This window comes from Flavobacterium succinicans, assembly GCF_001662485.1.
In the GTDB taxonomy this organism is placed as follows: domain Bacteria; phylum Bacteroidota; class Bacteroidia; order Flavobacteriales; family Flavobacteriaceae; genus Flavobacterium; species Flavobacterium succinicans_A.
The window spans coordinates 57,672-278,477 of the sequence record NZ_JMTM01000060.1; the positions used below are offsets into that span (position 1 = coordinate 57,672).

General features: G+C 35.5%; 176 protein-coding genes, 2 tRNA genes and 1 pseudogene (1 of these 179 cut by a window edge). 95 read left to right on the forward strand and 84 right to left on the reverse strand.

Annotated features, from left to right (window positions below; translation table 11 throughout):
* The 3 genes in view from FLB_RS10560 to FLB_RS10570 are tightly spaced (at most 38 nt apart) and all read right to left on the reverse strand, a layout consistent with a single transcriptional unit that may run on beyond the window.
* Nucleotides 1-625 carry the 5' portion of a carboxypeptidase-like regulatory domain-containing protein gene (locus FLB_RS10560; protein WP_197488956.1) on the reverse strand. It extends 272 nt beyond the left edge of the window, so only the first 625 of its 897 coding nucleotides appear in the window; the start codon lies at nucleotides 623-625; its stop codon lies off the left edge, out of view.
* Between the two features lies 1 nt (nucleotide 626).
* Nucleotides 627-2,117 (reverse strand): GH3 auxin-responsive promoter family protein, encoded by a 1,491-nt coding sequence (locus FLB_RS10565; RefSeq protein ID WP_064715927.1) that lies wholly within the window; start codon nucleotides 2,115-2,117, stop codon nucleotides 627-629.
* A 38-nt stretch (nucleotides 2,118-2,155) separates the two neighbouring features.
* Nucleotides 2,156-2,662, reverse strand: a complete 507-nt coding sequence (locus FLB_RS10570; protein WP_064715928.1) for a hypothetical protein — start codon at nucleotides 2,660-2,662, stop codon at nucleotides 2,156-2,158.
* A 210-nt stretch (nucleotides 2,663-2,872) separates the two neighbouring features.
* Here FLB_RS10570 and tatA point away from each other — a divergent pair, with 210 nt between their 5' ends.
* From tatA to FLB_RS10610, 8 genes are all read left to right on the forward strand, one after another.
* The gene (gene tatA, locus FLB_RS10575; RefSeq protein ID WP_064715929.1) at nucleotides 2,873-3,052 is read left to right on the forward strand and encodes a twin-arginine translocase TatA/TatE family subunit; all 180 of its coding nucleotides are present in this window, start codon (nucleotides 2,873-2,875) and stop codon (nucleotides 3,050-3,052) included.
* A gap of 349 nt (nucleotides 3,053-3,401) precedes the next feature.
* Entirely contained in the window at nucleotides 3,402-3,764 is a 363-nt protein-coding gene (locus tag FLB_RS10580; RefSeq protein WP_064715930.1) for an S-adenosylmethionine decarboxylase family protein, read from the forward strand.
* A 3-nt stretch (nucleotides 3,765-3,767) separates the two neighbouring features.
* A complete protein-coding gene (locus FLB_RS10585) occupies nucleotides 3,768-4,964 on the forward strand; it encodes a DUF4178 domain-containing protein (protein WP_064715931.1) in 1,197 nt (398 codons plus the stop codon).
* 16 nt (nucleotides 4,965-4,980) lie between these two features.
* Entirely contained in the window at nucleotides 4,981-5,160 is a 180-nt protein-coding gene (locus FLB_RS10590) for a hypothetical protein (protein WP_035717397.1), read from the forward strand.
* Between the two features lie 14 nt (nucleotides 5,161-5,174).
* Nucleotides 5,175-5,390, forward strand: coding sequence for a DUF350 domain-containing protein (locus FLB_RS10595; RefSeq protein ID WP_064715932.1), 216 nt, complete (start codon nucleotides 5,175-5,177; stop codon nucleotides 5,388-5,390).
* Nucleotides 5,383-6,903, forward strand: a complete 1,521-nt coding sequence (locus FLB_RS10600) for a polyamine aminopropyltransferase (protein ID WP_064715933.1) — start codon at nucleotides 5,383-5,385, stop codon at nucleotides 6,901-6,903. The genes FLB_RS10595 and FLB_RS10600 overlap by 8 nt, the downstream gene beginning before the upstream one ends.
* The gene (locus tag FLB_RS10605; RefSeq protein ID WP_082923270.1) at nucleotides 6,878-8,506 is read left to right on the forward strand and encodes an FAD-dependent oxidoreductase; all 1,629 of its coding nucleotides are present in this window, start codon (nucleotides 6,878-6,880) and stop codon (nucleotides 8,504-8,506) included. The genes FLB_RS10600 and FLB_RS10605 overlap by 26 nt, the downstream gene beginning before the upstream one ends.
* On the forward strand, nucleotides 8,484-9,512 hold the full coding sequence (locus FLB_RS10610) for a hypothetical protein (protein ID WP_064715934.1): 1,029 nt from the start codon (nucleotides 8,484-8,486) through the stop codon (nucleotides 9,510-9,512). Before FLB_RS10605 ends, FLB_RS10610 begins: the two co-directional genes overlap by 23 nt.
* Before the next feature lie 201 nt (nucleotides 9,513-9,713).
* On the opposite strand, the gene FLB_RS10615 is transcribed toward FLB_RS10610, so the two are convergent.
* Complete coding sequence (locus FLB_RS10615) at nucleotides 9,714-12,368, reverse strand: MGH1-like glycoside hydrolase domain-containing protein (RefSeq protein ID WP_064716090.1); 2,655 nt, start codon at nucleotides 12,366-12,368, stop codon at nucleotides 9,714-9,716.
* Nucleotides 12,369-12,629: 261 nt separating this feature from the next.
* Here FLB_RS10615 and trpS point away from each other — a divergent pair, with 261 nt between their 5' ends.
* Complete coding sequence (gene trpS / locus FLB_RS10620; RefSeq protein WP_064715935.1) at nucleotides 12,630-13,610, forward strand: tryptophan--tRNA ligase; 981 nt, start codon at nucleotides 12,630-12,632, stop codon at nucleotides 13,608-13,610.
* Between the two features lie 527 nt (nucleotides 13,611-14,137).
* On the forward strand, nucleotides 14,138-15,277 hold the full coding sequence (locus FLB_RS10625) for an ATP-binding protein (protein ID WP_064715936.1): 1,140 nt from the start codon (nucleotides 14,138-14,140) through the stop codon (nucleotides 15,275-15,277).
* Here FLB_RS10625 and FLB_RS10630 read toward each other — a convergent pair.
* Complete coding sequence (locus tag FLB_RS10630) at nucleotides 15,260-15,532, reverse strand: DUF1294 domain-containing protein (RefSeq protein WP_064715937.1); 273 nt, start codon at nucleotides 15,530-15,532, stop codon at nucleotides 15,260-15,262. The two genes, FLB_RS10625 and FLB_RS10630, sit on opposite strands and share 18 nt — an antisense overlap.
* Before the next feature lie 55 nt (nucleotides 15,533-15,587).
* Between FLB_RS10630 and FLB_RS10635 the strand changes: the two genes are divergently transcribed.
* Nucleotides 15,588-17,711 (forward strand): Tex family protein, encoded by a 2,124-nt coding sequence (locus FLB_RS10635; protein WP_064715938.1) that lies wholly within the window; start codon nucleotides 15,588-15,590, stop codon nucleotides 17,709-17,711.
* A 336-nt stretch (nucleotides 17,712-18,047) separates the two neighbouring features.
* Here FLB_RS10635 and FLB_RS10640 read toward each other — a convergent pair whose 3' ends face one another.
* The 6 genes from FLB_RS10640 to rseP all read right to left on the reverse strand — a co-directional run bounded on the left by FLB_RS10640 (nucleotide 18,048) and on the right by rseP (nucleotide 25,622).
* Nucleotides 18,048-21,248 carry a T9SS type A sorting domain-containing protein gene (locus FLB_RS10640; RefSeq protein ID WP_064715939.1) on the reverse strand — a complete coding sequence of 1,067 codons (3,201 nt, stop codon included), beginning with the start codon at nucleotides 21,246-21,248 and terminating at the stop codon, nucleotides 18,048-18,050.
* A 448-nt stretch (nucleotides 21,249-21,696) separates the two neighbouring features.
* Nucleotides 21,697-21,945, reverse strand: a complete 249-nt coding sequence (locus FLB_RS10645; protein WP_262487462.1) for a DUF1016 N-terminal domain-containing protein — start codon at nucleotides 21,943-21,945, stop codon at nucleotides 21,697-21,699.
* 31 nt (nucleotides 21,946-21,976) lie between these two features.
* Nucleotides 21,977-22,885 carry a DUF5655 domain-containing protein gene (locus FLB_RS10650; protein WP_064715941.1) on the reverse strand — a complete coding sequence of 303 codons (909 nt, stop codon included), beginning with the start codon at nucleotides 22,883-22,885 and terminating at the stop codon, nucleotides 21,977-21,979.
* A gap of 2 nt (nucleotides 22,886-22,887) precedes the next feature.
* The gene (locus FLB_RS10655) at nucleotides 22,888-23,790 is read right to left on the reverse strand and encodes a hypothetical protein (protein ID WP_064715942.1); all 903 of its coding nucleotides are present in this window, start codon (nucleotides 23,788-23,790) and stop codon (nucleotides 22,888-22,890) included.
* Nucleotides 23,791-24,071: 281 nt separating this feature from the next.
* Nucleotides 24,072-24,145, reverse strand: a tRNA-Asn gene (locus tag FLB_RS10660).
* 133 nt (nucleotides 24,146-24,278) lie between these two features.
* Nucleotides 24,279-25,622 carry an RIP metalloprotease RseP gene (gene rseP / locus FLB_RS10665; RefSeq protein ID WP_064715943.1) on the reverse strand — a complete coding sequence of 448 codons (1,344 nt, stop codon included), beginning with the start codon at nucleotides 25,620-25,622 and terminating at the stop codon, nucleotides 24,279-24,281.
* A 274-nt stretch (nucleotides 25,623-25,896) separates the two neighbouring features.
* Between rseP and FLB_RS10670 the strand changes: the two genes are divergently transcribed.
* From FLB_RS10670 to hflX, 6 genes are all read left to right on the forward strand, one after another.
* Nucleotides 25,897-26,937, forward strand: a complete 1,041-nt coding sequence (locus tag FLB_RS10670; RefSeq protein WP_064715944.1) for a Gfo/Idh/MocA family oxidoreductase — start codon at nucleotides 25,897-25,899, stop codon at nucleotides 26,935-26,937.
* A 95-nt stretch (nucleotides 26,938-27,032) separates the two neighbouring features.
* Entirely contained in the window at nucleotides 27,033-28,244 is a 1,212-nt protein-coding gene (locus FLB_RS10675; RefSeq protein WP_064716091.1) for an MFS transporter, read from the forward strand.
* Between the two features lie 420 nt (nucleotides 28,245-28,664).
* Nucleotides 28,665-31,502 carry a TonB-dependent receptor plug domain-containing protein gene (locus FLB_RS10680; RefSeq protein ID WP_064715945.1) on the forward strand — a complete coding sequence of 946 codons (2,838 nt, stop codon included), beginning with the start codon at nucleotides 28,665-28,667 and terminating at the stop codon, nucleotides 31,500-31,502.
* Nucleotides 31,503-31,526: 24 nt separating this feature from the next.
* Complete coding sequence (locus FLB_RS10685; protein ID WP_064715946.1) at nucleotides 31,527-32,882, forward strand: DUF5689 domain-containing protein; 1,356 nt, start codon at nucleotides 31,527-31,529, stop codon at nucleotides 32,880-32,882.
* 365 nt (nucleotides 32,883-33,247) lie between these two features.
* Nucleotides 33,248-34,156 (forward strand): hypothetical protein, encoded by a 909-nt coding sequence (locus FLB_RS10690; protein ID WP_064715947.1) that lies wholly within the window; start codon nucleotides 33,248-33,250, stop codon nucleotides 34,154-34,156.
* Nucleotides 34,157-34,181: 25 nt separating this feature from the next.
* Nucleotides 34,182-35,405: a GTPase HflX gene (hflX, locus tag FLB_RS10695; RefSeq protein ID WP_064715948.1), complete on the forward strand. Its 1,224-nt coding sequence runs from the start codon at nucleotides 34,182-34,184 to the stop codon at nucleotides 35,403-35,405.
* A 190-nt stretch (nucleotides 35,406-35,595) separates the two neighbouring features.
* On the opposite strand, the gene FLB_RS10700 is transcribed toward hflX, so the two are convergent.
* From FLB_RS10700 to FLB_RS10730, 7 genes are all read right to left on the reverse strand, one after another.
* Nucleotides 35,596-36,525: a DUF3078 domain-containing protein gene (locus FLB_RS10700; protein ID WP_064715949.1), complete on the reverse strand. Its 930-nt coding sequence runs from the start codon at nucleotides 36,523-36,525 to the stop codon at nucleotides 35,596-35,598.
* A gap of 222 nt (nucleotides 36,526-36,747) precedes the next feature.
* On the reverse strand, nucleotides 36,748-37,257 hold the full coding sequence (locus FLB_RS10705; protein WP_064715950.1) for a DUF2480 family protein: 510 nt from the start codon (nucleotides 37,255-37,257) through the stop codon (nucleotides 36,748-36,750).
* 83 nt (nucleotides 37,258-37,340) lie between these two features.
* Nucleotides 37,341-37,664: an SUF system Fe-S cluster assembly protein gene (locus tag FLB_RS10710; RefSeq protein ID WP_064715951.1), complete on the reverse strand. Its 324-nt coding sequence runs from the start codon at nucleotides 37,662-37,664 to the stop codon at nucleotides 37,341-37,343.
* Nucleotides 37,665-37,679: 15 nt separating this feature from the next.
* Nucleotides 37,680-38,384: a hypothetical protein gene (locus FLB_RS10715; protein WP_064715952.1), complete on the reverse strand. Its 705-nt coding sequence runs from the start codon at nucleotides 38,382-38,384 to the stop codon at nucleotides 37,680-37,682.
* 3 nt (nucleotides 38,385-38,387) lie between these two features.
* Nucleotides 38,388-38,807, reverse strand: coding sequence for a SufE family protein (locus tag FLB_RS10720; protein ID WP_064715953.1), 420 nt, complete (start codon nucleotides 38,805-38,807; stop codon nucleotides 38,388-38,390).
* A 2-nt stretch (nucleotides 38,808-38,809) separates the two neighbouring features.
* Complete coding sequence (locus tag FLB_RS10725; protein WP_064715954.1) at nucleotides 38,810-39,235, reverse strand: hypothetical protein; 426 nt, start codon at nucleotides 39,233-39,235, stop codon at nucleotides 38,810-38,812.
* Nucleotides 39,236-39,248: 13 nt separating this feature from the next.
* Nucleotides 39,249-40,463 carry an aminotransferase class V-fold PLP-dependent enzyme gene (locus tag FLB_RS10730; protein WP_064715955.1) on the reverse strand — a complete coding sequence of 405 codons (1,215 nt, stop codon included), beginning with the start codon at nucleotides 40,461-40,463 and terminating at the stop codon, nucleotides 39,249-39,251.
* A 198-nt stretch (nucleotides 40,464-40,661) separates the two neighbouring features.
* On the opposite strand from FLB_RS10730, the gene FLB_RS10735 reads away from it, so the two are divergent.
* Complete coding sequence (locus tag FLB_RS10735; protein WP_064715956.1) at nucleotides 40,662-42,008, forward strand: serine hydrolase domain-containing protein; 1,347 nt, start codon at nucleotides 40,662-40,664, stop codon at nucleotides 42,006-42,008.
* 118 nt (nucleotides 42,009-42,126) lie between these two features.
* Here the strand turns inward: FLB_RS10735 and FLB_RS10740 are convergent, their stop codons facing one another.
* The 8 genes from FLB_RS10740 to FLB_RS10775 all read right to left on the reverse strand — a co-directional run bounded on the left by FLB_RS10740 (nucleotide 42,127) and on the right by FLB_RS10775 (nucleotide 48,284).
* Complete coding sequence (locus FLB_RS10740; RefSeq protein ID WP_064715957.1) at nucleotides 42,127-42,882, reverse strand: DUF5995 family protein; 756 nt, start codon at nucleotides 42,880-42,882, stop codon at nucleotides 42,127-42,129.
* Between the two features lie 230 nt (nucleotides 42,883-43,112).
* A complete protein-coding gene (locus tag FLB_RS10745) occupies nucleotides 43,113-43,712 on the reverse strand; it encodes a Uma2 family endonuclease (protein WP_064715958.1) in 600 nt (199 codons plus the stop codon).
* A gap of 120 nt (nucleotides 43,713-43,832) precedes the next feature.
* A complete protein-coding gene (gene sufD / locus FLB_RS10750) occupies nucleotides 43,833-45,146 on the reverse strand; it encodes a Fe-S cluster assembly protein SufD (protein ID WP_064715959.1) in 1,314 nt (437 codons plus the stop codon).
* An 81-nt stretch (nucleotides 45,147-45,227) separates the two neighbouring features.
* The gene (gene sufC, locus FLB_RS10755) at nucleotides 45,228-45,980 is read right to left on the reverse strand and encodes a Fe-S cluster assembly ATPase SufC (RefSeq protein WP_064715960.1); all 753 of its coding nucleotides are present in this window, start codon (nucleotides 45,978-45,980) and stop codon (nucleotides 45,228-45,230) included.
* Nucleotides 45,981-45,994: 14 nt separating this feature from the next.
* Nucleotides 45,995-46,267, reverse strand: coding sequence for a Txe/YoeB family addiction module toxin (locus FLB_RS10760; protein ID WP_064715961.1), 273 nt, complete (start codon nucleotides 46,265-46,267; stop codon nucleotides 45,995-45,997).
* Nucleotides 46,258-46,455: a DUF2683 family protein gene (locus FLB_RS10765; protein ID WP_064715962.1), complete on the reverse strand. Its 198-nt coding sequence runs from the start codon at nucleotides 46,453-46,455 to the stop codon at nucleotides 46,258-46,260. The genes FLB_RS10760 and FLB_RS10765 overlap by 10 nt, the downstream gene beginning before the upstream one ends.
* A 40-nt stretch (nucleotides 46,456-46,495) precedes the next feature.
* A complete protein-coding gene (sufB, locus tag FLB_RS10770; protein WP_064715963.1) occupies nucleotides 46,496-47,944 on the reverse strand; it encodes a Fe-S cluster assembly protein SufB in 1,449 nt (482 codons plus the stop codon).
* A 10-nt stretch (nucleotides 47,945-47,954) separates the two neighbouring features.
* Entirely contained in the window at nucleotides 47,955-48,284 is a 330-nt protein-coding gene (locus tag FLB_RS10775; protein WP_064715964.1) for a HesB/IscA family protein, read from the reverse strand.
* 176 nt (nucleotides 48,285-48,460) lie between these two features.
* Between FLB_RS10775 and FLB_RS10780 the strand changes: the two genes are divergently transcribed.
* The gene (locus FLB_RS10780) at nucleotides 48,461-49,420 is read left to right on the forward strand and encodes a YjgN family protein (RefSeq protein ID WP_082923271.1); all 960 of its coding nucleotides are present in this window, start codon (nucleotides 48,461-48,463) and stop codon (nucleotides 49,418-49,420) included.
* A gap of 3 nt (nucleotides 49,421-49,423) precedes the next feature.
* A complete protein-coding gene (locus FLB_RS10785; protein WP_064715965.1) occupies nucleotides 49,424-50,533 on the forward strand; it encodes a M48 family metallopeptidase in 1,110 nt (369 codons plus the stop codon).
* An 82-nt stretch (nucleotides 50,534-50,615) separates the two neighbouring features.
* Here the strand turns inward: FLB_RS10785 and rpiB are convergent, their stop codons facing one another.
* Nucleotides 50,616-51,047: a ribose 5-phosphate isomerase B gene (rpiB, locus tag FLB_RS10790; RefSeq protein ID WP_064715966.1), complete on the reverse strand. Its 432-nt coding sequence runs from the start codon at nucleotides 51,045-51,047 to the stop codon at nucleotides 50,616-50,618.
* 724 nt (nucleotides 51,048-51,771) lie between these two features.
* On the reverse strand, nucleotides 51,772-52,005 hold the full coding sequence (locus FLB_RS10795; RefSeq protein WP_064715967.1) for a hypothetical protein: 234 nt from the start codon (nucleotides 52,003-52,005) through the stop codon (nucleotides 51,772-51,774).
* 119 nt (nucleotides 52,006-52,124) lie between these two features.
* Between FLB_RS10795 and rnr the strand changes: the two genes are divergently transcribed.
* The 3 genes from rnr to FLB_RS10810 are packed head-to-tail and all read left to right on the forward strand — an operon-like array spanning nucleotide 52,125 to nucleotide 55,712.
* The gene (rnr, locus tag FLB_RS10800; protein ID WP_064715968.1) at nucleotides 52,125-54,305 is read left to right on the forward strand and encodes a ribonuclease R; all 2,181 of its coding nucleotides are present in this window, start codon (nucleotides 52,125-52,127) and stop codon (nucleotides 54,303-54,305) included.
* A 13-nt stretch (nucleotides 54,306-54,318) separates the two neighbouring features.
* The gene (locus tag FLB_RS10805; RefSeq protein ID WP_064715969.1) at nucleotides 54,319-54,984 is read left to right on the forward strand and encodes a head GIN domain-containing protein; all 666 of its coding nucleotides are present in this window, start codon (nucleotides 54,319-54,321) and stop codon (nucleotides 54,982-54,984) included.
* A 53-nt stretch (nucleotides 54,985-55,037) separates the two neighbouring features.
* Nucleotides 55,038-55,712 (forward strand): LysE family translocator, encoded by a 675-nt coding sequence (locus tag FLB_RS10810; protein ID WP_064715970.1) that lies wholly within the window; start codon nucleotides 55,038-55,040, stop codon nucleotides 55,710-55,712.
* A gap of 795 nt (nucleotides 55,713-56,507) precedes the next feature.
* Here FLB_RS10810 and FLB_RS14270 read toward each other — a convergent pair.
* Nucleotides 56,508-56,578 (reverse strand) — tRNA-Cys (locus FLB_RS14270).
* Between the two features lie 105 nt (nucleotides 56,579-56,683).
* Nucleotides 56,684-57,043, reverse strand: coding sequence for a dihydroneopterin aldolase (folB, locus tag FLB_RS10815; RefSeq protein ID WP_064715971.1), 360 nt, complete (start codon nucleotides 57,041-57,043; stop codon nucleotides 56,684-56,686).
* Nucleotides 57,044-57,184: 141 nt separating this feature from the next.
* Between folB and FLB_RS10820 the strand changes: the two genes are divergently transcribed.
* The 4 genes from FLB_RS10820 (at nucleotide 57,185) to FLB_RS10835 (ending at nucleotide 60,470) form a co-directional block, all read left to right on the forward strand.
* Entirely contained in the window at nucleotides 57,185-59,224 is a 2,040-nt protein-coding gene (locus tag FLB_RS10820; RefSeq protein WP_064715972.1) for a glutamine--tRNA ligase/YqeY domain fusion protein, read from the forward strand.
* A gap of 298 nt (nucleotides 59,225-59,522) precedes the next feature.
* Entirely contained in the window at nucleotides 59,523-59,852 is a 330-nt protein-coding gene (locus FLB_RS10825; protein ID WP_064715973.1) for a YtxH domain-containing protein, read from the forward strand.
* A 9-nt stretch (nucleotides 59,853-59,861) separates the two neighbouring features.
* Nucleotides 59,862-60,212, forward strand: a complete 351-nt coding sequence (locus tag FLB_RS10830) for a hypothetical protein (RefSeq protein ID WP_064715974.1) — start codon at nucleotides 59,862-59,864, stop codon at nucleotides 60,210-60,212.
* A 3-nt stretch (nucleotides 60,213-60,215) separates the two neighbouring features.
* Entirely contained in the window at nucleotides 60,216-60,470 is a 255-nt protein-coding gene (locus FLB_RS10835; protein ID WP_064715975.1) for a DUF6327 family protein, read from the forward strand.
* Nucleotides 60,471-60,484: 14 nt separating this feature from the next.
* Here FLB_RS10835 and FLB_RS10840 read toward each other — a convergent pair whose 3' ends face one another.
* Nucleotides 60,485-61,465, reverse strand: a complete 981-nt coding sequence (locus FLB_RS10840; protein WP_064715976.1) for an SPFH domain-containing protein — start codon at nucleotides 61,463-61,465, stop codon at nucleotides 60,485-60,487.
* Between the two features lie 158 nt (nucleotides 61,466-61,623).
* On the opposite strand from FLB_RS10840, the gene FLB_RS10845 reads away from it, so the two are divergent.
* Nucleotides 61,624-62,214, forward strand: coding sequence for a hypothetical protein (locus FLB_RS10845; protein ID WP_064715977.1), 591 nt, complete (start codon nucleotides 61,624-61,626; stop codon nucleotides 62,212-62,214).
* Nucleotides 62,215-62,253: 39 nt separating this feature from the next.
* On the opposite strand, the gene gltX is transcribed toward FLB_RS10845, so the two are convergent.
* Nucleotides 62,254-63,768 (reverse strand): glutamate--tRNA ligase, encoded by a 1,515-nt coding sequence (gene gltX / locus FLB_RS10850; protein ID WP_064715978.1) that lies wholly within the window; start codon nucleotides 63,766-63,768, stop codon nucleotides 62,254-62,256.
* Between the two features lie 120 nt (nucleotides 63,769-63,888).
* On the opposite strand from gltX, the gene FLB_RS10855 reads away from it, so the two are divergent.
* The 6 genes from FLB_RS10855 to FLB_RS10880 all read left to right on the forward strand — a co-directional run bounded on the left by FLB_RS10855 (nucleotide 63,889) and on the right by FLB_RS10880 (nucleotide 73,862).
* A complete protein-coding gene (locus FLB_RS10855; RefSeq protein WP_231891074.1) occupies nucleotides 63,889-67,209 on the forward strand; it encodes a DUF4175 family protein in 3,321 nt (1,106 codons plus the stop codon).
* Entirely contained in the window at nucleotides 67,202-67,621 is a 420-nt protein-coding gene (gene ybeY, locus FLB_RS10860) for an rRNA maturation RNase YbeY (RefSeq protein ID WP_064715979.1), read from the forward strand. The genes FLB_RS10855 and ybeY overlap by 8 nt, the downstream gene beginning before the upstream one ends.
* A 164-nt stretch (nucleotides 67,622-67,785) precedes the next feature.
* Nucleotides 67,786-69,657: a tRNA uridine-5-carboxymethylaminomethyl(34) synthesis enzyme MnmG gene (gene mnmG / locus FLB_RS10865; RefSeq protein ID WP_064715980.1), complete on the forward strand. Its 1,872-nt coding sequence runs from the start codon at nucleotides 67,786-67,788 to the stop codon at nucleotides 69,655-69,657.
* Between the two features lie 112 nt (nucleotides 69,658-69,769).
* Nucleotides 69,770-70,618 carry a class I SAM-dependent methyltransferase gene (locus tag FLB_RS10870; RefSeq protein ID WP_064715981.1) on the forward strand — a complete coding sequence of 283 codons (849 nt, stop codon included), beginning with the start codon at nucleotides 69,770-69,772 and terminating at the stop codon, nucleotides 70,616-70,618.
* Nucleotides 70,619-70,860: 242 nt separating this feature from the next.
* On the forward strand, nucleotides 70,861-71,421 hold the full coding sequence (locus FLB_RS10875) for an OmpH family outer membrane protein (protein WP_064715982.1): 561 nt from the start codon (nucleotides 70,861-70,863) through the stop codon (nucleotides 71,419-71,421).
* Between the two features lie 170 nt (nucleotides 71,422-71,591).
* Nucleotides 71,592-73,862: a helix-turn-helix domain-containing protein gene (locus tag FLB_RS10880; RefSeq protein WP_064715983.1), complete on the forward strand. Its 2,271-nt coding sequence runs from the start codon at nucleotides 71,592-71,594 to the stop codon at nucleotides 73,860-73,862.
* A 52-nt stretch (nucleotides 73,863-73,914) separates the two neighbouring features.
* On the opposite strand, the gene FLB_RS10885 is transcribed toward FLB_RS10880, so the two are convergent.
* Nucleotides 73,915-74,904: an SPOR domain-containing protein gene (locus FLB_RS10885; protein WP_064715984.1), complete on the reverse strand. Its 990-nt coding sequence runs from the start codon at nucleotides 74,902-74,904 to the stop codon at nucleotides 73,915-73,917.
* 253 nt (nucleotides 74,905-75,157) lie between these two features.
* On the opposite strand from FLB_RS10885, the gene dprA reads away from it, so the two are divergent.
* Nucleotides 75,158-76,258, forward strand: coding sequence for a DNA-processing protein DprA (gene dprA / locus FLB_RS10890; protein WP_064715985.1), 1,101 nt, complete (start codon nucleotides 75,158-75,160; stop codon nucleotides 76,256-76,258).
* A gap of 270 nt (nucleotides 76,259-76,528) precedes the next feature.
* Complete coding sequence (locus tag FLB_RS10895) at nucleotides 76,529-77,386, forward strand: MBL fold metallo-hydrolase (RefSeq protein WP_064715986.1); 858 nt, start codon at nucleotides 76,529-76,531, stop codon at nucleotides 77,384-77,386.
* Between the two features lie 73 nt (nucleotides 77,387-77,459).
* On the opposite strand, the gene FLB_RS10900 is transcribed toward FLB_RS10895, so the two are convergent.
* From FLB_RS10900 to FLB_RS10910, 3 genes are all read right to left on the reverse strand, one after another.
* Complete coding sequence (locus tag FLB_RS10900; RefSeq protein WP_064715987.1) at nucleotides 77,460-81,329, reverse strand: T9SS type A sorting domain-containing protein; 3,870 nt, start codon at nucleotides 81,327-81,329, stop codon at nucleotides 77,460-77,462.
* Nucleotides 81,330-81,713: 384 nt separating this feature from the next.
* Nucleotides 81,714-82,406, reverse strand: a complete 693-nt coding sequence (locus FLB_RS10905; RefSeq protein WP_064715988.1) for a SusE domain-containing protein — start codon at nucleotides 82,404-82,406, stop codon at nucleotides 81,714-81,716.
* A 3-nt stretch (nucleotides 82,407-82,409) separates the two neighbouring features.
* Nucleotides 82,410-88,145 carry a T9SS type A sorting domain-containing protein gene (locus tag FLB_RS10910; protein ID WP_064715989.1) on the reverse strand — a complete coding sequence of 1,912 codons (5,736 nt, stop codon included), beginning with the start codon at nucleotides 88,143-88,145 and terminating at the stop codon, nucleotides 82,410-82,412.
* A 209-nt stretch (nucleotides 88,146-88,354) separates the two neighbouring features.
* On the opposite strand from FLB_RS10910, the gene FLB_RS10915 reads away from it, so the two are divergent.
* Complete coding sequence (locus tag FLB_RS10915; RefSeq protein ID WP_064715990.1) at nucleotides 88,355-89,953, forward strand: S8 family peptidase; 1,599 nt, start codon at nucleotides 88,355-88,357, stop codon at nucleotides 89,951-89,953.
* A gap of 33 nt (nucleotides 89,954-89,986) precedes the next feature.
* On the forward strand, nucleotides 89,987-91,861 hold the full coding sequence (locus FLB_RS10920; protein WP_064715991.1) for a M1 family metallopeptidase: 1,875 nt from the start codon (nucleotides 89,987-89,989) through the stop codon (nucleotides 91,859-91,861).
* A 128-nt stretch (nucleotides 91,862-91,989) separates the two neighbouring features.
* On the opposite strand, the gene FLB_RS10925 is transcribed toward FLB_RS10920, so the two are convergent.
* A complete protein-coding gene (locus FLB_RS10925) occupies nucleotides 91,990-92,757 on the reverse strand; it encodes an MBL fold metallo-hydrolase (RefSeq protein WP_064715992.1) in 768 nt (255 codons plus the stop codon).
* A gap of 164 nt (nucleotides 92,758-92,921) precedes the next feature.
* Between FLB_RS10925 and FLB_RS10930 the strand changes: the two genes are divergently transcribed.
* A complete protein-coding gene (locus FLB_RS10930) occupies nucleotides 92,922-93,587 on the forward strand; it encodes an MBL fold metallo-hydrolase (RefSeq protein WP_064715993.1) in 666 nt (221 codons plus the stop codon).
* Between the two features lies 1 nt (nucleotide 93,588).
* Here the strand turns inward: FLB_RS10930 and FLB_RS10935 are convergent, their stop codons facing one another.
* The 3 genes from FLB_RS10935 to FLB_RS10945 all read right to left on the reverse strand — a co-directional run bounded on the left by FLB_RS10935 (nucleotide 93,589) and on the right by FLB_RS10945 (nucleotide 96,505).
* A complete protein-coding gene (locus tag FLB_RS10935) occupies nucleotides 93,589-94,164 on the reverse strand; it encodes a Crp/Fnr family transcriptional regulator (RefSeq protein ID WP_064716094.1) in 576 nt (191 codons plus the stop codon).
* A 252-nt stretch (nucleotides 94,165-94,416) separates the two neighbouring features.
* A complete protein-coding gene (locus FLB_RS10940) occupies nucleotides 94,417-94,962 on the reverse strand; it encodes a hypothetical protein (RefSeq protein ID WP_064715994.1) in 546 nt (181 codons plus the stop codon).
* A gap of 178 nt (nucleotides 94,963-95,140) precedes the next feature.
* Nucleotides 95,141-96,505, reverse strand: a complete 1,365-nt coding sequence (locus tag FLB_RS10945; RefSeq protein WP_064715995.1) for a flavin monoamine oxidase family protein — start codon at nucleotides 96,503-96,505, stop codon at nucleotides 95,141-95,143.
* A gap of 507 nt (nucleotides 96,506-97,012) precedes the next feature.
* On the opposite strand from FLB_RS10945, the gene FLB_RS10950 reads away from it, so the two are divergent.
* Nucleotides 97,013-99,031 carry a M13 family metallopeptidase gene (locus tag FLB_RS10950; protein ID WP_064715996.1) on the forward strand — a complete coding sequence of 673 codons (2,019 nt, stop codon included), beginning with the start codon at nucleotides 97,013-97,015 and terminating at the stop codon, nucleotides 99,029-99,031.
* Nucleotides 99,032-99,099: 68 nt separating this feature from the next.
* Here FLB_RS10950 and FLB_RS10955 read toward each other — a convergent pair whose 3' ends face one another.
* From FLB_RS10955 to FLB_RS10965, 3 genes are read right to left on the reverse strand one after another with little or no spacing between them, the layout of a single operon-like run.
* Nucleotides 99,100-99,384 carry an addiction module antidote protein gene (locus tag FLB_RS10955; protein ID WP_064715997.1) on the reverse strand — a complete coding sequence of 95 codons (285 nt, stop codon included), beginning with the start codon at nucleotides 99,382-99,384 and terminating at the stop codon, nucleotides 99,100-99,102.
* Nucleotides 99,385-99,387: 3 nt separating this feature from the next.
* Nucleotides 99,388-99,687 carry a type II toxin-antitoxin system RelE/ParE family toxin gene (locus FLB_RS10960; RefSeq protein ID WP_064715998.1) on the reverse strand — a complete coding sequence of 100 codons (300 nt, stop codon included), beginning with the start codon at nucleotides 99,685-99,687 and terminating at the stop codon, nucleotides 99,388-99,390.
* 45 nt (nucleotides 99,688-99,732) lie between these two features.
* Nucleotides 99,733-100,281: a hypothetical protein gene (locus FLB_RS10965; RefSeq protein ID WP_064716095.1), complete on the reverse strand. Its 549-nt coding sequence runs from the start codon at nucleotides 100,279-100,281 to the stop codon at nucleotides 99,733-99,735.
* A 111-nt stretch (nucleotides 100,282-100,392) separates the two neighbouring features.
* Here FLB_RS10965 and FLB_RS10970 point away from each other — a divergent pair, with 111 nt between their 5' ends.
* The gene (locus FLB_RS10970; RefSeq protein WP_064715999.1) at nucleotides 100,393-101,280 is read left to right on the forward strand and encodes a winged helix-turn-helix domain-containing protein; all 888 of its coding nucleotides are present in this window, start codon (nucleotides 100,393-100,395) and stop codon (nucleotides 101,278-101,280) included.
* A gap of 389 nt (nucleotides 101,281-101,669) precedes the next feature.
* Here FLB_RS10970 and FLB_RS14275 read toward each other — a convergent pair whose 3' ends face one another.
* The 3 genes from FLB_RS14275 to FLB_RS10980 form a co-directional block, all read right to left on the reverse strand.
* Nucleotides 101,670-101,831: a hypothetical protein gene (locus tag FLB_RS14275; RefSeq protein ID WP_155959407.1), complete on the reverse strand. Its 162-nt coding sequence runs from the start codon at nucleotides 101,829-101,831 to the stop codon at nucleotides 101,670-101,672.
* A gap of 70 nt (nucleotides 101,832-101,901) precedes the next feature.
* Nucleotides 101,902-102,441: a DUF6934 family protein gene (locus FLB_RS10975; protein WP_064716000.1), complete on the reverse strand. Its 540-nt coding sequence runs from the start codon at nucleotides 102,439-102,441 to the stop codon at nucleotides 101,902-101,904.
* A 702-nt stretch (nucleotides 102,442-103,143) separates the two neighbouring features.
* Nucleotides 103,144-104,082 (reverse strand): L-threonine 3-dehydrogenase, encoded by a 939-nt coding sequence (locus tag FLB_RS10980; RefSeq protein WP_064716001.1) that lies wholly within the window; start codon nucleotides 104,080-104,082, stop codon nucleotides 103,144-103,146.
* A gap of 238 nt (nucleotides 104,083-104,320) precedes the next feature.
* Here FLB_RS10980 and FLB_RS10985 point away from each other — a divergent pair, with 238 nt between their 5' ends.
* The 6 genes and pseudogenes from FLB_RS10985 (at nucleotide 104,321) to FLB_RS11010 (ending at nucleotide 110,745) form a co-directional block, all read left to right on the forward strand.
* Complete coding sequence (locus FLB_RS10985; RefSeq protein WP_064716002.1) at nucleotides 104,321-104,929, forward strand: hypothetical protein; 609 nt, start codon at nucleotides 104,321-104,323, stop codon at nucleotides 104,927-104,929.
* Nucleotides 104,922-108,293: a transcription-repair coupling factor gene (gene mfd, locus FLB_RS10990; RefSeq protein WP_064716003.1), complete on the forward strand. Its 3,372-nt coding sequence runs from the start codon at nucleotides 104,922-104,924 to the stop codon at nucleotides 108,291-108,293. Before FLB_RS10985 ends, mfd begins: the two co-directional genes overlap by 8 nt.
* Nucleotides 108,294-108,325: 32 nt before the next feature.
* Nucleotides 108,326-108,888: pseudogene (locus tag FLB_RS10995) on the forward strand (DUF4256 domain-containing protein).
* A 78-nt stretch (nucleotides 108,889-108,966) separates the two neighbouring features.
* Entirely contained in the window at nucleotides 108,967-109,422 is a 456-nt protein-coding gene (locus tag FLB_RS11000) for a VOC family protein (RefSeq protein ID WP_082923273.1), read from the forward strand.
* 63 nt (nucleotides 109,423-109,485) lie between these two features.
* Nucleotides 109,486-110,211, forward strand: coding sequence for a metallophosphoesterase family protein (locus FLB_RS11005; RefSeq protein ID WP_064716004.1), 726 nt, complete (start codon nucleotides 109,486-109,488; stop codon nucleotides 110,209-110,211).
* Nucleotides 110,212-110,244: 33 nt separating this feature from the next.
* Nucleotides 110,245-110,745 carry a DUF6646 family protein gene (locus FLB_RS11010; RefSeq protein ID WP_064716005.1) on the forward strand — a complete coding sequence of 167 codons (501 nt, stop codon included), beginning with the start codon at nucleotides 110,245-110,247 and terminating at the stop codon, nucleotides 110,743-110,745.
* A gap of 209 nt (nucleotides 110,746-110,954) precedes the next feature.
* On the opposite strand, the gene FLB_RS11015 is transcribed toward FLB_RS11010, so the two are convergent.
* Nucleotides 110,955-112,508, reverse strand: a complete 1,554-nt coding sequence (locus FLB_RS11015) for an aldehyde dehydrogenase family protein (protein WP_064716097.1) — start codon at nucleotides 112,506-112,508, stop codon at nucleotides 110,955-110,957.
* Between the two features lie 246 nt (nucleotides 112,509-112,754).
* Between FLB_RS11015 and FLB_RS11020 the strand changes: the two genes are divergently transcribed.
* Nucleotides 112,755-113,711: an MBL fold metallo-hydrolase gene (locus FLB_RS11020; RefSeq protein ID WP_064716006.1), complete on the forward strand. Its 957-nt coding sequence runs from the start codon at nucleotides 112,755-112,757 to the stop codon at nucleotides 113,709-113,711.
* Nucleotides 113,712-114,100: 389 nt separating this feature from the next.
* Here the strand turns inward: FLB_RS11020 and FLB_RS11025 are convergent, their stop codons facing one another.
* Complete coding sequence (locus FLB_RS11025; protein ID WP_064716007.1) at nucleotides 114,101-114,640, reverse strand: 3-hydroxyanthranilate 3,4-dioxygenase; 540 nt, start codon at nucleotides 114,638-114,640, stop codon at nucleotides 114,101-114,103.
* A 191-nt stretch (nucleotides 114,641-114,831) separates the two neighbouring features.
* On the opposite strand from FLB_RS11025, the gene FLB_RS11030 reads away from it, so the two are divergent.
* The gene (locus FLB_RS11030) at nucleotides 114,832-115,815 is read left to right on the forward strand and encodes a Fic family protein (protein ID WP_064716008.1); all 984 of its coding nucleotides are present in this window, start codon (nucleotides 114,832-114,834) and stop codon (nucleotides 115,813-115,815) included.
* Here the strand turns inward: FLB_RS11030 and FLB_RS11035 are convergent.
* The gene (locus FLB_RS11035) at nucleotides 115,799-116,908 is read right to left on the reverse strand and encodes a hypothetical protein (RefSeq protein WP_064716009.1); all 1,110 of its coding nucleotides are present in this window, start codon (nucleotides 116,906-116,908) and stop codon (nucleotides 115,799-115,801) included. The genes FLB_RS11030 and FLB_RS11035 overlap by 17 nt on opposite strands.
* A 234-nt stretch (nucleotides 116,909-117,142) precedes the next feature.
* On the opposite strand from FLB_RS11035, the gene FLB_RS11040 reads away from it, so the two are divergent.
* From FLB_RS11040 to FLB_RS11065, 6 genes are all read left to right on the forward strand, one after another.
* Entirely contained in the window at nucleotides 117,143-118,039 is an 897-nt protein-coding gene (locus FLB_RS11040) for an LD-carboxypeptidase (protein ID WP_064716098.1), read from the forward strand.
* Between the two features lie 535 nt (nucleotides 118,040-118,574).
* Nucleotides 118,575-118,934: a YraN family protein gene (locus FLB_RS11045; RefSeq protein WP_064716010.1), complete on the forward strand. Its 360-nt coding sequence runs from the start codon at nucleotides 118,575-118,577 to the stop codon at nucleotides 118,932-118,934.
* 120 nt (nucleotides 118,935-119,054) lie between these two features.
* The gene (locus FLB_RS11050) at nucleotides 119,055-119,711 is read left to right on the forward strand and encodes a hypothetical protein (protein ID WP_064716099.1); all 657 of its coding nucleotides are present in this window, start codon (nucleotides 119,055-119,057) and stop codon (nucleotides 119,709-119,711) included.
* A gap of 518 nt (nucleotides 119,712-120,229) precedes the next feature.
* On the forward strand, nucleotides 120,230-121,090 hold the full coding sequence (locus tag FLB_RS11055) for a hypothetical protein (RefSeq protein WP_064716011.1): 861 nt from the start codon (nucleotides 120,230-120,232) through the stop codon (nucleotides 121,088-121,090).
* A gap of 308 nt (nucleotides 121,091-121,398) precedes the next feature.
* Nucleotides 121,399-123,498 (forward strand): FAD-binding and (Fe-S)-binding domain-containing protein, encoded by a 2,100-nt coding sequence (locus FLB_RS11060; RefSeq protein ID WP_064716012.1) that lies wholly within the window; start codon nucleotides 121,399-121,401, stop codon nucleotides 123,496-123,498.
* Nucleotides 123,499-123,692: 194 nt separating this feature from the next.
* On the forward strand, nucleotides 123,693-124,400 hold the full coding sequence (locus FLB_RS11065) for a (Fe-S)-binding protein (RefSeq protein ID WP_064716013.1): 708 nt from the start codon (nucleotides 123,693-123,695) through the stop codon (nucleotides 124,398-124,400).
* A gap of 117 nt (nucleotides 124,401-124,517) precedes the next feature.
* On the opposite strand, the gene nagB is transcribed toward FLB_RS11065, so the two are convergent.
* The 14 genes from nagB to FLB_RS11135 form a co-directional block, all read right to left on the reverse strand.
* Nucleotides 124,518-126,455, reverse strand: a complete 1,938-nt coding sequence (gene nagB / locus FLB_RS11070) for a glucosamine-6-phosphate deaminase (RefSeq protein ID WP_064716014.1) — start codon at nucleotides 126,453-126,455, stop codon at nucleotides 124,518-124,520.
* Between the two features lie 71 nt (nucleotides 126,456-126,526).
* Nucleotides 126,527-127,642: an N-acetylglucosamine-6-phosphate deacetylase gene (nagA, locus tag FLB_RS11075; protein WP_064716015.1), complete on the reverse strand. Its 1,116-nt coding sequence runs from the start codon at nucleotides 127,640-127,642 to the stop codon at nucleotides 126,527-126,529.
* A gap of 14 nt (nucleotides 127,643-127,656) precedes the next feature.
* Entirely contained in the window at nucleotides 127,657-128,844 is a 1,188-nt protein-coding gene (locus FLB_RS11080) for an AGE family epimerase/isomerase (RefSeq protein ID WP_064716016.1), read from the reverse strand.
* A 64-nt stretch (nucleotides 128,845-128,908) separates the two neighbouring features.
* Entirely contained in the window at nucleotides 128,909-130,987 is a 2,079-nt protein-coding gene (locus FLB_RS11085) for a GDSL-type esterase/lipase family protein (protein ID WP_157490599.1), read from the reverse strand.
* Between the two features lie 102 nt (nucleotides 130,988-131,089).
* Nucleotides 131,090-132,334 carry an MFS transporter gene (locus FLB_RS11090; RefSeq protein WP_064716018.1) on the reverse strand — a complete coding sequence of 415 codons (1,245 nt, stop codon included), beginning with the start codon at nucleotides 132,332-132,334 and terminating at the stop codon, nucleotides 131,090-131,092.
* Between the two features lie 45 nt (nucleotides 132,335-132,379).
* The gene (locus tag FLB_RS11095) at nucleotides 132,380-133,546 is read right to left on the reverse strand and encodes a kelch repeat-containing protein (RefSeq protein WP_064716100.1); all 1,167 of its coding nucleotides are present in this window, start codon (nucleotides 133,544-133,546) and stop codon (nucleotides 132,380-132,382) included.
* A 35-nt stretch (nucleotides 133,547-133,581) separates the two neighbouring features.
* The gene (locus FLB_RS11100; RefSeq protein ID WP_064716019.1) at nucleotides 133,582-134,502 is read right to left on the reverse strand and encodes a dihydrodipicolinate synthase family protein; all 921 of its coding nucleotides are present in this window, start codon (nucleotides 134,500-134,502) and stop codon (nucleotides 133,582-133,584) included.
* Nucleotides 134,503-134,598: 96 nt separating this feature from the next.
* Nucleotides 134,599-136,050, reverse strand: coding sequence for a RagB/SusD family nutrient uptake outer membrane protein (locus tag FLB_RS11105; protein ID WP_064716020.1), 1,452 nt, complete (start codon nucleotides 136,048-136,050; stop codon nucleotides 134,599-134,601).
* A gap of 16 nt (nucleotides 136,051-136,066) precedes the next feature.
* Nucleotides 136,067-139,711: a TonB-dependent receptor gene (locus FLB_RS11110; protein ID WP_082923275.1), complete on the reverse strand. Its 3,645-nt coding sequence runs from the start codon at nucleotides 139,709-139,711 to the stop codon at nucleotides 136,067-136,069.
* A 146-nt stretch (nucleotides 139,712-139,857) separates the two neighbouring features.
* Nucleotides 139,858-141,036: a FecR family protein gene (locus tag FLB_RS11115; protein WP_064716021.1), complete on the reverse strand. Its 1,179-nt coding sequence runs from the start codon at nucleotides 141,034-141,036 to the stop codon at nucleotides 139,858-139,860.
* A 120-nt stretch (nucleotides 141,037-141,156) separates the two neighbouring features.
* Nucleotides 141,157-141,762, reverse strand: a complete 606-nt coding sequence (locus FLB_RS11120) for a sigma-70 family RNA polymerase sigma factor (RefSeq protein ID WP_064716022.1) — start codon at nucleotides 141,760-141,762, stop codon at nucleotides 141,157-141,159.
* 257 nt (nucleotides 141,763-142,019) lie between these two features.
* A complete protein-coding gene (locus tag FLB_RS11125; protein WP_064716023.1) occupies nucleotides 142,020-143,168 on the reverse strand; it encodes an ATP-binding protein in 1,149 nt (382 codons plus the stop codon).
* Between the two features lie 352 nt (nucleotides 143,169-143,520).
* Nucleotides 143,521-144,273 carry an SDR family NAD(P)-dependent oxidoreductase gene (locus FLB_RS11130; protein WP_064716024.1) on the reverse strand — a complete coding sequence of 251 codons (753 nt, stop codon included), beginning with the start codon at nucleotides 144,271-144,273 and terminating at the stop codon, nucleotides 143,521-143,523.
* A gap of 206 nt (nucleotides 144,274-144,479) precedes the next feature.
* Nucleotides 144,480-145,352, reverse strand: a complete 873-nt coding sequence (locus FLB_RS11135) for an aldo/keto reductase family oxidoreductase (protein WP_064716025.1) — start codon at nucleotides 145,350-145,352, stop codon at nucleotides 144,480-144,482.
* Nucleotides 145,353-145,564: 212 nt separating this feature from the next.
* Here FLB_RS11135 and FLB_RS11140 point away from each other — a divergent pair, with 212 nt between their 5' ends.
* From FLB_RS11140 to FLB_RS11190, 11 genes are all read left to right on the forward strand, one after another.
* On the forward strand, nucleotides 145,565-146,569 hold the full coding sequence (locus FLB_RS11140) for an AAA family ATPase (protein WP_064716026.1): 1,005 nt from the start codon (nucleotides 145,565-145,567) through the stop codon (nucleotides 146,567-146,569).
* 82 nt (nucleotides 146,570-146,651) lie between these two features.
* The gene (locus tag FLB_RS11145; RefSeq protein WP_064716027.1) at nucleotides 146,652-147,515 is read left to right on the forward strand and encodes a DUF58 domain-containing protein; all 864 of its coding nucleotides are present in this window, start codon (nucleotides 146,652-146,654) and stop codon (nucleotides 147,513-147,515) included.
* Nucleotides 147,516-147,566: 51 nt separating this feature from the next.
* Nucleotides 147,567-149,195 (forward strand): hypothetical protein, encoded by a 1,629-nt coding sequence (locus FLB_RS11150; protein ID WP_064716028.1) that lies wholly within the window; start codon nucleotides 147,567-147,569, stop codon nucleotides 149,193-149,195.
* A complete protein-coding gene (locus tag FLB_RS11155; RefSeq protein ID WP_064716029.1) occupies nucleotides 149,195-150,196 on the forward strand; it encodes a vWA domain-containing protein in 1,002 nt (333 codons plus the stop codon). Before FLB_RS11150 ends, FLB_RS11155 begins: the two co-directional genes overlap by 1 nt.
* Before the next feature lie 50 nt (nucleotides 150,197-150,246).
* Nucleotides 150,247-150,627: a GxxExxY protein gene (locus FLB_RS11160; protein ID WP_064716030.1), complete on the forward strand. Its 381-nt coding sequence runs from the start codon at nucleotides 150,247-150,249 to the stop codon at nucleotides 150,625-150,627.
* Between the two features lie 128 nt (nucleotides 150,628-150,755).
* Nucleotides 150,756-151,787: a VWA domain-containing protein gene (locus tag FLB_RS11165; RefSeq protein WP_064716031.1), complete on the forward strand. Its 1,032-nt coding sequence runs from the start codon at nucleotides 150,756-150,758 to the stop codon at nucleotides 151,785-151,787.
* 66 nt (nucleotides 151,788-151,853) lie between these two features.
* A complete protein-coding gene (locus FLB_RS11170; RefSeq protein ID WP_064716032.1) occupies nucleotides 151,854-152,615 on the forward strand; it encodes a tetratricopeptide repeat protein in 762 nt (253 codons plus the stop codon).
* A 20-nt stretch (nucleotides 152,616-152,635) separates the two neighbouring features.
* Complete coding sequence (locus FLB_RS11175; RefSeq protein ID WP_064716033.1) at nucleotides 152,636-154,390, forward strand: BatD family protein; 1,755 nt, start codon at nucleotides 152,636-152,638, stop codon at nucleotides 154,388-154,390.
* 104 nt (nucleotides 154,391-154,494) lie between these two features.
* Complete coding sequence (locus tag FLB_RS11180; RefSeq protein ID WP_064716034.1) at nucleotides 154,495-155,241, forward strand: tetratricopeptide repeat protein; 747 nt, start codon at nucleotides 154,495-154,497, stop codon at nucleotides 155,239-155,241.
* Between the two features lie 336 nt (nucleotides 155,242-155,577).
* A complete protein-coding gene (locus FLB_RS11185; RefSeq protein WP_064716035.1) occupies nucleotides 155,578-158,730 on the forward strand; it encodes a SusC/RagA family TonB-linked outer membrane protein in 3,153 nt (1,050 codons plus the stop codon).
* Nucleotides 158,731-158,732: 2 nt separating this feature from the next.
* Nucleotides 158,733-160,205, forward strand: a complete 1,473-nt coding sequence (locus FLB_RS11190; RefSeq protein WP_064716102.1) for a RagB/SusD family nutrient uptake outer membrane protein — start codon at nucleotides 158,733-158,735, stop codon at nucleotides 160,203-160,205.
* A 255-nt stretch (nucleotides 160,206-160,460) separates the two neighbouring features.
* Here FLB_RS11190 and FLB_RS11195 read toward each other — a convergent pair whose 3' ends face one another.
* Entirely contained in the window at nucleotides 160,461-160,961 is a 501-nt protein-coding gene (locus FLB_RS11195; RefSeq protein ID WP_064716036.1) for a CvpA family protein, read from the reverse strand.
* A 159-nt stretch (nucleotides 160,962-161,120) separates the two neighbouring features.
* On the opposite strand from FLB_RS11195, the gene FLB_RS11200 reads away from it, so the two are divergent.
* The 3 genes from FLB_RS11200 to FLB_RS11210 all read left to right on the forward strand — a co-directional run bounded on the left by FLB_RS11200 (nucleotide 161,121) and on the right by FLB_RS11210 (nucleotide 163,073).
* On the forward strand, nucleotides 161,121-161,477 hold the full coding sequence (locus FLB_RS11200) for a hypothetical protein (protein ID WP_064716037.1): 357 nt from the start codon (nucleotides 161,121-161,123) through the stop codon (nucleotides 161,475-161,477).
* Nucleotides 161,478-161,599: 122 nt separating this feature from the next.
* The gene (gene pheS, locus FLB_RS11205) at nucleotides 161,600-162,619 is read left to right on the forward strand and encodes a phenylalanine--tRNA ligase subunit alpha (protein ID WP_064716038.1); all 1,020 of its coding nucleotides are present in this window, start codon (nucleotides 161,600-161,602) and stop codon (nucleotides 162,617-162,619) included.
* A 46-nt stretch (nucleotides 162,620-162,665) separates the two neighbouring features.
* Nucleotides 162,666-163,073 carry a hypothetical protein gene (locus tag FLB_RS11210; RefSeq protein WP_064716039.1) on the forward strand — a complete coding sequence of 136 codons (408 nt, stop codon included), beginning with the start codon at nucleotides 162,666-162,668 and terminating at the stop codon, nucleotides 163,071-163,073.
* A 300-nt stretch (nucleotides 163,074-163,373) separates the two neighbouring features.
* On the opposite strand, the gene FLB_RS11215 is transcribed toward FLB_RS11210, so the two are convergent.
* The 3 genes from FLB_RS11215 to FLB_RS11225 form a co-directional block, all read right to left on the reverse strand.
* Nucleotides 163,374-164,369: an NAD(P)H-dependent glycerol-3-phosphate dehydrogenase gene (locus FLB_RS11215; protein WP_064716103.1), complete on the reverse strand. Its 996-nt coding sequence runs from the start codon at nucleotides 164,367-164,369 to the stop codon at nucleotides 163,374-163,376.
* Nucleotides 164,370-164,644: 275 nt separating this feature from the next.
* Nucleotides 164,645-165,808: an iron-containing alcohol dehydrogenase gene (locus FLB_RS11220; RefSeq protein WP_064716040.1), complete on the reverse strand. Its 1,164-nt coding sequence runs from the start codon at nucleotides 165,806-165,808 to the stop codon at nucleotides 164,645-164,647.
* A 126-nt stretch (nucleotides 165,809-165,934) separates the two neighbouring features.
* A complete protein-coding gene (locus FLB_RS11225; protein WP_064716041.1) occupies nucleotides 165,935-166,702 on the reverse strand; it encodes a type 1 glutamine amidotransferase domain-containing protein in 768 nt (255 codons plus the stop codon).
* A gap of 91 nt (nucleotides 166,703-166,793) precedes the next feature.
* On the opposite strand from FLB_RS11225, the gene FLB_RS11230 reads away from it, so the two are divergent.
* Nucleotides 166,794-167,690, forward strand: coding sequence for a LysR family transcriptional regulator (locus tag FLB_RS11230; RefSeq protein ID WP_064716104.1), 897 nt, complete (start codon nucleotides 166,794-166,796; stop codon nucleotides 167,688-167,690).
* Here FLB_RS11230 and nadD read toward each other — a convergent pair whose 3' ends face one another.
* The 6 genes from nadD to FLB_RS11260 all read right to left on the reverse strand — a co-directional run bounded on the left by nadD (nucleotide 167,691) and on the right by FLB_RS11260 (nucleotide 171,548).
* Nucleotides 167,691-168,272 carry a nicotinate (nicotinamide) nucleotide adenylyltransferase gene (gene nadD / locus FLB_RS11235; RefSeq protein WP_064716042.1) on the reverse strand — a complete coding sequence of 194 codons (582 nt, stop codon included), beginning with the start codon at nucleotides 168,270-168,272 and terminating at the stop codon, nucleotides 167,691-167,693.
* A gap of 33 nt (nucleotides 168,273-168,305) precedes the next feature.
* Nucleotides 168,306-168,671, reverse strand: coding sequence for a four helix bundle protein (locus tag FLB_RS11240; RefSeq protein WP_064716043.1), 366 nt, complete (start codon nucleotides 168,669-168,671; stop codon nucleotides 168,306-168,308).
* A 34-nt stretch (nucleotides 168,672-168,705) separates the two neighbouring features.
* Nucleotides 168,706-169,278 carry a guanylate kinase gene (gmk, locus tag FLB_RS11245; protein WP_064716044.1) on the reverse strand — a complete coding sequence of 191 codons (573 nt, stop codon included), beginning with the start codon at nucleotides 169,276-169,278 and terminating at the stop codon, nucleotides 168,706-168,708.
* A gap of 91 nt (nucleotides 169,279-169,369) precedes the next feature.
* Nucleotides 169,370-170,230 (reverse strand): YicC/YloC family endoribonuclease, encoded by an 861-nt coding sequence (locus tag FLB_RS11250; protein WP_064716045.1) that lies wholly within the window; start codon nucleotides 170,228-170,230, stop codon nucleotides 169,370-169,372.
* Nucleotides 170,231-170,305: 75 nt separating this feature from the next.
* Complete coding sequence (locus FLB_RS11255) at nucleotides 170,306-171,199, reverse strand: DMT family transporter (RefSeq protein WP_064716046.1); 894 nt, start codon at nucleotides 171,197-171,199, stop codon at nucleotides 170,306-170,308.
* Entirely contained in the window at nucleotides 171,192-171,548 is a 357-nt protein-coding gene (locus FLB_RS11260; RefSeq protein WP_064716047.1) for an arsenate reductase family protein, read from the reverse strand. Before FLB_RS11260 ends, FLB_RS11255 begins: the two co-directional genes overlap by 8 nt.
* 75 nt (nucleotides 171,549-171,623) lie before the next feature.
* Between FLB_RS11260 and FLB_RS11265 the strand changes: the two genes are divergently transcribed.
* On the forward strand, nucleotides 171,624-172,079 hold the full coding sequence (locus tag FLB_RS11265) for a DinB family protein (protein WP_064716105.1): 456 nt from the start codon (nucleotides 171,624-171,626) through the stop codon (nucleotides 172,077-172,079).
* Between the two features lie 57 nt (nucleotides 172,080-172,136).
* On the opposite strand, the gene FLB_RS11270 is transcribed toward FLB_RS11265, so the two are convergent.
* Complete coding sequence (locus FLB_RS11270; protein WP_064716048.1) at nucleotides 172,137-172,880, reverse strand: DUF3298 and DUF4163 domain-containing protein; 744 nt, start codon at nucleotides 172,878-172,880, stop codon at nucleotides 172,137-172,139.
* Nucleotides 172,881-172,990: 110 nt separating this feature from the next.
* Here FLB_RS11270 and FLB_RS11275 point away from each other — a divergent pair, with 110 nt between their 5' ends.
* Nucleotides 172,991-174,136, forward strand: a complete 1,146-nt coding sequence (locus tag FLB_RS11275) for a cystathionine gamma-synthase (protein WP_064716049.1) — start codon at nucleotides 172,991-172,993, stop codon at nucleotides 174,134-174,136.
* Between the two features lie 76 nt (nucleotides 174,137-174,212).
* Here FLB_RS11275 and FLB_RS11280 read toward each other — a convergent pair whose 3' ends face one another.
* The gene (locus FLB_RS11280; RefSeq protein WP_064716050.1) at nucleotides 174,213-175,004 is read right to left on the reverse strand and encodes a THC0290_0291 family protein; all 792 of its coding nucleotides are present in this window, start codon (nucleotides 175,002-175,004) and stop codon (nucleotides 174,213-174,215) included.
* A 282-nt stretch (nucleotides 175,005-175,286) separates the two neighbouring features.
* On the opposite strand from FLB_RS11280, the gene gdhA reads away from it, so the two are divergent.
* The 8 genes from gdhA to FLB_RS11320 all read left to right on the forward strand — a co-directional run bounded on the left by gdhA (nucleotide 175,287) and on the right by FLB_RS11320 (nucleotide 188,478).
* Nucleotides 175,287-176,630: an NADP-specific glutamate dehydrogenase gene (gene gdhA / locus FLB_RS11285; protein WP_064716051.1), complete on the forward strand. Its 1,344-nt coding sequence runs from the start codon at nucleotides 175,287-175,289 to the stop codon at nucleotides 176,628-176,630.
* Nucleotides 176,631-176,753: 123 nt separating this feature from the next.
* Nucleotides 176,754-179,051: a two-component regulator propeller domain-containing protein gene (locus tag FLB_RS11290; RefSeq protein WP_064716052.1), complete on the forward strand. Its 2,298-nt coding sequence runs from the start codon at nucleotides 176,754-176,756 to the stop codon at nucleotides 179,049-179,051.
* Between the two features lie 63 nt (nucleotides 179,052-179,114).
* Nucleotides 179,115-179,828 (forward strand): DNA repair protein RecO, encoded by a 714-nt coding sequence (gene recO, locus FLB_RS11295; RefSeq protein ID WP_064716053.1) that lies wholly within the window; start codon nucleotides 179,115-179,117, stop codon nucleotides 179,826-179,828.
* A 79-nt stretch (nucleotides 179,829-179,907) separates the two neighbouring features.
* Nucleotides 179,908-181,803, forward strand: a complete 1,896-nt coding sequence (locus tag FLB_RS11300; RefSeq protein WP_064716054.1) for a PQQ-binding-like beta-propeller repeat protein — start codon at nucleotides 179,908-179,910, stop codon at nucleotides 181,801-181,803.
* Between the two features lie 47 nt (nucleotides 181,804-181,850).
* Entirely contained in the window at nucleotides 181,851-183,770 is a 1,920-nt protein-coding gene (locus tag FLB_RS11305; RefSeq protein ID WP_064716055.1) for a hypothetical protein, read from the forward strand.
* 156 nt (nucleotides 183,771-183,926) lie between these two features.
* A complete protein-coding gene (gene ileS, locus FLB_RS11310) occupies nucleotides 183,927-187,328 on the forward strand; it encodes an isoleucine--tRNA ligase (RefSeq protein WP_064716056.1) in 3,402 nt (1,133 codons plus the stop codon).
* 43 nt (nucleotides 187,329-187,371) lie between these two features.
* Entirely contained in the window at nucleotides 187,372-187,752 is a 381-nt protein-coding gene (locus tag FLB_RS11315; RefSeq protein WP_064716057.1) for a TraR/DksA family transcriptional regulator, read from the forward strand.
* A 117-nt stretch (nucleotides 187,753-187,869) separates the two neighbouring features.
* The gene (locus tag FLB_RS11320) at nucleotides 187,870-188,478 is read left to right on the forward strand and encodes a lipoprotein signal peptidase (protein ID WP_064716058.1); all 609 of its coding nucleotides are present in this window, start codon (nucleotides 187,870-187,872) and stop codon (nucleotides 188,476-188,478) included.
* Between the two features lie 122 nt (nucleotides 188,479-188,600).
* On the opposite strand, the gene radA is transcribed toward FLB_RS11320, so the two are convergent.
* From radA to panC, 4 genes are all read right to left on the reverse strand, one after another.
* The gene (radA, locus tag FLB_RS11325; RefSeq protein WP_064716059.1) at nucleotides 188,601-189,962 is read right to left on the reverse strand and encodes a DNA repair protein RadA; all 1,362 of its coding nucleotides are present in this window, start codon (nucleotides 189,960-189,962) and stop codon (nucleotides 188,601-188,603) included.
* Nucleotides 189,962-191,113, reverse strand: coding sequence for an alpha/beta hydrolase (locus FLB_RS11330; RefSeq protein ID WP_064716060.1), 1,152 nt, complete (start codon nucleotides 191,111-191,113; stop codon nucleotides 189,962-189,964). Before FLB_RS11330 ends, radA begins: the two co-directional genes overlap by 1 nt.
* A 161-nt stretch (nucleotides 191,114-191,274) precedes the next feature.
* Nucleotides 191,275-191,625 carry an aspartate 1-decarboxylase gene (gene panD / locus FLB_RS11335; protein ID WP_064716061.1) on the reverse strand — a complete coding sequence of 117 codons (351 nt, stop codon included), beginning with the start codon at nucleotides 191,623-191,625 and terminating at the stop codon, nucleotides 191,275-191,277.
* A 13-nt stretch (nucleotides 191,626-191,638) separates the two neighbouring features.
* A complete protein-coding gene (gene panC, locus FLB_RS11340; RefSeq protein WP_064716062.1) occupies nucleotides 191,639-192,517 on the reverse strand; it encodes a pantoate--beta-alanine ligase in 879 nt (292 codons plus the stop codon).
* Nucleotides 192,518-192,595: 78 nt separating this feature from the next.
* On the opposite strand from panC, the gene FLB_RS11345 reads away from it, so the two are divergent.
* From FLB_RS11345 to FLB_RS11375, 7 genes are all read left to right on the forward strand, one after another.
* Complete coding sequence (locus FLB_RS11345; RefSeq protein ID WP_064716106.1) at nucleotides 192,596-193,402, forward strand: glycogen/starch synthase; 807 nt, start codon at nucleotides 192,596-192,598, stop codon at nucleotides 193,400-193,402.
* Between the two features lie 21 nt (nucleotides 193,403-193,423).
* On the forward strand, nucleotides 193,424-195,055 hold the full coding sequence (locus tag FLB_RS11350; RefSeq protein ID WP_064716063.1) for a DUF4270 domain-containing protein: 1,632 nt from the start codon (nucleotides 193,424-193,426) through the stop codon (nucleotides 195,053-195,055).
* A 6-nt stretch (nucleotides 195,056-195,061) separates the two neighbouring features.
* The gene (gene glmS, locus FLB_RS11355; protein WP_064716064.1) at nucleotides 195,062-196,909 is read left to right on the forward strand and encodes a glutamine--fructose-6-phosphate transaminase (isomerizing); all 1,848 of its coding nucleotides are present in this window, start codon (nucleotides 195,062-195,064) and stop codon (nucleotides 196,907-196,909) included.
* Nucleotides 196,910-197,265: 356 nt separating this feature from the next.
* The gene (locus FLB_RS11360; RefSeq protein WP_064716065.1) at nucleotides 197,266-200,109 is read left to right on the forward strand and encodes a TonB-dependent receptor domain-containing protein; all 2,844 of its coding nucleotides are present in this window, start codon (nucleotides 197,266-197,268) and stop codon (nucleotides 200,107-200,109) included.
* A 29-nt stretch (nucleotides 200,110-200,138) separates the two neighbouring features.
* Nucleotides 200,139-201,689, forward strand: a complete 1,551-nt coding sequence (locus FLB_RS11365; protein WP_064716066.1) for an SGNH/GDSL hydrolase family protein — start codon at nucleotides 200,139-200,141, stop codon at nucleotides 201,687-201,689.
* A gap of 258 nt (nucleotides 201,690-201,947) precedes the next feature.
* A complete protein-coding gene (atpD, locus tag FLB_RS11370; RefSeq protein WP_064716067.1) occupies nucleotides 201,948-203,459 on the forward strand; it encodes a F0F1 ATP synthase subunit beta in 1,512 nt (503 codons plus the stop codon).
* Between the two features lie 73 nt (nucleotides 203,460-203,532).
* A complete protein-coding gene (locus FLB_RS11375; RefSeq protein WP_064716068.1) occupies nucleotides 203,533-203,814 on the forward strand; it encodes a F0F1 ATP synthase subunit epsilon in 282 nt (93 codons plus the stop codon).
* A 155-nt stretch (nucleotides 203,815-203,969) separates the two neighbouring features.
* On the opposite strand, the gene FLB_RS11380 is transcribed toward FLB_RS11375, so the two are convergent.
* From FLB_RS11380 to FLB_RS11395, 4 genes are all read right to left on the reverse strand, one after another.
* The gene (locus FLB_RS11380) at nucleotides 203,970-205,526 is read right to left on the reverse strand and encodes a phosphatase PAP2 family protein (protein WP_064716069.1); all 1,557 of its coding nucleotides are present in this window, start codon (nucleotides 205,524-205,526) and stop codon (nucleotides 203,970-203,972) included.
* Nucleotides 205,516-206,412, reverse strand: coding sequence for a hypothetical protein (locus FLB_RS11385; RefSeq protein WP_231891075.1), 897 nt, complete (start codon nucleotides 206,410-206,412; stop codon nucleotides 205,516-205,518). The genes FLB_RS11380 and FLB_RS11385 overlap by 11 nt, the downstream gene beginning before the upstream one ends.
* 59 nt (nucleotides 206,413-206,471) lie before the next feature.
* On the reverse strand, nucleotides 206,472-207,674 hold the full coding sequence (locus tag FLB_RS11390) for a hypothetical protein (RefSeq protein WP_157490602.1): 1,203 nt from the start codon (nucleotides 207,672-207,674) through the stop codon (nucleotides 206,472-206,474).
* A 260-nt stretch (nucleotides 207,675-207,934) separates the two neighbouring features.
* Nucleotides 207,935-208,477: a hypothetical protein gene (locus FLB_RS11395; protein ID WP_157490603.1), complete on the reverse strand. Its 543-nt coding sequence runs from the start codon at nucleotides 208,475-208,477 to the stop codon at nucleotides 207,935-207,937.
* Between the two features lie 198 nt (nucleotides 208,478-208,675).
* Here FLB_RS11395 and FLB_RS11400 point away from each other — a divergent pair, with 198 nt between their 5' ends.
* From FLB_RS11400 to FLB_RS11430, 7 genes are all read left to right on the forward strand, one after another.
* Nucleotides 208,676-209,836, forward strand: coding sequence for an aminotransferase class I/II-fold pyridoxal phosphate-dependent enzyme (locus FLB_RS11400; protein ID WP_064716073.1), 1,161 nt, complete (start codon nucleotides 208,676-208,678; stop codon nucleotides 209,834-209,836).
* 694 nt (nucleotides 209,837-210,530) lie between these two features.
* On the forward strand, nucleotides 210,531-211,391 hold the full coding sequence (locus FLB_RS11405) for a TraB/GumN family protein (RefSeq protein WP_064716074.1): 861 nt from the start codon (nucleotides 210,531-210,533) through the stop codon (nucleotides 211,389-211,391).
* A gap of 7 nt (nucleotides 211,392-211,398) precedes the next feature.
* Nucleotides 211,399-211,902, forward strand: a complete 504-nt coding sequence (locus FLB_RS11410) for an RNA polymerase sigma factor (protein WP_024979839.1) — start codon at nucleotides 211,399-211,401, stop codon at nucleotides 211,900-211,902.
* The gene (locus tag FLB_RS11415) at nucleotides 211,892-212,497 is read left to right on the forward strand and encodes a hypothetical protein (protein WP_064716075.1); all 606 of its coding nucleotides are present in this window, start codon (nucleotides 211,892-211,894) and stop codon (nucleotides 212,495-212,497) included. The genes FLB_RS11410 and FLB_RS11415 overlap by 11 nt, the downstream gene beginning before the upstream one ends.
* A 96-nt stretch (nucleotides 212,498-212,593) precedes the next feature.
* Nucleotides 212,594-213,211, forward strand: coding sequence for a dethiobiotin synthase (gene bioD / locus FLB_RS11420; protein WP_064716076.1), 618 nt, complete (start codon nucleotides 212,594-212,596; stop codon nucleotides 213,209-213,211).
* 35 nt (nucleotides 213,212-213,246) lie between these two features.
* Nucleotides 213,247-214,518, forward strand: coding sequence for an adenosylmethionine--8-amino-7-oxononanoate transaminase (gene bioA / locus FLB_RS11425; RefSeq protein WP_064716107.1), 1,272 nt, complete (start codon nucleotides 213,247-213,249; stop codon nucleotides 214,516-214,518).
* Nucleotides 214,519-215,162: 644 nt separating this feature from the next.
* On the forward strand, nucleotides 215,163-216,335 hold the full coding sequence (locus FLB_RS11430; RefSeq protein ID WP_064716077.1) for a beta-ketoacyl synthase N-terminal-like domain-containing protein: 1,173 nt from the start codon (nucleotides 215,163-215,165) through the stop codon (nucleotides 216,333-216,335).
* A 715-nt stretch (nucleotides 216,336-217,050) separates the two neighbouring features.
* Here the strand turns inward: FLB_RS11430 and FLB_RS11435 are convergent.
* Complete coding sequence (locus FLB_RS11435) at nucleotides 217,051-217,545, reverse strand: regulatory protein RecX (RefSeq protein ID WP_064716078.1); 495 nt, start codon at nucleotides 217,543-217,545, stop codon at nucleotides 217,051-217,053.
* Nucleotides 217,546-217,786: 241 nt separating this feature from the next.
* Here FLB_RS11435 and FLB_RS11440 point away from each other — a divergent pair.
* Nucleotides 217,787-220,806 (forward strand): beta strand repeat-containing protein (locus tag FLB_RS11440; protein WP_157490604.1); only part of this gene is annotated, 3,020 nt, incomplete at its 3' end.

Below are 220,806 nucleotides of genomic sequence, written 5' to 3' on the forward strand. Positions count from 1 at the left end.
GTACTTTTATTTTATACGATTCCAAATCAATTTCTGTATTCTTTTTTCCTTTTTTAACTGGAACAATAATATTTTGAGCAGTCAAATCATTTCCAGGACTTCCATCAGGATTAACTTCAAAAAAACGCAATACAAATTTGGCGTTTTCTTTTTCAGCCTTAGTAAGTACTTGCAAATTTTTTAGAAAAGAATGCTGTTCCATTTCTTTAGTAAATGGAAAAAATTTAGCCACAATAAAAGGAGAAGTACCGCAGGCGAAATAATGATTAATCAATCCCTTTTTATAATTTCCAATTACAATTTCGGAATCGTGTTTTGGAGGTGCAATGATAACCTCGTTTAATGCAATTGCTTCATTTTTGAGAACAACACTTTCAATTTTGTCGGCTTTTATTTTTTTGGGTGCAAATCCCAAAGCCGAAAAAACCAATATTTTATCCGACGTTGTATTGATAGTAAAAGTGCCATCTAGTTCTGATGTGGTTCCAATGTTTTCATTTTCCGCCCAAATGTTTACATAAGGAATGGGCTGACCTGAAATACTGTCTTTGACAACACCTTTTAATTTCGAAAAACTACATTGAAATGCAAAAAGCAGCATCCAAATCCAATACTTATTTCTCATTTTAATTTTTATTTTCAAAAAAGGCAGCAATTTTTCGATCATTACTCAATCTCGGAATTTTATTTTGTCCACCCAATTTTCCAATGGATTTCATATAGTCTTGGAAACCGTTTTTGGCGACTTTGGTGATAACTACTTTTCGCAAAACGTTGCCCACAATCAAATCATCATAATAAATGTTTTGCTTGCGCATGGCTTGGTCAATAGCTTCGGCAAAAGCAACCTCATCCTCTGGTTCGTTTTCAAATTCAATAAACCATTCGTGATACGGTAATCCTTCTTTTGGCGTAATCTGTGGCGCCACCGTAAATTCATTGATGCGAATATTGGTACCTTGAATTGCTTCTTGCAGCGCACTTTCTACCTCTTTGCCAATCACGTGTTCCCCAAAAGCAGAAATGTAATGTTTGATTCTACCCGAAACAATAACGCGATAAGGTTTCAATGAAGTAAACTGTATTGTATCACCAATATTGTAGCCCCAAAGCCCCGCATTGGTCGAAATAATCAGTACATAATTTACGCCCAATTCGACTTCGCCTATGGTGTAACGCTTTGGATTCTCGGTAAAAAAGGCATCACTTTTGATGAACTCATAAAAAATTCCGGAGTTCAACAGCAACAACATTCCTTTCTCTTTTTGAGCATCTTGGTAGGCAAAAAAGCCTTCGGAGGCAGGGAAAAGTTCGATGCTATCTACTTTTCGACCAATTAAATTTTCGAATTTGGCGCGATACGGTTCAAAATTAACGCCTCCATAAATGAATAAATTGAAATTTTGAAACAATTCTCCAACTGGTTTTTGAGCCTTTTGTTGCAATTTTTCGAAATACATTTGTACCCAAGACGGAATTCCAGAAATCACGCGCATGTCTTCTTTTATGGTCTCTTCCACAATAGCATTGACTTTGGTTTCCCAATCTTCAATACAATTGGTTTCCCAAGAAGGCATTCTGTTTTTTTGCAAATAACCCGGAACAAAATGAGCAGCTATGCCTGATAATCTTCCCAATTTGATGCCGTTTTTCTCGGTTAAAATTGGACTTCCTTGCAAGAAAATCATTTTTCCATCTACAAAATCAGCATTGCCTGTTTCGTGAATGTAATGCAAAATGGCGTTTCGAGAGGCTTGAATATGTGTAGGCATCGACTCTTTGGTTAGCGGAATGTACTTGGCACCCGATGTGGTTCCAGAAGTTTTGGCAAAATAAAGTGGTTTACCTTTCCACAACACGTTTTCTTCTCCATTTACTACTCGGTCTACATAAAGTTTTAATCCTTCGTAATCTCGAATAGGAACATTTTGAACAAAATCATCATACGATTGTATTTGCTCAAAATGATGGTCCTTCCCAAATTGAGTGTTCTTGGCTTCTTTTATCAATTGTTTAAAAACAGCTTCTTGCGTAGCAACGGGATGCTGTGCCCATTCTTGTGTTTTTCGGACTATTTTTTTTGCAAATAATTTTGCTGCAATGGCTTTTATTGACATTTATTTTGAATTTAAAACAAGCTGTTTTTTGATCGTTTTTACTTTTTCTTTTTGTGGGATGCAGCCTTCGTAGTGCCCTTGTTTTCTTCCTCAGCGACTTCTTTTCTTAAACTTAATTCTTCTTCTGAAGCTTTGAGTGATTCCGAAGGAATTGTTGTTTGCGTTTGTGCCAAAATAGAATCTTTATTGAAGGTGGCATGTTCTAATTTACCCGTGAGTACTTTTTGGATGGCTTTGAGGTAAGCTTCATTTTTCTCAAGTGCTTGAGTTAACGAATCCGTTTTAAGTGCCAAAATCGTAGCTTCTTTTTTTAGCTGTGTAGAAGCATATCCAGGAATGTATTCTCGCAACGGGGTAAAAGCAATAAGTACGGTTGTCATGGTAATTAAAAAAATAACGCCTAAAGTTCCCGCTACAAATACATTCAAAAGACTCAATTTGATTGAAAACAACTCCTCAAAGGTTTCTTCATTGATTAGAATCAACCGTTTTTTCATGAATGCGACTTGCTTAAGATGATTCGGTAACAAACGATTTTTAAACATAATTCTTTTTTATTTGGACAAATATAACGATTAATGGTTGTTTGCCTTAAGCAGCTTTATTGTAATTATGGTGTTGACAACCCAAATTTATCAATATTTAACGCGAATGCGGATAAATTATTCCTTCAAAATCAAAACAGATTAAGGAATTCTATATACATTTGCAGCATTAATTAGTACAAATTTGTTTCGGCAATAAAAAATACAATCATGGGAAGATTTGGAGTTACAGAAATCCTAGTTATACTAGCTGTTGTTTTATTACTTTTTGGAGGTAAAAAAATTCCAGAATTAATGAAAGGTTTAGGAAGTGGCATTAAAGAATTCAAAAACGCCGCCAAAGACGATCAACCGGCTACTACTAAAAAAGAAGAAGAAACAAAAGAATAAGCTTTTCAAAAGTAAAAAAACAAATTCCAAACTCCTTACTATTCGTGAGGAGTTTGGATTTTTTGTTTTGGTAATGAATGTTTTGGTTATTGTTTTTCTAAGTAAGAGCTTCATGAATAAAAAATTGCCCTTCAAACTATTCTCTTTTTTAAAATAAAGACTGTATTCGAATGACTATGGATTTGTAACTAAAGAAGTCTCTGCGGAATTTGGGTTCATTTTATCCAAAGAAAATGTATAGAATTGATGTTTTAGTTTAATATTTTCTTTATTTAGAATTATTGGAAATGTAAAAATGCTATATTCGTAAAAAATAAAAGTATAGTTTAGCCCCAACAATGCCTAGTTAATGACTACAAACGACTATTCCCCTGGTTTACACAAACTTGTAACACTCGAAGTACAAGATCTTACTAAATTGACCTCGAGTGAAAATTTCATCAGTTTTTCTAAAAATTTAATAGCAAAATATCAACTAGAAAAAGTGGGGATTAGTGAACATATTTTCGAAAACAATAGTTTCACCATAGCCATTTGTTTAAAAGAATCTCATATTTGCATTCATACATGGCCTGAATTCAATCAATTGACTTTAGATGTATATTTGTGTAACTATTTGCAAGACAATACACAAAAAGTAAAAGACATTACACAAGAATATATCAGCTACTTTGAAGCAAAAATTCTAAAGGAATTCGAAATTAATAGATAATACATGACTGTCCCTTGTTTTAATTGTAATACTACTACAACTCTTGAGGTAAATTTTGAAGTTGAAGTTTTTGCTTGCCCTGCTTGTGATTATGTTTATAAAAACAAAGAAGGTGCAGGTCTTTCGCTTTATATGAAGTCTCAACCCTGCTTCTTTGAAAATACATTTGAGATTGGCAAAACTGCCGTATTTGATAATATTGAGTATCAAGTAACTGGATTAGTGATCAAATCACACCAAGACTTTGAGTGGAGAGAGTACATTCTACAAGCAAAAAATGGCAGCTTTTTATACCTCTCTGAATCTGATGGGCATTGGATTCTTCTAAACGAGATTACTTTTGATACTAAAGTTGGTAATCATCCTTTAACAGTAGAACATAACGAAATCACTTATGATCGCTACGATTACTATTATCCAAAGCTAGTCGCCTCAAAAGGTTTCTTTGATTTTGATATTTATAAAAATGTTGAACTTATAGAATATATTCATCCACCCTTCTTACTTAGTTTTGAAAAAGTTGGCCATCAACAAACAGCTTTCTTAGGAAAACATATTTCTACTAGAGCGATAAAAAAAGCTTTCGCTACTACTTCTTTACCAACAAAAAAAGGCATTGGTCAAGTGCAACCCTTTCTTATAAATGTTAGAAATACAGCTCTTATTTTTTGTGGTATTGCTTTTTTAATTTTGATTACGCATTGGTTCCTTAACAAAGATCGTGTTGAACAAAAGGTTCTCGATACCTCCATTGCGTTTGATGAATATGCTAAAAAAGATTTTATTACCCCATCTTTTGAACTAAAAGGAAGTTCAGCTCCATTGACTATTCAATTGCATTCTAACGTTGATAATTCTTGGGCTAATGTTCAAGTAGCATTGATTAATGAAAAAAATGGCGACGAAGTTTATGCTAACAAGGATATAGAATACTATCATGGCTATACCGATGGTGAAAATTGGACGGAAGGTGATACTTCTGAAGAATTTAATATTTGTGGAGTCGCTGCTGGTAAATACCATTTGGCCATTACCCCGATGAAAGCAACTGAAGACGCTCAAAATCAAACGGTTCAAATTCAAGCGAGTTGGTCAAGTCCTTCTACAAGAAATGTCTGGATGATTTATATTTTTATGACCGTATTTGTCGTTGCTATTTATTATTTAGAAAAGTCATTTGAACAAAAAAGATGGGAATAATCATTTTAAATACAATATGGAAAAAGTAAAAGAATTTGTGCAATCCAACTTCATTGCACTGCTCGTAGGAGGTTTATTTTATGCGCTTTTTGTGTATTACAATTGGCAAGGCAATAGCATTTGCGATTGCGAAACCACGGAAAACTATCGACCTGCACAAGGCAATCGCTCAGTAAATCATTTTTATCACAAATAACTAAACAAAATACTATGGAAATTTTAACTATGAGACCTATTTTAGCATCTATTGTCTTTTCGCTTATAGGAATTGCAATTTTATTGATTACCTATTTTATCATCGAAAAATTGACTCCCGAAAATACTTGGTCTCAAATTTCAAAAAATAATAATGTGGCTTTGGCGATTGTTTTTGGAGCCTTCATCATTGGGATTTCGATGATCATTAGTGCCGCAATTCATGGGTAAAAAGATTTTAAAATTTGAATATTTATTACTTTTTGCCGTATTCACCATTGCTACTTGCGGATTAGTTTACGAACTCGTCGCGGGTACTTTGGCCAGTTATTTATTGGGTGATTCGGTAAAACAATTCTCGTTTATCATAGGAGTTTATCTTTTTTCGATGGGAATTGGCTCCTACTTTTCAAAATTTTTGACCAAAAATCTGCTCAATACTTTTGTTGAAATTGAAATTTTGGTTGGATTAATTGGAGGGTTGAGCTCCGTGATTTTGTTCCTGCTTTTTGAAAGTATTAATTCCTTTCAGTTTATACTTTACTTCCTTGTTTTTGTAACCGGTTGTTTGGTAGGATTAGAAATTCCACTGTTGATGAATATTCTGAAGGACAAAGTCGAATTTAAAGATTTAGTCTCAAACGTTTTTACTTTTGATTACATTGGAGCTTTATTGGCTTCCATATTATTTCCCTTGGTTTTAGTGCCAAAACTAGGCATTATGGGGACTTCCTTATTCTTCGGAATGATCAATGTATCTATTGCAATTGCCCTATGTTACTTGCTCAAAAATGAGTTGAAAAAAGTGCATTTGGTTCGAAGCAAAGCCATACTTTCCTTTGTAATTTTATTAGCTGTTTTTATTTTCTCTGATAAAATTTTGTCCTTTTCAGAAGGGAAACTCTATGGTGAAAACATTGTTTATACCAATACCACTCCTTACCAAAGAATTGTTTTAACACACAACAAAAGCGACTACCGTCTGTACCTCAACAATAACTTACAGTTTAGCTCAACCGATGAATACCGCTACCACGAAGCGCTGGTGCATCCCGCATTGTCAATGGCAAAAAGCGTGTCGAATGTTTTGGTTTTAGGCGGCGGTGATGGACTTGCCGTTAGAGAAATCTTGAAATACAAAGAGGTGCAAAAAGTAACTCTTGTCGATTTAGATGAAGGAATGACCAAAATGTTTAAAACCAATACCATCTTATGCGGTTTTAATGCTAATTCGCTCAATAATCCTAAAGTGGCTGTTTTTAATAAAGACGCCTACATTTGGGCAAAAAATTGCCAAGAAAAATTTGATGTCGTGATTATCGATTTTCCAGATCCATCGAATTACAGTCTAGGTAAATTGTATTCGCTTAATTTTTATGCTACGATTCAAAAACTTTTAAACCAAGATGCTGTGGTCGTTATTCAAACCACATCGCCTTATTTTGCACCCAAATCTTTTTGGTGTATTAATAAAACGGTAATGCAAGTTTTTCCACAAATTGATGCGTATCACGCTTATGTTCCATCGTTTGGAGAATGGGGTTTTACCATCGCCATTAATGGTTTTGGAACTACATTTAATACCGTAAACCGAAAAGTGGATGCTTTGCGTTTTTATAATTATCAATTTGATAAGTTCAATTATTTTTCTCAAGATATGATTTCAAAAGACATCGAAATCAATCGATTAGATAACCAAATTTTAGTACGCTATTTCGATGAAGAATGGGGAAAATTACAATAATTCAAGAAGAAACTTTCTCAAAATAATAACCACTTCGCTACTCGCAATTCCTCTATTGGAGGCGTGTAAAGAAAAAGTGGTTACTCTTTTGATTCGATTATCAGGAACCAATCATATTTTGGGGCATCGTCTTAGAGTAAAAAATTTTCCTAAACCATCAAAAGAAATTACCGTTCCATATCTAATTATTGGTGGCGGAATTTCTGGATTGAGCGCAGCCAGACAACTCACTAAAAAAGGAATTACTGATTTTTTAATGGTCGAATTAGAAGATCATTTAGGTGGCAATTCATCCAATGGCGAGAACCAGTATTCTAAATATCCATTGGGAGCCCATTATTTACCTTTACCGAATTTAGAGGACAAAGCTTTATTGCAATTTTTAGAAGAAGAAAAAATCATCTTAGGTTATGATTCCAAAGGGTTTCCAAAATTCGATGAAACCCAACTCACTTTGGCTCCAGAAGAACGTTTGTTCTATAGAAATAATTGGCAAGAAGGAGTTGTTCCAAAGGAAGGAAATACTGCCGCTGAAGATCAAGAATTCGTCCGATTTTTCAAAGTAATGGATGGTTTTAGACAACAAAAAGATAAAAAGGGAAAATATTGGTTCACGATTCCACTTGCTGAATCCTCCCAAAATAAAGAAGTAAAAGCATTGGATACTTTGACTATGCAACAATGGTTTGAAAACCAAAATTTTACAGCAAAACCTCTTTATAATTATATTGATTATTGCTGCAAAGATGATTTTGGTTTAGGAATCGCCTACGTTTCTGCTTATGCAGGTATTCATTATTTTGCCGCAAGAAAACAAAATGCTTCCGAAGAACATCAAGATTCGGTGCTCACTTGGCCTGAAGGAAACTCAAGATTAGCCAATCACCTGAAAAAATATGTAAAAGGAAAATCATTAAAAAACCACTTGGTTTTCGAAATTGAAAATGATACCCACAAAGCAGTTGCCAAAGTTTTTGATAATGAAACCAAAACTACCATTGCAATAACCGCGAAAAAAATTATACTTGCAACGCCTCAGTTTGTAAATCAATACTTGTTGAAAGACCGAAAAGATTTGGCTTCACATTTTCATTATACTCCTTGGCTTTTGGCTACTTTAGTTGTGTCTGATATAAACGATAACGGAAGCTTTCCTTTGTGTTGGGATAATGTAATTTATGGTTCAAAAGGTTTGGGATATGTTTACGACCAACATCAATCCCTTCAACAACTACAGGATAAAAAAGTAATCACTTATTATTACAGTTTCTCTAGTGCGGATTTGAAAAAAACACGCCGAGAAATGTATAAAAAGACTAAAGAATATTGGAAACAAATGGTTTTTGATGATTTAAAAATAGCCCATCCCAATATTGAATCTCAAACAGAAAGCATTGAAGTTCATTTATTAGGTCACGGAATGATTAGTCCTGTTCCTAATTTTATTTTTAGTGATGCCAAAAAAGAAGCTGCAAAACCTATCGCCAATACGCTGTTTTTTGCTCATAGTGATGTATCGGGTATCTCTATTTTTGAAGAAGCCTTTCATCAAGGAATTAACGCAGTAAATACAATGCTCGATGCAACAACCTTGGATTCATAAAGCCAAAACAGATAGTATATTTATCTTATCGCCTTCCTTTTTGGTGGTTGCTATTGTATTTCTATTTCAAAAACAGCTGCAACAAATAGAAACTAAGTATTCCTTTTACACTTGGCTCTTTCTAATTGTTTTTATCGATGTCGCACACGTTTACGCTACTTTATTTAAAACCTATTTTGTTGCAAGCGAATTTCAAAAAAGAAAAAAATTACTAATCGGTTTGCCTATTGTATGCTTTTTAATTGGAATCGTTTTGTTTTCTTTTGGGAGTAAAGTCTTTTGGTCTGTAATGGCATATATAGCTGTTTTTCATTTCATCAGACAGCAATATGGCTTTATGCGTTTATATGCACGAAATGAATCTAAAAAATGGGCTTGGGTAGACAATGTGGTGATTTATACCGCAACAATTTACCCCATGCTGTATTGGTTTTTATCGTCTCCAAGGGAATTTAATTGGTTTGTTGAAAACGAATTCTTGCATTTCGAAAGTCCTTTCTTAATTATGGTTTTAAGCTGGATTTATGGTTGTGTACTTCTTTTTTATGTACTCCGAACAAGTTACTTTGGCGTTAAGAATAATTATATCAATATTCCAAAAAATGCAATACTACTAGGAACCATTTTGTCTTGGTTTTTTGGAATCGTCTATTTTAATAACGATTTGATTTTTACTTTGCTTAATGTCGTTTCTCACGGCATTCCTTACATAGCGCTTATTTATCTCAATGAAATCGATAAAAAAACATCCAAAGAATTGCATTCGTTATACTATTTCAAACATTTTAAAGGACTTTTACTTTTCATCGTCGTTTTGCTTTTGATTGCTTTTTCTGAAGAATATCTTTGGGAAATTTTAGTTTGGAAGGAACAATTGTCAGGTACTACAGAAGATTTTTCAAATTGGTATTTTGTAATTGTACCCTTACTAACCGTTCCACAATTTACTCATTATCTCTTGGATGGATTTATTTGGAAGAAAAGCAACCTCTCAAAAAGGGAATAATTTTTTTTACGTAAACCTAAACTTCATTGGAAATAGTCTTCAAATAGAAAAAGTGCTGTTTTCTACAAACTTCTATTTCTTAGACTGAATCGATTAACAACATGCTTTACTTACTTCTAAGAAAACTTTAAATTTTTCCCAACCCTCAATTTAAAATAGTAAAAAAAGAGTACTATCTCGGATGGAAATAGTACTCTACATTTAAATTTGTTCCGAATCGTTATTCAAATGATGAATGATTTCGGCAATAAGTCCCGTCCATCCTGTTTGATGATTGGCGCCTAATCCTTTTCCGGTATCGCCATCAAAATATTCAAAAAACAAATGATTCGAATTAAAGTTGGGGTCTTTTTGAAACTTTTCATAAGGCCCATACATCGGTATAAATTGCTCTTTATTAGGCACAAAAAGTGAGAGTAAACGATTCGCCACGCCATCAGCTGCATCTTTTATATTCATCATTACTCCTGAATGCGTTGGAAACTCTACTTTGTAGTCGTTTCCGTAATAGTTACAGAATTTCTCGAGTGAGTCCAAAATCAAATAGTTCATTGGAAACCAAATTGGGCCACGCCAATTGGAATTTCCTCCAAACATATCTCCAGTAGCTTCGGCAGGTGTATAATCTACTTGAACGGTTCCTCCATCATAGGTAAATCGATAAGGATGTTCTTTATGAAATTTAGACAACGAACGAACACCAAAATCAGACAAAAATTCCGATTCATCGAACATACGTTTCATAATCATCTTCATTCGGTGCCCACGAAGAATAGACAATAACTTGCTCTCTCCTTTTCCGGGATTGTACCAACTAGAAACTAAAGCAGCCAAATCTGGTCGGTTTGAAATAACCCATTCCACTCTACGCTTGAAATCTGGCAATTGGTCTAACAACTCTGGTGTTAAAACTTCAACCGCAAAAAGTGGAATCAATCCCACCATCGAGCGCACTTTGAGTAATTCGGCTTCGCCATTTTCTTTATGCAACATATCATAATAGAACTGATCGTCTTCGTCCCAAAGATTCAATTTGTCTCCACCAATGGCTTGCATAGCACCCGCGATATGCAAAAAGTGTTCAAAAAACTTAGAAGCCATATCTTGATACACCGGATTTTCAATCGCAATTTCACAAGCAATTCGCAACATATTCAGGCTATACATTGCCATCCACCCCGTTCCATCGGCTTGTTCTAAATGTCCACCTGTTGGTAAAGCCGCCGATCGGTCGAAAACCCCAATATTATCCATTCCAAGGAATCCGCCTCCAAAAATATTGTTTCCTCCCTCATCTTTCAGGTTGACCCACCAAGTGAAATTGAGCAGTAGTTTATGGAAAATACGTTCCAAGAAAAAACGATCGCCTTTGCCGCCATTCATTTCTTTATCAATTTCATAGACTTTCCAGGTTGCCCAAGCGTGTACCGGAGGATTCACATCCGAGAACGACCATTCGTAAGCCGGAATTTGTCCGTTGGGATGCATATAATATTCTCTCAAAATCACTGATAATTGACGTTTGGCAAAATCGGGATCCAATCGTGCCAGAGGCAAAGTATGAAAGGCCAAATCCCAAGCGGCAAACCAAGGATATTCCCATTTATCAGGCATTGACAAAATATTAGAAGCATACAAATGTTTCCAAGTATTATTTCTTCCTTTACTTCTATTCGCATCGGGTTTAGGCATTGAAGGATCACCTTTAATCCACTCATAAACATTGAAATAATACCATTGTTTAGTCCACAACATTCCAGCATAGGCCTGACGTTGTACCGATTTCAAATGCTCCTCTTTGATGTTTTTTTGCAAACTATTATAAAACAAATCAGCTTCCTTAAGCCGTTGTGCATAAATGGCATCAAAATCCTCAAAAGGTTCTTTTGGCGACTGGTTGGTAAATCGCAATCGGATTACTTTTTTCCCTTTGGCAGGAATAATTTGTTCGTATTTTGCAGCAGCTTTAGTTCCAATCTTGTTCGGATTTACGGTGTCTTTTTGGGCATTGATTATATAATCGTTAATACCGTCTTTGGTATATTTTGTTAAGTTCTCAGATTGATACAAACGTTGAAAATTGGTTTCGTTTTCACAAAAAAGCAGTTCATCCGCATTTTCTGCATACAATGTAAAATGTCCGACCAAACGATGATTGACTTCGATTACGGACTTTCCGTTGCCCACCAAAGAAGGTTTGTGCTTGTAATTGTCATAGCCCCAGCACCAAGTATTTCGGAACCAAATCGTAGGCAAAACCGTAATGGGAGCCGCCACATCCGATTGATTTTCGATTGTAATTTGAATCAAAATATCCTGCTCATCCGCTTTGGCATACTCAATACTTATGTCAAAATAAGCATCTTTATCAAAAATACCCGTTTCCAAAAGTTCGTACTCAGGTTGCTGACGATTGCGCTTTTTCGATTCTTTGACTAATTTTTCATAAGGAAACGCCGCCTGTGGATACTTGTACAGCATTTTTTGGTAGGAATGCGTAGGCGTCGCGTCTTGGTAATAATAAATTTCTTTGACATCTTCTCCATGATTGGATTCGTTTCCAGTGAGTCCAAAAAATCGCTCTTTAAGAATTTTATCATTGTGATTCCAAAAAGCCAAAGCAAAACAAATGTGCTGTTTATTATCTGAAATGCCACCTATTCCTTCTTCTCCCCATCGATAGGCTTTGGAACGCGCCATATCGTGCGTAATACTATTCCATGCATCTCCATTGGCAGAATAATCTTCTCTTACCGTTCCCCATTGTCTTTCGGTTAAATAAGGCCCCCATTTTTTCCAGCCTTTATTATCTTTTCTTTCGAGTAATCGGGCTCTTTCTGCGTCTATCTCAGTCATAACTCTATTTGCTTTTGTATTTTGCAATTTATTGAAATACGGTCAAAAAAAGAGCAAAAAATCCATAAAAATCCCTAATCAATTCTTTTCGATTGATTTTTTTTCGAAGTGTAAAATTCTAAATCGCTAAATCCTGTTCATTTGAAAAGGTTTTCTGAGAAATGAACAACGCCTTTTTGAATCCTTTATCCTAAAATTTTTGCCAAAAATGATAGGAAAGCGGGCAAACTTTGCGAACTTTGCGATTCAGAAACTACAACAATGGCAAAAATATTAACGGGAGTTCAAAGTACAGGAACGCCACATTTAGGAAACTTATTAGGCGCAATTATACCCGCAATTGCATTATCGAATGATCCAAAAAACGAATCATTCCTTTTTATCGCCGATTTACATTCGATTACACAAATCAAAAATGGCGAAACCTTAAGAAACAATACTTACAGTACCGCAGCGGCTTGGCTAGCTTGTGGATTAGACGTAAACAAAGTTACCTTTTACAGACAATCCGATGTGCCTCAAACAGCAGAATTGTCTTGGTACTTGAGCTGTTTTTTTCCTTTTCAACGTTTGACTTTAGCACATTCTTTCAAAGACAAATCCGATCGTTTAGACGATGTCAATGCTGGATTGTTTTCGTATCCAATGTTGATGGCTGCCGATATTTTATTGTATGATGCCGAATTTGTACCTGTTGGGAAAGACCAGTTGCAACACCTCGAAATCACTCGTGATGTAGCTTCTAGATTTAATCATCAAATGGGAGAAACCTTCGTGTTACCCGAAGCCAAAATCCAAGAAGACAGCATGTTAATTCCTGGTACCAATGGCGGAAAAATGAGCAAATCAGCCAATAATATCATTAATATTTTCTTGGATGACAAAACATTGCGCAAACAAATTATGAGTATCGAAACGGATAGTACGCCATTAGAAGAACCCAAAAATCCTGACACTTGTAAAGCTTTTGCTATCTATAAATTATTGGGCACTGAAGACCAAATAGCCACCATGAGAACCAATTATTTAGGAGGAAATTATGGTTATGGTCACGCCAAACAAGCCTTGTTTGAACTGATTGTAGAAAAATTCAAAACCGAAAGAGAACGGTACAATTATTACATCAATAACCTGGCAGAAGTAGACGCCTTATTGAAACAAGGTGCCGAAAAAGCAGCAACCATCGCCAATGGCGTTTTGGATCGCGTACGCTTGAAATTGGGTTTCGAGTCGTTACAGTAAAAAGTTGCTACTGATAAATAATGAAAAGGAATATTCCGAATTGGGGTATTCCTTTTTTGTTTCAAATACGTTTTGAAAATAAGCGCAAACCCAGGGCATTCGCATTTAAAAAAAGTTAGCCACAAATTACACCAATTGACACTAATTGTCATCGAAACTGAAATTGAATGTCACGAATTCCAGCAATAGTAATAATTCGTGTCATTAAAACACATTTTAATTCGTGATTCATTAGTGAATTGCTTCGCCTATTCGCTACCGCTCGGGTCGTGGTGGATATTTTTAAAAGCGAATGCACTGGCGCAAACCCCTGAAGCAAATTTTGTTACTTAACCTCTTTTTCATAAAAAACAAGCAGGACATTTCAATAATTGGCTACAAATAGTATAGCACTACATTTTTCAACTGATCGAATTAATGTAAATTCTGTCAACCAACTGACTGAATTTACATTAATTCAGTCAATCAACTGACTGAATTTACATTTTTTTAATTATATTTGCTTCTGAAATTTAAAATCTCAGGCGATGGAATTTTTAGAAAGAGGCATAGAATCCTTGTTTGCCAAAAAAGTGTTACCCAATAAAGTATTGTTATTATTAGGCGCAAGACGTGTGGGTAAAACGGCATTCATTAAAAATTATCTTTCTTCCATTCCAAAAACAGATTATTTGCAGTTAAATGGTGAAGATATTCAGGATGCAAATTTGTTGAAAGAACGTTCCGTAAGCAATTACAGCCGTCTTTTGGCAAACACCAAATTGTTAGTCATTGATGAAGCTCAAAATATTCCCGAGATTGGTTTGATTTTAAAGTTGATTGTGGATTCTATTGACAAAATAAAAGTTATTGCTACAGGCTCATCGGTTTTTGATTTGTCTAATAAATTAGGAGAACCTTTGGTGGGAAGAAAAAATACAATTTATCTATTTCCGTTGGCTCAGATGGAATTTTCCAACTATGAAAATTTCAAAGAAACCACTCAAAAATTGGAAGAACGATTGCTTTTTGGCTCCTATCCCGAACTCGAACAATACCCAGATTGGAATGACAAAATCAACTATTTGAAAGAAATACTCAATTCGTATTTATTGAAAGATATTTTGATTTACGAAGGGATTAAGCAATCTAATAAAATTTTAGATCTATTAAAGTTAATCGCTTTTCAAGTAGGGCAAGAGGTCTCTTTGCAAGAATTAGCCCGACAATTAAGTATTTCTAAAAACACGGTAGAGAGTTATTTAGACTTACTTTCTAAAGTGTTTGTTATTTATAAAGTGCCTGGCTTTAGCAGAAATTTGCGAAAAGAAATCACCAAATCCAACCGTTGGTATTTTTATGACAACGGGATTCGCAACGCTATAATTGCCAACTTTAGCCGATTAGAGGCTAGAACAGACGTAGGCGCCTTGTGGGAAAATTATTTGGCTTCAGAGCGTATAAAAAATCAAAATTATACTCAAAAAACAGTGACCAATTATTTTTGGCGTACGTATGACCAACAAGAATTGGATTGGCTTGAAGAAGAAAATGGAAATTTGAAGGGCTATGAATTCAAATGGAACGAAAACAGAAAAGCTAAAATCCCTACAGCCTTCGCAAAAGCCTATCTTGATGCGAGTTTTGAAGTAATCAATAAACAGAATTATTTAGATTTTATAGTCTGATGAAACAAAACAAATGGCCAAAATTTGCAATATCATTATCAACCAAAACTTCAAAAGATAACTAGTTTTACTTGTTTTATGTCTGAACAAAAGCATCGCTAATCCATTACCAACAGTTCCTCCGAAGAACACGAAGGTTAAAAGTGTTGTTTCGGGGATTCTTTGTTTATGACTTTTTGCTTGCTGTTTATCAAAAACAGTCAACAGAAAACCGATGACGTTCAGAATCAAAAAATAATACAATAAAATATCCATTGCGATACATTTACGCTCCAAAGATATTATTTTAGCTGTCCGAAAAATTCAAAAAATGACCAACCTACAATTCATCGCCCAAAAGGTAGCTACCGCAGCCATCAATATTCAAAACACCGTTCAATTATTACAAGAAGATTGTACGATTCCGTTTATTTCGCGTTACCGAAAAGACAAAACAGGCAATCTGGATGAAACACAAATCGAACAAATTGCCAAACTCCAAAAAGAGTACGAGGCCATCCTGAAACGAAAAGAAGCCATCGTAAAATCCATCGAAGAGCAAAACGCTTTGACGCCCGAATTGGATAAAAAAATCCAACAAAGTTTTGACCTACAAGACTTGGAGGATTTGTATTTGCCGTACAAAAAGAAAAAAAGAACCAAAGCCGATGTCGCTCGTGAAAACGGACTAGAACCTTTGGCCAAAATTATAATGGCACAGAAAAATGACGATGTCGATTTCTTGGCTACGCAATACTTAAACGACGCTATTGTCAATGAAGAAGCGGCTTTACAAGGCGCCCGAGAAATTATAGCCGAATGGATCAATGAAAATATTTATGTTCGTAAACAATTGCGTCGTTTGTACGAACGCAAAGCTAGCATCACCACCAAAGTAGTCAAAACGAAAAAAGACGAACAAGAAGCACAAAAATTCAACCAATATTTCGATTGGTCTGAACCGTTGACCAAAGCGCCTTCTCACCGTCTTTTGGCAATGCTGCGTGCCGAAAATGAAGGGTTCATTAAGTTCAAAATAGAAGCAGATATTGACGAAGCCTACGACCTAATCGACGAATTGGTGTTGAAAGGTCAAAGCCCAAGTACCCCACACGTACAATTGGCCATTGAGGATTCTTATAAAAGATTGCTGCAACCTGCTATTGCCAACGAAACCTTGCAAGAAGCCAAAGCCAAAGCCGATGCCAATTCCATTCAGGTTTTCGCGAATAATTTAGGGCAATTATTATTGGCTCCACCTTTGGGCGAAAAACGAATTTTAGCCATCGACCCTGGATTTCGTTCGGGCTGTAAAGTGGTTTGTTTGGACGAAAAAGGCGATTTGCTCTACAACGAAACCATCTATCCGCACGCCCCTCAAAATGAAACGGCGATGGCGATGAAAAAAATCAAATCGATGGTGAATTCTTATAAAATTGACGCCATTTCTATAGGGAACGGAACCGCCTCGAGAGAAACCGAATTCTTCATCAAGAAAATCGCTTTCGATAAGCCTCTTCAAGTATTTATTGTTTCGGAGGCAGGAGCTTCGGTGTATTCCGCTTCCAAAATTGCCCGTGAAGAATTCCCCAATTACGACGTCACCGTTCGTGGTTCGGTTTCTATCGGACGTCGTTTATCGGATCCTTTGGCCGAATTGGTAAAAATCGACCCAAAAGCTATTGGTGTAGGACAATACCAACACGATGTGGACCAAACCAAACTCAAAGAAGAATTGGATGCAACGGTAATTCGTTGCGTGAATTCGGTGGGGATTAACATCAATACCGCTAGCAAACATTTGTTGAGTTATGTGAGTGGTATTGGAGAAAAGCTGGCCGAAAATATAGTGACGTATCGTTCTGAAAATGGTCCTTTTGACGATAGAAAACAACTCAAAAAAGTACCGCGTTTGGGAGATAAAGCCTTCCAACAAGGCGCAGCATTTATCCGAATTGCCAATGGTAAAAATCCATTAGACAATTCTGCAGTACATCCCGAAGCTTATGCCATAGTAGAAAAAATGGCCAAAGATTTAAAAACTTCCGTTACTGATTTGATTGCCAACAAAGAAAAAATTGCCCTCATCAAACCCGAAAACTACGTAACACCCGAAATTGGGATTTTGGGTATCAAAGACATCCTCAAAGAGCTCGAAAAACCAGGATTAGACCCAAGAAAATCGGCCAAAATCTTTGAATTCGACCCTAATGTCAAATCCATTAAAGATTTGAAAACCGGAATGATTTTGCCGGGAATCGTAAACAACATCACCAATTTTGGTTGTTTTGTCGACATCGGAATCAAAGAAAGCGGCTTAGTACACATTTCCCAACTCAAAGCTGGTTTTGTGAGCGATGTCAACGAAGTGGTCAAACTCCACCAACACGTTGAAGTAAAAGTAACCGAAGTTGATGAAGACAGAAAACGTATTCAGTTGACGATGGTTATTTAAAAGTGAAAATCTCAAAAAAAAAATCCAAATTCCAAAATACTTCAACAAGCTCAGTATGACATTGGAATTTGGGATTTTACATATTGAAATTTAAAGAAACATTTTCTTTAATAAACTTCTTGGTTACTTCTCCTTCTTCAGTAGTAAGTTTTACAATTTAAACATGGTTCGTTTTGTTTTTATTATCTTTTGTAAATTTCATTTTTTTCATTCTATAATTGCTTTTTTAGAAGTAATTAAGCCTTCGTTTTGCAAATAGTATTAAATCAGTATAAAAAAGCAAACCACCCTAAGGTGGCTTGCTTTTACATGAAGTAACTATTTTTTATAGTTACTCTATTGTTTAATTAATCGAACAGTTTTAGTTTGATTAGTTTCGTTAGTTATTATTAAGAAATACACACCCGAATTATAATTAGTTAAATCTATTTGAGATGTCCCTAAATTAATTTCACTAGATTTCAATTGTTTTCCTATGATGTCAAAAAGTTCCAACGAAGCATTTTGATCAATTTCGATATTAAAAATAGCGTCAGATGGGTTAGGGTAAACCACTAATTTTGTAGTTACATCAAAATTACCTGTTGATAAAACAGCATTTACAGCCGTTACCATAGCTTGAACTTCTGCAACAGTAGCAGGAGAAGCAAACAACGCTGGATTAGCATCAATATACGCTTGGTATGCCGCTTCGTTAGCCGCTACAATGTCTGTGATAGCGGGTAAAATTTGACCTAACTGCGCCGTAGTTACTGTAGATGTTACTGTATTTGGAGCATCACCTTCATTACCAATTTGAGTAAGAACAGCAGTAGATGCAGCTTGAGCAACAACTTCTGCATTTACAGCCGTTACCATAGCTTGTACTTCTGCAACAGTAGCAGGAGAAGCAAACAACGCTGGATTAGCATCAATATATGCTTGGTATGCCGCTTCGTTAGCCGCTACAATGTCTGTGATAGCGGGTAAAATTTGACCTAACTGCGCCGTAGTTACTGCAGATGTTACTGTATTTGGAGCATCACCTTCATTACCAATTTGAGTAAGAACAGCAGTAGATGCAGCTTGAGCAACAACTTCTGCATTTACAGCCGTTACCATAGCTTGAACTTCTGCAACAGTAGCAGGAGAAGCAAACAACGCTGGATTAGCATCAATATACGCTTGGTATGCCGCTTCGTTAGCCGCTACAATGTCTGTGATAGCGGGTAAAATTTGACCTAACTGCGCTGTAGTTACGGTAGATATTACTTTATTTGGAGCGTCACCTTCTTTACCAATTTGAGTAAGAATAGCAGTATTAGATATGCTTGCTTCAGTGTGTAATTTAATTAAATAAGCGGAGCTAGTATCTCCTTTATAAGTAGTGAAATTTCCTCCTACAAGTATTTTACCGTCAGAAAGTTCTTGGATAGAAAAAACAGCATCATTGAAACCTGTCCCGTTTATAAAAGCAATATCTTTGGTACCATCAGTATTTAAACAAACAATTCTGTTTTCGGTACCGCCGTAGTAGGTGCCGAACTGTCCGCCTACAAGTATTTTCCCATTGGCTTGTTGTTTTGTTGTGAGTACACCGGTAGTAAAGTTTATTACATTGTTAAAAGTAGTGTCTTTACTACCATCGGTATTTAAACGAATAATTCTGTTTTCGGAAACTCCGTTGTAGGTACCGAACTGTCCGCCTACAAGTATTTTCCCATTGGCTTGTACTTCAATTGTGGCAATATACCAATCAAATCCTGAACCTATATTAAATAAAGGATCTATTGTGCCATCGGCATTCAAACGGATAATATTGGGTGAATAAGTTCCGTTGTACCAATAGAAATTTCCACCTACAAGAATTTTTCCATCCGTTTGTTGTGCCATGGTATACACATCACTATTAAAACCTGTACCTGTGTTAAATGAAGTATCTTTAGTACCATCGGCATTTAAAAGAATTAATTTATTTGCGGTAACACCTAGATAATTGGTAAAGGTACCACCTACCAAAATTTTACCATTGTCTAGTATTTTGACAGATCTTACAGAAGCATTAAAACCAGTTCCTATATCAAAACTAGCATCTTTTGTACCATCGGTATTCAAACGAATCAGGTAATTCTGAGCAACTCCTTTGTAGGTTGTAAAATTTCCTCCCACTATAATTTTTCCATCGGTTTGTTTTTTGATGGTGTATACGGTACCATCAAAGCCTGTTCCGGTGTTAAAGTTAGTATCTTTACTACCATCAGTATTTAATCGAATGATTCTGTTTTCGGTACTTCCTTTAAAAGAAGTAAAAAGACCTCCTACTAGTATTTTCCCATCAGTTTGTTCTTCGGTTGTTCTAATGATATTATCAAACTGACCGTTATTAAAAGTAGTGTCATTTGTACCATCGGTGTTTAAACGTATGATTCTTTTTTCAGCCACACCATTATATGATGTAAATCCTCCACTAGCTAAGATTTTACCATCAGTTTGTAGTTCTATTGAGTTAACACTATTACCAAACCCTGTTCCTGAAGTAAAAGAAGTATCTTTGCTTCCATCGGTATTCAAACGGATGATGCTTTTTTCAGTAATTCCTTGATAGTTAGTGAATAATCCACCTACAAGTATTTTACTATTGGCTTGTAGGGCTATGTCATAAACATAGCCATCAAACCCTGTTCCTGTAGTAAAAGAAGTATCTTTGCTTCCATCACTATTCAAACGGATGATATTGTTTTCAGTAACTCCATTGTAGGTAGTGAAATTCCCGCCTACTAGTATTTTACCATCGGTTTGTGGAAATATTTTGTAAACCTTGTCAGTATACGCAGCATTTGTAAACCCAGCGCCTATATTAAAAGTTGTATCTTTGGTGCCGTCGCTGTTTAAACGGATGATTCCATTTTCGGTAATTTCGTTATAGGTAGAGAAATAACCACCTACTAGTATTTTACCATTAGCTTGTAGTGCTATATTATGAACTACATTACCAAACCCTGTTCCAGTAGTAAAAGAAGTGTCTTTGCTTCCATCACTATTCAAACGGATTATTCTGTTTGCTGTTACCCCGTTGTAGTTATTAAAATTCCCTCCTACTAGTATTTTACCATCGGTTTGTTGTTCTATAGAAAAAACTATGAAATCAAACCCTGTTCCTATATTAAAAGTAGTGTCTTTGCTACCATCATTATTCAGGCGGATGATATAGTTTTGAGTAACGCCTTTATAGGTAGTGAAAAATCCACCTACAAGTATTTTCCCATCGGCTTGTATTTTAGTAGTTCGTACTTCGTTATTAAACCCTGTACCTGTGTCAAAAGAAGTGTCGATGGTACCATTGGTATTTAAACGAATAATCTTATTTACAGAAACACCGTTGTAGGTAGTAAAAGCTCCACCAACTATTATTTTTCCATCGGCTTGTATTTTAGTAGTTCGTACTTCGCCATTAAAACCCGTTCCTGGAACTCCATAGCTTTGCGCAATATCGCCAGCCGTTTGTGAGTGTGTTGCCATAGTGACTAAGGCCAAAAAAAAAAGTAAAAGTTTTTTCATATTAAAGTTAAAATTTTCACAAAAATGCAATTAATTTTTTGAAAGTTTTTGATAATGTTGTGAATAAATTGAAAAGTTTTAAAAAGTATATTTTAAAATATCAGTAACTTATTTTAAACAAAAGAGTTGAAGTAGACGAAGCCCGAAAAAGGAATCAGTTGACGTTGGTTATTTAAAAGTGAAAATCTCAAAAAAAATAAATTCCAAATTCCAAGAGGTCATCCTGAGCACAGTCGAAGGGCAAATTCCAAGGAGTTTCTTGAAGCCTTTCCACTGGAAAATGCATAAATAACCAAAGCCCGACAAGAAGAGTTTGTCGGGCTTTGTTTATAAATAGCTTTGGTGACTATAGAGCTTAATTACTATTCTAATGCTGAGTTTCATTGCAATCTTATTCTCCTTTGCTCAGTTTTTCAATCTCTTTTTTTAGTTCCATTCTATTTATGATTTATGAAATTGCGTCCGCAGTGCGGGCGCAATTGGAAACGTTCTTCAAAATATCTCTTGTCCAAGCCAATTCTACTGTTTTTGAAGTGTAAAACAATGCCTCGTCATCAGTAGTGGTTTTACTCATTATCAATAAATTATGTTTCCAAGGTAAAAGTGCGACGCTGTGTCGCAGTTTTTCATCTGAGTCTTTATAGCGGTCATAAAACTTTTTCATATCCCAAAGATTTCTGGGAGAAAGGCCTGTTATTAGTTATTAAAATTAAGTATTTTGCAAGAAACTATACACTAATTACCTGTTTTATTAAACTCATTATATATTCCAAATCCTTGTCATTTTCTATTTGGATTTGATAATCTCCGTTGCCTCGATGTCCGATTGTGGAAACGTCTTTGGCGATACCTTTGGGGTCATCTAACGAACCTATTTTGGTATTTATGAATATTTTCAAGCCTTTCTTTTGCATTTCAATATCTGAAATGTTTGACCCTTTTTTGAAGGCGATATAATATTTTTGGGGTATAACTTCGATTCCATCTGAAAGATTAAGGATGGCAGATTTAAACTTTTCATACAATTCCCTCGAAGTATCTGAACCACTAGATAAATGGTCTTCTTCTGAAAACACTTTTATGTTTTCTTTTACCTCTTTTAATTTCTCATTATTCTCTAGAAGCGGTTTAATACTTGGCGCACCCGAACTTTTTTTGATACTATTAATGCTTATGGTATTGTTTTCAAACTGTTTTACTTCCCATAACTCAATTCCAAAATCTTTAAAATCACTGGCCGATATTTGATTTTCCGTAAAACTAGGTGATACAAAAGCCACACGAGATTGTGACCAATCAACATCTTTACTATGCAAACTCTCGGGTAAGGTTTCATTATAAGTTAAAATGAACTCTGCTTTGTTTTGTAGCATTAAGTTTAAATAAGTCAAGCCTTGGTCTACCACACTATAGTTTTTGTCTCGCTTGTACTCTATAATGATAAAAGCGTTCGATTGCTTATCATAAGCTAAGGTATCAATTCGCTTATTCTTGATGGTAAACTCTGATTTCACCATTTGCAACCCCATAATGTTTTGAAGATTGTTTTCAAAAAGGTTTTGAATCTCTCGCTCCAGTTTAAAAGGCTTTTCCTTTACTTGTTCAAGGGTATTGGCTGTATTGTGGTATAAAATCATTATCAAGTATTTAAAAACAAATTAGTTTGTTCATCTTCTTCTGTTTCTTTAGGAGGGATAATTTCAATCACCTTTAGAGCTTCATATGTGATTTTTGGTTTGTCAAAATTGTGACTAGTAGTATAAATTATCTTCAATTGCAATTTTAGATTGTCATTCGGTTGAATTATAAACTGTCTATTATGATATTTTTCTAACCAATCTGCATCTAAAATTTTAACATCTACTGTTTTTCCTTCTCTTATTAACTTCCAATAAGTATTATCGGAAAGCAAATCCATTGTTTTAATTTTCAAAATTTCAACTCTCTCTTGTTGAAATGTCTCATCTCCCATTTCTTTCAATATCTTAGGCATATCAACAAAATTTCTATTATCTATTTTTGCGATTCCTTTTTTACTTTTAAAGGAAAATGCTTCGTCCTTCTTTAATTTTTTTGTTTGTGTTGTAATGTCATTAATTGTATTTAAGACATAATAATTATTAACTTCTAAAATCATTAGATTTTTAGGTGCTAATTTTTTAATATTAAGATTAATGTCACTAGTAATCTTATCTAAATCTTTCTTACTTGTTAATTCGTTATTTTCAATAGATTTTAATAAACGGTGTTTGACATATACCAATAAATGACCAAACCAAGCTGATGGATTCAAAATATCTTTTAGGACATCATCAGGAATATTGATAAAAACTTGTTTAATTTTTGTTTTAATAGAACCAAACTCAATATCTACTAAATCATACTCCACTTTAGAATCCACAGAGATATTGTAAGCAATATGCTTATCAAAAACAATTAATTTTTCATATAGTTTTGCCAACTGTATGAAGGCCTCTGAAGGATTTTTATTACCTTCAAATTCTAAATTCAGTTCAAAATCAAAGTCTTTTATATTCTCCATATTAACTATTCTCCACAATTACTATTTCCTCCTCCGTCAACCCATACAATGCATACGCAGTTTGGTCAATTTCCTAATCTGAATAGCCTTCAAAATGACTACCCACACAAACTTACAAAAAATGTCTTGGGAAGTAACTTCATAAACAGAAGAAAAACAAAATTATCTTACAAGTAATTAGTATCGTTAAATGATAATCGAAAGGGTAATATTTAGAATGAAACCAAGTCCCAAAAGTTTATTCCATAAAAAAAGCCCGACATTGCTGTCAGGCTTTTAAGCTCCCCCTCTTGGGCTCGAACCAAGGACCCTCTGATTAACAGTCAGATGCTCTAACCAACTGAGCTAAGGAGGAAACTGTGTATTATAATGCGTAGTAGGAACGTTTTCTTTGGCTTTGACTGACATTGTTTGTTTGTCTAAGCGGTTGCAAAGATACACCTAATTTCAAGTTTTGCAAACAAAAAATAAATTTTTTTTGATTTTTTTTACTTGCCTACAATCGCTTTGTAAATGTCGTTCCCGTTAGCAAATAAAAGCAATGAGATAAGTAAAACAAAACCAACCATTTGAGCATTCTCTAAGAATTTGTCACTTGGTTTTTTGCCACTAATGATTTCGTACAACAAAAACATTACGTGACCACCATCCAACGCTGGGATTGGCAATAAATTCATTACTCCCAACATAATCGATAATAAAGCGGTGATGTTCCAGAACACTTCCCAGCTCCAAGAACTAGGGAAAATATTAAAAATAGCTGCAAATCCACCCACTTGTTTGTAAGCTTTGGTTTCTGGATTGAAAATCATTTTCAATTGTTTACCGTAGCCTAACAATTGGTCTTTCCCTCTTTCAATTCCCACCGGAATCGATTCGAAGAAACCATATTCTTGCTTACTGATTTTATAGTAACCTAATTTCTCTAAAGATTCTAATCCTAAACTACCCATTTGTATCCCCAATTTCGCTTCTTGGTTCACGATTACTTGTACAGGCACTTCTTTTTCGTTGCGAATTACAACTGCTGGAAGGGTTTTACCTTTGTTCGCCTTTAGGATGGCCTTAACTTGATCGTAATATTTGGCAGGTTGGCCATTCATAGAAACGATAACGTCTTTAGGCTGCAATTGTTTATTTAAAGATTCTTCAGGAATAGCGGTAACGGCAAACGGCATTCGGATATTCACTAAAGGTCCTTTTTCTAATTTTGACAATTGGTCCACTAAATCAACAGGCATTTGAATGGTTTGAGTAGCGCCATTTCTTTCGATTTGGACTTGTTTCCCCATTATCAATTTCATATTGATTTCGTTGTCGTATTTTTCGATTTTTTCGCCATCAATACTAAGGATTTTATCTCCCGTTTGGAAACCAATTTTGTTCATCACGGGGTTTTCTATCAATAATCCGTCTTTCATATCGGCCATCGCCACAAAAGCATCGCCATAAGCAAAAGCCATTCCTATATAAATAATGAAAGCCAAAATGAAATTTACCGTAACGCCACCCAACATAATAATCAAACGTTGCCAAGCGGGTTTCGAACGGAATTCCCAAGGTTGTGGAGGCAAGGCCATTTGTTCCTTATCCATACTCTCGTCAATCATCCCAGAGATTTTTACATAACCCCCAAGAGGCAACCAACCAATACCGTATTCGGTTTCGCCTATTTTCTTTTTGAGTAACGAAAATTTAAGGTCAAAAAACAAGTAAAATTTCTCTACTCTAGTTTTGAATAATTTGGCAGGAATAAAATGTCCCAATTCGTGAAGAATAATTAATAAGGACAAACTCAATAAAAATTGAGCAAACTTGATAACGATTTCCATTGTTTACTTTTAGTTCTTAAATAACGCACAAAAGTAGCGTTTCTATTTTAATTTGATAGCGCAATATACTACATACAGATTTAAATGTTTGTTAAATCACTTGTCTCCTTTCAACTAAAGCTATTTTTTTTATCTCGTGGTTTTGGGAAACCCTTTTCATCGTTGCATTGTTATAATTTGCTCATTATGTTGGAGAAATAAAATGAAGCTAAGTATTTCTTCCTAAATTTGTCCGGAGGATTTTTTTGTTTCAATCTTTTCAATCTTTCAATCTATGCAAAAAATTAAAACGGCACTACTCTCCTACGGAATGTCCGGAAAAGTATTCCACGCTCCTTTTCTCGATTTACATCCCGGTTTTGAAATAACGGGCGCTTGGGAACGCAGCAAAAGACTCATCCAATCCGATTTCCCTGAAGTAAAAAGCTACGCCACTTTAGAAGCTTTACTCCAAGACGATTGCGATTTGGTAATTGTGAATACGCCTGTGGGAACGCATTTTGAATACGCCAAACAAGTCTTGCTCGCCGGAAAACACGCCATCGTAGAGAAAGCTTTCACCACCACCGTTGCCGAAGCCCAAGAACTAGCCGCTTTGGCCAACGAAAAAGGACTGCAATTAGCCGTTTTTCAAAACCGAAGATGGGACAGCGACTTCAAAACCGTTCAAAAAATACTGCAAGAGAAAATCCTTGGCGATATTGTAGAAGCCGAGATTCACTTTGACCGCTACAATCCCAATTTGAGTCCAAAAGTCCACAAAGAAACCCAAAATGCTGGTGCTGGAATTTTGAAAGATTTAGGGCCTCATATCATCGACCAAGCCTTGTGCTTGTTTGGTTTCCCAAAGGCAGTAAACGGAGACATTCGAATTACTAGAGCCCATTCTTTAGTAGATGATTGGATTGATATCACGTTATTTTATCCCGACTTAAGAGTCCGACTCAAAGCTGGTTTCTTTGTGCGCGAACCGCATCCATCGTATACGCTTCACGGCAAAAAAGGTTCGTTTTTGAAAGCTCGTGGCGATGTACAAGAAGACGAATTAAAATTAGGTAAAAAACCCAACACCACAGATTGGGGCACCGAACCCGAACACCTAAAAGGACTGCTTCACACCGAAAACAACGGAACCATTCTCAAAGAATTCGTGCCCACAGAACAAGGCAATTACTATGCTTTTTTTGAGGGAGTGTACCAAGCCATTCTTCACGGAAAAAAAGTCCCAGTTTCCGCAGCAGAAGGCGTTCAAGTGATGCAAATCATAGAGGCGGCAATCGCTAGTCATCAACAACAGCAAAGAATCAACTTATAAACAATATCGTTGTAAATCATTAAAATGTGTTATTATGACACAATAAGCCGTTCTTTTTTGTAATTTTGGCGCTTAAAACTCTAAAAACCAATCCTTTGATTTACCTCAACTTCTTAGGCCGATTGAAACCCAAAGGGAAATACAAAAAAGCTTACGCCGAAGCCAAAGTCTCTTACCTCAACAGAATACGTTGGGCGGTGGCTATGTTTTATTTCGGAATGGGACTTACTTTTGCCACTTGGGCGAGTCGAATTCCAACCATCAAAACCGCTTTACAACTCAGTGAGGGTACTTTGGGCACCATATTATTTGCACTTCCTGTGGGGCAACTTACTATGATGTTTTTCTCAGGAAAATTGGTCACATGTTATGGAAGTCACAGAGTATTGCCCGTCTCAATTTTATTATATGCTGTTAGTTTGACCAACTTAGCTTTGGCACAAAACGCTTGGCAATTGGCACTGGGGCTTTTTGCCTTTGGACTTACCGCCAACTTAACCAATATTTCGGTAAACACCCAAGGCGTCTATACCGAAGGCCTTTTTAAGCGCAATATTATGTTGTCTTTTCACGGAATGTGGAGCTTGGCTGGTTTTACAGGAGCCTTAATCGGACTCGGAATTTTAGCCTTAGAACTCAGCACTTATACCCATTTTATTATAATTGCAGCTATAGTAGTAGCGCTAGTTGCCTTCAATTACAAATTGCTCATCCGAGCCAAAGAAACCCAAAAAACCGAAAAGAAAAAACCCTTTTTCAAACCCGACCCTACCTTAATTTGGCTAGGCGTTATTGGCTTTTGTTGTATGGCTAGCGAAGGCGTGATGTTTGATTGGAGCGGTGTGTATTTCAAAGACGTAGTCAAAGTTCCGGGTCCTTTAGTGGTTTTGGGCTACACTTCCTTTATGATAATGATGGCCAGCGGCCGCTTTTTCGGCGACCGTCTTACCCAAAAATGGGGACGCAAAAAAGTAATGCAAATCAGCGGGTGTGTCATTTCTACAGGTTTGTTCTCCGCCGTATTTTTTCCGTACCTAATCCCCGCAACCATCGCCTTTATGTTTGTTGGACTAGGCGTTTCGACTATCATTCCAACCTTGTATAGCATCGCAGGAAAACACCCAACCATCCCAACAGGCGAAGCGCTCACCGCAGTCTCAAGCGTAAGTTTCCTCGGATTTTTAATGGGACCACCCGTTATTGGGCATATTGCTCAAGCTTTTGGTTTGCAATTTTCATTCGCATTTATTGGCATCTTCGGATTTTTAATCGCCTTTATGGTATCCAAAATAAAAATCGAAGCCTAATTGTAAGGAGCACACGACCCTGCTATTCCAGACGAGTTGTCCTGCTGTACGCTATATCTTTTTTTCCTAGCTCACCGTTTGTAAAACGGCCAGCCAGGAAAAAAAGGATGCCGCTCCCATCAGGGCTAGACGATAAATTTTAGCTTTTCAAAACAAAAAAAGGAAAAAAAATTTTTGTTATAATAAAAGTTAATAGTTTTTTTATTACATTTACAATGTTGCTGTTATTGATTATCAATCAGTTATAAAACCAAACTTTTAATACCAATTCATAATGCAGCTCATTTGAGCCTCGTGCTCAAATTTCCAAAAACGTTTTATTAATTAATGGGAGTGTTGCACTCCACAAGCTGTTGTATTGGAGGATTCCTTTTTATTGGGTCCTCCAATGTAACAGTACTTTACATTTTATAAACGCCTATGCTGAAAAAGTTATCTATTCTTGGTTGCCTATTATTCATTCAAAAAAATTACGCACAAAACACGGCTGGTTTTACGCTCAAAATAATCGAAACCCAATCCCAAAAAGCGCTGCCCTCAGTGGTAGTTAGTGTACAAAACACTAGCTTTTTACAACTTACCTCCACTTCTGGAACCGTGCTTTTCGACCAGTTACCGCCCAACGCCTATTATGTATTACTCCATAGTCAAGGCTACAAAGACCAATTATTAGCCGTTACCGTTGCTCCCAAAACCATCACCGATTTAGGGACTATTGCACTCTCCACAGACCCAATGGCCGAAATACAAAGCGCCACCATCGCCCTATCCGAAGAACAATTGAATGATGATTTTAATGGTTCAGAAAGTACCGCACCGTTATTACAAGCCTCTCGAGATGTGTTTCAACAAGCGGCCGCTTTTCAATGGGGACAAACCCGTTTTAGGATTCGAGGACTCGATGCCGAAAATGCCACTTTACTCTTAAATGGGTTGACATTAAACAAAGTATACGATGGTCGACCACAATGGGGCGATTGGGGAGGCATCAACGATGTGCTGCGCAACCAAGAAATCGTCATTGGCACCGCCGCTTTTGACTACAGTTTTGGAGGGATTTTAGGTGCACAGCAAATCAATACTAGGGCATCTGTCTATCGATCGGGTTCTCGACTCTCTTTTGCCGGAACCAATACCACCTACAACTGGCGAATGATGGCAACCTATGCTTCTGGAGTAAGCAAAAAAGGCTGGGCATTCGTAGTTTCGGCTGGAAAAAGAATCGGCGAAAATCCGTATTTCGAAGGCACGCATTTTGATGGCAACTCGGCTTTCATCAGCGTCGAAAAACAATTTGGTGAAAACCATTCGCTCAATTTCACTGGTATTTATACTCCCAACTCAAGAGCCAAAACCGCTCCCAATACCGACGAAGTTTATAATCTAATGGGTTCGCGATACAATTCGTATTGGGGTTTTCAAAATGGCAAACAACGAAACGCCAGAATCAAAACCGTACAAGAACCGCTGCTCCTACTCAACCATTATTTCAAAATCAACGACAAAACACAACTACAATCCGGAGTGCTTTATCAGTGGGGGAACATCAGCAATAGCAATATAGATTTTCAAAATGCCAACAATCCTGACCCGACCTATTATCGTAAAATGCCAAGCTACTACACTTCGCTGTACGAAAAAGACCAAGGCGAATTTTCAGGTGCTTTCATTCCCGATGAAGAGAATGCCGAAAAAAGTCGATTGGCCTTTTTAGAAAATCCACAAATCAATTGGTCGGCACTTTACCAAGCCAATCAACAACCGATTTTAAATTCGAATGGAACCATCATCGGATACGAACCTTCCAAAAGCAACTACATCGTCTATGAAGACCGAGCCGATGAAACCATCCTAGCTGCGAATACGCTTTTGAATACACAACTCTCAGAAGCTGTTGCCTTAACGGCTGGCGCGAATTTCAAAAGCTCAAAAACACAACACTATCAAAAAGTAATCGACCTTTTGGGCGGCAGCTATTTTGAAGACATCGATGCGTTTTATAACGGCAATCAAGCCCAATCCGATTTGAATCATCCCAACAGACAAGTAGTCGAAGGCGATACCTATGGCTATAACTATTTCATAAGAGCGCAAGTAATTCAAGCGTTCACCCAGTTCCAATTCCGATTCCGAAAGCTGCAATTTTATCTTGGACAGGAATTTTCAATGACCAACTATCAGCGCGAAGGATTGTACAAAAACGGACTCTATGAGAACAATTCTTTAGGCAAAAGCAACACAATCAACTTCGAGAATTTTGGTTTCAAGACAGGAATGACCTATTCGATTTCTGGAAAACAAGCAGTTTTATTTCACGCCGCGCACCTAAGTAAAGCCCCAACCATTCAAAACACTTTTCCCAACGCCCGCTTAAACAATTCCCTTGTAAGTGGTCTTACTAATGAAACCCATAGTAGCATCGAAGCAACCTATTTGTATCGAACGCCAATCATAAAAGTAAGAGCGACTGCTTATTATTCTTATCTAAAAAACACCACAGAGAATTCTTTTTTCTACGCCGAAGGTATTTTCGATGATGGAGCGGGTTACACCAATACCGATGCTTTTGTGGGGCAAACGCTTACCCACCTCGACAAACAAAATTATGGTGCCGAATTAAGTATTGAATATCCCATTAGTGCCACACTCAAAACAACTTTAGCTGCCGCTTACGGACGCTACACTTATGCCAGCAACCCCAACGTTACCATAACGAATGATGCCCAAGCCTCGGTAGACAACAGCAATCCTGTTTTTGATTTTGGAAAAGCCATTCTCAAAAATTACCATCAAGCTGGTTTACCTCAACAGGCCTATAGTGCGGGATTAGAATATCGCGACCCACACTATTGGTGGTTGGATACCAATGTAAATTACATTACCGAATCCTATATCTCTGTTTCCCCCATTGCTAGAACAGCTATTTTTTTCAGAAATCCAGCCAACGGTTTTCCTTTTCCTGAAGCCACCGAAGAACGAGCCAAAGAATTACTGCGTCAAGAAAAATTAGACCCTGTCCTTCTGCTCAATCTCACTGGTGGAAAAACGTGGAGAGTCAAAGGGAAAACTCTTGGATTGTTTATGAGTGTTACCAATCTTTTGGACACCCATTACAAAACCGGAGGTTACGAACAAGCCCGAAATGCCAATTTTAGACAACGCAACCAAGATGCCTCAAGCGGGACACCCAATTTTGGCAACAAATACTTCCAAGGCTATGGCCGCAATTACTTTGTCTCATTGTATCTGAATTTATAATCAAACACATTAAAATGTAAAAATATGAAACGTTATATTTCTTCACTTTCAATTCTGTATGTCCTTTCCTTCTTCTTGACAAATTGTGCTCAAGAAGATTTTGATATTCCAAAATTAGAATGCACCCAACCCGATTTAAAAGTAAACCAAACCGTGGCTCAGGTGAAAGCCAACGCCAATGCAATTGTAGCGCAATATCCTTTTGAAGATATAATTGAAGCTTATGTGGTTTCAAGTGACGAAGGCGGGAATTTTTTCAAAACCATTAGTTTTCAAACTTTGGCCACGCCTACTTCGCCAGCCATTGGTTTTAGTGTGCCTATCGATGCAACCAATTTGTACATCGATTTTCGATTGGGCAACAAAGTCTACCTTAAACTCAAAAATCAATATACCGACATCAATTTCGGTGGACTCAGAATTGGGTCAATTTATGTCAATTCCTATAACGAAGGTGGCGTGGGAAGACTTTCACAAAACGATTATAAAAAAGTACTATTCCCCTCCTGCACCATTATCGAGGAAAAGCAATTGACCAAAGCCATAACTATTCCCGAACTGCTGAATGACGCCAACTTAAATACTTTGGTCGAATTGCAAAACGTACAATTTACTACCGATGCTGTAGGACGAAAATACTATGAAGAAAGCGAAGACATCGGTGGCGGCACCAATTGGAATTTGATGGACCAATTAGGGAATCAGGTTATTTTTAGAACCTCTAGTTTTGCCAATTTTGCCACCAAAACAGTCCCAAAAGGAAGCGGAAAAGTCAAAGGTATTTTGACCAAATTTGGCACCGATTACCAACTCATCGCCCGTTCCGAAAAAGATGTGAACTTAACAGGCGCTAGTATAACACCTTTCTTCAAAGAAGATTTTGAAAAAGTAGTCGATAAAACCAATCTAAGTTTACCCGGCTGGACGAACCTAGCCCAAAAAGGAACGCCAGTGTGGAAAGGCACGGTGTACAATGGCAATGGATACGCTGAGTTTGCGATTTCGGGAACCAAAGTAGTTTCGAATGTGGCTTGGTTAATTTCGCCCAAAATCGACTTAGATGTCCTAAAAAATGAAGTTTTTACGTTTCGATCGGCCCAACACCATCTCGATGTGGATTCGCCTTTGAACGCATTAGATGTTTTTATTTCCACCAATTTTGATGGCGTAAACATAGCCACCGCCTCTTGGACTCCTTTAAAAGCCATAGTGCCCAAACAGGCTACTCCTTGGTACCAATTCATAGGCTCGGGCGCCATAGATTTAAGTGCGTTCAAAGGCAAAGTCAACATTGCCTTTCGCTACACTGGCTCGGGCAAAAATGCCGCATTAGATGGTGCTTTTATGGTGGATGATGTGCAACTATTTGGGGATAAGTAAAGCTCCATAATTAACTAATTTTGCTATCAATAATTGGCTATTATTCAGGTATTTTTTTGACATTAATTGCCTCCAACTTTAGTTGGAGGGGTGAAATTTGAAAGCTTTGAAGGCTTTAGCCAAAATTAACTGCGTTTATTTGGCTAAAGCCAATGCAATCAATCCCAATAACTCCAGCTAAAGCTGGAGCCAATTGATTTATTTTTCGCCGCAAAAATGCGGTGAATAATTTCTTTTTTCACCGCATCGTAGTTAACTATAAGCATTTTGGTCTCAATTGTATCCACAAAGAAATGATTTTCTAAATCGCTTTTACTAAAAATCATTTTTGTATTTTGGTCGTCCCAAATCAATACTAAACAAAAATGAAAACCTATTTCGCGGCCTTCGCTCTGATGGCTTTTTCGTATGGCTTACAAAGTCAAAACCTAGACAAATCGTTACAATTAAAGCAAATTGCCGTAGTCAAGACCAATTTTAGAAACCTAAAAAGTGGTGAAATGGTCAATAAAACCTATGCTTTTGACAACGGAAAATTAACCACCATCAAAACCTCGGATGTGACCCAAAGTTTCTTTTACAACAAAAAAGGATTACTCGACCACACTGTAAAAGACCGCAACGGAAGCAACTGGAAAGAAGTAATTAGCTACGGTTATGACGCTGAAGACCGCTTGATTTTGTTTACCAAAAAATACGACGAAGACGGTAAATTTGTAACCAAAACGGTGACGTATGCCTATGACGGCTACCGAATTAAGCAAGTCACCAAAAAAAGTACCACCCAGCAACTTTTTGTGGAAGAAGTCGATTTTGTAGTCGAAAACGGAAAAGTAGTTCGCCGCTCCGTTCGTGACCGAAACAAACAAATCATTTACAAAACCGAATTCTATTACGACAAAGAAAATCAAACCAAACAAACGGGACTTTTGGGCGACAAAACCATCAAGTATTTTGGCTATGACGACAAAGAATCGGCGAACTTGTTGATGGTGAAAAATATTTTTGGTCCCAATTACCAAGTGATTGTTCCTTTGGTTTCGTTTCAAGAAGAGGAATTTGAGTTTACGTTTATAAGTCCAAACAACGAATTAAAATTTACCTCAACTGCCAACACAATTGTTCGCGCAGGAACGTTTAAATACAATGCCCAAAATTTTCCTGCCTCTTATTCCCTAATCGAAGACAGCGGAATGATCAAAACTGTAAAAACCTATACTTACGAACCAACGTCGGTTTTTAACGCAACAGCATCAGAAGTACAAAGCAAATGATTAAATTTGCGACTTATTTGATGATATGTTAGAAAAAGAAAAAATAAATTTCGAAAAAACGGCTATCGTCGGGATTGTTACTCAAAATCAAAGTGAAGACAAACTGAGTGAATACCTTGACGAATTAGAGTTTTTGACCTTTACTGCTGGTGGACAAGTAGTAAAACGCTTTTGGCAAAAAATGGACAAACCCAATCCCAAAACATTTTTGGGTACAGGTAAAATAGACGAAATTCATCTTTTTGTAAAAGAAAATGATATTTCGACCTTGATTTTTGACGACGAATTAACCCCTTCGCAACAAAAGAATATCTCCAAAATTATCGATTGCAAAATCCTTGACCGAACCAATTTGATCTTGGATATTTTTGCGCAACGCGCCGAAACTTCTTATGCTAGAACACAAGTGGAATTGGCTCAATGCATCTATTTGTTGCCACGTCTTTCGGGTTTATGGACGCACTTAGAACGACAAAAAGGAGGAATCGGGATGCGTGGTCCGGGGGAAACCGAAATCGAAACCGACAGACGTATTGTTCGTGATCGTATCTCGTTGCTAAAAGATAAAATCAAAACCATCGACAAACAAATGGGTATTCAGCGAAGCAATCGCGGCGCTATGGTTCGTGTCGCGCTGGTAGGATATACCAATGTTGGTAAATCAACCTTGATGAATGCGGTGGGCAAAAGCGATGTTTTTGTAGAAAATAAATTGTTTGCCACCCTAGACACTACCGTTCGAAAAGTGGTCATCAAAAACTTGCCTTTCTTGCTTTCAGACACCGTTGGATTCATCCGAAAATTACCAACACAATTGGTCGATTCGTTCAAAAGTACGCTAGACGAAGTACGCGAAGCCGATTTGTTATTGCACATTGTAGATATTTCGCACCCTGATTTTGAAGACCATATCGCCTCTGTAAATCAAACCTTGTTAGACATCAAAGCCAATGATAAACCTATTATTATGGTGTTCAACAAAATAGATGCTTACCAACATTTAACGATAGACGAAGACGATTTAATGACCGAAAAAACGCCACGTCACTTTACGCTCGACGAGTGGAAACAAACTTGGATGAGTCGCGTGGGTCACGAAAATGCCTTGTTCATCTCAGCCACCCACAAGGAAAACTTCGAGGAATTTAGAGAACGAGTATACGAGGCTGTGCGACAAATTCACATCACGCGCTTCCCGTACAACAAATTCTTGTATCCCGATTATAAAGATGCTATTGAAAAAGAATAATACTAAAAAAGCCCTTTTGAAAACCATCAAAAGGGCTTTTTTTATGATTAGAAGCGGCCGGCAACGGGCTTTCTTGTTGGCATCGTCCCGTGATTCGCTATATCTTTGTTGCCGAACCCCGGCAACAAAGGATGCCACTACTCCCGGGGCTAAAAGGAAACATATTACTTTTAAGCTACATCGCTACTTGCTAAAACCCATAATTCACTCCTAAACCAAAAACTTGTCGGGTTTGAAATCCCTTAAAAGCATTGTCGTCATAAATGGCCTGAAAATTCAAATTGGCCGATAGAAATTTATTAATTTTCATCACGATAGCCAATGAATAATCCATATCTACATTTTGAGGATCTTCTAAATAATTGGTGTAGAGATTCAGCGTGTTCTCTGCCGAAACATTCGTCATTAAATTGAACTTATAGTAAGCCGAAGCATAAAAACCCAATTCGTAGCGCAAGCTTTTATTAGCATCAACCCCAAAATAAGCACCGTTTACATAACCCGGTTGCGAAGTATAAAAATCGTCTACAAAAGTCATTTTGGAGGTTAAGGGTGCAAAATTCAATCGCAAATGGTCTCCTTTTTTCCAGAACAAACCAGGTCCAAAAGTAAGATAACCAGGTGATAAAAAATTAGTGTTTTCCGTTCTGATTTCTGCTCCATTAGCATCTTTTCCGTATAGATATCCACGGGTAAATTGAGTTCTAAAATTTAGGAATAAAGAGTAGTACCAATTCCCAAAAGCGTGTTGTCCTAGGGTAGAATTGAATTCGAAACGGTCATCTGTTTTTTTCTCAAAATCGGCATTTTTGGTTTGTAGTAAACCGTAAGAAGCAATGATTTTGTTATCCCAAGTCAGTTTGTCTTTTTTGTAGTTGAAATCATAGTTGATACCTAAATTTCCAGACAAGTTGTTTTCTCCACCTGCAATCCAGTTATTAAAATTGGACTGACTGAAAAGAAAAGCAATATTTCCTTTTTTGCGCCAGCCATTAGGCAAAGTATCATTTATGTTCTTAACCGCAGCCTCGGTGTTTTTGATTAACTCTTTCTCGGTGTTTTGTGCTTGTGCTTCAGCAACGGAATAAAGCAAAAACAGGGTAATTACAATGGCTCTCATTTTGTTTGGTTTTAAGGTTCCTACTCAAATGTAGTAAAAACCATTAAAACGCTAAAAATAAATGGTTATAAACTCCAAAAATCATAACAAAAAGGAAAATTGTAGCTCCCTAACCCCGATAGAAGCGAAAATCCTTTTGTGCTGGGGTTCAGCACAAAAGATTATAGCGGATAGCGGGACTTTGCTTCCTGAAAATGCCCATTGCTGGGGTTTCTGAAAAAATTAGGTTTTGGGTCTTTTGTACAAAGGCACTGCAGAACAGGCTTCGCCATACATAATGCTTTTGGCCAAAGGTTGCAGTTTTTGGATCGCCATAAGATAAGCGCTTTCTGGTACTGGTTTTTTGGAACAGCCTTTAATAATCAAAGGATGATCTTGATATTCGGAATAATCCAGTTGATTTAAGATATCTTGGTACAAAGCGGTATTCAAATCGGTTATGGTACCTAAAACAATATGCTTGGCAAAAGGGGAAAGATAAGAGGTAACCAAAATAATTGCCCACGCCGGAATAATGGCATCAGTACTACAATGGACCGCGACATAATGGTCTTGGTATTGCGACCAATCCTGATTTTTTAAGGCCTCACGAAAGTCTTTTTCTTTTAATAAAAAACCATCCAACAGCCATTGCGAAATATCGATTTGTGTTCGAATGCCGCTTGGATAATAATCTTCTAAATCGAAGACTTTTAGCGCACTATTGGCTACTTTATTTACTATTTCTTCCATTATTTTAAATTAGTAGTCAGTGGTCAGTTCTTAGTGATCAGTGGCAACTGCATACTATAAAACTGAACACTGAGCACTTTTTATTAAAGCATTCCCAATTCTAATTTGGCTTCTTCACTCATTAAATCCTTGCTCCAAGGTGGGTCGAAAGTGATTTCTACCTCGGCATCTTTTACGTGCTCAATCGATTTGATTTTCTCTTCTACCTCTCTTGGCAAACTTTCGGCCACTGGGCAATTTGGTGAAGTTAAAGTCATCAAGATTTTTACTTCATAATCGGTATTGACCATCACGTCATAAATCAATCCCAACTCATAAATGTCTACTGGAATCTCCGGATCGTAAATCGTTTTTAATTTCTTTACGATAGCTTCTCCTAACTCGGCGGTGTTTATTTCTTCTGTCATTTTTTTGTTACTTACTTACTCATAAGAGTAGTTTATTAATGTTTTTGTGTCTTCTAATGAAATGATTTTTTTTACTCCAAAATTATTGTTTGAAAAAAATTCATCGGGGCCAATTTTTTTATTCAATTCTTTACTTAATTGCACCTTATTAGTGAATGCTTTGTCTTCCGTTTGAAAAGTATAAGATCCGTTTATTTCAACAGGATCAGTAAAAACAATAGTTCTAAATACTTCATTAAATGCTTTTCTATAGGAGACCCTTGGATAGATTATATCTATTTTCTTTTTCTTGTAGTCTACTATCATCTTGTATTTGAACTTATAAAATTTTTCATTTAAATAATGAAAAATTTGTTCTAATTCTTTACTAGATCTAGTTATGGTATAGACTGTTTTCTCTTGATTTACATCAAAAACCCCCTCGATTTGTTGTGTAGTATGATATATAATTGATGCAATCTTTTTTTTATCCTCTTTTGACAAAGTTTTATAAGCAATAAAAGCGGTCTTTTGAGAATCATCAACTCTCTCTTTAATCAACTCATATTTCAGGTTTGGAAAATGAAATTGTATCAAAGAAGTATCGGCGTAAATACCTTTTTCGTCTAGATTAAAATTGCTAGTTTGACTATAACTAAAATGAATTTTAGAAAATGAAACCGAATCCTTCTCTTGAGCGTGCGCAAGGATAGAAAATAAAACTAAAATCAATTTTTTCATACTCTATTTTTTCGCGTCAAACGCCAAAGCATACATTTTGATGTTTTTAATCATCGATACTAAACCATTGGCTCTGGTGGGTGATAAATGCTCTTTAAGTCCAATTTCATCAATAAAATCCATATCGGCATTCAAGATATCAGCAGCTTTCTGATTCGAGAAAGCGCGTATTAAAATCGCGATAATCCCTTTGGTCAAAATCGCATCACTATCAGCAGTAAACACAATTTTGTCCTCGTTTTGCTGGCCTTGTAACCATACTTTCGACTGGCATCCTTTGATTAAATTATCATCGGTTTTGGCAGCTTCTTCGATTAAAGGCAAATTTTTTCCTAACTCAATAATGTATTCGTAACGCTGCATCCAGTCGTCGAACATTGAAAATTCATCTACAATTTCGTCTTGTATTTCTTTGATACTCATGCTTATTTTTCGCTATATGAAACTAATAAAGTCACTATTTTTTCTATGTCTTTTGGGGGAAATCCGTGGTCAAAACTTTTGGAGATGTAGGCCTTTCCACCAGCTGAAATGACTAGGTTGGCAATGGCTGCTCCATCATATAATCGCTTTGCCGTTGGGGCTTTCAATGAGGGGACTTTTTCTAAATTCAATATAGAAAAAATGCTTTCTAGCTCCTTCATTTCTTGTGCTGTCAGCTCAACTTCATAGGGCTTTTCATTCCTACCTTTGATGACCCAAACTTTTTTATTTTCCATCCAAACACTCAAATATACTCCTCTAGATTGCGCAGTATAGGTGATGGATGAAGTACTAAAATCATTGATTTTTTGACTTTTACAACTACTCATGATAACAAAAACAAAAATCAATTGACTAATCCACTTCATCTTTTTTGGGTGTTTATGACAACATCATTTTGGCTTTTTTTACAGCCTCAACTAAGCTATCGATTTCTTCTTTGGTGTTATAAAACGAAAAAGACGCTCGAATCGTTCCTGGAATTTCAAAGAAATTCATAATGGGTTGGGCACAATGGTGTCCCGTTCGAACGGCTATTCCTAATTTATCGATAATGGTTCCAATATCATACGGATGAATTCCATCAATATTAAATGAAATTACCGAAGTCTTATTTTCTGAAGTACCATAAATACGTAAACCTTCTATTTCGGATAAACGTTGAGTTCCGTATTCTAAAAGTGCTAATTCTTGGGCCTGAATATTTTCAAAACCTATTTCATTCATATAATCTACCGCAGTTCCAAGGACAATTCCTCCAGCAATATTAGGCGTTCCTGCTTCGAATTTATGAGGCAAATCGGCATAAGTGGTTTTTTCAAAAGTCACCTCTTTGATCATTTCGCCTCCACCTTGATAGGGTGGCAATTTATTCAACCAAGCTTCTTTTCCATACAAAATTCCTGTACCTGTTGGCCCACACATTTTGTGCCCTGAAAAAGCATAAAAATCGCAATCCAAGGCTTGAACATCAGGTTTCAAATGCGGCACGGCTTGCGCTCCGTCAATAAAAACTACTGCGTCAAATTCGTGCGCTTTGTCAATGATATATTTTATGGGATTAATCGTTCCTAAAGCATTAGAGATATGATTTACGGTAACGATTTTTGTTTTTTCGGATAGTAATTCATCAAATACAGACAAGATCAACTCCCCTTTTTCATTCATTGGAATGACTTTTAACGAAGCGCCTGTACGTTCGCAAAGCATTTGCCAAGGCACAATATTGCTATGATGCTCTAAAGCGGACACCAACACCTCATCACCGGATTTTAATAGAGAAGCAAACCCATTCGCTACCAAATTCACGCCATGAGTAGTACCCGAAGTAAATAATACTTCGTGCGCGTGTTTGGCATTAATATGGTGTTGGATTTTCCCTCTAGACAATTCGTACGCATCAGTCGCTAATTGGCTCAAGGTATGTACGCCACGATGAATGTTGGCGTTGATTTCTTGGTAATACTTTGCAATCGCATCAATCACTACTTGTGGCTTTTGCGAAGTCGCTCCGTTATCGAAATAAACCAAAGGTTTTCCATTTACTTTTTGAGAAAGTATCGGAAAATCGGCTCTTATTTTTTGAAGGTCTAACATGACTTAATTTAGAATTTTTCTAAATACAAAAGTAGTGAAACTGTAGCTAATTTTTAGCAAACAGTTGTTAATAAAACTTGATACCCAAATAGGCATCATTTATTGAAAATCCATTCTTAGTTTGAGCAAGGAAAGAAAAAAACAAAACCCAACACAAGGTTTCCAACTTTTTGCTACATTGCTTAAAAATAACATTTTATGAAGAATATACTAAAAAGTATCGGAATCCTTCTTTTGCTTGTTCTTGGGTATATTGGATATACCACCTATCCTAAACTCGATTTAATCTCTGGTTTTTCGGCCAAAAGTATGGCTTCGGGGCATTTTATTGACCATCGCTCACAAGAGATGATCGAAAAAGGAGATAACGATATTGACCTGATTGATCTTGCCAAAAATGAAATCGACGACAACGCCAAAACCGCTACTTCATCTGTTTACGGATTAAAAACCAGAAAAGCGATATATCGAGAAGGTTTAGGAGCGACCTTAATCAATGAGGATTTTGATGTTTCAAAACCCTATCTAACCCCAAAACGCAACTTTACAAAAAACAATTTGCCCTTTCCCTATGGAAATAATGAGCCCAAAGACACTGTTTTTGCTAATGTTGATTATTCAAAACTAACCGCCGCAGTAAACAACGCTTTCGATTCAAAAGGACAAAAGAAAAAAAGATCAAGAGCCGTTTTAGTGATTTATAAAGACCATATTATTGCGGAAAAATACGATACTGGATTTACCAAAAACAGTAAAATTTTGGGATGGTCTATGACTAAAAGTATTACTGCTACGTTTTTTGGGATACTTCAAAAACAAGGAAAATATGACATCAACAAACCCGCTCCAATTCCCGAATGGAAAAACGATGAACGAAAAAAAATCACGACCAACGATTTGTTGCATATGAATTCTGGATTGGAATGGGAAGAAGCCTATGATAAAATATGTGATGCTACCAAAATGTTGTTCATAGCAGAAGATATGGGACGCGTACAGCTCGAAAAACCAACCACCTTTGCTCCCAATACGCATTGGAATTACTCCTCGGGAACTAGTAATTTATTGTCTAACATCTTGCGTAAGCAGTTCAAAACCCATCAAGAGTATTTGGATTTTTGGTACACTCAATTGATTGATAGAATTGGAATGCATTCCATGCTAATCGAAACCGATATGGTTGGGAATTATGTTGGATCGTCCTATGGATGGGCTACCGTAAGAGATTGGGCCAAGTTTGGATTATTGTATTTGCATAAAGGCAATTGGAATGGCGACCAAGTATTTGATCCAAGTTGGGAAAATTATGTAAGCACACCTACTAACGATTCAAACGAAGGTTATGGAGCGCACTTTTGGCTGAATGCAGGTGGTCATTTCCCAGCTGCGCCGCGAGATATGTACTCTTGCAATGGCTACCAAGGACAAAAAGTATTTATTATTCCGTCTTTGGATTTGGTTATTGTTAGAATGGGATTAAGCGACGAAGCAAAATATGATGTAAATGAATTGCTAAAAGGAGTGATTGGAAGTTTTAAAAAGTAACCTCTACCCTATTGAACTACAAACCCGACAACTTTCTAAATTGTCGGGTTTGTTTTTTTTTGGTTTACTTGTCAAGAATTTTCGATAAAAACTTTGAAACAGTATAAATGAATTCACATTAGTTTTGTAAATCTTTGATTTTTTGATCTACGGTCCCTACTTCAAACAAACGCATGATCTTGAATAAAACTACAGGTATTAGACCTAAATCGATGATGATTTTTGCTTTTTGAGCGACTTTAGCATCTCTAATTGTAATAGATTCCTCCGCCTTATGTCCCTCAAGAGGAGCTAATTCAAGAGCATATTTCCATGCGCCTTCACGGGCTTTTTGCATACTAAAATCGATAAGAAAGGTGTCAATGGATTTTGTTTTTTCTAGAATCCACTTTAAAATTGGCCAAACTTCGGTCAAATCCTTCTCGACATCGGACACCAAAGAAGATAAAATAGTGTTGATTGTATTAAAATCATTTTGCAAACTATGGATTTCGTCTTTTGGACAAACTTGAGCCGCTGCAATCCCTAAATCAAGATTAATGTGTGCGTTCATTCCGAGTAATAAATGCTGTAATACAATAATCCAATAATTATCTGCTGCTGCAAATGCGGCTTCCCAAGATTTTGATGTAGGTTGCTGTGTTTGGTATTGATAATACGCTTTGATATATCGATTGGCAAAAATTACATCCAATTTTTCCATTCTCGGGCCGTTTTCGAAAGTTCCGTTTTGAATTCCTTCTTTTACTTTTTGTGTGACTTTGAGATAAAGTACTGCAAAATAGCCTTTTGTAGATTTTTGTGTAATGGATTGTTGAATAATTTCTTGAAGCAATTGTATCACTTCGTCAATTGTAGTTGCTTGTGGAATCATCGATTACTTGTTTTTATAAAAGATTTAGCCCTATAATATTACAAAAAAATTACTACAAAACTATCTTCACGAATCAAAAAAAAGGACAACGTTTAAGATTAAACATTATCCTTTTTGAGAGGTTTAAAAATGTGTTTCTTTCGATTTTGATTTATAAATCAAATCCTAGTTTTACGCCTAATTTATTAACTAAAATTGCGGTAATTCTTATTAAAGTCTAGAGATTAAATTCAATCTATAAAAATATCCGCCACATTAAAACTCAATTCTGGAAAAAGTGGACTGTGCACCAATCCTTCTTCAGCTATGGGTTTAAGACCAATATAGGTATTTTTTTGGAGGGTATAAATTAAAATTGACTTTTGATACGGTTCAACAAGCCAATATTCTTTAACGCCGTTTTCTTCGTATAAATCGAACTTAATATCCATTTCTTTTTTGGAATTGCCAGGCGAAAGAATTTCAATAATCAAATCAGGCGCCCCAAGACATCCTCTATCGTCTAATTTTTCCTTATCGCAAATCACACAAATATCAGGTTGGAATACGGTAGTAATCTCTTTGTCAGAAGTACTTTTTTTGTAATTGATTAATCGTACATCAAATGGTGCAACATAAACATTACATGGTGTTTTTTTGAAATAATTATAAAAAATACCCGTAAGCTCAACTGATATTTCTTGATGTTTTCTACTGGGTGCAGGGCTCATTTTGAAAACTTTCCCTTTCAAAATTTCTAATCTTTCCTTAAAATTCCAAGTAAGGTAATCCGCATACGTGTACGATTTGGAAAGATCTAAACTGTCAATATCTGTAATAATTGTTTCCATAACAATGCAAATTAATACCTCAAATATACTAATTTTTGATAGTGGATAAATACACAAAGAGCACAAAGTCTTTGTTAGACTTTATGCTCTTTATTTACTTTATTAGAAACTTTTTTAAAACTACAAATCAAACCCTAGTTTCACGCCTAATTTATTGGCTATAATAGCGGTAATTCGTTTTTTAAGTTCAGGAATTTTGATGTTTTCGATTACTGCATTCGAGAAAGCGTACATCAATAATGCTTTGGCTTCTTTCTTTGGAATTCCTCGTTGTTGCATGTAAAACAAAGCCGTTTCGTCTAATTGACCAACGGTACAACCGTGAGAGCATTTTACATCGTCAGCAAAAATTTCTAACTGTGGTTTGGCATTAATCGTAGCTTTGTCACTCAACAAAATATTGTTACTTTTTTGGAAAGCATTGGTTTTCTGAGCTTCTTTTTCTACGAAAACTTTCCCGTTAAAAACACCAGTAGCTCTATCTGAAAATATTCCCTTGTAATCTTGAAAACTTTCGCAGTTTGGCGTTGCGTGGTTTACTAGGGTATAATGATCAACGTGTTGCTTCTCTCCTATTATTGTAATTCCGTTTAGCGTACTAGTTAAGCGTTCGCCAAAATGATAAAAATTCAAATTGTTTCTGGTTAAGTTTCCTCCAAATGAAAAGGTTTGCACCGAAACATGACTTTCTTGTTTTTGCGAAACGTAGGTATTATCAATTAAGTTCGCTTCGGCTGCATCATTTTGAATTTTATAGTAATCCACAATAGCGCGTTTTGCTGCAAAAATTTCAGTAACTGAATTGGTCAATACCGCATTATCATTCAAACATTGATGTCTTTCGATGATTTGCACATGAGAATTCTCCCCTACAATCACCAAATTACGTGGTTGAACCAACAACGCTTTTTCGGAACCTGTAGAAAAATACATGATTTCGATTGGCTTATCCGCTACTTTACTTTTTGGAATATTAATATAAGCACCTTCATTAGCAAATGCCGTATTTAAAGAAGTCAATGACTCGTCTTTACTTGCAATTTGATTAAAATAGGTGTCAATAACCATTTTGTATTTTGGCTTATTTAATGCCGATGACATTAAACAAACATCTATTCCATCGTGAGTGGTTGAGGACAAATTCGAGCTAAAAACGCCATCTACAAAAACCACTTTATGGGTATCTATTTCGTGCAAAAAATATTTTTTTACCTCTTTATACTCAATCGTATTTTCAGTATTTGGAAAAACACTGAAATCATTTTTTAAAATGCTATTCAAGGAAGTATATTTCCAAGCTTCCTCTTTTTTGGTTGGAAAGCCTTTATTTTCAAAGTTCTTTATAGCTGCGGTACGAATATCATGAAGATCCGTTTGGACATCAATCTTTTCTTCAAAAGCCATAAAGGACGATACTAATTTTTCTCTTAACATATTTCTAATTGTTTAAAGTTTAAGGTTTAAGGTTTAAAGTTCTCATGGGATAACTTTAGACTTTAAACTTTAAACAAATTTTTACGCTTCTTGTTCTTGTTTGATCCAATCGTATCCTTTTTCTTCTAGCTCATAGGCCAATTCTTTGGTACCAGATTTTACTATTCGACCGTTATACAAAACGTGAACAAAATCAGGAACGATATAATCTAATAAACGTTGGTAATGCGTAATCACAACAATTGCGTTTTTGTCGCTTTTTAGCTTGTTTACACCATTCGCTACAATTCGAAGGGCATCAATATCCAAACCAGAATCGGTTTCGTCTAGGATGGCCAATTTTGGTTCTAACATTGCCATTTGAAAAATCTCGTTACGTTTCTTCTCTCCTCCAGAAAAACCTTCGTTAAGTGAACGAGATAAAAACTTGCGATCGATTTCTAACAATTCTGATTTTTCGCGAATGACTTTCAACATTTCGTTGGCTGGCATTTCTTCTTTTCCATTGGCTTTGCGCGTTTCGTTGATAGCCGTACGCATAAAGTTGGTTACAGAAACTCCAGGAATCTCCACTGGGTATTGAAACGAAAGAAACACCCCTTTGTGTGCTCTTTCTTCTGGACCTAATTCTGCAATATCTTCGTTGTCTAAAAGAATTTCTCCTTCGGTCACTTCGTAGTTTTCATTTCCAGCAATAATAGCCGAAAGCGTACTTTTTCCTGCACCGTTAGGTCCCATAATGGCATGAACTTCGCCAGCTTTTACTTCAAGGTTGATTCCTTTTAATATTTCTTTGTCGCCTATTGAGGCGTGAAGGTTTTTTATTGATAACATGAGTAGTTTTGTTTTTATTCGTAGTGTCCTTTCAATGATAAAATATCAAGGATTTCTATTGTATTTTCTTCTGTAACTTTATAAATAATTCTGTGTTCTTTATTTATTCTTCTGGACCACCTTCCCGAAAGTTGGTGCTTTAATTGCTCTGGTTTTCCTAGACCTTCATATGGATGCAATTGAATATCTTCAATCAAAGCAGATATTTTATTCATTATTGCTTTATTTCCAGATTTTTTCCAAAATTCTCTGTCTTTCTGAGCTTTTTCAGAATAAATTACTTCCACAAATCTTCTAATTTAATTCTAACTCCTTTCCCATCCTTAATACTTTGTTCAGCTTCCAATATTTCTTTTACAAATTCTGGATTATAAGGTTTTTCGACTTCTTGAACGATTTCAAAACCCAATGATTTTGCCAATGATTTCAAGACTGGAAAATCTTTTTTCTTAACGTTTTTTAAAATGAGTTCCATAACAATCTGAGTTAAATACTATTTGCAAATTTATAAAAAATTACCCCACAGAACCTTCTAACGAAATTTCCAATAATTTTTGGGCTTCCACAGCAAACTCCATCGGTAATTTATTCAACACGTCTTTGCTAAAACCGTTTACGATTAAAGCAATGGCTTTTTCGGTTGGGATTCCGCGTTGGTTACAATAAAAGACTTGATCTTCTCCAATTTTACTTGTTGTAGCCTCGTGTTCAATTTTTGCTGTTGGATTTTTACTTTCGATGTACGGAAAAGTATGTGCCCCACAATTATTACCCATTAATAAGGAGTCACATTGCGAAAAGTTACGAGCATTTTCAGCTCTTGGGCTAATTTGTACTAAACCTCTATAACTGTTTTGTGATTTTCCTGCCGAAATACCTTTAGAAATAATAGTCGATTTGGTATTTTTTCCCAAATGTATCATCTTAGTTCCCGTATCGGCTTGTTGGAAATTATTCGTTACTGCAATAGAGTAAAACTCTCCTACTGAATTATCTCCTTTTAATACGCAAGATGGATATTTCCAAGTTACCGCAGATCCGGTTTCTACTTGTGTCCAAGAAATTTTTGCATTAGTTTCACAAAGCCCTCTTTTGGTTACAAAATTATACACCCCACCTTTACCCTCTTTGTTCCCAGGGAACCAGTTTTGTACGGTAGAATATTTGATTTCGGCATTATCCAAAGCAATCAATTCTACCACAGCCGCGTGCAATTGATTCTCGTCACGACTTGGTGCTGTACAACCTTCTAGATAAGAAACATAACTTCCTTCGTCAGCAATGACCAAGGTGCGTTCAAATTGTCCTGTTCCTGCTTGATTAATTCGGAAGTAGGTAGACAATTCCATTGGACATTTAACTCCTTTTGGAATATAACAGAAAGAACCGTCTGAGAATACTGCCGAGTTTAAAGCAGCATAAAAGTTGTCTTTCTGAGGAACAACAGTACCTAAATATTTACGAACTAAATCTGGATGTTCTTTGATGGCTTCTGAAATCGAACAAAAGATAATTCCTTTCTCGCCCAACGTTTTCTTGAAAGTTGTTGCTACTGATACGGAGTCAACCACGATATCCATGGCTACATTGTTCATCATTTTTTGTTCATCAACAGAGATACCTAACTTTTTATACATTTCTAAAAGCTCAGGATCAACATCATCCAATGTTTTGTTTGGATCTACTGCTTTTGGCGCGGAATAATAAGAAATGGCTTGAAAATCTGGTTTTTCATAATGTACATTCGCCCATTCTGGTTCGATCATTTCTTGCCAAGCACGAAACGCTTCAATGCGCCAATCGGTCATCCATTGTGGCTCTTCTTTCTTTTTTGAAATCGCTCTAACAATGTCTTCATTTAATCCAATAGGAAACGTTTCGGAATCCAAATTGGTGTAAAATCCGTATTCGTATTCTTTATTTTCTAGTTCGATTTTTAAATCGTCCTCAGTATATTTACTCATATTTTTTTATTTATAGAGAAAAAGATTCCCCACATCCACAGGTTCTTTGTGCGTTTGGATTATTAAAAACAAATCCTTTTCCGTTTAATCCTCCGGAAAATTCTAAAATGGTTCCTGCTAAATACAGAAACGATTTTTTTTCGACTGCTATTCTTACATTATTATCTTCAAAAACTTTATCGTTTTCTCCTATTGCTTTATCGAAGGTTAAATCATAAGATAATCCTGAACAACCACCTGATTTAACGCCGACTCTAACGTAATCATTGGTAGCATCAAAACCATCGTCTTTCATCATCTCGATAATTTTTTTACTAGCTGCTTCAGAAACTTGTATCATTGTTATATTGATTTTGTCTAAATTAACTGCAAATGTATTACTTTAAAAAGTTTTTGTTGTGCTTCTTTACATTTTTATGATTGATGATTCAATAAGAAAAATTGATACCATCATTAGTTAAAAAAATAATATATTTAGCCAAATTATTTATAACCAGAAAACTAATCAAATTATTTATGGAAGAAACAGTAACCCAAAAACAAGAGTATCAATTGGCCTACACCGGAAAAGGCAGCGATTTTTTTAGTGTCATTATCGTTAATTGGCTTTTAACCTTGATTACATTAGGTATTTATTACCCTTGGGCCAAAGCCAAACAACTCAACTATCTTTATGGAGAAACACATCTTAATGGTGACTCATTCGCTTTTCACGGTACTGGAAAAGAAATGTTTAAAGGTTTTATCAAAGCCTTATTAATTTTCGGATCGCTTTATGGTATCCTTTTTTTATTAGTTCACTTGCAAATGCCGGTTGTTGGCTTACTGCTATTCTATTTAGGTTTCTTGGCACTATTACCCTTGGCCATTCATGGTTCATACCGTTATAGAATGTCTAGAACTTCTTGGAGAGGCATTCGATTTGGTTATAGAGGAGATCGTAAAGAATTTACTTTAAATTTCTTCAAATGGATCCTTTTGACTATCGTAACATTAACAATTTATGGTTCATGGATGACAATTAACATGAGACGATACCTAATTAGTAACATCCGCTTTGGTGATGCTGAATTTAGTTATAATGGAGATGGTGCAGACTATTTCTTTCTAAACATAAAAGGATATTTATTAACTGTTTTTACACTTGGAATTTACATATTTTGGTGGCAAAAAGACTTATTTAACTACTATGTTTCTAATTTAAGTTTACACAAAGACGACAAAGAATTGCAATTGACTTCAACAGCTACTGGTGGAGATTTTCTTAGCTTAGGAATTACCAATCTTTTGATTTTGATTTTTACCCTTGGTTTAGGCTATGCTTGGGTAGTCACTAGAACTTTGAAATACATTTTTAGCCATATAGAAATTGAAGGAAATATCGATTTGGATAGTCTGACACAAACCGAAGAAAACTTCAAAGATGCAACAGGCGAAGATATTAGTGATTTCTTAGATTTGGATTTTATTATTTAAAAAATGACTACAGTTTCAAAAAGCGTTTTTTATGACGGACGATCTTCTGTTCCAAAAACAATCGATTTATTTTTTGATGCAACTAAAGGGCAGTTTACCTTCCAAATAGAACCAAAAAGTAGTGTAAATGAAGAAGAAAATTCTTTTCCTGAAAGAAGTGCATCCTATACGTGGTTGATCAGTGCGATTGCATTTGAACATAGGAGTACCGCCTTGTTTTTGCAACACGGTGAAGATCCAATTCAAACCATAAAAATTACCGATGCTGCATTGATTACTTCAATTAATCAATTCAGAAAAACATCAGGACAATTGAGTTGGTATCAAACGCTTTTACATAAACCTTTGAAATTTCATGTGTTTTTAGCGTTGTTTTTGTTGACAATCATTGGCTTATCGTATATATATATTCTACCTTGGGTAGCCGAAAAATCTGTGGTGTTAATTCCTGAAAGTTATGATGACTCATTAGGCGAAACTTTTATAGACGAAAATTCACTTTTAGGAAACAGTCAGGTAGAAAAAACTAAAATATTGAATGATTTTGCCGCTAATTTACAACTCAACAACAAAAAGAAATTGAAATTTAAAGTCATCGATGCTGATATTATGAATGCCTATGCCCTACCCGATGGTACCATTGTAGTCTATACTGGCATTTTGAATGAAATGAATAATTATGACGAATTAGTGGGTTTGATTGGGCATGAAGCTGCTCACGTAAACAACCGTCATTCGATGAAAATGCTTTGCAGAAATTTATCAGGTTACCTTTTCATTTCTACTGTTTTAGGAGATGTAAATGGAGTAATGGCCGTTTTAGGAGATAATGTAAATACGTTGCAATCGCTATCTTTTTCTAGAGAATATGAACGAGAAGCCGACGAAGAAGGTTTTGCTATTGTGACCAAAAATCACGTTAATCCAAAAGGAATGGTGACTTTATTCCAGCGATTACAGAAAGAACACAGTATCGAAATGCCTGAGTTTTTGAGTACACATCCGGTGACAAAAGAAAGAATTCAGTCTATTAAAACAATGATTTCCACCAAAAATCATGTCATTCAAGAAGATTTCAAATTAAAAGCATTGTTTGAAAAACTTCAAAAATAAAAACAACAAAAACCGCTTAGTTTATAATAATACTAAGCGGTTTTTTTATACTAAAATGGTGCGAAGCACCTCGAAAATTTTTTTATTGACAAGCGATTTTATTCACTCTATTTTGGTGTCTTCCTCCCTCAAAATCTGTAGCTAAAAAGGTTTCTACAATTTCAACAGCTTGTTGAATAGAAGTAAAACGTGCTGGAATACTCAACACATTAGCATCATTATGTAAACGAGTTAAATAAGCAATTTCTTTGGTCCAACAAAGACCAGCTCTTACTCCAGCATGTTTGTTTACCGTCATTGCAATTCCATTTCCACTACCACAAATAACGATTCCAAAATCGGCTTTACCTTCTTCTACATCGTTAGCAACAGGATGTCCAAAATCTGGGTAATCTACTGAATCCTCTGAATCTGTTCCGTAATTGGTAACCTGATGTCCTTTTGATTCTAAATAATGAACAATTGCTTTTTTATAATCTGGTCCTGCGTGATCGTTTCCGATAGAAATTTTCATTAGTCAATGTATTTAGTTGTGAGTGCACAAATTTAACCAAACAAATTGAGTTATGGTTATAAATTTTACTTTTAGATCCACCTAAATATTGATCATTTTTATAGAAAATAGAACAAAAAATAAACTCTTTCCTAACTCACATAAAACTAGTATTTTAACTTTTTTAGCAATTTTGATATTTTTATAAAATACTAAAAATCAACTCATTTACGCTATAATAAATGTTAATTTTTTGCATTGTTAATACCAAAACCTAATTACTTGATATTCAGTTAACTTTAAATTAACACGAAATGTTAATAAGTTAGGAAAGAAAATTAGAAGTTTTTTTAGTTGGTATTAAAAAAATATGTAATCCAAAATAGGAATGAAAAAAACAAAAAAAGTTTGGCTATTTTTTAGAATAGTTATCAATACACTGAAGAGGTTTATTAACATCTTTTTTTAAAAAACTTATTTACAATTTTATTTCATTTTCTGTTATTAACCGTTGTTAATTAAAATTTAAAAAGAACTAAAAATAAACCTTTTAGGTATTAAAAACAGTGTTAATAACTCTAAATAAAAAAGCAAAAGTCCAAATTTAATCATTTTATAAAAAAATTATTGCCATTATTAACACGCTATAATAACCATCAAAAAATATTTAAATTTTAAATTTTCTTTTTTATTATTTTAATGAATGTTGACAACTTTGAATTTTGAAAAAGTAGGGTAGGAGCTGTTAGACAATTTTCAAATGGTTATTGAGGTGGTCTAAAATGGTTTGAACAGTTTCGAAATCGTTGGGATGTACTTTGAGTTGAATTCCGCCCAAGGCATTGGTGTAAAAAGGAGCTACCGAAAGAGTGATTTCGTTTTCAAAGAAAAAAGGAATTTTTTCTAGCTCTAAAATGTGCTTTAAAACCACTATTTCATGTGGATAAGTAAAGACTGCTAAAGTATTAAAATCTTCCATGAGGGTTGTTTTTATAAAGATATAAAAAATAGTTAGAGTTATATTTTATTTAAAACTAAAGCGTATTTACTGTTTACCGTTAACTATTTTGTAATTTTAGACTTTATTAGAAAAGATATATGCGTAAAAGATTAAGAAAGCCAATCAAGAAAGAGAAAGATTTTAGTGATAAAATTTTAAAAATATTGGCTCAAAACCCTAACAAAGGGTTTAACTACAAGCAAATAGCAGCTACGCTTGAACTAGATGATACTCAAAGTAGAAATCAAATTATCAAAGATTTGAAACTTTTGGCTGCTGCCAAAAAAATAATTGAAACCGAACCAGGAAAGTATCTTGTAAAAGCTATTAGCCAAGATTATTACGAAGGAACTATCGATATGACCGGTCGTAAAACGGCTTATTTTATTTGTCCAGATTTTGAAGAAGACGTTTTTATTCCAACCAATAATTTGAATCGTGCCTTAGACAAAGACAAAGTAAAGGTCTATGTTTACAATCGAAGAAAAGGAAAACGTCCTGAAGGCGAAGTAATTGAAGTAGTCGAAAGAGCTAAAACTGATTTTGTGGGTGTGATTGACATTCAAAAGAATTTTGCTTTTGTTTCTACTGCCAATCCAAAAATGTACACCGATATTTTTATTCCAAAAGATAAAATAGGGGAGGCAGAGCACGGAGATGTCGTTCTGGTTCATATAGAAGATTGGCCTAAAAGAGCCGATAGTCCTTTTGGTAGAGTAGAAAAAGTATTAGGAAAACCTGGTGAACATGATACCGAGATTCACGCTATTTTAGCAGAATATGGTTTGCCTTCTGAGTTTCCCATCGAAGTCGAAACCTTTGCTCAAAAAATTGATACGACGATTCAAGAAAGTGAAATTGCCAAGCGTCGCGATATGCGAGATACACTCACTTTCACCATTGACCCAAAAGATGCCAAAGATTTTGATGATGCCTTGTCTTTTAAGAAATTAGAGAATGGTAATTTTGAAATTGGTGTTCATATTGCAGATGTTTCTTATTACTTAGAAGAAGGAACTATACTTGATGATGAAGCCTATCAACGCGCCACTTCGGTGTATTTGGTAGATAGGGTAGTACCTATGTTACCAGAGGTTTTATCCAATTTTGCTTGTTCTTTACGACCTCAGGAAGAGAAATATACGTTTTCGGCTATTTTTGAATTGGATGCCAAAGCCAAAGTAGTGAACCAATGGTTTGGAAGAACGGTCATTTTTTCAGACCAACGATTTGCGTATGAAGAAGCACAATACATCATTGAAACCAAAGACAATACGATTCCAGTTGAGACTTCAATCACAGGAAGTAGCTATGTTGTGGCCGACGAAATTGTTGAAGCTACGCTAAAAATGGATGAGTTAGCCAAAATTTTAAGAAGAAATAGAATGAATGAAGGCGCTATTTCTTTTGATAAAGTTGAAGTAAAATTCAATTTAGATAAAGAAGGAGAACCGGAAGGCGTGTACTTCAAAATAGCCAAAGATGCCAATCATTTGATTGAAGAATTTATGCTTTTGGCCAATAGAAAAGTAGCGGAATATATTGGAAAACAAAAGAAAACGTTTATTTACAGAATTCACGATGAACCCAATGAAGATAAGCTAATTGCTATGCAAAATGTGATTGCTAAATTTGGATATAAAATTGACTTTAGAAACAAAGGTGATATCTCTAAATCATTGAATGCCTTGATGGAAGAGGTGAGTGGTAAAAAAGAACAAAATTTGATTGATACTTTAGCCATTCGTTCCATGAGTAAAGCCAAATATTCAACCGATAATATTGGTCATTACGGATTAGCTTTCGATTATTATTCTCATTTTACTTCACCCATTCGTAGGTATCCTGATGTAATGGTGCATAGATTGTTACAATTTTATTTAGATGGAGGAAAATCTGTAGATGAAGAAACCTATGAAACCAAATGCTTGCATTCGTCAACAATGGAAGGTTTGGCCACCAATGCAGAACGTGATTCTATCAAATACATGCAGGTAAAATACATGCAAAACCATCAAGATCAAGAGTTTTTGGGTGTCATTTCAGGAGTAACGGAGTGGGGAATTTATGTAGAAATCATCGAAAATAAGTGCGAAGGAATGGTAAGAATTCGTGATATTAAAGAAGATTATTATACTTTTGACGAGAAACAATATGCATTGGTTGGCGCTACTTCACATAATTTATTGCAATTAGGAGACGAAATTTATGTAAAAGTTAAGAACGCTGATTTGGTTAAAAAACAATTGGATTTTCATTTTATTAGAAGTAATAATTAATAATAAATAAGCTATGAAGAATATAATAGTTGTAGTTACTTTGTTTTTAACGAGTTATTTACAAGCTCAAGTCACCAAGAATTTAGGCGATTTTGATAGTGTAAAAGTATTCGATCAATTGACTGTAAAGTTGATTCCTTCAAACGAAAATAAAGTCAGTATTTCAGGAACAAGAGCTAGTGAAGTTGAATTTATTAATAATAATGGTCAATTGAAATTAAGAATGCCTTTTCCGAAATTAATGTCTGGAAACGATATTAAAATTGAGTTACATTTTAAAAAAATTGAAAGTATTGATGCTAGTGAAGGAAGTTATGTTTCTTGTGATTTTCCATTCAAACAAACGCTTTTAAGCCTGAATACTAAAGAAGGTGCTACCATAAAAGTCGAATTTGATACAGAAAAAGCAATAATTAGAGCCGTTTCTGGAGGAATTTTAGACTTGACAGGAAAAACCAACAATCAAACCATTACGATTGCTTCTGGTGGTGTTTTAGAAGCCAAAGATTTAATAAGCTCACAAGCGACTATAAGCGTTGCAGCAGGAGGAAAAGCTGAAATACATACAACAACCTTAGTGGATGCAAAAGTGAAGGCTGGAGGCTCTATTTACATTTATGGTAAACCAAAACAAATTAATCAGCAAACGATCCTTGGTGGAACGATAATTGAAAAGTAACTTTAACTAGGCTTTTAGCTATTCACTAATTACTATTTACTAATTACTACTAAATGATTAACGATATTTTAGCGGGAATTCCTTGGGGAATTTTTTTAAGTTTTATGATTGGTCCTGTTTTCTTTATTTTACTAGAAACTAGTATAAGTAAAGGATTTAGAGCGGCAATGGTATTTGATTTAGGCGTTATTTTTGGTGATATTGTGTTTATTTTAATCGCTTATCTTGGAAGTTATCGTTTAATTACTAGCCTTAAAGATGAACCTTCTTTATTTATTTTTGGTGGAATTGTGATGCTGGCTTATGGAATAATTTCTTTTATCAAATTGCGAAATACAGAGAAATCTCCAGAAGAAATTTTACAAGATGAAATACTTAAAAAAAACTACGGAAGCTTATTTATGAAAGGTTTTTTTCTGAATATTATCAATATTGGTGTGTTGGGTTTTTGGTTAGCAGTTATCATTTCTGTTGGACCAAAAATGGACATGAAAACGTCAAGAATGTTGACTTTTTTCGTTTCAGTAATTCTTTCTTATTTACTAATTGATTGTATTAAAATTGTATTAGCTAAGAAATTAAAATCGAAAATGACGCCTACTAATATTCATAAAATTAAAAAAGGAATAGCCGTAGTTTTAATGATTTTTGGATTAGTTTTAATTACCCAAGGTTTTTTTCCAGGGGAAAAACAAATGGTAAAGCATGCTTTAGAAAAGATAGAGTAGGAGTCATTCCTATTCAAAAAAAAAAGATAAAGCTTCTGAATTTCAGAAGCTTTTTTTGTTTAAGACTACACTTTATTTCGTCTTCTATACTATCATATTTTTTAAATTAATGAGTAACTAATCAGGTATTATTTTGACATTAAATTGCCTCCAACTTTAGTTGGAGAAATGAAATTTTAAATTTTTAAAGGCTTTATTCAAAATTTATTGCTTTTATTTGACTAAAGCCAATGCAATCAATCCCAATCATGACTCCTGCTAAAGTTGGAGACAATTGAAAGTAAGACAAGCTGAGTAGTTACAATAATTATAAAAAAGAGAGATACATTTATACATCTCTTTTGATTGTTTATCCGGATTCGAACCTTTCTTTATCTAATTTTTCTTAAAAATTAACCATAAAAAAACCTCCAAGTTTCCTTGAAGATATTAAAGGCATCGTCCCGATTCGAACCTTTCTTTATCTAATTTTTCTTAAAAATTTACCATAAAAAAAACCTTCAAGTTTCTTTGAAGGTATTAAAGTCATCGTTCGGATTCGAACCTTTCTTTATCTAATTTTTCATAAAAATTATCCATAAAAAAAACCTTCAAGTTTCTTTGAAGGTATTAAAGTCATCGTTCGAATTCGAACCTTTTCTTTATCTAATTTTTCTTAAAAATTAACCATAAAAAAACCTCCGAGTTTCCTTGAAGACATTAAAGGCATCGTCCGGATTCGAACCTTTTCTTTATCTAATTTTTCATAAAAAATTATCCATAAAAAAAACCTCCAAGTTTCCTTGAAGGTTTCAGAGGCATCGTCCGGATTCGAACCGGAGTAGGAGCTTTTGCAGAGCCCAGCCTAGCCGCTCGGCCACGACGCCATTGTTTAAACGGATTGCAAATGTACTATAAAATTTTCAAAAAGCAAATTTCGAATTCTAAATAAAATAGAATAGTATTTCTTTTTAACTTTTTAATTTTTACGTTTAATTTCTAGTTTCACTCATTATAATGGTAACTGCTTCTACATCACCACCAATTGGAGGATTAATTTTTGAAACCGCTACTTCAATTTTCGTAATTGTTGGAACTTCTTTCATTGCTCGAACAATGATTCTGTGAGTTACATGCTCTAATAGTGCTGATCGAATAGCCATTTCTTCCATCACAATTCGATTTAATAAGACATAATCAACGGTATCTTTTAACTGATCGGATAGTGCCGATTGTGTAAGATCGGTTTCAATCTCTAAATCTACTCGGTATTCTGAACCTATTTTTGATTCTTCGATTAAACAACCATGATATGAAAACGTGCGAATATTATTAAGTTTTATTTTACCCATTTTTGTTTTAAAAACGTATTATTTATTGGCTATAAAAGTACAAATTCTTTTGTTTTTTTAATGGAATAAATAAATAAAGAACCTTATTATACCTAGATTCCTCAACAATTTTGATAACTTTGCCGTTCAAATTTCAATATAATGGCTGCAGAAGAAAAATCACTTCATTTTATAGAACAAATCATTGAAGATAGTATTGCTAATGGTTTTCCTAAAGAGCAATTACGCTTCCGTTTTCCACCAGAACCTAATGGGTATTTACACATTGGTCATGCCAAATCTATTTGTCTAAATTTTGGTTTAGGTTTAAAATATAACGCTCCAGTTAATCTTCGATTTGATGATACGAATCCTGCAAAAGAAGAGCAAGAATACGTTGATGCTATCAAAGAAGATGTAAAATGGTTAGGTTTTAATTGGTCTGAAGAATTGTATTCTTCTGATTATTTTCAACAATTGTATGATTGGGCTATTCTTTTGATTAAAAAAGGAAAAGCTTATGTAGATAGCCAAACTTCAGAAGAAATGGCTGCTCAAAAAGGAACTCCAACGCAACCTGGTGTTGATGGCCCTTATAGAAATCGTACTATAGAAGAAAATCTTCAGTTATTTGAAGGCATGAAAAATGGTGATTTTCCGGAAGGAAGTCACGTTTTGAGAGCCAAAATTGATATGACGTCTACCAATATGTTGATGCGTGATCCATTAATGTACAGAATTTTACATCGCCATCATCATCGTACTGGTAATGACTGGAATATTTACCCGATGTATGATTATGCTCATGGTGAAAGCGATTATTTGGAACAAATTTCTCACTCTATTTGTACTTTGGAATTTGTGATGCATCGCGAATTGTATGACTGGTTTTTGGATCAAATTTATGATTCGGAAAAAGTAAGACCACATCAATATGAATTTGCTCGTTTGAACTTGAATTATACCGTTATGAGCAAACGAAAATTATTACAATTGGTTCAAGATAAAGTAGTTAATGGGTGGGATGATCCAAGAATGCCTACTATTTCTGGTTTACGTAGAAGAGGGTATACCGCTGCTTCTATTCGTAAATTTTGTGATACAATTGGTGTTGCTAAACGTGAAAATATTATTGATATCTCTTTATTAGACTTCTGTCTACGTGAAGATTTGAATAAAAAAGCACCTAGAGTTATGGCTGTTTTGGATCCTGTAAAATTGGTTATTACCAATTATCCAGAAGACAAAGTGGAATGGTTAGATGCTGAAAATAATCAAGAAGATGAAGCTGCTGGTTTCAGAAAAGTGCCTTTCTCTCGTGAATTATACATAGAAAAAGAAGATTTTCTTGAAGTAGCTCCAGCCAAGTTTTTTAGATTGAGTATTGGTAATGAAGTACGTTTAAAAAACGGTTATATTATTAAGGGTGAGTCAGTTGTAAAAAATTCTGATGGTTCGATAAAAGAAATCCACGTTACTTATGACACCGATTCTTTAAGTGGAAGTGGGAGTGAAGCCAGCAAACGTAAAGTAGCTGGAACGCTTCATTGGGTTGCAATCAATCACGCTATTGAAGCAGAAGTTCGTTTGTATGATCGTTTATTTACAGATGAAGCACCGGATAGTCATAAAGAGAAGAGTTTCTTAGAATTTGTAAATCCATCTTCTTTGCAAATTGTAACTGGTTTTGTGGAACCAAGTTTACAAGATACAGTTTCTGGTAGTCATTATCAATTCCAAAGATTGGGTTATTTTTCTGTTGATAAAGATACAACTGCTTCAAAATTAGTATTTAACAAAACGGTTGGTTTGAAAGATGCTTGGGAGGAGAAAGACAAGAAAGAAGCAAATCTTTTGATGAATACTCAAAAGGAAATCAATAAGTACGTTAAAGAAAAAGATGCAAACGTTGCTTCTGCTTTGTTAACATCAATTGTTGGTAATATCGAAAGTATTGACAATTATAGTTTATTGACGCAAACGGTTAGTAAGAATATTAAAAATGACAATAATGCTTTATTGTTTTCAAATTTAATTCTCAAATATTCAGATAAAATTTCATTTAAAGATATTGCTACTGATTCTTTACAAAAATTATATACAATGTCTTTAAAAAGTCAATCTACTTTAGTTCGTGAGATTGTCATTGAAAACATAAAAAATGACGCGATTCATTTAGATCAATTTCAAACTTTGATTTAATTTTTCATCATCAATTTTTCTTATCAAAAGCATCCTTTATAGGGATGCTTTTTTATTATTAATAGTTTCTATTGTTTTTAAAAAAATAATTAATTTTTATTATTAAAAATGACTTTAATAAATTAATTTTAAGACATTTTTTTTATTTCTTCGACTCAATTTATGTCTTTTTATTTTTCTTTAAATTAGAGGCTTTATTTTAATTTTAACTTCCCTTTTTAATAGTTTTTCACGTTATTAACTTTGTTTTGTTAATAAAGTAGTATCTTTATAATTCATAACACTAATTTTAAGTATCATGGCAAGTAACACTGGAAATACCATTTTAGCACTTTTAACAGGAGCTGCTATTGGAGCAGGAATCGGAATTTTATTCGCTCCAGACAAAGGGACTCATACAAGAAGAAAAATTCGTGAAGGCGTAGATGAGGCAAAAGATAATTTTAATGAAAAATTTTCTGAGGTTTCAGATAGACTTATTGAAAAAGCATTTTTAACCAAAGATGATTTTGAGGAAAATTTGGATAAGTTTGTTTCTAATGCAAGTCATAAAACTGAAGATGTTATTACTTTTCTGGAAGAGAAATTAGCTGCACTCAAATTAAAAAATGCTAAATTTCAAAAATAACTTGTAATTATGGCTTTAGAGGATCTAAAAGAGAAAAGAGAAGATATTCAAGAACAACTTCAAGCCTATATTGAAAGCAATGTAGCCTACTATAAGCTTTGGGGTTTCAAGGTAACTATGAAATCTACCACCATGATTCTCAAGTTTTCTTTGATATTGCTTTGTTTCTCGATGGTTTTATTATTTTGTTCTATAGCTGCTGCTTTAGCTATTGGTTCTTATTTAGAAAGCAATGCTTTAGGTTTTTTAACAATTGGCGCTATTTATCTTTTACTAACCTGTGGTTTCTTTATGATTAAAGATAAAATAGTTGAAGGACCAATTTTGGAGAAATTTTCTGAAATCTTTTTTAACGATTAAATTATGGAACCAAAAAAATATTCATCTTATGCCGAGATTGATCGTGATTTAGAAATTTTGAAATTAGAAAAGGATATTCATTTTCAAAAATTGCTATTGAGTGTTCAAAAGACCAAGGAGAGTTTTGAACCAAAAAACATCATTAATAGTTATTTAAGTTCGTTTAAATCTACTCTTTCAAATAATTACGTTCAGATCCTACAAGTTGCCATTCCTTACATTATTGGTTGGTTTATTAATAGAAAAAGAGGCCGTTAAGCCTCTTTTTTTGTTTATACTTCTTCAGAATTTCCTTCTTCTGTGTCTTCTGGTGGTTGCGGTTTTGCAACTTCTTTTGGTTTAACTCGTTCTGTTTTTTTCATCATTTGTCCAACTTGACTAGAAGCAGAGAAGGAGGCAATCATATTATTCAGCATATCACTTCCGGCTTGTGGAGAGTTTGGTAATAAGATTAAGTTAGAATTGGCATCTGCACCAATGGCTTGTAAGGTATCATAGTGTTGTGTAACCACAATTAATGCTGATGCTTCTTGAGAATTAATACCTACATTGTTTAAAACTTCTACACTTTCTACCAGTCCACGAGCAATTTCTCTTCTTTGATCTGCAATACCTTGTCCTTGTAATTTTTTACTTTCAGCTTCAGCTTTTGCTTTGGCTACAATTCTTATTCTTTGTGCTTCTGATTCAAATTCTGCAGCTGTTTTTTCTCTATCGGCGGCGTTAATTCGGTTCATTGCGTTTTTTACCTGAATATCAGGATCAATATCTGTTACCAAAGTGTTGATGATATCATATCCGTATGTAGTCATGGCTTCGTTTAATTCTCTTTTTACAGCAATTGCAATATCATCTTTTCTTACGAAAACATCGTCTAATATTAACTTTGGTACTTCTGCCCGAACTACATCAAACACATAAGCTGTAATCTGATCGTGAGGAAATTCTAATTTGTAGAATGCTTCGTACACTTTGTCTTGAATTACTTTAAACTGTACCGAAACTTTCATTTTGATAAAAACGTTATCCTTTGTTTTGGTTTCAATTAGTACGTCTAGTTGTTGAATTCTAAGATTTACTCTTCCTGCAACTCGGTCAATAATTGGAATTTTGAGTTGTAACCCTGAATTTCTTATGCTTGTAAATTTTCCAAATCGTTCAATAACTACTGCTGTTTGTTGTTTCACGGTAAAGAAAGAAGATAATAAAATTAATAGTCCGATGACTAGTAATACAATTAAAATAGGATTCATAATTTATTAATTTAAAATTAGTTATTGTTTATACGTACGAATATTTTTAATGTTACATTTATTTTTGTGTTTTTAATTTCTTAATGTACTCATCATAGTATAGTAATAAAGTTGTAATTCTATCCTTTTATTTTTGTAGCTTATTTATTATTATATTTATGAGCAAATTTTACTTTATCCTTTTATTTTTTTCTTTTACTTGTTTCTCTGCTGAAAATCCTAATAGCTTCATTGTTAATAAGGATGGAGAACAGATTAGTATTAACTCAAATTTCTTTAGAATTGATAATACTGAAAAATGTATTTATTATAAATTAGTTAATAGTCCAGCTGAAATTAAAATGAATTTTAATGATTTGGATTATGTTATGATCCGTAAAAATAAATTTAAAACGGTCAAATTTGCCAACACGAAAGAGCTTAAAGGATTTTTTGTTTTGAGTGAGTCAGCTACCAAGACTTTATTATTTTCATCAATGTCCTCTGAAGAAGAGGAATCTGTTGTTAAATATGAATTTTATATAATTGATAAAAGCGGTTCAATTGTAGAAAGTCATGTTTTTGATAATTTGAAACGTCCAAAATCAGCTTCTACTAGGTCTGATATATTTGGTAAAATCCGTTTCTTCTTTGATGATTGTCCTCAGCTTATTAAACGAATTTCATCCTTTGATGTTAATTCTGCAGAAAATTTTAATCTTGATATTCTAGGCTTTTTTGATGAACCTATTTATATTAATTGCCTTTAATAAAAACAAAAGCTCCCAAATTTAGGGAGCTTTTTAATTTTACAAAGTTGTTATCGCTTTTTTTAACCTTGCTATAGTTTCATCTTTTCCAATGATTTCTACAATATCAAATAGGTGAGGGCCTTTGAGGGCTCCAACTAAACTTAATCTAAATGGTTGCATAATTTTCCCCATTCCAATTTCATTGTTAGTCATCCATTCTTTTACTATGTTTTCAATATTTATTGAGTTAAAATCAGAAATTCCTTCAAGAATGGTAATTAATTGTAACATTAAAGCGGGTGTTTCTTCTTTCCAGTTCTTGCTTGCTTTTTCATCATACGAATTAGGTGCTTCAAAAAAGTAGTTACTTAATTCCCAAAATTCATTTACGAAATGAGCTCTTTCTTTGATTAAAGATACAATTCTGGTTAATTTATTGATTTCTATTTCTTCAATTTTTCCAGTATTTTCTGCGACAATTAGTTGAAATTGTTTTGCCAAATCTTCGTCTGATTTTTTCATCAAATATTGATGATTAAACCATTTGTTTTTCTCAGGATCAAATTTTGCTCCTGATTTATGTACTCTTTTTAAATCGAATACTTGTGCTAACTCTTCTAGTGTAAATAATTCTTTCTCTGTTCCGTCATTCCATCCTAATAAAGCTAAGAAATTAACTACTGTTTCAGGATAAAACCCTTTTTCTCTGTATCCAGAAGAGCTACCTTCAGCCGTTTTCCACTCTAAAGGGAATACTGGAAATCCCATTTTATCACCATCCCTTTTGGATAATTTACCATTTCCAATTGGTTTTAGAATTAATGGTAAATGTGCAAATTCTGGTGCTTCCCATCCAAAGGCTCTGTATAACAATACATGTAATGGCATGGATGGTAACCATTCTTCACCACGAATGACATGTGATGTTTCCATTAAATGGTCGTCTACTATGTTGGCTAAGTGATATGTTGGCATTCCATCGCTTTTGAAAAGAACTTTATCATCAAGTAAGTTTGTATCAAATTTTACATCGCCTCTGATAACATCATGTAAGTGTAATGTTTCATTTATTGGCGTTTTGAAGCGAATAACGTATTCTTCTCCATTAGTTAACTTTGTATTTGTTTCTTCTTCAGTTAAGGCTAATGAATTATTTAATTGATCTCTATTGCTATGATTATAGATAAATGTTTTTCCTTCGTTTTCTAATTCTTTTCTTAGTGTATCTAGTGAATCCGCTGTATCAAAAGCATAATAAGCGTTTCCTGTTGCGATTAATTGATCAGCATATTGTCTGTACAATTCTTTTCTTTCGCTTTGTCTATAAGGACCAAATTTTTCATTTTTACCAATGGTCTCATCTGGTGCGATTCCTAGCCATTCTAATGCTTCTAAAATGTATTCTTCAGCTCCAGCTACAAATCTATTTTGATCTGTATCCTCTATTCTAAGGTAGAAGGTTCCTTTATTTTTCTTTGCAAATAAATAATTGAAAAGGGCAGTTCTTACCCCTCCGATATGTAAAGGTCCTGTTGGACTTGGTGCAAAACGCACACGTACTGGTTTTGACATGGTCTAAATTTTTTTGCAAATATACGACTTTAGTACATTTTAGTTCTTTTACTTCTTAGTATAGCTAACTTTCAGGTTCAATTTTTTTTATGTTTTTAATTCATATAAAATTGTACTTTTATGGGTTATATTATCAATTTATCTTCTGTGAATTCAACCAATATTATATATCAAAAATTAGAAGCTTTTATAAAGAAGTTTTATACTAATGAGCTTTTACGTGGAACCTTACTTTTTATTGGTTTTGGTTTACTCTATTTTATTTTCACGCTTTTTATTGAATTTTTTTTATGGCTTCAACCAGCTGCTAGAACTTTTTTATTTTGGACTTTTGTTGGAGTAGAGGTGTATTTATTTTCTCGTTTTATAGCGTTTCCAGTTTTCAAATTATTTAAACTACAAAAAGGAATTTCTTATCAAGAAGCTTCTACAATTATTGGGAATCATTTCCCTCAAGTAAAGGATAAGTTGCTTAATTATATTCAATTATCTCAAAATACTGTTGAGCAATCAGAGCTTTTGTTGGCATCTATTCAACAAAAATCAGATAATCTAGCACCAATTCCTTTTGGTAAAGCCATCAGTTTTAAATCAAATAAAAGATATTTGCCTATTGCTTTAATTCCTTTGTTTTTTCTTTTTGCTTTTTTTGTTTCAGGTAATAGTACTATTATTTCTCAAAGTTTAAATCGTGTAATTCATTATAAAGCTGCATTTGTTAAACCAGCACCTTTTCAATTACATATTCAAAACCCTAATTTGATTGTTGAAGAAAACAAAGATTTTGTTCTAAAAGTGAAATCCATTGGTACTGTTTTACCTGAAAATGTTATGCTGTTTATTGGTGATGAGAGTTATTTTATGGAAAATAGCGGTCCTGGGGAATTCCAGTATAAATTTGTTGCTCCTTCCTCAGATATAATTTTCCATCTCGAAGCGAATGTTGTAGTTTCTCCTGATTTTAAACTAAAAGTTATTGATGTTCCTTCTATATCTAGTTTTGAAATGTTTCTTCATTTTCCTTCTTATTTAAATAGAAAACCAGAAGTAGTTAAAGGTACTGGTAATGCCATTATACCAGAAGGTACCTTAGTGAATTGGAAAATAGTAAGCTCTGCTACTGAATCTGTTGTTTTTAATTCAAATCGTGTAACTTCTTCATTTCTATTACAATCTAATATTTTTACTTTTAATAAAATTGTTAATCAAAATACAGATTATCAAGTAATTACATCTAATAAGAATGTAAAAAACTTCGAAAAATTGAATTATCAATTAGCCATTGTTAAGGATCAGTACCCAACTATTGATGTGGAACAAGCACCTGACAGTTTAAAAGTGGACAAGAGTTTTTTTATTGGAAAAATAGGAGATGATTACGGATTTTCTAAACTTCAAATAGTCTATTATGAGAAAGGGAAACCGTTCACTGCTAAACGTGGAACATTGCCTTCTAATTCTGGTACTTTTGATCAATTTGTTTTTTCTTTACCTGGTAATCTTCCTTTGAGGGCAGGTGTTTCTTATGACTTTTATTTTGAAGTTTTCGACAATGATGCTGTTCATCATTTTAAAAGTACTCGTTCCATCGTTTTTAGTAATCGAGTAAGTACAGCTTCTGAAAAAGAAGATACTCTTATAGAAGAACAGAACTCTAATTTAAATAGTCTTGAGAAAACGCTGCAAAAGCAATCTAAACAATTTTCTGATTTGGATAAACTAAATAAATCCTCTAAAGAGAAAAAGGATTTAGAGTTTAAAGACCAGCAGATGGTTAATGATTTTATTAAAAGACAATCACAACAAGATCAATTAATGAAATCTTTTTCTGAAAAAATTAAAGAGAATTTAAATCAGGATAAGTCTCAGAATAACGATAAAACAAAAGAAACTTTAGAAAAACGTTTAGATAAAGTTACTAGTGCTATAGATAAAAATAAACAATTATTAGACGAGTTAAAAGAACTTAATGACAAATTGAATAATGAAGATTTGCAAGATAAGTTGCAACAGTTTAAGCAAAACAGTAAAAATCAAGTAAAGACTTTAGAACAATTAGTTGAATTAACTAAAAGATATTACGTTGATAAAAAAGCAAATCAAATTGCAGATAAGTTGGATAAGTTGTCTAACGAGCAAAATAAACTTTCTAAGGATCCTTCTACAGAAAGTAAAGCTCAAGATAAAATTAATGATGAATTCAATTCTCTTGAAGAGCAGTTGAATGATGTGTTGAAAGAAAATAAGAGTTTAAAATCTCCAATAGATATACCTAATACTAAAGATTTACAACAAAATATTAAGCAAGATTTAAATAGTGCTAAAGAAAATCTAGGTAAAAGGAATGCATCTAAAGCGCAATCTTCTCAAAAGAATGCTTCACAAAACATGAAAAAAATGAGTGAAAAATTAAAAGAAGCTATGGCAAGTGGAGAACAGGAACAATTGCAAGAAGACATCAAAATGTTACGTCAAATATTAGATAATTTATTGGCTTTTTCTAACTCTCAAGAAGACGTTATGAAGCAATTTAAATCTACTAAAGTAGGTTCTGCTACATATAACAAATATTTAAAAACACAACAAACTTTAAAAACACAGTTCAAACATGTTGATGATTCTTTATTCGCAATGTCACTTCGTAATCCAAAAATTGCTGATGAAGTTACTAAAGAAATAGGAACTGTACAGTATAATTTAGATAATGCTATTGATAAACTGGGCAACGGAATTGTTTCTAAAGGACTTTCTCACCAACAATTTAGTGTGGCTTCAGCGAATAAACTTGCAGATTTTTTGAGTGAACAATTAAACAATATGCAAATGGATTTATCTGGCATGAGTAGCGGTAACCCTAAACCAGGCCAAGGCAAAGGAATGCAACTACCAGACATTATTTCTAAGCAAAAAGGGTTAGGAGAAAAAATGCAGCAACAAATGAAAGGTGAGGGTAAGTCTAATGGTGGTACAAAACCTGGCAACAAATCTGATTCAAAAGGTACTCAAGGAAATGAAGATTCAGGGGGTGAAGGTGACGCAAAGTCAATCCTTGAAATTTACAAGGAACAAAAGCAATTACGAGATGCTTTACAAAACGAATTAAATAAAAACGGTTTAAACGGTGTTGGGCAAAATGCTTTAGAACAAATGAATCAGATAGAAAAACAACTTTTAAACAAAGGTTTTAAGAATGAAGTATTACAACGTATTCTTAATTTGAATCATGAATTGCTTAAGTTAGACACTGCTTTGCAACAACAAGGTCAGGATTCTAAACGTCAATCAGAAACAAATTTTAAAGCTTTTAATAACACTTCTAAGTCTCTACCCAATAACTTGATACAATATATAAATAGTGTTGAAATATTAAACAGACAATCACTACCTTTGCGCTCCAATTTTAACCAGAAGGTTCAAGAATATTTTAATAAAAATGATTGATTTTAATTATGAAAGTGACTTTACGTTAGACAATGAATTATTGTATTCAGATTGGTTGTCTAGAGTAATTGTTTCCGAAAACAAAAATGAAGGAGAAATTAATTATATTTTTTGTGATGATGATTATTTGCACAACATCAATGTTGAGTATTTAAATCATGATACTTTAACTGATATTATTAGTTTTGATTATAGTTTAGGAAATGAATTGAATGGCGATATCTTCATATCTATTGAACGTGTTCATGATAATGCTTTAGATTTTAATGTTTCTTTTAGTGAAGAATTAAAACGTGTGATGGTTCATGGTATTCTTCATTATTGTGGATATAAAGACAAAACTGATAAAGACGAATTGATAATGCGCCAAAAGGAGGATGAGAAAATCAAACTGTTTCACGTGGAACAGTAGTTAGATTGTTTATTTTATATGTTTCACGTGAAACATATTTTCTTTATAATGTTTTTGTGATAAGGTTTCACGTGGAACATTTTTTTGTGTTCTGTGATAAATAAGATTTTTATATAGTTTCACGTGGAACAATTTACTTTAATTTTTACTTTTAAATTTTTACGATGTTTCTAAACGAGTATGATGTTATTGTTGTTGGTGCTGGTCATGCTGGGTCTGAGGCTGCTGCTGCTGCTGCAAATTTAGGTTCAAAGACGCTTTTGGTTACAATGAGTCTTCAGAACATTGCTCAAATGTCTTGTAATCCTGCAATGGGTGGAATTGCAAAAGGGCAAATTGTTCGTGAGATTGATGCTTTGGGGGGTTATTCTGGAATCGTTTCTGATAAAACAGCTATTCAATTCAAAATGCTGAATAAATCTAAAGGACCTGCTATGTGGTCTCCACGTGTTCAAAGTGACCGAATGCGTTTTGCAGAGGAATGGCGTTTGATGTTAGAACGCACACTAAATCTTGATTTTTATCAAGAAATGGTTAGTGGATTAATAATTGAATCAGGAAAGGTACAAGGAATCAAAACTTCACTCGGTGTAGAAATTCGATCAAAGGCTGTGGTTTTAACTAATGGTACTTTTTTGAATGGTTTAATTCATATTGGAGAAAAACAATTTGGTGGTGGTAGAGCAGGAGAGAGTGCTGCCTATGGTATTACCGAAGATTTGGTTAAAGTGGGTTTTCAATCCGGTAGAATGAAAACGGGTACGCCTCCAAGAGTGGATGGGCGTTCTTTGGATTATTCAAAAATGAATGAAGAGAAAGGGGATGCAAAGCCAGATAAGTTTTCTTATTCAGATGAAACGTCTCCACTTGTTCAACAACGCTCTTGTTATATGACCTATACTTCAAATGAAGTGCATTCCATTTTAAGGGAAGGTTTTGATCGTTCTCCTATGTTCAATGGACGAATTAAAAGTTTAGGGCCGCGTTATTGTCCTTCTATAGAAGATAAAATTAATCGTTTTGCGGATAAAGAAAGACATCAGCTTTTTATCGAACCTGAAGGTTGGCAAACCTGTGAGGTGTATGTAAATGGATTTTCTACCTCATTGCCAGAAGATATTCAATTTAAAGCGTTACGTTCAGTTGTCGGTTTTGAAAATGTAAAATTCTTTAGACCTGGTTACGCTATCGAATATGATTATTTTCCGCCCACACAACTTAAGCATACGTTAGAAACAAAATTAATTGACGGCTTGTATTTTGCTGGGCAGATAAATGGAACGACGGGTTATGAAGAAGCTGCATCGCAAGGTTTAATGGCTGGAATAAATGCTCATTTAAAAATTCAAGAAAAAGCGCCTTTAATATTAAAACGTGATGAAGCTTACATAGGTGTGCTTATCGATGATTTAATCACAAAAGGAACAGAAGAGCCTTATCGTATGTTTACTTCTCGCGCTGAGTATAGAACTTTATTGCGTCAAGATAATGCTGATTTTAGACTAACGCCTTTATCGTATGAAATTGGTCTAGCTTCTGAAAAGCGTTTACGTAGAATGGAACATAAATTAAATGAATCCGAAAAGATGGTTGCTTTTTTCAAAGAAACTAGTGTAACGGTAGCAGAAGCGAATCCTATTTTAGAATCTAAAGAAACAGCATTGATTTCTCAAGGGGATAAAATGTTTAAAATTTTCTCTCGTCCACAAATTGATTTAGAAGATATTTTGAAGTTTGATAAAGTTAAAGATTATATCGATCAAAATAATTTAGACCAAGAGATTTTAGAACAAGCCGAAATTCAAGTAAAGTATTCTGGTTATATTGAAAAAGAAAGAAATAATGCTGATAAGCTTACTCGTTTAGAAGAAGTAAAAATTCCTGAAAATTTCGATTATTCTAAAATTAAATCAATGTCTATAGAAGCAAGGCAAAAATTAGAAATAATTCGACCAATTACTATTTCACAAGCTTCACGTATTAGTGGTGTGTCACCAAGTGATATTTCTGTACTTTTGATTTATATGGGACGTTAAACTTATTTTATCACAAATAGATGTTTATTTTGTTCCACGTGAAACTAACGATTATATTATACAACTATTGCTCATAAAAGAGCAATAGTTTTTTTATTAAATTAACCTACTCATGACTATTTTATCAAAAAAACATTTTCTTACTGTAAAAGATTATTCTGTTTCTCAAGAAATTTTTGAATTGTATCACGATGAAGCTTTGGATATGCTGATAACACATCCACAACCTAGTTTAGACAATTTAGGAAAGTACTATGAAAGTGTGGACTATATTTCGCATACCGACTCAAAGCGTAGTTTATTTGAAAAAGCCTATCATTTTGTAAAAGGAATTGCTTTAAAAAACAAATTGCAATTAATTAATACCGAACAATCCTCAAAAGGACAACTTTTGGATATTGGTGCCGGAACAGGTGATTTTTTGTTAGTAGCTCAAAATGATGGATGGAAAACTATAGGTATTGAACCAAGTCAGAAGGCCAAAACCATTGCAGAAGGAAAAGGCATTTCTTTTGTAAAAGATACGACCGATTTGGCTTCTCAAAGTTTTGATTGCATCACGATGTGGCATGTGTTGGAGCATGTGCCAGATTTGGATTTTCAGATAAAAGAATTAAAGCGTTTATTAAAACCGACAGGAACGCTAATTGTGGCGGTTCCCAATTTTAAATCGTTTGATGCCAAACATTATCAAAATTTTTGGGCAGCTTATGATGTACCGATTCATTTTTGGCATTTTTCAAAACAATCGATTCAAATGCTTTTTCAAAAAGAGAATATGTCGCTAAAGAAAATACTTCCGATGAAGTTTGATTCTTTTTATGTGAGTTTATTATCCGAAAAATACAAAACAGGAAAAATGAATTTTATCAAAGCCTTTTTTATCGGTTTGCGTTCAAATTGGGAAGGAAGTCAAAATAAGGAGTATTCTTCACACATATATGTGCTTAAAAACACCTAAAAATAATTTTAAGCTCTTTTTAGCCTTGTTTTTGATCAGAAGCAGTCTGAACCATGGATTTTTAAAATTAATTCGGTATCCGTAAGCTATTAAATCCAATTTTAATCAAGTATTTTTATAGAATAATATGCTTTAATAATAAAAATTGATATAACTAAATTTGTGGCAATTTTCAAACTTTCTGTAGTTGCTAACTATTTTTTTATATTTTTGTCCTACATCATAAAAATAAATTAACTCCAATGAAAAAATCATTACTTATCCTAGCCCTTGCTCTAGCCATTGTGTCTTGTGATAAAAAAGCAGAAGTAAAAGAAGTAAAAACAGCATACGTGGATACTTCTGAATTAATGAAAGAATATACAGAAGCAAAAGATCTTGAAGCTAAATATAAAGCCCAAGCACAAGAGAAAGGACGTCAGTTAGAAGCTGAAATTAGTCGTTTTAAACAAGAAGCTGCCAATTTTCAAGCACAAGCACAAGCTAATGGTCAAGAATGGGCTCAGAAGAAAGGTGCTGAATTGCAAAAAAGAGAGCAACAATTAGGATATGCACAACAAGCATTGTCTCAACAATTGCAAATGGAAAGCGGAAAAGAAATGGATTCTTTAGTAAGTGGTGTAAAGAAATTTATTAAAGCTTACGGAAAAGAAAAAGGATATGCTTACATCTACGGTACAGGTGATGCAGCTTCTATTTTGTACGCAGAAGATAAATTTGATATTACTAAAGATATTATCAAAGCTTTGAATGACAAATACAAAGCAGGTGGTGCTAAAGAAGAAAAAGAAGTTAAGAAATAAGCTTTTTTATTGTTATAAAAGCCTTCATCTATTCAGATTGAAGGCTTTTTTTTTGGATAGATTTGATATTTTTTTTATGTTTAAATCTCAAAATTTTAATTTTTTTTATTGATTTACAATAGTTTACTTCTACTATTTTTTAATATTTTAGTTCTTTATTTATACGCCTTATGCAAACTCTTTCTCAAGCCGCTGTTTACACACTTCAATTTATTAATCAAACCAATCGTTCTGTTTTTCTCACGGGAAAAGCAGGTACAGGAAAAACCACTTTATTACGGGAAATTATTCAAACTACGCATAAAAATACTGTGGTCGTCGCGCCTACAGGTATTGCAGCTTTGAATGCCAATGGTGTTACTATTCATTCGATGTTTCAATTACCTTTTGGAGCATTTATTCCTGATTATTCTGAACCTCAGTTTTTAGAAAATTCTAAGTTTGAAACCAAATCTACCTTAAAGCGCCATTTTAAAATGGGCGGACTCAAGAAAGCAGTTATTCGTAATATGGAGTTGCTTATCATTGATGAAGTTAGTATGTTACGCGCTGATTTGTTAGACGCAATGGATTTCATGATGCAAACCGTTCGCAAAAATCCAAAGCCTTTTGGCGGTGCTCAAGTTTTATTTATAGGAGATTTACTACAATTACCTCCTGTGGTCAAAGATGAGGAATGGCGAATTTTGCGTAACTATTATCGCGGAAAATTCTTTTTTCACTCGCATGTTTTGGTTCAAGATCCTCCATTGTACATAGAGTTATCTCATATATATCGCCAAACCGATGTTCGTTTTATCTCTGTTTTAAATCACTTGAGAAACAACGAAATAACAAAAGAAGATATCGAAATTTTAAATCAATATGTTCAGCCTAATTTTGATTTAAAAGCCAATAAAGGCTATATCTGTTTAACGACACATAATGTCAAAGCAGATGCTATTAATACTGAATCTATAAAAGAATTAACGGAGAAATTATATCGTTTTTATCCTGAAATTACGGGAGATTTTCCAGAGAAGATTTATCCATTGGAGTCTCAATTAGAACTGAAAGTAGGAGCCCAAATTATGTTTGTCAAAAATGATTTGTCATTTGATAAACAATATTTTAACGGAAAAATGGGAACAATTGCTTCATTAACCGATAAAGAAATTCGGGTGCATTTTGCTGAAGAAAATAAAACTATTGAAGTTGAAAAGTATGAATGGCAAAACATTCGTTACAAAGTTGACCCATTGACCAAGGAAATTGAAGAAGAAGTTTTGGGAACGTATGTGCAGTATCCCATCAAATTGGCTTGGGCCATTACGGTTCACAAAAGTCAAGGATTAACGTTTGACAAAGCTGCGCTTGATGTATCGCAAGTTTTTCTTCCCGGACAAGCATATGTTGCTTTGTCGCGTTTACGTTCATTAAATGGCCTTATTTTGCTTTCTCCGCTACGAATGAATGGTATTTCGAACGATCAAGAAGTAATGGACTATGCTCAAAATAAAGCTAGCGAAACGTATTTACAATCTGCATTGCATTTCGAAACAAAGAATTTTATCTTAGATTATTTGTGTACTACATTCGATTGGAAGGATTTAGCACAAGAATGGCGCAATCATTTTTTTAGTTATGGCGAAGTGTCCGAAGCTTCTATAAAATCTAAACATGCGCAATGGGCCAAATCGCAAGCTCAAACTATGGAACAACTTTTAGATCCTGCCTCTAAATTTGTTCTTCATTTGAAAAAATTATTTGCTGCTGAAACCGTTGATTTGAATTACGTTTTTGAACGCATCAATGCAGCATATGCCTATTTTTGGAAACCAATGGACGCCTTGGTAGAAGAATTGCTTTGGAAGTTAGAAGAAACGCAACACAGCAAAAAGGCCAAAGGTTTTTTCGAAGAATTGTCTCAATTAGAAGAGCTTCAAACCAAAGCGGTTATAAAGCTCATGAAAGCCCAGCTTTTGGTCGCTACGGTGGTTGCAGGAGAACCTATTTCAAAAGAAAAACTAACTTCACCAGCTATAAAGAGTTACATAAGTAATAAAATAGAAAAAGTAAAGCTTGCTTTTAACGAACAAAATAGTTCTTTACTCGAAGAAGAAACAGAAATTGTTCGCTATTCTAGTTCCAAAAAAGGGTCAAAAGAGAAAAAGAAAACTACCGTTGAGCAAACTTACGAACTTTGGTTGCAGAAGAAATCGATTACGGAAATTGCTTTAATGCGTATGATTACCAAAGAAACGGTGATGCTTCATTTGACCAAATTAATTGCGGAGCAAAAAATCCAAATCAATACCGTTTTATCTGAGGAAAAAATTGCCGCGTTAACTGAGGCTTTCTTTGGTTATCAAGAAGAATCTTTAGCGCCATTAAAAGAGAAACATGGCGATTCTTTTACTTGGGAAGAATTAAGAATGTTTAAAGCTAGTTGGAATTCCTAAAAAAGCTAAATAACAAAAAAAAACCTATTCGTAAAAGAATAGGTTTCATTTGTTATAGGGTTTGAATCAAAATCCAAGCATCAGGATTTTCATATTCAATGATTTCTTTTTGAGCCTTTTGAGCTTCGGAAAAGGTGGCATAGCTTCCATAAACTACTGGATAAAGACCGTTTTTGTTTTCTGGAATTCTTTTGGCCTCGTAACCTAGTTTTTTTAAGGCTCTAAGCTCTTTATTGGCATTTTCTTCACTTCTGTATGCTCCTGCCATAATGTGATATTTAAGGGAGCTTACTTCTTTTTTTGGACTGGTGTTCACTGCAAGCGTAACCGATGGAATAGGGCTTTCTATGAAAAAAGTAGCTTCTTGAATTCTGTTTTGTACTTTTTTCTGAACAGAAGTTTCTACCAAAAGGGTTTCGTTTTCAATTTGTCTTTGATAAATACTATACCCAACACTAGATGTAATACCCAAACCTAAAACAAAAATCGCTGCATAACGCAAAAACGGGTAACGTTGGCCTTTAGTTTCTTCCTCTTCTTCTTCAGGGGTCAAAGTAAGCGTGTGTCTAATCACGGGTTCTTCCACCAAAGTTTTGGCCTCCACCGCTTTTTCAAACAATTCTCTTTTGACCATAGGTGAAACAAACGGACTCAACCCAAATGAAGTTGTTAAGTAGTTGTTCGTGTCTTCTGAGGTGAACACTAAGTTAGCATCAGCATTTAATCGAAAAGTACCAATGTTTTTGAAAGAAAGAACACCATGTGTTTCTAATCTTTTTTTCCAATTAAAAACCTCAAATTGAATAGCACTTACGGCATAATCGTAAGAAGTCTTTTCCGCTTGAGCGATATGATGTGCTAATAAACCATCATTATTTTTTAAATTCGCATTAAACGAAATCATTTTTTTGGGCGGAAAAAATGAAGTAGTACTTTCTTGCAATTGTGCGGACTGAGTTTCGGTTAAAAAAGCACCAAATCCTGGTACAGCTACACATTGGTAACGGTACAAAAGCTGAGAGATGTATTGTTCGATTTTCATGTTAACAAAGTTAGCCATACAAAATAGTTATCAAAATTTTATTCACAATTTTTATTAACAAATTCGATTAAATTTTATACTTTTCAATTTCAATTACTTAAAATAGAAGAATGCTATAGGCAACGATTTGAAGTCCTCTAAAAAGCATTTTCTAGCTTTATTTTTTAAGGCAAAATCTTGCTTAAAGAATGATTTTCATAATTGAAAGCAACAGTTATTTTATTTTTTACACGCCAAAATCAAAACTATACGCATGACCGAACCCGAATTATTTTCACTTTTAGCCCTTCAAAGTGTAGAAGGTGTAGGCGATATCGTCGCCAAAAAATTAATTACTTATTTTGGCGATGCCGAGTCTGTTCTCCAAGCAAAATCCCATCAATTGGCAGCTATTGACGGAATAGGGGCTGTATTACTCAAGAATCTTAAGGATCCGAGCATTTATCAAAAAGCCCAATCCGAAATGGATTTTATTCAAAAAAACGACATTGCTGCTTCCTTTTTTCAAGACGAAACTTATCCCGAACGATTAAAACATTGTTTTGACAGTCCGTTGTTATTATTCTCAGCTGGATCGATCGATTTGAACAACCGTAAAATCATTAGTATCGTGGGTACGCGACAAATCACTTCCAATGGCACAGAGTTTTGTAAAAAATTTATCGAAGATTTGGCGCCATTAAATCCCATTATTGTTAGTGGTTTCGCTTATGGAGTCGATATTGTGGTACATCAATTGGCTATGGAACACGGTTTGCAAACCATTGGCGTTTTGGCACACGGTTTGAATCAAATCTATCCCAAAACCCACAAAAAATACATGGCCAAAATGGAGCAAAACGGCGGTTTTTTGACCGAATTTTGGAGCAGTTCCAACCCAGATAAAGAAAACTTTGTGCGTCGCAACCGCATTGTTGCAGGAATGAGCGAGGCGACCATTGTCATCGAGTCGGCCGAAAAAGGAGGTTCTTTAATCACCGCTAATATGGCCAACGATTATAACAGAGACGTTTTTGCCGTTCCAGGCCGCGTTTCGGACAAATACAGTCAGGGTTGCAACATGTTGATCAAAACCCAAAAAGCACAACTGCTCACCAGCGCAGCCGATTTGGTGTATCATCTCAATTGGGATCTACAAACCCCAACCAAATCTATCCAAAAACAATTGTTCGTTTCTTTAGATCCCGAAGAGCAAAAGATTTACGATTACCTTTTGCAATCCGGCAAAGAAATACTCGATAGTATTGCAATAGATTGTCAATTGCCTACGTTCAAACTTTCGAGTTTACTCTTGAATATGGAACTCAAAGGCGTCATTCGTCCCTTGCCCGGGAAATTGTTTGAGGCGATTTAGAAGTGAATTTTGTTTTATTTGGGCGTGCCCCTACGTAAAAACTTCGGGTCGGGCTGTACGTTCCCGCTTTTTTAGTAAAGGCAAGAAAAATGCCTTTACTAAAAAGAGCTCCACTACCATCCCTCACGCATAATGTCATTACGTTAAGGAAGTACTCTTTTTGTTTTCACGCAGATTTACGCAGAAAAATGAGTTAAAATCTGCTGAATCTGCTTGCTAATTTTTCATTTTTCATCACAATAAATCATACTTTTGAAATAAAAAGCAAAAATGAAGTTATACGCTATAGAAACCGGCAATTTTAAGCTCGACGGAGGCGCTATGTTTGGCGTGGTACCCAAAACCATTTGGAACAAAACCAATCCCGCCGACGCCAATAATTTGATAGACATTGCCGCACGTTGTTTGTTAATCGAAGAAGGCAATCGCTTGATTTTGATCGACACCGGAATGGGCAACAAGCAATCCGAAAAGTTTTTTGGATACTATTCGCTTTGGGGCAGTCATTCTTTGGACGCTTCCTTGGCTAAATATGGTTTTCATCGCGATGCTATTACCGATGTGTTTATGACCCATTTGCATTTCGACCATTGCGGCGGAAGCATTCAATGGAATAATGACAGAACAGGCTATGAACCTGCTTTTAAAAATGCCAAATTCTGGACCAACGAAAACCACTGGCAATGGGCCACACAACCCAATGCGCGTGAAAAAGCCTCTTTTCTGTCCGAAAATCTTTTGCCCATGCAAGAAAGCGGTCAATTGAATTTTATCCAGCGTCCCGAAGGCGATTTTGGTGCATCGACCGAAATGGGTTTTGACATTTTCTATGCCGACGGCCACACCGAAAAACAAATGTTACCCCACATTTCATACAACGGTAAAACCATCGTTTTTTGTGCCGATTTATTAGCAACAGCTGGTCATATTCCGTTGCCTTATGTCATGGGCTATGACACGCGCCCATTGTTGACTATGCCTGAAAAAAGCAAACTATTAACCGCCGCTGCCGACCACAACCACTTTTTGTTCCTAGAACACGATGCCCACAACGAAATCATTACGGTACAACACACCGAAAAAGGCGTTCGTTTAAAAGAAGTCTTCAGATGTGAAGAGGTGTTGTAAATTCATCTCAAGTTCATAAAAAAAAGGCTATTTCAAATTTGAAATAGCCTTTTTTATAAGGATTAGTGAGATTTTATTCCACTATTACTTTTCTAACAGTAGTTTCTCCTTCACTTTCTATGTACATATAGTAAATTCCTTTTGGAAATTGTTCCAAATTAGCCGAAGCACTAGTGCCATTACTATTAAACGGAACGTTCATGATTTTACCTAAAGCATCATACACCACCACTTTGCTAACTGAAACATTATCAATGAATAGCGCACCTTTTGTTGGATTAGGATACACACTTAGTTTTTCAAAAACAATATCCGAAGTAGATAGACTAGAGCACGAATTAGAGTACTTTGCTGTAGCATCCTTTATCTTAGACCAATTTGCATTTGAATAGTTTTCATCATCTACTTGTATACAGCTAAGATTATTCAAGTACAAGAAAGAAGAGGCTAGACTTGAATTGGTTTTACTAGTGCTGGTTGGGGTAATAAAATTAGAGTTATTACCATTTTGCAGATTTAAAGAACTAAGTGGATTAAAAACAATAAACACTAAAGTTAAGTTTTTGTTTTTAGAAAGGTCTAAACTAGTTAACTCGTTATTAGCTGCGTTTATTGTTTTTAACAGGACATTTTTAGATACATCTAGTACTGTTATTTTATTTAAGTAACAATAAAGTTCGAGAAGTTTAGCGTTATTTGATAAATCTAAACTAATTATGTTGTTATTACCACATTCTAACCATTCTAAATCGATTAAATTTTTAGTATCCAAACTTATCAATTTGTTTCCACCAATATATAGTAATCTGATTAAATTGTTGTTTGATAAGTCAATAGTAGTCAAATTGTTTCGTTCAGAAGATAAAAATAATAATTGGGTATTTTTAGATAAATCTAGGCTAGGAATTTGATTAATGGAACACTGTAAGTTAACTAGTTTAGTGTTATTTGTTACATCCAATGCCGTTAATTGGTTTTCATAGATGCCTAATTTGGTTAACATTTTGTTTTTACTAACATCTATTGATTTTATTTTGTTAGAATTACACTCCAATTGAACCAAAGCTCCAAAATCTTCAATACCAGTTAGATCTGATATATCACTTGCACTAACATCTAAATTAGTAATTTTATAGATGTTTGCTGTTAGTACTTTACCATCTGGTGTTCCAGAATCATATCCTAGTTCAATTAACTTCTTTTCAAAATTTACATCAGGAATACTAGTAAACTGTGTACAACTATAATCGTTGTATGTTGCAGTGGCGTCTTTAGAAGAAGCCCAGTTAGTATCTGAATACCATTTGTTATCAACTAGTATACAGGTTAAATTAGGATTTCCTTTAGTTAAATAGTAAAGCGCCTTAGTATTGTATCCATTTTTTAAATTCAAACTAGTTAAAAGATTGTCTTTTACATTTAAGTCTGCAAGTACTTTATTGGCAGACACATCAAATTTTTGTAAACTGTTTTTATTAGCCTGAATAATAGTTAATAAGGTGTTTTTACTGACGTCCAAAGCGGTCAATTTATTAAAATGACAATAGAGTTCAGTTAGTTTTACATTTTGAGTTACGTTTAATTGTGTTAAACTATTATAGCCACAATCAAGAAACTCTAAATTTTTAAAATCTTGTATTCCAGTCAAATCTTTAATTTCCGCCATTTGTAAATTAATCGATTTTAAGTATTCGATACTGGTAGTTTTTACTTTTCCGTTTTTACCGTCATTATCAATCCCTAAAGCAATTAATTTTTCTTCAAATTTAACATCGGGAATAGTGGTATAAACAACCGTAGAAGAACAGTTTAACGAATAGTCAGCTGTTGCATCTTTTTGTGTAAAATTATCTACTGCATAAGCAACATCATCCACTAAAATACAAGAAAGACCACTATTATTTCTAGTATCTAGCATAGACAATATCGTGTTTTTACCATTTTTCAAGTTCAAGCTAGTCAACACATTGTCTTTGCAAATTAATGTTTCTAAAAGTACATTCTTAGAAAGGTCTAAGCTAGCAATTTTATTATTTCTAGCACTTAGCGTTTTAAGTAGTACGTTCTTGCTTACATTCAAAACCGCTATCTGATTGTCAAAACAAGCCAAATAAGAAAGGTTTACGTTTTTGGAAACATCAAGCGTGGTAATTAAATTATTGTTGCAATAAAGCTCTGTTAAAGCGATGTTTTTACTAAGATCAATAGTGGTAAGTTCATTAGCGTTACATATCAGAGTTTTTAGTGCTTTAAAATCTTGAATTCCCGTTAAGTCTTTAATCCCAGCATTAATTACACTAAGATCCGTAAGTGTTTCTATGCTTGCTGTTTTTACTTTTCCGTTTTTACCATCGGTATCGATATTAAGTAGGATTAATGTATCCTCAAATCTTGGGTCAGGAATCAAAGTATAAGGGGTACAATCGGTTGCATTAAAAGAAGCGGTAGCATCTTTTTTAGTCGACCAATTAGCATTAGCATAGGTCTCATCATCTACTAAAATACACTTTAGATTAGGGTTGCCTACAAGATTAATTGAATTCGTTGTTATTAGTGTGTTTTTACCATTTTTGAGATTCAAACTGGTTAATAGATTAGTATTGCAAGCAAACAATTTTAAACCCGAGTTTTTAGACAGGTCTAAAGTGGTTAGTTGATTTGAACTTACCACAAGCCATTCTATAGCTAAGTTTTTAGACAAATCCAAAGTGGTCATCTGATTATTTGAACAAAATAAAACTTTAAGGGCATTAGAATTGGTAAGGTTTAATCCAGTCAATTTGTTACTAGCGCAATTTAAGTCTGTTAATACTGTATTTTTAGTAATATCTAAAGTTGAAATAGTATTATTGAAAAAATCCAAATTAGTTAATGCGATATTTTTTGTAACATCAATAGCGGTTAATTTGTTAGAACCGCAACTAAGACTGAATAAAGCACTATTTTTTGTTACGTCAATTGACGTTAATTGATTAGAAGAACAAGACAACCATTTTAAAGCAGTATTGAAGGAAACATTTATCGTCGTTAATAAGTTACTGCTGCAGTCTAAGGAACTTAATACAATATTTTTTGAAATATCAATTGCTGTTAATTGATTAGAATAGCAAATTAGCTCAGTTAAAGCCACATTTTTAGAAACATCTAAGTTGCCTATTTTGTTATTATTACAATTAAGAGTAGTTAAAGCTATATTTTTAGTTATATCTAAGCTAGTTAAACCATTCCCGTTACAATATAAGGTTTTTAACGATACAAAATCTTGAATACCTGTTAAGTTGGTAATTGAACTCGATGACACATTCAAAATGGTTATTTTATTAATCTTATCAGTCAACACCTTACCATCAGGAGTACCAGAGTCGTGTCCTAGTGCAATTAATTTTTTCTCGAAATTTAAATCTGGAATTAAAGTATATTGTGGTCCTAGAGTAGCCACATCAATTACAGACACATTATCTACTAAGATTTCGGAGTCACCATTACCACTATTAAAAATTTCAACTTCAATATTTTCACTTACAGTTGGTGAAAAGTCAAATTCAATTTTGCGCCACTCAGTACTAGAAATGATGTCATCTGATTTATTAGTGATTTCTTCCTTAAAAGTACCTGGTTTATGGTACAACGTGAGTCGAATGTCAGAAAATGAACCCGAAACAAGTTTGTGATACATCGAAACACGATAGGTCTTGCCCGCTACAACCGGAAATAACTCACTGTTCATGAAGTTAAAGATTCCAGCTTTAATTTGCATTTTGGCACTCGAGCTACCATTTTGTGCCATAGCATTTTGGGAAACTAATCCGTTAGAAAATTTAAACCAATTATCTGGTTGTGAAGAGTTTGTCCAGTTTTCGAAATCACCATTGGGCACCAAATTGGTTTGGGCTTGTAAGGTAATCGTCAAAAACAAAAACAACAAAAGTAATTTTGTTTTCATATAAAAAGGGGTTTGTAATAAAGTACTGCAAGTTTATAAAATCCCTTTTGTTTTAGCTAAAAATTTATTAGGAATAATCAATCTTTTTTTGTTTTGCAAATTTTATGGGTTTTAAATCTACTTTGATCACAAAAACAGTCAACAATTGCTCCGTTAGTCGCATATAGATTTGGCTATAGTCAGTATTCTGAGAAAAAGTGTCGAAAAAATGTACGTAGAGTTAATCAAAGAGGCAAAAGAGGAGATAGTTTTTGCAGGAATTAAATATTTTGTTTAAAAGCCGTTTTTACATGTGAAGAGGTCTTGTAAACGATTATTTGGATATAAAAAAAGCCCCGTTTTCTTATATTGAAAACGGGGCTTTTGTACTAAAAAAGGGAAAGATTAATTGGTTTTAAACTTCCAAACTTGTCCAGTGGTTTCTCCACCTTTGTTGTCTTTAACAACTACTTTCCAAAAATATTCCTTGGTAGGTTCCAAGGTAACATCAAATGATTTTGTAGCACTATTTTCCTTGATTTTTGTTGTAGGATTTGCAGTGGTTCCAAAATAGATATCATAGGTCAAAACATCTGTGGCATCAACATCAGTAGCGTTCCATTTTAGTGTAGTGCTTGAAGTATTCAACACCACATTTTGAGTAGGTGCCACCAACTCAGGCACAAATGGAAGGTGATTGATTACAGCATCTCCTGAAGTGTAAAACTTATAGGTTGATGAATACGCACTAGAAAGGCCTTTGCTATCTGTCGATTTAAGCCTCCAATAATAAGCGGTATTTTTTTCTAAGTTGACGCTTTTACTTAAGCCCTGAACATCCTCGGTTTTCACTATTTGAGTGAACTGGTTGTCTTTGGCGACTTGTAATTGATAAGTGATTACATCGTTGTTTGCATCGGTTGCAGCACTCCATTCAAAAACAACTGCTGTGTTCAAACAAAGTTTGTTGTCAGAAGGTGCTACCAATGCAGGTACTGTGGGTGCGGTGTTTTTAACTTCGGGTTTGTCGTCACCGCCACCGCTACTACAAGCAGCGATTATGAGGCTAACGATTGATAAATATACTAAACGTTTCATTTTTTATTTTTTAATAATTTTTACATAAATAGGTTGGTCAAACTCCACTTTAGTCATATAAATTCCTGCAGGTTGATTCTCCAGTGACAATTGAACTTTTCCATTTTCAACGGTATATATTTTATTAGAGATCAATTGACCATCTAATGCATAAATACTGATGCTAACCTCTTTGTTGGTCGCAGGTATTTCTATTTCAAAAGCTCCAGAAGTTGGGTTTGGGAAAGCAGAAATTGTACCCGTTAATGTAGCAATGTCTTTCGCATAAATTCCTTCGCAAGCTTTGGCAGTTTTAACCTCCAATAGACCGCCTGTTTTTGCGTCTACAGTAAAAGAAGTAGCATTGGTCTCAAATTGTTCTACTCCGTTCAAGAAAACAGTATATGGAGCCGTTCCTGTAGCAATTTCAACCGCTACTTTCTCTGCTGCCACACTTGATTTTCCTGTTATAGTCGCTCCTTTAGGAATAACGATAGTAAAAATTTGCTCGAACGTTTCACCAGGAATAGTAATGGTTACTTTATAAGTCCCAGGTGCGAGATTGGTTACTTTTAAACTGTTATTGGTAAAAGTGTAGGCAGTTGTATTTATAGTTGCTTTATACCCATAGGCTGCTGTTGCAGTAATGTTAATTTCGCCATTATTTGTATTAAGGCAAGTTTCTCCTTTAGATTCAATAGCAAAATTGTTTGAAGGTAAACTAAATTTACAATCTGTACTATAACTTGCCGTTGCATCTTTGTACGTTGCCCATTTGGTATTAGAATAATTGACATCGTCAACTTCTATACAAGTTAAAACGGGGTTGTTGGTAAAGTTCTTTACAAACATCATCCCGGCTCCAAATGCATTATTACCATTTCTTAGATTTAAACTTTTCAATTTATTGTAAGAACAATCAATCGTGGTGATTTTTACATTTTTAGACAAATCAAGTGTACTAAGTAAATTGTTGTTACATACAATAGATTCAAGTTTTGTATTATTAGTAACGTTTAATTGTTCTAGTAAATTTTGACTAGTGGATAAAGATTGTAATTGAGTATTCTTAGAAACATCTAACGTTTTCAATTGATTTGTGCTGCAACTTAGTGATGTTAGAGTTGTATTCTTCGTAACATCCAACGCAGACAATTTATTTGAATTACATGACAATTCCGTTAGATTTTTGTTTAGAGAAACATTTAACGTGCTTAATTCATTGTTACTGCAGTATAAAGTCTTTAAGTTAATATTCTTGGTAACATCTAAACTTGTTAGCTTATTATTGGAACAATCTAAAGACAGTAAGACTTCATTTTTAGCTAAATTAATGGTAGTTAAACCATTAGTGTCACAAACTAACTCAGTTAAACTATTAAAATCTTCAATTCCAGTCAAATTGGTTATTGAGCTATTTGAAACATTTAATTTAGTTAGTGAAACAATATTAGAAGTTATAACTTTTCCATTTTTCCCATCGGTATCAATTCCTAAATCTATTAATTTTTGTTCAAAATTAGTATCTGGGATTAGTGTATACAGTGTACAATCCGTGGCATTAAAAGAGGCAGAAGCATCTTTTTTGGTAGCCCAATTAGCCGTAGCATAGGTTACATCATCCACCAAAATACATTTTAGATTTGGGTTTGATCTTAAATCTATTGAATTCGTTGTTATTAAAGTGTTTTTACCATTTTTGAGATTTATAGTAAGAAACTTGTTGTTTCTTACATCAAGCGAAGTTAAAGCCACATTTTTAGAAAGGTCTAGCGTGGTTAATTGGTTAGTTTCACAATCAAGTGAAGTTAAAGCCACATTTTTAGAAAGATCTAGCGTGGTTAATTGGTTAGTATAACAAGTAAGTGTTATTAAACTCAGATTTTTAGAAAGGTCCAGCGTGGTTAATTGGTTGCTATAACACTTAAGATCTTCTAAAGCCACATTTTTAGAAAGATCTAGAGTGGTTAATTTGTTTCTGTCACAATAAAGTATTTTTAAAGCTTCATTTATAGAAATGTCAAGTGAGCTTATTTGGTTACTACTACAATAAAGATTTTCTAAAGCCACATTTTTAGAAAGGTCTAGTGAGGTTAATTGGTTGTCACTACAATAAAGTAAATTTAAACTTACGTTTTTGAAAATCTCTAAGGTGGTTAATTTGTTGGTATGACAAGAAAGAGTTGTTAAAGCCACATTTTTAGAAACATCCAGCGTGGTTAGCTGATTGCTATTACAATATAGTTTTTGTAAAGCCACATTTTTAGTTATATCTAAGCTGGTTAAACCATTACTGTAACAGTATAAGGTTTTTAACGCTACAAAATCTTGAATTCCTGTTAAGTTGGTAATCCCACTATTATTTACATCAAGTGCGGTTATGCCAGCTATACTTTCAGTTTTCACTTTACCATTTTTACCATCTTTATCAATCCCTAGTGCGATCAATTTATCTTCAAATTTAGCATCTGGAATTAAAGTGAATATAGTACAATCTAAACTAAAACTTGCGGTAGCATCTTTGGTAGTGTTCCATTTTTCAGCAGCAGCAATATCCGCTACTTGGATACAAGTTAAACTTGAATTATTAGAACAATTTAAAGTAGCAATCGTGGTGTTTTTAGAGAGATCTACTTTTTTCAATTGATTTCCTGAACAATTTAAAGTAGTCAAGGCTTTAAAACCCTCGATACCTTTTAAATCGATAATGCCACTGTTACTAACATCTAATGTAGTTAAAGTTGCTATACTTGAGTTCAAGATTACACCATTTTTCCCATCCGTATCAATGCCTAATGCAATGAGTTTGTCTTCAAATTTAGTATCAGCTATTTGTGTTGTTAAGCTACATTCATATGGAGAGAAAAAAGCAAGAGTATCTTTTCTACCCGCCCAATTGGTGTTGGCATAGGCAACATCGTCTACCACGATACAGTTTAGATTCGGGTTTTTAGAAAGGTTTATTTTATCGGACTTGATTAAAGTGTTATTACCATTTTTAAGGTTCAAACTGCTTAGTTTGTTTTCGGAACAATAAAGTGTGGTTAAAGCCACATTTTTAGAAAGATCTAGCGTGGTTATTTGATTAAGTGTACAATAAAGTGTATTTAAAGCTACATTTTTAGAAACGTCCAGTGAGCTTATTTGGTTGGGACCACAATTTAGTGTCGTTAAAGCCACATTTTTTGAAACATCCAACGAGGTTAATTTGTTATTTTGACATTCAAGCCTTTCTAAAGCCACATTATTAGAAAGATTAAGTGTGGTTAATTGGTTGGTTTCACAATCAAGCCTTTCTAAAGCCACATTATTAGAAAGATCAAGTGTGGTTAATTGGTTGGTTTCACAATCAAGAGATTTTAAAGCCGCATTTTTAGAAAGATCAAGCGTGGTTAATTGATTATTATTACAATAAAGCTCTATTAAAGGCACATTTTTAGAAAGATCTAGTGTGGTTAATTTGTTGTAATAAATGACTAGTCTCGTTAAAGCCACATTTTTAGAAACATCCAGTGTGGTTAATTGATTATTATAACAAGAAAGATATGTTAGATCCACATTTCTAGAAAGATCTAATGTGGTTAATTTATTGCTATTACATGATAAATCTTGTAAAGCTACATTTTTAGTTATATCTAAGCTGGTTAAACCATTACTGCCACAACTCAAGGTTTTTAACGCTACAAAATTTTGAATTCCTGTTAAGTTGGTTATCCCACTATTATTTACATCAAGTACAGTTATGCCCGCTATACTTTGGGTGGCCACTTTGCCGTTTTTACCATCTTTATCAATCCCTAGTGCGATCAATTTATCTTCAAATTTACCGTCAGGAATTAACGTGTAAATAGTACAATCTAAACTAAAACTTGCTGTAGCATCTTTGGTAGTGTTCCATTTTTCAGCAGCAGCAATATCAGCTACCTGTATACAAGTTAAACTTGAATTATTAGCACAATTTAAAATTGCTATCGTGGTGTTTTTGGATAGATCTAATTTTTTCAATTGATTTCCAGAACAATTTAAAGTAGTCAAAGCTTTAAACCCTTCGATGCCTTTTAAATCTAAAATACCACTATTAGCAACGTCTAATGTAGTTATAGTTGCAATACTTGAACTTAAGACTACACCATTTTTACCATCAGTGTCAATGCCTAAAGCAATGAGTTTGTCTTCAAATTTAGCATCAGCTATTTGTGTTGTTAAGCTACAATCATAAGGTGAGAAAAAAGCAAAAGAATCTTTCTTATTTGCCCAATTGGTATTGGTATAGGTAGCATCATCCACCAAAATACAGCTTAGATTCGGATTGGATGAAAGAAATATATTTGAATTAGTTAGTAAAGTGTTATTACCATTTTTAAGGTTCAAACTGCTTAGTTTGTTTTCAGAACAATTAAGTGTGGTTAAAGCTATATTTTTAGATAGATCAAGGGTAGTTAATGCATTGTTGCTACAATAAAGATATTTTAAAGCCACATTTTTAGAAAGGTCTAGTGTGGTTAATTGATTTATAGGACAATAAAGTTCCTTTAAAGCCACATTTGTAGAAAGATCTAGCGTGTTTAATTTATTGGTAGTACAAGCAAGATATGATAAAGCCACATTTTTAGAGAGATCTATTGTGGTTAATTGGTTATTATAACAAGAAAGTGTATTTAAAGCTACATTTTTAGAAAGGTCTAGTGTGGTTAATTGATTGCCAGAACAATAAAGTTCCTTTAAAGCCACATTTTTTGAAAGATCTAGTGTGTTTAATTTATTGTTAGTACAAGCAAGATATGATAAAGCCACATTTTTAGAGAGATCTAGTGTGGTTAATTGGTTATTAGAACAAGAAAGTGTATTTAAAGCTACATTATTAGAAACATCCAATGCAGTAACCCCATTTGTAGAAATATTTAATGAGGTTAGTAGCACGTTTTTCGAGATGTCTATAGTTTTTAGTTTATTTGCAGAAACATTTAAACTTGTTAATGCCCGGTTATTTGAGACATCCAGTTTTGTTAATAGACCATCTCCGCCACTGGAAGACCAACTATTACTAGTGCAATTCAATGTTTTTAAAGCTACAAAATCCTCAATACCAGTTATATCTGCTATGATTTTTGCGTCAAGAGTGAGTGATGTTACAGCCTTTATATTCGACGTCAATACTTTGCCATCAGGAGTACCTGAATCGTAACCTAATGCAATCAATTTTTTCTCAAAATTTACATCAGGGATTAAGGTATAGGCAGCGCCAATTGTAGCCGCATCAACCACCGAAACATTATCAACTAATATTTCTGAGTTCAGCGTACCGGTTGTCCAAATATCCACTTCGATAGATTCGCTTACGGTTGGGGTGTAGTCAAATTCTAATTTACGCCATTCGGTGCTGGATGTTACCGCAGTTGTTTTTTTAGCAATTTCTTCTTTAAAAGTGCCTGGTTTGTGATACAAACTTAGGTCAATGGCCGAAAAAGTACCCGTAACCAGTTTGTGATACATCGTAATGCGATACGTTTTACCGGCTACAACCGGAAAAAATTCACTGTTGATGAAGTTAAAGGTACCGCTAGTAATTTGCATTTTGGTACTCGAACTTCCATTTTGAGCAGAAGTGCTTTGGAATACTAATCCGTTAAAAGATCTGAACCATTTGTCTGGTTGTGAGGAAGATGTCCAGTTTTCGAAATCACCATTGGGCACCAAATTGGTTTGGGCCTGCAAGGTAATCGTCAAAAACAAAAACAACAAAAGTAATTTTGTTTTCATATAAAAAGGGGTTTGTAATAAAGTACTGCAAGTTTATAAAATCCCTTTTGTTTGAACTAATGAATTGATTGTTAATAATCATTTTTTTTATTTTGTAAGTTTTATGGGGTTTATAGCTGCTTTTCTCATAAAAAACAGCCAATAATTGCACGCTATCTAATTCACTTCTCTTATTTTTGGAAAGAATTAGTAATCGTAAAATACTATCTATGAAAAAGAAACTATACACCCAATGGGCTTTGGCAGTTGCTTTGGCCTTTTGTTTATCAGGAAATGCACAGACATTTACTGGAAAAAAAGGAAAATTAACCGAGCAACAATTGCAGCGTTGGTCGCATTTAGATTTGGCTACAGACAGCATTCCGGGGATGAGTGTCGACAAAATGTACGCGGAGTTAATCAAAGATAAAAAAGGAAAAAAAGTCATTGTAGGTATCATTGATTCTGGAGTGGATATTGAGCACGAAGACCTGAAATCAGTGCTTTGGACCAACAAAAAAGAAATTGCTAGCAACGGTATTGACGATGATAAGAATGGGTTTATCGACGATGTACACGGTTGGAATTTCTTGGGCAACGATTTGCACGAAACCTTAGAAATGACACGTATTGTGAAAAAAGGTGACGATGGTTCCGCTACTTACAAGCAAGCCAAAGCTGCTTATGACAAAAAATATGCAGAGGCCATGCAAGGCAAGCAACAAGTCGATTTTCTTATCAACGTTGACAAAGTTGTTCAAAAGCATTTGCAAAAAGCGGTATATACGCTAGATGAAGTAAAAGCTATCGCAACTACCGAGCCTGAGTTGACCAATGCGAAAGCCGTGATGACTCAAATTTTGGCCAATGCCGCTGGTGCCGATTTTTCTGCACAATTGGAGGAGTACCGTAAGTATGTGTACGATCAATTGAACTACAATTTGAATTTGGAGTTAGACGGACGTAAAGTGGTTGGAGACAATCCAGACGATATCAAAAACACCAAGTACGGGAACAACATTGTTTTTGGTCCAGACAAAGAAGAGGCTTTACACGGGACTCACGTTGCAGGGATTGTTGCACAATCAAGAAACAATAATTTAGGCGGAGATGGAATTGCCAATAATGTTGAAATTATGACCATTCGTGCCGTTCCAGATGGAGATGAATATGACAAAGACATTGCTTTGGCTATTCGTTATGCAGTAGACAATGGCGCGAAAGTCATCAACGGAAGTTTTGGAAAAAGTTTTTCACCACACAAGCAATGGGTGTATGACGCTATCAAATATGCTGAGAAAAAAGATGTACTTTTTGTGCACGCAGCGGGCAATGACGGACTTAATATCGATTTAGCCGAAAATGCTAATTTCCCGAATGATTCAGATGATAACAAAATAGAGTTTGCTTCGAATGTAATCACAGTAGGCGCTTTAAACTATAATTATGGCGAAGGAGTCATTGCTTCTTTTTCTAATTATGGCGCTTTCAATGTAGACGTTTTTGCCCCAGGGGAAGAAATCTATGCGACCATCCCGAATAACAAATACAAATATTTGCAAGGAACTTCTATGGCTTCACCAAATGTAGCGGGTGTAGCGGCAATGATTCGTTCTTATTTCCCAAATTTATCGGCTAAGCAAGTAAAACAAATCTTGATGAGTTCTGGAACTCCATTACCATCAAAAGTAGTTGTTGGCGAAAAGAAGGAATTGAAAAACGCTTCCGAAGTAGGCAAATCGGCTGCAATGGTTAATGCTTACAATGCTTTTAAAATGGCAGAGCAATTGAGTAAAAACCCAAAAGCAAAATTGAAAATCCAAGGATAAAACCTTGAACATATTAATCATAAAGTTATTCGAATGAAAAAAATAGTTTTAGTCTCCATTTTACTTACCAATTTTGGATGGCTTTCGGCTCAGAACACTGGGTATTGGCAACAGCACGTCGATTACAAAATGGAGGTGTCGATGGATGTGAAAACCTATCAATACAAAGGGAAACAAGAATTGGTGTACACCAATAATTCGCCTGAGACCTTGACTAGAGTTTTCTATCATTTGTATCCCAATGCTTTTTCACCTGGAAGCGAAATGGATGCTAGAATCCAAAGCATCAAAGATCCTGATGCGCGTATGGTGCACAAAGCCACGGTAAATGGAGTGGAAACCAAACAAAGCCGCATCAAAGATTTGAAACCCAACGAAATTGGTTTTTTGCATATTGCTAATTTAAAACAAGATGGAGTAGCGGCTACGGCAAAAGAAGTAGGAACGATACTCGAAGTTACTTTGGCCAAGCCTTTATTACCAGGTGCAAAAACCATTTTCACACTGGATTTTGAAGGACAAGTACCCGTACAAGTGCGTCGTTTAGGACGTAATAATAAAGAAGGTGTCGAATTATCGATGACGCAATGGTACCCAAAAATGGCCGAATTCGATTTTGAAGGTTGGCACGCCGATCCTTATATCGCTCGTGAATTTCACGGCGTTTGGGGAAATTTTGATGTAAAAATCACAATCGATAAAGACTATGTTTTAGGAGGTTCAGGCTATTTACAAAACAAAAATCAAATTGGATTTGGGTATCAAGATAAAGGAGTTACCGTTCCTATGAATAAAAAACAAAAGAAACGTACTTGGCATTTCTACGCTCCTGAAGTGCATGATTTTGCTTGGGCAGCCGACAAGAATTTTTTACACGATGTGGTCAAAGGACCTAACAATGTCGATTTGCATTTCATTTATAAAAACAATCCAAAGATTATTGCAAACTGGAAAGCCTTGCAACCCAAAACTGTTGAGTTGATGAAAGTCTACAATGAAACCGTTGGCAACTATCCTTACAAGCAATATTCTGTAATTCAGGGTGGCGACGGCGGAATGGAATACGCCATGTGTACTTTGATTTTAGGCGAAGGGACTTTCGAAGGTTTATTGGGAGTTACCGGTCACGAAATGGCGCATTCTTGGTTCCAACACGTTTTGGCGTCTAATGAATCCAAACACGGATGGATGGACGAAGGTTTTACCTCGTTTTTAGAAGATTTTGGTCTGAATGCCATTTCCGAGAAACCCGTTGAAAATCCTTTTATCAATGCCTACAAAGGCTATATATCTATGGCCAATTCTGGAGAAGAGCAACCGCAAAGTACGCACGCCGATCGTTTCGACAAAAACCGTTGGTATAGCATTACTTCTTACAGCAAAGGCGAAGTTTTCTTAACGCAATTGAGTTATTTGATTGGGAAAGACAACTTATTGAAAACCCTAAAAAAGTACTATCAAGACTTTCAATTCAAACATCCAACGCCAAATGACATCAAAAGAAGCGCAGAACGCATTTCTGGCGCCAATTTGGACTGGTATTTGACCGATTGGACCCAAACTACCAATACGATTGATTACGCCATAAAAGAAGCCAAAGAAGCCGCCGACAAAACTGTGGTGACTTTAGAACGCATCGGGCGTATGCCAATGCCTATCGATTTGTATGTAGAATACACCGATGGCACTACCGAAAGCTTCTACATTCCGTTGCGAATGATGAGTTTTGAAAAAGAAAATCCAACGCCAGCCATCAAAAGAACGGTGGCCAAAGATTGGGCTTGGGCGTATCCAACGTATGAATTAACGATTGGCAAACCCAAATCAGCCATCAAAAAAATTACCATCGATCCTAGTGGTTTACTAGCCGATGTAAAACCCGCCAACAACATTTTGGACGTAAAATAATTTTTTCGAAATACCTAAAAAAGTCTAGTGAAAGCTAGACTTTTTTTTATCCTTTTACCCTTTCAGAGTTTAAAACTCTGAAAGGGTTGTTTGGTTATCGCTACGGTTTGCTATAGTGATCGTTTTTGCTAATACGTGATACTTTCTCCATCATTTGGAATAAAAACCTTGTTAGAAAGGCCAATTTTTGAAAGCTCAGTTTTTAATTGTTCTCGTGTGGTTGGGCAATGATTTACGGCTTCTAGATGATTTGCGATTACTTGGTTTGGTGCGTTTTTAACGAATTTTAAAATATCATCCATTCGCATTAATAACGGTTGAAAAAGATCTAATTGAGCCGAACCACAAGCTACAACAGAGATTTCAGGTTTTAATTGTGTCAAAACTTGGTGTACGTCATCGGTATAAATGGTGTCAGCACTTAAATAAAGTGATTTTTCATTGGGTAATGCTATGTAAAAGCCCATAACATTCCCCATTGGTTTTGCCACAAATCCATAGCCGTGTGCGGCTGGAATACCTTGAATTTTTCCACCTAAAAATGTGGTTTCTTTCCAATAGTCAACCGTTTGGGTTACGTTGAGCCCTCTTTTTCTTACTATGGCTTCGTCTTTTACACTGCAAATAACAGGAATTTGTCTAGTACGAAGAAAGTTCTCCGCTTCCTTGTCCAAATGGTCTGGATGCAGATGAGTAAGCAAGCAATGGGTTGTTTTTTCAACGATAGACATTGCATTAGTTGGCAAATCTACAATAGGATTTCGTTGTGGTTTAAAACGAAAAAGGGTAAATGTGGGTCCTGCTGTTCCTTTTTTTCCCAGCATTGGGTCAACTAAAATAACTTTATCTCCGGATTCTATGACCAAAGTTGCATTTCGTAAATGATGTATTTTCATTGTTTTATAGTTTAAATTGAACGACAAAGTTCCTCATTGTAAAAGTGTTTTCCATTGATTGAAATCAAGAAATCAAAAAAGGTGAAGTTGTAAACGAAATTGATTTGAATCAATGCAAATCATTTTGTTCAGTACTATTTTTGCCACAATAAAATTTAAAAAAAATGAATTATAAAGTTGAAGCAATCTCAAATTCTATTTTTGCAACAAATTCGTATTTAATAATTGATCATCAAAAAAATGCGCTACTTGTAGATCCAAGTTTTGATCCTATAGCAATCCAAAGAAGAATTGAGATTTTAGGCTTAAAAGTAGTAGGTATATTGGTAACACATGCGCATCAAGATCATATTTTTAGCGTGAAGTATTTTATGGATTTATACAGCGTAGCGGTCTGGGCTTCAGAAAAATCAAAAGAATTATTTAATGATCGTGTGCGTAATCTTAGTTTTATAGGTTCAGAACATTTTGGACTAACGGAAACTATTTTGGATATTCCAGTAAATATTTTGGAAGACAATACAACTTATCAAATAGAAAACTTTATTTTCAAAATAGGTATTTATCCAGGACATAGTGTTGGTTGTACCATTTTTGATTTTGGGGAAATGATGTTGACAGGTGATTTTATCTTTAAAGGAACTATCGGGAGAATAGATTGGCCCGGCTCTAATCCTGAGGATATGAAGAACAGTTTGTTGTTATTTAAAGAACGATATAAAGCAATCGATATGACTATATATGCTGGACATAATGATGTTACAACTATTCAAATCGAATTGGCTACGAATATTTTTTTATTGGATCCAAGTCATGTAAAGTTGTTATAGGCTAGGACATTCTTTTTCTAATTCTACTTAATGTTTCGGCTGTAATTCCCAAATAGGAAGCAATGTGATATTGAGGAATTTTTAATAACCAATCGGGTTTTGTCTTCATAATGTCAAGATAAAGTTCTTCAGCAGTATTTACAAAATGGTTAAATTCTTCGGTTTCTTTTTGAATCACAATTCGTTGAAAAATCGTTTCTATAAACAACTTACCACAATTATATTGTTGGGCAAAAATCAGGAATTTCTCTTTAGATAAAACTCTCAGCTCCACATCCGTTAAACATTCTTGATACTTTTTGGTTGCTGTTGCATGGGTAAAGGAAGAAAAATCGGTTATAAAACCAGCATTGGTAAAAAAATTGATGTTTTTTTCTTTGTTGTTGGTTGCATAATATTCTCGGATGATTCCTTGGTCTAAAAATCGAAGTTCATTTTCTACAGCGCCATTTTCTAGGATGATTGCGCCTTTTTGGTATGATTTAATGGCAAAAGTATTTACAAATTCTTCTAGCCCTTCTTTATTAAAAGGAAATTCATTGCTAAAAAACAAGGATAATTTTTCTGCTTTTTTCATTTGGTCTTTAAAGGGGATGCTTCGGTTGGTTTCGGTAAAATTATTGTCAAATTTAAGTTGGCAAATAACAGCGGTTTTCGGTTTTATCAACTATACCAAAAAGTAGTTTTAACTTTATCAACAAGCCGTTGGAATGGTTTTTAAATTCCAGATAACCAATATATAGCCCTCTTTCAGCTTGTTGTTTTAGTCCAATTGAAGTTACTTTAGTAAAGGAAAAACATCGCATTTTGCTTTGGAATTACTATTCAATTATTGAATTTTTTGCTGAGAAAAAGTTCTTAAGTTATTCTTTAAACTTGATGCGCTAGCAAGATTTTGATCAAAATAGATGTCATCAATTTTTAGCCCTCCTTCTGTAATAAGTATGATTCTTTCATTCCAGGGTTTTTGGTCTTTATAAAATTTGTTTGATAATGTTACTAAAACTTCAATATTCTTACCGTTATCATTGATTTTGTTAATCTTATAATCCGTTACGCCTTCATATAACGAGGAAACACTACTACCTTCTCTTAGTAAGGGCTTATCAGATGGGCTATTACTATTAGCAATTCGTTTGGTATCTAATGTAGTTATTGAATCGCATTTTGTATTTAATGCTACAATTTCTTTAGAAAACAGCAGTGTATCTTTTAATGGATATTTAGATTCTCGATCACCAACATACATTTTAGATAACATTGCATTTATTACTTCTTTAGTGTTTTCCTTTTCTGAATCTGTTTTTTCTGATGATTTGTTTTGATTACAAGCGATTAAGCTTATTAAAAATCCAATAGTTACTAGTTTTTTCATTTTGACTTTTTTAAATGTTATTTTATGGAATTCTAGTTGGTTTTTGATAGTGATTATTAAAGAAAGTCTTTTGAAAAACCTTCGTTACTTTTAGCTTGTCTAAAAAGTAGTATAATGCAATAATGTTGAAGTTTTCATTTCAGATCACTTGGCGTACTACTTGTTTTCTATGCCTCTTTTAAAGAAGCGAAATAATTTTGTCAGCTTCTCTAATTCCACTCAAGTAAGCTCCATGAGCTGTTGAAAAATAATCAGCTTCTGTATGTTCTCCTGCAAAAAATACTTTATCGTTTATTTCTTCTGCCAAGTCATCAAAATGTTGCATCGTTGTTCCCACTGCCGTATACGAATAGGCTCCAAATGAATTTTCATTAGACTGCCATTTAGTTCGTAACATCGAAGTCGGGTTTGGAATCCCATTGCCATACATGTCTTTTAAGTGCAACATAATTTCGTTAATCACTTGTGCATCGGTCATAGTTTCTGTTTGTCTAGCATAATCAGCATAGGCAAAAGTCATCAATGCATTTGCATTAGGGTTGATTTTGTGGATATTTACAAAATAATTAAACTTGTCTTTGATGTTTGGTGTGTAAGAAATATATTGCTCATTGCCCCAAAATTTGGTATCCCAAACGAGCAGAAATTTATTTACGCAATTCATCCCTATTTTTTCAATGGCTGTTTGTTTAGCGATTGGCAATGCCGGTACAAATTGAATTGTTCTGGCTTTTAAAACACCCAGCGGGACTGTTACTATTAGATAGTCGGCTTTGCTAACGGTTCCGTTGTGTGTGACTTCTATTTGTGCGTTTGAATAATCAATTTTTGAAACCCTTTGATTGAGTTGAATAGTTAATCCCTTTGCTAAATAATTCGGGATAGTGTCATAGCCATTGGTTGCAATCCTTTCTTCGCCATCAAACTCTTCTCCTTCATCATAAAGAGTTGAAGATAATTTGTCTAAATCGCCCGTGTCGAAGGTTACATAAGTTGAAAGTAGAAATTTCCAAAGACGGTCATTGGCTTTTGTGGGATACAAATTAGTAAATACGGTTTCAAAACTCTGATTGGCATTACCACTTTTCATCATGGAATTTAAGATAGTATAGAGTTCAGTTTCGGCAGTATCATATGTTGTAGAATTTCTTACAATACCACCAATGTCGAACGAAATTCTGCTGTCATCGTTAGTAAATGCTGAGTTCATACCTGCTTGTAGTGCAAGTGTCGTTATTGGGTTGCCGTTGGTCCCATGAATCCAGCTTGCGCCTTCGTCAAAGGCTATTCCCAAAGTCTTATTGGTTCTTAATCGGCCTCCCACTTTGTTTTGAGCCTCTAAAACAACTACATTAAATCCTTGTTCTTTAAGTTTTTTGGCAGCGGCTAGTCCGGATATCCCTGCTCCAATGACAAATACGGTTTTATCATTGGGATTACTAACTTTTTCATTTTTACTGCAAGAACTTGCAAAAATAGAAGGCGCAAGAAACAACATTGGTAATCCTGCAACGGTGTCTTTAATAAATTTTCTTCTTTGCATTTATGAATAGTTACTATTAATTATTTTATTGATTTTGGATCGTACACTTGCCTAATACTGATTTGAGGCTTAACAGTTTGAGGGATTATAAAGTAATGGTTCAATACGACACTTCGCTTTTTGGTATTTTTTTCAATTCAGTTTAAAAAATAATAAACATAATAAATGTCATTTGATTTTTTTATAATGTAAATGTTAATAATTTAGAAAATATAGTAAATTATGTTCTATGAAAACTTAGAGATAATAAATAGATTATTTGTTTGAAAGATAGGACTTATTTATTCCTTTATTAACAAGCGTTTCGGGCTAGTTAAAACTTGACTTTTTTTGAAAATTATACTGTTTTTTTTAATAATTAAATTGATTGTATTTTACCCGTATTCTGTTACAAAAACCAATTCAAGCCTTTCATTTTCAAAATAATGTAACAAAAGGTTGTAAAAAAACACTAATAGTTGTAATTTAACAAAATCTATTCAGTAGCCTTACTCAAAAAAACACTTTATGAAAAACATCAAACTATCGCTTTTGGCGGCCACATTGATTTTGGCTTCTTGCGATAAAAAACCAGCGCTGGTTTCGGGAATAATCCAAAAAAACATGGATACTTTAGTGAAACCAGGAGACAATTTTGCAGCTTATGTCAACGGAACTTGGGTTAAAAACACCAAAATTCCTGCCGATAAATCCAATTATGGTGCGGGTTATATGCTGTACGAACAAGCTCAAAAAGACGTAAAAGCGATTATCGAAGAAGCTTCGAAAGGGAGTTTTTCTGAAGGATCAGATGAGCAAAAAATCGGCGATTTCTACAATTCATTTTTGAACCGAAAAGACCGCGACGCCAAAGGAATTACTCCACTTCAACCCGAATTAAAAGCCATAGATGCAATTGCTACCTATTCGGATTTGGCGGCTTATTTTGGGGAAGCCAATAGAACGGGGCTTTCTGTGCCGTTTTCGATTGCTGTTACCGAGGATTTTAAGGATCCAAAACAATATACTTTGATGACTTGGCAAGGTGGCTTGGGCTTACCAGAGCGTGAATATTATCTTCAAAGCGATGCCAAAACAGCGGATATTCGTAAAAAATATGTGGCGCATATTGAGAAAATGTTACAATTAGGAGGTATTGCTAATCCAACAGAAAATGCAGCCAAAATTATGGCTTTGGAAACGGCTATTGCGAAGATCCAAATGACCAAAGAAGAAACAAGAAATACTGCTGCTTTGTACAACAAATACGCTATCAAAGACTTGAAAACGGTGATGCCAGATTTTGATTGGTCGGCGATGCTCAAAAAAGCGGGAATGGATAAAGAAAAAAGCCTTGTTTTATCGCAAGTGGCTTATACTAAAAACTTGAACGGCTTAATCAAAAATACACCTTTAGATACTTGGAAAATCTATTTGAAATGGGGATTGATCAATAAGAGCGCGAGTAGTTTGACCACAGCATTGGATAAAGAGGATTTTGAGTTTTATGACAAAGTTTTATACGGCACACCAGAGCAAGAAGAGGATTGGAAAAGAGCTGTGAATGCTGTAAATGGTGGTTTGGGCGAAATCATCGGGAAAGTGTATGTGAAAAAACACTTTACACCTGAAGCCAAAGAGCGTATGACCGAATTGGTGAAAAACTTGTTGAAAGCCTATGCCGAAAGCATTAAAAATTTGGATTGGATGAGTGCCAAAACCAAAAAAGAAGCTTTGGCTAAAGTGGATAAATTTATGATCAAAATTGGTTATCCAGACCAATGGAAAGATTATTCTTCTATGAAAGTAGTGAAGAATGATTTGTATGGCAACCGTGCCAGAGCAAAAGCCTTTGAATACAATAGAATGATTGCCAAATTAGGTAAGCCTGTAGACAGAACCGAGTGGGGAATGACACCACAAACGGTAAACGCTTACTACAACCCAACGCTAAACGAGATTGTATTTCCAGCAGCTATTTTGCAAGCACCTTTCTTTAATTTAGAAGCTGATGATGCCGTAAATTATGGTGGAATTGGGGCAGTAATCGGTCACGAAATTGGTCACGGATTTGACGACCAAGGAAGCACTTTTGACGGAGACGGAGTTATGAAAAATTGGTGGACGCCAGCTGATTTAGCCGCATTCAAAGCCAAAACCAATGCTTTAGTTGCACAATACAATACCTTCAAAGTTTTTCCAGATTTGAATGTCAACGGTGCGTTTACTTTGGGGGAAAATATTGGAGATTTGGGTGGATTAACCATTGCCTTAAAAGCTTACAAAATGTCGCTAAACGGCAAGGAAGCTCCAGTGATGGATGGTTTTACAGGCGTGCAACGCGTATTTTTGGGTTGGGGACAAGTGTGGTTGGAGAAATCTCGCGAAGCTTCTTTACGCAACCAAATCGCCACGGATCCACATTCACCAGCTAAATTCAGAGTAAACGGTGTGGTGCGTAACCTACCTGAATTCTACGAAGCGTTTAAAGTACAACCTAAAGATTCCTTGTATTTAGCACCAGAAAAGCGTGTTAAAATTTGGTAATCGAAATAATCAAAAAAGCAAAAAGCTCAACAGTACGTTGGGCTTTTTTTGTGGTTACTCAATGGAGCTTAAGCGGGTAATGGATTTATTTGTATTTGTCCACCAATTGCTTTTAAAACTTTCATTATAGTTGAAAATTGTGGATTTGCCCCTTCTGATAATGCTTTGTACAAACTCGGTCTGCTCATACCTGTTTCTTCGGCTATTTTAGTCATACCAATGGCTTTTGCAATATGTCCGATAGCAGTAACCATTTCTGTGTCATTTCCTTCTTCTAATACTGAATTTAAATACTCGGCAATCATTTCGTTGCTATCCAAATAATCTGAGATATCAAATTTTGATGTTTCCATTTCCTATTGTTTTAATTTTCTCCAAATCTCTTTTGCTTTTTCAATGTCTCTTTGTTGACTTGATTTGTCTCCTCCAATAAGCAGAATGATAATTTTGCCATCCATTTCTTTGAAATAGACTCGGTAGCCTTTTGCATAGTTAATTTTTAGTTCCCTAATGCCTTCTCCAACCGCTTCGCAATCGCCAAAATGTTCGTCTTTTTCTAATTTTTGAAGTCGGAATAAGATTTTAGCTTTTGCTTTAAGGTCATTTAGCTTTCGCAACCATTTATCAAATTCCGCTGTTTTTTCAAGAAAGTACATTTAAAATTGTATTCGTTTGGATACAAATTTACACAAAAAGTTGTATTAGCAACCATCATTTTTGTTCAAATCACGTTCAAAAAGCACCTTATTGTCGTGTTCAATATAGTCGCTCGATAAAATCAAATGGGGATGATTATCCGAAAGTCCGGCGCTGCGGCTTTTTATAATTATTTTGTCGTTAACTTTTAAGTCTTTTAATAGCTCGAATTCTTTAGGAATGAATTGCATCATATATCGTTCGCCATTAATTTCCACAATAAGCCATTTGGGTCCCGAATTATTGGTGCTTGGACGCTGATAATTCATACAAGTAACGACGGCTTCCATTTTGTTGAAAGCTTTTAAAGAAGGCTTTATTTTTTCATAACTAGCCTGTACTTTTTTTCCTAATGGAGAAACTTTCCAAGCCATATAGCGTTTGCCGTCAGGAGAAGCCTCCCATTTTTTTCTTGCTTTTTCATTGGCTTTTTTGTCAGCAATCGAGCTTGGTTTCTTGGGGGAATTGTCTTCATTTTTCATTTCACAATTAGCCAATACTACTCCGCTTAGTAAAGTCAGGGCTAAGGTCAATAAATAGATGGTTTTTTTCATAGCGTTGCCGTTTTTTAAAATTGTTACTGCGAATGTATTTGAATATTTTAAGGCTGAAGCAATTGGGATTGTAAATAAAAATGTAAACTTTGTAAATATAAACTTGACACTATGCAATTTAGTCAACATCTCCTTTCCAGAAAACGCAACTACCTCTTCGGATGGATGGGACTCTTATTCATTGTTGTAATCAGTGTTGGGTTTAGCTTTGGGGATAAGGACAACTATGCTAGTTCTAAAAGAGAAGTGTTACTGCGCCGTATTGGACACGACATACTCCTGCAGTCTGGCGACAGTACTTCAAGAGTGCTTCCCATAAAAAAGATAGCAGAAAATGAATATCAAATCACTTTTGAGAGTGCGTTTAGCTTTCAACCCGATGCTCTGGTGAAAACAACGCAGCGTTGGTTAGCCAAAGACCCACTCGCCAACGATTATGTGGTTAGCGTGCTTAACTGCGCCAACGCGACGGTCGCTTATGGATACGCCATTTCCAAAAACAAAAAAGACGATATTGTAGCCTGTCTAGGAAGAAAGCAACCGGTGGCTTGTTATACCATCAACATTACCTTTAAATCCAATGGCATCACAACAAACTATGGGTATCTTTTAGGTGGTTTGTCATTTTTTGCCTTGCTTGGTTTTGTTTTTTTGAAGCCAGCTAAGCCGAAGAGTACGGTAGCCAAAACCGAGGACGAGAAGCTTTTTACTTTTGGTTCGGTGGTGTTTGATGCGCAACAACGTCAACTGCAAATCAACGAAACAACCGAAGTTTTGACCGCAACCGAAACGCGCCTGCTGCGTATTTTTGCTTCAGCACCCAACGAAACCATTGAGCGAAGCCGCTTGCAAAAAGAAATTTGGGAAGACGAAGGCGTCATCGTAGGCCGTAGTCTGGATATGTTCATCTCAAAACTCAGAAAAAAACTAGAACTTGACCCAAAGAGCAACATCATAGTGGTACGCGGCAAGGGATACAAGCTGGAAGTAACCCCCTAAGGAAAACTAACACGGCCCCCAAATGGGAATTCGAAGGACTGCATTCGTGCCAATTCGTGTTTGTTTTTTTGGGAGCAGCACTTCTTTTGCTCACCACACGAGTTGTCCCGCTGTTCGTTACAATCTCTTGTGCTGAACCCCAGCACAAGAGGATTTCCACTGCCATCGGGGCTAGGCGAGGACTTTTAGTTTTCAAAATAAATAAATGATGTTTCTTGGAGCATAATTAATTTCAACGGCTAGCGAGATGCCTCTGGCTCGTGCTCACAATGAGAATAACTTTATGATGCTTTACATAGGAGTAGCTTTTGTAGGAAGTTTGCATTATAGACAAAAAAAATCCGTATTTTTAAAATACGGATTCAATTCTATAATGTTTGACGTTTTTTCTAAATAGGCAAAGTTTTAAAGCCTTCCAATGATCTCTTAGCTGCTTCAATTTTGGTTTGAAACAACTTTTTATCCTTGATATTCGCTGCTACAGAACTAAACTTAATTTTAGCATCTTTAGGGATATCAATTATTCTTTTTGTTTCTACTGTTTTTTTCATAACTGCTAACTTTAAAAAGTAAGTTTACTCAAATATATAAATTAATATTCATTCGAGGGTGCAAAAGTAATTATTTTTTTTTATATACCAAAATATCATGATATTCATGACCTGGTACGTATTGGACAAAAGTGTTATTTGCTGTTCTGTTTTTTCCAAAAAAAATATAATCGTTGCTTAGGTTTTCAAAGTTTTTATCTACAAAATATCTGTATGTTTTAATTCTTAGATTTTCTTTTTTGCAAAACTCACTACATTTCTTTTTGCAAAATGGTAAACAGCTCTCCTTAAAATTTTCAGTTGAATCACTACCGCATACATATAATACACAATCAGGTTTTGATTCGAAAAACAATGGAACTGTATGCAAAACTGTATTAAACACAGTGTACATATCTCCATTATTACTGTTTGTGTCGTCGATTATTGTTTTACTTTCTTCATCATAATCCCCAAAACCTAAATTATATACAACTCTATTGCCCAAAAGTGTTATTGGGCTGTATTCAATAGCTTTAATTATAGTAGAGTTACCAATACTTGCAAAAAGATATTGTAATCTTTCCTCATTTAAAGTTACTTCTGTGTCGTAATGGTTATTATTTTGCAATTTTATAATGGTGTTAAAAATTAGAAAGTTGCAAAAATAATGATTTATATCTAATATTTAAAATCCGTACGTTCGAATTAAATTTCCTACAACTTGTATATGGCCGAAACAAACCTTGTATTTACATCCATAATCAGGAAGCTAAAAAAAGCTTAATATCGCTTTATCGTTTTTCAAACATACCTAATTATTCTTATAAATCACTAAACAACTTATTTCTATTACTGTTTAAAAGCTAAGTATAAAACACTTACAAGGTTTTTAAAACCTTGCAGGAGGAAAGTACTATTTACAATAAGTGTTTTGAAAAAGATACGTCTCAACTAGCCCCGGGAGGAGCGGCATCCTTTGCTGACGGGGTTCGGCAGCAAAGATATAGCGGATCACGGGAGGGGATGTGTGGTACAATCTGTTCGTGTGCTCCTAATAAATTGCCCAAAAAACTAAGGCACATAAGGAAATTTAAGTTATCTCTTTTCTTAACTTAAATGTCCTTATGTGCCTAAATGGTTTAAAAAAATCACCGCAAATTAAACGAATTATCGCAAATTATTTTGTTTGAAATCGAGGTAATTCTTCCAAGGTTGTAAGGGATTTTCAAGCTAGCTTAAATGACCTTAAAAGCCTTATATGGTTTAAAAAACCAGTTGTTTTAAAAAATTTAATGACTTATATATTTTATAAAATCAGCCAGTTGCCGTTTTATTTCAAATGTTCGAGCATATCTACCGTCATATTGTCGAGGGCAAAGTCATGCTTCCATCCCCAATCTTCGCGCGCACGGCTGTCGTCGATGCTCGCTGGCCAACTGTCGGCAATTTTTTGACGGAAATCGGGTGCATAGCTGATGGTAAAATCAGGAATGTGCTTTTGGATTTCGGCGGCGATTTCGGTGGGTGTAAAACTCATAGCGGCCAAGTTGTACGACGAACGAATTTTGATTTGCTCGGAAGGCGCTTGCATGATTTTGATTGTTGCTGCAATGGCGTCGTCCATGTACATCATGGGCATTTTCGTTTCGGCCGATAAGAAACATTCGTAGGATTGGTTTTCGAGGGCTTTGTGGTAAATGTCTACCGCATAGTCCGTAGTGCCACCGCCTGGAGGTGAGGACCAGCTAATCAAGCCCGGATAACGAATGCTGCGTACGTCTACACCAAAAAGGTTGTGGTAGTATTCACACCATCTTTCACCCGATTGTTTGCTAATGCCATACACGGTCGAAGGTTCCATAATGGTGTATTGTGGAGTGTTTTCTTTGGGAGTAGTAGGTCCGAAAACTGCAATACTCGAAGGCCAGAATATTTTTTTGATTTTTCCGGCTTTGGCCAAATTCAGCACGTGAAACAAAGAATTCATATTCAAATCCCAAGCAAAGGCGGGGTTTTTTTCGGCAGTAGCCGAGAGCAAAGCGGCCATCAAATAGACATCGGTGATTTGGTGTACTTCGACCAAATGTTCGATTTGGTTAAAATCGAGCGCATTGATGACTTCAAAAGGACCCGAGTTGACCACATCTACATTCAGTTTTCGAATATCGGAAGCGATGACGTTCTCGGTACCGTAAATTTTTCTCAATTTTTGGGTCAGTTCCGTTCCGATTTGACCACACGCGCCAATGATTAATATTTTTGGATTCATAAGTTGCCGTTTTAAAAGAACAAAGATAGGAATTTATCTTAAAAATATCGATTTCGCAATAATGACAATAAGATTAATAAAAAAATGTAATTGAACAAAGATTAATCTTTAAAAAAATAGAAACAACACAAAAGAATAAGGCATTCATAAATTCGAGGATAGGTTCAGAAAAGAGAAAATCCGGAAACGAATAACTTAAATTTACTTTGTAACTTTGTGCTTTTAATATATTCTTCAGATGAAACACCAATTCTGGTTCCTTTTTGTAGTCGTACTTTTTTTGTCTTCTTGTAACGATGACAACAAACTCCGAATGGAAGCCCAAAAAAAGGAAGCGCAAAAAAACGAAATCATATTTACCAACATTAGCAAAGGCTGGGTTTTTCAGGCTGCACCTATAAATGCCGTTGCAGAAAACAGTATGTCTTTCTGGCCTCAATGGCGAACATTTATGGACGAATTGGCTCAAAAACCGAAAAGTTCAATTAGTGCTTTTCAAAAGAAATCCAAGGCTTTGACCAAAAAAGCATTGGAATTGAAAGACAATATTCCAGGACAATACAACAATCCCGCCATCAAAAGCAGGATTTCGATTTTGATAACCAATGTAAGTTTGTTGGACATGTATATGCATTTGACTCAAATTCCACATAAAAAAGTAGTCAAACAAGTAGGTGAAATTAATTTGGAATTGATTGCTTTGCAACGTGAAATGGACAAAATTGATGTAAAAAGTAAGATTCCCGTTGAAGCGGGAGAGTCTGAAATGTTACAAATGATAAGAGATACTACAAGAGCGATTCCATCTAGTATGCCACCTTCACAAAATACCCCACGCGTTGAGTAAGCCAATTTTATACAATACCTACGATAAATCGCCTAAGTGTATTCAAATATGTGCGAGTTTGACGGCGCAACCCGCAACCAAATTGCATTTGACAGGTTTGCTAGGTTCGGCTTTTTCATTTGTTACCCGTTCGTTGTTTACCCAAACCGAATTGCCTTTTTTGTTGGTGTTCAATAACAAAGAGGAAGCAGCCTATTACTTGAACGATATGGAGCAATTGGTGGGTGAAAAAGACGTCTTGTTTTATCCCGCCTCTTTCCGAAGACCGTATCAAATTGAAGAAACGGACAATGCTAATGTCTTGTTGCGTGCTGAAGTCTTGAACCGCATCAATTCACGTAAAAAACCCGCCGTAATTGTCACCTATCCCGAAGCGCTTTTTGAAAAAGTGGTCACCCGAAAGGAATTAGACAAAAACACTTTGAAAGTTGCTGTAGGAGATAAGATTTCTATCGATTTTATCAATGAGGTGTTGTTTGAATACGAGTTCAAAAGAGTCGATTTTATTACCGAACCTGGAGAATTTTCCGTACGTGGAGGGATTGTAGACGTCTTTTCGTTTTCGAATGATAATCCTTACCGAATCGAGTTTTTTGGTAACGAAGTCGAAAGCATTCGAACCTTTGATGTCGCCACCCAATTATCGATTGAAACCAAGAAAAAAATTACGATTATTCCCAATGTAGAAAACTCCTTTTTTCAAGAAAATCGGGAATCTTTTCTAGACTATATTTCGCCACAAACGGTGATTTTTATTCAAAATACCGAGTTGTTGTTGGCCGATTTGGACAAACAATTTGGCAAAGCCGAAGAAGCTTTCGCGAAATTATCCCAAGAAATCAAACGGGCCACACCCGAGCAATTGTTCTTGAATCAAGCCAGTTTCATCAAACGCGCTTTGGATTTTTCGGTCGTAGAATGGGGAAGTAAAGCGGTTTTCAAAACCATAAAAGCATTTCCTTTTCATTTTCAGCCTCAACCGTCATTCAACAAACAATTCGATTTGTTATTGAATAACCTGAACGAAAACCATTTTAATGGCTACAAAAATTATTTGTTTTGTTCCAATGACGGACAAGTAAAACGCTTTCATGATATTTTTGAAAGTTTAGACGAAGCCAATGCTGAAAACATTCGAAAGCAATACCATACTATCGTGTTGCCCATGTATCAAGGTTTTATCGACGAAGAAAACCAAATTGCTTGTTACACCGACCACCAGATTTTTGAACGTTATCACAAATTCAGCATCAAAAACGGCTATTCGAAAAAACAAAACATTACCCTTAAGGAATTAACCTCCCTTTCGGTTGGCGATTATGTGACGCATATTGATCACGGAATTGGGAAATTTGGAGGCTTGCAAAAAATACAGGTCGAAGGCAAAACCCAAGAAGCGATTAAGTTGGTGTATGCTGATAATGACATTGTGTATGTGAGCATCCATTCGCTACACAAAATCTCGAAATACAACGGTAAAGACGGAACGCCACCCAAAATTTACAAATTAGGCTCGAATGCTTGGAAAGCGTTAAAACAAAAAACCAAAGCGAGAGTCAAACATATTGCGTTCAATTTGATTCAGTTGTACGCCAAACGTCGCTTGGAAAAAGGCTTTCAATTTGCACCCGATAGTTACTTACAAAACGAGCTAGAAAGTTCGTTTATCTACGAAGACACCCCTGACCAAGTAAAATCGACTCAGGATGTCAAAGCCGATATGGAAAGCGAACGCCCAATGGACCGATTGGTTTGTGGTGACGTTGGTTTTGGTAAAACCGAAGTGGCGATTCGTGCTGCTTTCAAAGCCGTAGATAATAGTAAACAAGTAGCGGTTTTGGTGCCGACTACGATTTTGGCCTACCAACATTTCCGAACGTTTAGCGAGCGATTGAAAGATATGCCGGTAACGGTGGGCTATTTGAACCGTTTTAGAACTGCCAAGCAAAAAGCAGAAACCCTAAAGCAACTCGCCGAAGGAAAATTAGATATTCTTATTGGTACGCATCAATTGGTTAACAAAAATGTGGTCTTCAAAGATTTAGGTTTGTTGATTGTAGACGAAGAGCAAAAGTTCGGCGTAAATGTAAAAGACAAACTGAAAACCATTGCGGCTAATGTAGATACGCTAACCCTTACCGCAACGCCAATTCCGAGAACCTTGCAGTTTTCGTTGATGGCGGCCAGAGATTTATCGGTAATTACTACGCCACCGCCCAATCGTTATCCCATAGAAACGCACGTGGTTGGCTTTAATGAAGAAACCATTCGAGATGCGATTTCGTATGAAATTCAGCGCAATGGTCAAGTGTATTTCATCAATAACCGCATCGAAAATATTAAGGAAATTGCTGGTATGATTCAGCGTTTGGTGCCCAATGCACGAGTAGGCATTGGTCACGGCCAAATGGATGGCAAGAAACTAGAAGAATTGATGTTGGCGTTTATGAACGGAGAGTTCGATGTTTTGGTAGCCACCACCATCATCGAAAGCGGATTGGACGTGCCCAATGCGAACACCATTTTCATTAATAATGCGAATAATTTTGGACTGTCGGATTTGCACCAAATGCGAGGACGTGTGGGACGAAGCAATAAAAAAGCATTTTGTTATTTCATTTGTCCGCCGTATTCTGCAATGACCGAAGAAGCTAGAAAACGCATCCAAGCTTTGGAACAATTTAGCGAATTGGGTAGCGGTTTCAACATTGCGATGAAGGATTTAGAGATTCGTGGCGCAGGCGATTTGTTGGGCGGGGAACAAAGTGGTTTCATTAATGAGATCGGCTTTGATACCTATCAAAAAATCATGAACGAAGCCATCGACGAACTCAAAGAGAATGAATTTAAAGATTTGTATCCAGAAGAGAACAACATCGAAACCAAACAATACGTGAAAGACCTGCAACTCGACACCGATTTTGAGTTGTTATTCCCAGATGAATATATCAATACGGTTTCGGAACGATTGCTATTGTACAACGAATTAGGAGAAGTCAAAAACGAAGAAGAACTGACTGTTTTCATCAATAAACTGATCGATCGTTTTGGTCCTTTGCCAGCAAGAGCCAATGCCTTGATGAACAGTATTCGCATTAAGTGGATTGCCACGCGTGTAGGTATCGAAAAACTGGTACTAAAACAAGGCAAAATGATTGGATATTTTGTTTCCGATCAACAATCGGATTTTTACCAATCGAATCGCTTCAATAACGTCTTGGATTTTGTACAAAAGCATCCCAATCTATGCAAAATGAAAGAAAAGCAAACCCCAGCAGGCCTGCGTTTGTTGCTGACTTTTGATAATGCCAAAACCACCCGAAGATGCTTGGAGTTGATGGAAATGTTGGGAGGGGAGAAGTAGAAAATCAATAATATAAAATAAATTAATAATTTATGCTTCCCCAACAACCCCTTACTTCCGAAGAACAAAATCAATTGTTGCAATTGCTACAAAAACGTTTTGAGCAAAATAGCCATCGGCATCAAGGCATTCAGTGGGAGAACGTAGTGACAAAACTACAGCAACAACCGTTGAAGTTGCAATCGCTCCAAGCTATGGAAGAAACTGGTGGTGAACCAGATGTGGTGGGGTATGATTAGGCTACTAACGAGTATCTTTTTTATGATTGTTCGGTCGAGAGTCCCAAAGGACGTCGCAGTTGGTGTTATGATGCAAAAGCCTTGGACGAAAGAAAAGAATTCAAACCCGAAAATTCTGCGGTAGCTGCGGCTGAAGCGATGGGAATTACGCTACTAAACGAATCCGAATACCGCTATTTGCAACAATTGGGACCATTCGATACCAAAACTTCTAGTTGGTTGTTGACGCCCGCTCCAATTCGCGCTTTAGGAGGTGCTTTATTTGGCGATTACCGTTACAAAACGGTTTTTGTATACCATAACGGCGCATCTCTTATTATGCAGTCAGAGGGTTTAGAGGAGTGCTGAAAGTATAGTTTTCAATAACTTTAATGGAATAAAATACCTTTTCTCAAAAATACCTATCTTTAGTTTTCATTCAATCCATAAAAATTATGAAAAAAGCAATTACATGTATATTGTTTCTTTGGTCAATTTGCTTGTTTGCACAAGAAAAAACAACATTAGGATTAACCTTAAATCACCTAGCTCTTTCAGTAAAAGATGTCAATATAGCAGCGACTTTTTATTCCAAAATTTTATACTTGACAGAAATTACCAATCGCACTCAAAAAGAAGGCATTCGTTGGTTTTCCTTAGGCGATGACAAAGAGTTGCATTTGGTTTCTACGATTACTTCGCCTGTGACAATCAATAAAGCGGTGCATTTGGCTTTAACAACGTCACATTTTGAGGCTTTGATAGCACAATTAAAAAAAGAACACATTCCATATTCCGATTGGCCAGGAGAGCCCAACAAAATTACCACTCGTGCTGATGGAATTCAGCAAGTTTATTTTCAGGATCCAGATGGGTATTGGATAGAGGTTAATAGTGTCGCTAGCAAATAATTTAAAATAAATCAAGCACTTTTTCCCCTATTTTTGCATTTCTATTTTAGAATACCACACTATATGAGAACATTAGTTATTGGAGATATACACGGCGGTTTGCGTGCCTTGCATCAAGTGTTGGAGCGAGCAAAAGTTACGCCCTCCGATCAATTGATTTTTTTGGGCGATTATGTCGACGGCTGGAGCCAGTCTCCACAAGTTATTGATTTACTTATCCAAATGAAAAAAACACATAACATCATTTGCATTAAAGGGAATCACGATGAACTTTTTTTGGATTACCTCGATAGCGGAAAAGACAATCCCCTATGGTACAAACACGGTGGAGAAGCAACCGTATTGGCTTATGAAAAAGTGGACGATGCTACCATTCAACAACATATCGAATTCTTACACTCTTTAGAAAATTATTACCTAGATGAGCACAATCGATTGTTTATTCACGCGGGTTTTACCAATCTTAATGGAATTCATTACGAATATTTTCCTCGCTTATTTTATTGGGATCGTACCCTTTGGGAAACCGCAGTAGCTTTAGATAAAACGTTGCCCAAAAATCACCTTTTGTATCCCAAACGATTAACACTTTATGATGAAATCTTTATCGGGCACACGCCAGTTACCCGTCTAGAACAAACCACACCCGTTCAAATGGCCAATGTTTGGAATATAGACACCGGAGCCGCCTTCAAAGGTCCTCTCACCATTATGGACATCAATACCAAAGAATTCTGGCAAAGCGAACCCTTACATCAGTTATATTTCGACGAAAAAGGAAGAAATTAACACTATTTAATGCATCAATTTATATTAAACAAAATGAAAACAATTGCTCTTATTACCGCTTTATTTACCTTTAGTTTTATCCAAGCACAACAAGCGTTCACCGGAAAAGGCGACCATAAATTTAGTGTAGGTATAAATATTCAAAATGGTGGAAATGCCATTCAACTAGCCTCCGATTTTGGTCTTGGCGAAAACTTTTCCTATGGTTTTGTAGGATCTTATGTACTTGGATTTGATCGATTAAATGGCGGAAGCAAACCTGCTTTCAAAGACCGTTTCGATGCCAAAATTCGTATCAATGCCAACTTAGGCAGTGTGTTGCAAATCGACGAAAAATTAGATGTTTATCCCGGCTTAAGTCTAGGATTAAAAAACTTTGGAGGTCATGTCGGGATGCGTTATATGTTTACCAACGGTTTTGGTCTGTTTTCCGAAGCCGGATTTCCCATTGCCAAATACCAAAACAATGACCGTGGTTATTATAATCTAAACAACCAATTTACCTTTTCAATAGGTGCTGTTTTTAGCCTGTAAATGTTGTCCCAGGAGCAGTCGGCAAAAGGCTTTTTTGGGAGCAAAGTCCCGCTGTCCTTCCAATCTTTTTATCCCGAAAAAGGGATAAAAAGGATTTTCCCTCCCATCGGGGCTAAGGAGTTACATTAGGCTTTTTTTGGAAACAATTAGCCATAAAAAACCCTTTCAGAATTCTAAACTCTGAAAGGGTTTTTATTTATAAATCGATATTACAAATCAAATTTAATTCCTTGTGCCAAAGGCAAATTGGTCGTATAATTGATGGTATTCGTTTGGCGACGCATATACACTTTCCAAGCGTCAGATCCTGATTCTCTTCCGCCACCTGTTTCTTTTTCTCCACCAAAAGCACCTCCAATTTCAGCTCCCGAAGTACCAATATTCACATTGGCAATGCCACAATCCGATCCCGCTACGGATAAGAAACGTTCTGCTTCACGCAAATTATTGGTCATAATAGCAGAGGACAAACCTTGCGCTACACCATTTTGTATTTCAATCGCATTTTCAACATCGCCACTGTATTTCATCAAATACAATACAGGAGCAAACGTTTCGTGTTGTACAATTTCGAAATTGTTTTTCGCCTCAGCAATGGCTGGTTTTACATAACAACCGCTTTCATAGCCTTCACCCGAAAGTACGCCACCTTCTACTAAGATTTTACCACCTTCGGCTACTACTTTAGTTAACGCTTGGTTATACATTTCAACGGCTTGTGTATCAATAAGTGGTCCCACGTGGTTTTTTTCATCCAATGGATTTCCAATTCGCAATTGCCCGTAAGCCGCAACAATAGCATCTTTTACTTTGTCATACATACTTTCGTGGATGATTAATCTACGGGTTGAGGTACAACGTTGTCCTGCGGTTCCAACAGCGCCAAAAACAGCACCAATCACCGTCATTTTGATATCTGCATCAGGAGTCACAATTATCGCATTGTTTCCGCCCAATTCTAAAAGTGATTTTCCTAAACGACCAGCAACCGTTTGTGCTACAATTTTTCCCATTCTAGTAGAACCTGTAGCCGAAATTAAAGGTACACGAGTGTCTTTGGTCAACAATTCACCAATAGTATAATCTCCGTTAATCAAACAAGAAATTCCTTCTGGAAGGTTGTTTTCTTTTAACACTTCGGCAATAATATTTTGACAAGCTACTCCGCAAAGGGGCGTTTTTTCAGAAGGTTTCCAAACACAAACATCGCCACAAATCCAAGCCAAAGCCGTATTCCAAGCCCAAACCGCTACCGGAAAGTTGAAAGCAGAAATAATACCTACTACCCCAAGCGAATGGTATTGCTCATACATTCTGTGTCCTGGACGCTCAGAGTGCATTGTCAATCCGTGTAACTGACGAGACAATCCTACTGCAAAGTCACAAATATCAATCATTTCCTGAACTTCGCCGTAGCCTTCTTGCAACGATTTTCCCATTTCATACGAAACCAATTTTCCTAAAGCTTCTTTGTTTTGGCGTAATTTTTCTCCAAACTGACGCACAATTTCACCACGTTGTGGGGCTGGCATCAATCGAAATGTTTTGAAAGCAGCCGTAGCAGTTTGCATCACTTTTTCATAATCCGCAGCAGAACTTGTCGTTACTGAGGCAATTAATTGTCCGTCTACAGGAGAATAACTTTCTAATAACGAACCGCTAGCAAAGTGCTGCGTTCCAGTAGAAGTTCCTTCATTTACTGCTTTAATACCTAGTTGCGCTAGGGCTTCGTTCATTCCGAATTGAGTTGCTATTGTTGTCATTGTAACTTTTTTGGTTAAAATTGTTATATTTTTTCGTAAAGATAGTATTTCGATGTAAATTTCAAAGAAAGGAGGTTTATTAAAATCAGTAAACATCAAAAAACCAAGACTTTCTGTACATTCGAGTGCTAATAAATTGCCGTAAAAGTAACCTAAATCTCAAAATTAAGATGGATTTCATTTAAAAAAAACAGCCATTTTCAGTAGAAGCCGTACTTTTAACCTTTAATTTTCAATGCAGAAAAGATGAGAAAAGTTTTTGGTTTTGTGTTGCTATTTTTTGGGAGCACAATTGTTTCTTTTGGACAAAAGACGAAACCCGTTTTCGAAGTACTTCCCTTGGGAGTGTATGGTGGAATCGATGAGCGAAATTTATCAGCTTATTTAGTGGCTCCTTTCGGAACAAAAGAATACGTTTGTTTAGATGCTGGAACCGTTCATTCAGGCATTGAAAAAGCAATCGAAAAAGGCACTTTCTCCGTGCCTTCGAGTACCGTTTTGCGCCAGTATATCAAAGGCTATTGTATTTCGCACGCGCATTTGGACCACGTGTCGGGATTGATTATCAATTCACCCGCCGATTCGACCAAAACCGTTTACGCCATAGCTCCTGCTATGAAAATGATGCAAAACCATTATTTTAACGACCAGACTTGGGCGAATTTTGGTGATGAAGGTTTGGGGAAACCCTTAAAAAAATACCATTTCGAAACCCTTTCTTTTGGGAAAATCATACCCATTTCGAATACTTCGATGACGGTACAAGCGTTTCCGTTGAGTCACGTAAATCCCTATGAAAGTACAGCATTTTTAATCAAAAAAGACAACAATGCGGTCTTGTATTTAGGCGACACAGGACCTGACTCCGTAGAAAAAACCACAAACCTAGCCGACCTTTGGAAGGCCATCGCGCCCTTGATTCAAAAACAAGAGTTGAAAGGTATTTTGATAGAAGTTTCGTTTCCTAACGAACAACCCGATGCATTCCTATTCGGACATTTAACACCAAAACATTTGATGAAAGAAATGCAGATTTTGGCAGCACTCACAGGAAAAGAAGCCTTGCAAAAATGCAAAATCATCATCACCCATTTGAAACCTCCAGCAGCCTCTATCCAAAAAATAAAGCAGCAATTAGCGGGACCAAACGAGTTGGGATTGACTTTTGTTTTTCCTGAACAAGGGGTGCGTATGGAGTTGTAGGTTATTATTTAAAACATGTAAGGCATAGAAGTTTCGATATTTTTGAACTATAGAAGGAATTTAAGGGCATATAAGTTTTGTTTAAATCTGAGTTAAAAGCTTAACCGCAAAGTTCGCAAGGTTTTACGCAAGGGACGCAAAGTTATTTTGTGTTTTTAATCTGTGGAAATCTGTGTCTTAAATAATTAACCGCAAAATTCGCAAAGTTTCTTTTGTTTTTAATTTTTGTCGGTCTGTGTAATTCTTTCTAACTCTTTTCAAATTAACTACAGAGTGCAAAACCTTGCGCCCCTTGCGTAAAACCTTGCGAACTTTGCGGTTAAAAAATTGCAAAAGTCACAAAGAACAAATTTCAATGACTTATATGTTTTAAAAATTTAGTCCAACGCTTATTTTTTCCCCATAAATCTTGCATCGGTTTCCATTACGTTGCCACAATTTTGGCAAGTACGTAACGATTCAGAATTATAGAAATGTTGAAAATGAGGCAGAAAATCTTTTTCAATGTTGTGGAGTTCAAAATAGACTTCGTGCAATTTATGATTACAAGCCTCACAATGCCAAAGCAAACCATCGGTAAAGCCCAAACCGGCTCTTTTGCGTTCAATGACTAGTCCAATAGAACCTTCGGAACGTACAGGCGAGTGCGGAATTTTAGCGGGATGTAAATACATATCTCCTGCGTGTAGTTCCATTTCTTTGCGCAGCCCTTCTTCTTGAATGATGACTTTTATACTGCCTTCGAGTTGGTAAAACAGCTCTTCCGTTTCGTTGTAGTGGTAATCTTTTCGGGCATTCGGGCCCGCTACAATCATCACGATATAGTCGCCAGAATCAACATAAAGATTCTTGTTGCCAACGGGTGGTTTTAATAACGCTCGGTTATCTTGAATCCATTGGTTGAGGTTGAAGGGTTTTGCTATGGCCATTGTTTTTGTGCTAAAATTGGAAAGGCTAAGATAAGTAAAAGGCTTGACTTTTGAATCGTTGAGCGTGTGAGAGCAGGCTATTCAATCTAATTTTATGTTTGTAAATGTTTATAAATTAATTTTTTTCGTTTAAAATAGATAATGAAACCATAAAAACAGTATTTTTGATACTATCAAATGATACTATCATAATGAGACCGCCCTACGATATTACTCCTGATATTTTGCGATTAATTGCTTCTATTTCAACTAAAATAGGAGAGGTTAATGCCAAATATCTAGTGAAACAAAGTCCAACATTAAGAAAGCAAAATCAAATAAAAACGATTCATTCTTCTCTTAGTATTGAAGGGAATACCTTGTCTGAGTCACAGATTACTGCAATTCTTGAAAACAAGAGAGTGATAGGTCCCGAAAAAGATATTGTAGAGGTGTTGAACGCTTTAGAGGTCTATAAAAAAATCCGTTCTTTTAAGTATCATTCCAATAAAGATTTCCTAAAAGCTCATAAAATGTTGATGAAAGGATTGATCGAAAATCCTGGAAAATATCGAACAAAAGGTGTTGGTATTGTAAAAGGAACTCAAGTAGAACATATTGCTCCTCCCTACGAGAATTTACCTTTTTTGATGCAAGATTTGTTTCATTATTTAAAAGACACTTCAGAATTGACGCTCATCAAAAGTTGTTTTTTTCATTATGAGATGGAATTTATTCATCCTTTTATGGACGGAAATGGTAGAATGGGGAGATTATGGCAAACCATTATCTTAATGAATGACTATCCAATATTTGAATTCTTGCCTTTTGAATCACTTATTGCTAAAAACCAAGAAGCTTATTACAAAGCATTGTCTACCTCTGATAAAGAAGGTAAATCAACTGCGTTTATTGTCTATATGCTTCAAATTATTGAAGTTTCATTGGCTGAATTGCTAGTAAATAGTAACCGAAAATTAAATGAAACCGAACGATTAGAATTGTTTTTGGAACAACCCATAACGGTATTTTCTAGGAAAGATTACTTGAATTTTTTTACGGAATTGTCTACGGCTACAGCAAGTAGAGATTTAAAAAATGGAATTTTAAAAGGCTTAATCACTAAAGAAGGAGACAAGAAAAATACCATTTACCAAAAAAGCGTTGTAGATTTTCCGCCTATTTCCCTTCTCTAATCAAATAAACATACACTGGGAAATGGTCGCTGTACCCAACTTCGGTTAGGGAATGCCTGAGCGGATAGCCTTTAAATTTTCCTTGCGTTTGAATGAGGTAATTCCGTTGGAATATGCCTGCTTTCCAATACTGCCAAGTCGAATAATCCGAACTGAGCCAAGTGCCTGTAAGCATAATTTGGTCAAAAACATCCCAAGCATCTTGGTGTGCAATCGTACCTAACCCTTTACTCAACAAAGCTTCAAAAGGATTGAAGATTTCGTGTGGAGCTACCGCTGTTTTTATTCCTTTGGCTCCCAAAGCTACTTTTATGCTCTTGTTATGAGGACCATCGTTGAGGTCGCCCATCGTAATGATTTTTGCATTGACATTGAGCTGTTGTAGCGAATCGATAATTTTCTTGTTCAGTTTTCCTGCGGCTTCTCGGTAGGCGCTTGTTTTTTGCTCGCCACCCGAACGAGAGGGCCAATGATTGACAAGAAGATGGATTTCTTCTCCCTCCAAATAGCCACTAACGAGCAATTGGTCTCGAGTATAAATCCTTTTGGTTGGTGCTAAAATAGGAACATCATCTTCTGTTTTTTCAGCTAATGATGATGCGGTATTGGTTTTTTCAGACTCTGGAGTAGCATTCAAATACAAGGGAATTACACTGAAATTTGTGGGTCGAAACCATTTTTTTCGATATAACAAAGCCACATCAATGCCGCGCTTGTCGGGCGAATCAAAGTGAATGATACCATATTCGGCCTCTTGTAATTGGGATTGTTGAATCAAATCTTCGAGTACGGCTCGGTTTTCGATTTCGCATCCGCCGATAAAAGTGGGCAATTCTTTGTTTTCGGGCATACCAATTTCCGAAAGTACTTGTGCTAAATGATGGAGTTTGGTTTGGTATTTTGCTTTCGTCCAGCGTTGTAAACCATCGGGCGTCCATTCTTCATCGTAAGTATCGGGATCGTTGATGGTGTCAAAAAGGTTTTCAAAATTGTAAAACGCAACCGTATGTATTTTGAATTTTTTAGTTTGTGAAAATAGAGGAGATGTCCCCAAAACAAGCAAGAGTCCCAAAATAAACCAGTTATATCTCATATATATTATACTAAAATCGCTACAAGTAAAGTTAAGGGATTTCCATTAGAAACCGCTGCATATTTTAGGATTTGCCTATATTTGTTTTTTAACTCAGTTTTGAAACTATTGAAATCCAACTTAAACATTATTACCAATCGAGAAGCAAAAGCCAATAGCAAAGGTCAATTTTTATGGCAAGCTTTGTTTTTTGTTTTTATATGCTCGATTTCTAACAGTCAAGCTCAAAAAAAGATGATTACACCACCCGTACTTCAAAAAGGAGATACCGTTGCCATTGTGGCTACCGCTCGAAAAAATATCGAAGACAATTTACAACCTACTATCGATTTGCTACACAGTTGGGGGCTCGAAGTGGTGATTGGAAGCACCATTGGTTTAGACCAAAACCAATTGGCGGGAACCGATGTTCAACGTGCTGCCGATTTTCAAAAGCAAATGGACAATCCTAATATTAAGGCGATTTGGTGTGCCCGTGGCGGCTACGGAACGGTGCGAATGATTGATTTATTGGATTTTTCAACTTTCAAAAAGCATCCAAAATGGATTGTGGGTTTTAGCGATGTTACGGTTTTGCACAATCATTTGAATACGTTGGGTTATAAAACCATACACGGAACGATGCCTGTTAGTATTCCAAGAACTGCTCAAGAATCGATTGCTACTTTGTACAAAGCCTTGTTTGGACAACCATTGGCCTACACTATTGAACCTACTGCAATGAATCGATTTGGCAAAGCCAAAGGAGAATTGGTAGGTGGAAATTTATCGATTTTGTATAGTTTGTTTGGTTCGCCTTCTGCTATTGATTGTTCGGATAAAATTCTTTTTATCGAAGATTTAGATGAGTATTTGTACCACATCGACCGTATGATGATGAATTTGAAACGCAACGGTTGTTTGGAAAGCATCAAAGGAATTATCGTTGGTGGTATGACCAAAATGAAGGATAACGATATTCCTTGGGGCAAAAATGCGCTTGAAATTATTGAAGACGTAACCAAATCCTATAACATTCCCGTGGTATATAATTTCCCAGCGGGGCATATTAAGGACAATCGCGCGTTGATTTTGGGAAACACTATCACACTAGAAGTTACGGCTACGGGGACTACTGTGGTTTTTGAATAGTTTTTGGGTTGAAACATATAGGTTTATAATTTTTTATTGAACCATATAAGGCATTGAAGGGAATTTAAGTTGAGTTTGAAAATAATTTTTGGTTGAACCATATAAGTCATTGAAGGGCATATAAGTTGCTTTGAAAAGTTTTAACCACGAAGGTCACAAAGGCTTGCACAAGGTTCACAGAGAAAGGTTTTCTTTTATTCGATTAATTCACAATAATCAATGTTCTTAAATGACCTTCAATGCCTTATATGGTTCAAAAACAGATTACACATTGAAATAGCGAGAGTAATAATTGTCAAAATCATCAATTGCATCCTGCTTTAGCGGGATGTTTTTTAATGAGAATCTAGAAAGGCTTTAGCCAAAATTATGTTGTATTTTGGCTAAAGCCTGATTTGGGTTTGAATTATAATGAATGGGCTAAAGCCCATTCCAATTCAAATCTTAAATGACCTTCAATGTCTTATATGGTTCAATAAAAATTAACTGAAATGACTAATATGTTTATAATTTCAAAAGGATTTTGATTTAAAATATGGCAGCACATAACGAATTAGGGAAACAAGGTGAGGAGCTCGCGGTTGAATATCTTCAAAAAGAAGGATACACGATTTTAGCAACCAATTGGATTTTTCAGAAGGCGGAGATTGATATTTTGGCACAAAAAGGGGATATTTTGGCCGTTGTTGAGGTCAAAACACGGACTTCTATCGAGTTTGGATTGCCTCAGGACTTTGTAAAATCCAAAAAAATCCAATTATTGGTAAAAGCTGTAGACGCTTATGTGACCCTCAACGAAATCGATGTAAATGTACGTTTTGACATTATTGCGATCCATAAAGAAGGCAAAACCTTTGCTATTGAGCATCTTACCGATGCGTTTTATCATTTTTAATCGAAAAAAATTCAATGTTATATTTGTAACAAATTGTTTTTTATTTATATTTGCAAAAGGATTTAACACATTTTGTCAGTTAAATCAACTTTTTCAAAAAAATTAAAAAATGAATCCGTTATGAAAACTGTTTCTTCTATTGTTGAAAATTACATCAAAACCAAACCTTTTTTATTGAACGCTCTTTCTTTGGGTATTATCAACTTGACTTCATTATCTCGGAATATTATGACCGAGTTAGAAAGTGAATTTGGTAAAGAGGTAAAACAAGGCGCTGTGGTGATGGCTTTGAAACGATTAACAGAAGAATTGGATTTCAAATTGAATCATAAAATCAATAAAGTAATCAAAAACATTGGTGAAATTACCGTACGCTCGGAGTTGACGGATTATACTTTTGCGGCTTCGGATACGGTTTTGAACAAACAAGCCGATTTGATTACCGATATCAATACGTTTTCGGATATTTTTTACACCTCTTCGCGTGGGGTGAATGAAACGAATATTGTAGTGAGCAATAGCGTGAATCATTTGGTAGATAAACATTTTGCTCACGAAAAATTGATTCAGAAATTAGAAAATTTAGCTTCGATTACCGTTAAGTTACCCAAAGAAAACATTGTGGTTCCGGGTATTTATTACTTCATTTTCCAGCGTTTGGCTTGGGAAGGGATTATTATCAATGAGGTGATTTCGACTTCGAATGAGTTTACTATTTTGGTGAGTGAGAATGAAGTGGATGTAGCGTTTAAAGTAATCAAAGACTTGAAAAATTAGGAATTTATTCCAAAATAATATGAAATGAGCGTGACCGAAAATTTGTCGTAAAAACCAATGAAGATATGCGAATTACATATGACCGATAAAAAACAATAAATATCAACTTATGAAAACGAGGCCTAGTGCTTCGTTTTTTTGTGCGAGAAAGTCAAAGAAATGTTTACAAAAAAAAGACGATGCTCACTCTTAGCCCCGATTGCAGTGGAAATCCTTATAGCCCGGGGTTCGGGCTATAAGATTGCAACGTAAAGCGGGACTTTTCTGGCTGATGTGCCCATTTTTTGCTGCTCCTAAACAATTAAACACGAATGGGATCGAATTCATATATAAAAAAGGTAGTTCCTTCTTCAACCCTTTCAGAGTTTTGAACTCTGAAAGGGTTTCAGCCGAAACCCTCTCGCTAGCCGTTGAACTTAATATTAGTTCGCTTTTTAATTATTCAATTACCAAGTACTTTCTGTATAAAAATATTGTTATATTTATCTATAGCTAATAATTCTGTTAATAAATAAAATATGAGATCATTTCTTTTTACTGCTGTTTTCCTTGCGTTAGTGAGTTTTTTTGCCTCATCTTGTAATGGCTACGTTACATATTACAATAGAGCCAACACTATTGATAGAAAATTTAAGGCTGATCATGACACCATTGCTTTTATAAAACGGTACAATAAGCTATTTAAAAAATATAATCCACCCAAGAGTAATTTTGCCTTTAGTAAGTTTGAAACCTACATTGTTTATGCTGACAAGTACGGCAAGAACTTTGGAGATAAGAAAAGCTTGTATATATTACTTGACCTAGTGGCGCCTTACAAAGAACAGTACAAAAGATTGTTTCCTATTTGCGCAAAGTACGGCATAGACAGTTTAAGTGTGGAGCAAAAAATAGATAGCAGTAAAAAAATGATGAACAAACAACTCATCGATTCTTTTTCTGTTGCTTTTTTTCGCGACCAAGGACAAGGACAAGGACGTTTATATCCTATGACTTATTTGAAATATGATAGAATAAATGCAAGACTTCTTAAATGGACAATCGAGAATTATGGTTATCCCTCACCGCAAAAGATTGGTGTATATGGAAATGATGACATTTTTATGCCAATGATGACATTTTTGAGTCATATGGGCGGTAGCGTGCCAGAATATTATCCCTATTTTAAAAAATCATTATTGAAGTATGTAAAATCTGGAGAATGTTCTCCAACAGAGTATGCTACAATGGTAGATCGATATGAAGATTCAAATAAACGGGAAATCATATATGGTCAATATTTATTTAATTTTTCAGATCTTAAAAAAGTTAATCGTAAAAGGAGAAGTATTGGTCTGAAAAGTTTGACCCATAATGTAAGAGAGGAAGATAGGCGATAGAGTGGATTTTCAATCCGTGAAAACTTACCAATAGAAACAAGTCATATCGTTGACAACGCGACTCCTTAAACAGCAATAGTATCAAAACGATATTGCTGTTTTTTTTTGTGATGAACACCAAAAGTTCTTGCCTAGCCCTGATTGTAGTAGAAATCCTTATGACCTGGGTTGGAGGCATAAGATTATAACGGAAAGCGGGACAACTCGTGTGGTACCCAAAGAGAGCTGCTCCTAAAAAAAATGGTGCAACTTAGGTTGAAATTATTAGATCGCTATTACTTAAATTTACATTTTAAAACGCAAAAACAATGTCATTAACGCCTACTTATCAAAAGTTTAAAGACCAAATTGCCGCTGTGCTCGACTCGGAGCGTATATTGACAAATCCTTTGCAAACCTTGGCGTATGGAACGGATGCAAGTTTTTATCGGTTGATTCCGAAGATGGTGCTTTTGGTACATGCTGAAGCCGAAGTGGTGGTGATTATCAAAGCGGCAAATGCCTTGAATATTGCCCTGACGTTTCGAGCTGCGGGAACGAGTTTGTCGGGACAAGCGATAACGGATTCGGTTTTGGTCGTGGCGACGCACGGCTGGAAGCACTACGAATTGCTAGATGACAAGCAAAAGATAAAACTAGAACCCGGAATTGTAGGTGCTAGAGCAAATACTTTTTTGGCACCACACGGACTAAAGATTGGTCCCGACCCGGCTTCTATTGGTGCGGCGATGATTGGTGGAATTGTAGCCAATAACGCCAGCGGAATGTGCTGCGGAACGGCTCAGAATTCGTATAAAACCATTGCTGATATTCGGATGATTTTGCACGACGGGACAGTCCTAGACACAGCCGATGCGGCTAGTGTGGCTTCGTTTTATGAAACTCAGGCGCATTTAATTGAGGAAATTAAGGACTTGCGACATACGATTGTTGCGAATCCGGCTTTGGAGGAGCGCATTCGTCAGAAATTTAAAATCAAAAATACTACGGGCTACAGCATCAATGCTTTGGTGGATTATGAAGATCCTATTGAAATTATCAAGCATTTGATGGTGGGTTCTGAAGGGACTTTGGCATTTATTTCGAATGTGACTTTTAAAACGGTTGTGGACGAAAAGTATAAATCTTGCTCGTTGTTGATTTTCAATTCGATTCAGGATGCTTGCAACGCAACGATTTTGCTGAAGTCAAGTCCCGTTGCCGCAGTAGAATTGCTAGACAGAGATTCCATTCGCTCGGTAGAAAATGACCCTGAAGCACCTGATTATTTTAAAACGTTACACGAAGATGCTTGCGCCTTATTGGTAGAATGTAGAGACAATGATAAAGAAGTGTTGTTGCAAAAACAACAACAAGTGAAAGCTCAAATTGTGAGTATACCGACTTTTACGGATTATGAATTCACATCAGACCCTAAACAATATTACTTTAATTGGAAGGCTAGAAAAGGTTTGTTGCCCACAGTGGGTGGTTTGCGAAAAACGGGAACTACGGTGATTATTGAAGATGTTGCTTTTCCGCTACCGCAATTGGCAGAAGCTTGTGTGGCTTTGAAAGGATTATTTAAAAAATACGAATACGATGACGCGGTTTTGTTTGGACACGCGTTAGAAGGAAATTTACATTTTGTGTTTTCGCAAGATTTCTCGAATCCGAAGGAAGTGCAACGCTATGAAGATTTAATGGCCGAATTGGCGATAATTGTAGTGGATCAATTTGGAGGCTCTCTGAAGGCGGAACACGGAACGGGACGTAATATGGCGCCTTTTGTGGAAAAAGAATGGGGAGCGGCGGCTTATGACATTATGAAACGCATTAAGAAGATCTTTGATCCTAAGAACCAAATCAATCCCGATGTTTTGATCAATCCCGATCCAAAAGCGCATTTGAAACACTTAAAACCTTTACCAGAATCTCACGATATTATCGATAAATGTATGGAATGTGGGTTCTGTGAACCGCATTGTGTCTCCGAAGGATTGACGCTTTCACCCAGACAACGCATCGTTATTGCTAGAGAAATCAGCCGATTAGAAGCAACTAATGACGACCCGCAACGACTGGCAGACATTCGAAAAGACGTTACCTATCAATTGGATGAAACTTGTGCAACGGATGGTTTGTGTGCTTTGGCGTGTCCGGTTCATATTGATACGGGCAAGTTTGTCAAACATTGGCGAGCCGATGCGATTACCGATACGCAAAAGAAAGTAGCGAACTATATTGGTTCAAATATGGATAAAACCACAGCAATGATGCGAATGGGATTAAAAGTTGTGTCGTTTTTTCATTCGGTTTTGGGGACGAGAATTATGTCATCGATTTCAAGTGGTATGCATTGGATTTCAGGAGGCAATATCCCCAAATGGATTCCTCAAATTCCGAAAGGAGCGGATAAAATTAAATAAACGAAAGATTGACCGCGAATTCACAAATTGGTTTTAAAAAAGAGTCACTGATTCGCAGATTTTAATTGGAATAGCATAAAGGAAATAACCGCAAATTCGCAAATTTTAATTTAAGTAGTTCTAAAACTTAATTTGCGAATTTGCGGTGAAATAAATTTAAAATTTAGTGCATTCGTGGCAAAAAATAAAGAAATATGGCTGATTTAAAAGTAGTGTATTTCCCTTCCTGCATCAATCGTGCGATGGGAAAAAACGAATTTCAAAAAGAAGAAGACCTACAACTCACTGCATTGACGCATCAGTTGTTGGTGCGGGCGGGCTACACCATTATTTATCCAAAAGAATTGGATGCGCATTGTTGTGGAATGCCTTTTTCTAGCAAAGGTTTTGTTGCCGTGAATCATAAGCAATCCCAACTTTTAGAAGCGGATTTGCTTCGCGTTTCAGAGAATGGCAAGTATCCGATTTTGTACGATATGAGTCCTTGCTTTTACCATTCTAAAGAAGAATTTACCAGCAATTTGAAGATTGTAGACCCAATTGAATTTATGTTGGATTTTGTGCTACCCAAATTAACCATAAAAAAGAAAAAGGAAGCCGTGGCTATTTTCCCTGTTTGTTCGGTTAAAAAAATCGGAAAAATGAACCAATTATTGGCTTTGGCGCAGCAGTGTGCAGAGCAAGTGACAATGATTGACAGCAATTGTTGTGGTTTCGCGGGCGATCGCGGTTTTTTGGTTCCAGCATTGAACGAACACGGACTTAAAGACTTAAAACAGCAAATTCCAATCCACTGCACCACTGGATATTCCACCAGTAGGACGTGTGAAATTGGTTTAGAAAAAGCCAGTGGAATCTCGTTTACCTCTATTTTTTATTTGATTGAAGAAGTAAGTAGGTAATTATTACGTTTGTAAGAAGGACAGTAAAAAAGTCATTTTTTTTTTTTAACCCAAAATCAAAAGCAGTTTCCTAATTTTGATTTTGGGTTAAAAAGGTGTTCAAGTAGGTCTAAAACTCTAGTAACTAAAGCGCTTAAATGCTTCTATGGCTTCATATTCTGCTAGACCTAATTGGTCATACAATTGAGCTGTTTTTTTATTTCTGTCTTCAGCTCGTACCCAGAATTCTCTGGAATCATTCCCTTGAAACATTACTCTATCTTTTTGCGATTGATGGTACAAAATGGCCTGTCGTTTTAATAGTACTTCGTCTGGACTTAAGGGAACGGCCATGTCTATTTCGTGTAGTTCCCATTCGTGCCACGCACCTCGGTACAACCATAACCAACAGTCTTTCATAAATGGTTCTGATTTCAAGGCTTTTAGAGCAGCAAAAATAGCATTAAGACATACTTCATGCGTTCCGTGTGGGTCGGCAAGGTCACCAGCAGCAAAGACCTGATGTGGTTGAATGCGTGTGATGATTTCTTTTACAATAGCAATGTCTTCAGTCCCCAATGGATTTTTTTGAACCTTTCCTGTTTCATAAAATGGTAAATCCAAAAAATGTACATTTTCATCATTTAGACCAATGTATCTAACGGCTGCATAGGATTCTCTTCTACGTATAAGCCCTTTTAACTGACGAACTTCTTCCGAATCGATGGCGCCTTTTGCTTTTGTTTTTATGGTATTTATGACCGATTGAAAATAGATATCTGTAGCGTTTTTGTCTGTAAAATCATGAGCCACTTCAGCAAATTTTAGTGCTTCATCATCTGTGACAGCAATATTGCCAGAAGTTTGATAAACTACGTGAACATCATGTCCTTGTTGGATTAATTTTGCCAAAGTACCTCCCATAGAAATGACATCATCATCAGGATGTGGGCTAAAGAGGAGTACTCTTTTTTGTGAAGGTTCAGAACGTTCGGGTCTGTAGGTGTCCTCAGTATTAGGCTTTCCTCCTGGCCACCCCGTGATGGTATGTTGTAAAACGTTGAACATGTTAATATTCAGATCGTATGCAGATTTTCCTGCTGCCAAAAGATCAGACATTCCATTGTTATTGTAATCTCTATCTGTGAGTTTAAGAATTGATTTTTGAGTGTGTTGGCAAAGCCAAACAATGGCTTTCTTTTTTAGCTCTTCTGTCCAAAGGCATTCTCCAACCAGCCAAGGTGTTTCTAATCTTGTTAGTTCAGCTGCGGCACCTTGGTCTAAAACAAAAGTTGTATTCGAATGATGTTGTAAAAACGTGGCGGGAACTTCGGTGCTAATTTCACCTTGAATGGTTCTTTTTACGATAGCTGCTTTGTTTTGTCCCCAAGCCAATAATACAATTCTTTTGGATCGCAAAATAGTAGCTACTCCCATCGTTATTGCTTTTTTGGGAACATTATTGATGCCATTAAAATCGCCCGAAGCGTCTACTTTGGTAATATAATCCAGCGTAATGATTCTAGTCCCAGAGTTGATGTGAGATCCAGGTTCATTAAACCCGACATGGCCAGTTCTTCCAATGCCTAATAATTGAAAATCTAAACCTCCTGCATTTTTAATTTTCATTTCGTAATCGATGCAGTATTGATTGAGATCTTCTAAAGGAATATTCCCCTCTGGAATGTTTACATTTTCTGGCAGAATGTCCACATGATTAAAGAGATGTTGATGCATAAAGTAATGATAACTTTGAACACTATCCTTAGGCATCGGATAGTATTCGTCTAAGTTGAAGGTGATTACATTGGCAAAACTTAAGCCTTCTTCTTTGTGCATGCGTACTAATTCTTGGTACACTTTGATAGGTGAGGAGCCGGTAGCCAAACCAAGAACACATTTTTTATTTCTTTCTTGTTGGTTACGAATTAAGTCGGCAATTTCTTGTGCGACTAAAAAGGAGGCTTCAGCAGCATTTTTAAAAATGACATTGTGGATTTTTTCAAAACGCGTATCTTCAAATTGACCCGCGGGTTGGTAACTAATGGGTGATTTTGGTTTGGATACTATTTCCATAATTCTGATATTTTTTTTACTGTTTACTATTCTGTTAATGAACTTGATGAGGGATTAGAACGAGTTATTCATTACAATACTAATGCCCTTACTTCTGAGAAATCAGGAGTAAAACAAAGAAAACTTGCTGGGAATCCGGGTTTGATTTTACCTAATTGATTTTCCATTTTTATGGCTTTTGCTACACGTGAAGTACCCATTTTTATGGCTTCATCTACTTCAATATTCAAATGTTGTATGGCATTTCGAATGGCTTCTTCCATAGATATACTGGCACCTGCCAAATTGCCTTCATCATTGCGGTAGAAACCATTGTCGAGATGCGCATCAAAATTTTCCCATTTAAAATTTTCTACTTTTCGGCCTAAAAAAGCGGCATCTGTAATCAAAAACAGCTTGTCTTTTTTTAAGGTATAAGCTATTCGGGCTGCGGCATAATCGCAATGTGCACCATCCAAAATAATGGGCGCATAAATGGTGTCGTTTTCAAAAACAGCACCTACTAAGCCTGGCTCTCGATGTCCAAACTGTGTCATAGCATTGAATAAATGTGTCACTAATTGTATGCCTTTTGAAAAATAATATTGCGCCTCTTGATAGGTCATGGTAGAATGTCCGGCCGAGAGTACGATACCACTTTCTAAAAGCAAGTCTAATTGATCTTCGGTAAAACACTCTGGGGCAATCGTCATTACTTTTATGATGTCTTTCCCGTATTTGATGATTTCTTCAAGTTCGGTAGTAGTAGGTTTTCGAACCTGTTTTAGGCTGTGAGCTCCCCGTTTTAAAGGATTCAAAAAAGGTCCTTCTAAGTGCATGCCTAACACGCCGTTGTTGTATTTGTTTTTATAAGATCGGATGGCTTCAATGCCTTGTAAAATGGTTTCTTTTGAGGAAGAAATCAAACAAGGAAGCGTATGCGTAGTGCCATATTTCAAGCTTGTTTCATAAATGTCTTGTAGGGTTTCTTCTGTTGGATACTGACTAAAATAAAATTTTTCACCACCATTAATTTGAATATCAATGGCGCCAGCCGATAGGTGATTCCCTTTCAAATCTATCAGCTCAGCGTGTTGCGGAATTTCATTTTGAATGGAAAGGATAACTCCGTTTTCGATAATGACGATTCTATCTTTTAGTACTTCATCTCCAGTATGAATTATTCCGTTGTAAAGTGCTTTTTTCATTTTTTAAATGGTAATTAATTCTTTTTCAAATACTCCTCTAAAATCTGAAGGCAATACCATTCTTGTCGTGGTAAATGGAATGGCCCTTTGTACAAGTTTCCTTTGGCGGTTTGAGCAATGGTTCCGTCGCGATGTAAGTAACCAAACCATTCGCCATTTTGAGCATCATGGAATTTTTCATAGGCATACTCATGCACCATTTTGTGCCATTGTGCATATTTCTCATTGCCTGTCATCGTGAAAGCCAATAAAGTAGCGATAATTACTTCGTTATGAGGCCACCAGAATTTCATGTCCTGCCAATATTCTTGAACGGGTTTATCGTACACATCTTTGTAATAGAGAATGCCTCCATGTTCTTTATCCCATCCACGGTCCCACATATAATCTAGCATTTTGCAGCCTAAGGCAATTAAATGGGGATCGTTATTGCGGTATTTGGCTTCGTGCAAGATAAACCAAGCACCTTCCATAGCATGACCGGGATTTAGGGTGCGACCATCAATGTGATCGATGATACTGCCGTCGGGTGCCACTTGTTCCATTACACATCGAATGTCATCTTTTACAAAATCGCGTTCAATTTCATCAATCCATTTACTAATCCATTCATCACAGCGCGAATCGCCAATGGTTTCTCTTACTTGTTGCGCTGTATTGATCATAATCATAGGAACTCCAATCCCTTTGGATGGTCGGGTTGAGGTAAATTTGGGTTGTAATAACCCAGGAGTTGTTGCGTATTCGATACATTTTCCAAATAAAAAACGAGCTTTTTCAGCAACAGCTTCATCCCCGCTCACTTTTGCGTAAGCTGCCATAGCAATCACTGCAAAGGTTTCCGAAAAGAAATACCGTCTTTTTCGAATCGGTTGTCCCTCACGAGTGACGTGAAAAAACATTTGTCCATCATTGTCAAAGCAATAGTTGTTCAAAAAATCTACCCCACATTTTGATGCCTCTAACCATTCTTTTTTGGGTTCAACCGTTGCATAAAGGGTGGCCAATAACCAAGAAGCGCGACCCTGGATCCAGACTGCTTTATCGTCATCAATCAAACTTCCATCGTGATCACGCATCAGTAAGAACCCGCCAAATTGGGTGTCTATCGAGCGAGGAAACCAAAAAGGGATTGTATCATGTAACAATTGATCTTGATAAAATTCTTTTAAGTTTTGAAGTTCTGTTTTTGAATAGCTCATTTTTATTATTTAATTATTGTCATTTATTTTTTTGATTACATTCACTTACGTAATTCAGATATGCCTAAAGAACATCCAGCGAAAAAGTGGAACAAGGCAATCCTTCTTCATTGATTAAATTGGCATTTGTAAAAGGTTTCCAAGCATATAAAACGGATTGAATAGTTGTCCCTTTGGGCGGGTATATCACCACTTGATTGCCTATAATTTTGGCATCTACGGCTATGTGTTCCCCAGTTTTTGATACGATTTCAAAACCTTTTAGGGGTTGTTGTCCTTTGGTCATCAGTTTTTTAACAGAAACAAAAGAAATCCATAACGCATCGCCTTTTAGTGTTACTTTTATGGGTATTGGTCCATAAGCGACGAGGTTTTTTTTATAGGTTTCCTTCAAAGCTATTCTGGCTAGTCGGTCACCGATTTCTTTTTTTTGTATTGGATGTACGTCTTTTTCATCACCATAATCGATACTTATTGCCATGCCAGAATTAGGAATTTTGTTTTCTAACCTACTTTGCATTGCTCTGAATTCTGGCCAAGAAGGACGATCGAGGCTAGAAAGTTGTACAAAATAAAAAGGAAAATTGGCCTTCCAAGCCTTACGCCAACTTGCTACCATTATCGGAAATAAATGTTCGTACCAATTGGTATTGTGTGCATTGCTTTCGCCTTGGTACCAAAGCATCCCTTTGATAGGAAAGGAGGTAAAGTTTTTAATTCCTGCCTCAAAATTGTAGCAGGGTTCGTAGGGATGACGTTGTTTGGGATTCGTACTATTTTTTAAATTTATATCGGCTCTTTCTCTTACCCAAGGCATCAAAAAATCTGATTTGCGCCAGTTGTATAAAACATCTACTGCTTTGTCGTCGTGTTCCAAAGTATAACGATCTATCCAAGATTCAATGGGAGAGCCACCCACGGCTACTTGTATCAATCCGATAGGGATGGTTTCTTCTTGGATAATTTTTTTTCCGAAGTAATAGGCAATTGCCGAGAAATCTTTGGCTGTAACAGAATCGCATACTTTCCAATTTCCTGAGAAATAATTCAGCTGATTGGTTTTGGCCAAGGTCAGGGAGTCCCAAGCGGATTCATTGGTTTCTTGTATGGGTTGGTAATGAAAAAAACGCAATTGTGTATTGACTTTTGCTAATGCAACTTCGGCTTTTCCATTTTCTGATTTTTTGAGTGGGAACGCCATATTGGATTGTCCAGAGCACAACCAAACATCACCTATGAGGATGTTTTTCAAAGTAATACTTTTAGTTTTGGTTTTTGCTTGTATTTCAAATGGTCCTCCGTGAGGCATAGCCGGAAATTGAACGTTCCATTTGCCATTAGCATCGGTTACTACAGTTCTTTTTTGAGAATGAAACACCACTTCAACTTGATCTCCCGCATTGGCTTTTCCATAAATAGGAATAGGTTGTTGGCGTTGCAAAACCATATTGTCTGTAAAAACAGGTGCCAAAGCCAAATCGCCGAAGTTGCCACTGATGGCTGAATATACTGTAGTTGCCAAAATCGTAGCGCCTTCTTTGGAAGGATGTAAAGCATCTGGGAAAAGGTCTGGGCGTGAGGATAACTTTTCGTGAAAATCAATTAACGAAACTTCATTTGCTTGGGCAACGTGTTCGATCTGTGATTGGATTTCCCAAAACCATTCTCTTGTGCCCGATTTGAAACGAGGATGTTCGTTAAAAATGGGACTCATCCTGCAGATGAATACTTTTACTTTTGGATTTTGTTGCTTTAAATTGGTGATTAGTTCACTATAGTTGCTTTGAAAATCTTGTTTATAATTGGGCCAATTTCGTGGGTCGGTATCGTTGAGTCCCAAATGAACAATAGCAATATCTGGACGATAGGTGATTGCTTCTTTGTATTCGTTGGTTTTAAAATAGGGTTTGTGTCCTTTCTTTAAAAGTGTCGCACCACTGTGACCAAAGTTTTTTACCTCATAATCTTTTCCCAATAAGGATTGTAAAACAGACGGATAGGCCTCCGATGTTGGATTTCCCAATAAATACCCTGCCGTAACAGAATCGCCCATACAAGCGACTTTGGTTTGTGCGAAACCCACATCAATGAACCAAAGCAACATCAGGAAAAACAGGCAATAAGATTTTTTGATAAAAGACATAGCATTTTTTTAAAATAATCTACCAAGACGAAAGGTGAATCTCGCCTCAGTAGATGCAACAACTAAATTTCAACTTAATCACTCTTAACAAATACGATTTATTTAGGCTTCACAATAATCATTTACCGTAGGTTTTAAAAAGAACAGCTGGACAAGCAAAGCCATAACGACAATGCCAGCCATCATAGCAAAACCAAAACCAAGCGTTCCGTTGTCGGCATATTTTCCTAAAACAGAAGTTACCATAGCCCCACAACCTACGCCTGTCATATTCAAAACACCATAAGCGGTAGCTCGGTATTTTGAGGATACAAACTGACAAAGAATAGGCATATTGTTAGCGTCAAACATACCATATCCTACACCAAAACAAAGGCCTGCACAAACAATAGCCACTATTGAATTTCCAAATCCAATGAATAACAAGGCTGGGATGGTTAAACTCAATCCAATGGCACTGGTATAAATTCTGCCTTTTATATTTTTCAGCACCCATCTATCAGAAAGAAGCCCCCCAAAGATTACTCCAAGTAATGAGGAAATCGAGATGGTTATGGTAGCCAATGGGCCCGCTTGTTCCATGGCGATTCCTAAATTTTCAGAGAATAGAGTAGGCAACCAGTTTTTAGTCGCCCAGCCTGGTAAGCTAATCGTCGCAAAAAAGAATAAAATAATCCAAAACGAAAGATTGGTAAAGAGTAGCGCCAATCCTTTTAAAACGTCCATTTTTTCGGAAGGAGAGTCATTTTTTATTTCAGTTTTGGTACTTGTAGCCGTTTTTATTTCAGCCAAAAAGAAAATTAAAATTACCGCATACACGATGCCAATCAATCCAAAATAATGAAAAGTACTGTGCCAAGAATACGCTCCAGCAATGGTAGCACCAAAACCACCTAAAGCCGATCCCACATAAAGACCTGTCATGTGAATTCCGATGGCCAAGGATCTTGATTTTTGTTGATGATAATCAGCAATAAGAGACAATCCCGCTGGTATGTACAAGGCTTCGCTAACTCCCATTAAGGCTCTTAGCCAATAGACTTGTTGGTAGCTTGTAGCATAGCCCATAGCATAGGTGACCACAGACCAAACAAACAAACTGCCTACGATCAACCATTTTCGGTTCATTTTATCAGCAATAATGCCCGAAATAGGACTCATCAATGCATAAATCCAAAGAAAGATGGCCATTAAGTGACCAAAATTTTCTCCTGAAACTAATTCAGGGATGTCTTGTTCCATGGATGGTCGCATGGTGGCGAGCATCTGCCTGTCCATATAGTTGAGTAAGGCCACAAACCAAAGTAGGGCTACCACTATCCATGGATAATATTTTGAGTTTTTCATGATTTTTTTGTGCTTTAAAAATGGAGTAGTAGTTGATAGTCAGCGTTATTTCTTTATTTTTCCTATCATAATATTCGGGGTTCGAATGCCGGGTTTTATTTCACCATTAGAGAGCACTAAGGCATCGTCCCACAGACATGCAGTAGTGGTCACAGGAGTGAGAAAAGGCAGTTCGGCTATTTTTTCCCACGAATCTGTTATCGTGTCATACGCTAGAATTCCTCTATAAAACCCTTCGTGGCGGGTAACGAGTTCGTTTTTTTTGCCGATTAGGATCTCTTTTTCTTTTGGTGAATTCGCTAGTGCGATTTGTGATAAATACGTTTCTATTTGGTGAAAAACGACACCATTGTCACCACCTAAAAGCAAGATTTTACTTTTTCCCACACGAAGGGCTGTGCCCGCCGATAGATTCATTAAAGATTTTTCATCTGAAATTGTAGCGACTTCTTTCCATTGTTTCTGGTCGAAATTGTATGAAAAAGTAGTGCCATGTAAGTCGCTAATTCCTGAAACTGTCTTGGTTCTTCCGCCAAAAACAAAAAGGCATGGCCCTTCTTTTGTCTCTTGAACTACCGCTGTAGCATTGGCTAATGCCAAAGGAAGATCTGTTAATTTTTTCCACTGCAAATGGGCTTCATTCAAGTTTAAACTATAGAAATCTTTGGAGGAATTTTGTGTTTCATCTCCACCTACGGCATACAGTACTTTTTCATAATTGCTTAAAGCGATGTTGGATAGTGCTTTGGGCAAATCTGGAAGATGATGGAAAGTGATTTCATTTTTTGTCTTGGCCCATTTTAAAAGATAGGCTTTTTGCGACAGACCATTTTTGTTCTCTCCTCCCACATAAACCACGCCCAAATCGGTTGAAGTGACGCCACAATAGGCTATAGGTTCTGGTAAATAGGTGTCAACTTCGGTATTCCAACTATAGTTGTCGCCTTTTTTTTCTAGGACTTGTATTGTGTTATAATATTTTTTTTGTCCTCCTTCCCAAGGCATTTTATCCGGAAAATTTGCGCCACCAGCTACTATCAAAACATCTTTGTGTACTCCATTTATCGCTCCAGCCAATCCTAATATTGGTTTTCCTTGTAGGTCTTGCATATGGGCGGCTGTTTTCCATTCTATGTTAGGATTTATATTTGTTTGAGCAAAAAGTGAAGTGCTATTTGGCATGATAATTAAGATAAGGATGAAAGAAAACATTAGATTTCTTTTTGTTTTCAATGTCAATCGATGCATTAATTCGATTTAAAACTTTTGAAATCTAAACTTTGTACGTCTTTTTGAAAGGCTTCGAATTGGGAGGCAGTCATGTTTTTTACGGGTAATCTGAAATCTCCTAGATTCAGTCCTGTGACTTTCATATATGATTTTCCCACTGAAATTCCACCATATTTTCCTAGTAATCGAATCATATTGATGGATTTTTGCTGTAATTCTCTTGCTTTCGTTAGATTATTGTTTTCGAAGGCGGCTATTAAATCATGATATAAAGGCGCGGCATAATTAAAGGTACTTCCTACCGCTCCTTTGGCTCCTAATACTAAAGCGGAGAGCATATTTTCGTCACGTCCCCAAAGCATATCGTACTTGCCGTCTTTATAACTCATACAGCTTTGAAAGTCCATGAAATCCTCATGAGTGTATTTTACTCCTGCAAAATTGTCGAGTTGTCCATCCAAGGCTTGTATCAAATCAAACATTGGGATATTGACTCCAGTTAAAACCGGAATATGATAGTAATACAAAGGCATGTTGGGCACGCTTTCACCTACCATAATACAAGCTTGTGACAGCATCTCTACATTGGCAGGTTTGAAGTAAAATGGCGCCGTCAGCGAAACAGCATAAAGTCCTATTTCATAAGCATGTTTGGCCAAATCAATGCAATCGTTCAAGCAAGTTCCACCAAGGAAAACCATGACTTTAAAATCAGCATCGTGATTAGAACAATCGGCCCAAGCTTGTGCAACTGCTTTTTTTTCTTCGAGCGTTAATGAAACACCTTCTCCTGTAGATCCGTTGATAAAAGCACCGGTTACTTTATTGCGTTTTAAAAAGGAATAATATTCGGGTATGCGACTACAATCTAATTGTCCATTAGCATCAAAAGGAGTGAATGGAGCAGCGATAAGCCCTTGTAAATGTGTTGTTTTCATGATTTTTTTAATCTTAATAATGGAGTGTAAAAGACCAAGCCGAACTATTTTCATAGTCGACTCAGTCATTTTTCAGTAAAAAAGGGTTAGCAGTCCTTAATTTTGTTTAATCTTTGGATTGTAATTGATGGTATTTTGAGAAATTGGGAATAAAATGGATTTCCCAGCCATTGATGGTACTAAAGATGTTTTGTTAAAACGTACCAAATCCCACCATGCTTTGCCTTCAAAAGCTAATTCTTTTAAACGCTCATTTAATATGGCATTGTCGTTTGCGGCTTGAGTACCATTAGTGAACGAAGCTGTCGCATCTGCTCGTTGCATGACAAGATTCATCTCGGTTGTAGGATCTTGACCCAAGGCGTTTTTGATTTCGGCCTTCATCAAAAGAATATCTGCCCATCTGTAGATGATGATATCACTAGTAAATCTTCTTAAAGATCCATCTACTGTACCGTTATACTTCATTAAACCAGTTACCACATCTGCAGTATTGGCCGTGTTTCTTAAGGTCAAGAAAGTAGCATCTTTACGAGTATCTGTAGCCGAAAAAGTAAAGCGAGAAGCATCGGGCTGTACTCTAGAAATTCCCGCATTACCAGAACCGGAACCTAAAGTTCCGAACAGGGCAGTTGCTGCTGAGGAAGTAGCTCCAGAAAAATCTGCAGGACCTACATACATAAAAGAATTCCAGTTGTCTTGTAAATTTGAGGTAACATCAGTCAAAGAATAACGAATGGCAAATAATACTTCAGCATTTCCTTTATTAGCGTAACTAAAGACATCTTTAAAATTAGGTAATAAAGTTAAGGGAGTGATAGCATTTATTGCGGTAAGCGCCACATTCAAATCTGTGGTTCCGCCTCCCAATTGCTTAGCAGTCCATAGAAAAACATCGGCTTTTAAAGCATTGGCGGCTGATTTTGATAATTGTACCTTGTTGTTCGTGTCATCAGGGAAATTGCTCAATGCTAATTCTAAATCTGATTTAATGAAAGCAAAGGTTTCTTCAATTGTGTTTCTAGGAATAATGTACTCGTTTTGATTGGTGTTTTCTGTTGGAGTAGTTACAATTGGAACCCCACCCCAAGAACGCGCCATGATGAAATAAGCCATCGCTCTCATGGTGTAAGCTTGAGCCAAATAACGTTTTTGTTCTTTAGCAGTTGCAGGACTAAACGTAATATTTGGTACATATTTTAAAATCAAATTGGCTTGTTGTACTACAGTGTACAATCCGCTCCAGTCTACATCAATATTCTGAGCATTGAGGTTGTTGTTGTAATAATTGGCGAGATTCAAAGGTGATTGTACCCCACCTTTGATTTCAGCGCTGCGAGCTCCTCCCAACAAATAGTAATTTTGTTGCGTTTGAGTTCTAAAACTATAGTATAAACCATTTACAGCAGCTTTGGCATCATCTTCGGTTTTCCAGAAGGCGTCCGAGGTGATACTACTTTCAGATTGAAGATCTAAATCATCAGCGCAAGACCCAAAAAGAGTAAGTCCTGCAACTAAAAATATATATAGGATATGTTTATTTTTCATGGTATTGATTTTAAAATTACAGACTAATGTTGATTCCAAAAATGATATTTCTTGGAACGGGATAGGTACCTGTTGCTCCTGCAGAATTGAGTCCTTGGCTAGATCCTCCATCAATTCCTTGTACTTCTGGGCTTAATCCGCTATAGTTGGTGAAATAGTACAAGTTGCTTCCTGTAACATACACTCTAGCTGAAGAAAGTTTGATTTTTTCAATGAATGCCTTAGGAACATTGTAACCTAAAGTTATTTCTCTTATGCACAAGAAGTCACCACTTTCATAATAACGGCTGTTACCTTGAAACATATTCGTGTTGTAAGCAGCTCCACTCGCTTCCGAACGGAAAAGGTTGTTTTGATTGGTTTGATCCGCCCAACGGTAACGAGGAACATCAGTGATGTCGCCTTCTTTTTGCCAAGACTGTAAACTTTCGGCGATTAAACCGTAGTTTCCTTGAAACTGACCTACAAAACGCGCTCTGGCTTCGTTATAGATGGTAGCTCCCAAAGAGTAATCCGTTCTTACCGCTAAAGAAAAACCTTTGTAAGTAACATCAAAGTTGAAACCTCCAACATATTTTGGGAACATATTTCCCATAAATTTTCGGTCTCTACTATCAATAACATTATTCCCATCGGTATCTTCGAAGATAGCATCACCGGGTAATTTTATACCATTAGGATTACCGCCTGTTGCGGAGGTTTTGCTTACATAAGTGTCTTTGTAGTTAGCATTATACGCATCGGCTTCCGCTTGTGTAGACAAGATTTTAATTTGTTTATGCGCATAAAAATCACCAATTCTTTGGCCTTCTTGTAGTCCACCAACATAAACATATGATTTGTTCTTTTCATCCCAAACTTCAGTTCCGCCAATTCGGTTGTTCAAGTTACCATTAAATGGAAGTTTTTCGATAGTATTTACGTTGTGAGAGATAATGAAACCCGCATTGATTTTAAGATCTTCGTTATTATAAATAGCGGCGTTAATTTCCATTTCGAATCCTTTACTTCTTAAAGCTCCTAAATTGGTCAAAACGGTAGAGAATCCACTGTTAGAAGGCAAGGTCAAATTGGTTAACAAATCGGTAGTGAGTTTGTTATAGAAATCTCCAATCACGCGGATTTTGTCTTGGTGAATACCTAGATCAAAACCGATATTGTTGGTTTTTGATTGTTCCCATTTCAATCCAGGATTGGCAATTTGAGAGTTTACTATGGCAGATTGTCCATTGTAATTATTGGCTAAACCGTTGGTAGAGCCAGAATATAGTCCGCCAGCTTGAAAATCACCAAGCGTTCCAAGGTTACCATTTACTCCATAACTGGCTCTCATTTTTAAGGAAGAAACCAATTTAGGTACATGTTGCCAAAATCCTTCTTCGTGCGCATTCCATCCTACAGAAACTCCTGGGAAGAAACCAAATTTATTGTCTGGTCCTAAACTAGAAGCACCATCATAACGGAAGGAACCGGTAAACAAATATTTGCCTTTGTAATCGTAATTCAAACGTCCAAACGTACCATTGATAACGAGTTTGCTATTGTTTGCATAGACCGAAACTGGAATTGGAGATGAATCTAAGGTTTCGGTTACATCCGATGCGCTGCCTTTACCTGCGGCATTGAATGCCTTGATTACTCGGTTGTAATTAGAGCCTCCTAATTTTGCTTCAAAATTACCAATAGCCTCTAGTTCTTTTTTGTAAGTAAAAACACCTTCAAATTGGGTTTGGAAATAACGGTTGTTAAATTGAGAAGCATTTCTTGTATTATCTAAAACTCCGGTACCACTCAAGAAAGCTTGTTGGAACACGTTGCCCGCGTTGTTTTCGCTATACAAGGACATTGAAGGAACGAAATTCAAATCTTTGGTAATTCTCAAATCAGCATCTACGGCAAGTTGTAATTTTTCGTTTTCGTTGATCCCTTTAACTTTGCCCATTTGGTACAAAGGATTTCCATTGATGTTGTTTTGACCAGGAGCTAAAGATCCGTCTTCTAATAAAAATTTAGTAGTTGGAGCATTGCCTAAGTAGCGGTTAAACACCACACTATTGCTCACTACTTGATTGTTGTTGGATCTTGCATAGAGCATTTTACCATTCACAGTAAAGTTGTCAGCCAGTTTAAAAGAAGCATTCATTTTGGAAGTAAAACGCTCATAACCGGTAAAAATAGTCACGCCATCTCCTTTTAAATAGCCTAAGCTTAAATCGAATAAGGCTTGGTCATTTCCGCCACTAAAGTTTAAGTTATGGTTTTGTGTAATAGCATTTTGAAACAAAACATCGTTCCAATTGGTGCTTTTGTACATGATGATATTCGAATTGTCTAAAGGATCTACCATTTCTTGCCATCCTTTGGCTTGTAATGTAGCAAGGGCATCAGGTGTTAAGCTCGATTTAAGTAAACTCGCAAAAGGGGTGCCTGATGTTAGGTTATTACCCGTTCCATAAGGTGTCGCTCCCGATAATTGATTGTCTCTTGCATTTGGGCGTGTACCTCCTAAGATGTCTGCAGCATTTTTTACGCCTAATCTTGACAATCTAATAAAGTCTTCGCCTCCAAGAAAATCATATTTTTTGGCTACTTGGCTGAATTGAGTAGAATAACTGTATGAAATTTTTGTTTTTCCAGGTTTTCCGTTTGCAGTAGTGATTATAATTACCCCATTAGATCCTCTTGCTCCATAAATAGATGTAGAAGCGGCATCTTTTAATACTTGTAAAGAGGCAATATCAGCTGGGTTAATATCGTCTATTTGTAAACGAATTACCCCATCAACAATATACAACGGAGTGGCGCCTGCCGGATTGTCTATCGAAGTTCCACCACGAACCAAAATGTTAGAAGCTTTACCCGGTTGTCCCGATGCGGTACGAACAATAACCCCACTTACGTTTCCTTGCAAGGCTTGAGTAACGTTTGAATAAGGAACGTTTTCCAATACTTTTTTGTCCAATTTTGATACCGAAGTAGTTACCGCTCTACGATTTTGAGAGCCATATCCTACAACGATTACCTCGTTCATTTGTTGGCCAATTTCTTTTAATACAATCAAAATATCTTTGTCTCCATCAATTTTAACCACTTGATCTTGAAGGCCAATATATGTGGCCAATAATTCCGTTGCGTTATCAGGAATAGAAAGGACAAAAGAGCCATCAAAATCAGTTTGGATTGCAATTTTAGTGCCTTTCACTAGAATGTTTACGCCAGGTAATGGTTCCCCTTTTTCGTTTACGACCTTTCCTTTGATCTTTTTATCGACGTCAAAGGATTTTGATGGAATTGTTTTATTTTCGTTTTTGGGTATTAATGAAATAACATTGCCTTGTATGATCCATTTTACGGGAGCATTCATAAAAATTTTCTGCAATACATTTTCAATGGTCGCATTTTTTACTTCCAAAGAAACAGGTTCGATTTTGTTTAAAATAGCGACATCATAAAAGAAAACATAATTGGTTTGTTCCTTAATAATGTTCAATACTTTTTTAGCAGGCACTTTTTTACCAGAGAAGGTAATAGTTTGTGAAGAAACAGCTGCCGAAACATGAAGGGTAAAAGCAATTATCAATACAGTTGATAACTTCATAACTTTCCAGAATTTAGGAGTAAGCCAAGAATTTCTTGACTTGCATTTTGGTAATAATTTCATACTTTTGTAATGAATTTGGTTAATAATAAAATTTCCTTGCTTGGTTATTGCATTGTTTTTCCAATTTTAATTTTCTTTTTACGAAGAATAAGCCAGCAATGCTTCCAACATTTGCTGGTTTTTTTTGGATCACAAATCAATCTTTTTTAGGGGAGCACCCTTATTGTTTTTCCTTCTATTTTAAAATGGATATTATTGGTTTCTAAAATTTTTAATACTTGATCTAAATTTAACTCTCGACTGATTTCGCCATCAAAACTGCGAGCAGGCACACCTTTTTCAAAAACAATATTTACATCATACCATCTGCTTATTTGTTGCATCACATTTTCTAGACTCGTATTGCTGAAGTAAAACAAGCCTTTTCTCCAAGCTATTATCTCGTCTAGATTTTCAAGTTTTTTTACATTTAAAGTTCCTGTTTGAGATTGGGTGGCTTGTTGTCCTGGTTCCAAAAGTGACTTTTCTTTTTTGTTGCTTACGAGTACACTTCCTTCCAAAAGCGTGGTTTTGGTGCTTTTTTCTTCTGGATAGCTATTGATATTAAAATGCGTTCCTAATACCTTTACTTCAATGTCATTTGCGGTAACTATAAAAGGATGATTTTTATCTTTGGCAACTTCAAAGTAAGCTTCTCCTGTAATGGCAACTCTCCTCTCTTTATGAATAAAAGTGGTAGGAAATGTAATAGATGACGAAGCATTGAGCCAAACTTTGGTACCGTCCGAAAGTACCAATTGATATTGTCTTCCTCTTGGAGTTGCCATATTGTTTTGGGCGGCAGTATTGGAGTTACCAGGAGTGTATACTAAAGTTCCGCCTTTCTTGGATATTACAGCACTGTTTTGATTGGCCAAAACACCATTGGCTACACTATCGAGTACAATTTGAGATCCGTCGGCCAATGTAAGTATTGCTCCCGAAGTTCCGGGTGTGATTATGTTTTTCTCTGTAGCTACAATCGTAGGTGTTGAAGTTTTTTTTGTGTATTTGTAAAAACCTATTCCTAACACTAAGAGGACACTTGCTGCAGCAGCAATTCTTCTCCAATTGAACAAAGGTGTTGCAATTTCTTCTTCTTGCTCTTCCTCAGTTTTTGAGTTTGAATTTATTCTTTCTCTTAAAGAGTGAATAAAAGTTGCCGTAGAAAGGGTTTCTGCTTCACTAGTTTGGACCTGATCATAATTTTTTCGAAGGATAGCGTCAAGATCCTTTGCATATAGCGGATCATCAATCATTTGGAGTAAAAGCGCTTTGCCTTCAGTAGAAATTTCTCCTGAAACGTATTGTCGCATTAACTTTTTAAAGACTTCTTTTTGATACATAGTTTTATAGTTTAGGACGCATAGCAACCCTTCTAATCATAAAGACGAGTTGTGGTAGCGAAAGTGGCAATGAAAAAGTAAAAAAAAATAAAAATATTTTATAAAAGCCTGATTAATAGCTTATTTTATGCTGATAAAAAATAAAGAAAGCGTAAAAACTAACCAAAAACACCAGCCGTATTGACTATTCATGTGGATTCTTAAAAAATTGAGTGCCTCTAGTAAATGCCATCTAATGGTTCTCTTGGCAAGACCCAACTCTTTGCTAATATAGTCGGTGTCTTTGCCTTCCAGTCGGCTCAATATAAAGATGGTTTTGCGAGGATCCGTCAATAAATTTGCTCCTTGAAGAATAATCGAATTGAGTTCTTCAAGTTCGTATTGATCGTCGGGTTTAAGGAATAATTCTTGTAGTTTTTCCTCTTTTAAAGAAGCGGTTTCAATCAATTTTTTTCGGATGTGAGTAATGATTAGATTGCGACTTACAATGAAAAGATAATTATCAAAACTTTGAATCTGTTCTAATTTTTCACGTTTTTCCCAAATTTGAATGAATACATCTTGCGCTAATTCTTCGGCAACAGGATACGATTTTACAAAACTTAAGGCGTGAAGCACTACTTTTTTCCAATATTTTCCCACCATTTGAGTATAAGCCAATTCATTGCCAAGAGCAATTTGTGATAGGATCAAAGATTCATCAGAGGCAATAAAAGATGAATTCATAATTGGTTAAAATAATGTTAAGGAAATGCAAACATAGAAAAATATACCAGCATTTACTTTTATTTGATAAAAAAAATATAGTCAATAAAAATGAGGTTTTTCTATTGCATTCTGATAATTAATGGATTAAATATTGAATAAAAATTATATTTTTTCAATAAAAAATGGTTTTTGTTCAAAAAATGAAGGGTATTATGTCTGACATTTTTATTTAGAAACAAATGAACGACAAGTAGGGAAAATGAGAATAAAAAACATTATTCTAAATGAATTTTATCATACTTCATTTTTCTCAAAATTCGTAGCGATTCTTTAAATGACAAATACACTTGCGGAAAAGGTTTGAGTAAGGATTTGGCATCAATCAATTTTTGTTTGGCATCCTCAAATCCGTTGAGGTAGCAAATCATCAAAGTAGAAGGTAAATTTTCTAAGTCTTTTAATTCTCTATCGTTTAGCACTTGTCCTTTTTCTAGTTTGTTTAGCAAAGCTCCATTTGCATTGTAGATGTGATACAACATTTTGGTATTGAATGCTGGAGGTTCAAACAGAAATTTCCTATTTATTTTGTAATAGCCATTGTCATGAAAATGGATGGTTTGTTGTTCCAAAGGATAAAAACTGGTTTTGTCGTTCAAACCCAAAGGAACATATTCAATAATCGTAAAGGTATCTTCGTCAAATGTAATTTCTACCACATTTTGAGCGGAGTAAAACAGCTTAATTTGTTCGTTGATTAGGGCAATGTCTACTCTAGACAAATACGTTTTTCCTTTGTAATGTTTGGCTATTCCCGCCCAGCAAATCACGAACAACTCTTTGAAAACTTTATATTTAGGCGACATATCTTTGTGGCGGAAATTCATAAAATCAATCACGCCATCTAGTGTATAGGCAATGCTGTTGCGTGAATTATTTTCAATCCCAATAACCGTTTCGGTATTTTGATAGTTGCGTTCTATTTCGCCTTCTACCGGAAGTGTATTGCTTCCTCTTCTTATATAAACCGTATTGGCAAGTATGGTATAAATTCCTTTTTTGAAGAAAGAGGTTTTGGGATTGGGTTTTATAGTGACAAGGCCAACGACTTTTTCTTTGGGTAAATTGGGGAAAGGCACATTTTCATACTGAATCTGAGGCGGATTTTCTAGAAAGGCATTCACCAAATTCTGAATCCGACTGTCGTCAAAAAAATCATCGCCCACAATGGCATTGTCTTGATCTTCAACGCCTACGACTATGTATGAATTGTTGGTAGGATTGGAATTGGACAGTGCGCAAATGTGTTTCAAAAACTTGGCTTTCCCTTCTCTAGAATGCAGATTCAATTGTCTTTTTTTATCATAAAAACTACTCTCATCGTTATGAGCCAATAGATTCTTAATAAGCAAGCGTTTATTAATCATAACTAAGGTTGTCTTTTATGGACTTTGGGTTCCTAAAAGTACACTTTTTTGATGGTATAGTAAAGAAAAAGAACTGTCTAGCTTTTTTAAAAAAAATAAAAAACCTAACCACATAGAAAAACCATAGATTTGGTTTAACAGACTTTAAAGTCTTCAAGGTTGGAATATAGTTTAACCGCAGATTCGCAAATTATTATAATTAGTATGAATCTTTTAAAATTTGCGAATCTGCGGTGTAAAATTTTTTAAAAGCTAAAGCGAGATGCACTGAAACGGCATGGTCATAAACTCTATGTTGGAACAGTAAAACCTTTTTAAAAGCTACGAATTCTATCTATGTGGTGATAAAAGGTTAATTCCTTTTTACAATAGTTGGCGAAGCCTGAGCCGTTGGGTACACAATCAAGTCTGCGATGTTGACGTGATAAGGTCGTGTCACCACAAAATGAATAATATCTGCAATATCTTCCGGTCTCAAAGGTGTTAATCCTTTGTAAACAGTAGCAGCACGTTCACTATCGCCTTTAAAACGCACCTCGCTAAACTCCGTTTCAACCATTCCGGGATGAATTCCCCCAACACGAATTCCGTATGGATTCAAATCGATTCGCATACTTTGGTTTAAAGCATCTACCGCATATTTTGAGGCACAATACACATTGCCATTCGGGTACACTTCCTTCCCAGCAATCGAACCAATGTTGATGATGTGTCCAGATTCTTTAGCAATCATTTTAGGAATAATCGCTTTAGAAACATACAGCAATCCTTTGATATTGATATCTATCATAGCGTCCCAATCGTCCATATTCCCATTTTGGATGGAGTCAAGACCGTGCGCATTTCCAGCATTATTTACCAAAATGTCAATATCCGCAAAGGCTTCGGGCAAAGACGCAATGCTTTCAAAAACCGCTTTTTTATCGCGAACATCAAAACACAAGTGGTGAACAGCAGTATAGGCACTCAGTTCTTTTTCCAAAGCTTCCAATCGGTCTTTTCTTCGGCCACAAAGCACAATTTTAAAGTTGTTTTGAGCCAGTAATGTTGCGGTTGCTTTTCCGATACCGCTGGTAGCACCAGTGATTAAGGCAGTTTTTATCATAAAATGTAATTGGATAAGAGTTTAAGAATTTCAGGAACAGTAACAAAGGGAATCATCAGGAGACAAAGTCCCGCTATCCGCTATATCTTTTTTTATAAACCTGCCAGGTTTTTAACACCTGTCAGGTTTATAAAAAAAGGATGCCGCTCCTATCGGGGTTAAAAGGCAACAAATTACCTTTTTGGCATCATTTTCAATACTTACAATTAAGGAACTTCGTTACCCATACTTTCTGTCCAAATCGCAAACCAATCTTCTTGCGACAATTGTAATTCAGTAGCTTTCATCAACGACTGAATACGAGCCACATTTACAGTTCCTGCAATTGGAACAATATGAGCGGGATGTTTTAAAATCCAAGCCAATAAAATCGTGTCGGCACCAATTTCATATTTAGAAACTAGCGTTGCCAATAATTTACGCAAGCGGAAAGTTTGCATATTCTCTTGACGAAAAACACTTCCAAGCGGATTCCAAGACAACGGACGAATTTGGTGCAATTGCATATAATCCAAGCTGCCGTCAAGCATCGGTTGATAATCCGTAGCCGAAAATTGAATTTGGTTAAACGAAATCGGAGTTTTTTGTCGAATCAATTCCGTTTGTGAACTGGTAAAATTCGACACTCCAAAATCAATGATTTTTCCCTCGGATTTTAATTTTTCAACCGCTTCTGCAATTTCGTCGGCTTGCATCAACGGACTTGGTCGGTGTAATAAAAGGACATCAAGGTAGTCCGTCTTTAGGTTTTTCAAGGAATTTTCTACAGACCATAGAATATAGTCTTTCGAATAATCATAATGCTTAATGGTGTTCTTTCTTTTTTCGGCCAGCATTTGAATCCCACATTTAGAAATCAATTGAATTTGCTCTCTTTTTATTTTAGAATTCGAAAGAGCTTTACCAAACTGCGCTTCGGTAGTATAACTGCCATAAATATCGGCGTGATCAAAAGTGGTTATTTTGTTTTCAAAACAGATGTGAATGAGATTTTCCATCTCTTTTGTTTTGAGATTTTTGTCCCAAACGCCCCAATTCATCGCACCAGCAATAATAGGGGATAATGAAGATTTAGTCATGCTTAAAATGTGATTAATGTGTAATTTAACTTTGGAAATAAAGTAATTTTTTCAAAGTTCTTAAAAATTAATAGATAGTATCATAATTCTTACTTAAAATTCGGGAATCTGCCGAATTTTTAACCATTTTTTAACACCAAACGTCTAAAAAAAAATTCAATTTGCACCATCAAAATTAGGGTACAAATATCAAAGCGAATAAAAACGAAACAATGGAAGAAAATACAACGACTTTAGACATTAGAGCAATCAATGAAAAAATAGAACGAGAGAGTGCTTTTATCGATTTGCTTACCATGGAAATGAACAAAGTTATTGTGGGACAGAAACATATGGTAGAGCGATTGCTAATTGGACTTTTAGGTCAAGGACACATTCTATTAGAAGGAGTACCTGGTTTAGCCAAAACCTTAGCGATTAATACCTTGTCTCAAGCCGTTCAAGGGTCATTTAGTAGAATTCAATTTACCCCAGATTTATTGCCAGCCGATGTTGTTGGAACGATGATTTATAACATCAAGCAAAATGAATTCTCTATCAAAAAAGGACCCATTTTTGCCAATTTCGTCCTTGCCGATGAGATCAACCGTGCGCCTGCCAAAGTACAATCAGCTTTACTAGAAGCAATGCAGGAAAAGCAAGTAACCATTGGTGACACTACTTTCAAATTAGACAAACCCTTTTTGGTATTAGCTACACAAAACCCAATTGAGCAAGAAGGAACCTACCAGTTACCAGAAGCACAAGTGGACCGTTTTATGCTTAAAACAGTAATCGACTATCCTAAAATGGAAGACGAACGTTTTGTAATTCGTCAAAATTTAAAAGGAAGCTACGAAAAAGTAAATCCAGTAGTCTCTGTAGAACAAATTTTACGTGCTCAAGAAGCGGTTCGAGAAGTATACATGGACGAAAAAATTGAAAAATACATTTTAGATATTATTTTTGCAACGCGTTATCCTGAGAAATATAAACTAGCCGACCTAAAACCATTAATTAGTTTTGGAGCTTCACCTCGTGGAAGTATCAACTTGGCCAATGCTGCCAAATGTTATGCGTTTATCAAACGTCGTGGCTATGTAATTCCAGAAGATGTTCGCGCTGTGGTTCACGATGTATTGCGTCACCGTATCGGTGTAACCTACGAAGCCGAAGCTGAAAACGTAACTTCGGTAGACATCATCAACAAAATCGTAAACGAAATCGAAGTACCGTAAAAGTTTGTTTATCGTTTAAAGTTTCAAGTTGTTTTGAAACGAACTTGAAACCTTAAACTTTTAAACTTTAAACAAATTAAGAATGGATACAAAAGAGCTTTTAAAAAAAGTACGAAAAATAGAAATCAAAACCAGACGATTGAGCGATCATATCTTCTCTGGTGAGTATCATACCTCTTTCAAAGGCCGCGGAATGACGTTTAGCGAAGTGCGTCAATACCAATATGGTGACGATATTCGCGCGATCGATTGGAATGTAACTGCCCGTTACAACGAAGCCCACGTAAAAGTTTTTGAAGAAGAACGCGAATTGACGATGATGTTAATGGTCGATATTTCGGGTTCTGAAAATTTTGGCTCTACCACTCAGTTCAAAAAAGAAATTGTCATTGAAATTGCCGCAACTATGGCTTTTTCGGCTACTCAAAACAATGACAAAATAGGTTTGATCTTGTTTTCTGACGAAATAGAATTGTACATTCCACCCAAAAAAGGGCGTTCTCACGTTTTGCGTTTGATACGTGAACTCATCGAATTTGAGCCTAAAAGCCATAAAACGGATATCGCTCAAGCCTTGAAATTTCTATCAAGCACTCAAAAAAAGAAAGCAATTGTCTTTATGATTTCTGATTTTATGTGTGAAAATTACGAGCAAACCTTGAAGATTGCTTCTAAAAAGCACGATATTACTGGAATACGAGTGTACGATATTCGCGAAGAAAAAATGCCTAATCTAGGAATGGTGACGATGCTCGATGCCGAAACAGGACGAACTCAATTAATCAATACGGGTTCAAAAACAGTTCGAATGAATTATGAAAAACATTATCAAGATAAAGTAAATTATTTCAAAGAATCTTTTCGTAAGTCAGGCTCAGGAGTAGTGAATACAAGAGTCGATGAAAGTTATGTGACCAAATTATTAAGTTACTTTAAATCTCGTTAAACTAGCTTTTTCAGTCTTTTAAATCGTTGAAAAAGTTAAAGTTAAAAACAAATGAAAATTAAACTTTACCTATTATTTATAGCGCTATCGACTTCTCTTTTTGCTCAGCAAAAACAAGTGCTCACGTCTATAGACACCACCAAAAATAAAATTGGCGCGGAGTTTAAACTAACTCTAAAGACTACGGTAAAAACTACTTCCAAGGTTACTTTTCCTAACCTAAAAAATGTAGGACCACTTGAAGTAATCGAATCCTATCCGATTGACACCGTTAAAAAAAATGACCAACTGGAGTTAATCAAAAAATATGGTTTGACTCAGTTTGATTCTGGAAAATATACCATTCCTTCGGTTAAAATTTTAATCGATAAAAAGCCTTTTTTCTCGGATTCTATTAAAGTAGAAGTAGCCAATGTTGCTGTCGATACTTTGAAACAAAAAATGTACGACATCAAAGGGATCATCAAAGCACAAAATTCGTGGGGCAATTGGTGGTTGTATCTTTTGATAGCTCTTGTTATCATTGGGGCAGTAGCCTATTGGTACCTCAAAATTCGTAAAAAAACAGTGGCACCAGAAGTTGTCGTTTACAAAACGCCTATCGAAAAAGCCACGAGTTTATTGAATACTTTAGAGCAAAAAGAACTTTGGCAAAAAGGCGATGTAAAAGCATATTATAGCGAATTGACAGATATTGCCAGAAATTATATCGAAGAAGCCATAGCCATTCCAGCGATGGAAAGCACCACAGCGGAATTAGTTGCAGGACTAAAAGCGGCTTCTCAGAAAAAGAAAATGAAGTTATCTCAAGAAACGATTGAGAATTTAGAGCGTGTTTTAAAACAAGCGGATTTGGTGAAATTTGCTAAATCAAAACCACTTGATTTCGAAATTACCGAGGATCGAAACAAAATTCAGAAAGCCATTTTAACCTTAGATAATGCAATACCTGTTGTAGTAGAATCTGAAGAGGAAAATGTGTTGAATGAAGCTCAAAAACAAAAACAATTACAACTGCAATTAGAAAAAGAACGCAAAGCCAAAATCAGAACTTATGTTGGTGTTGGTGTAGGAATCGTAGTTGGAATATTCTTATTTTTTGTGGTGACCAAAGGATTTATGTACACCGTACACTCGATTATCGGACATCAAACCAAAGAATTACTAGAAGGCGAATGGGTGAAAAGTCAATACGGAAATCCAGGTGTAATCATTGAAACTCCAGAAGTATTAATGCGTGTCGATTTGAAAAAAGCATTACCAAAAGAAGGTTTGGCCTTAATTAAAGACATGCAATCCTTTGGTTATGGAAGCTTTTTGGATAATTTCTATTTAATGGTCTCTACTTATAGTTTCAAACAAGAAAATGCCCTCGATTTGTCAAAAGCCCTTGATAGTTCTATAAAAATGATGGAATTACAAGGCGCTCAAAATATGCTCGTTAAGCAAGAAGATTTTGAAACGCCTGAAGGACTAAAAGGTATCAAAGGTTACGGAACATTCTCTAAAGTTGACGATAAATCCAATAGCAGTACGAAATTGTATTATGAGATATTATTGTTTAGTCAAAATGGCGGATTGCAACAAATTATGATTTTGCACGAAGAAGGAGATGAGTACGCTATAAAAATAGCAGAACGTATTTTGAATTCTGTTGAATTAAAACTAACAAGAAACTAATGGAAAAAATCACCTTTTTAAATCCTGAGTTTTTTTGGTTGTTCTTGTTTCTACCAGTAGTTATTGCTTGGTTGTTTTGGAAAAAGAACCAGCAAGTAGCCTCGCTTAAAGTGAGTTCTACAGCCGGTTTTCAAGGCAAAAAATCATTTTGGGTGCAGTTGAAACCGTATTTGAGCGTGTTTAGAATTTTGGCCTTAGCGTCGCTGATTATTGCAATGGCAAGACCAAGAACAGTCGATGTAAGCAATAGAACCAAAACCACCAAAGGAATTGATATTGTTATGGCAATAGACGTTTCAGGAAGTATGTTGGCCAAAGATTTAAAGCCCAACCGTATGGAAGCTTTAAAACGTGTGGCGGCGAGTTTCGTTGACGAAAGACCCAATGACCGTATTGGATTGGTAGTGTATGCTGCAGAATCCTACACTAAAACTCCTGTAACTAGTGATAAAGCCATTGTTCAGGAAGCTATCAAAAGCATAAAATACGACAACGTTTTGCAAGACGGAACCGGAATTGGAATGGGATTGGCGACAGCTGTAAACCGATTGAAAGACAGCAAAGCCAAAAGCAAAGTCATTATTCTATTGACGGATGGTGTAAACAATGCTGGTTTTATTGAACCAGAAACGGCTTCAGATATTGCCAGACAATACGGAATCAAAGTCTACACTATCGGTATTGGAACAAATGGAATGGCAATGTTTCCTTATGCAATCGCACCGAACGGAGGCTTTTTGTTCCAAATGATGAAAGTAGAAATCGACGAGCAATTAATGAAAAACATAGCCCGAAAAACCGATGGTAAATATTTTAGAGCGACTAGCAATGACAAATTAGCACAGATTTATAACGAAATCAATAAACTCGAAACGACAGAAATAGAAGAATTGAAGTTCTATGATTATGATGAAAAGTTCAGATTTTTTGTATTGCTAGCGGGACTATTGTTACTTATTGAAGTTGGTTTGAGAAATACAGTGTACAGAAGTTTTATTTAAAGTTAAACACAAAGAAACTAAGTAGGCACAAAGGCCACAAAGTAAATAAAATGAGTGAAAATGATATTTCAAAAATTGTTTTCGAATGTGCTTTAAAAGTACATCAAAAATTAGGGCCAGGTCTTTTGGAAAGTGCATATGAAGAATGTTTGTATTATGAGTTAAATAAGCATAATTTCAAAATTGAAAAGCAAAAAAAATTGCCTTTAATTTATGAAGATGTAAAATTAGACGCTGGTTATAGAATAGATTTACTAATTGATGAGAAATTTATTGTTGAAATTAAAGCTGTTGAAGATTTAACCGATGTTCATTTAGCGCAGTTACTAACTTATTTGAGATTGTCAAATTGCAAACTTGGTTTGCTAATTAATTTTAATGTGAGCTTGTTAAAATATGGCGTAAAACGAGTAATTAATGGGAGGTTGTAAACAATCCGTCATTATAAATTTTAAGATTTTATAAAAAACTTATAATTACATAGAAAAGAATAAATATCAGTTTGCAATTTAACTTGTGAACTTAGTGAAAACTTAGTGCCCTTAGTGGTTAAATACAAATGGAATTAGACGAAAAAAAATATTTATACCTACTCATCCTATTGCCTCTTTTGGTAGTGGTTTTCTTGTACAATTTGTATTGGAAAAGAAAAAAACAACGCGAATTTGGTTCGGTTGAAATGGTGCAAAAGTTGAGTCCAGATAGCTCTAGTTTTAAATCGGTATTGAAATTAATTGTGTTAGTATTGGCTTTTGCCTGCTTGATTTTAGGATTGGTAAATCCTAAAATTGGCACCAAAATGGAAACGGTGAAGCGTGAAGGTATTGATATTGTTTTCGCGGTCGATGTTTCTAAAAGTATGCTGGCAGAGGATATCGCGCCAAGTCGTTTAGAAAAAAGCAAGCAAATCGTCTCTCAAATCATCAACCAACTCGGCAGTGACCGCATTGGCATTGTGGCTTATGCTGGAAGTGCTTTTCCAGTATTGCCAATTACCTCAGATTACGGTGTAGCGAAGATGTTTTTGCAAAGTATGAATACCGACATTGTTTCGTCTCAAGGAACTTCTTTAGACGAAGCGATTAAATTATCGGCTACTTATTTTGATGAAAAAAGCAAAACGAGTAAATTGATGATTATGATTTCGGATGGAGAAGACCATTCTGAAGGAGCTGAAAGCGCCGCCGAAGAAGCCAATAAAATTGGTATGAAAATCATCACCATTGGTGTCGGAACAGAAAAAGGAGGTACGATTCCTTTGCGCCGAAACGGTGTGATTGAAAGCTATAAAAGAGACAAGGACAATCAAATTGTTATCACAAAATTGAATCCAGAAAGCTTGAAAAGTATTGCAAAAGCGACGAATGGGAATTATGTAAACGGTGCAAATACCAAAGAAGTGTTAGAATTCGTAAAAAACACTTTGGATAAAATCCAAAAAACAGAATTTGAAGCGACTGAAATGGCAGAGTATCAATCTCAATTTCAATGGTTTTTAGCGATTGGTTTTCTGTTGCTTTTGGTAGATGTTTTTCTGTTAGAGCGCAAAACAAGTTGGGTGAAAAAATTGAATTTGTTTAACGAGAAATAAAGTTTTCTAACCTCCCAATGTGAAGTTGATAAATGTACTTGAAAGTGATAAAATACAAAATTACAAATGATTAAAAAATATTTCATATTCCTTTTCTTGTTTTCCCTATTGGGGCTAGGAGGCTTATTTGCTCAACAAAAAGACAAAGCTTTGCCAAAAGCCAATGAAGAGTTTTCAGAAAAAAAGTTTGTAGAAGCGGAGGCAAATTATAGAATTTCACAATCGAAATTCCCAAACCGAACGGTAGCTCCTTACAATTTAGGTAATGCCATTTACAAGCAAAATCAAAATGCCGAAGCACAATACGCCTATGTCGAAGCACTACGCAAAGCAAAAGTAAAATCGCAAAAGCACAAGATATTGCACAACTTGGGGAATACTTTTATGAAAGATAAAAATTATGAAGCCGCAGTTGATGCTTATAAAAACGCTTTACGTTCTAATCCCGAAGATGAAGAAACGCGTTACAATTACGCTTTGGCCAAAAAAATGCTAAAAGACAATCCACCGAAAAACGATAAGGATAATAAAAAAGACAAAGACAAGGATAAAGATAAGAAGGACGACAAGAAAGACGGAGATAAGGACAAAGACAAAAAAGACGATAAAGGCGATCAGGACAAAAAACAAGATCCTAATCAAAACGAGCAAAAAAACAGCAAAAATCAAGATCAAAAAGGACAACCCAAACCAAAACCTGGCGATATTTCTAAAGACCGTTTAGAAAACCTTTTGGATGCTGTAAACAACGAAGAAAAGAAAATTCAAGATAAAGTAAAAGCCAAACAAGGCCAAGGAAAACCAGTTCAAACCGAAAAAGATTGGTAATTCAAAAACCGCATTTTAAAATGAAAAAATTTATTGCAGTTGCACTTTTTATAATTGCTAACCCACTTCTGGCTCAAGTTCAATTCGAGACACGAGTGAGTAAAAACACTTTGGCATTAAACGAACGCCTTCGTGTTGACTTTATTATGAATGTAGATGGTGATAATTTTATTCAACCTTCCTTCGATGGCTTCCGAATCATCGCAGGACCTAGCCAACAAGTAAGTCAATCGTGGGTGAACGGAAGAAGCTCTTTTGAAAAAGTGTATTCTTATTTTTTGTTGCCTACTCGAAAAGGAGCTTTGGTGATTAAGCAAGCCGCGATTGAGTTCAATGGTCAGGTATACAAAACATCTCCCGTAAAGATTACGGTAACCAATGCAGTACAGCAAAGTCAGGAAGAGAATGACGGCCAAATTTCTGCCGATAACAATTTATATTTAGTAGCCGATGTTTCTAAAACCAATCCGTACATCAATGAACCCATTACGGTTGTGTATAAATTGTATTTCAGCTACAATATTGGAATTGGAGTAAACTGGGAAGAAAAGAGTAAACCAAAATACAATGATTTTTGGAGCCAAAATATTGATATCAAGCAACTGGTTCCTGAAGAGGGAATGTTTAGAGGGGAACGTTTTAGGTATGTAGTTCTTCGTAAAACGGTTTTGTATCCTCAAAAATCAGGGAAGTTAGTGATAGAGCCACTTTCATTAGATATACCTGTTCAATTGCCCACCAATAGAAGAGATATGTTTGGGCAATTTATTGTAAAAGATGTAACTAAGAATGTAACTACAGGAGCAAAAACCATTGCAGTAAAAGGATTGCCAGAATCCGGTAAACCAGCAGATTTTTCCGGCGCCGTGGGAACTTTTGATTTTAAAGTTACACCAAGTAAAACAACGCTGCACAATGGAGAAAGTTTAGAGTTGGTAGTAAGCGCCGCTGGAAAAGGCAATCTTAAATTATTCACCTTACCCAAACCTGTAGTTCCAAATGCCTTAGAAATGTATGACCCTGTTCATTCGGAATCCGTAAATACACCGCTTTCTGGAATGGCAGGTAAGATTTCGGATAGTTATACCATTATTCCGCAGTTCAAAGGAACCTATCCGATTAAACCAATGCAGTTCTCTTATTTTGATTTGAATTCGGGCAGCTATAAAACGATTACTTCACCAGAAATTTTAGTCACTGTTTTGGATGGCCCGACGGCTACAGATAGTACTGCAGTGGCGAGCACCGCTAAAAATAAAATCAGTAATGTAGAGCAATTCAAATTCATCAAGCTCAAAACAGAACTTGCCGATGTTCACGCAAAGGATTTCTTAGGATCCAATAGCTTTTATGCATTGTTATTGCTTCCTTTTGGAATAATTCCTTTGATTGTTATTTTCAAAAAGAAAAAAGAAGCCATAGATAGCGATGTCTTTGGTAACCGAATCAAAATGAACAATAAATTGGCTAAAAAATATTTGTCGGAAGCCAAAAAACAAATTGCGAACAAAGAGTTGTTCTATGTGGCACTCGAAAAAGCGATGCATAATTTCTTAAAAGCCAAATTACACATCGAGACTTCAGAAATGAGTAAAGATAACATTCAAGAATTATTGTTGTCTAGAAAAGCCAATCCTGAAGCTGTAAACGATTTTATTGCCTTGACAGAAAATTGTGAGATTGCGCGTTATGCGCCTTCATCTAGCGCCTCGATTCAGCAAGATTTTGATAAAGCCGTCGAGATTATTTCGGGATTAGAAAAACAAATTGTGTAAACCACAAAGCATAGAAGTGTAAACAAGAATAATTGAGTGAGCACTATAAAATAGTGTTCTTAGTGCTTTCTTTGTGATCCTTGTGTTTAAAATTTAAACAAATTATGAAAAATATAGTTTATTTATTATTGTTTATAACCAGTGTTTTAACTGCTCAAAATGGTTTTGAAGCGGGGAATGCATTATACAAAAAAGGGCAGTACGAACAAGCCATTCAGGCCTACGAATCGGTGGTTCAAACAGAAAAAAAAGTATCGGCCGATTTGTATTTTAATTTGGGCAATTGTTATTACAAACTCAATCAAGTCGCGCCAGCTATTTATAATTACGAAAAGGCGTTGGTTTTAAAACCCCATGACAATGAGATTCAAAACAATTTGAAATTTGCCCAAAAAAGAACCATAGACGAGATTAAAGTCGTTCCCAAAGTAGGTTTCGAGAAGTTAGTACATGATTTCACATCATTCTTTCATTATGATACTTGGGGATGGATTGCTATAGGGTTTGCGCTATTGTTTTTACTTTTCTTTTTAGGCTATTATTTTGGTCAAACTTCAGTAGCGAAACGAGTGTTTTTCTTTGGCATGTTTTTTTGGTTACTTTTAGTTTTGATTAGTGTTTTTGCAGGTTATTTTGAGCAAAGTCATTTTAAAAATGATAGACCAGCTATACTTTTTGCAGAAAGTACCGAAGTAAAAAGTGAGCCACAAGCTGCAAGTCTGACTGTAATAATCCTCCATGAAGGCACCAAAGTTTATGTACTAGAAAGGCTAGAACAATGGCGAAAAGTACAACTCACGGACGGCACTGAAGGCTGGTTGAACGCGAATTCTATTAAAGAAGTGAAGTAAATGTTAAGGTGAATTTTCTTAAAAACGGGTGTTTCTATTGTTGAGAAACACCCGTTTTTTGCTTAAAAGCTTATGTTTTTAGGGTGTTTTTTGGGGAAATTATGTTAAAATTAGCATTCCTGCAATTATATTGAATTCGCAATTTAATTTAGATATAATTTTTAATACCTGTTTGATTTGTGTTAAATCTAAAAATATGTGTTGGGTATTTTATAATTAATGTAATATAAAATTTACTGAATTCCTTTGTTTTCGAGGGTTCGCAATGGATTGCTGTTTTTTTTATTAAGAAATTGTTAAGATTTTTGTCGCATAACTAAATCAAAATTCAAGTTTATGCGATCAAAATTCAAATGGATTTTTTCTTTGCTATTGGCTTTGTCAATGCAATTAGTTTTCGCTCAAGTGAAAACTGTTTCGGGTACTGTTACAGACCAAACAGGTGCTGTACCAGGAGTTAATATTGTCATCAGCGGTACTAGAGTTAGTACTCAAACTGGTTTCGATGGTAAGTATTCCATAAAAGCTAAACAAGGCGACGTTCTTGTTTTTTCATTCTTGGGGATGGATACGGTGAAAATGAATGTAGGAGTATCTAGTACATTAGATGTAAAGATGAAAGATACTGGAGCACAAAACTTAGAAGAAGTTGTTGTAGTGGCATACGGTAAAACCAAAAAATCTTCCTATACAGGTTCCGCAACAGCAGTTTTAGGTGAAGCATTGGAAGGTAGATCAGTAACGAATGTTCTATCTGGTTTAGAAGGTGCTGTTTCCGGAGTTCAAATTCAAAGTGCTGCAGGTCAACCAGGATCATCACCAACTATTAGAATTAGAGGATTTAGCTCTATTAATGGTTCAAATACTCCTCTTTATATATTAGATGGAGTTCCGTTTACTGGTGATTTGAGCAGTATTAATGCAGCTGACATATCAAGTATGACTGTGTTAAAAGATGCGGCTTCTACTTCTTTATATGGTTCTAAAGCTGCCAATGGTGTAGTAATGATTACTACAAAAACAGGAAAGTCAACCAAGGAAAAGTTCACATTAAACATTAGTACAGGATTATCTTCAAGGTCAATACCTGAGTATCAAAGAGTAGATGCTTTTCAATATTATCCTTTGATTTGGGAAGCTGTTCGTAACAGTAGAAATTTATCCACACCAGCTAATATTGCAGCGGCAAATGCTTATGCCTCAGCTAATACACCTATTTTTTTAGTTGAGAATCCATTTAATGTGCCTAATAATTCTATTGTAGGGTTAGATGGTAAAATTAATCCAAATGCTAAGCTTTTGTACGCGGATGATTTAGATTGGGAGAAAAAATTGAGTAGAGCAGGCGTACGAAAAAGTGTTGATTTTTCTTATCAAGGCAAAACAGAGAAAACAGATTACTTTGCTTCTTTAAGTAATCTTGATGAAGAAGGGAATATAAAAGGATCTCAGTTTAGAAGAGCTACTGCTCGTCTTAATATTAATACCAAGCATAAAGAATGGTTTAAAACAGGGATTAATTTAACAGGTGTTTTATCTGAATCAAATAATGCCGTAGACGGGGTTGATAATACAAGTAGTTTTAATAATCCTTTTAGAACGATTCGTTATATGGGGCCAATATTCTCAGTATATAAGCATAATCCAGATGGTAGTGTGATTTTAGATGGAATTGGTAATCCAGTGTATTCAGATATAAGAGCCTCTGATGCTTCTAATGGAAGAAATGTTGTTTATGAAACTCTTAACAATATTGACAAAGACAAGAGCATGGCTATTAATGCCAGAGCTTATGCTGAATTCAAGTTTTTAAAAGACTTTTCGTTTAAAACTAATGTAGCAATAGATAGAACATCAATTAATAATAGTGTGTATTGGAATCCGGTTATTAGTGATGCTGCACCAGATGGATTATCTGCTAAGGAAAATAGTGTGTTAAGCGGTATTACCTTTAATCAAATTTTAGATTATAATAAAACTATAAATGGTCATAATTTTTCTGCATTGCTGGGTCATGAAAGTTTTGATTATGAATTTAACTTCTTGACAGGTACTAAAAGAAAGTTGATTAGTGCTAATAATACTGAATTTATAAATTTTGTTACTACAAGTGATCTTAATTCTTATACAAGAAATTATGCTACTGAATCATATTTCTCTAGAATTGGATACGATTATTTGACGAAGTATATTATTTCTGGTTCATTTAGACGAGATGGTTCTTCAAAGTTCGCTAAAGATAATAGATGGGGTAATTTTTGGTCAGTAGGTTTGGCATGGGTAGTTTCAAATGAAAATTTCTTGAAAGATTCCGAATGGATAAACGACTTTAAAATACGAGGATCTAGAGGTGAGGTTGGAAATGATTCACATATTAGTAATGGAGGCTTGAACTATTATGTAAGTCAGCCTACGTTTTCTAATGGATTTTCAAACGGTTCCGAAGGTGGTTTTGTAGCTAATGGACCTGGTGCAGCAGATTTGAAATGGGAAAAGAATACGCAATCTGATATAGGAATTGAATTTACTTTATTTAAAAATAGACTTAAGGGATCTGTTGAATATTATAAAAGAGAAACAGATGGTTTGATTTTTAATGTTCCTAATCCTTTAACTTCTGGACTTGATAATAGAGTAGAGAATATTGGATCTATGTTTAATAGTGGTATTGAAGTTTCTTTGGATGTTACATTGATTAAAACACAAGATTTTTCATGGAATTTTAATGTAAATGCTTCGACTATTAAAAACGAAATAACAAAATTACCACAAAGTGAAATCATCACAGGAACAAAAAAATATTCTATTGGAAGTTCAATTTTTGATTATTGGTTAAGAGATTGGTATGGTGTAGATCCAACTGATGGATATGCACTTTATGTTATCGATCCGAATTATTTACCAGCAAATGGTGCAGTAGACCCAACTTATAGAGTTGTAAATGGAGTTAATGTTACTACTGATCAAAATAAGGCATTGTTTCATTATGCAGATACTTCATTACCTGATTTATTCGGGAGTTTTACAAATTCCTTTAAGTATGGTGGTTTTCAATTAGATGTATTAGTTGCTTATCAATTAGGAGGAAAAACTTATGATAGTAACTATGCTAGTTTAATGCATACTGGAGTTAATTACGGTTCTGCATTGAGTACTGATATTTTAGGAAGATGGCAAAAGCCAGGCGATGTAACGGATGTTCCAAGATTAGATGTCAATAGAAATGTTCAATCTTCAGCAGCATCTGATAGATGGTTGGTAGATTCTGATTATTTATCATTACGTCAAATTACAATGTCTTACAATTTGCCTTCAAAATTTGTTGGAAAAATAGGTGTAGATGGTATTCGATTTTTTGCTAATGGAGAAAATTTAATGTTATTTACAAAAAGAGTTGGATTAGATCCTACACAAAATTTAAACGGAACAACACAAAATAGGTTTTCACCTGCTAGATTAATTTCTTTAGGTCTTAATTTAAACTTTTAATGATGAAAAAATTTAATTTTAAATGTACAATACTTTTAACAATGTTAATGGTATTAGGTTCTTGTTCAGATGATTTCTTAGATAAGAAACCAACTGAGTTTGTTGGAGTTGACGATGCAACTGCAACTACTGATAATTTATATACCTTATTAAATGGAATCCACCGTTCGCTTTATATACGTTATGAGCAACAAAGTGAAACAGGGATTGCTGGAGTTATGCAAGCGGTTGACATTGCTGGTGATGATATAGTATATCCTGTTACCAACGGATGGTTTTTAGGTTTTTACAACTGGACAAGTTTAAATAATCAAAATTCTCAAGATGTTCGTTTTCCTTACAGAACTTTTTATCAAATAAATAGAAATGCGAATACTATTATAAATGCTGTAGATGCAGCACAAGGCAGTGTTGCTGCAAAAAAAATGATAAAGGGTCAGGCTCTAGTGTATCGTGCATTTTCTCACTTTCAATTAGTGCAATTGTATGCTAAAAGATATGTAAAAGGGACTGTTAATTCTCAACTTGGTATTCCTATTATTTTAAAAGTTAACAACGATAAATTACCCCGCTCAACTGTTGAGGAAGTTTATTCTCAAATCAATAAAGATCTTGATGAAGCTATGGAATTGTTAGTAGGTTATTCTAAGCCAAATAATTCACATTTAGATTTAAGAGTTGCACAGGGACTAAAGGCTCGTGTTGCTTTAGTTCAAGGAAATTGGTCAGTTGCTGCTGATTTTGCAAACAAGGCTAGAACTGGTAAAAATTTAATGACAATTGCAGAGTATGGCTCTGGATTTAATAATTACAATAATCAAGAATGGATGTGGGGAAGTTATATAAATGAACTTCAAACAGAATCTTTTGCAAACTTTGGGGCATATATGTCTAGAAATTTCAGCTCTACAGTTATTCGTAGTTGTCCTAAAGCGATTAATAGCAAGTTGTATAATTTAATTCCAGCAACTGATGTTAGATCTACTATTTTTAGTAAAACTGGTGAACATCCAAATATTGTTTTAATATCATCTGCTAAAAAATTCCCGTTTACTAGTCAAAAGTTTCTTTCTGTTAGTACAGGAGATAGTAGATGTGATGTTCCTTACATGAGAGCTGCAGAAATGTTTTTGATTGAAGCAGAGGCAAAAGCAAATTTAGGAGCTCCAGATGCTGCTCAAGTTTTATTTAATTTAGTTTCTAAAAGAAACCCAGCTTATGTTTTATCAACTAAAACAGGAGTTGATTTATTAAATGAGATTTATTTCCAAAGACGAATTGAGCTTTGGGGAGAAGGGTTTAGATTTTTTGATTTAAAAAGAACTAATTCTCCTTTAGATAGAACCGGAGCTCAACATAATACAACTATTACTGCAGGTGTTATGTCAGTTCCTGCTGATGATAAGAGATGGCAATTAGTGTTTCCGTTGTCTGAAATTCAAGTTAATCCGTTAATAATACAAAATGAATTGTAACCAATCATTTTTAAATTTTAAGAAACAGCCTCTAATTTTGGAGGCTGTTTTTTATCTTAAACGCGATTGTAATATTCCGTCAAGCTAATGAGCGACGGATTATTCGCTATTTACGCTGTAAAATGACAAAAGTATAACTCAGAGTTGTAACTTGCTTTTGAAGTAACATGAAATAAACTAACGATTTATACAAAAAAGCGCCCTTGAAAACTTAAATTTCCAAGGGCGTTTTTGTATACTTTGAAAAGTTGTATCTTATTTTTTTGCCTTATCGTATAGCTTTTCTAAAGAAGGAAAAATAAAATCGGCCGTTTTTTGAATCGGATTAAAAAATAGTGATTTATCCAAGGTTTCTTTTTTAGCTAAGAAATTATGGTAATTGATTTTTTCGAAAATCGTCAAAAATACACTGATAATCAATACAAATTTCAGGACTCTAAACACGCCACCGCCCGCTTTGTTGATCCAGCCCAAATAGGCAAAATCCGCTAGGCCTGTAAAAAATTTACTAAGCATGTAGATACCAACCACCACTACGATGAAGGTCACTATAAAAGCTACTATCTGAATGGTATACGGATTCCATTTGACAACGCCTGAAATTATAGCGGCCATAAGTGCTGAGAACTTTACGGCTATATAAATTCCAATTAACAAAGAAACCAAAGAAGCTAATTCGGCAAAAAGTCCGTTTTGAACGCCTTTGAACAACGCATAGGCCAATAGACTACCAATTAAAAGATCAAAAAATGTCATGTTTTTAGGGTAAAAATTAAAAGTGCAAATATAAAAGAAATCGGCGATACCCTAACTCAATTTTCAAGTGCTTATCTTTGCCTAAAATAGTTAGTATTGAAAGGTAGTGTTGGTTATTCAATCCTAAATTTTAAATCCTAATTCCTAAATTTTAAAATAATGTCTAGAGATATACAACTAAAAGAACGCTGGGAACAACTCGTTACCCTTTTATCGGATCGATTTTCGCAAGGCGAAGATTTAGATTTGGATGCCATTATTTACCTGATCGGAGTACAAGAATTAGGTCAGGTACATCGTGAGTTTAAAAAAGACGAAAAAGTCAACTTAATGCACATTGCGATTTGTCGCTTATTAGAACCTTATGGTTTCTATGAGTTTGACTTTTTTGATGAAGAGGGTTGGCCACATTATAAAGTTAAAGAAGAATTACCGCCGTTAAAAGCCGGTGAACAAACCGTTTTGATGAAAGAGGCGATTGTAAATTATTTCGTAGAACGGGAGGTGATTGATTAGAAAATAGTGAAAAGTAATGAGTAATTAGTGATTAGCATTATTTAATTTTTTGGACTAATCACTAATTACTTTTCACTAATCACCAAAAAAAGCTAAATTTGCACCTCAATTATGGAATGAAAATGATAGATAAGATAAAAGAATACATTGCAGAAGCACAAGCGTTTTCTACTCAAGATGGTACTGAATTAGAAGCCTTCCGAATTAAATATTTAGGAAGCAAAGGGCTTTTGAAAGCATTATTTGCCGATTTTAAAAATGTTCCGAATGAGCAGAAAAAAGAATTTGGACAAGTCATTAACTTACTTAAAACAACAGCTGAGGATAAAGTAAAATCAATACAAGAAGGATTAGAAAATCAGCAAGAAAGCAAAGGTATTTATGGCGATTTGACTCGTACCGGAGAGCCTATTACAATTGGTTCACGTCACCCAATATCTTTAGTAAAAAATCAAATTATTGATATTTTTTCGACGATAGGATTCAATGTTTCTGAAGGTCCAGAAATTGAAGACGATTGGCATAATTTTACTGCCTTGAACTTGCCAGAATACCATCCGGCACGTGATATGCAAGATACTTTTTTCATTCAAACCAATCCTGATGTGTTGTTGCGTACGCATACTTCATCGGTGCAGGTGCGTTATATGGAAAACAATAAGCCACCTATTCGTACCATTTCGCCGGGTCGTGTTTTTCGTAACGAAGCTGTTTCGTCGCGTTCGCACTGTATCTTTCATCAAGTAGAAGGATTGTACATTGACAAGGATGTGTCTTTTGCCGACTTAAAACAAACGCTTTTGTATTTTACTAAGGAAATGTTCGGTAAGTCAAAAATCCGTCTTAGACCCTCTTATTTTCCGTTTACAGAGCCAAGTGCCGAAATAGATATTTATTGGGGTTTAAAAACTGAAACCGATTATCGTATTACCAAAGGTACGGGTTGGTTAGAAATCGGTGGTTGCGGAATGGTAGATCCAAATGTTTTGACCAATTGTGGCATCAATCCAGATGAGTACAACGGTTTTGCTTTCGGAATGGGAGTAGAGCGTATCGCTATGTTGTTGTACCAAATTGGTGATATCCGTATGTTTTATGAAAACGACGTGCGTTTCTTGGAGCAATTTAAATCTATAATTTAAAAATAACCCTTTCAGAGTTTTAAACTCTGAAAAGGTTCTGTTAAAAATGAAAAAAGACATCATCATACCTGTAGTAGAAAATGTATTTATTGCTGCCGTTCAAGAATGGAGTGACGACTTTATGGAAAAAGTGTGGTACGCCTACTTGGTAAACGATAGTGATTTTAATTTAGAAGGCATAATGGTCGTTTCTAAAGCTTTTGGAACGATTGATGGGGAAATGAAGAAGACTTCGCTTTTGCGTCATGCTTTCGTTGCAATACCAGCTGTTTCTGTTGTTAAAATAGAAATGATTGAGAAAAGTGTACTTACGCTCAATAACGAGTTTATGGTGACTTATTTTATTGATGGAACGTTGTATGATAAAAAATTCATTTTCAAAGCGAATAGCATTAATGAAACTGAAATGGAAGAAGTACCAATTCTTTTTGTAGATGGAGTAATTGTGAAATAATGTATTTGATAATTTAAAATGTAAAAGATGCCATTGAAACGCTCAGTGGCATTTTTTTTGTCCAAATTCTGAAATTTTTTTCCAATAAATGGACAGTTTTTCGATTCTTAACATTTTCAATCCCTTTAAAATCTTGATTTTTTAACTTAGGCATACCTATTGTACACGATTCAATATAAAATCATTCCCAAAGGAATTTTTATGTTTGTTGTATATTTAGTTAGTTATGTGTTTTTGTGAAAAAGGCAACTGTTGATATAACCGTTGCCTTTTTTTATTTAGCTATTTTTTTAGAATAAATTAGTCTAATTCTTCGGTAAGTTTTTTAAAGACCGCTTTGGCTTCTTTTCCTTCATACAGAATTTGATATACGGCATCTATAATTGGAGTTTTTGCGCCATATCCTTGGTTGAGTTTGTATGCACTTTTTACGGCATAATATCCTTCGGCTACCATGCTCATTTCCATCATGGCTGATTTTACAGTGTAACCTTTTCCAATCATGTTCCCAAACATTCTATTTCTAGAGAAGATAGAGTATCCTGTTACCAATAAGTCTCCTAAATAGGCAGAATCATTGATGTTGCGTTTCATTTTGTGAACTTTTTTGATGAATTTTTTCATTTCACGAATGGCGTTACTCATGATTACCGATTGAAAGTTATCGCCATAACCCAAACCGTGAGCAATACCAGCTGCTATTGAGTAAATGTTCTTAAGCATGGCTGCATATTCTGTGCCAATAATATCATCTGATATTTTGGCTTTTATATAATTTCCTGATAAATTTTCGGCTACTTTTTTTGCTTTATCTGGGTCACCACAAGCAATTGTTAGATAGGATAAACGTTCTAAAGCTACTTCTTCGGCGTGGCAAGGACCTGTAATTACGCCTATGTTGTAGTAAGGGATATCGTACTGAATGTGAAAATGCTCGCCAACAATCAAGCTAGTTTCAGGAACAATTCCTTTGATAGCCGAAAAGATGATTTTGTCTTTTAAAGGAACAGTTATTTTAGATAATTCTCCTTCTAAAAAAGCCGATGGAATGGCAAAAATTAAGTAGTCGGCATACTGTATAGCTTCATTGATATCCGATGTGAGAACGAGTTTGCTGGTGTCGAACTCAACCGAACTCAAGTAATTGGGATTGTGTTTGTAGCTTTTAAGGTGATCGATAGCGACTTCGTTTCGCATGTACCAGCAAATTTCTTTTTGGTTCACACATAACATTTTAGCAATAGCAGTTGCCCAACTTCCACCACCAATTACTGCAAATTTTAATTTATCGGCCATTTTTTTATTAAATTTCATCAAAAGTACTCAAAATACTAGTAATTACACAAATTAATTTTGTTTGCCCCCCATGTTGTTTAGTATTGACTACAGCTCAGATAGATCTTTTTTAAAATAAAAATTTTTTTATTTTTCACAATATATAGTTCGGATTTACGTTATAAATTACTGAAAATTAAGTTTATAATGAAAAAATTTTATTTTTGGTTTAGTTAGTTTTGTTTTTAGTTATTGAAAAAGGCGTTTTACGAATTGCAAAGCGCCTTTTTTTAGTATTAATAACTAGCGGTTACTATTTCTCTAACTTTCTCTAGTGTGATATTTTGTTTTTCTCCTAAAGCTTTCCATCCTCTTTCTTCAAAACGATTCGCGATGAAATTGGCCGTTTTCTCGAAATCTTTGGTGTATTCAGACAATTGGGTTTGCATCCCCATAATGTGAAAGAAATCAACTGTTTTGTGAATGGCCTCTTGAGCAATTTCGTCATCAGTTCCGGATAAATTAAATATGCGTTTGCCGTATTGAGCTAATTTTCCTTTTTTGGTTTCGAACATAACTTGGTACAAATGTGGACCAATAATAGCTAAAGTTCTAGCGTGATCTATGCCGAATAAGGCAGTTAATTCATGACCAATCATGTGGGTAGCCCAGTCGCTTGGTACTCCTTTTTGAATCAGTCCGTTGAGCGCCATGGTACAACTCCACATAAAGTTAGAAGCCAAAGCATAATCTGTTGGATGCTCTACTACTTTGGGACCAATTTCGATTAGGGTTTGCAAAATACTTTCGGCAATTCGATCTTGTAAAAAACCATCATGCGGATAGGTCAAGTATTGTTCTAGCACATGAGTGTAAGCATCTACAACCCCGTTTTGCAATTGTCTTTTTGGTAAAGAATGAATAACGGTGGGATCACAAACAGAAAATTTAGGAAACAAAGCGCTTCCTCCAAAAGACAGTTTTTCTTGTGTAGCTTCAATAGTTACTACAGCACCCGAATTCATTTCGGAACCGGTTGCTGGAATGGTTAATACCGTCCCAAAAGGAACAACTTTGCTTAGGTCTTTGATGAGTAATCTTTTCTGTAAAATATCCATCGGGTTGCCTTCAAAATGTGCCGCTGCCGACATGAATTTCACGCCATCAATTACACTTCCGCCACCCACGGCAAGGATGAAATCTATGTTTTGTTCTTTGATTACAGCTACAGCTTTCATTAGCGTTTCGTAATGAGGATTGGGCTCAATACCGCCAAATTCAACTACAGTACGATCTTGAAGGACAGCTTTTACTTGATCATAAATGCCGTTCTTGAAGATGCTTCCACCTCCGTAAGCAATCAAGATTTTGGCTTTTGCTGGAATCAAGTTTGCTATTTTTTCTATTTGTCCTTTTCCGAAAATTAAATTCGTAGGATTGTATAATTCGAAGTTTAACATAGTGTTTTTTTTTTAAATTAGATGCTAAGACACTAAGTTACTAGGAAGCTAAGTTTTTGAAAAAAATCAAATTTGTATTGCTTAAATCTTAGTAACTAGGTGACTCAGAAACTTAGAAACTTCTTTTTACTTTTTTGAATGCAATTGCGCCAATAATTTTTCGGCAACTAATTTTGATGATGCTGGGTTTTGTCCTGTTATTAGGTAACCATCTTCTACAGCATACGATTGCCAATCGCCAGCTTTACTATAAGAACCACCATTTTTTTGCAACATATCTTCCACCAAAAAAGGTACAACATTGGTCAAACCCACGGCTGCTTCTTCAGAGTTAGTAAATCCAGTTACTTTTTTACCTTTAACCAAAAAATCTCCATTTATCTTAACATTTTTCAAAGCTGCTGGCGCATGACATACGAAGGCAACCGGTTTGTTTTGTGTGTAAAAAGTGGCGATTATCTCTGCTGAAGTTTTATCCTCGGCTAAATCCCATAACGGACCGTGTCCTCCTGGAAAAAAAACCGCATCGTAATCTGATGGATTAACTTCTGTTAATTTTTTCGTGTTTTTGAGTTTTGCTAACAATGCGGTATCGGCATCAAAACGTTTGGTGTCCTCGGTAGCCGATGCTGGATCAGCACTTTTAGGATCGATTGGGGGTTGTCCTCCTAGTGGAGTAGCAATATCGATTTGAATTCCTTTATCGGCAAGAGCATAATAGGGAGCAGCAAACTCTTCTGTCCAAAATCCTGTTTTTTCTCCTGTGTTACCTAATTGATCGTGGCTGGTAACCACAAATAATACTTTTTTCATCTTTTTATTTTGTTTTTGTGCAGTTGCTACAAAGCAGCTTAAGGTTAATAATAGAATCGCAAATAAGTTCGTTTTTTTCATCGTATGTTTTAATTTGAGAGTGCAAATTTATAGCGAATATGGTATTAGTAAAAATAATTTAAATTATGTTTGTGATAAATATATTTATAGCATGGTTAACTTAGAATGGTATCGCACTTTTAAATCGGTTTACAAAAACGGAAATTTTTCTCTGGCGGCAAAGGAGTTGTTTATTAGTCAGCCCGCAGTTAGTCAGCAAATTGCGATGTTAGAGGCGCATGTAGGGTACACGCTATTCAACCGTAAATCAAAAGGGGTTGAACCTACGGAATACGCAAAGTTACTCAATAACTTAATCATTGATGCTTTGGATCGCTTAGAAAATGTAGAAAATGGTTTTCGAGCTAAAGCCTTTAATGCGAATCGGTTACTTTCGATTGGGGTTTCCAAACATTTGATGAGTTGTTTTGGCGCATCATTAGTGGCAAAATTTGATTTTATTGACTTCACTTTTGGTACCAATGAGGAGTTGTTTAATTTAGTAAATTCAAAAAAACTCGATTTTGCCATAGTAACCAAACAGTATGATACTTTTGATACCCTTCAGCAAAAAGTAGGAGCCATCAAACAAATTGTGGTAGCTACACCAGATATTCAAATTCAAGAACTCAACGCTAAAATAATAGCAGAAGATTGGACAGCAGTTGAGAATTGGTTGAATGAGCAGCGTTGGTACAGTCATGATTCTGGGATTCCTCACATCAAGTTGTTTTGGTTGCACGTGTTCAATAAAAAACGACCGGCAATTGTAGCGAATTATATTATCCCATCCGAAAACGAAATGCTATCGATAATGGCTCAAAACACGGGAGTAACGATTGTCTGGGATTGCAATGCCAAAACAAAAATTCAGAATAATGAATTACAACTGGTTTGGGATAGTCCCAAAATGCCCGAAACGACTGTTTTTTTGTTATCAGGTAAAAATGATCATTTAACTACGATTACTCAAGAAGTAGCTTCGGTTTTAAAAGAGGTTTTGTGGTGATTATTTCTTATAAAAATTATTGTGATCCAAATATTCCCAAACATCGTGAGGTAATAAAGGACGAATATTTTTGCCGGTTTTAATGTTATCGCGAATAAAAGTCGCTGAAATTTCTACCACAGGAGCATCTATAACATTAATTTTTGGATGGTCAGAAAAGGCCAAATTCTCGGGACCTGAATTGACTCTTGGATAGACATAAATGGAATGGTGTTCTAGTATTGCTTCATAGTTTTTCCATTTGTGCAAGGATTTTAAGTTGTCTTCGCCCATGATTAAAGCAAACTCGTGTTCCGGATGTTTTTCCTGTAAATGGACTAACGTATTAATCGTATAATTGGGTTGTGGTAATTTAAATTCAATGTCCGAAGGTTTGATTTTAGGATAGGAAGCCGTAGCCAAATGCACCATGTGTAACCGATGATAATCATCGAGCAAAGTACTTTTCTTTTTTAGTGGATTATGAGGCGTTACGATCATCCAAATTTGATCCAAATCAGTATGCTCTGCCATATGATTGGCAATAATCAAATGTCCCACATGAATGGGATTAAAAGTACCGAAATATAGTCCGATTTTCATTTAACTTAGTAACTAGTGATTAGTAAAAAGTAATTAGTTTTTGAGGGTTTTCGAAAAAGCATTAATCATTTTAGATTCTTCCTCTATTTGACTTAAAATTTCTGTGTACAAAGTATTGTTTGTTATAAAACCTAGTTCATTAGCAATTAGTAGCTGAGTTTCAATTTCGAATAGTGAGCCTTTTGAAATATCTAAAAAATGACTAAATGATTTAGCTGTATTTCTTACATAACCTTCAGCAATATTAGAAGGAATAGATACTGAAGCTCTTTTTAACTGACTTGTTAGAGCATATAATTCTTCTTGAGGAAATGATTTTACTAACTGATAAACTAAACAGACTATTTTAATGCCTTTTTGCCAAATCATTAAATCTTTATATGATTTTATTTCACCCATTTCAAGCTAATTACTTTTTACTATGTACTAATCACTATTTAGAAACAAAATCCTTCACCAATTGATGAGCTTCTTCTAGTGCTACAGGTAGATCATAATTTTTGATAATTACATCAAATTGTGGAGCAGTGGCCAATTCAACTGAAGCTTTGGCAATGCGCATGTTGATTTTGTCATCGCTTTCGGTTGAGCGTTCTTTGAGTCGTCGTTTCAATTCATCCACACTTGGTGGTTTGACGAAAACAGCCAAGGTTTCTTCTGGGAATTTATGTTTGATTCGCAATCCGCCAGCTACATCAATATCAAAAATCACATTTTTGCCTAAAGCCCAAATGCGTTCTACTTCGCTTTTTAGTGTGCCATAGAAATTATCTCTATAGACTTCTTCCCATTCAACAAACTCTTCTGCTTTGATGTGTTTTTTGAATTGTTCCAATGACATAAAATAGTAATCTTTGCCATCTACTTCTTCCCCACGGGGTAAACGCGTTGCCGCCGAAATAGAAAATTCTAAATTCAAATCTTCTTTTCCTAATAAATGCTTAACGATGGTAGTTTTTCCTGATCCCGATGGTGCCGAGAATACGATTAATTTTCCTTTTTTCATCCCCTCCTAGCCTCCCCAAAGGGGAGGGATTTTTAAGTTAATTTATGATTAATAGCCTCCTATATAGTTCCCCTTTCGGGGGTTAAGGGGATTACAATACATTCAGTACCTGCTCTTTAATTTTCTCCAATTCATCTTTCATTTGAACGACTAATTTTTGCATTTGAGCATGATTGGATTTGGAACCCATGGTGTTGATTTCTCTTCCCATTTCTTGCGTAATAAAGCCTAGTTTTCGTCCATTGGCTTCGGTTCCTTTGATGGTGTCTAGGAAATAATCCAAATGGTTGGTTAAACGGACTTTTTCTTCGGTGATATCTAGCTTTTCTAAATAATAAATGAGCTCTTGTTCAAAACGATTTTCGTCTACATTTACTTGTAATTCAGCAATAGCAGTTTGCAAACGATCTTTGATGGCTTGCACGCGTTCTGGGTCTAAGGCCAAGGCTTCGTTCATGTATTGACGAATATTTCCGATACGCAATTGGAATTCTTTTTCTAGCGATTCCCCTTCGTCTTTCCTAAAATTCAATATATTTTGCAAGGCTTCTTCGATCACGGTTTGGATTTGAATCCAATCATTTTCGTCGATTTCTTCGCGTTCTATTTTCATGGTATCGGGCATGCGAATGGCCATTTTCATCAATTCGGTTTCCTCCACATGCGCATATACTTCACGTAGTTGATTCATATAGGCTTTTACAATCGGAACATTTACTCGAGTCGAGGTTTGTTCTGCTGTACTTTCGATATAAATGGAGAAATCAACTTTTCCTCTTTCGAGTTTAGAAGCAATTTGATTACGCAATCCCAATTCCATTTCGCGGTATAAAGAAGGCATTCTGACGTTTAAGTCTAAACCCTTACTGTTGAGGGATTTTACTTCAATTGTTATTTTTTTGGTTGGTAATTGTAGTGTTGCTTTACCGAAACCGGTCATGGATTGTATCATAATATGTTCTAAAAGTCTGTAAATATAAGGAAAGTAATTAGTACTTCGTAAATAGTGTAATACTGCTCTTGCAAATTACGTATGCTGTTTTGCTGTTTTTTGAGTGACTAAATAAACGCCTGCAAAAATTAATAGGGCCGCTCCTATTTTTACCCAGCTCAATTCGTCTTTCCCTAAGCCAATAGCGAAAATCGTAGCAAATAGCGGTTGTAAATAAATAAATACAGCTACAGTGGTGGGTTTTAATTCTTTCATAGAAAGTAAATTTAATAAATAGGTAATGAATGTCGAAATCACCACCACAAAACTTATTTTCCAGAAAATGGCAACAGGAACCAAAGTCCAATTTACGCTACTAAATTCGTTCCAGCCAAAAGGGAGTACCATCAAGAAACCAAAAAGATAAATCCATTTTACAAACGTGAAGGCATGGTAAGTGTGCATTAATTTTTTTACAATAATTAAGTAAAAACCATACGAAATGGCATTCACCAATACTAAAAAATTACCCAATCCGGCATTTGAAGCATTGCCAATAGATTTGCCATAAAGAATTAAGAAAGTAGTTCCTAGTAATCCCAATATAATTCCTAAAACCATTCTTTTTTTCATACGCTCTTTCATCAATAGAGCAGATAAAACAAGCACAATCATTGGTGTTGAAACCATGATTACAGCTGCCGAAATGGGAGAAGTAAGACTTAATCCTTTAAAAAAAGTAAGCATATTAAAAGCCACTCCAAAAAATGCAGCGGCTATGATTCTTGGAAAATCATTTAAGGCGATTTTTTCTTTGGGCATAAAAAGCCAAGTGCCCCAAAATAGCATCATTGATCCGCCTACTCGCAGTAAGATGAATCCAAAGGCATCAATATAAACAGGCATGACGTCTTTGGCGATGGTAAAAGTAACGCCGTAGATAATCGAAACAATTGTGGCGCCCAATAAGGCAAGATTTCTTTTAGACATGTGCTAAGGCTAAATGAACTTGATGCATGTTTTGCTGACTATTTCCGATATAAATTTTGTCATTGATGATAAATACCGGTCGGCTCAAAAAGGTATAATGCTCCAAAATGTATTTTTTAAAATCGTCTTCGGTAAGCGATTGATTTTTTAAATTCATCGATTTATACAATTGGGCTTTTTTGCTGAACAAGGCTTCATAGCTTCCAGAAAGACGGCGCATCTCCTCTAATTCTTCTGTAGTTATTGGGTTTTGCTTGATGTCGTGAAAAGCCAAATTATGATTTTCTGGCAATGATTTTATAATTTTTCTGCAAGTATCACAAGAAGCTAAATAGTATATTTTGTTCATTTGGGTTGCTTTTATTGGTACAAAGAAAATTCATTTACACCGAAAATGAGTATTTTTATCCAAAAAATAAAAAAAATGAATGCACTATTTGAATTAACTGCAACAAGCCGAAAAATGGCAGCTTCTTTTCTGGAAAAATATTCTTTGGAGCAATTGAATACTATTCCTGAGGGTTTTTCTAATACAATATTTTGGAACATTGCTCATATTGTGGTGACGCAACAGTTATTAGTTTATAAATTATCGGGTTTACCTATGCAGGTTGCTGATGAATTGGTAGAAAAATACCGAAAAGGATCCAAACCAGAACAAGATGCTACACAAGAAGAAGTTGACTTGATTAAGAGTTTGCTTTTTTCAACCGTAGAGCAAATGAAAAGCGACTACAATAATAAGGTTTTTCAAAATTTTACTGAATACCCAACCTCTACAGGTTTTACATTGCATTCTGTTGAAGAAGCAATCCAATTCAACAATTTCCATGAAGGTTTACATATTGGAATCTTAATGAGTCTTCGTAAGTTTGTTTAAAACACGATGCAAATAGAAAAAGTGCTTCGAAATCAAATCCAATTTCGAAGCACTTTTTTATTTCAAAATAAGGTAATTTTTTAGAGAAGCATAAGGAATAAAAAGGGTTTTAGGCCCTTCTACATATGCAGCGGCTTCGTATTGATTGTAGTGAAACAAAAGGCCGTCGTTGGTGAAAATAATATTTTTGGGTAATTGAAAAGTTTCATCTTCAAATAGATAACCAGTTTGGTTAATGCTTCCTTTTTGCGGAATTTGATATTTGACGCGAAATTTCTTTTCAACCATTTTTTTTAGTTCCACTAAGTTTTGAAATAGCTTATCGATAGGAATCGTTTTCCCAGTTTTTGGATCAAAGAGTAAGGATTGTAGGCCTTCATATCCGTGAGCGCCACCCGTAAATGTATAATGATCTATTTCGATATTGATTAGATTTTCGGATTGGTATTTTATGGTTCCCTCGATGTTAGCCTCCCAACCAAAAGTGCTATCTGGGAATGCTTCTTTTGTGGTTTCAAAGGTTTGTATAAAGGATGAAACTAGCGCTTCATAATCTTCTTTTGTTAATGGTTTTTCATCCAAATACACCAATTCTTTTACAATTGAAAATATTTTTTTATTGATACTATCTGCCACGCGACCGTTACTTTTAGCGATGGGAATTGTTACTTTAATTTCGGTACAATTTTGTTTACAAAGGAGGGTGCTTTTTTTATTGAACTTTTTGTTTTCAAAGTTCAATTCATTCGAACAACTGCTCAACACGATGAGCAACAGTAGGCTTTGGATGTATCGTTTCATAACTCAAAAAATGTAATGAGATACAAAGGTAGCCTAGTGTAATGTTGCTTTATCAATATTTAACGGTAAATTTGCATTTATAAGCAACAGTCATTTTAAAATTTAAATCAATGAAATTCAATACAAAAGTAATTCACGGAGGACAGCATCATGACGCTAGTACTGGAGCGGTAATGCCGCCAGTTTATCAAACGTCTACGTTTGTACAAACGAGTCCTGGACAACCCTTGCACCCTGATTATGAATATAGCCGAGCGGCAAATCCAACAAGAACAGCGCTAGAAAATGCTTTGGCAAGTATTGAAAATGGAACTAGAGGTTTAGCCTTTTCGTCTGGTTTAGCTGCAACGGATTGTATTTTGCGTTCATTCAAAGCAGGCGATGAGATTATCGCTATGGATGATTTATACGGAGGAACGTATCGAATGTTTACCAGAATTTATAAAGATTCGGGAATCAAGTTTCACTTTGTAGATATGAATGATTTGGATAAATTCCAATCTTTAATCAACGAAAATACGAAGTTGGTTTGGGTTGAAACGCCTACGAATCCCTTAATGAAATTGGCAGATATTGCTGCAATTGCTCAAATAACAAAAGCAAACAATATTCTTTTTGCGGTAGACAATACTTTTGCTACACCCTATTTGCAAAAACCTCTTGACTTGGGCGCTGATATTGTCATGCACTCAGCGACCAAATATTTAGGAGGTCATTCGGATGTGATTGCTGGGGCTTTGATTGTAAAAGATGAAGCATTAGGCAATCAGTTGCACTTTCAACAATTTGCCACTGGTGCCACGTTGGGACCTATGGATAGTTTTTTGGTTTTGCGTGGAATAAAAACGTTGCACCTTAGAGTACAAAGACATTGTGAGAACGGTGAGAAAGTGGTAGCATTTCTAAATACACATCCTAAAATCAAAAAAGTATACTATCCAGGGTTGCCAGAGCATCCGTTTCATGACATTGCCAAAAAGCAAATGAGTGGATTTGGTGGGATGGTTTCGTTTACGTTTACCTCAGGAAACAAAGAAGATGCGATTGCTTTTTTGGAAAAGCTGAAAGTGTTTACTTTGGCAGAGTCGTTAGGTGGTGTTGAATCTTTGGCGAACCATCCAGCGTTGATGACTCACGCTTCTATTCCAGAAGATAAACGAAAAGAAGTGGGTATTACCGATGATCTAGTTCGATTGAGTGTAGGTGTTGAGGACGCCGCCGACTTGATTGCCGACTTAGAACAAGCTTTGGCCTAGAATATGATAATTTATGTAAAAGAAAAGGGCTCAACATTTTTAATTGAGCCCTTTTACTTTTTTCACCCGCGAAGGATTATATGTCTAAGTATTGAATGTATCCAATGTTGAACCAAACCATCCAATCATTGGCTTTATTCTCTTTGTAAATTTGTTTATTAGGATTAAGTCCATCCACCCAGTCCGAAGTAAAATATTGAAAACGCATGTCTACCAGTAAGTCGCTCATTGAAGTTAGCTTATACCTACTACCTATGCCGGCAATCACAGATAAAACAGTTTTGCTTTCAGTCGAAAACCCATGAGGTCTTCCGTCAGAAGGAGTTAAGTATTTTGGGATTGTAGTCATCGAAGTTCCTAAAGGCCCCATTGTAGAGGTAGCTTCAGAGCTATAAAAACTATATAAAAGACCCAAACTAGCATACGGGCTAAATGTGCCAATACTATTTTCGAAATCATGAATTTTAATGGGGTGAAATTCACCCTGTACTCCTAGATTTAATACACTAGAAGAGCCTCTCATGGCTCTAAGTTGTTCTTTTCCCAGCGAATTATTGGATTGATCTACCCATGTTCCAAAATGTCTAAAGTTGGTCGAACTATAAGATAATTCAGAGCGAACTTTAAAATGCTCATTAAAGTAGTTGTCATTATAAGCTTTTGTTGAAAAGTTAAGGTAGTGAACCAAACCAATACCAAATCCAGTATTACCTGCATTAGTGTCAAAATCATGGCGTTCGCCATAATCGGACTGAAATGCTACTGGTCCAACTGTAACACCTATTTCATGTGCTACATTGAATTGGGCGTGAGAAATATTGACAACAAAAAGTAATGCGATTATTGTTAAAACTATTTTTTTGAACATTTGATAACCTAATAATATATATTGCGCGCAAATATACGAAAAACAAATTACACCAAAGTTGCATTAATGTTAAACCAATTATTATTAAACAAAATTGAATTTTGTTACAAATACTATAACGTTTTCGTAAAAACCATACTGTTATGTTGCTATTTCTTTGTAATTGGTTAAATAAAAGATAATTTTTCTTTTTTTTATAAACAAATAGGTCAAATTTATTGTTTTAGCCTATATTTGTAATCATTAACAGTACGTTTTTAACGTTTTATAATTATTATAATTATGTCACAAAGTATAACTAATTTTATCGATTCGGTAACTAAAAAAAATCCGAACGAAACAGAATTTTTGCAAGCAGTACTAGAAGTTGCCGAGACGGTAATTCCTTTCATCGAACAAAATAAAAAATACCAAAACAAAATGCTTTTAGAGCGCATGGTTGAACCTGAGCGCGTGATCATGTTTAGAGTGACTTGGATTGATGATCAAGGTCAAACACAAGTAAATCGTGGATATCGCATCCAGATGAACTCTGCCATTGGACCATACAAAGGGGGATTGCGTTTTCATCCTTCAGTAAACTTAAGTATTTTGAAATTCTTAGCTTTCGAACAAACCTTCAAAAATAGTTTGACTACTTTGCCAATGGGTGGAGGTAAAGGTGGTTCTGATTTTGATCCAAAAGGAAAATCGGATAACGAAATCATGAAATTTTGTCAAAGTTTTATGATTGAATTGGCTAAACATATTGGTGCTGATACTGACGTTCCGGCTGGAGATATTGGTGTTGGTGGTAGAGAAGTAGGCTATTTATTTGGACAATACAAAAGATTAAGAAACGAGTTTACAGGTGTTTTAACTGGAAAAGGAATTTCTTTCGGAGGATCATTAATCCGTCCTGAGGCAACTGGTTATGGAACGGTATACTTTGCACAAAGTATGTTGAAAACCAAAGGTGATTCTTTTGAAGGTAAAACAGTCGTTATTTCAGGTTCAGGTAACGTTGCGCAGTATGCTGCTCAAAAAGCAACTCAATTAGGTGGTAAAGTGGTTACTTTATCTGATTCTGCGGGTTATATTTATGATGCTGACGGAATCGATGCTGAAAAATTAGCTTTCGTAATGGAATTGAAAAACGAATTACGTGGAAGAATTAGCGAATATGTAGCAAAATATCCAAATGCCAAATACGTTGCAGGTAAACGCCCTTGGGAAGTAAAATGTGATATCGCTTTGCCTTGTGCTACTCAAAATGAGTTGAACGGAGAAGAAGCGGCTCTTTTATTAGCTAACGGATGTATTGCTGTGGCCGAAGGAGCTAATATGCCTTCTACTCCAGAAGCTGTGATCGCTTTCCATAATGCCAAAATATTGTTTGCGCCAGGAAAAGCGTCTAATGCAGGTGGTGTTGCGACTTCAGGTTTAGAAATGTCTCAAAACTCTTTGCGTTTAAGCTGGACTTCTGAAGAGGTAGATGAAAAATTATACAATATCATGTTGAATATTCATGCTTCTTGTGTACAATACGGTACAGATGAAACTGGATATGTTGATTATGTGAAAGGTGCTAATATTGCTGGATTTGTTAAGGTAGCTGATGCTATGTTAGCTCAAGGAGTAGTATAGTAGTAGTAAGTTAATTATTGAAGGCCTTCTTCTGGAAACAGAAGAAGGCTTTTTTTATTCGTCTAGAACAAAAAGCAAAAACTTCCGTTTGTACTATATTTGTAATTCATTTGAATAAAACTCATGAGAGGAATAGTCGTGTTTTTTTGTTTATTAGCTATGAACAATGTTTTTTCCCAAAAACAATTGTCTTGGCAAGGGTATTTTTCTTATAACGAAATCAAAGATGTAGCGCAATCCAATTCCAATATTTTTGCTGCTGCAGAGAATGCTTTGTTTTCAAAAAACACGCTTTTAAACACATTAAAAACGACCACAACTATCGACGGTCTTTCTGGGTTGACGATATCTGCACTGTATCATAGCGTCGCTTTCAATAAGACAATTGTGGGTTATGAAAATGGTCTTTTACTTGTAATAAACGAAAAGGATGGAGCTATTTTAAAGGTGGTCGATATTATCAATAAACAATTGCCTGCCAATATCAAAAAAATCAATCACTTTATGGAATATCAAGGAATTCTTTATGTTTCTTGTGATTTTGGTATTGTACAATTCAATTTGAATACGCAACTTTTTGGAGATACGTACTTTATGGGCGACTTTGGAAAGGAGATTTCAGTAAAGCAAACGGCTGTTTTTGAAGGAAATATTTATGCTGCCACCGAAAATGGAATTCGTCGTGCAGCTATTACAAATCCAAACTTGATTGATTATCAGCAATGGACAACGCTTTTGTCTGATAATTGGTCGGGAATTACTGCTTTTGGCACCGATTTGTATGCTTCAACGACAAATGGTGCAATTTATAAGTATGGACTCAATTCATTCACTCTTGTTCAAAGTTTTGGCTCGCCTATAGTCGATTTACGTTCTGATGCAAACAATTTATTGGTTACTACTCCTAGCCAAATTTCGGTATTTGGGTTAGGATTTCTTTTGATAAAACAAATAACGAGTAATCAGATTTTGGATAAAAATCCCATTTTTACTTGTGCCGCCATTGTAAATGCCAATTTATTTTTGGGAACCAAAGAAAATGGTTTATTTGCAACGACACTATCTGTTGGCGCACCAATAGTCGATAATACACCTCCAGGACCACTCAGAAATGCCATTTTTTCATTTCAAGTTAGTCCAACGGCACTTTGGGCGGTATATGGTGGCTATACAGGCGATTATAATCCTTATTCTTATAACAACAGTGGTCCTAATTTATATGGCATTAGCCGACTCAATGCTCAGGGTTGGTCATCTATTGCTGCAAATAATGTTTTGGGAGCCAAATCCATTTCGAGAGTAACAATTAATCCAAATGACGAGACTAAAGTTTATGCGAGTTCTTTTTTTTCAGGTTTATTGCGTATAGAAAACGAAGTGCCAAATTTGTTGTACAATCAAACCAATTCAGGCTTAGAATCGATTGCTTTTTTAGGGCCAACTTACATAGACATTCGTATTAACGGAACCGCTTTTGATAAAACTGGGAATCTTTGGGTAACCAATTCACGAATCGAAAATGGCTTAAAAGTGTTGAGAAGTAATGGACAATGGCAAAGTTATTCCTTGAATACTATCGCCGAAAAAAGTATCGATGTGAGTATGGGAAGAATGGTCATCGATAAAAACAGTACCAAGTGGATCGCCTCTAATACCGATGGAGTACTTGCTTTTAATGAAAATAGTACGGCTACATTTAAGAAGATTACTTTTGGAGCTGATAAAGGAAACTTGCCTACAACAGATGTTCGAGCTTTGGCTATAGATACTAACAATCAGCTCTGGATTGGCACCACCAAAGGCCTTAGGGTGTTATCGAGTGTGAATAATTTTCAAAATACCACGGCACTCACTACCAAACCCATTATCATTCTAGAAGATGAGGTGGCTCAGGAATTATTGTATGAACAATTTATAAACGCCATTGTAGTAGATGGAGCCAATAATAAATGGGTAGGAACAGCAGATTCAGGTGTTTTTTTATTGTCATCCAATGGGCAAAAAACACTCTATCATTTCACGACTAATAATTCGCCATTACCAAGTAATACTATAAATGATATTGGGATCAATGCAGTTACCGGCGAAGTTTATATTGCTACCGCCAAAGGGATGATTTCGTTTAAAGGAGTAGCTACAGGGGCTAGTGATTCTTTGAATAATGTTTATGTTTATCCAAATCCGGTGCGTCCAGGATTTAGCGGAACCGTAAAAATCGCCGGACTTTTGGATCGTGCCAATGTAAAAATAACGGATATTGAAGGCAATTTGGTTCACGAAGCAATTTCGGAAGGAGGAACTATCGAATGGGATACTACAGCCTTTGGAAAATACAAAGTAGCTTCGGGGGTTTATATGATTTTTATTTCTGCCGAAGACGGAGTCGAAACCAAGGTGAAGAAAGTGATGATTATTAGATAAAAATTCCAAAACCGAAAACCGATAACTAAAAACCGTTAGCCGTTAACCGATACCCGAAAACTCATGTTGGTAAAAACCAAAGCGATCGTCATTTCTACTTTAAAATTTCAAGAAAAAAGCTTGATTGTGAAGTGTTTTACGCAATCTCATGGTCTAAAATCCTATTTTGTTAGAGACGCATTTTCTGGAAAGAAGAACAATCAAAAAATCGCTTATTTTCAGCCGTTATCGATCTTGGAAATCGAAGCGGTACATAAGAATAAAGGGACGTTAGAGCATTTTAAAGAAATCAAAACAGCTATTCCGTTTCAAACCATTCCTTTGGATATTGTAAAAAGTACTATGGTGTTGTTTCTTTCCGAAATTTTGCATCATGCGATTCATGAAGAAGAAAAAAACGATGATTTGTTTCAGTACCTCGAAGCGGCGTTGCAATGGCTGGACACACATCATGAAAACAGTAATTTTCATTTGATTTTAATGTTGGAAATCACAAAATTTTTAGGTTTTTATCCAGACACTACTGATCAAGATTTACCTTTTTTTGAAATGAACGAAGGGGTTTTTTCTTTATTTCAGGCGATGAGTTCTTTGTCTGAACATCAATCCAATTTGCTCAAAAAATTGATTGCTTTGAAATTTGATTCAGATCAAAAAGTGTTTCATGTTACAGAACGTCAGGTTTTACTCAAGATTCTAATCGATTATTACAGTTTTCATTTACAAGGTTTTAAAAAGCCAAAGTCCTTAGAAATTTTAAAAGAAATTTTTTCTTAAGCTTAATTTATATCTATATATTCGCTTGTGATCTTTTAGTCACATTACATCCCTAATTTATTAATCACAAAAAATTAAAATGAAGAAAATTACGTATTCAATTATCTTGCTTTTATTCGTTTGTTTTTCGGCGATTTCGCAAAGAAAACACGATGAAATAATTACCACAGATAATCCCGTCCAAGATTTAGTGCAAAATGAAATTACTGGTATTGTTGTTTTTAAAGAAGGCGGTACCGTAAAGGGTGTGGACCCGGAAACAAAAAAAATTATTTGGACACTTACTAAAGATGATTTTGGCAGTGTATCTGTAGGAGATATCATGAAAGATCCAGATTTTGGTAATGTTTTTAAAGATAAAAAGGCATTAACAAGCGTTGGTGGAAGCCCTTATGTTGAGGCCTACATCAATAACAAGTACATTATTATAAATACTGATACAGGTAAAATTGTATACAACTCATCTAAAGAATCGTTTTGGGTAATGCAATCTGATTTTATCCCCGAAACGGATGAATACTTACTAACTTTAAAGAAGGACGGAGATATGGCCATCGCTCTTTTGGATATGAAAACGGGCGAGTTAAAATGGAATACTTCTGTTGATAAAGCGAAATCATTATTTAGTTTTTCTTTAAAAGAATCAGCCAATACTAATATAGCCAAAATAAATGGTGCTGTAATTTATTATCTTTTGTACGGAAAATTATATTCATTTGACAGAAACACAGGTAAATTGAACTGGAAAGCAGATGACGAAGAATATACGAAATTCTTTCTAACACAAAATGATAAAAACATTGTAGTAGTTAATAGCCAAGGTATTTTCTCAACCAAAGAATATTTGAATGTGTTAAGTACTGATACTGGTAAGAGTATTTGGAAAGAGTCAATTAAAACCAAAAAAGTAGTTTATCTCGAAGATTGGGGATCAAAATTATTAATTGCTCATTTCAGCGGTTTTAATTTCTATGACTTAAAAACAGGAGAAAAAATATGGAAGAAAGATGCTCGTGGGGATGGTTTGAAACGAGTAATCCCAATTGATCAAGATTTTCTTTATGTAGCCGAAAACGAAATGATGTTAATCAATAAAGATGGCGAAAAATTATGGAAGAAATTTATTGAAATTTCAGATGACAAAGAGGATCCTATTTATTATTTAGGAAAAGTGGGTGAAAAAGTAATGTATCTTACAGGAACCTACGGTAATATGGTGGATTACAAATCCGGAAAAAAATTATGGAAACGTAACATCGAATTTGATAAAAATCGTCCTGTTTTGCCAACATTTGAAGAAGCAAGTAATTCTTATTTAGTATATAACGACGAAAAGTTATACAAGTTTAATCCAACCATTGATGATAAACCAGAGCCATTTGCAAAAGTGAACATCAAAAATGAAAAAGAGTTAAATAGCATCGAATTGTTTCCTTGGGGAGTGGTTCTTTCTGGACCTGTTGAGGTTATGGGAGTTAATATGGATGGAACTGTAAAATACCACCTTACTTACAGTCAGCCTGGCGAAGGAGGAAGACGTTTATTAAAAAGCACAGCCATAGTTGGAAGTGCATTTATGGCTGGAGCATCAGCAGTAAGTGCATTTAAAGGTAGTGAATTAACAATGGAGACTCGTGATGAAAACGGAAACAGACAAACGACAACAGTTCGTGAAAGAAACAAAACGAATATGGCTCAAGCTGAAGGATATGCTGCAGGTGCTGCTGCATTAGGTATGGTTGCTGAGAAGTTTGGCTCTCGTTTTAATGCAATGAAACAAAACAGAGATTTTTCTTATATTTTTGCTAAAACGCCAACAGGAGAAAAAATGCTTGTAAAAGTTAGAAAAATCGACGGTGTGGAATTGGACAAGATCACTTTTAATAACAACCGCCCTCAATATGAAATTGACCCAGCTACGCAAAATATTTTTTACGTTTCTGATAATTCAATTCAAATTTTTAATAAAAAATAAAAATTCAAAGGCCATCAGGAAATTAATCTGATGGCTTTTTTTTACCTATGAAAAAAAAATTAGTCTTTATGTTTTTGCTTGTAATTGTTTCAATTCAAGCGCAAGAAAAAATAAGCTCAAAGAAGAAAAAATTCTATATACCAACTATTCAATATTCTCAATTTCCTATTCTTGATAATGTGTTGACGCAAACTACTTTTTATCAAATGGATAGGGAGTTGATTCAAGAAGAACTTGTTTTAAAGAAAAATTATTTTAATATTAATGGCTTTATCAAAGACCCAGCCAACGGAAAATTAAAGATTTATTTGACCATTGCATTGCCAAAATTTACTGCTACCAAAATAGATAGTACATTTGATACAAAGCAAAAAAAATGGAAATATGCCATCTCTTCTAATTATGATGTAAGGATAAAAGTTGAAGCTAAATGTGCCGATAAACTTTTGTTATCAGAAGATTTTAATACAATAGAGCCTTATGTTGTTGGGACTGAATATCAAAAAAGCAATCTTAAGGAAGCTTTTGCCAATACTAGTAAGGCAAACCTAGACGCCGCAAGGAAAGTTGATTATAATATAGAAGATTTAGGAATTGATAAAGTGATTTATCAGTCAGTAGATAAAATTCAGAATTATCTTAATTATAAATTTGGATATAGTAAAGGCGAATCCAAAGAAAAATTTGAATTTGTGACCTCCAAAGATCATCCAGAATACAAGCAGATGCTTGATTTTGAAAATGAAATTTCTGCTCAAATGCAGAAAGTAACGTTCGAAAAAGGATTAGATGAGAAAACATTACTACCTCATTTAAATTACTTGGAGAGTTTGTTAACCAAGTATCCTCCTTTGCCAACTAACGAATACATCAGATTTATTGTTCTTAATAACTTGGCACAAACTTATTTTTTACTCGAAAACAAGGAAAAAGCATTGTTATTTGCTAATTTACTTATTGAAAACGATAAATTAGATTCAAGAGGATCTACAATTATAAATCGAGTTAAGAATGCTTTTTTTGTAGATAAAATGATCAGAAGTCATACTAATCGTTTTGTAGATCTTAAAAAATTAGGGCTTAAAATTGCTGAAGAAAAGGAAGAAATGAGACTTGCTTTCTTTGAAAAAATTGAACAACAAGATGCCGATTGGGAAATTGAAAAAGCCAATAGAGAAGCGGCTCTAATGAAGTCTAAAACCCAAAGATTTAACATGCTTGACTCTATTCCTTATCAGTCTAAGCCAGATTTGTTGGCTAAAGTTATTGCTAGTTTAGGAGGATCTCAAGCGTTAAAAAGTATCGAAAAAGCTCATATGTTATCCAAACTTTTCATTGAAGGTAACAGAGTTTCTCAAACAGAAGAAAAATGGGCAACGACCTCAAATTATCTTTTGAAGAAAAAGATGCCTGAAAATTATTATGAAATAGTAAATGGCCCAGAAGCATGGAGTCACGATGATCGTGAAAGCGGAGTTAATGCAAAATGGGCAAAGCAGACTTCGTATGGTTACAATATGTTAGCTAAAAATCTTGATTTGATTAATTTTATTTCTGATCTTCGACTTGATGTATGGAACGATTTTGAGCTTTTAGGAGACGAGATGGTCGAAGGGAAACTATGTTACCATTTGAACTACTTTGAAAAAACATTAAATTCAGCCAATAGAACGATTCCAAAAACGGACCATCATTTGTTTATCGATAAAACCAACCATTCCATAGTTGCTTCAGAAAAAACAGAATATGACAATGGAAATAAAAGTTTTTTTGAAAGAAAACTATTCTTGGATTATCGCCCTGTTTTAGCCTTGAACTCAGGTAATCTGCCGTTTAAAGTTGTCTATGAAATTGAAGATTTTAATGGAGAAACAGTATATCAAGAATGGAGAGAAAAAATTGATATTAATCCTGTTTTTGGCAATCGAATATTTATTAAAGAAGTTTATTTTGGTGGATTTAAATAGTCTTTTTATGACTTTTATTTTTTATTTAAGGGGGAGTAATTTTTACTCCTCTTTTTTTTGAACGCTTGTATAATAAAATTTTATGAATTTTCAATAAATGCACAAACGATAATTCAAAATTTATTACTTTCGCACCTCGATTAAGAAAAGGATACAATGAGTACAAAATTTACTGAATACAAAGGACTTGACTTGCCAAAAGCGGCATCCGAAGTGCTTGATTTTTGGAAGAACGAAAATATATTTGAAAAGAGTGTAACTACGCGCGAAGGCAACACGCCTTTTGTGTTTTTTGAAGGACCGCCTTCGGCTAACGGTTTGCCAGGAATTCACCACGTGATGGCACGTGCCATTAAAGATATTTTTTGCCGCTATAAAACCCAAAAAGGGTTCCAAGTAAAGCGTAAAGCAGGCTGGGACACTCACGGTTTACCAGTAGAATTGGGAACTGAAAAAGAGTTAGGTATCACCAAAGAAGATATCGGAAAAACCATCTCCATCGAGGATTATAACGAAGCGTGTAAAAAAACCGTAATGCGTTATACCGATGTTTGGAACGATTTGACCGAAAAAATGGGCTATTGGGTAGATATGGAAGATCCGTATGTGACCTATAAACCCAAGTATATGGAATCCGTTTGGTGGTTGCTAAAGCAAATCTACAACAAAGATTTGATGTACAAAGGCTACACCATTCAGCCGTATTCACCAAAAGCGGGTACTGGTTTGTCTTCTCACGAAGTGAATCAGCCTGGAAGTTACCGTGATGTAACGGATACGACTATTGTAGCTCAATTCAAGACATTACCAGAAACATTACCTTCATTTTTACAAGGTTTTGGAGCTATTCACATTTTGGCTTGGACGACAACACCTTGGACTTTGCCATCGAACACAGCGTTGACGGTTGGACCGAAAATTGATTATGCTTTAGTAAAAACCTTCAATCAGTATACATTTGAGCCAATTTTTGTGATTTTGGCCAAAAATTTAGTGGGAAAACAATTTGCAAAAGGATTTTTTGCTTCTGAAGATGCAGTTGATTTCGAAAATTTCAAAGCAGGCGATAAAAAAATACCATATCAAATCGTAGCCGAATGTAAAGGTCAAGATTTAGTGGATATTCGTTACGAACAATTATTGCCTTTTGTATTGCCGTATCAAAATGCAGAAAATGCGTTTAGAGTGATTGCTGGTGATTTTGTAACTACTGAAGACGGTACGGGTATTGTACATACCGCGCCTACATTTGGTGCAGATGATGCTAAAGTAGCCAAAGAAGCTACGCCAGAAGTGCCGCCAATGTTGGTTTTAGATGAAAATGGTACGCCAGTTCCTTTGGTAGATTTGCAGGGAAGATTCATTCAAGGTCTTGGAGATTATTCAGGGAAATACGTTAAAAACGAATATTACAACGAAGGAGAAGCGCCAGAGCGTTCAGTAGATGTCGAAATCGCTATTCGTTTAAAAGAAGAAAACAAAGCCTTCAAAGTAGAGAAGTACGTACACAGTTATCCACATTGTTGGAGAACGGATAAGCCAATATTGTATTATCCATTAGACTCTTGGTTTATCAAAATTACCGAGGTGAGAGACCGTATGTTCGACCTGAACGACAGCATCAACTGGAAGCCAAAAGCTACTGGTGAGGGACGTTTTGGTAATTGGTTGAAAAATGCTAATGATTGGAACTTATCACGCTCACGTTATTGGGGAATTCCTTTGCCTATTTGGAGAACAGAAGACAAACAAGAAGAAATCTTAATTGGTTCTGTTGAAGAATTATACAACGAGATAGAAAAAGCTATTGCGGCTGGTGTTCAAGCCAACAATCCGTTTGCTGGTTTTGAAATTGGAAATATGTCTGAAACTAATTACGATTTGATTGATTTGCACAAAAATGTGGTAGACCAAATCACCTTAGTTTCTGCTTCAGGAAAACCAATGAAACGCGAATCCGATTTGATTGACGTTTGGTTTGATTCAGGTGCTATGCCTTATGCACAATGGCATTATCCGTTTGAAAACAAAGAAAAAATAGATCAAAATACCGATTACCCGGCTGATTTTATTGCAGAAGGTGTGGATCAAACCCGTGGATGGTTTTATACTTTACACGCTATTGGCGCTTTGGTTTTTGATCGTATCGCCTACAAAAACGTAGTATCCAACGGTTTGGTTTTGGATAAGAATGGACAAAAAATGTCCAAGCGTTTGGGCAATGCCGTTGATCCTTTTACCACATTAGAAGAATATGGTCCTGATGCTACGCGTTGGTATATGATTTCGAATGCCAATCCTTGGGACAACTTGAAGTTCGATATTGAAGGAATTGCTGAGGTGCGTCGTAAGTTCTTTGGTACTTTGTATAATACCTATTCATTCTTTGCTTTATATGCCAATATTGATGGCTTTAGTTATGCAGAAGCTGAGGTGCCTCTAGAAGAACGCCCAGAGATTGATCAATGGATCATTTCAGAATTGAACACGTTAATCAAAGAAGTAGATGTGTTTTATGCTGAATATGAACCAACCCGTGCCGCTCGTGCTATTTCTGATTTTGTTCAAGAAAATTTAAGTAACTGGTACGTGCGTTTGTGTAGACGTCGTTTCTGGAAAGGCGAGTATGCGCAAGATAAAATTGCTGCTTATCAAACGCTTTATACTTGCTTGTTGAGTGTTGCAAAATTGAGTGCTCCTATTGCTCCTTTCTTTATGGATAAGTTGTATAAAGACTTAACGAAAGCTACAGGAACAGAGAATTTCGAATCCGTTCACTTGGCGCAATTCCCTGTTTCAGTTGAAAACTTTGTTGATAAATCATTAGAAAGCAAAATGCAAAAGGCTCAAACGATCTCTTCGTTGGTTTTGTCGCTGCGTAAAAAAGAAATGATAAAAGTACGTCAACCCTTGCAAAAGGTAATGATACCAGTACTTGACGTGGTTCAGAAGGCTGAAATTGAAGCGGTTGCCGACCTTATAAAAGCCGAAGTAAATGTCAAAGAAATCGAACTTTTAGACGATGCTTCAGGTGTTTTAGTGAAACAAATTAAACCTAATTTTAAAGCTTTAGGGCCTCGTTTTGGAAAAGACATGGGCTTAGTATCCAAGGAAATACAAGGGTTTACTCCAGCTCAAATCAACCAATTAGACAAGGAAGGAAGTTTAAGTATTGTAATTTCAGGAAAAGATGTAATTTTATCTCTAGAAGATGTTGAAATTTCTTCCCAAGATATCGAAGGTTGGTTAGTGGCTAATGCCAATGGAATTACGGTAGCATTAGATATCACCATCTCAGAAGAGTTAAGAAAAGAAGGAATTGCAAGGGAGTTAGTAAATCGTATTCAGAATATTCGTAAAGATTCTGGTTTCGAGGTTACCGATAAAGTGAAGGTTTACGTTCAAAATCATGCGGTTTTACAAGAAGCAATTCTAGCCAATGAAAGCTACATTAAGTCAGAAACATTGACAGAAGAATTACTATTTGCAGAAAACTTAGAAAATGGCACAGAAATTGAATTCGACGACATTAAATCAAAATTAATCATAACAAAATAACCCAACCAAAAAGAATTAACCAACCATTAAATTAATTTAGGCTATGACCGAGGAAATGACAAGATACTCAGATGCTGATTTAGCAGAGTTCAAACAGATAATCAAAGAAAAGATAGAGAAAGCGCAAGCCGATCTTGACTTGATAAAAAGTGCCTATATGAATGATTTAAATAATGGTACTGATGACACATCGCCTACTTTCAAAGCTTTTGAAGAAGGTAGCGAAACCATGTCGAAAGAAGCCAATTCACAATTGGCTATTCGTCAAGAAAAATTCTTACGTGATTTAAAAAATGCTCTTTTCCGTGTAGAAAACAAAACGTACGGTATATGTAGAGTAACCGGAAAGTTAATAGGCAAGGAAAGGCTTAAAATCGTCCCTCATGCAACCATGAGTATCGAAGCCAAAAACATGCAACGATAACAATCTGAAATCCAAAATTGAAATTCCAAATTCCAAACCTGTATCATGGAATTTGGAATTTCTTTTTGGTGTTTTTTTATTTGATTTTGCTTATTTTTGCCCATTAAAATGTATAAAATGTCCTTACGCCAAGCTTATATTATTGTATTTCTACTTTTATTAGTGGATCAAGTTTCTAAAATTTATATCAAAACTAATTTTGTTTTAGGCGAAGAAGTGACGGTCTTCAATTGGTTCAAAATACATTTTATAGAAAACGAAGGAATGGCTTGGGGAACCAAACTTCCAGGTGAATACGGCAAGTTATTTTTGACCCTTTTCCGAATTTTTGCAGTAGCAGGAATTGCATATTGGTTATGGGATACCGTGCGTAATCATAAAAGTTCCAATTATCTTATCGTAGCCATTGCTTTGATTTTTGCTGGGGCTTTAGGAAACATTATCGATTCTGTTTTTTACGGGGTTATTTTTAACGACAGTTATCAGCAATTGGCGGTTTTGTTCTCAGATGAGCCTTATGGAACTTGGTTTCATGGGCAAGTGGTCGATATGTTTTATTTTCCTATCATCAAAGATTTTCCAATGCCAGAATGGGTGCCTTTCATTGGCGGTAGACCTTTCACGTTTTTTAATGCTATTTTCAACGTGGCCGATGTGGCTATTTCAACTGGAGTAGGAATCTTAATCGTATTCAATAAAAAAGCTTTTCATAAAGGAGAGGCGTAGTTTTTAGGAGCTTTATCCTGCTGTACGCTATATCTTTTATACCAAAAACCCTTTCAGTATTTAAAACTGAAAGGGTTTTTGGTATAAAAGGATGCCGCTTCCATCAGGGCTATGGGTTTGCGTTATCCAAACAGTTCGGCTGCTACATCTTCTATTTTGGTGACCAACCGAATTTGAATCCCCGTATTTTTAAGCGCAATCTTGTTGTATTTTGAAACGAATATAGTTGAGAAACCCAGTTTTTCGGCTTCTTGTATGCGTTGGTCAACTCGATTTACCGGACGAATTTCTCCAGAAAGTCCAACTTCTCCAGCAAAACAAAAATCTTTATGGATAGAAATGTCTTCGTTGGAAGATAAGATGGCGGCAACCACAGCTAAATCAATCGCCGGGTCATCGACGGAAAGTCCTCCTGTTACGTTCAAAAAGACATCTTTGGCTCCTAATCGGAAACCAGCTCTTTTTTCTAAAACAGCTAAAATCATATTCAATCGTTTGGCGTTGTAACCTGTTGTACTACGCTGTGGTGTTCCGTACACTGCGGTGCTTACCAAGGCCTGTATTTCGATCATTAAAGGACGCATACCTTCTAGCGTTGTAGCAATTGCAGTTCCTGAGAGTTGTTCGTCTTTGTGCGAAATCAAAATTTCAGACGGATTTGAAACTTCGCGTAAGCCACTGCCTAGCATTTCATAAATTCCTATTTCAGCAGTCGAGCCGAAACGGTTTTTAAGCGAACGAAGGATGCGGTAAACGTGGTTTCTATCGCCTTCAAATTGCAAAACGGTATCTACCATGTGTTCTAGGATCTTTGGGCCTGCAATGGTACCATCTTTGGTAATGTGACCAATAAGAATTACGGGAACGTTGGTTTCTTTGGCAAACTTAATCAACTCGGCAGTAGTTTCTCTAATTTGTGAAATGCTTCCTGCAGTCGATTCAATGTAATCTGTATGCAACGTTTGAATGGAATCGATGATTACAATCTCAGGCTGCATCGTTTCGATTTGCTTAAAGATGTTTTGTGTTTTGGTTTCTGTCAAAATATAGCAATTGTCTCCATTGGGAGTAATGCGTTCTGCACGCATCTTGATTTGCTTTTGACTTTCTTCTCCAGAAACATACAGGGTTTTGTAAGGCAGTTTTAAGGAAATTTGTAGTAACAGTGTACTTTTTCCAATGCCCGGTTCTCCGCCCAACAAAATCAAAGAACCAGGTACAATTCCACCTCCTAAAACACGGTTCAATTCAGCGTCCGTCGTGTCTAGTCTAATCTCTGCTGTCGAATCAATTTCGTTGATGCGTAGGGGGCGTGGCGCTTTGCTTAAAGAAACGGGTTCGCTTTTCCAAGCTACCTTCTCTTGCTTTTGTACAATTTCTTCAGCAATAGTATTCCATTCTTTACAGGAATTGCATTGTCCTTGCCATTTGGCATATTGAGCGCCACAATTTTGACAAAAAAAGGTAGTTTTTACTTTGGCCATTATTTCTTCGTTGCAATTTTACTTTTCATTAAGTCGTATTTCTCTAACATCATCGTTTTGGTCAGGCTTCCAATTTCTAGCATTTGCGAGGCATTTTGGTAGCGTTTCATTGCTTTCTTATAGTCTTCTTGTTTTTCATACATTAAGGCTAATTCATACTCGGCAAGCATTGATTTTGGATAAAACTTATCGGCTAAAATTGCCAATTGATCCAATTCACTATATGCATTGTTTTTCAGAATAGCAGCTTCAATGGCTTTGAAATCATTAATTCTAATCGGAATAGTAAGATGTAAAGCTTCGTTTAAAACACTGTATTTTTTTTCTAAATAATCTACATATCCAGAGGGTAATGAGGCGATTTTGTTTGTGAATTCAGAAGAGGAAATAGGCTTGTAGGTCTCAAAAATTTGATGCAAGGCACTTGGAATTGCATACAAGGTTTGGGAATAATGTCCTGCACCTTTGAAAGACTCAAATTTATAATTGATTAATGGATTGTTGTCGTTTTTGATGTTTTCATTCAGCATTTTGATAGGCTCTGCCAATTTTTTTATTTCATCTTCACTAGTTGATAAGTAATAAAAAACTGGACTTTTTGCAGCATTTAATTGTTCTGCCACTCTTTTTTCCATTAATGGGGCAAGTTCAGGATTTAAGGAAATGTAAGCGTTAAAAAGGGGATTTTCTTTGTACAGAAAAAAATTCAAATAACCTGCTGTTGTGTCAAGTCCAGCAATCATTCGGAATGGGGCTGTCCGATATTTTTTTTCAATATAAGGCAGTAATTCTTGTCCAATAAATTCAAAAAAAGCGGCTCCTTTTTCGGCTGGGAGCCCTTGTGTTTCTTCAAATTCGCTATCGTCAACCCGCTCATCGTTATGATTTTGATGGATTCCTACGATTATTGTTTCCGGGAAATCGTCCCAGTAACTTCCATAAGAAATAGCACCATAGAAAGGATCGAATAAAAAATCGCCGTCTAACAATAGTAAGATTGGATATTTTTTGGTAGTGTTTTTTTCGTAAGAAGGGGGTAAGCTTATAGTAATTGCTCGTTTTTCGGCTAACTTACTAGAATCAAAAGATTCGGTTTTGATTTGAGCATAAAATGGAACTGATAGCAACAGCAAAAAAAGGACCTTTTTCATGATTTGGGGAGTCTAAATTAGGTTTGAATTAAAAAACAGAGCAAGATACTATTTTAATTTATTTTATGAATAAATCGCAAGTATTTGTTGCTTTTAATGTTTTAAAAGCATGGATAGCACTGTTTTAAATGCTTAAAATTTAGACAAATAAAAAGAAGGAACTATGTAAGAGAGTTGTCGGTTTCGTTTGGGAAAATAATCCAAGGTTTAAAAGTTTTGGCCTCCTCAAATTCTAAAGTTGCGTAAGAAATGATAATGATAATGTCATCTTTTTGAACTTTTCTAGCGGCTGGACCATTCAGTGTAATGATGCCAGAATTTCTTTCGCCTTTGATGGCGTAGGTTTCAAAACGTTCGCCGTTATTGATGTTTACGATGGAAACTTTCTCGCCTTCTATAATGTTGGAGGCGTCTAACAAAGCTTCATCAATCGTAATACTACCGATGTAATTTAAATCGGCACCAGTTACTTTTACACGATGAATTTTAGATTTTACTACTTGAATTTGCATGAGGCGAAGGTAATTAATTTAATGTAATAGTGTCAATCAAACGGATGCTGTTAACGAATACAGCTATAAAAGCGCGATACTTTTTAGACTTTTCTTTAAAAGTTATAGGTAAAAGCGTAGATTCATCAGCAATTATGAAATATTCTAATTCGAATAACGGATTGTTTTTGAATTGATTTTTAACCCAAGCTGCTATCAAATCAGGGTCTTGTGTAAGAAATTTTTCTTTTGCCTCTTTTAAAATGGTAAAAATTAGGGCAGCTTCTTTTCTTTCTGTGCTGCTAAGTCTTTCGTTACGAGAGCTCATGGCCAATCCATTAGGTTCTCTGTATATAGGGCATCCAATGATTTCTACCGGAATGTGGTTTTTTTCGACTAATTTTTTAACTATTTGAAGTTGTTGAAAATCTTTCTCACCAAAATAAGCTCTTGTCGGAGTAACAATTTCAAACAATCGCTTAACAATTGTTCCAACACCATCAAAATGACCGGGTCTAAACTTGCCCTCCATCTGATGTTCTAATCCATCATACTCAAAGGATTTTGCTGTAGTTTCTCCTTCATAAATGTCCTCAACGGTAGGTGCAAAAATGATAATTTTATCGCTAAGCGTTGCCATTTTTTCAACATCAGCTTCGAGTGTTCGGGGATATTTTGCTAAATCTTCTGGATTGTTGAATTGGGTTGGATTGACAAAAATACTCACTACAGTAATGTCATTTTCCTGTAGAGATTGGCGCATTAATGCTAAGTGACCCGCATGCAATGCACCCATCGTAGGTACAAAGCCAATAGTAGAATTTTTGGTCTTCACGGGAGCCAAAAATTCTTTTAATTCAATGTTTTTATTGAAGATTTGCATGGTCATTTTATTAAAATTAGGTGCAAACATAATATTTTAGTTAATAACTGCATAAAATTTTGTAATTTCGCAACGTTTTTATTGCCAATAAATAAAGTAAAAAATACTATGAAAGATAAGAGGATATTGTATGTATCATCTGAAGTTGTTCCTTATCTTGCTGAGAATGAGGTCTCTTTAATGTCTTATGATGCGCCAAAAATGATCAATGATCAAGGTGGGCAGATAAGAATATTCATGCCGAGATATGGAAATATTAATGAACGAAGGCATCAATTGCATGAAGTAATTCGCCTTTCGGGAATGAATTTAGTAGTAAACGATTTGGATATGCCATTGATTATAAAAGTGGCGTCTATCCCAAAAGAGCGCATCCAAGTTTATTTTATTGATAATGATGAATATTTTAAGCGCAAATCTACTTTTGCAGATGAAGACGGTGTGATGTATCCTGATAACGATGAGCGCGCTATTTTTTTTGCTAAAGGAGTAGTTGAAACGGTCAAAAAACTCAATTGGGTTCCGGATATTATTCATGTTCATGGTTGGCTTGCTTCCATGTTGCCGGTTTACATGAAACATTACTACAAGAATGAGGCCTTGTTTTCTGAAACTAAAATTGTTACTTCGGTTTATTCGGAATCTTTTTCAGAAACTTTGGATGTCGAAATGATTAACAAAGTCAAATTTGATGGTGTTCCTCATGAGGCTATAGCAGACTTAGAAGTACCAAATTATGAGAATATTTTAAAAACAGCCGTCCTAAACTCAGATGCCGTAATTATCGCTTCGAATAATTTGTCACCAAGTTTAACAAAATTTATAGAATCTTCCAATAAACCTTTTTTACCTTTCACTCCGAAAGATGGTTTCGCTGAAGCGTACACCAATTTTTATAATAATCAGGTGCTTTAATTTTAATTTTATAACTATTTTATGTACAATACGGCTTTAGTAAAGAAGTTATTTATTCTTTGTGGTTTTTTTATTTTGTTTTCTTGTGATAAAGACTATAATGTTATTGGAGAAGATTTAATAGGAGATAATAATTTTGAATTAGGAAAATATTACTCTGCTGTAAAAGCATACAATCAAGGTACAGGAGTTGTACAAACAGATAATTTAGCAGTAAATGCTTTAGGTACTTATACAAATTCAGCTTTTGGTACTACTTCGGCTAGTTTTGCCACCCAGTTATCATTAGCGTCGGTTGGTCCTACTATTGGTGCCAATGCTGTAATGGATAGTGTGGTTATGACCATTCCTTATTATAGTACAGTTAAAAGTACAGATGCGACAACAGGAATAAGAACATATGAATTGGATTCTGTTTATGGTACTGCTAAAGCGCCGTTCAAATTAAGCGTGTATGAATCGGGGTTTTTTATGCGCGATTTAGATCCTGCAACTAATTTCAAAGAAAAACAAGCATATTATAGTAATCAAAAAAATGATTTTGATGGCTTAAAAATTGGAAGTAGACTAAATGATGCTGCTGACGTTAAACAAAATGATGCGTTTTATTTTGATCCAAAAGAAATTGCAGAAACGACTATAGATGAAGAAACCAAAAAATCTACTACAAAACGTACAGCACCGGCTATGCGTTTAAAACTTAGTAATGCTTTCTTTACGACTAAAGTTTTGAATGCTCCATCAGGTAAGCTAACCTCCAATGAAACATTTAAAAACTATTTTAGAGGCTTGTACTTTAAAGTAGAAAAAACAGGTACTGATGAAAGTATGGCGATGATTAATTTTAAAAGAGCAGGTTCTACTCAAAATGTAATACGCCTATATTATAAAGAAGATTTGTCTACTACTACCAATGGGGTGACTACTGTTAAAAGAGTGAATAAAACATTGGATTTGAATATTGACGGTAATACCGTTAATTTTTTAGAGCAATCCAACTTAAATCCTGATTACAGTAATGCAATAACCAATTTTAATCCTACGTCTGGTGATTCAAAACTTTATTTAAAAGGTGGTGTGGGGTCTTTGGCTGTAGTAGAATTATTTGGATCAGATAATGATAATAATGGTATTGCAGATGAACTAGAGAAAATAAGAAAAAATGGTTGGTTAATCAATGAAGCTAATTTGGTCTTTCATATTGATGCAGTCGCCATGAAAAATTCTATTGAACCTGAAAGAATATATGTGTATAATTTAACCAATAAAACTACTGTTTTAGATTATTTAACTGATAATACAACTGCTAGTGCTAGTCGTCCAAAGTTGAATAAATTTATTTTCGGTGGTATTTTGAATAAAGAAGCAGTTACAAATGGTAGAGGTTTAACTTATAAAGTTCGTATTACCAATCAAATTAAGAATCTAATTAAAAATGCCGATTCTACTAATGTTAAGTTAGGTGTTGTTGTTACTGAGGATATAGCGGTTTCGACTTTTAATAAGTTAAAGACTTCTAATAGTATTATTTCTTCTGTGCCTACAGCTTCAGTGTTAAATCCTCTTGGGACAATACTTTTTGGTGGTCATCCAGCTGTACCAGAAGATAAAAGATTGCGACTTGAAATTATTTATACCAAACCAAATCAATAAAAAAATATGTGTGGAATTGTTGGATATATAGGCTATAGAGAAGCGTACCCGATAATTATAAAAGGGTTGAAGCGCTTAGAGTACCGTGGGTATGATAGCGCTGGAATTATGGTGTTTGACGGAAAAGAGATTAAGCTTTGTAAAACTAAAGGAAAGGTATCTGATTTAGAAACTAAATCTCTTTCTGATATTACAACTAATGGTGCCATTGGAATGGGGCACACAAGATGGGCGACTCATGGCGTTCCTAATGATGTGAATTCGCATCCACATGTTTCAAATTCAGGGGAACTTACTATTATTCATAATGGAATTATAGAAAATTATGCGCCTCTAAAACAAGAGTTAATAAAAAGAGGGTATGTTTTTCATTCTGATACTGATACGGAAGTATTAGTTAATTTAATAGAGGATGTACAGAAAAAGGAAAAACTAAAATTAGGAAAAGCAGTTCAATTGGCCTTAAATCAGGTGGTTGGGGCTTATGCTATTGCTGTTTTTGATAAAAAAAATCCTGAGGAGATTGTTGCCGCTCGTTTAGGTAGTCCATTAGCTATTGGGGTTGGGGAAGGAGAGTACTTTATTGCATCTGATGCTTCTCCGTTCATTGAATATACTTCTAATGCTGTCTATTTAGAAGATGGCGAAATGGCAAATATAAGATTGCACAAACCGATGAAAGTCCGTAAAATTATGGATGATTCTTTGGTGGATCCTTATGTTCAAGAACTTCAAATGAATTTGGAGCAAATCGAAAAAGGAGGCTATGAGCATTTTATGCTAAAAGAAATTTACGAACAGCCTAGCGTTATAAAAGATACCTATAGAGGAAGGCTTCATGCTAATGAAGGTATTATTCAAATGGCTGGTGTTGAGGATAATTTGGAAAAATTTTTAAATGCCGATCGTATCATAATTGTAGCGTGTGGTACTTCATGGCATGCGGGATTAGTGGCTGAATACGTGTTTGAAGAGTTTACTAGAATTCCCGTAGAAGTAGAATATGCTTCAGAATTTAGATATCGTAATCCGATTATTACTAGTAAAGATGTTGTGATTGCTATTTCACAATCAGGAGAAACAGCCGACACCATGGCAGCTATAAAATTAGCTAAAGAGAATGGTGCTTTTGTATTTGGGGTTTGTAATGTGGTAGGTTCTTCTATATCTAGAGAGACTCATGCAGGAGCTTATACCCATGCAGGACCTGAGATTGGTGTTGCTTCAACTAAGGCATTTACGACTCAAATTACTGTACTTACTATGATTGCTTTACGTCTAGCTAAGGCAAAAGGTACTTTGACACAGTCAGATTACCGAACTTACTTGCAAGAATTGGAATTTATTCCAAGCAAAGTTTTAGAAGCTTTAGAGACTAATGAACAATCAAAAGTAATTGCTGCTACATTTAAAGATGCACCAAATTGTTTGTATTTAGGACGTGGTTATAATTTTCCAGTAGCACTTGAAGGTGCATTGAAATTAAAAGAAATTTCTTATATTCATGCTGAAGGATATCCTGCGGCTGAAATGAAACATGGTCCAATTGCACTTATTGACGAACAAATGCCAGTAATTGTAATTGCTCCTAAGCAAGGTCATTACGATAAAATTGTAAGTAATATTCAAGAAATAAAATCCAGAAGTGGTCGAATAATTGCCGTGGTAACCAAAGGGGATACGCAAGTTAGAGATCTAGCTGACTTTGTAATTGAAATTCCAGAAACATCTGATGCGCTTTCACCCTTAATCACTACCATTCCTTTGCAATTGTTATCTTATCATATTGCGGTACTTAGGGGTTGTAATGTTGATCAGCCTAGAAATTTAGCTAAATCAGTTACTGTAGAATAATTTTTTTTACTACAACTATAGCCCCAAATGTATTTGCATTTGGGGTTTTTTTATGTCTTATTGTTTGTTTTAGTTGGTTTTTTCTGCTTTTTTTCAAACGATTTCGTTGCGTGATTCATTTTTATTAAAAATTTAAAAAATTGACTAAAAAAATAGGATTAATACAATTTATTATGCGTGCATAATTTTTTTTTCAATTGATTTTTATAAAAATTAGATAAACCTTAAAATTTACAGATTAAATTCATGCTTTTTTTGTTGGTTTTTACTGCTATTTTAGCAGAATTTTATAGGTATTTTTATTAATATCAAAAATATTTTTACATTTACGAACTAAACCAATTAACTCGAACCTAATGAGAATTTATTTACTTTTTTTGTCATTGTTTTTTTGCGGCTTAACATTTGCTCAAAATTCAATTTCAGGGTCTGTGTCCGATCGTAATGGACAACCTATTCCTGGTGTCAATGTGAAAGCTATCGGTCAAAATGTAAGCTCTACTACAGATTTTGACGGTAAGTTTGTGTTGAAGTCAATTCAATCTTTACCCGTAAAGATTGAGATTTCAAGTTTGGGGTTTACTACACAAGTAGTAAGTGTGTCCTCTTATAGTCAAAAAATCGCTGTAAAGTTATTGGATGAAGAAACGAAGCTTGATGAAATTGTTGTTTCTGCTTCAAGAACACCTGAGCGTGTTTTGGAATCTCCGGTAACTATCGAAAGAATGGGTATTGCTGAAATTAAGAAAACGGCTTCTCCTTCTTTTTATGACGGGTTAGAAAACATGAAAGAAGTACAAATGAATACTTCTAGTATGTCATTTAAGTCTATAAATACTCGTGGATTTGCTACAGTTGCGAATACTCGTTTTATGCAATTAGTAGATGGTATGGACAACTCTTCACCATTATTAAACTTTGTTTTAGGAAATCTAATTGGAGTATCTGAGATTGATGTGCAAAGTGTAGAGTTGTTACCTGGTGCCTCTTCAGCTTTATATGGGGCTAATGCATTTAATGGAATTTTGTTCATGAATAGCAAAAGTCCTTTCTCAAGTCCAGGAATTACAGCTTATGCAAAATTTGGACAAACCTCACAGAAAGCGGCTGGTACAAATGATTATGTAGATTATGGCGTAAGAATGGCTGCTGCTTTCAGTCCAAAGTTTGCTGCAAAAGCTAATTTTACTTACATGAGAGGTACAGAGTGGCATGCGGTTAATTATGATGATAAAACAAGGCCTGGTTTTACTCGAAATAATTACGGATATGATGGGATTAATGTCTATGGTGATGAAGTTGCAACTGTGATTTCTGCACCAACATTGCCAGCTGAAAAAATTTCTAGAACTGGGTATAATGAAGTGGATTTAACCGACAATAAAGTGTCGAATACTAAAATTGATTTCTCTTTGCATTACAGACCTTTTGGAGATGAAAAATTAGAAGTGATTTGGCAAAGTAAATTTGGTTTTGGAAATACAGTTTATCAAGGGGCTAACCGCTATTATTTGAATAACTTTTTTATGCAACAACATAAAATTGAGTTCAAAGGTAAAAATTTCTTTGTAAGAGGATATACTACTACAGAAGATGGTGGGCAATCTTATGATATGTTGTTTACTGGTATTAATATAAATAGATTGGCAAAGTCTGATGTCAACTGGTTTACAGATTACGGAACCGCTTATGCGAGATCTTCTTTGATTTTGGGAATGGTTCCTTCTGAAGCACATGCTACTGCTAGAAATTTTGCAGATTATAATGTTTCTCCAACAGGTTTGAATTTAATACCAAATATAGACCCAAATAATCCAAATGCCCCGAGAGGGACGAGGTTTATTCCTGGCACAACAGCATTCAAAAATGCTTTCAATCAAGTAATTGCTGATCCAAATGTATTAACAGGCTCTAAATTAGTGGATAATTCTAGAATCTATCATTCTGATGCGAATTACAACTTTAAAGATCAAATTAAATTTGCTGAACTTCAAGTAGGTGGGTCGTTCAGATTGTATGAATTGAATTCTTTAGGTAGAATTTACACAGATAAAGATGGTCCAATTAATTACAATGAATATGGTTTTTATGCTCAAGCACAAAAGAAAGTGATGGATGATCGTTTGAAAATTACGGCTTCTATGCGATATGATAAGGCCAAAAATTTTGATGGGAATTATTCTCCTAGAGTATCTTTAGTGTATTCAGGTGGGGCTAATAAAAATCATAATTTCAGAGGATCTTTCCAAACTGGGTTTAGAAACCCTTCCACTCAGGATCAATACATTGGTTTTAATGTAGGTAGTGCTATATTATTAGGGTCTGCACCTGATAATTTAACTAGATATACTGAAACTTTGCCAATTACTACTGCTCTAGGTCAGCAATTTGCAAACGGAACATCAGTAGTAATTAATGGTACAAATGCTTACGATAACTCTTATACAGCATCATCTGTGCTTGCTTTTGCTGCTGCTGGAGGTAATACCGCTTTGTTAAAAAAGACGAATGTGGACTTGGTAAAGCCTGAGGAAGTAAAAGCTTTTGAGTTGGGGTATCGTTCCTTTATTAATAAAACTTCTATCGATATTAATGGATATTACAATGTCTACAATAATTTTATTGGTAATTTGAATGTAGTAGCGCCTTTGTATGGTACTGCAAAAGATGCGCCAAGTGCAACTCCTAATCCAGCGGATTTAGGTTGGCAATCAGTTCATGCTTTAGGTACAGGAAACACAAGAACATTTCAATTGTATACTAATACTTCTTTAAAAATCAAGTCTTTGGGATTTGGTATAGGTTTGTCTAGAAAAGTATATCAAGATTTTGAGGTAGGTGTAAATTATAATTATGCTCAATTTGATTTTGATCAAGAAAAAGATCCAAGTTTTGAAGCGGGATTTAATACACCAAAACATCGCGTGAAAGCATCTATCGGTAACGAAAAGTTATTCAAAAATTTTGGTTTTAATGTTAGTGGAAGATGGAATAGCGAATACTTATGGCAATCTTCTTTTGCTGATGGTACCATCAAGGCTGCAACTGTAATTGATGCTCAGTTGAATTACAATTTACCATCTTTAAGGTCTACTTTAAAAGTTGGAGCTTCAAACATTGGAGGAAAAGAATATGGTCAAGTATTGGGGGCTGGTTTAATCGGACAACAATACTTCGCTTCTTGGACCATCAATCCGTAATAATTCATTAATCAAAAAAAATTAGAACAATGATAAAAAATTTCAAATGGGTACTGATTGCTTCTTTAGCATTTGTAGCTTGTAATAATGATGATGAAGTAACGATTGATTCGAATTCATCAGACGGAAAGCCCTTAACCGCAGGATCTGCTGTTGTAACAAAATATATTGCTTTAGGAGATTCTTATGCTGCTGGATATAGTGATAATGCACTTTTTAAAACCGGACAAGAAGGATCCTATGCGAATATTATTGCGCAACAATTTGCTTTGGCGGGCGGTGGTGATTTTAAAACTCCATTTATGGCTGATAATGTAGGCGGATTGTTATTAGGTGGTAATGTAATTGCTGGCACAAGGTTGTATTTTAATGGTTCTGCACCGGTAGCGGTTGCAGGAAAACCTTCTACTGAGGTGACTACTAAGCTAACAGGCCCCTTTAATAATTTGGGTGTACCAGGTGCTAAAAGTTATCATTTGGTGGCTCCAGGGTATGGTAATGTTGCTGGAGTAGCTGCAGGGCTGGCTAATCCTTATTTTGCAAGATTTGCTACTACTGCCTCAACAACTGTAGTTGCTGATGCTGTTGCTCAAGATCCTACTTTCTTTTCTTTATGGATTGGGGGCAATGATATTTTAGGGTATGCAACTTCTGGAGGAACAGGCAAAGATCAAAAAGGGAATTTAAATCCAGCTACTTACGCAGGTAATGATATCACAGATCCTAATGTATTTGCTAGTGCTTATTCAAATATTGTTAATGCCTTGACAGCAAAAGGGGCTAAGGGTGTGGTGGCTAATTTGCCATATGTGACCGCATTGCCATATTTTACAACGGTACCTTTTAATCCACTTTCTAATTCAGTATTAGGAGGAGGTAATGTTGCTGTAGGTCAAGCAACCGTTGCAGCCTTAAATACGCAATTATATGGTCCATTAAAGCAGGCTTTAACAGCTTTTGGAGCTGGTGATAGAATTAATTTGTTATCAACAACTGTGGCTAATCCGTTATTGATTAAAGATGAATCTTTAACTGATTTATCTGCTCAATTGACTGCTGCTTTTACTCCGACTTTAGGAGCTCAAACAGCTGCTTTTTATGGTCAAGTGTTTGGTCAAGCTAGGCAAGCTTCAAAAGATGATTTAGTCGTGTTAACTGCGCAAACAGTGATTGGTAGTTCCCCAGCTGGGATTCCGGCACCATTAAATAAATTTGGTATTACTTATCCAATGCAAGATAAAGATGTTTTGACTAAAGTAGAAATCGCCGAAGTAAAAGTAGCTACAGATGCTTATAACGTTACTATTAAGTCAATTGCTGATGCAAAAGGTTTGGCTTTTGTGGAGCTAAAAGGAGTAACAGATAAATTAGCAAGTGGGGGAATTGTTTATGATGGCTATAATACAACTTCTACTTTTGTTACTGGCGGCATGTTCTCTTTAGATGGCGTTCATCCAAGTCCAAGAGGATATGCTATAATAGCAAACCTATTTACAGAAGCTATTAATGCAAAATATGGTGCGAACTTTAAAAGTGTTAATGTAGGGCTTTATCGTATATTGTATCCAGCATCACTATAAAATAACCAAACAACCATAACCAATTAAGACCATCTATATAATGTAGGTGGTTTTTTTATTGAAGAGAAAAATAAATTTGTTGAAAGAGAAGAGGGGGTTTTGTGAGTTTGATAAAAAATATCATTTTTTTTAAAAAAAAGGTATTGATTATGTATTTTAAAAAATATATCTTTGCACACGGAAAAAAGCATCTGATAGACCTGATTTTTGAGGATGAATTTCACAAACCTAAATAGCTATTTAATAAATACATAAGTAATGTCTAAAGTAATAGGAAAAGTTGCCCAAATCATTGGCCCAGTAGTAGACGTAGTTTTCAACGGTAAGGATGTTGAACTTCCAAAAATTTATGACTCTTTAGAAGTCACTAGAAAAGATGGTACTTTGTTGGTACTAGAAGTGCAATCTCACATTGGTGAAAACACCGTTCGTACCATTTCGATGGACTCTACTGATGGTTTAAGCAGAGGTTATGAAGTAGTAGGAACAGGAAATCCTATCCAAATGCCAATTGGTCCAGATGTTTACGGACGTTTGTTTAACGTGGTTGGAGATGCAATTGATGGTTTAGGTGAATTGCCTAAAACTGGTGAAAATGGATTGCCAATTCACAGACCAGCTCCAAAATTCGAAGATTTATCTACTTCTTCTGAAGTTTTATTCACAGGTATTAAAGTAATCGATTTGATTGAGCCTTATGCAAAAGGGGGTAAAATTGGATTGTTTGGTGGTGCTGGTGTTGGTAAAACGGTATTAATTCAGGAGTTGATTAACAATATTGCAAAAGGTCACGGTGGTCTTTCTGTATTCGCAGGAGTAGGAGAAAGAACTCGTGAAGGAAATGACTTACTTCGTGAGATGTTAGAGTCAGGAATTATTAAATATGGTGAAGATTTCATGCACTCTATGGAAAATGGAGGATGGGATTTATCTAAAGTTGATATGCCAGGAATGAGAGAGTCTAAAGCTACTTTCGTTTTCGGACAAATGAATGAGCCTCCAGGAGCTCGTGCACGTGTGGCACTTTCTGGATTATCTATCGCTGAGTATTTCCGTGATGGAGCTGGATCTGATCAAGGAAAAGATGTATTGTTCTTCGTGGATAACATCTTCCGTTTTACGCAAGCAGGTTCTGAGGTATCAGCACTTTTAGGACGTATGCCATCTGCGGTAGGTTACCAACCAACATTGGCAACTGAGATGGGTGCGATGCAAGAGCGTATTACTTCTACAAACAAAGGATCTATTACCTCTGTACAAGCGGTTTACGTTCCTGCGGATGACTTAACTGACCCTGCGCCAGCAACTACATTTGCTCACTTAGATGCAACAACAGTATTGTCTCGTAAGATTGCTGAGTTAGGTATTTATCCTGCGGTAGATCCATTGGATTCTACTTCAAGAATTTTGACTCCTCATATCTTAGGAAATGAGCATTATGACTGTGCACAAAGAGTTAAAGAAATTCTTCAAAAATACAAACAATTGCAAGATATCATCGCAATTCTTGGTATGGAAGAGTTGTCAGAAGATGATAAATTAGCGGTTTCTAGAGCACGTCGTGTACAACGTTTCTTATCTCAACCTTTCCACGTAGCGGAGCAATTTACAGGTATTCCTGGAGTTTTGGTTGATATTAAAGATACCATCAAAGGATTTAATATGATTATTGATGGTGAATTGGATCACTTGCCAGAATCTGCTTTCAACCTTAAAGGTACTATCGAGCAAGCGATTGAAGCAGGAGAGAAAATGTTAGCCGAAGCATAAAATCAGTTGGTAGTTTTCAGTTGGTTGTTGTAAAACTTCTAACTTCTAACTTCTAACATCTAACTTAAAATATATGATTTTAGAAATTGTATCAGCAGAAGCAAAATTATTTCAAGGAGAAATTACTTCTATTACCCTTCCAGGTGTAGACGGTAGTTTTCAAATCTTGAATAATCACGCGCCAATTGTCTCGTTACTAAAACAAGGAACTGTAAAAATTGCAGCTAATAGTTTTGATTTTATAAGCGAAGGAGAAACTAAATTTAAAAAAGTTTCTAATCAATTATACACACTTGATATCGAGTCTGGAACAATTGAAATGAAAGACAATAAATTAATTCTTTTAGCCGACTAAGAGAATATAAAATAGAAAAGAAAGCCCAACAATTTTGTTGGGCTTTCTTGTTTTATGTCCTATTAAAAACCTAACAGGGGTTCAATCCTGTTAGGTTGCATTGATAATAAGAGCAATAACCAATTGTTATATTACCAACTTTTTATTTTTGTTCTTTATTCAGCACCATCTGTTTTGGCTCTTGAAACTGCGAATGCGCCAACTGTTTCACCTAGTAGTAATCCTTTTTCGCAATCGCTTCTATAGTGGATGGCTCCATATAGTCTTGAATTGGATGCCTCTTTGGCGAAGGCATTGAATTTTTCTTTTGATTCAGGTAAAAGATGTGATAATACTGTTGCTGCAGCTGCGCTAAAGGTGGAGTGGCCAGAAACATAGGCTGGGAAATTAGGTATTCCTGTTGTAGTTTTTATCGATGGGTCCATTTGCGAAGGTCTTGGGTTGAAATAGAAGTACTTGGCATCCCAACAACTAATGGCGGCATCCATCATGGCGATGTTAAGTAAAGCCATATTTCTCGCCCAACGAATTTCACTGTAATTTTGTGGTACAAAATATTCAGTTGCAATGGCATTCCAATGTCCAGGAGGGGTATAAGTGCCTACGCCATCTGCCCAAAAAGTCACAATTCGTTGTTGTTCTTTAGTGAGACTAGTGCTAAATTTTTTTATCTCGGCTAGTTCTTTTGCAAAAGCTTCAGATTTCGTTGATGGAGGAGGTAGAGGACGGCTCGCTAATACATCAGCTGACGTCATTAAGAACGATTTTACATTTCCAAACAATGGTAGCATCGGTGGGCGTTTTGGTGCATCAAGTGAAATCCACGGAGTTTCTCCTTTTGCGATAGCATTGGATTCTAATTGAGCCCATATTGCTGGTGTTCCTATTGCGGCTCCTGCTCCATCGCTTGCGGCTCTAGCAATAAATTTAGCAGCAATTTTTCTTCCTAGGGCAATTCCAGCTTCCACATCGCTGCGCACATTGGCACCACTAATGATTCGGTATAGTTTTTCTTCATCTGCTTTTTCTTGTATGTAAGCGATTTCTGTTGGGAAAAGTAATTTTAGTAATTCTACCGTTACTCCAGACAGTACTCCGTCTTCGGAGGGGTAGGCGGGTAAAGTGCTTTTAGGTACTAACACTTGTAAGGTCGCATCTACAGTATAGGGAGTGGCTCTATTGTATAATTTTTTGTAATGCCAAGCGGAGATTAATGCGTCATATTGTGCGGCACTTACATACGCATAGGCTCTTGCTGCATAAGGTGGATTTGAAAAGGGAAATTGCGGATACCCAAATGGATTGGCAGCAGAAGGAGCAGGATAAGTTCCGTCTTCGTTTTGATAGGGTGGGCGATTGTGTCTAGCAACCAAGGTGCGCATAATTTCATTCCAACGTAAAACACCACCCACGCGCCAATAGGCAATGATTTTTTTTTGTTCTTCGGTTATACCAGCTTGGTAGCTTTTGATTTCGTTAATTTCTCGTGTGTATGCAGCCGTATTAGTAGCTACTGGAACATCGATTGGGAATTCATCAGGTGATGTAAGTAAAATTGGTTTCCAAGTTCCTCCGTTAGCATCGATATTGGTTGGATTTAAGGCCTGAAAATTATCATTACGTTCTGTAACCTCTTCACTACAAGAAAAAATAAATAAAGACAGTGCGATGATAAGGCTATTTAAAAAAGATTGGTTTAGTTTAGTTTTCATTTTCGGTAGATTTTTTTTCAAAATTGATAATATAAAATAAGCCTCCGTAAACGGTTTTTGATTGTCCAACATTTTTACCTTCAGCTACATAATTGTACCCGCCAATTATTGATAATTCAGGGATGCTTTTTAAGGTGTATTTTGTATTTATACCATACCGTATGGCATTCATAGTGTTGCTAGGAAATGGCATATTGTTTTTGGTAATATCAAAACCTCCTTTTTGTGTTACCCAGTTATCAATTATAAATTCGGCTATTAATCGATTAGAACGATAACCCATTCTAAAATTAACCGAAATAGCATCAGGCATATTCACTTCATTTGAATAGATGATTTCGTCATTCGTTAAATAGGAATTTCGTTCAATGGTAACGTTTGCTCGTTTTATATAAGCTCCAGAAAGCGTACTAAAAAAATTCCCTCTTTGAAAATCTCCCATAACTCGTAATGTCCCAGTTTTGCTTCCGAGGCCCAAGCTCAAGGGTAAATAATCCACGGCATAATTGGATAGTGGAGTAGTATAACTTCCAATGAAATAAAGGGAATAGGTGTTTTTTCCAATTGATTTTTCAATTGGCATGTATTTTAGAGTTAAAGAAAGGTCTTGTATTCCTTTTTGACCTTTCATAGTGCCTTCAGAAGCATTGGTTTTAACATAAGGCAAATTAAAAAGCACATTCAATTTATCTGAAATTCCATAATTTCCCATGATACCAATAGATTTTGTGCTTACTGTACCAAGATTAAGGTTGGTTCTTTTGAAATCGCCTTCCCAATAGTTATCCCAACTACTGTATTGGTATATTGCTCCTGTGCAAAAGTTGTTTTTGCTCATCATTATTCCGTCAATTTCGGTTTGAGCTTTTGTGTGTAAGAATGTCATTAATAGACAACTTAAAATGATTTTTTTCATTTAAATAATCAAAAGGGTTAGTACTATTTTTACGAGTGGGGAGTGGGTGTAACACTAAACTTTTTGTTCAAATTAAAACGATACGAATAGCCAATGTTAATGGAGTAATCTGCAAATGCTGCATCTCCTTGCACGTGAACATATTTACTTGGGTCCGTGATTACAGAATTTTGTAAGTTTTGACTAGCGATGTCTGCCGCGCTTTGAATACGGTTTTTAACTATGTTATAAGGTATAAATAGACTAAAGCCATGTTTTCCTAGACGATAGGAAATGCCATATTCTATTGCAATAACATAACCTGGTCTTCGGTAGGCTACTTGACCTCCAAAGGCATCATAGGCTGGGATTCCTTCAAACCTTCCTGCTAATGAAATGGATAGGTTTTCTTTCTTATCTACCGCCGCTACTACTCCTAAACGACCAAAATATTGATCGGGTGAGGCGTATATTTCGTAGCCTTCTAGTCCTGCTTTTGGCGTGGATTTGAAAGTGCCATTTGATTCTTGAGGATTGAATAAGTAATAGCCGTTCAAAAAGCCATAAAGTCTTCCTGATAATTTTCGGAATGCTTGTATTTCAATAGTATAGCCTACGCCGCCATCACCGGGTTGAATGGCTTGATCCATGACTACGTTTTGAGTGGTTCCGTTGGCTTGAGGGGCATCGTCTCTGCGGTCGTGACTGCCGTTGTTTAGTTTTATCCCTATGCCAATCATTACATTTCCTTTGGTTACTTTCGTAGGGTCCAAAGCCCAAAAGTTGGCACTTAAACGGACATCCGCTAAACCATCAGCATAAACACTATATCTTAAAGTGTCTTTTATTGGAGTGGTTTGTCTCAAAACTTGTGATCGCTCGTTGTGGACGTATGGAATTGTTGCGTTTAATTGGATTCTATTGGTTAGTCCATAAGAAAAATTCAAATCTATCGCGTGCGAATAGATGTTTACAGCATTTCCAAGTTCTTTACCGTTTGCATCGTGTCCGCCACCGGTAGTTTGTCTCTCTAGTTGTTCTTCCTTTCCAACAAAATGGCGCCAAGAATGAAAATACCTGTAGTTTGTGCCTACTTGAAATTCTCCTTCTTTAAGGTTGTATGAGTTGGTAGCATTTATGTTTTGTCCTCCCATTTGTCTTACTGCAACACAGCCTTGTGCAGCAATTTTAGTAATCATCAGTAAGGTAATTAATGGTAAATACACATTAATTTTACGAAAAAGTATCGGCATGGTGGTTGTTTTTACAGGCAGCACAAGTCTTTTATGTCATTACTCTTTTTTGGAGAATAATTTTCATAATCAAGTTGCTGTCTGTGCTCTTATTCTTTCGAAAAGAGGTTGGATTAGTTTAATTCTTAAATAGCACAAGCTGGGTAGTCCTCATTCTTTTGATGCTAAAAAAGCTAGGTTAAAAATAGCTTGTCGTCAATGAAGTTTACTTTAGTGGTGTAGCTTCATTGGTTTTGAATCAATTGAAAATGAAAACAGAATTAAACTAAATCTGGAGGAGAAAAAGGGGTGTTGAAATAACCGCAAAGTGGTCTAGCATTTTGTGTTTGCTGATGCGAATCAGTTTCAAAAGGATGATACGTAGGTACATTTATAACTATGGGTTTTGTAACCACATAATCAGAGATAAATGTTTTTAGAAGTTTTTTTGCTGGTGACTCTTTTGATGGAGAATCATCAAATAATTGTTGATTTACAAGGTTTGTGAGTTCAGAGCTAATTTTGTCTTGATGCGTGTTTGGCAAATAATACAAGTACAGGATGTTGTTTTTTATACGTTTTTTAAAAACATGATAATATGTATTGTTGATTTCTATGTTTTGGTTTACGTATTCAAAGTCGGTGTCTTGTACAAAAGAATAAATGGAAGCGTTTACTTCAAGAACCTGGTATTCAGAAGTTGCTTTTTCTTGCATACTAGAGACCCATTGGTGTTCTTCTTTTTGATGAAATAGAAGATAATACCCTATTACATTGTAAAATAAGGAGGCAATTAAAAATACCGATGCCAAACGTTTCATCATAATTCGAAAGTAAAAAACTAAATGACTTATTAACAGGTTTTTAGTATTTATTAAGAATTATTTAACAAATAAAAATTATAAAATACAATTTTATTTACAAATAATAAGAAATAGTGTTTGTATTTGTATAAAAAAATGCTATTTCGTTAAAATGCGTATTGAATTTCAATCGAAAAAAAGTGCTTATTTTTGTTTCCTATGAAAGCACTACCACAATCTCTTGCACATAAGTTAGCCATAAGGATGCAACACAACGCGCTTAGACAATTGCCATCTGCCAATCAATGGATTGATTTTGCGTCTAATGATTATCTAGGATTTTCCAAGAACGAGACATTATTTAAGACGACTCATGAGTATTTGGTAGAATTGGGTATTTTAGAAAATGGCGCAACGGGTTCAAGACTACTCTCCGGGAATCATCCATTGTATCCATTGACAGAAGCTTTTATAGCTGATTTTCACGAATCACCATCGGCTTTACTTTTTAACTCAGGCTATGATGCCAATGTTGGTTTTTTTAGTGCTGTACCTCAAAAAGGGGATTTTATTTTGTTTGATGAATTGTGTCATGCATCCATAAGAGATGGGATTCAACTGTCCAATGCCAAAGGATATAAATTCAAACATAACGATTTTGAGGATTTGGAGTTGTTGATTGAACGTTGTCATACCGAGCTCAGTCGAGGTAATTTGCATAACGAAATTTACATTGTTACCGAATCTGTTTTTTCTATGGATGGAGACTGTCCAAATTTAGAAGAACTGGTTCAAGTAACCACAAAACATAATTGCTATTTAGTTATTGATGAAGCCCACGCTTTGGGGGTTTTTGGGGAAAAAGGAGAAGGATTGGTGCAGTTTTTGGGTTTACAAGAGCATTTTTTTGCTCGCATTGTTACTTTTGGAAAAGGCTTAGGTTGTCATGGTGCTGTTGTGTTAGGTTCTGAGGAATTGAGTAGTTATTTGGTCAATTTTGCCAGAAGTTTTATATACACTACAGGGCTTTCTCCACATTCCGTTGCAACAATTGGTATTGCTTATAAGGCGTTGGATGCTAAAGAAGCAGCAATTGGTGAATTGAAAGAGCGAATTATTTTTTTTAATCAAGAAAAAAGCCGCTTCAGTTTAAAACCGCTTTTCGTTCGAAGTAAATCGGCTATTCAATCGGCTATAATTCCAGGGAATGCTAATGTTAAAGCCATTGCAAAACAACTTCAAGACAAAGGTTTTGATGTAAAACCGATACTTTCTCCCACGGTTCCCGCCGGACAAGAGCGCTTGCGTTTTTGTTTACATAGCTACAATACCGAAGCTCAAATTTCGGAAGTTTTGTATGCTTTATCTTCTTGTCTCTAAAATAGGTCAATCTGAATTTTGTGGGTTTTCCGATTGATTAAAAAGCAAACACGAATTTCACTAATTTGCACGAAAAGAGACTGTTTTGATGACTCAGCTTTATTGATGCCAGAGAATTTATGTGCTTATTTTTTAAATTAAATTTTATCTAATTCTTTTAAGATTAGCCACAAATTATAAACCCTTGTGTAAATCTTTGCGAACCTTGCGGTTAAGTTAGCTGCGCATTCGTGTTAATTAGTGTAATTCGTGTTTGAATAAAAAAAATTACACTTCATAAGTCTTGTGTTTTCTAGGTTTTTTTGAAAAAAACAAAAAAAGTTTGTAACGTTTTTAGTTGTTGATTACTTACGAGTCGTAATCAAATAATTTAGCTATCGTTTTAATCATCAATCATTAATCCAAAAAATCAAAACCCATGAAAAATGTAAAAACACAATCCCAAAACCAAATCTTTTATGTATTACTTTTTTTAGCTGGAATTAGCTTAGGGTATAGCCTAGTAAAAGAGTTCGTATTTGAGAAACCAGAAAACGGTTTACTACTAATCACTGCATGCTGTTTGTTAGCCAGTAATTCCTCAACAAAGAATAAATAGAAGGCTAAAACACAATCATCAATCAAATCAATCAATCAAATCAATCAATCAAACAAATCATCATTAATCAATCATCAATCAAAAAAATCAACAATCATGAAAACAATTCAAACACTTATTTTAGGTTTAGTAACGGTAGCAAGCTTTAGTTTTTCAACACAAGCGCAAACCAAAAAGGCAAACGAAAATTCTTTATTATGGGAAATTTCAGGAAACGGATTAGCACGTCCATCTTATGTATATGGAACCTTACACATGATGTGTGAAAGTGATTTTGTCATCAAAGAAAAAGTAAAAAAAGCATTTGATAAATCAACTAAATTAGCCTTAGAGTTAGATTTTGATGAACCATCAGAATTAAAAGCGATGCAAGAGATGAGTGTGAGCAAAATAGCTTTGAGCACTCTTCTAACCCCTGAAGATTATAAAAAATTAGATGTTCTTTTAAAGGAAAAAGTAGGAGCAGGAGCTAGTCAATTTGAACATACTAGTTTAAATTCTTTGATGAGTATGATTATGTTTAAAGCATTAAATTGCAATCCAAAAATGTATGAATTGGAGTTTTTACAGATGGCTCAAAAACGTAAGATGGAGATTTTGGGTTTAGAGAAACTAGCGGTTCAAATTGCTGCGGTGGATGCTTCTTTTCCTCCTCACGAAATGGTGGAGCAGTTAGGTAATTATGATAAAAAATATTTCGATTTATTAACTCAAACCTATAAAAGTGAAGATTTAAAGGCCATTTATGAAATGGTTAATGATCCTAAATTTATGGATGAGAAAAGTAGACCTGTAATGTTAGACAACCGCAATAGTAATTGGGTTAAAGATATGCCAGCTATGATGAAAAACGAAAGTGTATTCTTTGCGGTAGGTGCAGCGCATTTAGGTGGAGAAAAAGGAGTGATTCAATTATTACAAAAAGCAGGATATAAGGTACAACCCATAACCAACTAATTTGACTTTGAAGACAAAAGAGCAAGAATTTTTATCCCGAATCGAGCAGCATAAAGGCATCTTGTACAAGGTTTCCAAAATGTATATGGACAACCGAGACGACCAAGAAGATTTGTTTCAAGAAATCATTTGCCAATTATGGAAAGCCAACGATAGTTTTAAAGGAGAGAGTCAGTTTTCTACTTGGATGTATCGTGTTGCCATCAATACTGCTATTGTTTTTCTGAAAAAAGAAAAAAAGAAAGTAGACAAATACGAATTGTCATCTACTAATATTCCCGACGAAGAAGGGGATGCCGATATCAAAGAGCGGCAATTGGAACACTTTTATAGAGCCGTTCAAAAATTGGATAAGATAGACAAAGCGATTATTTTTTACCAACTCGAGGGGTTTTCACATAAAGAAATTGGAGAAAACCTAGGGATTTCAGAAGGAAATGCTAGAGTCAAATTGAATAGAGCCAAAGAAAAATTAAAAGAAATTATAAAAAATCAAGGATATGGATTTTAACGATATACAATCAGCTTGGAACAACGAAAACACAAAAAATGTGGTTGTTCCCACTCAATTAGAGAAAGTACAACAGGCCAATACACCGCTAGATAAGATTAAGAAAAATTTGAAAAATGAATTTATTTATCAAATTGTATCAATTGTTCTTATAGGATTTGCGCCTTATTTAAATGGATTTCCTGAGCAAGCCATCACACCCTTTTATTTGTTGTTTAGTTTGTTTGTGGCGGTTAGTGCTTATTATCTAATTAAGTTGTTTATTTTTTATAAACGATTAAACAAAACAGCTTTGAATACCAAAGACAATTTATACGAAACCTATTTTGATATTCGCTTGAATATGGAACTTTACAAGACTTTTGGTTTTGCCTTAACGCCCTTTATGATTTTGTTTTTGGTTGGGGTTTTATATTTTACATTGCCTAATGGCGCGACATTATTTACCGATAGTACCAATAGTATAGCGCTGTTTGTTTCGGTTTTGTTTAGTATGTTGTTTATGGGGGTAGCTTTAGAATGGTGGGTACACTTTTTTTACGGCAAATACGCCAAAGAAATCCGAACCGTTTTAGACGAGTTAAAAGAAGAATAAATATAAAGCAACTTTCGGGTTGCTTTTTTTGTGTTACAATCATAGTGAACTTTGTGAATTCTTTGCGAACTTTGCGGTTCAATAAGCTCAAAAAACATGAAATTATTTATTACAGGAATAGGTACCGATGTAGGTAAAACCGTTGCAGCCGCTATCATTACTCAAGCTTTAGAAGCCGATTATTGGAAACCCATTCAGGCAGGAGATTTAGATAATTCCGATAGTCATAAAGTAAAGGCATACGTGTCCAATCCAAAGACTGTTTTTCATTCGAATAGTTATGCATTACAAACACCAGCAAGCCCGCATTATGCAGCCGAAATAGATGGAATCACTATTGATTTAACTCAAATTAAAGAGCCAGTAACTGAAAATCATCTTGTAATTGAAGGCGCAGGTGGAATTTTAGTTCCTCTGAATACAACTAATACGATTGCCGATTTGATTCAGCCCGATTATAAAGTGATTGTGGTTTCCCGTCATTATTTGGGGAGTATCAATCATACGTTGTTGACTATCGAGGCGTTGCAAAACCGAAACATTGCGGTGGCTGGAATTGTTTTTTCTGGAGATGAAAATCAAGCAACCGAATCGATTATTTTAAGCAAAACAGGAGTAAAATGCATTGGGAGAATCGACCAAGAACCCTATTTTGATACGAATGTAATTGCCGAATATGCCGATTTGTTTCGTGAGCAATTATTGAATTTATAATTATGAATACAGCAAATATTCCTTCTTCTGAAACAATGAAGCTTACAGAAAGAGACCAGAAACACCTTTGGCATCCGTACACTCAACATAAAACAGCTGCTTTACCAGTCGGAATTGTCCGTGGCGAAGCAGCGTTGTTGTGGGATGAAAGTGGTAAAGAATATATTGATGCCATTGCTTCTTGGTGGGTCAATCCCTATGGCCACTCGAATCGATTTATTGCAGATGCGATTTATAAGCAACTCACCACCTTAGAGCACGTACTTTTTGGAGGTTTTACGCACGAACCCGCTGTTGTTTTATCCGAGAGATTAGTCGAAATCTTACCTAGTAATCAACAAAAACTCTTTTTTTCGGACAATGGTTCTACCGCTGTCGAAATAGCGATAAAAGTGGCTTTGCAGTATAACTTTAACCAAGGGATTTCAAAAACAACCATTATTGCTTTTGAAGACGCTTTTCACGGGGACACCTTTGCAGCTATGGCGGCTAGTGGGATTTCTTTCTTTACCGAAGCTTTTCAAGGAATGATGATTGATGTCGTTCGGATTCCTGTTCCAGTGCAAGGAAAGGAAGCGGAGAGTATAGCAGCTCTTCAAAAAGCAATTGCGGATAAAAATTGTGCAGCTTTTATTTTTGAACCTTTAATACAAGGTGCTGCAGGAATGGTGATGTATGCACCCGAAGCGTTGGATAGTTTGCTTCAAATTTGCAAAGAAAACCAAGTATTGACCATCGCCGATGAAGTGATGACTGGTTTTGGGAAAACCGGGAAAAACTTTGCCTGCGATTATTTGAAAACGTTGCCAGATATGATGTGTTTGTCTAAAGCCTTGACTGGTGGAACTATTCCTATGGCGATTACGACTTTCACAACAGCCATTTTCGATGCTTTTTATGATGATGATATCAATAAAGCCTTGTTTCACGGGCATACGTTTACAGCGAATCCGACGGGTTGCGCTGCTGCTCTAGCCAGCATCGAATTGTTGCAAACCGAAACGATGCAGTCCAACATTCAGCGCATTCATCAACGCCATTTGGACTTTCAAAAGCATATAGCAACCCATCCAAAAGTGACCACTACACGAGTTTTTGGGGTAATTTTCGCTTTGGAAATCAAAACCGATGGTACAGCGAGTTATTACGGCTCATTGCGTAATAGGCTCTACGATTTTTTTATTGAAAATGGAGTAATTTTGCGTCCAGTTGGGAATATAGTTTACATTTTGCCGCCTTACGTAATTACCGATGCACAGTTGCAAAAAGTGTATGAAGTAGTCGAAAGTGCTTTGGAAATAGTATAGTTTTTTAAACACGAATTTCACGAATTGATACAAATTAAAACTGTAGAGTCTTCGAGGTGAAAAAGACACAGATTCCACAGATTTTCACAGATTTTTATTTTGGTATAATTAAATCTGCGTCATCCGAGTTCCCATCAGGTTATTAATTTTAACAGCAAGGCTAGCAAAGGATTACGCAAGGCTAGCAAAGTTTTGGGTTTTAAGGTAAATCTGTGCAATATGTGTTTATCATCTTCAATACCAAAAAAAATCCGTATCAATCCGTTTTATCTGTGTCATCCGTGTTCCAATCAGGTTATTCATTTTAACCGCAAGGCACGCAAAGGAAAAATCGCAAGGTTCGCAAAGTGTTGTGCTTTGTGGAAAATTTGTGTTTGTTCCAATTACAAAGAAAAAAATCCGCGTTCATCCGTTTTATCCGCGTTATCCGTGTTTCATTAGGTTGTTATTTTTAACCGCAAGGCACGCAAAGGAAAATCGCAAGGTTCGCAAAGTGTTGTGCTTTGTGGAAAATCTGTGTTTATCTGCGTTATCCGTGTTCCATTTAAGCACATTGTATGGAACAATTTGTATAGATTTTTAATTATTTTGTGGACTTTCTGTAATTCTTTGCGACCTTTGCGGTTAAATTACAATCGTCTATTTTGTCACAAATTATCTCTATAACCGCCTTGTCCTCCATTTCCCCTTTGGGCAACGACCCAAAGACCATTTGGGAAAACTATCAACATCCTTCAACTTGTTTTTCCGAGCAGTTTTTAGACCATCAAAATACTTGCGTGGCTGCTTTGGATTCCGCTTCACAACAAGAAGTTTTGGCATTACAACAAACGGATATAAAGTACAAATCATTGGATAAATCGGTGTTGTATGCTATGGTGGCGGCAAGAAAAGCGATGGCGCAGGCAGGTTGGGAAAAAGGAGAAAGTTTTGGTATCAACATTGGCTCTTCGAGAGGTGCTACCGATTTGTTCGAAAAACATTTTCAGGAATATTTAACGACGGGCAAAGCTCAAACTTTAGCTTCACCCACCACTACTTTGGGGAATATTTCGTCTTGGGTAGCGCATGATTTGCAAACTACCGGTCCCGAAATTTCGCATTCCATTACTTGTTCTACTGCTTTGCATGCTTTACTCAACGGAGTCGCTTGGTTGCGAGCGGGAATGGCGAATCAATTTTTGGTAGGTGGTAGCGAAGCACCATTGACTGATTTTACAATAGGCCAAATGCGTGCTTTGAAGATTTATACTCAAAATAAAGAGCGTAATCATGAGCCTGTCGAATGGCCCAACCGTGCTTTGGATTTAGATAAAAAGCAAAACACAATGGTTTTGGGGGAAGGCGCAGCAGTGTGTTGTTTAGAATTAGGGCAAAAAGAAAATGCCTTGGCTTTTATTGAAGGTATGGGCTATGCCACAGAAATTTTGGAGCATAACATTTCAATTTCGGCAGAAGCCCTTTGTTTTCAAAAATCGATGGCAATGGCTTTGCAAAATACACCTTTATCCGAAGTAGATGCTATTGTAATGCATGCGCCAGGTACCATCAAAGGTGATTTAACAGAATATCGTGCCATAGAAAAACTTTTCGGAAAGCAGTTGCCATTACTCACTACCAATAAATGGAAAATAGGCCACACGTTTGGTGCCTCAGGTATTTTAAGTGTCGAAATGGCCATTTTGATGTTGCAACACAATCAGTTTATTTCCACTCCTTTTTTTAATCAAAATTCTGATTCAAGAACGATTCGTAAGGTGCTCGTTAACGCCGTTGGTTTTGGAGGTAATGCCGTTTCGGTGTTGTTGAGTTTGTAAAATTTGTTGAACTGTTTAATCGGTTAAATTTTTGCCACGGATTTCACAGATTTCACGGATTTTTTAAGAGTTAATTATTTAAAACTTTGCGTTCCTTGCGTAAATCTTTGCGCTCCTTGCGGTTAAATCTTTTCACCACAAAGAAACAAGAAGAAGTCACGAAGCCACACAAAGCAATACTATTGAACTTTGAGTCCCTTGCGTCCTTGCGGTTAAATTTTTTAGACACAGATTCCACAGATTTCACGGATTTTTTTAAGAGTTAATTTTTTAAAACTTTGCGTCCATGCGTAAATCTTTGCGAGCCTTGCGGTTAAATTTTTTTACCACAAAGAAACACGAAGAAGTCACGAAGCCGCAAAAAGCAAAAGTGTTGCAATTGTTGTAACGCTCAACCAAAACTTATATGCCTTATTTGTGTTATATGGTTCAAAATACACAGCTATTCAGAAAAACTTGGTGACTTATATGTTTTTTTCTTGTGAACTTAACGGTTAAATTTTTGCCACGGATTTAACTGATGAAACGGATTTTAAAAAGGGTTTAATCGGTTAATGGTTAATTGTTTAAAGTTTTGTGCTCATTGCGAAAATCTTTGCGTCCTTTGCGGTTAAATTTTTGCACGCAGATTCCACAGATTTTAAAAGAGTTAATGATTTATATCTTTGCGTCCCTTGCGTAAATCTTTGCGCTCCTTGCGGTTAAATTTTAGGTACTATAAAAAATCCGCGTCATCCGCGTTCCCATGCTCTAATTCCTTTACTTTCTCATAAACTAAGTTACTCTCAAAACCACGACGAAGCATATAATCACAAAACTTCTTCCTTTTTTTAAGCGCATTTTTTTCTGTAATGGATTGCCAATTCCTTTCGGCTAAAGCATTGAACGTTTCCGAATATTCCTCGGCTGAGATTTCCTTTAAGGCAATTGTAATCAAGGTATTATTGATGTGACGTGTTTTGAGTTCGTTGGTAATACGGATTTTTCCCCAGTGTTTGATGCGGTGTTTGCCACGGGCGAAACTACAAGCGAAACGCGCTTCATTCAAGAAGTTCTGTTCAATAAGATACACAATAAGTTGGTCGATTTCGTGGGATTCTAAGCGCATGCTTCTCAATTTGGTTACCACTTCTTCGTGACAGCGCTCTTGATAGGCACAATAGTGTTCTATTTTGTGTTGGGCTTGTTGGAAGGTATAAAAAGTAGCCATTAGCATGAATAAGTTTGTTGGTCTTTTGTTACAAAAATAGCGTTTTATACCTACAAAAAGCTGTCTAAATTGAAGCTTGTCTGGTGGTATTGTAAAATGGAATTTATAACCACTATAAATTAAGGGTTTACTTGTTTTTTTATCAATATTGGTTACTTTTGTGCGACTTTGCTTATTTATGTAGAATTACGCTATGTTGTTTATTTACAGAGGCTTGTTATAAAATTACTAAACATTTTTTATGAAAAGAATTTTACTTATTGCGGTTTTGTTGATGGTTCAATTGGGATTTGGGCAAGTTTCTAGTTATACTTTTTCACAATCGATAGAAACTTATGCATCTTTATCAGGAGGCACTGTTGCTCATAATGTTAGTTGGGATGATTCTGTAACCCCGAACTCAATTCCACTAGGTTTTACTTTTTATTTTAATGAGCTTGAATATACTACTTGTTCTGTCAATTCTGATGGGTATTTGACATTTGGTACCACAATTTCCGAAGCTCTGTTTAGAAATCCTATATCCTCAACTAGAGGTTATCAAGGAGCGATAAGTGCTTTGGCAATTGATTTAGTTGATGGTGGGGCTAGTATTGTTTATCAAACAATTGGGACAGCACCCAATAGAACTTTTGTAGTGCAGTGGGCAAATGCGAAGCGATATGTTGATAGGGCAGCACCTGTTGAATCATTTAATTTTCAAATAAGATTAAATGAGACTTCTAACACCATTCAGGTAGTTTATGGTGATTGTAGAACCTCCTCTTCAACCGATAGAGCAACAGAAGTTGGATTAAGAGGGGCAAATAATTCAGATTTTAATAATAGAATAGTAACGAATAACTGGACTTCTTCAACAGCAGGAACTGCTAATAGCGCAACTTGTAATACGGGAAATGATGCTGGGGAACTTCCAACAAATGGTTTAACTTACAAATGGACGCCAGTTCCTCCAACCATTACTAGTTTAAGTTCAACAAATGGTTGTATAGGGTCAACGATTACTATAAATGGCACAAGATTAACTGGTGCAACTGCCGCGAATGTTAGGATTGGTGGTACACCAGTAGCTTCAATTACTTCTATTTCTTCAACACAAATAGTAGCAGTTGTTGGATCTGGTACGACTGGATTGGTAACTGTAACTAGTGCAAGTGGTACAGCTACAAGTGCTAGCGTTTTCACAGTAAATCCAGCTCCGACAACTTCCAATGCTGGTGTTGACCAGTCAGGTAATTCAACTTCTTATACTTTATCAGCAAATACGCCAACAGTAGGAACTGGAGCTTGGTCAATAATAAGTGGACCAAATACCTCACTCACTCAATTTAGTAATGTTTCTAATCCTTTGGCTACATTTTCTCCATCTGCATCAGGTACTTATGTGTTAAATTGGACTATAACCAATGGAAGCTGTACTTCTTTTGATCAGGTAGCAATTACGCCATGTATGAACAACTTAATTACTAATGGTGATTTTAATACTGCAGCGGGTGGATTTAATAATGCCGTAGGATGGACATTTGCAACTAGTCAGGGAAGGTATGTAGAAACGTATTCAGAAGACCTCTATTTTAGTAATGGTAACGCTAAGGGCTGGACTTCTGAATTAGATAGTGAAGCGTCACTAAGACAAACGGTAACAGTAACACCAGGTGTTTCTTATACCTTAAGTTTTGTCTATGCGCTAAGGGGAGGAGCTCCAAGCCCGGGAGCTGTTAATGTAAAGATTATTGGAGGAGCTGTTCCATCGGAGACTATTTTTACCACATCAAGTAATACGCCTGCGATAGGAACTTTTACTTTTACACCATCAAGTTCTTCAATAGCTATTGAGTTTTTTAATTCTTTAAATACAACTACTACACTTGGTACTATAATCGATAACATAGTTTTGGTACCTTCGAGTCAAGTGACTCCTTCTGCGACTACAATTCCAAAAGGAGTTTTTAATACTTTAGTTTCATGTGCGGGTACTCCTGTACAATTAGATGTAGAAAATGTGCCCAGTTCTGGAGTTACTTACTCTTGGACGGGTACAGCTGGAGTAACATTTTCTGCAACAAACATTAAAAATCCAATTGCAACTTTTACAAATAATGGTTTGAATGAAGCGACAGTTACTGTAACAACAGCTGGAGGTTGTATTTCATCTTCTACTACTTATGTTAATATTAATAGAATAAATGGGCCAACGATTACAACTGCAGCAACACCTGCCACGCTAATAGCAGTTTGTCAAAGCGCAACGGTACAAAATGCCTCAATGGCTTACTCCGCGACAACAAATTCACCAACGAGTTATAGAATTGATTGGGACACTATAGCCGATCAAGGAACTACTCCATTTACTTTTCAAGCAGGTGCGGGAAATGTGAATAATATAATTGTTCCTGCTAATACGCCAGCAGGTACTTATACAGGAACAATGATAGTAACTAATGCAAACTGTTCGTCCACGAAAGCAATTAGCTTAACCGTTGGTAAAACCGCAAGTTCCGCTTCGTCTAGTCCTACCTTGTGTCAAAACACCTTAATGACACCTATAACTCATACTACAACTGGTACTACAAGTGTTGGTAGTCCTACAGGATTACCTACAGGAGTTTCAGCTACATGGGCATCAAATACAATAACGATTAGTGGTACGCCAACACAATCAGGGACATTCAATTATAGTATTCCTTTAATAGGATCTTGTACTAGTACAGTTAATGCAACAGGAACTATAACGGTAAATCCATTACCTGCCGCCCCTACAGTTGGCACAATAACAAATGTTACTTGTTCATCTGCTACTGGTAGTGTTGTGTTGAGTGGTTTGCCTTCAGGGTCTTGGATAATCAATCAAATAGGTGCATCTACTGCAACGTATTCAGGTTCAGGAACGAGCTTTACTGTTACAGGACTAGCGGTTGGGGATTATAGCTTTAGAGTAAATAATGGAACTTGTACTTCGGTTAGTACACCCAATGTTCCCATCGCTGATGCTTCTAGTACCACTTGGAATGGTTTATCTACATCTTGGAGTAATGGTTTACCAGACGCTACAAAAAACGCAATAGTTACAGGGGTAAATCCCAATTCTCCTTTTACTTCAAATTTGACGGCTTGTGCATTGACTATAAGTTCCGGGGTTATCGCAATAGTTCCCACTGGAGTTACTTTGACCATCACGAATGCCGTTACGACCAACGGGCAGTTAATTTTCGAAAACAACGCAAGCTTGGTACAAACCACCAATGTAACGAATACAGGAGC

Bases quoted from the DNA above. Each gene is read 5' to 3' on its own strand.
- FLB_RS11305 (WP_064716055.1), top strand. From the start codon at position 181,851: ATGAAAAAAAAATTAGTCTTTATGTTTTTGCTTGTAATTGTTTCAATT.
- sufD (WP_064715959.1), bottom strand. From the start codon at position 45,146: ATGTTAAGAGAAAAATTAGTATCGTCCTTTATGGCTTTTGAAGAAAAG.
- nagB (WP_064716014.1), bottom strand. From the start codon at position 126,455: ATGGAAATAGTATCCAAACCAAAATCACCCATTAGTTACCAACCCGCG.
- FLB_RS10940 (WP_064715994.1), bottom strand. From the start codon at position 94,962: ATGAAAAAACTAGTAACTATTGGATTTTTAATAAGCTTAATCGCTTGT.
- FLB_RS10640 (WP_064715939.1), bottom strand. From the start codon at position 21,248: ATGAAAAAACTTTTACTTTTTTTTTTGGCCTTAGTCACTATGGCAACA.
- FLB_RS11260 (WP_064716047.1), bottom strand. From the start codon at position 171,548: ATGAACAAAATATACTATTTAGCTTCTTGTGATACTTGCAGAAAAATT.
- FLB_RS11180 (WP_064716034.1), top strand. From the start codon at position 154,495: ATGAAAAATATAGTTTATTTATTATTGTTTATAACCAGTGTTTTAACT.
- nagA (WP_064716015.1), bottom strand. From the start codon at position 127,642: ATGAAAAAAGCACTTTACAACGGAATAATTCATACTGGAGATGAAGTA.
- FLB_RS10680 (WP_064715945.1), top strand. From the start codon at position 28,665: ATGCTGAAAAAGTTATCTATTCTTGGTTGCCTATTATTCATTCAAAAA.
- FLB_RS11005 (WP_064716004.1), top strand. From the start codon at position 109,486: ATGAGAACATTAGTTATTGGAGATATACACGGCGGTTTGCGTGCCTTG.
- panC (WP_064716062.1), bottom strand. From the start codon at position 192,517: ATGTTTGCACCTAATTTTAATAAAATGACCATGCAAATCTTCAATAAA.
- FLB_RS10855 (WP_231891074.1), top strand. From the start codon at position 63,889: ATGGGTTATATTATCAATTTATCTTCTGTGAATTCAACCAATATTATA.
- FLB_RS10635 (WP_064715938.1), top strand. From the start codon at position 15,588: ATGACCAACCTACAATTCATCGCCCAAAAGGTAGCTACCGCAGCCATC.
- FLB_RS10825 (WP_064715973.1), top strand. From the start codon at position 59,523: ATGGCAAGTAACACTGGAAATACCATTTTAGCACTTTTAACAGGAGCT.
- FLB_RS11150 (WP_064716028.1), top strand. From the start codon at position 147,567: ATGAAAATTAAACTTTACCTATTATTTATAGCGCTATCGACTTCTCTT.
- FLB_RS10710 (WP_064715951.1), bottom strand. From the start codon at position 37,664: ATGACAGAAGAAATAAACACCGCCGAGTTAGGAGAAGCTATCGTAAAG.
- FLB_RS11210 (WP_064716039.1), top strand. From the start codon at position 162,666: ATGAAAAAAGACATCATCATACCTGTAGTAGAAAATGTATTTATTGCT.
- FLB_RS10725 (WP_064715954.1), bottom strand. From the start codon at position 39,235: ATGAAGTGGATTAGTCAATTGATTTTTGTTTTTGTTATCATGAGTAGT.
- FLB_RS10630 (WP_064715937.1), bottom strand. From the start codon at position 15,532: ATGGATATTTTATTGTATTATTTTTTGATTCTGAACGTCATCGGTTTT.
- FLB_RS10735 (WP_064715956.1), top strand. From the start codon at position 40,662: ATGAAGAATATACTAAAAAGTATCGGAATCCTTCTTTTGCTTGTTCTT.
- FLB_RS11375 (WP_064716068.1), top strand. From the start codon at position 203,533: ATGATTTTAGAAATTGTATCAGCAGAAGCAAAATTATTTCAAGGAGAA.
- FLB_RS11200 (WP_064716037.1), top strand. From the start codon at position 161,121: ATGTCTAGAGATATACAACTAAAAGAACGCTGGGAACAACTCGTTACC.
- FLB_RS11040 (WP_064716098.1), top strand. From the start codon at position 117,143: ATGATTACACCACCCGTACTTCAAAAAGGAGATACCGTTGCCATTGTG.
- FLB_RS11145 (WP_064716027.1), top strand. From the start codon at position 146,652: ATGGATACAAAAGAGCTTTTAAAAAAAGTACGAAAAATAGAAATCAAA.
- FLB_RS11405 (WP_064716074.1), top strand. From the start codon at position 210,531: ATGAAAACAATTCAAACACTTATTTTAGGTTTAGTAACGGTAGCAAGC.
- FLB_RS10745 (WP_064715958.1), bottom strand. From the start codon at position 43,712: ATGGAAACAATTATTACAGATATTGACAGTTTAGATCTTTCCAAATCG.
- pheS (WP_064716038.1), top strand. From the start codon at position 161,600: ATGATAGATAAGATAAAAGAATACATTGCAGAAGCACAAGCGTTTTCT.
- FLB_RS11035 (WP_064716009.1), bottom strand. From the start codon at position 116,908: ATGAGATATAACTGGTTTATTTTGGGACTCTTGCTTGTTTTGGGGACA.
- FLB_RS11250 (WP_064716045.1), bottom strand. From the start codon at position 170,230: ATGATACAATCCATGACCGGTTTCGGTAAAGCAACACTACAATTACCA.
- FLB_RS10880 (WP_064715983.1), top strand. From the start codon at position 71,592: ATGCAAACTCTTTCTCAAGCCGCTGTTTACACACTTCAATTTATTAAT.
- FLB_RS11265 (WP_064716105.1), top strand. From the start codon at position 171,624: ATGAATGCACTATTTGAATTAACTGCAACAAGCCGAAAAATGGCAGCT.
- FLB_RS10795 (WP_064715967.1), bottom strand. From the start codon at position 52,005: ATGGAAGATTTTAATACTTTAGCAGTCTTTACTTATCCACATGAAATA.
- FLB_RS10960 (WP_064715998.1), bottom strand. From the start codon at position 99,687: ATGTACTTTCTTGAAAAAACAGCGGAATTTGATAAATGGTTGCGAAAG.
- FLB_RS10895 (WP_064715986.1), top strand. From the start codon at position 76,529: ATGAAGTTATACGCTATAGAAACCGGCAATTTTAAGCTCGACGGAGGC.
- rpiB (WP_064715966.1), bottom strand. From the start codon at position 51,047: ATGAAAATTTCTATCGGAAACGATCACGCAGGACCAGATTATAAAAAA.
- FLB_RS11000 (WP_082923273.1), top strand. From the start codon at position 108,967: ATGAAAAAAGCAATTACATGTATATTGTTTCTTTGGTCAATTTGCTTG.
- folB (WP_064715971.1), bottom strand. From the start codon at position 57,043: ATGGGTAAAATAAAACTTAATAATATTCGCACGTTTTCATATCATGGT.
- hflX (WP_064715948.1), top strand. From the start codon at position 34,182: ATGTTAGAAAAAGAAAAAATAAATTTCGAAAAAACGGCTATCGTCGGG.
- FLB_RS11115 (WP_064716021.1), bottom strand. From the start codon at position 141,036: ATGTATCAAAAAGAAGTCTTTAAAAAGTTAATGCGACAATACGTTTCA.
- FLB_RS11190 (WP_064716102.1), top strand. From the start codon at position 158,733: ATGAAAAAATTTAATTTTAAATGTACAATACTTTTAACAATGTTAATG.
- mnmG (WP_064715980.1), top strand. From the start codon at position 67,786: ATGTTTCTAAACGAGTATGATGTTATTGTTGTTGGTGCTGGTCATGCT.
- FLB_RS10670 (WP_064715944.1), top strand. From the start codon at position 25,897: ATGCAAAAAATTAAAACGGCACTACTCTCCTACGGAATGTCCGGAAAA.
- FLB_RS10935 (WP_064716094.1), bottom strand. From the start codon at position 94,164: ATGAAAAAAGCAGAAAAATTATCCTTGTTTTTTAGCAATGAATTTCCT.
- FLB_RS11065 (WP_064716013.1), top strand. From the start codon at position 123,693: ATGGCTGATTTAAAAGTAGTGTATTTCCCTTCCTGCATCAATCGTGCG.
- FLB_RS11385 (WP_231891075.1), bottom strand. From the start codon at position 206,412: ATGACATTCTTACACACAAAAGCTCAAACCGAAATTGACGGAATAATG.
- FLB_RS11320 (WP_064716058.1), top strand. From the start codon at position 187,870: ATGTCCTTACGCCAAGCTTATATTATTGTATTTCTACTTTTATTAGTG.
- FLB_RS10810 (WP_064715970.1), top strand. From the start codon at position 55,038: ATGATTAACGATATTTTAGCGGGAATTCCTTGGGGAATTTTTTTAAGT.
- FLB_RS11220 (WP_064716040.1), bottom strand. From the start codon at position 165,808: ATGTTAAACTTCGAATTATACAATCCTACGAATTTAATTTTCGGAAAA.
- FLB_RS10950 (WP_064715996.1), top strand. From the start codon at position 97,013: ATGAAAAACATCAAACTATCGCTTTTGGCGGCCACATTGATTTTGGCT.
- FLB_RS11290 (WP_064716052.1), top strand. From the start codon at position 176,754: ATGAGAGGAATAGTCGTGTTTTTTTGTTTATTAGCTATGAACAATGTT.
- ybeY (WP_064715979.1), top strand. From the start codon at position 67,202: ATGATTGATTTTAATTATGAAAGTGACTTTACGTTAGACAATGAATTA.
- dprA (WP_064715985.1), top strand. From the start codon at position 75,158: ATGACCGAACCCGAATTATTTTCACTTTTAGCCCTTCAAAGTGTAGAA.
- FLB_RS10955 (WP_064715997.1), bottom strand. From the start codon at position 99,384: ATGGAAACATCAAAATTTGATATCTCAGATTATTTGGATAGCAACGAA.
- FLB_RS14275 (WP_155959407.1), bottom strand. From the start codon at position 101,831: ATGAAAAAAACAGTAGAAACAAAAAGAATAATTGATATCCCTAAAGAT.
- FLB_RS10915 (WP_064715990.1), top strand. From the start codon at position 88,355: ATGAAAAAGAAACTATACACCCAATGGGCTTTGGCAGTTGCTTTGGCC.
- FLB_RS10565 (WP_064715927.1), bottom strand. From the start codon at position 2,117: ATGTCAATAAAAGCCATTGCAGCAAAATTATTTGCAAAAAAAATAGTC.
- FLB_RS10980 (WP_064716001.1), bottom strand. From the start codon at position 104,082: ATGAATCCAAAAATATTAATCATTGGCGCGTGTGGTCAAATCGGAACG.
- FLB_RS10870 (WP_064715981.1), top strand. From the start codon at position 69,770: ATGACTATTTTATCAAAAAAACATTTTCTTACTGTAAAAGATTATTCT.
- FLB_RS10910 (WP_064715989.1), bottom strand. From the start codon at position 88,145: ATGAAAACAAAATTACTTTTGTTGTTTTTGTTTTTGACGATTACCTTG.
- FLB_RS10615 (WP_064716090.1), bottom strand. From the start codon at position 12,368: ATGACTGAGATAGACGCAGAAAGAGCCCGATTACTCGAAAGAAAAGAT.
- FLB_RS10920 (WP_064715991.1), top strand. From the start codon at position 89,987: ATGAAAAAAATAGTTTTAGTCTCCATTTTACTTACCAATTTTGGATGG.
- FLB_RS11275 (WP_064716049.1), top strand. From the start codon at position 172,991: ATGAAATTCAATACAAAAGTAATTCACGGAGGACAGCATCATGACGCT.
- FLB_RS10820 (WP_064715972.1), top strand. From the start codon at position 57,185: ATGGCTGCAGAAGAAAAATCACTTCATTTTATAGAACAAATCATTGAA.
- gmk (WP_064716044.1), bottom strand. From the start codon at position 169,278: ATGAAAAAAGGAAAATTAATCGTATTCTCGGCACCATCGGGATCAGGA.
- gltX (WP_064715978.1), bottom strand. From the start codon at position 63,768: ATGTCAAAACCAGTACGTGTGCGTTTTGCACCAAGTCCAACAGGACCT.
- FLB_RS10570 (WP_064715928.1), bottom strand. From the start codon at position 2,662: ATGTTTAAAAATCGTTTGTTACCGAATCATCTTAAGCAAGTCGCATTC.
- FLB_RS11025 (WP_064716007.1), bottom strand. From the start codon at position 114,640: ATGGCCATAGCAAAACCCTTCAACCTCAACCAATGGATTCAAGATAAC.
- FLB_RS11125 (WP_064716023.1), bottom strand. From the start codon at position 143,168: ATGATTAATAAACGCTTGCTTATTAAGAATCTATTGGCTCATAACGAT.
- FLB_RS10610 (WP_064715934.1), top strand. From the start codon at position 8,484: ATGCAACAACCTTGGATTCATAAAGCCAAAACAGATAGTATATTTATC.
- FLB_RS11185 (WP_064716035.1), top strand. From the start codon at position 155,578: ATGCGATCAAAATTCAAATGGATTTTTTCTTTGCTATTGGCTTTGTCA.
- FLB_RS10780 (WP_082923271.1), top strand. From the start codon at position 48,461: ATGGAAGAAACAGTAACCCAAAAACAAGAGTATCAATTGGCCTACACC.
- FLB_RS11175 (WP_064716033.1), top strand. From the start codon at position 152,636: ATGAAAAAATTTATTGCAGTTGCACTTTTTATAATTGCTAACCCACTT.
- FLB_RS11380 (WP_064716069.1), bottom strand. From the start codon at position 205,526: ATGAAAACTAAACTAAACCAATCTTTTTTAAATAGCCTTATCATCGCA.
- FLB_RS10885 (WP_064715984.1), bottom strand. From the start codon at position 74,904: ATGAAAATCGAACAATACATCTCTCAGCTTTTGTACCGTTACCAATGT.
- FLB_RS11045 (WP_064716010.1), top strand. From the start codon at position 118,575: ATGGCAGCACATAACGAATTAGGGAAACAAGGTGAGGAGCTCGCGGTT.
- FLB_RS11365 (WP_064716066.1), top strand. From the start codon at position 200,139: ATGATAAAAAATTTCAAATGGGTACTGATTGCTTCTTTAGCATTTGTA.
- FLB_RS10605 (WP_082923270.1), top strand. From the start codon at position 6,878: ATGAAGAATGGGGAAAATTACAATAATTCAAGAAGAAACTTTCTCAAA.
- FLB_RS10775 (WP_064715964.1), bottom strand. From the start codon at position 48,284: ATGATACAAGTTTCTGAAGCAGCTAGTAAAAAAATTATCGAGATGATG.
- FLB_RS11195 (WP_064716036.1), bottom strand. From the start codon at position 160,961: ATGACATTTTTTGATCTTTTAATTGGTAGTCTATTGGCCTATGCGTTG.
- FLB_RS11395 (WP_157490603.1), bottom strand. From the start codon at position 208,477: ATGATGAAACGTTTGGCATCGGTATTTTTAATTGCCTCCTTATTTTAC.
- FLB_RS11280 (WP_064716050.1), bottom strand. From the start codon at position 175,004: ATGTTCAAAAAAATAGTTTTAACAATAATCGCATTACTTTTTGTTGTC.
- FLB_RS10585 (WP_064715931.1), top strand. From the start codon at position 3,768: ATGACTGTCCCTTGTTTTAATTGTAATACTACTACAACTCTTGAGGTA.
- trpS (WP_064715935.1), top strand. From the start codon at position 12,630: ATGGCAAAAATATTAACGGGAGTTCAAAGTACAGGAACGCCACATTTA.
- FLB_RS11240 (WP_064716043.1), bottom strand. From the start codon at position 168,671: ATGGGTGAAATAAAATCATATAAAGATTTAATGATTTGGCAAAAAGGC.
- FLB_RS11130 (WP_064716024.1), bottom strand. From the start codon at position 144,273: ATGATAAAAACTGCCTTAATCACTGGTGCTACCAGCGGTATCGGAAAA.
- FLB_RS11020 (WP_064716006.1), top strand. From the start codon at position 112,755: ATGAGAAAAGTTTTTGGTTTTGTGTTGCTATTTTTTGGGAGCACAATT.
- FLB_RS10875 (WP_064715982.1), top strand. From the start codon at position 70,861: ATGAAAAAATCATTACTTATCCTAGCCCTTGCTCTAGCCATTGTGTCT.
- FLB_RS11435 (WP_064716078.1), bottom strand. From the start codon at position 217,545: ATGGCTACTTTTTATACCTTCCAACAAGCCCAACACAAAATAGAACAC.
- FLB_RS11085 (WP_157490599.1), bottom strand. From the start codon at position 130,987: ATGTCTTTTATCAAAAAATCTTATTGCCTGTTTTTCCTGATGTTGCTT.
- FLB_RS10835 (WP_064715975.1), top strand. From the start codon at position 60,216: ATGGAACCAAAAAAATATTCATCTTATGCCGAGATTGATCGTGATTTA.
- FLB_RS11315 (WP_064716057.1), top strand. From the start codon at position 187,372: ATGACCGAGGAAATGACAAGATACTCAGATGCTGATTTAGCAGAGTTC.
- FLB_RS10650 (WP_064715941.1), bottom strand. From the start codon at position 22,885: ATGATTTTATACCACAATACAGCCAATACCCTTGAACAAGTAAAGGAA.
- FLB_RS10595 (WP_064715932.1), top strand. From the start codon at position 5,175: ATGGAAATTTTAACTATGAGACCTATTTTAGCATCTATTGTCTTTTCG.
- FLB_RS11165 (WP_064716031.1), top strand. From the start codon at position 150,756: ATGGAATTAGACGAAAAAAAATATTTATACCTACTCATCCTATTGCCT.
- FLB_RS11345 (WP_064716106.1), top strand. From the start codon at position 192,596: ATGAAAGATAAGAGGATATTGTATGTATCATCTGAAGTTGTTCCTTAT.
- FLB_RS11225 (WP_064716041.1), bottom strand. From the start codon at position 166,702: ATGAAAAAAACGAACTTATTTGCGATTCTATTATTAACCTTAAGCTGC.
- rnr (WP_064715968.1), top strand. From the start codon at position 52,125: ATGCGTAAAAGATTAAGAAAGCCAATCAAGAAAGAGAAAGATTTTAGT.
- FLB_RS11080 (WP_064716016.1), bottom strand. From the start codon at position 128,844: ATGAGCTATTCAAAAACAGAACTTCAAAACTTAAAAGAATTTTATCAA.
- FLB_RS10580 (WP_064715930.1), top strand. From the start codon at position 3,402: ATGACTACAAACGACTATTCCCCTGGTTTACACAAACTTGTAACACTC.
- glmS (WP_064716064.1), top strand. From the start codon at position 195,062: ATGTGTGGAATTGTTGGATATATAGGCTATAGAGAAGCGTACCCGATA.
- FLB_RS10840 (WP_064715976.1), bottom strand. From the start codon at position 61,465: ATGAATCCTATTTTAATTGTATTACTAGTCATCGGACTATTAATTTTA.
- FLB_RS11060 (WP_064716012.1), top strand. From the start codon at position 121,399: ATGTCATTAACGCCTACTTATCAAAAGTTTAAAGACCAAATTGCCGCT.
- rseP (WP_064715943.1), bottom strand. From the start codon at position 25,622: ATGGAAATCGTTATCAAGTTTGCTCAATTTTTATTGAGTTTGTCCTTA.
- FLB_RS10905 (WP_064715988.1), bottom strand. From the start codon at position 82,406: ATGAAACGTTTAGTATATTTATCAATCGTTAGCCTCATAATCGCTGCT.
- nadD (WP_064716042.1), bottom strand. From the start codon at position 168,272: ATGAAAATCGGACTATATTTCGGTACTTTTAATCCCATTCATGTGGGA.
- atpD (WP_064716067.1), top strand. From the start codon at position 201,948: ATGTCTAAAGTAATAGGAAAAGTTGCCCAAATCATTGGCCCAGTAGTA.
- FLB_RS10590 (WP_035717397.1), top strand. From the start codon at position 4,981: ATGGAAAAAGTAAAAGAATTTGTGCAATCCAACTTCATTGCACTGCTC.
- FLB_RS11010 (WP_064716005.1), top strand. From the start codon at position 110,245: ATGAAAACAATTGCTCTTATTACCGCTTTATTTACCTTTAGTTTTATC.
- FLB_RS10925 (WP_064715992.1), bottom strand. From the start codon at position 92,757: ATGAAAATACATCATTTACGAAATGCAACTTTGGTCATAGAATCCGGA.
- FLB_RS10830 (WP_064715974.1), top strand. From the start codon at position 59,862: ATGGCTTTAGAGGATCTAAAAGAGAAAAGAGAAGATATTCAAGAACAA.
- FLB_RS10985 (WP_064716002.1), top strand. From the start codon at position 104,321: ATGAAACACCAATTCTGGTTCCTTTTTGTAGTCGTACTTTTTTTGTCT.
- FLB_RS10900 (WP_064715987.1), bottom strand. From the start codon at position 81,329: ATGAAAACAAAATTACTTTTGTTGTTTTTGTTTTTGACGATTACCTTA.
- FLB_RS11215 (WP_064716103.1), bottom strand. From the start codon at position 164,369: ATGGCCGATAAATTAAAATTTGCAGTAATTGGTGGTGGAAGTTGGGCA.
- FLB_RS11100 (WP_064716019.1), bottom strand. From the start codon at position 134,502: ATGAAAACAACACATTTACAAGGGCTTATCGCTGCTCCATTCACTCCT.
- FLB_RS11090 (WP_064716018.1), bottom strand. From the start codon at position 132,334: ATGAAAAACTCAAAATATTATCCATGGATAGTGGTAGCCCTACTTTGG.
- FLB_RS11330 (WP_064716060.1), bottom strand. From the start codon at position 191,113: ATGAAAAAGGTCCTTTTTTTGCTGTTGCTATCAGTTCCATTTTATGCT.
- FLB_RS10730 (WP_064715955.1), bottom strand. From the start codon at position 40,463: ATGTTAGACCTTCAAAAAATAAGAGCCGATTTTCCGATACTTTCTCAA.
- FLB_RS11030 (WP_064716008.1), top strand. From the start codon at position 114,832: ATGAGACCGCCCTACGATATTACTCCTGATATTTTGCGATTAATTGCT.
- FLB_RS10765 (WP_064715962.1), bottom strand. From the start codon at position 46,455: ATGGAACTCATTTTAAAAAACGTTAAGAAAAAAGATTTTCCAGTCTTG.
- ileS (WP_064716056.1), top strand. From the start codon at position 183,927: ATGAGTACAAAATTTACTGAATACAAAGGACTTGACTTGCCAAAAGCG.
- FLB_RS10740 (WP_064715957.1), bottom strand. From the start codon at position 42,882: ATGATTCCACAAGCAACTACAATTGACGAAGTGATACAATTGCTTCAA.
- FLB_RS11170 (WP_064716032.1), top strand. From the start codon at position 151,854: ATGATTAAAAAATATTTCATATTCCTTTTCTTGTTTTCCCTATTGGGG.
- FLB_RS11050 (WP_064716099.1), top strand. From the start codon at position 119,055: ATGAAAACTGTTTCTTCTATTGTTGAAAATTACATCAAAACCAAACCT.
- FLB_RS11255 (WP_064716046.1), bottom strand. From the start codon at position 171,199: ATGTCTAAAAGAAATCTTGCCTTATTGGGCGCCACAATTGTTTCGATT.
- sufB (WP_064715963.1), bottom strand. From the start codon at position 47,944: ATGAGTAAATATACTGAGGACGATTTAAAAATCGAACTAGAAAATAAA.
- FLB_RS11140 (WP_064716026.1), top strand. From the start codon at position 145,565: ATGGAAGAAAATACAACGACTTTAGACATTAGAGCAATCAATGAAAAA.
- FLB_RS10970 (WP_064715999.1), top strand. From the start codon at position 100,393: ATGCAATTTAGTCAACATCTCCTTTCCAGAAAACGCAACTACCTCTTC.
- bioD (WP_064716076.1), top strand. From the start codon at position 212,594: ATGAAATTATTTATTACAGGAATAGGTACCGATGTAGGTAAAACCGTT.
- sufC (WP_064715960.1), bottom strand. From the start codon at position 45,980: ATGTTATCAATAAAAAACCTTCACGCCTCAATAGGCGACAAAGAAATA.
- FLB_RS10965 (WP_064716095.1), bottom strand. From the start codon at position 100,281: ATGAAAAAAACCATCTATTTATTGACCTTAGCCCTGACTTTACTAAGC.
- FLB_RS10705 (WP_064715950.1), bottom strand. From the start codon at position 37,257: ATGGAAGAAATAGTAAATAAAGTAGCCAATAGTGCGCTAAAAGTCTTC.
- FLB_RS11110 (WP_082923275.1), bottom strand. From the start codon at position 139,711: ATGAAATTATTACCAAAATGCAAGTCAAGAAATTCTTGGCTTACTCCT.
- FLB_RS11415 (WP_064716075.1), top strand. From the start codon at position 211,892: ATGGATTTTAACGATATACAATCAGCTTGGAACAACGAAAACACAAAA.
- FLB_RS11360 (WP_064716065.1), top strand. From the start codon at position 197,266: ATGAGAATTTATTTACTTTTTTTGTCATTGTTTTTTTGCGGCTTAACA.
- FLB_RS11120 (WP_064716022.1), bottom strand. From the start codon at position 141,762: ATGAATTCATCTTTTATTGCCTCTGATGAATCTTTGATCCTATCACAA.
- recO (WP_064716053.1), top strand. From the start codon at position 179,115: ATGTTGGTAAAAACCAAAGCGATCGTCATTTCTACTTTAAAATTTCAA.
- FLB_RS11105 (WP_064716020.1), bottom strand. From the start codon at position 136,050: ATGAAAAATAAACATATCCTATATATATTTTTAGTTGCAGGACTTACT.
- FLB_RS11350 (WP_064716063.1), top strand. From the start codon at position 193,424: ATGTACAATACGGCTTTAGTAAAGAAGTTATTTATTCTTTGTGGTTTT.
- FLB_RS11135 (WP_064716025.1), bottom strand. From the start codon at position 145,352: ATGACTAAATCTTCATTATCCCCTATTATTGCTGGTGCGATGAATTGG.
- FLB_RS10845 (WP_064715977.1), top strand. From the start codon at position 61,624: ATGAGCAAATTTTACTTTATCCTTTTATTTTTTTCTTTTACTTGTTTC.
- FLB_RS10685 (WP_064715946.1), top strand. From the start codon at position 31,527: ATGAAACGTTATATTTCTTCACTTTCAATTCTGTATGTCCTTTCCTTC.
- FLB_RS11055 (WP_064716011.1), top strand. From the start codon at position 120,230: ATGAGATCATTTCTTTTTACTGCTGTTTTCCTTGCGTTAGTGAGTTTT.
- FLB_RS10785 (WP_064715965.1), top strand. From the start codon at position 49,424: ATGACTACAGTTTCAAAAAGCGTTTTTTATGACGGACGATCTTCTGTT.
- panD (WP_064716061.1), bottom strand. From the start codon at position 191,625: ATGCAAATTCAAGTAGTAAAATCTAAAATTCATCGTGTAAAAGTAACT.
- FLB_RS10805 (WP_064715969.1), top strand. From the start codon at position 54,319: ATGAAGAATATAATAGTTGTAGTTACTTTGTTTTTAACGAGTTATTTA.
- gdhA (WP_064716051.1), top strand. From the start codon at position 175,287: ATGTCACAAAGTATAACTAATTTTATCGATTCGGTAACTAAAAAAAAT.
- FLB_RS10715 (WP_064715952.1), bottom strand. From the start codon at position 38,384: ATGAAAAAATTGATTTTAGTTTTATTTTCTATCCTTGCGCACGCTCAA.
- FLB_RS10655 (WP_064715942.1), bottom strand. From the start codon at position 23,790: ATGGAGAATATAAAAGACTTTGATTTTGAACTGAATTTAGAATTTGAA.
- tatA (WP_064715929.1), top strand. From the start codon at position 2,873: ATGGGAAGATTTGGAGTTACAGAAATCCTAGTTATACTAGCTGTTGTT.
- FLB_RS10690 (WP_064715947.1), top strand. From the start codon at position 33,248: ATGAAAACCTATTTCGCGGCCTTCGCTCTGATGGCTTTTTCGTATGGC.
- FLB_RS11230 (WP_064716104.1), top strand. From the start codon at position 166,794: ATGGTTAACTTAGAATGGTATCGCACTTTTAAATCGGTTTACAAAAAC.
- FLB_RS11300 (WP_064716054.1), top strand. From the start codon at position 179,908: ATGAAGAAAATTACGTATTCAATTATCTTGCTTTTATTCGTTTGTTTT.
- FLB_RS11270 (WP_064716048.1), bottom strand. From the start codon at position 172,880: ATGAAACGATACATCCAAAGCCTACTGTTGCTCATCGTGTTGAGCAGT.
- FLB_RS11390 (WP_157490602.1), bottom strand. From the start codon at position 207,674: ATGCCGATACTTTTTCGTAAAATTAATGTGTATTTACCATTAATTACC.
- FLB_RS10625 (WP_064715936.1), top strand. From the start codon at position 14,138: ATGGAATTTTTAGAAAGAGGCATAGAATCCTTGTTTGCCAAAAAAGTG.
- FLB_RS11095 (WP_064716100.1), bottom strand. From the start codon at position 133,546: ATGTTTTCTTTCATCCTTATCTTAATTATCATGCCAAATAGCACTTCA.
- radA (WP_064716059.1), bottom strand. From the start codon at position 189,962: ATGGCCAAAGTAAAAACTACCTTTTTTTGTCAAAATTGTGGCGCTCAA.
- FLB_RS10720 (WP_064715953.1), bottom strand. From the start codon at position 38,807: ATGAGTATCAAAGAAATACAAGACGAAATTGTAGATGAATTTTCAATG.
- FLB_RS11155 (WP_064716029.1), top strand. From the start codon at position 149,195: ATGGAAAAAATCACCTTTTTAAATCCTGAGTTTTTTTGGTTGTTCTTG.
- FLB_RS10700 (WP_064715949.1), bottom strand. From the start codon at position 36,525: ATGAGAGCCATTGTAATTACCCTGTTTTTGCTTTATTCCGTTGCTGAA.
- FLB_RS10930 (WP_064715993.1), top strand. From the start codon at position 92,922: ATGAATTATAAAGTTGAAGCAATCTCAAATTCTATTTTTGCAACAAAT.
- FLB_RS10600 (WP_064715933.1), top strand. From the start codon at position 5,383: ATGGGTAAAAAGATTTTAAAATTTGAATATTTATTACTTTTTGCCGTA.
- FLB_RS11400 (WP_064716073.1), top strand. From the start codon at position 208,676: ATGAAAGCACTACCACAATCTCTTGCACATAAGTTAGCCATAAGGATG.
- FLB_RS11160 (WP_064716030.1), top strand. From the start codon at position 150,247: ATGAGTGAAAATGATATTTCAAAAATTGTTTTCGAATGTGCTTTAAAA.
- FLB_RS10945 (WP_064715995.1), bottom strand. From the start codon at position 96,505: ATGCAAAGAAGAAAATTTATTAAAGACACCGTTGCAGGATTACCAATG.
- bioA (WP_064716107.1), top strand. From the start codon at position 213,247: ATGAAGCTTACAGAAAGAGACCAGAAACACCTTTGGCATCCGTACACT.
- FLB_RS11015 (WP_064716097.1), bottom strand. From the start codon at position 112,508: ATGACAACAATAGCAACTCAATTCGGAATGAACGAAGCCCTAGCGCAA.